At 55.9% G+C, this 216,490-nt stretch carries 153 protein-coding genes, 2 tRNA genes, 9 pseudogenes and 1 other annotated feature (1 of these 165 only partly in view); of the genes and pseudogenes, 126 read left to right on the top strand and 38 right to left on the bottom strand.

The genetic code is table 11. The features are described 5' to 3' along the window. The first annotated feature begins 606 nt into the window (after positions 1–606). Genes DQG13_RS05970 through DQG13_RS05960 form a run of 3 tightly spaced genes read left to right on the top strand, consistent with a single transcriptional unit; the run spans position 607 to position 3,669 of the window. On the top strand, positions 607–2,070 hold the full coding sequence (locus tag DQG13_RS05970) for a sensor histidine kinase (protein ID WP_113018816.1): 1,464 nt from the start codon (positions 607–609) through the stop codon (positions 2,068–2,070). Next, entirely contained in the window at positions 2,045–3,133 is a 1,089-nt protein-coding gene (locus DQG13_RS05965; RefSeq protein WP_181592602.1) for a response regulator, read from the top strand. The genes DQG13_RS05970 and DQG13_RS05965 overlap by 26 nt, the downstream gene beginning before the upstream one ends. Before the next feature lie 8 nt (positions 3,134–3,141). Next, positions 3,142–3,669, top strand: a complete 528-nt coding sequence (locus DQG13_RS05960; protein WP_258525475.1) for a helix-turn-helix domain-containing protein — start codon at positions 3,142–3,144, stop codon at positions 3,667–3,669. Positions 3,670–3,703: 34 nt separating this feature from the next. Here the strand turns inward: DQG13_RS05960 and DQG13_RS05955 are convergent, their stop codons facing one another. The 3 genes from DQG13_RS05955 to DQG13_RS05945 are packed head-to-tail and all read right to left on the bottom strand — an operon-like array spanning position 3,704 to position 6,657. Beyond that, positions 3,704–4,768: a Gfo/Idh/MocA family protein gene (locus DQG13_RS05955; protein ID WP_181592601.1), complete on the bottom strand. Its 1,065-nt coding sequence runs from the start codon at positions 4,766–4,768 to the stop codon at positions 3,704–3,706. A 13-nt stretch (positions 4,769–4,781) separates the two neighbouring features. Further along, positions 4,782–5,795, bottom strand: a complete 1,014-nt coding sequence (locus DQG13_RS05950; protein ID WP_113018812.1) for a Gfo/Idh/MocA family protein — start codon at positions 5,793–5,795, stop codon at positions 4,782–4,784. A 22-nt stretch (positions 5,796–5,817) separates the two neighbouring features. Continuing rightward, positions 5,818–6,657 carry a sugar phosphate isomerase/epimerase family protein gene (locus DQG13_RS05945; protein ID WP_113018811.1) on the bottom strand — a complete coding sequence of 280 codons (840 nt, stop codon included), beginning with the start codon at positions 6,655–6,657 and terminating at the stop codon, positions 5,818–5,820. A 159-nt stretch (positions 6,658–6,816) separates the two neighbouring features. Between DQG13_RS05945 and DQG13_RS05940 the strand changes: the two genes are divergently transcribed. Beyond that, on the top strand, positions 6,817–7,719 hold the full coding sequence (locus tag DQG13_RS05940) for an AraC family transcriptional regulator (RefSeq protein WP_258525474.1): 903 nt from the start codon (positions 6,817–6,819) through the stop codon (positions 7,717–7,719). Between the two features lie 105 nt (positions 7,720–7,824). Here the strand turns inward: DQG13_RS05940 and DQG13_RS05935 are convergent, their stop codons facing one another. After that, complete coding sequence (locus tag DQG13_RS05935) at positions 7,825–8,805, bottom strand: LacI family DNA-binding transcriptional regulator (protein WP_113018809.1); 981 nt, start codon at positions 8,803–8,805, stop codon at positions 7,825–7,827. A 334-nt stretch (positions 8,806–9,139) separates the two neighbouring features. Here DQG13_RS05935 and DQG13_RS05930 point away from each other — a divergent pair, with 334 nt between their 5' ends. The 23 genes and pseudogenes from DQG13_RS05930 to ileS all read left to right on the top strand — a co-directional run bounded on the left by DQG13_RS05930 (position 9,140) and on the right by ileS (position 34,244). After that, positions 9,140–10,477 (top strand): ABC transporter substrate-binding protein, encoded by a 1,338-nt coding sequence (locus DQG13_RS05930; RefSeq protein ID WP_113018808.1) that lies wholly within the window; start codon positions 9,140–9,142, stop codon positions 10,475–10,477. 81 nt (positions 10,478–10,558) lie between these two features. Continuing rightward, on the top strand, positions 10,559–11,443 hold the full coding sequence (locus DQG13_RS05925) for a carbohydrate ABC transporter permease (RefSeq protein WP_113018807.1): 885 nt from the start codon (positions 10,559–10,561) through the stop codon (positions 11,441–11,443). Continuing rightward, positions 11,443–12,279 (top strand): carbohydrate ABC transporter permease, encoded by an 837-nt coding sequence (locus DQG13_RS05920; protein ID WP_113018806.1) that lies wholly within the window; start codon positions 11,443–11,445, stop codon positions 12,277–12,279. The genes DQG13_RS05925 and DQG13_RS05920 overlap by 1 nt, the downstream gene beginning before the upstream one ends. Before the next feature lie 35 nt (positions 12,280–12,314). Next, a pseudogene (locus DQG13_RS05915) lies at positions 12,315–13,578 on the top strand (alpha-amylase family glycosyl hydrolase). 18 nt (positions 13,579–13,596) lie between these two features. Further along, positions 13,597–14,568: a carbohydrate kinase family protein gene (locus DQG13_RS05910; protein ID WP_113018805.1), complete on the top strand. Its 972-nt coding sequence runs from the start codon at positions 13,597–13,599 to the stop codon at positions 14,566–14,568. A 1-nt stretch (position 14,569) separates the two neighbouring features. Then, on the top strand, positions 14,570–16,039 hold the full coding sequence (gtfA, locus tag DQG13_RS05905; protein WP_113018804.1) for a sucrose phosphorylase: 1,470 nt from the start codon (positions 14,570–14,572) through the stop codon (positions 16,037–16,039). A 72-nt stretch (positions 16,040–16,111) separates the two neighbouring features. Then, complete coding sequence (gene sigG / locus DQG13_RS05900; RefSeq protein WP_113018803.1) at positions 16,112–16,894, top strand: RNA polymerase sporulation sigma factor SigG; 783 nt, start codon at positions 16,112–16,114, stop codon at positions 16,892–16,894. A 290-nt stretch (positions 16,895–17,184) separates the two neighbouring features. Further along, the gene (locus DQG13_RS05895; protein WP_113018802.1) at positions 17,185–18,072 is read left to right on the top strand and encodes a carbohydrate ABC transporter permease; all 888 of its coding nucleotides are present in this window, start codon (positions 17,185–17,187) and stop codon (positions 18,070–18,072) included. A 14-nt stretch (positions 18,073–18,086) separates the two neighbouring features. Further along, positions 18,087–18,950 (top strand): carbohydrate ABC transporter permease, encoded by an 864-nt coding sequence (locus tag DQG13_RS05890; protein ID WP_113018801.1) that lies wholly within the window; start codon positions 18,087–18,089, stop codon positions 18,948–18,950. Between the two features lie 79 nt (positions 18,951–19,029). Then, positions 19,030–20,424, top strand: coding sequence for an ABC transporter substrate-binding protein (locus DQG13_RS05885; RefSeq protein WP_113018800.1), 1,395 nt, complete (start codon positions 19,030–19,032; stop codon positions 20,422–20,424). A gap of 81 nt (positions 20,425–20,505) precedes the next feature. Further along, positions 20,506–22,266: a sensor histidine kinase gene (locus tag DQG13_RS05880; protein WP_113018799.1), complete on the top strand. Its 1,761-nt coding sequence runs from the start codon at positions 20,506–20,508 to the stop codon at positions 22,264–22,266. Next, a pseudogene (locus DQG13_RS31820) lies at positions 22,263–23,132 on the top strand (response regulator); the annotation flags it as partial. The gene DQG13_RS05880 and the pseudogene DQG13_RS31820, both read left to right, overlap by 4 nt. 557 nt (positions 23,133–23,689) lie before the next feature. Then, positions 23,690–23,794 (top strand): annotated as a pseudogene (locus DQG13_RS31815) (hypothetical protein); the annotation flags it as partial. Further along, entirely contained in the window at positions 23,777–23,878 is a 102-nt protein-coding gene (locus DQG13_RS31810; protein ID WP_397333936.1) for an AraC family transcriptional regulator, read from the top strand. The pseudogene DQG13_RS31815 and the gene DQG13_RS31810, both read left to right, overlap by 18 nt. A 41-nt stretch (positions 23,879–23,919) precedes the next feature. Continuing rightward, a complete protein-coding gene (locus DQG13_RS05865; RefSeq protein WP_113018796.1) occupies positions 23,920–26,433 on the top strand; it encodes a hypothetical protein in 2,514 nt (837 codons plus the stop codon). Positions 26,434–26,644: 211 nt separating this feature from the next. Beyond that, positions 26,645–26,986: a YlmC/YmxH family sporulation protein gene (locus DQG13_RS05860; RefSeq protein WP_113018795.1), complete on the top strand. Its 342-nt coding sequence runs from the start codon at positions 26,645–26,647 to the stop codon at positions 26,984–26,986. Positions 26,987–27,394: 408 nt separating this feature from the next. Next, a complete protein-coding gene (gene pgeF, locus DQG13_RS05855) occupies positions 27,395–28,240 on the top strand; it encodes a peptidoglycan editing factor PgeF (protein WP_113018794.1) in 846 nt (281 codons plus the stop codon). 13 nt (positions 28,241–28,253) lie between these two features. Continuing rightward, positions 28,254–28,943 carry a YggS family pyridoxal phosphate-dependent enzyme gene (locus DQG13_RS05850; protein WP_113018793.1) on the top strand — a complete coding sequence of 230 codons (690 nt, stop codon included), beginning with the start codon at positions 28,254–28,256 and terminating at the stop codon, positions 28,941–28,943. A 77-nt stretch (positions 28,944–29,020) separates the two neighbouring features. Further along, positions 29,021–29,446 carry a cell division protein SepF gene (locus DQG13_RS05845; RefSeq protein ID WP_113018792.1) on the top strand — a complete coding sequence of 142 codons (426 nt, stop codon included), beginning with the start codon at positions 29,021–29,023 and terminating at the stop codon, positions 29,444–29,446. A gap of 26 nt (positions 29,447–29,472) precedes the next feature. After that, on the top strand, positions 29,473–29,751 hold the full coding sequence (locus DQG13_RS05840) for a YggT family protein (RefSeq protein WP_181592605.1): 279 nt from the start codon (positions 29,473–29,475) through the stop codon (positions 29,749–29,751). Positions 29,752–29,767: 16 nt separating this feature from the next. After that, complete coding sequence (locus DQG13_RS05835) at positions 29,768–30,544, top strand: YlmH family RNA-binding protein (protein ID WP_113018790.1); 777 nt, start codon at positions 29,768–29,770, stop codon at positions 30,542–30,544. A gap of 84 nt (positions 30,545–30,628) precedes the next feature. Then, positions 30,629–31,135 (top strand): DivIVA domain-containing protein, encoded by a 507-nt coding sequence (locus tag DQG13_RS05830; RefSeq protein WP_113018789.1) that lies wholly within the window; start codon positions 30,629–30,631, stop codon positions 31,133–31,135. 40 nt (positions 31,136–31,175) lie between these two features. Further along, positions 31,176–31,422: a binding site (T-box leader), on the top strand. Positions 31,423–31,475: 53 nt separating this feature from the next. Beyond that, a complete protein-coding gene (gene ileS / locus DQG13_RS05825; RefSeq protein WP_113018837.1) occupies positions 31,476–34,244 on the top strand; it encodes an isoleucine--tRNA ligase in 2,769 nt (922 codons plus the stop codon). A 177-nt stretch (positions 34,245–34,421) separates the two neighbouring features. Here the strand turns inward: ileS and DQG13_RS05820 are convergent, their stop codons facing one another. Beyond that, positions 34,422–35,153, bottom strand: coding sequence for a TraR/DksA C4-type zinc finger protein (locus DQG13_RS05820; RefSeq protein ID WP_113018788.1), 732 nt, complete (start codon positions 35,151–35,153; stop codon positions 34,422–34,424). Positions 35,154–35,300: 147 nt separating this feature from the next. Here DQG13_RS05820 and lspA point away from each other — a divergent pair, with 147 nt between their 5' ends. The 12 genes and pseudogenes from lspA to pyrE all read left to right on the top strand — a co-directional run bounded on the left by lspA (position 35,301) and on the right by pyrE (position 48,799). Further along, positions 35,301–35,816 carry a signal peptidase II gene (lspA, locus tag DQG13_RS05815; protein ID WP_113018787.1) on the top strand — a complete coding sequence of 172 codons (516 nt, stop codon included), beginning with the start codon at positions 35,301–35,303 and terminating at the stop codon, positions 35,814–35,816. A gap of 87 nt (positions 35,817–35,903) precedes the next feature. Beyond that, on the top strand, positions 35,904–36,872 hold the full coding sequence (locus tag DQG13_RS05810) for an RluA family pseudouridine synthase (RefSeq protein ID WP_113018836.1): 969 nt from the start codon (positions 35,904–35,906) through the stop codon (positions 36,870–36,872). Positions 36,873–36,991: 119 nt separating this feature from the next. Beyond that, on the top strand, positions 36,992–38,227 hold the full coding sequence (locus DQG13_RS05805; RefSeq protein WP_113018786.1) for an LL-diaminopimelate aminotransferase: 1,236 nt from the start codon (positions 36,992–36,994) through the stop codon (positions 38,225–38,227). A 485-nt stretch (positions 38,228–38,712) separates the two neighbouring features. Continuing rightward, entirely contained in the window at positions 38,713–39,018 is a 306-nt protein-coding gene (locus DQG13_RS31805; protein ID WP_397333940.1) for a transposase, read from the top strand. Then, positions 39,011–39,388, top strand: a pseudogene (locus tag DQG13_RS05795) (RNA-guided endonuclease TnpB family protein); the annotation flags it as partial. The gene DQG13_RS31805 and the pseudogene DQG13_RS05795, both read left to right, overlap by 8 nt. A 412-nt stretch (positions 39,389–39,800) precedes the next feature. After that, positions 39,801–40,346, top strand: coding sequence for a bifunctional pyr operon transcriptional regulator/uracil phosphoribosyltransferase PyrR (gene pyrR, locus DQG13_RS05790; RefSeq protein ID WP_113018785.1), 546 nt, complete (start codon positions 39,801–39,803; stop codon positions 40,344–40,346). Further along, entirely contained in the window at positions 40,343–41,245 is a 903-nt protein-coding gene (locus DQG13_RS05785; RefSeq protein WP_113018784.1) for an aspartate carbamoyltransferase catalytic subunit, read from the top strand. Before pyrR ends, DQG13_RS05785 begins: the two co-directional genes overlap by 4 nt. Before the next feature lie 177 nt (positions 41,246–41,422). Beyond that, complete coding sequence (locus tag DQG13_RS05780; RefSeq protein ID WP_113018783.1) at positions 41,423–42,736, top strand: dihydroorotase; 1,314 nt, start codon at positions 41,423–41,425, stop codon at positions 42,734–42,736. An 87-nt stretch (positions 42,737–42,823) separates the two neighbouring features. Beyond that, positions 42,824–44,008, top strand: a complete 1,185-nt coding sequence (gene carA / locus DQG13_RS05775) for a glutamine-hydrolyzing carbamoyl-phosphate synthase small subunit (RefSeq protein WP_113018782.1) — start codon at positions 42,824–42,826, stop codon at positions 44,006–44,008. After that, positions 43,995–47,213 (top strand): carbamoyl-phosphate synthase large subunit, encoded by a 3,219-nt coding sequence (gene carB / locus DQG13_RS05770; RefSeq protein ID WP_113018781.1) that lies wholly within the window; start codon positions 43,995–43,997, stop codon positions 47,211–47,213. Before carA ends, carB begins: the two co-directional genes overlap by 14 nt. A gap of 215 nt (positions 47,214–47,428) precedes the next feature. Then, complete coding sequence (gene pyrF, locus DQG13_RS05765) at positions 47,429–48,142, top strand: orotidine-5'-phosphate decarboxylase (protein WP_113018835.1); 714 nt, start codon at positions 47,429–47,431, stop codon at positions 48,140–48,142. A 3-nt stretch (positions 48,143–48,145) separates the two neighbouring features. Beyond that, entirely contained in the window at positions 48,146–48,799 is a 654-nt protein-coding gene (gene pyrE / locus DQG13_RS05760) for an orotate phosphoribosyltransferase (RefSeq protein ID WP_113018780.1), read from the top strand. A gap of 267 nt (positions 48,800–49,066) precedes the next feature. Here pyrE and DQG13_RS05755 read toward each other — a convergent pair whose 3' ends face one another. Further along, a complete protein-coding gene (locus tag DQG13_RS05755) occupies positions 49,067–50,623 on the bottom strand; it encodes an MGH1-like glycoside hydrolase domain-containing protein (RefSeq protein WP_181592600.1) in 1,557 nt (518 codons plus the stop codon). A gap of 285 nt (positions 50,624–50,908) precedes the next feature. Between DQG13_RS05755 and DQG13_RS05750 the strand changes: the two genes are divergently transcribed. The 12 genes from DQG13_RS05750 (at position 50,909) to DQG13_RS05700 (ending at position 62,916) form a co-directional block, all read left to right on the top strand. Beyond that, positions 50,909–51,838, top strand: a complete 930-nt coding sequence (locus tag DQG13_RS05750; protein ID WP_113018779.1) for an AraC family transcriptional regulator — start codon at positions 50,909–50,911, stop codon at positions 51,836–51,838. A 166-nt stretch (positions 51,839–52,004) separates the two neighbouring features. Continuing rightward, positions 52,005–52,862 carry a DegV family protein gene (locus tag DQG13_RS05745; protein WP_113018778.1) on the top strand — a complete coding sequence of 286 codons (858 nt, stop codon included), beginning with the start codon at positions 52,005–52,007 and terminating at the stop codon, positions 52,860–52,862. A gap of 182 nt (positions 52,863–53,044) precedes the next feature. Next, on the top strand, positions 53,045–53,965 hold the full coding sequence (locus DQG13_RS05740) for an ABC transporter ATP-binding protein (protein ID WP_397333934.1): 921 nt from the start codon (positions 53,045–53,047) through the stop codon (positions 53,963–53,965). After that, on the top strand, positions 53,928–55,031 hold the full coding sequence (locus DQG13_RS05735) for an efflux RND transporter periplasmic adaptor subunit (RefSeq protein ID WP_113018777.1): 1,104 nt from the start codon (positions 53,928–53,930) through the stop codon (positions 55,029–55,031). The genes DQG13_RS05740 and DQG13_RS05735 overlap by 38 nt, the downstream gene beginning before the upstream one ends. Positions 55,032–55,034: 3 nt before the next feature. Further along, a complete protein-coding gene (locus DQG13_RS05730) occupies positions 55,035–58,019 on the top strand; it encodes an ABC transporter permease (RefSeq protein ID WP_113018833.1) in 2,985 nt (994 codons plus the stop codon). Between the two features lie 3 nt (positions 58,020–58,022). Then, positions 58,023–58,895, top strand: a complete 873-nt coding sequence (locus tag DQG13_RS05725; protein WP_113018776.1) for an ABC transporter ATP-binding protein — start codon at positions 58,023–58,025, stop codon at positions 58,893–58,895. A gap of 179 nt (positions 58,896–59,074) precedes the next feature. Next, the gene (locus DQG13_RS05720; protein WP_181592599.1) at positions 59,075–60,592 is read left to right on the top strand and encodes an ABC transporter substrate-binding protein; all 1,518 of its coding nucleotides are present in this window, start codon (positions 59,075–59,077) and stop codon (positions 60,590–60,592) included. Between the two features lie 152 nt (positions 60,593–60,744). Next, positions 60,745–61,416, top strand: a complete 672-nt coding sequence (locus DQG13_RS05715) for a tetratricopeptide repeat protein (protein WP_113018774.1) — start codon at positions 60,745–60,747, stop codon at positions 61,414–61,416. 82 nt (positions 61,417–61,498) lie between these two features. Further along, positions 61,499–62,053, top strand: a complete 555-nt coding sequence (locus DQG13_RS05710; protein ID WP_397333933.1) for a phosphatidylglycerophosphatase A family protein — start codon at positions 61,499–61,501, stop codon at positions 62,051–62,053. Between the two features lie 395 nt (positions 62,054–62,448). Beyond that, complete coding sequence (locus DQG13_RS30670) at positions 62,449–62,619, top strand: hypothetical protein (RefSeq protein WP_181592598.1); 171 nt, start codon at positions 62,449–62,451, stop codon at positions 62,617–62,619. 132 nt (positions 62,620–62,751) lie between these two features. Further along, positions 62,752–62,825: transfer RNA gene (locus tag DQG13_RS05705), tRNA-Met, on the top strand. Between the two features lie 17 nt (positions 62,826–62,842). After that, positions 62,843–62,916 (top strand) — tRNA-Ile (locus tag DQG13_RS05700). A gap of 145 nt (positions 62,917–63,061) precedes the next feature. Here the strand turns inward: DQG13_RS05700 and DQG13_RS05695 are convergent. Continuing rightward, positions 63,062–64,021 (bottom strand): 1,4-dihydroxy-2-naphthoate polyprenyltransferase, encoded by a 960-nt coding sequence (locus DQG13_RS05695; protein ID WP_113018772.1) that lies wholly within the window; start codon positions 64,019–64,021, stop codon positions 63,062–63,064. 451 nt (positions 64,022–64,472) lie between these two features. Between DQG13_RS05695 and DQG13_RS05690 the strand changes: the two genes are divergently transcribed. The 4 genes from DQG13_RS05690 (at position 64,473) to DQG13_RS05675 (ending at position 68,907) form a co-directional block, all read left to right on the top strand. Beyond that, complete coding sequence (locus DQG13_RS05690; protein WP_113018771.1) at positions 64,473–65,357, top strand: FMN-binding protein; 885 nt, start codon at positions 64,473–64,475, stop codon at positions 65,355–65,357. Positions 65,358–65,444: 87 nt separating this feature from the next. Then, positions 65,445–67,328 (top strand): FAD-dependent oxidoreductase, encoded by a 1,884-nt coding sequence (locus tag DQG13_RS05685; protein ID WP_113018770.1) that lies wholly within the window; start codon positions 65,445–65,447, stop codon positions 67,326–67,328. Positions 67,329–67,442: 114 nt separating this feature from the next. Beyond that, the gene (locus DQG13_RS05680; protein ID WP_113018769.1) at positions 67,443–67,910 is read left to right on the top strand and encodes a hypothetical protein; all 468 of its coding nucleotides are present in this window, start codon (positions 67,443–67,445) and stop codon (positions 67,908–67,910) included. After that, positions 67,900–68,907 (top strand): polyprenyl synthetase family protein, encoded by a 1,008-nt coding sequence (locus DQG13_RS05675; RefSeq protein ID WP_113018768.1) that lies wholly within the window; start codon positions 67,900–67,902, stop codon positions 68,905–68,907. The genes DQG13_RS05680 and DQG13_RS05675 overlap by 11 nt, the downstream gene beginning before the upstream one ends. Positions 68,908–69,034: 127 nt before the next feature. Here the strand turns inward: DQG13_RS05675 and DQG13_RS05670 are convergent, their stop codons facing one another. Genes DQG13_RS05670 through DQG13_RS05650 form a run of 5 tightly spaced genes read right to left on the bottom strand, consistent with a single transcriptional unit; the run spans position 69,035 to position 72,492 of the window. Beyond that, positions 69,035–69,826, bottom strand: coding sequence for an energy-coupling factor transporter transmembrane component T family protein (locus DQG13_RS05670; protein WP_113018767.1), 792 nt, complete (start codon positions 69,824–69,826; stop codon positions 69,035–69,037). Between the two features lie 36 nt (positions 69,827–69,862). Further along, positions 69,863–70,729 carry an ATP-binding cassette domain-containing protein gene (locus tag DQG13_RS05665; RefSeq protein ID WP_113018766.1) on the bottom strand — a complete coding sequence of 289 codons (867 nt, stop codon included), beginning with the start codon at positions 70,727–70,729 and terminating at the stop codon, positions 69,863–69,865. Then, positions 70,705–71,559, bottom strand: coding sequence for an ATP-binding cassette domain-containing protein (locus tag DQG13_RS05660; protein ID WP_113018765.1), 855 nt, complete (start codon positions 71,557–71,559; stop codon positions 70,705–70,707). The genes DQG13_RS05665 and DQG13_RS05660 overlap by 25 nt, the downstream gene beginning before the upstream one ends. After that, positions 71,556–72,110, bottom strand: a complete 555-nt coding sequence (locus DQG13_RS05655) for a Gx transporter family protein (RefSeq protein ID WP_113018764.1) — start codon at positions 72,108–72,110, stop codon at positions 71,556–71,558. The genes DQG13_RS05660 and DQG13_RS05655 overlap by 4 nt, the downstream gene beginning before the upstream one ends. Further along, complete coding sequence (locus tag DQG13_RS05650; protein WP_113018832.1) at positions 72,094–72,492, bottom strand: NusG domain II-containing protein; 399 nt, start codon at positions 72,490–72,492, stop codon at positions 72,094–72,096. The genes DQG13_RS05655 and DQG13_RS05650 overlap by 17 nt, the downstream gene beginning before the upstream one ends. A 201-nt stretch (positions 72,493–72,693) precedes the next feature. Here DQG13_RS05650 and DQG13_RS05645 point away from each other — a divergent pair, with 201 nt between their 5' ends. Next, a complete protein-coding gene (locus DQG13_RS05645) occupies positions 72,694–73,767 on the top strand; it encodes an FAD:protein FMN transferase (RefSeq protein WP_113018763.1) in 1,074 nt (357 codons plus the stop codon). 850 nt (positions 73,768–74,617) lie between these two features. Here DQG13_RS05645 and DQG13_RS05640 read toward each other — a convergent pair. Beyond that, positions 74,618–75,673, bottom strand: coding sequence for an HD-GYP domain-containing protein (locus tag DQG13_RS05640; RefSeq protein WP_181592597.1), 1,056 nt, complete (start codon positions 75,671–75,673; stop codon positions 74,618–74,620). Between the two features lie 368 nt (positions 75,674–76,041). Next, positions 76,042–77,613, bottom strand: a complete 1,572-nt coding sequence (locus DQG13_RS05635) for a ClC family H(+)/Cl(-) exchange transporter (RefSeq protein ID WP_113018761.1) — start codon at positions 77,611–77,613, stop codon at positions 76,042–76,044. A gap of 251 nt (positions 77,614–77,864) precedes the next feature. On the opposite strand from DQG13_RS05635, the gene DQG13_RS05630 reads away from it, so the two are divergent. From DQG13_RS05630 to DQG13_RS05610, 4 genes are all read left to right on the top strand, one after another. Then, entirely contained in the window at positions 77,865–79,607 is a 1,743-nt protein-coding gene (locus tag DQG13_RS05630) for a methyl-accepting chemotaxis protein (protein ID WP_181592596.1), read from the top strand. A 467-nt stretch (positions 79,608–80,074) separates the two neighbouring features. Continuing rightward, on the top strand, positions 80,075–81,343 hold the full coding sequence (locus DQG13_RS05620; RefSeq protein WP_113018758.1) for a DNA polymerase IV: 1,269 nt from the start codon (positions 80,075–80,077) through the stop codon (positions 81,341–81,343). 35 nt (positions 81,344–81,378) lie between these two features. Then, positions 81,379–81,804 (top strand): YhjD family protein, encoded by a 426-nt coding sequence (locus DQG13_RS05615; RefSeq protein WP_258525473.1) that lies wholly within the window; start codon positions 81,379–81,381, stop codon positions 81,802–81,804. A 131-nt stretch (positions 81,805–81,935) separates the two neighbouring features. Continuing rightward, entirely contained in the window at positions 81,936–84,029 is a 2,094-nt protein-coding gene (locus DQG13_RS05610) for a beta-galactosidase (protein ID WP_113018756.1), read from the top strand. Positions 84,030–84,169: 140 nt separating this feature from the next. On the opposite strand, the gene DQG13_RS05605 is transcribed toward DQG13_RS05610, so the two are convergent. The 4 genes from DQG13_RS05605 to DQG13_RS05590 all read right to left on the bottom strand — a co-directional run bounded on the left by DQG13_RS05605 (position 84,170) and on the right by DQG13_RS05590 (position 90,114). Beyond that, positions 84,170–85,651: an ABC transporter substrate-binding protein gene (locus tag DQG13_RS05605; protein ID WP_113018755.1), complete on the bottom strand. Its 1,482-nt coding sequence runs from the start codon at positions 85,649–85,651 to the stop codon at positions 84,170–84,172. A 38-nt stretch (positions 85,652–85,689) separates the two neighbouring features. After that, entirely contained in the window at positions 85,690–86,595 is a 906-nt protein-coding gene (locus tag DQG13_RS05600; RefSeq protein ID WP_309472220.1) for a carbohydrate ABC transporter permease, read from the bottom strand. 22 nt (positions 86,596–86,617) lie between these two features. Then, entirely contained in the window at positions 86,618–87,586 is a 969-nt protein-coding gene (locus DQG13_RS05595) for an ABC transporter permease (RefSeq protein WP_113018753.1), read from the bottom strand. 191 nt (positions 87,587–87,777) lie between these two features. After that, positions 87,778–90,114, bottom strand: coding sequence for a helix-turn-helix domain-containing protein (locus DQG13_RS05590; protein WP_181592595.1), 2,337 nt, complete (start codon positions 90,112–90,114; stop codon positions 87,778–87,780). A gap of 280 nt (positions 90,115–90,394) precedes the next feature. Between DQG13_RS05590 and DQG13_RS30665 the strand changes: the two are divergent. The 24 genes and pseudogenes from DQG13_RS30665 to DQG13_RS05475 form a co-directional block, all read left to right on the top strand. Further along, positions 90,395–92,770: pseudogene (locus DQG13_RS30665) on the top strand (right-handed parallel beta-helix repeat-containing protein); the annotation flags it as partial. A gap of 69 nt (positions 92,771–92,839) precedes the next feature. After that, a pseudogene (locus DQG13_RS32015) lies at positions 92,840–93,121 on the top strand (fibronectin type III domain-containing protein); the annotation flags it as partial. After that, the gene (locus DQG13_RS32010; RefSeq protein WP_258525481.1) at positions 93,098–93,628 is read left to right on the top strand and encodes a PA14 domain-containing protein; all 531 of its coding nucleotides are present in this window, start codon (positions 93,098–93,100) and stop codon (positions 93,626–93,628) included. The pseudogene DQG13_RS32015 and the gene DQG13_RS32010, both read left to right, overlap by 24 nt. Then, positions 93,625–95,829: pseudogene (locus tag DQG13_RS05570) on the top strand (glycosyl hydrolase family 28-related protein); the annotation flags it as partial. The gene DQG13_RS32010 and the pseudogene DQG13_RS05570, both read left to right, overlap by 4 nt. Further along, positions 95,806–96,879: pseudogene (locus tag DQG13_RS32005) on the top strand (NPCBM/NEW2 domain-containing protein); the annotation flags it as partial. The pseudogenes DQG13_RS05570 and DQG13_RS32005, both read left to right, overlap by 24 nt. Further along, positions 96,865–97,371: a PA14 domain-containing protein gene (locus DQG13_RS31795; RefSeq protein ID WP_397333939.1), complete on the top strand. Its 507-nt coding sequence runs from the start codon at positions 96,865–96,867 to the stop codon at positions 97,369–97,371. The pseudogene DQG13_RS32005 and the gene DQG13_RS31795, both read left to right, overlap by 15 nt. Before the next feature lie 198 nt (positions 97,372–97,569). Further along, on the top strand, positions 97,570–99,339 hold the full coding sequence (locus tag DQG13_RS05565) for a glycoside hydrolase family 2 protein (RefSeq protein ID WP_113018831.1): 1,770 nt from the start codon (positions 97,570–97,572) through the stop codon (positions 99,337–99,339). A 38-nt stretch (positions 99,340–99,377) separates the two neighbouring features. Then, positions 99,378–100,118: a sugar phosphate isomerase/epimerase family protein gene (locus DQG13_RS05560; protein ID WP_113018750.1), complete on the top strand. Its 741-nt coding sequence runs from the start codon at positions 99,378–99,380 to the stop codon at positions 100,116–100,118. A gap of 121 nt (positions 100,119–100,239) precedes the next feature. After that, complete coding sequence (locus tag DQG13_RS05555) at positions 100,240–101,274, top strand: Gfo/Idh/MocA family protein (RefSeq protein ID WP_113018749.1); 1,035 nt, start codon at positions 100,240–100,242, stop codon at positions 101,272–101,274. Positions 101,275–101,600: 326 nt separating this feature from the next. After that, the gene (locus DQG13_RS05545; RefSeq protein ID WP_397333932.1) at positions 101,601–102,554 is read left to right on the top strand and encodes an ABC transporter permease; all 954 of its coding nucleotides are present in this window, start codon (positions 101,601–101,603) and stop codon (positions 102,552–102,554) included. Positions 102,555–102,564: 10 nt separating this feature from the next. Continuing rightward, positions 102,565–103,434 (top strand): carbohydrate ABC transporter permease, encoded by an 870-nt coding sequence (locus DQG13_RS05540; protein WP_113018746.1) that lies wholly within the window; start codon positions 102,565–102,567, stop codon positions 103,432–103,434. A 113-nt stretch (positions 103,435–103,547) separates the two neighbouring features. Next, positions 103,548–105,155 carry an extracellular solute-binding protein gene (locus DQG13_RS05535; protein WP_113018745.1) on the top strand — a complete coding sequence of 536 codons (1,608 nt, stop codon included), beginning with the start codon at positions 103,548–103,550 and terminating at the stop codon, positions 105,153–105,155. A gap of 106 nt (positions 105,156–105,261) precedes the next feature. Next, entirely contained in the window at positions 105,262–107,031 is a 1,770-nt protein-coding gene (locus tag DQG13_RS05530) for a cache domain-containing sensor histidine kinase (RefSeq protein WP_113018744.1), read from the top strand. Then, positions 107,003–108,616, top strand: coding sequence for a response regulator transcription factor (locus DQG13_RS05525; protein ID WP_113018743.1), 1,614 nt, complete (start codon positions 107,003–107,005; stop codon positions 108,614–108,616). Before DQG13_RS05530 ends, DQG13_RS05525 begins: the two co-directional genes overlap by 29 nt. 97 nt (positions 108,617–108,713) lie before the next feature. Further along, positions 108,714–110,939: an FAD-dependent oxidoreductase gene (locus tag DQG13_RS05520; protein ID WP_113018742.1), complete on the top strand. Its 2,226-nt coding sequence runs from the start codon at positions 108,714–108,716 to the stop codon at positions 110,937–110,939. Beyond that, the gene (locus DQG13_RS05515; protein WP_113018741.1) at positions 110,936–112,186 is read left to right on the top strand and encodes a glycosyl hydrolase family 28 protein; all 1,251 of its coding nucleotides are present in this window, start codon (positions 110,936–110,938) and stop codon (positions 112,184–112,186) included. The genes DQG13_RS05520 and DQG13_RS05515 overlap by 4 nt, the downstream gene beginning before the upstream one ends. Positions 112,187–112,757: 571 nt before the next feature. Continuing rightward, complete coding sequence (locus DQG13_RS05510) at positions 112,758–113,999, top strand: SGNH/GDSL hydrolase family protein (protein ID WP_113018740.1); 1,242 nt, start codon at positions 112,758–112,760, stop codon at positions 113,997–113,999. Positions 114,000–114,151: 152 nt separating this feature from the next. Beyond that, complete coding sequence (locus tag DQG13_RS05505; protein WP_146767104.1) at positions 114,152–119,152, top strand: golvesin C-terminal-like domain-containing protein; 5,001 nt, start codon at positions 114,152–114,154, stop codon at positions 119,150–119,152. Positions 119,153–119,759: 607 nt separating this feature from the next. Next, a complete protein-coding gene (locus tag DQG13_RS05500) occupies positions 119,760–120,323 on the top strand; it encodes a TetR family transcriptional regulator (protein WP_113018738.1) in 564 nt (187 codons plus the stop codon). 106 nt (positions 120,324–120,429) lie between these two features. Then, on the top strand, positions 120,430–120,879 hold the full coding sequence (locus tag DQG13_RS05495; RefSeq protein ID WP_220094328.1) for an alpha/beta fold hydrolase: 450 nt from the start codon (positions 120,430–120,432) through the stop codon (positions 120,877–120,879). A 17-nt stretch (positions 120,880–120,896) separates the two neighbouring features. After that, positions 120,897–121,370 (top strand): hypothetical protein, encoded by a 474-nt coding sequence (locus DQG13_RS05490; protein ID WP_113018737.1) that lies wholly within the window; start codon positions 120,897–120,899, stop codon positions 121,368–121,370. Between the two features lie 207 nt (positions 121,371–121,577). Continuing rightward, on the top strand, positions 121,578–124,688 hold the full coding sequence (locus DQG13_RS05485; RefSeq protein WP_113018736.1) for an efflux RND transporter permease subunit: 3,111 nt from the start codon (positions 121,578–121,580) through the stop codon (positions 124,686–124,688). 15 nt (positions 124,689–124,703) lie between these two features. Continuing rightward, the gene (locus DQG13_RS05480; protein WP_113018735.1) at positions 124,704–125,954 is read left to right on the top strand and encodes an efflux RND transporter periplasmic adaptor subunit; all 1,251 of its coding nucleotides are present in this window, start codon (positions 124,704–124,706) and stop codon (positions 125,952–125,954) included. 24 nt (positions 125,955–125,978) lie between these two features. Next, on the top strand, positions 125,979–127,700 hold the full coding sequence (locus tag DQG13_RS05475; RefSeq protein ID WP_113018734.1) for a hypothetical protein: 1,722 nt from the start codon (positions 125,979–125,981) through the stop codon (positions 127,698–127,700). 67 nt (positions 127,701–127,767) lie between these two features. On the opposite strand, the gene DQG13_RS05470 is transcribed toward DQG13_RS05475, so the two are convergent. Together DQG13_RS05470 and DQG13_RS05460 are read right to left on the bottom strand one after the other, a co-directional pair. Beyond that, on the bottom strand, positions 127,768–128,652 hold the full coding sequence (locus DQG13_RS05470) for a VOC family protein (RefSeq protein WP_113018733.1): 885 nt from the start codon (positions 128,650–128,652) through the stop codon (positions 127,768–127,770). A gap of 218 nt (positions 128,653–128,870) precedes the next feature. After that, positions 128,871–129,668, bottom strand: a complete 798-nt coding sequence (locus DQG13_RS05460) for a helix-turn-helix domain-containing protein (protein ID WP_113018731.1) — start codon at positions 129,666–129,668, stop codon at positions 128,871–128,873. Positions 129,669–129,807: 139 nt separating this feature from the next. On the opposite strand from DQG13_RS05460, the gene DQG13_RS05455 reads away from it, so the two are divergent. Continuing rightward, positions 129,808–130,572, top strand: coding sequence for a sugar phosphate isomerase/epimerase family protein (locus DQG13_RS05455; RefSeq protein WP_258525472.1), 765 nt, complete (start codon positions 129,808–129,810; stop codon positions 130,570–130,572). Between the two features lie 36 nt (positions 130,573–130,608). Further along, positions 130,609–131,676, top strand: coding sequence for a Gfo/Idh/MocA family protein (locus DQG13_RS05450; protein WP_113018729.1), 1,068 nt, complete (start codon positions 130,609–130,611; stop codon positions 131,674–131,676). A gap of 87 nt (positions 131,677–131,763) precedes the next feature. On the opposite strand, the gene DQG13_RS05445 is transcribed toward DQG13_RS05450, so the two are convergent. Beyond that, entirely contained in the window at positions 131,764–133,587 is a 1,824-nt protein-coding gene (locus DQG13_RS05445; protein ID WP_113018728.1) for an FAD-dependent oxidoreductase, read from the bottom strand. Positions 133,588–133,721: 134 nt separating this feature from the next. Here DQG13_RS05445 and DQG13_RS05440 point away from each other — a divergent pair, with 134 nt between their 5' ends. The 4 genes from DQG13_RS05440 (at position 133,722) to DQG13_RS05425 (ending at position 139,242) form a co-directional block, all read left to right on the top strand. Then, positions 133,722–134,531: a helix-turn-helix domain-containing protein gene (locus DQG13_RS05440; protein ID WP_113018727.1), complete on the top strand. Its 810-nt coding sequence runs from the start codon at positions 133,722–133,724 to the stop codon at positions 134,529–134,531. 108 nt (positions 134,532–134,639) lie between these two features. Then, positions 134,640–136,301 carry an ABC transporter transmembrane domain-containing protein gene (locus tag DQG13_RS05435; RefSeq protein WP_113018726.1) on the top strand — a complete coding sequence of 554 codons (1,662 nt, stop codon included), beginning with the start codon at positions 134,640–134,642 and terminating at the stop codon, positions 136,299–136,301. After that, the gene (locus DQG13_RS05430; RefSeq protein ID WP_113018725.1) at positions 136,291–137,946 is read left to right on the top strand and encodes an ABC transporter ATP-binding protein; all 1,656 of its coding nucleotides are present in this window, start codon (positions 136,291–136,293) and stop codon (positions 137,944–137,946) included. The genes DQG13_RS05435 and DQG13_RS05430 overlap by 11 nt, the downstream gene beginning before the upstream one ends. Positions 137,947–137,985: 39 nt before the next feature. Next, the gene (locus tag DQG13_RS05425; protein ID WP_181592593.1) at positions 137,986–139,242 is read left to right on the top strand and encodes a radical SAM protein; all 1,257 of its coding nucleotides are present in this window, start codon (positions 137,986–137,988) and stop codon (positions 139,240–139,242) included. 85 nt (positions 139,243–139,327) lie between these two features. Here the strand turns inward: DQG13_RS05425 and DQG13_RS05420 are convergent, their stop codons facing one another. The 3 genes from DQG13_RS05420 to DQG13_RS05410 all read right to left on the bottom strand — a co-directional run bounded on the left by DQG13_RS05420 (position 139,328) and on the right by DQG13_RS05410 (position 142,807). Next, a complete protein-coding gene (locus tag DQG13_RS05420) occupies positions 139,328–140,104 on the bottom strand; it encodes a CPBP family intramembrane glutamic endopeptidase (protein ID WP_181592592.1) in 777 nt (258 codons plus the stop codon). Then, entirely contained in the window at positions 140,097–140,672 is a 576-nt protein-coding gene (locus DQG13_RS05415) for a PadR family transcriptional regulator (protein ID WP_113018830.1), read from the bottom strand. Before DQG13_RS05415 ends, DQG13_RS05420 begins: the two co-directional genes overlap by 8 nt. Positions 140,673–140,839: 167 nt before the next feature. Beyond that, a complete protein-coding gene (locus DQG13_RS05410; protein WP_181592591.1) occupies positions 140,840–142,807 on the bottom strand; it encodes an LTA synthase family protein in 1,968 nt (655 codons plus the stop codon). 191 nt (positions 142,808–142,998) lie between these two features. Here DQG13_RS05410 and DQG13_RS05405 point away from each other — a divergent pair, with 191 nt between their 5' ends. From DQG13_RS05405 to DQG13_RS05390, 4 genes and pseudogenes are all read left to right on the top strand, one after another. Further along, positions 142,999–143,310, top strand: a complete 312-nt coding sequence (locus DQG13_RS05405; RefSeq protein ID WP_113018721.1) for a Dabb family protein — start codon at positions 142,999–143,001, stop codon at positions 143,308–143,310. Positions 143,311–143,615: 305 nt separating this feature from the next. Then, a pseudogene (gene rpoD, locus DQG13_RS05400) lies at positions 143,616–144,611 on the top strand (RNA polymerase sigma factor RpoD); the annotation flags it as partial. A gap of 151 nt (positions 144,612–144,762) precedes the next feature. Next, the gene (gene cls / locus DQG13_RS05395) at positions 144,763–146,202 is read left to right on the top strand and encodes a cardiolipin synthase (protein ID WP_181592604.1); all 1,440 of its coding nucleotides are present in this window, start codon (positions 144,763–144,765) and stop codon (positions 146,200–146,202) included. A 192-nt stretch (positions 146,203–146,394) separates the two neighbouring features. Next, positions 146,395–147,642, top strand: a complete 1,248-nt coding sequence (locus tag DQG13_RS05390; protein WP_113018720.1) for an S-layer homology domain-containing protein — start codon at positions 146,395–146,397, stop codon at positions 147,640–147,642. A gap of 146 nt (positions 147,643–147,788) precedes the next feature. On the opposite strand, the gene DQG13_RS05385 is transcribed toward DQG13_RS05390, so the two are convergent. Then, positions 147,789–148,001 carry a hypothetical protein gene (locus DQG13_RS05385; protein ID WP_113018719.1) on the bottom strand — a complete coding sequence of 71 codons (213 nt, stop codon included), beginning with the start codon at positions 147,999–148,001 and terminating at the stop codon, positions 147,789–147,791. A 139-nt stretch (positions 148,002–148,140) separates the two neighbouring features. Here DQG13_RS05385 and DQG13_RS05380 point away from each other — a divergent pair, with 139 nt between their 5' ends. The 4 genes from DQG13_RS05380 to DQG13_RS05365 all read left to right on the top strand — a co-directional run bounded on the left by DQG13_RS05380 (position 148,141) and on the right by DQG13_RS05365 (position 155,725). Continuing rightward, positions 148,141–149,733: an acetate--CoA ligase gene (locus DQG13_RS05380; RefSeq protein ID WP_113018718.1), complete on the top strand. Its 1,593-nt coding sequence runs from the start codon at positions 148,141–148,143 to the stop codon at positions 149,731–149,733. 445 nt (positions 149,734–150,178) lie between these two features. After that, complete coding sequence (locus tag DQG13_RS05375) at positions 150,179–151,456, top strand: LacI family DNA-binding transcriptional regulator (protein WP_181592590.1); 1,278 nt, start codon at positions 150,179–150,181, stop codon at positions 151,454–151,456. A gap of 433 nt (positions 151,457–151,889) precedes the next feature. Then, positions 151,890–154,688, top strand: a complete 2,799-nt coding sequence (locus DQG13_RS05370; protein ID WP_113018716.1) for an alpha-mannosidase — start codon at positions 151,890–151,892, stop codon at positions 154,686–154,688. A 2-nt stretch (positions 154,689–154,690) separates the two neighbouring features. Further along, positions 154,691–155,725, top strand: coding sequence for an HAD family hydrolase (locus tag DQG13_RS05365; RefSeq protein WP_113018715.1), 1,035 nt, complete (start codon positions 154,691–154,693; stop codon positions 155,723–155,725). 47 nt (positions 155,726–155,772) lie between these two features. Here DQG13_RS05365 and DQG13_RS05360 read toward each other — a convergent pair whose 3' ends face one another. Then, complete coding sequence (locus DQG13_RS05360) at positions 155,773–156,729, bottom strand: glycoside hydrolase family 43 protein (protein ID WP_113018714.1); 957 nt, start codon at positions 156,727–156,729, stop codon at positions 155,773–155,775. 184 nt (positions 156,730–156,913) lie between these two features. Between DQG13_RS05360 and DQG13_RS05355 the strand changes: the two genes are divergently transcribed. The 7 genes from DQG13_RS05355 to DQG13_RS05325 all read left to right on the top strand — a co-directional run bounded on the left by DQG13_RS05355 (position 156,914) and on the right by DQG13_RS05325 (position 170,708). After that, on the top strand, positions 156,914–157,027 hold the full coding sequence (locus DQG13_RS05355; RefSeq protein WP_113018713.1) for a sporulation protein YjcZ: 114 nt from the start codon (positions 156,914–156,916) through the stop codon (positions 157,025–157,027). Positions 157,028–157,644: 617 nt separating this feature from the next. Beyond that, entirely contained in the window at positions 157,645–159,966 is a 2,322-nt protein-coding gene (locus tag DQG13_RS05350) for a helix-turn-helix domain-containing protein (RefSeq protein WP_113018712.1), read from the top strand. Between the two features lie 491 nt (positions 159,967–160,457). Further along, positions 160,458–161,360, top strand: a complete 903-nt coding sequence (locus DQG13_RS05345) for an ABC transporter permease (RefSeq protein ID WP_113018828.1) — start codon at positions 160,458–160,460, stop codon at positions 161,358–161,360. 3 nt (positions 161,361–161,363) lie between these two features. Further along, the gene (locus DQG13_RS05340; RefSeq protein ID WP_113018711.1) at positions 161,364–162,260 is read left to right on the top strand and encodes a carbohydrate ABC transporter permease; all 897 of its coding nucleotides are present in this window, start codon (positions 161,364–161,366) and stop codon (positions 162,258–162,260) included. A 68-nt stretch (positions 162,261–162,328) separates the two neighbouring features. After that, positions 162,329–163,924, top strand: a complete 1,596-nt coding sequence (locus DQG13_RS05335) for an extracellular solute-binding protein (RefSeq protein ID WP_397333930.1) — start codon at positions 162,329–162,331, stop codon at positions 163,922–163,924. Between the two features lie 107 nt (positions 163,925–164,031). Beyond that, positions 164,032–169,449 (top strand): S-layer homology domain-containing protein, encoded by a 5,418-nt coding sequence (locus DQG13_RS05330; RefSeq protein WP_181592589.1) that lies wholly within the window; start codon positions 164,032–164,034, stop codon positions 169,447–169,449. A gap of 326 nt (positions 169,450–169,775) precedes the next feature. Then, positions 169,776–170,708 (top strand): manganese-dependent inorganic pyrophosphatase, encoded by a 933-nt coding sequence (locus tag DQG13_RS05325; RefSeq protein WP_113018708.1) that lies wholly within the window; start codon positions 169,776–169,778, stop codon positions 170,706–170,708. A 186-nt stretch (positions 170,709–170,894) separates the two neighbouring features. Here DQG13_RS05325 and DQG13_RS05320 read toward each other — a convergent pair whose 3' ends face one another. After that, complete coding sequence (locus DQG13_RS05320; RefSeq protein ID WP_113018707.1) at positions 170,895–171,965, bottom strand: hypothetical protein; 1,071 nt, start codon at positions 171,963–171,965, stop codon at positions 170,895–170,897. Positions 171,966–172,218: 253 nt separating this feature from the next. Further along, complete coding sequence (locus DQG13_RS05315; RefSeq protein ID WP_181592588.1) at positions 172,219–173,367, bottom strand: GntR family transcriptional regulator; 1,149 nt, start codon at positions 173,365–173,367, stop codon at positions 172,219–172,221. A gap of 194 nt (positions 173,368–173,561) precedes the next feature. Here DQG13_RS05315 and DQG13_RS05310 point away from each other — a divergent pair, with 194 nt between their 5' ends. From DQG13_RS05310 to DQG13_RS05295, 4 genes are all read left to right on the top strand, one after another. After that, complete coding sequence (locus DQG13_RS05310) at positions 173,562–176,738, top strand: alpha-mannosidase (RefSeq protein WP_113018827.1); 3,177 nt, start codon at positions 173,562–173,564, stop codon at positions 176,736–176,738. A 177-nt stretch (positions 176,739–176,915) separates the two neighbouring features. After that, a complete protein-coding gene (locus tag DQG13_RS05305; protein ID WP_113018705.1) occupies positions 176,916–177,599 on the top strand; it encodes a MarR family transcriptional regulator in 684 nt (227 codons plus the stop codon). Positions 177,600–177,647: 48 nt separating this feature from the next. Continuing rightward, positions 177,648–179,072: an MFS transporter gene (locus tag DQG13_RS05300; protein ID WP_113018704.1), complete on the top strand. Its 1,425-nt coding sequence runs from the start codon at positions 177,648–177,650 to the stop codon at positions 179,070–179,072. A 114-nt stretch (positions 179,073–179,186) separates the two neighbouring features. After that, complete coding sequence (locus DQG13_RS05295; protein ID WP_113018826.1) at positions 179,187–179,486, top strand: DUF6509 family protein; 300 nt, start codon at positions 179,187–179,189, stop codon at positions 179,484–179,486. 107 nt (positions 179,487–179,593) lie between these two features. Here DQG13_RS05295 and DQG13_RS05290 read toward each other — a convergent pair whose 3' ends face one another. Then, a complete protein-coding gene (locus tag DQG13_RS05290) occupies positions 179,594–180,643 on the bottom strand; it encodes a glycoside hydrolase family 88/105 protein (RefSeq protein ID WP_113018703.1) in 1,050 nt (349 codons plus the stop codon). A gap of 120 nt (positions 180,644–180,763) precedes the next feature. Between DQG13_RS05290 and DQG13_RS05285 the strand changes: the two genes are divergently transcribed. Genes DQG13_RS05285 through DQG13_RS05270 form a run of 4 tightly spaced genes read left to right on the top strand, consistent with a single transcriptional unit; the run spans position 180,764 to position 185,879 of the window. Continuing rightward, positions 180,764–181,681: an AraC family transcriptional regulator gene (locus DQG13_RS05285; RefSeq protein ID WP_113018702.1), complete on the top strand. Its 918-nt coding sequence runs from the start codon at positions 180,764–180,766 to the stop codon at positions 181,679–181,681. A gap of 50 nt (positions 181,682–181,731) precedes the next feature. After that, on the top strand, positions 181,732–182,208 hold the full coding sequence (gene infC / locus DQG13_RS05280; RefSeq protein WP_113018701.1) for a translation initiation factor IF-3: 477 nt from the start codon (positions 181,732–181,734) through the stop codon (positions 182,206–182,208). 43 nt (positions 182,209–182,251) lie between these two features. Further along, positions 182,252–184,006, top strand: a complete 1,755-nt coding sequence (locus tag DQG13_RS05275) for an ABC transporter ATP-binding protein (RefSeq protein ID WP_113018700.1) — start codon at positions 182,252–182,254, stop codon at positions 184,004–184,006. Further along, a complete protein-coding gene (locus tag DQG13_RS05270; protein WP_113018699.1) occupies positions 183,990–185,879 on the top strand; it encodes an ABC transporter ATP-binding protein in 1,890 nt (629 codons plus the stop codon). Before DQG13_RS05275 ends, DQG13_RS05270 begins: the two co-directional genes overlap by 17 nt. 112 nt (positions 185,880–185,991) lie before the next feature. On the opposite strand, the gene DQG13_RS05265 is transcribed toward DQG13_RS05270, so the two are convergent. The 3 genes from DQG13_RS05265 to DQG13_RS05250 form a co-directional block, all read right to left on the bottom strand. Beyond that, positions 185,992–186,558, bottom strand: coding sequence for a flavin reductase family protein (locus DQG13_RS05265; RefSeq protein WP_113018698.1), 567 nt, complete (start codon positions 186,556–186,558; stop codon positions 185,992–185,994). Beyond that, positions 186,551–187,000: a MarR family transcriptional regulator gene (locus DQG13_RS05260; protein ID WP_113018697.1), complete on the bottom strand. Its 450-nt coding sequence runs from the start codon at positions 186,998–187,000 to the stop codon at positions 186,551–186,553. The genes DQG13_RS05265 and DQG13_RS05260 overlap by 8 nt, the downstream gene beginning before the upstream one ends. A gap of 662 nt (positions 187,001–187,662) precedes the next feature. Next, the gene (locus DQG13_RS05250; RefSeq protein WP_113018695.1) at positions 187,663–190,059 is read right to left on the bottom strand and encodes an ABC transporter ATP-binding protein/permease; all 2,397 of its coding nucleotides are present in this window, start codon (positions 190,057–190,059) and stop codon (positions 187,663–187,665) included. 199 nt (positions 190,060–190,258) lie between these two features. Here DQG13_RS05250 and DQG13_RS05245 point away from each other — a divergent pair, with 199 nt between their 5' ends. Both DQG13_RS05245 and DQG13_RS05240 read left to right on the top strand, forming a co-directional pair. After that, the gene (locus tag DQG13_RS05245; RefSeq protein WP_113018694.1) at positions 190,259–190,936 is read left to right on the top strand and encodes a response regulator transcription factor; all 678 of its coding nucleotides are present in this window, start codon (positions 190,259–190,261) and stop codon (positions 190,934–190,936) included. Beyond that, complete coding sequence (locus DQG13_RS05240) at positions 190,929–191,978, top strand: sensor histidine kinase (protein WP_258525470.1); 1,050 nt, start codon at positions 190,929–190,931, stop codon at positions 191,976–191,978. Before DQG13_RS05245 ends, DQG13_RS05240 begins: the two co-directional genes overlap by 8 nt. Positions 191,979–192,076: 98 nt before the next feature. On the opposite strand, the gene DQG13_RS05235 is transcribed toward DQG13_RS05240, so the two are convergent. Beyond that, positions 192,077–193,045: a Gfo/Idh/MocA family protein gene (locus tag DQG13_RS05235; RefSeq protein ID WP_113018693.1), complete on the bottom strand. Its 969-nt coding sequence runs from the start codon at positions 193,043–193,045 to the stop codon at positions 192,077–192,079. Positions 193,046–193,241: 196 nt separating this feature from the next. On the opposite strand from DQG13_RS05235, the gene DQG13_RS05230 reads away from it, so the two are divergent. Next, positions 193,242–194,198 (top strand): alpha-E domain-containing protein, encoded by a 957-nt coding sequence (locus tag DQG13_RS05230; RefSeq protein WP_113018692.1) that lies wholly within the window; start codon positions 193,242–193,244, stop codon positions 194,196–194,198. Positions 194,199–194,346: 148 nt separating this feature from the next. Here the strand turns inward: DQG13_RS05230 and DQG13_RS05225 are convergent, their stop codons facing one another. Continuing rightward, positions 194,347–194,688 carry a hypothetical protein gene (locus tag DQG13_RS05225; RefSeq protein WP_258525469.1) on the bottom strand — a complete coding sequence of 114 codons (342 nt, stop codon included), beginning with the start codon at positions 194,686–194,688 and terminating at the stop codon, positions 194,347–194,349. Between the two features lie 110 nt (positions 194,689–194,798). Next, positions 194,799–195,719 (bottom strand): helix-turn-helix transcriptional regulator, encoded by a 921-nt coding sequence (locus DQG13_RS05220; protein WP_113018690.1) that lies wholly within the window; start codon positions 195,717–195,719, stop codon positions 194,799–194,801. A 284-nt stretch (positions 195,720–196,003) separates the two neighbouring features. Here DQG13_RS05220 and rhaA point away from each other — a divergent pair, with 284 nt between their 5' ends. After that, positions 196,004–197,242, top strand: coding sequence for an L-rhamnose isomerase (rhaA, locus tag DQG13_RS05215; RefSeq protein WP_113018689.1), 1,239 nt, complete (start codon positions 196,004–196,006; stop codon positions 197,240–197,242). A gap of 244 nt (positions 197,243–197,486) precedes the next feature. On the opposite strand, the gene DQG13_RS05210 is transcribed toward rhaA, so the two are convergent. Continuing rightward, the gene (locus tag DQG13_RS05210; protein ID WP_113018688.1) at positions 197,487–197,942 is read right to left on the bottom strand and encodes a hypothetical protein; all 456 of its coding nucleotides are present in this window, start codon (positions 197,940–197,942) and stop codon (positions 197,487–197,489) included. Positions 197,943–198,258: 316 nt separating this feature from the next. Here DQG13_RS05210 and DQG13_RS05205 point away from each other — a divergent pair, with 316 nt between their 5' ends. The 9 genes from DQG13_RS05205 to DQG13_RS05165 all read left to right on the top strand — a co-directional run bounded on the left by DQG13_RS05205 (position 198,259) and on the right by DQG13_RS05165 (position 215,109). Next, positions 198,259–199,380 (top strand): SurA N-terminal domain-containing protein, encoded by a 1,122-nt coding sequence (locus DQG13_RS05205; RefSeq protein ID WP_113018687.1) that lies wholly within the window; start codon positions 198,259–198,261, stop codon positions 199,378–199,380. 87 nt (positions 199,381–199,467) lie between these two features. Then, the gene (locus tag DQG13_RS05200) at positions 199,468–203,826 is read left to right on the top strand and encodes a discoidin domain-containing protein (RefSeq protein WP_113018686.1); all 4,359 of its coding nucleotides are present in this window, start codon (positions 199,468–199,470) and stop codon (positions 203,824–203,826) included. Between the two features lie 19 nt (positions 203,827–203,845). After that, positions 203,846–204,871: an S-layer homology domain-containing protein gene (locus DQG13_RS05195; RefSeq protein WP_181592587.1), complete on the top strand. Its 1,026-nt coding sequence runs from the start codon at positions 203,846–203,848 to the stop codon at positions 204,869–204,871. A 172-nt stretch (positions 204,872–205,043) separates the two neighbouring features. Continuing rightward, entirely contained in the window at positions 205,044–205,997 is a 954-nt protein-coding gene (locus DQG13_RS05190; protein WP_113018824.1) for an ABC transporter permease, read from the top strand. 12 nt (positions 205,998–206,009) lie between these two features. After that, on the top strand, positions 206,010–206,885 hold the full coding sequence (locus tag DQG13_RS05185) for a carbohydrate ABC transporter permease (protein WP_113018684.1): 876 nt from the start codon (positions 206,010–206,012) through the stop codon (positions 206,883–206,885). A 215-nt stretch (positions 206,886–207,100) separates the two neighbouring features. Continuing rightward, positions 207,101–208,651 carry an extracellular solute-binding protein gene (locus DQG13_RS05180; protein ID WP_113018683.1) on the top strand — a complete coding sequence of 517 codons (1,551 nt, stop codon included), beginning with the start codon at positions 207,101–207,103 and terminating at the stop codon, positions 208,649–208,651. A gap of 151 nt (positions 208,652–208,802) precedes the next feature. Beyond that, a complete protein-coding gene (locus DQG13_RS05175) occupies positions 208,803–210,644 on the top strand; it encodes a sensor histidine kinase (protein WP_113018682.1) in 1,842 nt (613 codons plus the stop codon). Further along, entirely contained in the window at positions 210,641–212,257 is a 1,617-nt protein-coding gene (locus DQG13_RS05170; protein ID WP_181592586.1) for a response regulator, read from the top strand. Before DQG13_RS05175 ends, DQG13_RS05170 begins: the two co-directional genes overlap by 4 nt. A gap of 62 nt (positions 212,258–212,319) precedes the next feature. Beyond that, positions 212,320–215,109 (top strand): glycoside hydrolase family 3 protein, encoded by a 2,790-nt coding sequence (locus DQG13_RS05165; RefSeq protein ID WP_113018680.1) that lies wholly within the window; start codon positions 212,320–212,322, stop codon positions 215,107–215,109. 288 nt (positions 215,110–215,397) lie between these two features. Here the strand turns inward: DQG13_RS05165 and DQG13_RS05160 are convergent, their stop codons facing one another. Both DQG13_RS05160 and DQG13_RS05155 read right to left on the bottom strand, forming a co-directional pair. Beyond that, the gene (locus DQG13_RS05160) at positions 215,398–216,267 is read right to left on the bottom strand and encodes a DUF421 domain-containing protein (protein ID WP_113018679.1); all 870 of its coding nucleotides are present in this window, start codon (positions 216,265–216,267) and stop codon (positions 215,398–215,400) included. A gap of 194 nt (positions 216,268–216,461) precedes the next feature. Further along, on the bottom strand, positions 216,462–216,490 hold the 3' portion of the coding sequence (locus DQG13_RS05155; protein ID WP_397333938.1) for an iron-containing alcohol dehydrogenase. 1,129 nt of this gene lie beyond the right edge of the window; the window shows 29 of its 1,158 coding nt (coding positions 1,130–1,158); its start codon lies off the right edge, out of view; the stop codon is at positions 216,462–216,464.

Below are 216,490 nucleotides of genomic sequence, written 5' to 3'. Positions count from 1 at the left end.
GCGTGCTAGTACCGTGCCCTTATAGGGCTGATGGAAGCCACCGGCTAAGCCGGTGGTTATGACTTGTATAGCGTACCCCGAGGCACGCATCTTCTAGCCGGTGAAAGTCCGGTCGCGGGAGGGGCCAAGCCCCCGCGTAGCTAGGATGCCTGCGTACGGCGAAATCGGTGCGTAGAAGCGCATCGACGAAAGTACCGGTCAGAGACCGGGCGAGCGACATGCCAGGCCGTAACATAAAGTGAATCCTGCCGCGTCGTCAAAAAGGCCTCGCAAGAGGGACATGGGGAAGCCGAGTCGCGTGTACATCGACGAAGGCCAAGGAAGCTGCTGGGAACTTGGAGCGGCAGCGAAGAATCCTCCGGCGTAGAGGGATCGGCATGGCAGGAAAGAGGATGCAGTGAACGGGGGAGACCCTCCCCTGCACGGGATATATATTTTTTTTTTACCAGGCCCGTAACGAGGCACTCTATAAGCCTGAAAGGTGAAGTGAGCCGCCAGCAGGAAGGGAGTCCGAGGGGTTCATACTAACGAAGAACGCAGGACAACACAACCTGCGGGAGGGAAGGAACCCTGCTTTGTTCATGTTTTGCAAGGAGGTACGAGTCAGTGAATGCCAAAAGGCTAACGACACCAACGGAAAACGTTCAAAAACTCCAAGTGAAACTAGGTCATGCGGCCAAGGAAAGCAAGAAGCGCAGGTTTCACGCCCTGTACGACAAGGTATACCGGATGGATATCTTGTGGGAAGCATGGAGAAAAGTACGTGCCAATAAGGGAGCGGCAGGTGTAGACGGAGAAACGCTCGCAGATATCGAAAAACAAGGCGAGCATCTTTTCCTGCACGAATGCCAGCGACTGTTAAAAGAAGGCAAGTATCAACCTCAGCCGGTGCGGCGGCAGTACATCCCGAAGAAGGATGGCAAGCTGCGGCCGCTCGGCATTCCCCATGAATATTTCCAGCATATTTTCTCCAAAGGAGCGGCCGGACGGTTTGTGTTATATTCCCCGGAAGGACAAGTGATTTACGAGTATGCCCCAAAAGGCGTTTCCCTGGAGAGCCAGCGTACCCGGGAGGTGCAAAATGTCATTTCCAGCGCCGGCTGGAAGCTTATTTATACCTTTTCGACCAAGGAGATGACCGCTGAAATATCAGGCGTGTTCAGCTTTTACACCTTTTTATTGTCCGTGTTCATCTTATCCTTTTTGGTGATGTCCGTCTTCATTGCCCGAACCTTGCACATGCCCTTGAACAAGCTCCGCAAGACAGCGGAGCAATTCGGAAGCGGCAACAGGGAGATCCGCTTTCCGGTGAAAGGCCAGGATGAGGTTGCAGTTCTGGGCAGAGCCTTTAACCGGATGCTGGGCCGGATCGATGTGCTGATTGCGGAGGTGAAGCAGGAGCAGAAGCAGAAAAGAATCATTGAGCTTGACGCGTTGTTTTCGCAAATCCGGCCGCATTTCCTTCTCAATACCCTCAATTCCATTAAATGCAATCAGGCTGCGGAAGGCCAAACCGTCAAAAGCCGGCAAATCGACGCACTTATGAGCATGCTGAGGGCCTGCATGAGAGTCAATGAGAGATGGTCTCTGAAGCAGGAATGCAAGTTGCTGGAGGATTACGTGGAAATCATGAAGATGCGCAATGATATTTCCTTGGAGCTGCATATTTGTCTGGACGAGCAGGCGGAGAAGCTTGAGGTGCCTCGCCTGTTGCTTCAGCCGCTGGTGGAGAACGCCATTGTTCACGGATTCTCCGAGCCTTCGGACGCCGCCTCTGTCTGGGTAATCGCCGCGCAGGACAGCGGGAGATGCCGCATTGAGATAAAGGACAATGGGGCAGGCATGAGCGATGAGAGCCGGCTGGAGCTGCGGCGCCAGCTGCTGGAATTCAGAGCTCTGCCCAACGCGGCCAGTCAGCGGATTGGCTTGCTGAATGTTTACAACAGACTAAGGCTGACCTATGGAAGCGGAGTGGATATGGATGTCTGCTCCAATGAATACAACGGCGTTTCGATTGTTCTTGAGATGGAAAGGGGCGCAGACCATGATGAGGGCCATGCTGGTGGATGATGATGTTCCGATGATCAAATATCTGCGCACGCTGATTCCTTGGGAGCAATATGGCGTGAAGATTGTGGCTTCCGCACAGTCCGGCGTTAAGGCGCTGCAGTTGTTTCGGGAAACCCGGCCGCAGCTTGTCATTACGGACATCGGCATGCCGAAAATGGACGGGATTGAGCTGGCCAATCATCTTAGAAGCATAGACGGCGACGTGCGGATCATTTTTCTGACCTGCCATGAGGATTTCCATTATGCGCGGAAAGCGGTCCAATTAAACGCGGACGATTATCTGATTAAGGACGAGCTGACTGCGGAGGCACTGGCGCGCAGTGAGGAGAAAGCAGTAAAGACGGCGGGACAGGTCCAAAAAGGCAGCGATCAGACAAACTACCGGGAGGAGATTGACCGAAACCGCGATTTGCTGAAGCGTTCCTTTTGGAAGCAGATTGTTTCCGGAGATTGCTCCCAGGTGGCGCTGGGTTTGGGCCAAAGGCTTGGAAGCGATTGGAGTCTGCCCTACTTTATGCTGGGGATGCTGCACCTGGATTACGCCTCCTTCATCAGGCGCTATGGCTGCAAGGATCAACCCTTGATCCAGTATGCCTTGTATAATATTGCCAAAGAACAGGCCAGCCTTCATCAGGACCTGACCGTGTTTGCCGAGGATGGGCCGAATCTGTATTTTGTCATGAACTATCAACGGAATCTGGCCTTTAACCCGCATGAGGCTTTCCGCCAGTTCGCAACCGATATGCGGGTCAAGGCGCTGGAATATTTGTCGGTGGAAACCTGCTTTGTTAGCGGCTCCGGATTCTGGGGCATTGACCGGATAGCCAAGGAGCTGGGGGAACTGAAGCAGTTCAACATGAGCCTCTTTTATGAGGAAGCCGTGTGCTGCTCCATGTCCTATATAGAGCCTCCGGTCTTTTATATCGCCCAGGATTCCAAGGATATGCGGTATAAGGAGGCGCTCCTCCAGGCTTGCCGAGAGAAGAGCGAGGAGGGCTTGTCCCGGATTATAGAGGAGATGGGGCGCGGGGTGGCTGCTGACCGCTCGTTCCGGCAAGCGTAATTGCGGCGTTGTCCAAATTAATGCGGCTGGTCGAATATGAGTGGGGATATGACAAGGAGCAAACGGTGTTTTATGCGGGGCTTGAAGGCTCGGTCAGACTGGGGGAGGTGCTGGAAAGCATCCGCGTGCGGGTCCATTCCATGATGCTTGCCGATTCGGCCGGCGGGGTATTGGCTGGAGACAGACAAAAAATCCATCACATCGATCGGTACATCATGGAGCATCTGTCGGAGAATATATCGATGGTTTCCATTGCCCAGCATCTGTATTTGAATCCCAGCTATTTCTCCAGGCACTTCAAAAAGATGACAGGCATCAATTTTACGGATTATGTGCATCAATTCAAAATGAAAATAGCCATTGAAATGCTGAGGGACAAAAGCATAACTGTGGAAATGTTAGCAGCGAAGCTGGGATATTCAGACCGCACCTATTTCTCCAAGGTCTTCAAAAAATACAATGGAGTCAGTCCCATGGATTATAAAACAAGCCAAGGAAAGCAACATGCGCGGCTCTGCTTCAGCCGCGCATGTTGAATATTCACTCTTTTTCCTTTCGCCGCACAGGCGCCTAGGAAATGCAGTGAGGGAGAGGGATGTCTTGACCGCAGCGTGCATCCGGGTTCGTCAACACACGCTTCTCCCGGATTGCCTGGTCGGCCATCAAGGCCATGTGCATGGCGGAGCAGACATCCTCCAGGGAGGGAACCGGCTCCGCCTTCCCATCCATCACCCGCACAAAATGGCTGATTTGGGAAAGGGTCGATTTTCCCTCGTAAGGGATATTCGTCTCCGTCATTTCGCCGGAGGCGAAATCATAAAAGCGGATGGCGTTTCCCAGGGATTGCTGGGATAAGGGACGGAAGCACTGGTAAATGATTTCGATTCTGCCCTTGGGCCCGGTAAACTCCTTCCGGAAATCGGTCTTAAGGGTCTGTCCCCAGCCGGCTTCAAAATATCCTGCGGAGCCGTCGGCCATGGCAACGGCGGCCAGCCCGTAATTGTACGTGTGGGCGGGAACATCCCCATCCAGCCGCTGGCCGATTCCGCTGACGCTCTCCAGCTCCGATCCGGTGGCCCAGCGCATCAGGTCGAAGTAATGAACGCCGCAATCCACTATGGGAGAGGCGTCCTGAAGCAAAGCCAGGTGCCCTGCCCAGTGCTGGGATTGCTTCACCTGCGACATGCGCATAACCAGAGGGAAACCGATTTTTCCGCTATGAATCATCTGCATGGCTTGCCGATAGGTTTCATTGTGCCGGAGGATATGGCCGACCATCACCTTGGCCTTGGCCCGCCGGCAAAGGCGGAAGAAGGCCTGTGTGTCCGCAGGATTGGCCGCCACCGGCTTTTCGCACAGCACATGCTTGCCATGGGCCAGGTATTCCTTCGTGATCTCCAGATGGGTAGAAGGATAGGTGGCAATGACAACGGCATCCACATCCCTGTCGCCGGCAAAAACGCGGTAATCGGTATGCCAGCGCGGGATTCCAAATTGCCGGGCGGTTTCCCGGGCTACAGCGGCGTTGGCATCCACCACAGCCGTCACCTGCGTCCTTTCATGCCGGGAAAGAGCCTCCAGATGGGCTTTGCCCATATATCCGCAGCCAATTACGGCCACACCGTAGGTTTTCATGGTCATCCTTCCTTTATTCCAGTCTTACCCAAGCTCCCTCTTGAACAGCGGATGCGTGCTCGGCTTCAATAACGGCCAACGACTGCAAGGTGCTTTCCGGCCGGCAGGCCTCGATGGGTTTGTTCGCGGCGACCGCATCAAGGAAATGGCGGATTTCCCGGTAGTACCCGTCATCCTGGGCCAGCTCCGCTGTAAAGCCCGGTCGGTCATGGGGGTAGACGGTAACGGATTGGCCATTGAAGACCAGGCATCCTCTCTCGAAGTTTACCCGGTATCCCATATAGAAGCCGAAGTCGCCTCCCAGGGTCCAATCGGCCTGGGCATTGATGACCTTGCCGTCCGGATAGGCATAATGGGTGGATACGATGTCGAAGCCGGTGCCTTCCATGGTATTTTTGCCCAGTGTGGATACCTTGGCAGGGGGGCCGAACAGGTACTGGATCATATCCGCGTCATGAATGTGCATGTCCAGGAGACAGCCGCCGCTCAGCTCCTCCTTCAGAAACCAGGGCTGGGGCAGGCCCGAGCCTCTGTAAAAATAGCCCTCTGCCGCTTTTCCGAAGGTCTCCTGCTCCACACAGTTCTTCAGGTATTCGTATGCAGGCCAGAAGCGGAGGCAATGGCCGATCATGAGCCGCTTGCCGCTGGACTGGGCTGTGGCCGCCATCCGCTTGGCATCCGCATGGGTGCGGGCCATGGGCTTTTCACACAGGACATGATAGCCCCTCTCCAGCATGGCGCAGGCCATATCCGCATGAAGATAGGTGGGAACGGCCAGATCGATGATATCCAGCTGCTCCTTCTCCACCATCTTCTCAATATGGTCATAAAGGGGATAGGAGGAGATATCGTACACCTCCCGGCTGGTGCTCATATTGCCCCCGGCCTTTCCCTCCTTCAATTCCTCAATCCGCAGATCGCATATGGCCGCAAGCTTGACGGGATAACCCTCTTCCATCAACCGCGTGTAATTGTCAAAGTGCATTCTTCCCATAAAACCGAAACCAACCAGACCAACCCTCAGCATGATGATATTCCTCCCGGGATTATTATTGCGCCAATATGGCGTTCATGGATGACAAGGTATTATAGATGATTTGCTCCGGATGGTGGGTGTAGGCCGGAATCATCTCGGCGGTGACATAGCCGTCGTAGCCCGTTTTCCGCAGGGCGGCCATAACGGCCGGATAATCCGTGTCCCCCGCCAGCAAATCGACAAAGCCATGCAGGCCTCCGGCCTGGCGGCGGTAATCCTTCAGATGCACCCGCTTGATCCGGTGGTCCAGAATTCTCACCCACTGCTCCGGATAACCCGCATGCACCACATTGCCGATATCCAGATAAGCGCCTACGAAGGGCGAGCCTACAGCATCCAGGAAGCTGCGCAGCTCCAGCGGGGACAGCAGGAATTTGTTCCATACATTCTCGATGCCGATGGAGACGCCGGCGGCCCGGGCGTCCTGGGCCAGGGAGGAAATGGCCCCCAATGCCCGCTCATAGGCCCGCTCATAGTCCACAACGGGATGCCCGGGGATAAAGTCCACCCCGACTGCGCCGGGAATGACCAGAATGGTATCCGTGCCCAAAGCGGCGGCCAGCTCCAACTGCTTGCGGCAAACATCCATGGCTTTGCTCCGTTCGTCGGCGGAATCGCTGGTCATGGAGTAGCTCCAGTAAAGCCCGGTGGCCAGTCCGGCAATCTCAAGCCCGGTGTCAAGCACCTGCTCCCGCACCTTCCGCGCTTCCTTTGCCGAGGTGGACAAGCCCAGATCGCCTGCTTCATTCAGCGACAGTTCAATGCCGTCAAACCCGGCGTCCTTGGCGATGGCCAGGCAATCCTGCAAGGGAGAACCTTCCGGGAACGACCAGATATTGATGCCCTTTTTCATCACGCCACATCCTTTTGTGTATTTTTCCGGGATAATTAAAATGTTGAAATTCATGCGTATTATGCTTATATTATAAGAAAAAAGCAGGGTCATTTCTTTAGCGGATGATGATAAAAGTTAGATTATTCCTGCAAAATGCTGAGGAGGGAGGCGGCTGTTTTGGAGGAGGAGCTGCGGCCCGCTTTGCGGGAATCCGCCTTCCGGGAATGGTCCCCGGGCATTCATTATGCCAAGCATCAGGAGCTGCGGCCCTGCAGCTTCCCGGTGCGCAGGCTGTATGACTTTGAGCTGCTCTACGTGGGCAACGGGGAGATGGAGACGGATATGAGCGGTGCAGTGCACCGAATCACAGCGGGGCAGCTGATTGTGCTGCCGTCGGGGGTTTTCCATCAGAACCGGATTGTCGCCGGAGAGCCGGCCAGGCTGATGGGCATCCATTTTGATTTTTTCGATGAATTGCGGATTTTGCAGGAGGAAGATATGGTCGTGGATGAGGAGAGGGGGGCGCAGCCCGGCAAATTCGCCGCGGAGGCCGTGGCCGAAGGCTGCATGCCGCTGTCCCGGGAGCCTGTGCATACTCCATCCTCCGATTGCGTGCAATGGATGGAGCAGCTGGTGCAGGAGTTCACCATGCGTTCGCCGGGGTATGAGCTGGTGTGCAAGGGGCTGATGATGAATATTCTGGCCTCGCTGGTCCGCGCCCGGCTTGCCGGGCAGAGGGCGGAGGCAACGGTTCACGGGGAGCGGATTCGGAGCATCATGGGGGAGATCGAGCTTCATCCTGCGGGGCATTGGAGCAATACGGCCATCGCGGCGAAGCTGAACGTCCATGAAGACCATATGTCCAAGCTGTTCCGGCAAGTGACCGGCATGCCGCCGGGAGAGTATGTGCGGACCGTCCGGCTGCGGGAAGCGAGGCGGCTTCTGGGGGAGACGGACTGGTCCGTGGAGCAGGTCGGAGAAGCGGTGGGTTATCCGGATTTGCATTATTTCAGCAGAATTTTTTCCGCCCATGAGGGGATATCCCCCCGCGCCTTCCGCAAGCTGGCGCGAATGCTCTAGCCTCCACGGGCAAAGGCACCGCCCCCAAAATGTAAAGAAGACCGCCCTGCGCCAGGCCAAGAAGGCTGGCTGCAGGGCGGTCTTTATGTATTGGGACCAGCGCCTTTAGCCGGTGGATTCCCTCTCAATCAGCTCAACGGGGAACAAGTTGTCCCGCTGAATGCTCTCCCCGGCCATCAGCCGGCGGATCAAATCAACGGCCAGATTGCCCATTTCCTCAATGGGCTGGCGGATTGTGCTCAAGGAGGGGGAGAACCAGGAGGCCATCAGGATATCGTCATAACCCACGACCTTAAGCCGGTCGGGAACGGATAATCCTAAGGATTGGGCGATTTTGACCACGAAGGAGGCGATTATATCGCTGGTGGCGAACACCCCGTCAATATCGGGATGCTCCCGGAACAGGGCGCGAATCCGTTTTTCATACTGCGGATAATCGAATACATTGATGTCCAGCTCCGCCATCACATGTTCGGCAGAATGCTGCTTCACCGTATCAAGAAAACCGTCTGTCCGCCGGTTGGACAGCATGTTCAGGGCCAGATTGCCGCAGATATGGGCGATCTTCCTGCAGCCTTTATCCAGCAGCAGCTGGGCCGCCGTCTGTCCGCCTGCATAGTTATCGGAGGCAATATAGGGTACATCCCCCCCGATCTTGCGGTCGAAGGTGACCAAGGGATGGTTCAGGTTCAGATATTCGTCAACCTCAAGGGTGTGGCTGCCCATAATGATGCCGTCCACCCGGTTTTTCCTCATCATTCCGATATATTCCTTCTCCTTGGCAGGGTCCATTAAGGAGTTGCACAAGAGCAGCTTCATGCCGTTTTCATAAGCGCAGGCTTCAATGGAAGCCGCCATCTGGCCGAAGAACGGGTTGGAAACCGTCGGAATGATCAGCCCGATCAGGTTGGATTGCTTTTTCAGCAAGGAGCGGGCAATCTCGTTGGGCTGGTAATGCAGCTCATCCATGGCGGCGAACACTTTGCGGCGGGTTTCCTCACTGAGATAACCCCGGTTGTTGATCACCCGGGAGACCGTTGTGACGGACACTCCCGCCCGTAAGGCAACGTCATGTATTGTGGGCATTCGCTTGCTTCCCTTCTTTCCCTCTTGAATGAACACAGGGCCAATACTCTTTTATACCAAAAATCACAGGGGATGTCTACGTGGAAAGCCGGACAAAACCAATCCCCCAAAAGTGACGAGATGCCTCGAAGCCAATTCCGGGTACTTTCGGGGGAGCCCCCGAATGAAAATGCGTTAGTCATGTATTTTCGTAAAAAATTTAAGGCGTGAGTGCAAAAAAAACGTATGTCAAACCTTTGACATACTGCATTTCCCTGTGTACAATGAAGATGTGTTAAAGGTTTGACATACAGATGGACTTTTGCAGCAAATAATCATTTTGGAGGGGTTCAATTTGAAGAAAACAGCGGTTTTTGTTTTGTCTGCAGCACTTGTTGTAACTGTCGCCGGATGCGGTTCGTCCAACGGAAAAGACAACGCTTCCAGTCCTTCAGCTTCCCAAGGAGCAAGCTCTTCCGCTGCTTCCCAAGCTGCCGCCAAAGACGAAAAAGTCACCATCATCATCACAAACGGCAAGGGTGAAATCGCTTCCCAATGGGAGCAGGCCGCCAAGGATTTTACCGCCGCCAACCCCAACATCACCGTAGAAGCTTATTCCGGGGCTGTCGGAGATACCCTGGGCGTGCTTGACAAGCTGACCGCCTCCGGCAAAAAGGTCACCATCGCCATGCTGGAGCCCTCTGCCGTCAACTACAAATACAAGGATTGGGGCATTGACCTGTCCAAGGAAAAGTGGAATGAAGAAACCAAGGACAGCATCAAAAACGCGGCCGGCCAAGTGATAGGCTTCCCCTTCGCCATTGAGGGTTTTGGTCTTGTGTACAACAAGAAGGTAGTCGAAAAAGCGGTAGGCGGCACCTTTGACCCGTTCTCCATCAATACCCGCGACAAGCTGAAGGAGCTGCTGGACAAAATCAAGGCATCCGGCGTCAGCACCCCGGTGGCTTACCAGACGGAAGGATGGTCCGTGAGCAATCATTACAGCACCCAGTTCCTGAACCAAGCGGCAGACCCCAATGAAATTGTCAACCAACTGAAGGAAGGCAAATTTGATCTGACCGGCAATGCTGTCTGGAACGGCTATTACGATACCCTGGAGCTGCTTGTGTCCAAGGATTATAACAAATATGCCAAACGCCCCCTGGATAAGGTGTATGACGATGCCCACCTGTCCGTAGGCAAAGGCGAAGCGGCTATGCTGTTTAACGGCAACTGGGCTTTTGACTCCTTGAAAGCGGTAGCAGGCGATTCCTTCGGCTTCATTCCGGTGCCGGTAGACAACAATGCAAGCAACCCGCTGAATAACAAGATTGTAGCCGGACCGACCCAAATTCTGGCCATCAACAAGGAAGCCACACCGGCCCAACAGGAAGCCGCCAAGAAGTTTTTGAACTGGCTTGTGTATGAAAAAGCCGGCCAAGATTTCCTGGTCAACAAATCCCAAATCATCTCCGCCTTCAAGAACAACTCGAACCGTGTGAACAACCCGCTTGGGGTGGCCATCGCCGATGCCATTGCCGCCGGTAAAACCATGCCGTTCACCACCAATTACGTGGTAGCCGATGATTGGTTCAAGATTATCGGGCCTGATGTGCAAAAGCTTCTGGTGAAGGAAGAAACCCGGGCCGATTTGGCCAAAGCCATCAAAACCTACTACGCCAATAAAAAATAAGCTGCAGCCGCGGCGGACCGACGGGCGGAGCCATCCTCCGCCCGTTCGGCCTATCTTCTTCTAAGGAAGTGACAATCCAATATGATACGAGAGAAAAGTGCGGTTAAACGCCTTGGCAACCAGCTGTTTTTTACCGGGCCTACCATAGCGGGTTTTGCTCTGGCTCTGTTGATCCCTTTTGTCTACGGGTTTTATTTAACCCTGATGAATATGACCTCTCCCGTCAGCCCGCTGGAATTCGCCGGACTGGACAATTACGCGGCCGCGTTCCGCGACACCAAGTTTTGGTCCTCCATGTGGCTGACCATCAAGTACGTTGCAGCCACCATCGTTTTTGTGAATCTGATCGGCTTTGCCTTGGCCTATTTGGTCACATCTGGGGTTAAAGGGCAGAACTTTTTCCGGACCGCCATCTTTACGCCCAATCTCATCGGCGGCCTGGTGCTGGGCTACATCTGGAAGTTCATCTTCATCCAGTCTCTGCCGAATATCGGGCAGAAGCTGAATATCGAGATGCTGGCCTTGGGCTGGCTGGGCGACAAGGCGATGGCGTTTTGGGCGTTGGTGGTGGTGACCATCTGGCAAAACGCCGGTTATATGATGATTATCTTCATCGCCGGTCTGATCAATGTGCCGAAGGACGTACTGGAGGCCGCCACCATCGACGGGGCCAATACCTGGCAGCGTCTGACCAGGATGATCCTGCCGCTGATGGTTCCCTCCTTTGTGGTGACCATTTTCCTCACTCTGAAGGGTGCGTTTATGGTGTATGACCTGAACTTCTCCCTGACGGAAGGCGGCCCCTTCAACAGCACCATGATGGTATCCATGCATGTGGTGCAGAAGGCGTTTATGGAGACCAATTACGGGGTGGGCCAAGCGGAAGCCATTCTGCTGTTCGCCGTTGTGACCGTCGTAACAGGCTTGCAGGTTTATTTCAGCAAGAAGAAGGAGGTTGAAGCATAATGGCTATCCGCAAACTGACAACCTCTTTGGTCACATATCTCTTTTTGGGCATCGCGCTGATCGCCTTTACCTTTCCTTTTTTTCTGGTTATCGTGAACTCCTTCAAGAGCAACGGCGAAATTCTGGAAAGTCCCTTTTCCCTGCCCACAAGCATCAAGTTCGGGCATTTCTCCGAGGTGATCGAGAAGATGAACTTCTGGGTTTCCTTCAAAAACACCTTCCTCATTACAGGCGTAAGCGTGGTTCTGATTCTGGTCAGCTCCGCCATGGCGGCCTATTATATTGTTCGGCATGCCTCCCGCTTCAACAAAACGCTGTTCGCCATGCTGGTGGCGTCCATGATCATTCCATTCCAATCCATCATGATCCCGTTGATGTACATTTACGGCGCCAAGCTGAAGTGGATTGAAGCAGCCCCTACAACCCTGCTGATTGCGTTGTATATCGGATTCGGCAGCGCCTTGTCCGTTTTTATTTATCACGGTTTTATCAAATCCATTCCCCTTGAGCTGGAGGAAGCCTCCCTCATCGATGGCTGCACCCGGAGACAAACCTTCTTCCGGATTGTCCTGCCGATCCTGGCGCCTACATCCATGACCATCGCCATTCTGAACGTGCTGTGGATCTGGAACGACTATCTGCTTCCGTCTCTGATTCTGAGCCAACCCGATGATTTCACCATGCCGGTGAAAATGAAGGTATTCAACGGCACCTATATGAACAACTGGGAGCTGCTTATTCCCTCTATCCTGCTGACGATTCTGCCGATTTTGGCCGCCTATATTTTCGGTCAGCGGTACATCATCAAGGGAGTTATGCAAGGCGCGGTCAAATAATAGAGCAGAAAAAACAACAGTGGAGGTTGCCTGCTTTGAACAAAACCTGGTGGAAAGAGGCAGTGGCGTACCAAATCTATCCAAGAAGCTTTTTGGATTCCAACGGGGACGGCATCGGAGATTTGCAGGGAGTTTTAGCCCGGCTGGATTATCTGAAGGAATTGGGCATTGATGTCATCTGGATCTGCCCCATGTACAAATCGCCCAACGACGACAACGGCTACGATATTTCCGACTATCACGATATTATGGATGAATTCGGCACCATGGCGGACTTTGACGAGCTGCTTCGGCAGGTCCACCGGCGGGGCATGAAGCTGATCCTTGATTTGGTCATCAACCATACCTCGGATGAGCATCCCTGGTTTATGGAATCCCGGTTGTCTGCAAATAATCCGAAACGGGAATATTATATCTGGAGCGACGGCAAAAACGGCGCGGAGCCCAACAACTGGGAAAGCATCTTCAGCGGCTCAGCCTGGGAATATGACGAAGCCTCGAAGCAATATTACATGCACATTTTCTCGCGGAAGCAGCCCGACCTGAACTGGGAAAATCCCACGGTGCGGCGGGAGCTGTACAGCATGATCAATTGGTGGCTGGACAAAGGCATCGACGGCTTCCGGGTTGACGCCATCAGCCACATCAAGAAGGTGGCCGGGTTTCCCGATTTGCCCAATCCCCGCGGGCTTCCTTATGTCTCTTATTTACCAGGGGCAGGAAATCGGCATGACCAATGTGCGCTTCCCGGGAATTGAAGACTATAACGACGTATCGGCCAAAAACATGTACGCTCTTGAGCTTGCCAAGGGAAAGCCCCATGAAGCGATTATGGAGCCGATCTGGCAAAACGGACGGGATAATTCCCGGACTCCCATGCAGTGGGATGACAGTCCCCAGGCCGGATTTACGAAGGGCGCACCCTGGCTGAAGGTGAATCCCAACTACGGGCGGATCAATGTCAAGGCGCAGGCGGGAGACCCTAATTCGGTTTTCAGCTATTACCAAAGTCTGATCCGGCTGAGGAAAGCACATCCGGTTGCCGTATACGGAAGGTATGATCTGATTCTTCCGCGGCACAAGCAAATCTACGCATACACCCGAACCCTTGCCCAAGAAACACTTCTGGTTATTGTGAATATGTTCCCGGAAGAGGCGATGCTCAGGCTTCCTCCGGGACTTGAAATAAAACAAGCCCGGCTGCTGCTGTCCAATTATGAGGAGCATGGCCTGAAGCGGCTCCGGCGGATTCTGCTGCGTCCCCACGAAGCAAGAGTGTACCTATTACATGCGGAATGACCCGGGAGGCCCGTCACAATGAAACTGGATGAATGTATTGTTTTTCCTGACCGAACCAACGATATTCTAACCGTAGGCGAACTTCTGATTGATATGATCTCCGATGAGTATGATCCGGGCGGCTTGGGGAATCAGGGCTACCATTCCTACTTTGGAGGCTCTCCCTCCAATATCGCCATGAATGTCAAAAAGCTGGGCATCCGTCCTTTTGTCTCCTCCGCAGTGGGCCGCGACCGGCTGGGAGATTTCCTCATCGCCCAATTGGAGCGGGCCGGCATCGACACCCGCTGCATCCAGCAGGTGGATTATGCCACCAGCATGGTGGTGGTCAACAAAAGCGCCGCCACCCCCGTTCCGATTTTTTACCGGGAAGCGGATTACCACCTGGAGTATACAGGGGCGCTGGAAAAAATCCTGTCCGAATCCAAGATTGTCCACTTTTCCTGCTGGCCTGTCTCGCGTATGCCGGCCCGCCGCACCATCCTGCAGGTGATCAAAAAAGCCAGGGAGCTGGGCGTTCTGGTGTGCTTCGATCCCAATTATCATCCGATGATCTGGGAGAAGGGCGAGGACGGGCTGGCTGTGCTTAAGCCCATCATCGGCCTGGCCGATATCGTCAAACCGTCGGAGGACGATGCCGAGCGGCTGTTCGGGCCGGACAGTCCCGAGAACCAGATCGCCAAGTTTCTGGCTCTTGGAGCCAAACTGGTGATCCTGACTCTGGGCAAGGACGGGGCGCTGATTGCCAACAGCAGCGGGATGCTGCGGATGCCGACCTTGGCCACGGAGGTGGTGGATACAACCGGGGCCGGAGACGCGTTCTGGTCAGGCTTTTATGCGGCGGTGGTAAAAGGGCTCCCCATCCGGCAGGCCCTGTCCGCCGGATTTGCGGTGAGCGCCTACAAGCTGAAATATACCGGTGCGGTTGTGGAGCTTCCTCCGCTGGAGGAGCTCCAAGCCATGTACGGATTAAAGGAGGCTAACGCTTAGTATGGGACTCAAAAATCAAGTTCAACTGATTACCTATCCCGATTCCTTGGGAGGCAGCCTGCAATCCCTGCGGCAGGTGCTGGAAACCCATTTTGCCGATATATTTAAAGGCGGAGTTCATATTCTTCCTCCGTTCCCTTCGTCAGGAGACAGGGGGTTCGCGCCTCTAACCTATCTGGAAATCGAACCAAGCTTTGGAGCCTGGGAGGATATCCGGGCTATCGGGGAACGCTTCGACGTGCTGGTGGACCTGATGGTCAACCATATCTCCAGACAGTCGGAATACTTCCAGGATTTCCTGCGGCAGGGGCGCAAATCCAAATACGCGGAGCTGTTTATTACCCTAGATAAGCTCTGGCCCGACGGCAAGCCTGTGCAGGCCGATATCGGCAAGATGTTTCTGCGCCGTCCGCTGCCTTACTCCACCTTCACCATTCAAGAGACGGGCGAGGAGGAGCGGGTATGGACCACCTTCGGCAAAACGGACCCGTCCGAGCAAATTGACCTTGATGTGCATTCCGAAGCGGTGAAGGCGCTGCTTGCGGAGTTTTTTTACAATTTCAAGAAAAACAATGTGAGGATTGTCCGGCTGGATGCGGTGGGGTATGTCATCAAGAAGCTGGGCACCAGCTGCTTCTTCGTGGAGCCGGATATTTATCAATTCCTGGATTGGATTAAGGAGCTGGCCCAGTCCCTGGATATTGAGCTGCTTCCGGAGGTTCATTCCCACTACAGCATCCAGTACAAGCTGGCGGACCATGGTTTGTGGATTTATGACTTTATCCTTCCGTACCGGATTCTGGACACGCTGCTGAACAAGTCTTCAGCGGACCTGCTTGCCTATTTGCGGAACCGGCCGGCCAAGCAGTTCACCATGCTGGACTGTCATGACGGCATTCCGGTGAAGCCGGACCTGGACGGTCTGATCGATACCAAGGAAGCCCGCCGGGTGGTGGACACCTGTCTGGAGCGCGGCGCCAATCTGAGTCTGATTTTGTCCGAGGGGCATAAAGGGGAGGACGGCTTCGATGTCCACCAGATCCGCTGCTCCTATTATTCCGTGCTGAACAGCGAGGACGATGCCTATTTGGCAGCCCGGGCTATCCAATTCTTCGCGCCGGGCATCCCGCAGGTTTATTATGTGGGGCTCCTTGCCGGGGAAAATGATGAGGAAGGCGTGAAGCGGACGGGAGAAGGCCGGGAGATCAACCGCCATAACTTCAGCATGGAGGAAATCGGCCAGTCCTTGGAGAAGCCGGTTGTGCGGCGGCTCCTGCAGCTGATCCGCTTCCGCAACGAGTATGCAGCCTTCGACGGCGAGTTCCGCGTGCTTGACTCCGCTGAGGATGAAATCCGGCTTCAATGGCGCAAGGAACAGCAGGTCTGCACCTTGTTCATCGATTTGAAAACCAATAAGACGGTGATTGACTATATCGACGAGGCGGGCAAGGAAGCCCGTTATATGGTGTAAGTCTCCATACGCATAAAAAACCCATCCCAGGAGATAATGAACAGTAATGTTTCTCCTTGGGAGGTAATCACGATGACCCGAAATAAAGTCGAGATATGCGGCGTTGATACATCCAAGCTGCCCGTCCTTACCAACGCGGAAATGCGGGAATTATTCGTCGAGCTGCAGGAGAAAAACAACCGCTTGGCCAGAGAAAAGCTGGTCAACGGCAACCTCAGGCTGGTCCTGTCCGTGATTCAGCGCTTCAACAACAGGGGAGAGTTTGTGGATGACCTGTTCCAGGTAGGCTGCATCGGTCTGATGAAGGCCATCGATAATTTTGACCTGAGCCAAAACGTTAAATTTTCCACCTATGCCGTGCCCATGATCATCGGTGAAATCCGCCGGTATCTCCGGGACAACAATCCCATTCGCGTTTCCCGGTCCCTGCGGGATATTGCCTATAAGGCGCTGCAGGTGCGCGACAGCCTGACCAACCAGAATTCCCGGGAGCCGACGATTTACGAAATATCCGAGGCGCTGAATGTTCCCAAAGAGGATGTGGTGTTTGCACTGGATGCGATTCAGGACCCGGTATCCCTGTTTGAGCCCATCTACCATGACGGCGGCGACCCCATCTATGTGATGGATCAGATCAGCGACGACAAGAACAAGGACATTTCCTGGATCGAAGGCATTGCGCTCCGTGAAGGAATGCGCAAGCTGAACGACCGGGAAAAAATGATCCTGTCCATGCGTTTCTTTGAAGGAAAAACACAGATGGAGGTTGCGGATGAGATCGGCATCTCACAGGCTCAGGTCTCGCGGCTGGAAAAATCGGCCATCTCGCAGATGCAAAAACATGTGAAATCATAAACTCCTAAGGGCTTTTCGGAAGAAAAGCCAGCATCGAAAGCATCCGCTAAGGGCTTTTCGTGAGAAAAGCCCACATCGTAAGCATAAGCTAAGGGCTTTTCGGAAGAAAAGCCAGCATCGAAAGCATCCGCTATAAAGGAGCCCGGCGCAAGCCGGGTTTTTGTTGTCCGCCGTTATTGGAAGAATAGTTGGATTGTCGTATGCGCAACAGTTGCTTTGCCCTTCCTGCCTGCGCCGCATCTTGCTTTATACTCAAGGTACGACGAACGGAAGGAAGGAGACAGGGCCCCATGAAAACAAGGCTTCAGCTTTTTAACTCGTACGTGTTTATTTTTCCCAGTCTGTTTCTGACTCTTGTGCTGGGCATCTATCCGATTGCCTGGGCGCTGCGGTATATGTTTTTTGATTACCAGGGCTACGGCGTTCCCAAGTATATCGGGCTGGACAATTTCGCCCGGCTCTTCCGGGACCAGGAATACTGGCATGCGGTGTACAACACCTTCATCTATGCCGGGGGCAAAATCATCGTCACCCTGCCCATTTCCCTGATCCTGGCGGTGATCCTGAACCGGGGGCTTAAGGGCAGGAGCTTTCTGCGGGCGGTCTACTTTATGCCCACGATTATCAGCTCCTCGGTCATGGCCATTGTATTCTTCTCCCTCTTCAATTCCTTCAACGGGATGCTGAACCAGCTTCTTGTCAGGTTCGGGCTGTCCCCGCTGGATTGGCTGGGCCCCAAATATGCCATGCTGACGGTGATCATTACCGCCGTATGGGGCGCCATCGGCAACTATATGCTATTGTTTATCGCCGGGCTGCAGGGAATACCGGAGGATATTTATGAAAGCGCCTCCCTGGACGGAGCCAACGCGGTGCAGAAGTTCTGGTACATCACCATTCCCATGCTGGGCCGCGTGCTGCAAATGATTATTATGCTGGCCATTATCACGGCGCTGAAGGGTTATGAAAGCATCATGGTTATGACCGAGGGCGGCCCCTTCGGCAAAACAGAGGTGATGTACCTGTACGTGTACAAGCTGTTTTTCCCCGTATCCACCACCTCCACCACGGTGCAGCAGCTGGGATACGGAAGCGCTGTGGGCTTCGTCACCGCCATTATTGTAGGCATCATCACCGGCCTGTACTTCTATATGTCCAACAGGCTGAGCCAGGAATAGGAGGACGATGCGTTATGTCAACAAAAGAACGCCGGCAGGGCTTAAGGATCGGCGCCCGCGGCGGCAAAAGCATCATGTGGGTGTTTCTTGTGATCATCGCCCTGTTTACCCTGCTGCCGGTAGCCATGGCCATTCTCGGCTCCTTCAAGACCAACGCGGAATTGACCTCGGGAGCCACCTTCTTCCCTTCCAGCTGGCAATTCTCCAACTATGCCACCGCCTGGAAGCAGGCCAATTTCGGCCGGTTCATGTGGAACAGCTTCTATGTCAGCATCGCCGTCACCGTGGGCACTCTGCTGGTTACGGCAATGGCTGCCTACGCGGTGGACCGCAACCGCTTCCCCGGCAAGCAAATCTATGTCACGCTTCAGGCCAGCACCATGTTCATCTCCATCGGCGCCGTTGTGCTGCGGCCGCAGTTTGACCTGATGGTGGCCATTGGCCTGAACAAATCCCTATGGGGCGTCATTCTGATTCTCATCAGCGCCCACGCCTCTATCTTCTTTATGCTCATCGGCTTCTTCCGGGCCATTCCCAGGGATCTGGATGAGGCGGCTTATATCGACGGCTGCAACTTCTATTCGGTTTTTTTCCGGATTGTGCTGCCGCTCCTGCGCCCGGCGCTGGCGGTAACGGCGCTGTTCACCTTCCGGGGCGCCTGGAACGAATATATTCTGCCCCTGGTCTTCACCATGACCAACCCCAAGCTTCAGACGCTGACTGTCGGCCTGGCCAATCTGCGCTACGGCATCGGCGCCGCGGCGGAGAACCAGCTGATGATGGCAGGCGCGTGCATTGCCTTTTTGCCCGTCCTGATTGTCTATCTTTTCGCCAGCAAATCCTTTATGCAAGTGACGGCCGGAGCCGTCAAGGGCTGACCGGAGCCACCAGGAAGCAAGCCTTGCGGCTCGCCGAATGTTATTCATATAATAATTTCATACTAGGAGGGTTACAGACATGAAAATGAAAGTTGCAGGCACTTTGCTGAGCTTGTCTCTGGCCGCATCCCTTGCGGCTTGCGGGGGCGGAGGCTCTGACGGCTCCCAGGCCCAGAACAGCCCGTCCGCTTCTGCCGCAGGCGGGGAGAAAACCAAAATCACCTACTGGACCATCGACCGCCATGACGCCGACTACATCAAGCAAGTGATCGAGACCTTCAACAAGAATAACCCGGATATTGAAGTGGAAATGACGGTGATGGCGGACAACTTTACCCAGTCCGTGGATATTGCCTTCGCCAGCAACCAGGCCCCCGATGTGTTCCGCACCACCGATTTTGTCAGCTTTGTCAAAAAAGGCTATCTGATGCCCCTGGATGAACTGATGAGCAGCCAGATGAAGGACCGTTTCAGCAAGCTGATGGTGGCGGAAGCCAATACCTTCGACGGCAAGACCTATTCCCTGCCCAGCACCGGACAGCTGTGGAGGCTGATCTACAATAAGGATCTGTTCGCCAAAGCGGGGCTGACCGAACCGCCCAAAACCATCGCCGAGATGGTGGATTACGCCAAGAAAATTACCGAAGCCAACAAGGACATCGGGGCCTACGGCTTCGCCGGGAACTTCAAAAGCGCATCCTCCGCCTTCACCCGGATTGCCAATCCCATTATGTCGCTCTCCGGAACCTCCACCATCGACGGCTATAACTATAAAACAGGCGAATATGATTTCAGCGTATACAAGCCGCTCCTGGAGGGGCTGCGCCAGATGAAGGTGGACGGCAGCCTGCTGCCCGGCGTGGAATCCCTGGATATTGACCCCTTGCGGGCGCAGTTTGCCGCAGGCAAGATCGGCATGTACTTCAACCACTCCGGCGAACCCGGCGTGTACCAGAGCCAGTTCCCCACCAAGATCAACTGGGACTCCGCGCTGCCTCCCACTATTGACGGCAGCCGTACCGGAACCGTGTCCGTACTGGCCGGCAATTACATCGGCATGAACAAGAATACCAAGCACAAGGAAGCGGCCTGGAAGTTCATGGAATACCTGTACAGCCAGGAGGTGCAGAAGGATTACCACGAGAAGGGCTACGGCATCTCCATTGTGCCCGATGTGAACAGCGCCGCCGCTGAGCCGTCCATTCCCGGCATTGCAGGCTTCCTGCCCACCAAATATGACGCTTTGTATTCCCCCACCCCGGTATCGGCGACGGAAGCCAAGGTGGAGGGTGTGAAAACAGGCAACGCCGTCATTAAGTATATCCTGGAGGGCGGCGACGCCACCGCTATTCTGCAGGATTTGACCACCCGCTACAATGCCGGCCTGAAAAAAGCCAAGGAAGCGGGCGACACCAAAGCCGCCGCCAATCCCGGCTTTGATTCCGCCGCCCTTCAGGGCAGCATGGCCAAGTAACAAATGACCCGGCAATAGACGCGTTGGCCTTCCCCGGCGCGTCTGTTCCCATTCCCGGCCTGCGGAAAGGAGGCTCCCGCCATGAAAAAATGGTATTACCGGCTGAGCCTGCGCCGCAGGCTGCTGCTGTCGTTTCTGCTGCTTGCCGTTTCCGCCAGCGCCCTGACGGGGCTGGTTTCCTACTGGATTGCCTACCGCTCCACGGAGCAGGAGGCTGCCGTTTCCGCCCAAAACACCTTGAATAAGTCGGCCCAGCTGTTGAATGAGCGGCTAAAAAACGCCATTGTCGCCACCTCCTCCATGATGCTCAGCGATCCGTTCAAAACCACCATGAACGACATATACGCCGCTTCGCCCGGCTCCTATTACCAGCGGCTGACGGAGCTGCAAATTCCTCTGGCCCAGATGAAGCTCACCGATATGTCCGTGGCTTCGGTGCTGATTTCCACTCCCATCGGCGAGCTGTTCGCCACCAGCGACCTGCGCACCCCCAGCGTCCGTTTGGAAAATACCCTGTTCGGGTCAAGAATTCCCGACATGAATCAGGTGATGTGGGTGGAAAGCCACACCGACCCTCTGTTTATGGATCGGAGGCAGGTCATAACGCTGGTCATGAAGCCGATCACAGATGTAAGCGTCAGCGGGGTGTATGTGCTGGTCAACATGAAGGAGGAGGTGCTCCGCTCTTTGGTGACGGACGGTTTGCCCGGGGGAGCGAGGGGCTATTATCTGGTGTCCCGGACCACCGGCCTGCCGGTTATGAGGCTGGGCGAAGCGGGGGGACTGCCCGATAACCCGCAGCTCCTGCAAAGCCTCCGGGAGAATGAACGCGGCTTTCTGAAGCTGGAGGCGGACGGCAAAACCAACCTGGCCAATTACGCCAGGCTTGATCTGGCGGCGGACTGGGTGATGGTCAGCATCCAGGATCAGCAATTGCTGCTCAAGAACGTAAACAAAATCAAAACCACCTCGCTTTTGATTATGGGCGTCTGCACCCTGGCGGCTCTGCTGGCCGCCAACGGCATGTCGGGATTTCTCCTGAAGCCGCTGCACAGGCTGCAAGGCATGATGCGCCAGGTGGAGAACAACCGTCTGAATGTCCGGTTCGCCAGCAAGTTCGATGATGAAGTGACCCAGGTGGGGCATAAATTCAACCGGATGCTGGAGCAGCTGGAAACCCTGATCGATGAGGTGAAGCTGGCGGAGGGGGAAAAGCGGCGGATGGAGATCAAGGCGCTCCAGGCCCAGATCGATCCCCATTTTCTTTACAACACACTGAACGCCATGATCTGGAAATCCGTTTCCTCCCGGAACCAGGAGGTGACGGAAATGATCAATTCCCTCTCCCTCCTGTTCAAGCTGGGGCTAAACGGAGGCAGCGAGCTCACCACGCTGGAGAAGGAGCTGGAGCATGTCCGCCATTATTTGAACTTGCAGCAGCAATGCTACAGGGGATTGTTCCGCTACGAAATTGCGGTGGAGGACGAATCGCTTCTGGAGCTTCAGGTGGCGAAGATTATTCTCCAGCCTTTGGCGGAGAATGCTATCCTCCACGGCTTCCGGGAGCTGGAGGGCCAGGGCTTCATCCGGATTTCCGCCAGGCGCTCCGGCCGCTTTCTTCTGCTGGAGCTGGAGGACAACGGGGCGGGCCTGGATGTCAGGGCGGTAACGGCGGGAATGCTCCAGAAGGAGCCTGCCCAAAAAAGCTACGCTCTGAAAAATGTATACGGACGGCTCAAGCTGCTCCACGGAGAACAGGCGGATTTGGCCTTCTCAAGCGATCCGTTCCAGTCCACCAAGGCCGTGATTACGATTCCCATTGAAGGCGAGGCGTCGGCATGACAGAGGAAATCAGACTGTGCATTATCGATGACATTCCCGATGTGGTGGAGGGCATTTCCCTGGGCATCCCCTGGGCCGAACACGGCATAACGGTTGCAGGGACGGCCGGCAACGGGTTGGCCGGGCGCGAGCTGATTCTCCGGACCAAGCCCCATATTGTGCTGACGGATATCCGCATGCCGCGGCTGGACGGACTGGCCATGATGAAGGAGCTGGAGCCGGAATGCCCGGGGATGAAAATTATTTTTATCAGCGGCTATACGGATTTTGAGTATGCGCAGCAGGCGGTTAGGCTGGGCGCCTTTGATTATGTGATCAAGCCCTTTCATCCGGGGCAGATTGTGGATATTGTCCTGAAGGCCAAGGCGGCTATCGAGGAGGAGACCCGGCAGCAGAAGCAGTACCGGGACATGGAGCGGAAGCTGCGGGAAAGTATGCCTTATCTGCGCCAGGAGTATTTCCAACTGCTGCTGCAGTATCCCGCTCCGGCGGAGCAGGCCGCCAAACGGTGGGACTTCCTCAGCATTGATCTGGAGCGGCAGGGCTTTACCGTGATGCTTGCGGAAATCGACGGCTTTGCCGAGCGGACCCTGTCCGCGCCCGTCCAGGAGGTGGAGCTGATCCGCTTCACCCTGCACAATATTTTGGAGGAGACCATCCGCAGCGTTACCAGGGGCTTTATTTTCCGGGACCACACCAACCGTTTTGTCGCCGTCTTCAACCCGGCCGCCGCTTGCACGGCCGAAGCGCTGGCGGAGCTGTGCCGGGAGAATATCGCCCAATACTCCAAATTTACCGTGTCGCTGGGAATCGGGGAGGCGGTGGAGCAGATTCATGATATTTTCTACTCCTACAGCCAGGCCAGAACGGCTCTCTCCTATAACTTCTACGCCGGGGGCAACAGTGTGTTCAGCTACCGGAATGTGCAGCCCATGGATGATGCCGCGCCCCAGTATTCCGCGGAAAAGGAGAAGGAGCTGTTCTACCTGCTGCGCTCCGGGAACCTGTCCAAGGCGGAGGAGCAACTGGAGGAGCTGTTTGCCGCCGATGTGAACGGGGTGACGCCGACGCCGGAGATGATGAAGGGCCGCTATTACGAGCTGGCCTTTCTGATCAACCGCGTGTTTGCCGAGAAGCTGTCTCCCGAGGAGATGAAGCCCCTGGAGAAGCAGGCCCACCGCCTGAAGGATGCCCCCTTCCAATCTCTCCGGGAGCTGCGGGAAGCCCTGAAGGAGCTGTGTCGGACGGGATGCCGTCTGCTGGAGCAAAAGCATACGGATGCCGCCAATCATCTGGTGGAGCAGGTAATCGTTTATATTCGCAGCCATCTCGACGAAAACAAGACGGTGAATGATTATGCCCGGCTGGTGTATCTCAGCGGCAGCTACTTTGCCAATTTGTTCAAGAAAGTCACGGGAACCCCGGTGGGCCAGTTTGTCACGGCGGAGCGGATGGAGCGGGCCAAGGACATGCTGGCGGAGGCGGGGCGGTGCAGGATATTGCCCTTGCTTTGGGGTATGAGGGGCGGCAATATTTCAGCGAGCTGTTCAAAAAGCACACGGGCCTAACCCCGTCGGAGTTCAAGCAGGCCTGTGCGGACAAGGAAAAGTAACGCTTGAAGCGCAAAGAGACAGAAGAGAGGCGGAGGAGAGCATGGCAGCCATAAAGCATGAAGACATGTCCTGTGCGGCCGGCCGGTTTATTCCCTATTATCTGATATCGGGTCCCGTATTGACAGAATGGCAAGAAGGGCCCCCGGACAAAAACCAGCTCCGCTACGAAAAGCGCCTCCGCTCCATTGTTGCCCGGCGCGGCGGCCGACCGGCCCCTTCGGGCAGCATTCGTTTGGGCGGAGTGAGCGAGCTGGGGACGCCGTGGGAGCTGTGCCGGACGGCGGGAGGCTTTATCAGCTTCCCGCTGTTTTCCCCGACGCCCCACAGAGTGGAGCTGCTGGCCTCGGCCGTCTTGGAGGCGGGGACGGAGCTGGCGGTGCCGGCGGTCCTCTGGACCTATGCCGCCGTGGAGGTCTGGCTGAACGGCAGGCTGGCGGCGGCTGTGGATGAGCCGGTCTACAAGCCCATCCGCAGGCTGGAGCTGCGCCTTGAGCTTAAGCCGGGAGAAAATCTGCTGATCCTGCGGATGCAGAATCTGGCTATCCGGGATACGAGGAACATCATGGGCGTGGAGCTTCAGGGGGAGATGGGCCAAGTCCGCTTCCGGCTGCCCGATGGGGAGCGGGCCCGGCCGATGCTGGAGCTGGACCGGTGGCTGTGGGGTCTGGGGCTGGAGCAGGGAAGGCTGCTGCTTCCCCCGGAGCCTCCCTGCGCCGTATGGCTGGCCTATGAAGAGGATTCGGTTATGGAGGAAGCGGAGGATATCACCGGGGCGGAAGCGGTGGAGCTGCGCTCCGACCGGGCGATGGCCGTGATTTACGGGGAGACGGAGGGGGGCAGACGGTCCAGGAGGATTGAACTGCTGCACAACAAGCGGCCTGCCGGAGTGGAGCCGCCGGGAGGCTGTGGCGGGGCACAGACAAGGCAGAGCGGCGGGGAGGCGCAGAGGGGGCAGAACGGCGGGTCGCAGACGGGGTGGAGCGGCAGGGAAGGGCATATCCGGCGCATGTTCCGGGAGCTGGCCGCCATCGGGGCGGAGGGGGAATACCGGCCGCTGCGGTTCGGCTTGTTCTATGCTTTGGCCCGGCGGATCATGGGGCTTCCCGGCCTTTGCGACATGGAGCATCTCCGGGCGGCTCTTGGCCGGATTGAACGGCGGGAGGACTGCTCGGATTTTTTCCTGGCCGGGCTGCTGCGGATGCTGGAGTTTTCCCTTCTCCCCGAAGAATTGCAGCCGGAAGCGGAGCGGGTGATTCTCGCCTACCGCTACTGGATGACGGAGGATGGCGCGGACGGCATGTGCTTCTGGAGCGAGAACCATGCCCTGATGTTTTATGTCTGCGCGTATATGGCGGGCAAGCGGTTTCCGGACAGGCTTTTCCTCCGGTCGGGCCGGACCGGTGCGGAGGTCAGCGCGGTGGCTCTGGACCGGGTGCGGCAATGGCTGGACGATGTGGAGGAGTACGGGTTTGAGGAATTTTTAAGCGGCGACTATATGTGTGTGACCTTCGGCGCTTTGCTGAATGCGGCGGATTTTATGGAAGCGCCGGAGGCCGGGCGGGCTTCCGGATTGCTTGACCGGATGCTTCGGCAGATTGCCCTCCATACCTTCCGGGGTACCATGGTTGCTCCGCAGGGGCGGGTATACCGTTCGGTCATTCTGCCCTTTACCCAGGCGGTGCAGTCCCTGGTCCATCTGGCTAATCCGCAGACGCCGTACGGGAACAGCGAGTGGATGGCATTCCTGATGAACAGCCGCTACCGCCCAGCCGGAGAGCTGGCCCCTCTGATGGCCCGGGATGCGGATCTGGAATACCAGGCCGGGAATGCCTGGGTGAAGCTGCTGAAAAAGAAGGATTATGCCCTGACCTCCGTCCAGTCCCCGCGGATGGACCCAACGCCGCGCTTTTGGGAAAATGTGTTGCTGGAGCCGGGAGCGGACATGGAATCCAACGCCTATGTGAAATCGCTGAATGAAAGCTTCCATGGGACTACCCGCTTCGAGCCGGGGGTCTATGGATACCAGCAGCATATGTGGTCGGCGGCCCTGGACGCGGAAACGCTGGTGTTTGCCAATCATCCCGGCGAGGCGGCGGATGACGGCGGCATGCGGCCCGGCTATTGGTACGGCAACGGGATTATGCCCGCTGTCCGGCAGGAGGGCAGCCTGCTCGGGGCGATCTATGTGATCGGCGAGCGCCATCCCATCGGGTTTACCCATCTGTACTTCCCGCAGGAGAAGCTGGAGCGGACGGAGAAGCAGGACGGCTGGCTGTTTGGGCAAAAGGGCGGGGGCTACGTGGGGGTCTGGTGCAGCGCTCCGCTGGTTGCCCATCACGACTTGCTTATGAACTGCGAGCAGCGGGCGGCTTCCCGGCGCTCGGCCTATCTGTGCCAATGCGGCTCGGAGGAGGAGTACGGCAGTCTGGAGGTTTTTATGGCCTATTGCCGCAGCCTGTCGCCCCGGTTTGATGAAGCGGAGCTGCGCCTGACCGCAGGCGGCGGCTTCCGGCTTCAATATGAAGCCTGTGAGAACAGGACGCAATATATATAACGGATATGTAACAGGCATTCTCCGGCCTTGCGGCCGGAGGATGCTTTTTTGCTGAAGGGTTGCGCTCCGCGGCGTTATGGGCGGGTATGCAAAGAAAGTTATCCGGTTACCGGACATTTTGCCCAGACGGCTCATATAATGGGTAATAGCCTGCCCCTCGCGGCCTTGTGCGAATCCAACCTTGAAAAGGATCAGTGGTGGTGATATGGCCATGAAGATTTCCGATTTTCAGTCCAAGGATGTCATTAATATTGTGGATGGGAAAAAGCTGGGCACGGTGAATGATCTGGAGCTGGATCTGCGGCAGGGGCGCATTGAGTCCATTGTTGTGCCGGCTTCAGGCAAGCTGTTTGGTTTTTGGGGAGGCGGCGCGGAGGTGGTCATCCCCTGGCGGAACATCGTCAAGATCGGCATGGATGTGATTCTGGTGAAGCTGGACGATACCCGGCTTTACCGGGACGAGGACGACCGTGACAGAGACAGGGACAGAGACAGAGACAGGGAACGGGAAAGAGACCGGGACTACGGGCGGTCTAACCACAGGGACAGGTAGGCGTCCGGCATATGCTGCCGCCTGTCCTGCGGCTTGTTTGTGCAGGGGTGCCGGGTATGAAATTTCGCATATAATTTCATGAAATCGGGCCTGGAGGCAACTCGTGTATGAAAATTCATATACAATCACAGCAAAAGGGGCGCCAGGGGTAATTTATAGATGATTTTTCATATATAAACACTCAAATTGGGGCATCAGTGGTCATTTATATATGAAAAATCAAGTTCATCAACTTGGATCGGGTTGGATCGCAGGCCCCTCCCTGGACGGTACCTGCTGGAATTCACGGGGGAAAATCCGGGTGAGAGCCCAAGCGGTGATGATAGGGCCCGAATGCTTCAAGCAACCCCGTTCGTGGTATAATGAGGAAGCTTTATTTTGGCAGCGAGCATGCTTTCAGGAGGAATTATGGAACCTTTCATTCAACATATTGCAGAAAATGGCGTGGAGCTGTACCGGATCGATAACTGGCTGAACCGGTTCCCCGGCGTCTCGGCCGGATTTACGGGAAGAAACGGCGGCGTCGGCCGCGCTCCTTATGCCACACTCAATCTGGGCCTGCACGTGGGCGATGAACCGGCTGCGGTGGTGGACAACCGAAGGCTGCTGGCGGGGGCACTGGGAACGCCCCTTGAGGCGTGGACCTACGGTGAGCAGGTCCATGGCGCCCGTGTGCAGCTGGTGGAGCCTGCCCACAGGGGGCGGGGGACTCTCGCCCAGGCCGATGCATTCCCGGAGGCGGACGCTTTTATTACCGCGGGCCGGGGAATTATGATGGCCGCCCTGTTCGCCGATTGCGTGCCTCTGTATTTCATTGATCCCGTCCATGAGGCAATCGGACTGGCCCATGCCGGGTGGAAAGGGACGGTACAGCAGATCGCCCGCCGGACGGCAGAAGCCATGGGGCAAGCCTTCGGCACCCGCCCCGCCGCTCTTCACGCTGCCATCGGACCCTCCATCGGAGCCTGCTGCTATGAAGTGGATGACCGCGTGATCGGCAGCGTAACCGCCCAAACCGGGCTCCAGGGAGAGCCCTTTTTTCGTCCGAACCCGGCCAATGCGGGGAAATTCATGCTGAACTTGCAAGAAATAAACCGGAAAATTATGATAGAAGCAGGAATTTTGCCGCAACATATCGAAATGACTAAGTTGTGCACCAGTTGTGCCGGTTCCCGGTTTTTCTCCCACCGGAAGGAAAACGGGCGGACGGGGCGGATGGCTGCATGGATCGGTTTTGTTGCACAGAGTGGCTGAAGGAGACATTGGAATGGATATGGAAGGCAGATTGGCTGCCATACGCAGCCGGATAGATGCGGCATGCCGCCGTTCCGGCAGGCAGCCGGAAGAGGTCACCATCATTGCCGTAACCAAGTACACCTCCCTGGAGGTGGCGGAGGCGGTGCTGGCTGCGGGGCTTACGGACATTGGCGAGAACCGCTGGCAGGACGTAAAGCCCAAATGGGAGGCGATTGGGGAGCGGGCGGTTTGGCATTTTATCGGCAGCCTGCAAACTAATAAGGTTAAGGATGTCATCGGCAAGTTTCCTTATATCCATTCCTTGGACAGGCTGTCGCTGGCGGAGGAGCTGAACCGGAAGGCCGAAGCCCTTGGGCTCGCGCCGGTTAACTGCTTCATCCAACTGAATGTTTCCGGCGAGGAGAGCAAACATGGCCTGGCCCCGGAAGGTTTGGAGGAGTTTGCCCGACAGCTGGCGGAATTGCCATACATACGCATCGTGGGCCTCATGACCATGGCGCCGCTGGAGGGGGGCGCTGACAGCGCCAGACCGGTATTCCGCAGGCTCCGGGAGCTGCGCGATCAACTGAATGAAAAACAGATTTTACCATATGCAATCAATGAGCTTTCCATGGGAATGTCTGGAGATTTTGAAGTCGCGGTTGAAGAAGGGGCTACTTATATCCGTTTGGGAACGGTTCTGGTTGGCGACCGCAGCTAATTGAAGGCCGCCGCGCCCGGGCTCCCGGAAATCCGTCAGGATTTGTTATTATCCACGTCATAAGGAGGAATGCTAAAATGGGCGTTATGAACCGCATTATGAACTTTATCGGCCTGCAGGAGGAAGAGGAGATCATTGAGCGGGAGCAGGTGGCGGAGCATCATGAGGAGCCTGAAACCAATCCGTTCGAGGCCCGTAGAAATAAGGGCAATGTGGTGAGCATTCATTCCCAGAAGAATATGAGAATGATTATGAGCGAGCCGCGCAATTACGAGGATACCCAGGATATTGCCGATCATCTGCGCTCCCGCCGCTCTGTGGTGGTGAATCTTCACAAGGCCCGGCAGGATCAGGCGATCCGGATAGTGGACTTCCTCAGCGGAACCGTTTATGCTTTGAATGGGACGATTACCAAGGTCGGACCGAATATTTTTCTGTGTACGCCGGATAATGTGGATATTCTCGGAGTGATTTCCGATTCGGCGGAGGCGGACAACCTGTAATTTTATACTAGCAGACCGGGGTGAAGATGTTGATTGACAATGCTATTGATTCCCTCAAGACGATTTATTACTTCATGATTATTGCGTACGTCTTCATGTCCTGGCTACCCAATGTCCGCGAAAGCTTCGTGGGCGAATGGCTGGGCAAGCTGGTGGAGCCTTACCTGAAACCCTTCCGCAAGATTATCCCGCCCATTGGCGGCATGCTGGATATTTCGCCCATCGTGGCGCTGATTGCGCTGGAATTTGTAGCGGAGGGCATTAAAGCCGTTCTCGGACTGATTCTGAGCCCTTTTGGCCTGTAGGCTGGGGGGCTTTCTTATGGAGCGGGAATGGTACGGGCATTTTCACGAGGACGAGAAGGGATTTGTGGACAAGGCCTGGGACTGGGTCCAACGGGCCGAGAACCACACGGTCAAACGGACGGATTTCCTTGATCCGCGGCAGTGCTTCATTGTCGAATCCTTGGCCAACAGGGCGGATGTGAATCTGCATCTGGACGGCGGTTACGCTGGAGCGGAGCGCAGACGGGCGGTCATTGCCCCTTCCTACCGGGACCCGGCAGAGGAGGAGATGGGCATTGCAGTGCTGGAAATCACCTCTCCGGATAGCCGGTTTGCCGAGCTGGAGCACGGCGATTTTATGGGCTCCATTCTGGGGCTGGGCGTCAAGCGGGACAAGGTGGGGGACATCCATGTACTGGGGGATGCCTGCCATATTCTTGTGGCCCGGGAGATTGCCGATTATTTCAGCATGAATCTGTTCCAGGTGCACCGGTTAGGGGTGAGCACGTCTATTCTGCCTGTCTCCGATCTGCGGACAGCGGAAACCAAGCTGGAGGAAATGTCCTTGTCTGTGGCTTCCCTGCGTCTTGACGGGATTGCCGGGGATGTGTGGCATCTGTCCAGAGCCAAGGTGCTCATTCCCATCAAAGCCGGCCGCTGCCGCCTCAATTGGAAAGTGGAGGAGGACCCCAGCGCCCAATTGAAGGACGGCGATGTGGTTTCCCTGCAGGGATTTGGCCGCTTTAAGGTGCTGGAGATAGAGGGCATAACCAAAAAAGGCCGGGTCCGCGTAAAAATCGGCAGGTATATCTAAGATTTGCGCTCCTGTCCGGCAGGAATTCCCGCAAGGGTGTCGAATAGGTTGGAAATATCGGCTATTTTCGTTGGAGGTGCAAGGATGGCATTAACACCGCTGGATATACATAACAAGGAGTTCCGTCATGCGTTTCGCGGTTATGACGAGGATGAGGTAAACGAGTTCCTGGACCAGGTCATCAAGGATTATGAGGCTTTAATCCGCGAGAATAAAGATCTGGAAAGCCAGATTCAAACCCTTCAGGACCGTCTCAACCATTTCACCAATATTGAAGAGACGTTGAGCAAAACCATCATCGTGGCCCAGGAAGCGGCCGATGAGGTGAAGGGCAATGCCAAGAAGGAAGCCCAGCTCATTATCCGCGAGTCGGAGAAGAATGCGGACCGGATTATCAATGAAGCCCTGGTCAAGTCGGGCAAGATTGCCCTGGAGATCGAAGAGCTGAAGAAGCAGGCTTCCATCTACCGGACCCGGTTCCGGACGCTGCTGGAAGCGCAGCTGGAGCTTCTCAAGGCGGACAGCTGGGATACGCTGGAGGGACGGGGCAGCGAGGAGCGGGAGCGGCGGTCCATTGACTCCGTAATTTGAAGAGGGTATACTGAGGTAACTTGATCGATTTTAGAATATGTTGATTGCGATGACTGGAACAAGTACGCGTTTAAGCTCCGTTACGCAGCGACCCGGGAGTTGGTGGAAGCCCGGGAACCGGACAGCGCCGAATATCCTCCAGGAGTATGCTCTGGAACGCCCCGTCAGGGCCAGTATAGAGCATCGGGTGATTCCGTTAACAATCCTACGAGTGAAGCCGTTTCTCGAAGTGGAGAAGACGGTTTTATGAGGGTGGTACCGCGGGAATAAGACCTCTCGTCCCTTTTGTTATGGGGATGGAAGGTCTTTATTTTGTTTATTAAAGGAGAGTCAGTTTATGATGGACCAACCGAAAACAGATTACGGCAAAACATTGAATCTGCCGGAAACCAGCTTCCCCATGCGGGGCAATCTGCCCCAGGCGGAGCCGAAGATACAGGCCTGGTGGGATGAAATCGGCATCTATGAAAAGGTGCAGAAGAAGAATGCGGGGCGCCCCAAGTTTATTCTGCACGACGGCCCTCCTTACGCCAACGGCGATATCCACATCGGCCACGCCCTGAACAAAACCCTGAAGGATTTTGTGGTGCGCTACAAATCCATGAGCGGCTTTGATGCGCCATATGTGCCGGGCTGGGATACCCACGGTCTGCCCATTGAACAGGCCATTACCAACAGCGGCAAGGTGGACCGCAAGAAAATGGGCATCTCCGAATTCCGCGAATTCTGCAAGGAATACGCCCTGGAATGGGTGGAGCGCCAAAAGAAGCAATTCCAGCGTCTGGCGGTGCGCGGCGATTGGGAGCATCCGTATCTGACCCTGCAGCCGGAATATGAAGCGGCGCAAATCCGCCTGTTCGGCCAAATGGTCAAAAAAGGCTATATTTACAAGGGGCTGAAGCCTGTTTATTGGTCCCCCTCCTCCGAAAGCGCATTGGCCGAGGCGGAAATTGAATACAAGGAGAAAACCTCCCCGTCCATCTATGTGGCCTTCCAGGTGAAGGATGGCAAGGGCAAGCTTCCGGAAACCGCCTCCTTGATTATTTGGACCACTACTCCCTGGACCTTGCCGGCCAACCTGGGCATCTCCCTGCATCCTGAATACGAGTATGCGCTGGTGAATGCCGCGGGCAAGCAATATGTGCTGGCCAAGGGGCTCCTGGAAGCGGCGGCCAAGGAAATCGGCTGGGTGGATTACGCTGTAGAAGCGACTTTTACCGGAACCGAGCTGGAGCATGTGGTCTGCCGCCATCCCTTCTACGACCGGGACTCCCTGGTGATCCTGGGCGAGCATGTTACGCTGGAAGCGGGCACCGGCTGCGTCCATACGGCTCCCGGCCACGGCGAGGACGACTTTGCGGTGGGACAGCGCTACAATCTGGGCGTGCTTTCGCCGGTGGACGATCAAGGCAAGTTCACCTCCGAAGCGCCGGGCTTTGAGGGCATCTATTATGAAAAAGCCAACGGCATGATTCTGGAGATGCTGACGGAATCCGGCCATCTGCTGAAGCAGAGCTCCATTGTCCACCAGTATCCCCATGACTGGCGCACCAAGAAGCCGGTGATGTACCGGGCTACCGAACAATGGTTTGCTTCCATCGACGGCTTCCGGGACGACATGCTGCGAGAGATCAAAAATGTGGAATGGACCCCTGCCTGGGGCGAGGTCCGCCTGCACAATATGATTGCCGACCGGGGCGACTGGTGCATTTCCCGGCAGCGTGTCTGGGGGGTGCCGATTCCCATCTTCTACTGCAAAGCCTGCGGACATTCCCATGTGGACGAAGCAACGATTGAGCATGTAGCCGGTATTTTTGCCAAGGAAGGCTCCAACGCCTGGTTTATCCGCGACGAGGCGGAGCTTCTGCCTGCCGGCTCCGTATGTCCCAAGTGCGGCCATGACCGGTTTCGCAAGGAAAAGGATATTATGGACGTCTGGTTCGATTCCGGCTCCTCCCATGCAGGGGTGCTGGGGCAGCGCGAAGCGCTCCAATTCCCGGCGGACCTGTATCTGGAAGGCTCCGACCAATACCGCGGCTGGTTCAACTCCTCGTTGATTACCAGTACGGCCGTAAACGGCTGCGCGCCTTACAAGGGCGTATTGAGCCACGGCTTTACCCTGGACGGGGAAGGCCGCAAAATGTCCAAGTCCCTGGGCAACACGGTGGACCCGCTGAAGGTTTGCGACAAGCTGGGAGCCGATATTCTCCGCCTGTGGGTGGCGTCTGCGGACTACCAGTCCGACCAGCGGCTGTCCGACAATATTCTGACCCAAACCGCCGAGGTATACCGGAAAATCCGCAATACCCTGCGGTTCCTGCACGGCAACCTGACCGGCTTCAACCCCGCCGCGGACCGGGTGGCGGTGAAGGACATGAACAGCCTGGACCGCTACGCCATGATCCGGCTGAACAAGCTGATTGCCAAGGTGACTGAGGCTTACAACCACTACGAGTTCCAGCAGGTTTATCAGGCGGTGCATCATTTCTGCGCCGTGGAAATGAGCGCCTTCTACCTGGATATTGTGAAGGACCGGCTCTATGCCAGCAAGCCGGATGCCCCGGCCCGCAAGGCGGCGCAAACGGTGCTGTACGATGCGCTGTGCGCCATTACGAAGCTGGTGGCTCCCATTCTGCCCCACACTGCCGACGAAATCTGGCGGCTCATCCCCGGCGTGACGGAGGAATCCGTCCAGCTGGCCGAAATGCCGGCAGCGGACGCAGCTGTAGCGGATGCTGAACTGGAGCAGCGTTGGGGAGCCTTCATCGATATCCGCGATGAGGTGAACAAGGCTCTGGAGGAAGCCCGCAACAAGAAGCTGATCGGGAACTCCTTGGGCGCGAAGCTGGATTTGTATCCGGAGCGGGAAACGGAAGCGCTGCTGGAGCAATTTGCCGATCTGGACCAGCTCTTTATTGTTTCCGCCGTTGTGCTTCATAAAGCCGATGAGGCTTATCCGCAGGAAGCGGCAGCCTTTAAGGGGCTTCATGTGCTGGTGAGCCAGGCCGAAGGGGAAAAATGCGAGCGCTGCTGGATTGTTACCCCTGAAGTGGGCACGGTGGAGAAGCATTCCACCCTGTGTGAACGCTGTGCAGAGGTGATCGGCTAAGGGGAAGGGCGAACAACAAAACGCCAAAACGCCCTTAAGACGCCCTGGGAAGGGCGCCTTAAGGGTTGCGGCGGAGGAAACGGGCTGGCGCGGAAATGGCCAAGGGAACGGGTCGGGGATGGGGATCGACCTAAGATCGGCAGACAGGATAAGGCAGATGCCCGGTGGAAGCACCGGTCAAAGCTCATCCTGCGCTGCGGTATCCTCCTCCAGAAGCCCTTCGCCCTCTCCGTTATCCATATACTCCCGGTATTGCTTGTTGCGCACAACCGTCACATGCCGGCCGTAAATATCGGTGGCCAGGAAGCTTTCGATAGGCTCCACATAGCCCACCTGCTCATCGGCTTCAATTTCCATCTCCTCATAGCTCTCTACCTGAGGGCTCTCGGCCATGGCCGGGGTGTTGGAGGTGCCCCAGGATTCAACGATCTGCCAGGCATCCTCCCCGTCAAATTCGGTTTCATCGGCACGCTCGTCAAGACTGGTCCGGCCAAAAGGAGGCTGCAGAAATTCTTCCTCTATCGGGCGGTTGAAGTGAGGTTTGGGCGGGGTGTGGTCCACAGTGAACTCCGCCGTGGGCATAGCTGCCAGCCGCTCGAAGGGAATGGGCTCGCCGCTGGCCTTGCAAATGCCGTAAATCCCGGCATCCATATCGGCCAGAGCACGTTCCACATCTGCCAGATGATGCTGCGTCTGTTCCGCCAGGGCCAAGTCCTTGCCCCGTTCAAAAACCTCGCTTCCCAGGTCCGCCGGGTGATTGTCGTATGCGGAAAGCTCGCCGACCCCCTCGCGGAGGGAATCGCGAAGGCCGAACTGGTCGCTCTCCCGAAGCTGGTTCGTAAGCTCCTGCTTGTCGCGGAGGAGCTGGCGGCGCAGGGTATCCAATTGTGTGGCGCTGAGATGGTTCAAAGGAAGGGCTCCTTTCTGGACATGTCTTACCGGTAGTTTGTGTAGCAAGAAGGCTTTTCTCGCAAGGAAAAGTTTAGGGTAGCGAACATGCAGGTTGTGTGCATGGATGACAGGGATGAACGGAAGTTATTAAGGGAGGGTTTTTCCTTGCTGTATTTTATCCTTGCCTTTGTGGTGCTGGTTTTGGACCAGGCCAGCAAATGGATCATCGTCAATAAGATGGATCTGTATGAAACAAGATCGGTGATCGGCGAGTTTTTTTCGATTACCTCCCACCGGAACACTGGCGCGGCCTTCAGCATTCTGGAAGGACAGCGCTGGTTTTTCGTGTCCATTACAGTAATCATTCTCACCGGTTTGATCTGGTATCTGCTCCGGACCATCCGCGCGGGCAAAAAACTTCTGCCCACCGCCCTTGGGTTTCTGCTTGGCGGGGCTGCAGGCAACTTTATCGACCGGGCTTTGTTCGGGGAAGTGGTGGACTTCCTGCAATTCCGCTTCCAGTTCGAGTGGTTCGGCAAACATGTGGATTACACCTTCGCTATTTTTAATCTGGCGGATTCCGCCATTGTGCTGGGTGTGGGATTGATTTTTTTGGATACACTGATCGAATGGCGCAAGGAAAAGCGGGCAACACGGCAAAACGGGGAACAAGCTTCCTGAGGGCTTTGCCGCAAGGCAACGCCGGCATCGTAAGCATTAGTTGAGGAGGATGGCCGCTTGGAAGAAGAGTTCAACGGAGGAGAAGGGCTGGACAGCCCTTTTCCGGAAGAGGCAGAGGAGCTGGACGAGCTTCAGGAGGAATCCGGAGAGCTGGCGTTGACGGTGGAGTCTGAATTCGCCGGCCAGCGTATCGATAAATATGTGAATGAATCCATGGACACGGTAGTGTCCCGGACGCAAATCCAGAACTGGATCAAGGACGGCCATGTGCTGGTCAACGGCTTTGCGGTGAAGTCCAATTACAAGGTTGCGGAGGGCAACATCATTGCGGTAACGGTCCCCAAGCTGGAGGAGACGGAAATTGCCCCCGAGCCGATGGGCCTGGACATTGTGTATGAGGACAGCCATGTCATCGTGGTCAATAAACCCCGGGGGCTGGTGGTTCATCCCGCGGCAGGCCATTATACCGGCACCCTGGTGAACGGTCTGCTTCATCACTGCAAGGATCTGTCCGGGATCAACGGGAAGCTGCGCCCCGGCATTGTCCACCGCATTGACAAGGATACCTCGGGGCTGATTATGGCCGCCAAGAACGACCAGGCCCACCAGTCCCTGGCCCAACAGCTGAAGGATCATACGGTTACCCGCAAATATATCGCAGTGGTTCACGGTGTGGTCCCGCATGACATGGGCACAGTAGATGCCCCTATCGGACGGGATTCCTATGACCGGAAGCTGTTTACCGTTACCGAAAAAAACAGCCGCCATGCCGTCACCCATTTTACGGTAACTGAACGGTTGAAGGAGTTTTCGGTGCTGGAATTGAAGCTGGAAACCGGCAGGACCCACCAAATCCGGGTTCATATGAAATATATCGGCTATCCCCTGGTAGGCGATCCGTTCTACGGCAAAAGCCGGGACAAGGAGATGAAGGGCCAGGCCCTGCACGCGGCTGTGCTGGGTTTTGTCCATCCGGTGAGCGGCGAGTATCTGGAATTTTCCGCCCCGCTGCCGGAGGATATGCGCCAATTGCTGGAGCGTCTGCGGATGAGTTAGGGCTCCCCGGAGAAAAGTGCAAAGGAAACAACTCTCGATCCATGGATTTTGCCTCATTTTTTCGGTAGCTTAAAGGAAGCAGAGCAAGCACAAGAGAACCAGGAGGAATCAAGCTATCCATGGCCAAGATTAATCAGAATTATAAACAATTGCAAGGCAGCTACCTGTTTGCGGAGGTTGCCCGCCGCCGGGTGAAGTTTATCGGCGAAAATCCCAATGCCGAGGTCATCAGCTTAGGTATAGGCGACGTAACCCGTCCGCTGCCGGAGGCCATCATCTCCGGGCTTCACGCTGCTGTCAACGAGATGGCGGAGGCCTCCAGCTTCCGCGGCTACGGCCCGGAGCAGGGCTACGATTTCCTGCTTAACGCCATTATCGAAAATGACTACCAAGCCAGAGGCATCGACATCAAGGCCAACGAAGTATTTGTCAGCGACGGCTCCAAATGCGATGTGGGCAATATCCAGGAGATTTTCAGCCTGGACAGTGTAGTGGCCGTAACTGACCCGGTTTATCCCGTATACGTGGATACCAATGTAATGGCGGGGCGCAGCGGCGAATACGTCAAGGATCTGAACCGCTATTCCAACATCGTCTATCTGCCCTGCCATGCAGGCAACCATTTTATTCCCGCTCTGCCGGATAAAAAAGTGGACCTGATCTACCTGTGTTATCCCAACAACCCCACAGGCATGACTCTTTCCAAGGAAGAGCTGAAGAAGTGGGTGGACTTCGCCCGCGCCAACAAGTGCGTGATCCTGTACGATTCCGCCTATGAGGCGTACATCCAGGAGAAGGATGTGCCGCGGAGCATCTACGAAATCGAAGGCGCCAAGGAAGTGGCCATCGAGTTCCGCAGCTTCTCCAAAACCGCCGGCTTTACCGGCGTCCGCTGCGCCTACACCGTTGTGCCCAAGGAGCTCTTGGCCTATGACGAGGACAACAACCCGGTAGTGGTCAACGAGCTGTGGAACCGCCGCCAGACCACCAAGTTCAACGGCTGCTCCTACATTACCCAAAAGGGCGCAGCTGCCGTCTATTCTCCGGAGGGCAAGGCGCAAATCGCCAAGCTGGTGGAATATTACATGACCAACGCCAAGATTATCCGCGAGGGCATCGCCGCTCTGGGCATCGAGGTTTTCGGCGGCGTCAACGCCCCGTACATCTGGCTGAAGACTCCGGAGGGCATGGGCTCCTGGGAATTCTTCGACAAGCTTTTGACCCAGGCCCATATTGTGGGCACGCCGGGCGTGGGCTTCGGCCAAAGCGGCGAGGGCTACTTCCGCCTGACCGCCTTCGGCAGCCGCGAAAATACCGAAAAGGCTGTGGAACGTTTCCAGAACCTGCGCTTCTAAAGGCCTGCCATTCCTCTATACGAGACAAGCTCTCCTTTTTGCAGGAGGGCTTGTTTTTTCTTTTTTAGGGCTTCCGCGGGGCGGGGGTATGGGGGCATCCCAGTTGAGTTGTAACGGAACGGAACTCAGCGACCCTTACAGGCCAAAATCGGGGGTTTTTGCTTTTTAACGGAACTGAGAGACCGCTATTGGGGGAGAGGCGGCCTTTTTGACCCTACTGCCCCCGATTTGAGCTAATAAGGTCGTTTGAGTTCCTTTAGCAGCTTGGCCCGGGCATTTTCTACAGCATAAGGGCTTCTCAGTTCCGCAAATAGTTGAATCAGTTTCGCAAATAGTTGGGTAGGTTGGAAAGGAGGAGGTATGCATCTGGAAATTTTTACTTTAATCATTTGCTGCCAAGCCGCCGGAGAGAAGAGTGGGCGGAGGGGGTGGAGGCTTCCCTCTTGAAGCTGTCTGTGCGGGAGAAGCGGCGGAGCGGAGCTTGTATGCGCTTTGCCAACAGACCCAGCCGGATATCCCCGGCTTTACCGGAAACCCTCCCATTTACGAATGGTGGCGCAAATGGACTCTGGAGGCGGAGGGCGCTGGCACGGGCAAACCGGCGGATGGCCCGTCGCACTCCAGGTGGGGCGAACCATAAGAAGGCCAAACGACAAGTGGCGCGAATCCATGAACACATCGCGAATACTCGACATGACTTTCTCCACAAGCTGACGACGAAGCTGATTCGTGAAAACCAAACGATCAGCATCGAACATCTGGGCGTGGTGAACATGCNCGCGAATCCATGAACACATCGCGAATACTCGACATGACTTTCTCCACAAGCTGACGACGAAGCTGATTCGTGAAAACCAAACGATCAGCATCGAACATCTGGGCGTGGTGAACATGCTCCGGAATCCGAAGCTGTCGAAATCCATCGCGGATGCATCATGGGGCGAATTTGTCCGTCAGCTCACGTACAAGGCTTCCTGGTACGGCCGAACGCTTCGGGTGGCGGACCGGTTTGAACCGACCAGTCACCACTGTCATGTATGTGGCACGGTCCATCCTGAGGTGAAGAATCTATCGATCCGGGAATGGACATGTTCGACCTGTGGAACCGCTCATGATCGAGATGAGAACGCGGCCCATAATATCAAGTGCGCCGCCATCTAGCAGCGCCCTACCTTGAACTGCGGGAACCGCAGGGATCGCTTGCTAAAAAAGAGGAGAGTCCTCCTCTGTTCGCAAGAATCCCCCACTTCAAGTGCAGCTAAGTGGGGGAGAGTTCAATGGATGGAAAAGCATCTTCGCCCTTGACTTCTTTTGTCGAACATGGGATAATTCTTTTAACCAAATAGCACCTTTAACGGACAGTCCCGTGAGACTGGCAAGGTGAACGATTTCGAGGATGGAGCGCTGCTCCGTCTGTCAAGTTGTGTGCGCGAAGGATGGTTGTATCCGGTTATGGATTCACCTGTCTTTTTCTGCGGGCATATAGACGGAATCTGACCTGATCAACTCACCCCTGCCGTTAGCGGCAGGGGTTTTCTTGTGCCCCAATGATAAACACTAGGAGGAGATCATGATGCTCATGCAAGAGGAGCATGTGCTGCTGGATGAGACGGCGATCAGACGGGCGCTGACCCGGATTGCCCATGAAATTCTGGAGCGCAACCGGGGAGTGGACAACAGCATGCTCATCGGCATCCGTACAAGAGGGATTTATATGGCCAGGCGGATTGCGGAGCGCATCCAGGAAATCGAGGGTGTCCCCATCGGCGTGGGAGAGGTGGACGCCAGCTCCTACCGGGACGATATACGCCGCGGCGTGGCTCCGCCGAGAATGCAAGCGGACAATCTGTCCATAGAGGGCAAAAAGCTGATTTTGTGCGACGATGTGCTGTATACGGGGCGGACGGTCCGCGCGGCCATGGATGCCCTGATGGACTGCGGGCGTCCGGAAATGATCCAGCTGGCTGTGCTGGTGGACCGGGGACACCGGGAGCTGCCCATCCGTCCGGATTATGTAGGCAAGAATGTACCCACCTCCAGGCTGGAATCGGTGGAAGTGCAATTGGCGGAGATCGACGGCAAAGATCAGGTCATCATTCAAAGGAGGCAGCAATCATGATTCAATTGGCGACGGAGAAGCACTTGTTGGGCTTGAAGGGGGTTCCCGCCTCGGAGATCAACGCCATTCTGACCCGGGCCGTATTCTGGGAGCAGTACCCGGCCAAGGCCACATCCATCCTGCAGGGAAAATTTGTGGCTAACATGTTCTTCGAAAACAGCACCAGAACCCGCTTCTCTTTTGAAATGGCCCAAAAGCGGCTGGGCGCCCAGGTATTGAACTTCGCCGCGGCGGTCTCCAGCGTGCAAAAGGGAGAGTCCATCTACGATACGGTGCGGACTCTGGAAACCATGGGCATCGACGCGGGGGTCATCCGGATGAAGCCGGAGGGAGTGCTGCAGGCGCTGGCGGAGAAGGTGAAGATTCCCCTGATTAATGCCGGCGACGGCAACAACGAGCATCCCACCCAGGCGCTCCTGGATTTCTATACAATGAAGAAGCAGTTCGGCGACTTGAAGGGGCTGACGGTATCGATTATCGGCGATGTGAAGCATAGCCGGGTAGCCCGCTCCAACCTCTGGGGTTTGCAGGAGCTGGGGGCCCGTGTCAAGTTCTGCGCGCCGCCCAATATGCAGGCTCCGGAGCTGGCGGAATTTGCCCCGTATGTGAGCATGGATGAGGCTCTCCTTTCGGATGTGGTGATGATGCTGCGGGTGCAACTGGAGCGCCACGAGGACGGCTTGTTCAACTCGGCGGCGGAATACCGGGAGCAATACGGGCTTACGGTGGAGCGGGCGGAACGGCTGCAGCCCCATTCCATCATTATGCACCCTGCGCCGGTGAACCGGAATGTGGAGATTGACGATGAGCTGGTGGAATGCGAGCAGTCGCGGATTTTTCCCCAGATGGCCAACGGCGTGCCGATCCGCATGGCGGTCATTGAGCGGGCGCTGTCGTAAGGGCTTTAACAATAAAAAAGAGAAGTCTTGTATATCTCCTGCATAAATTGTATAATCTTTGCGATTGGCGTTATTTTTATACGATATATTGTATATTCATACAAGCGATGAGCTTGGGCGGCTGAAGGGACGAAAGCGGCGGCAACAGGAAGCGGAAAAAACAGTGAGGAGGCCAACATGGGAACCTGGATCATAAACGGCAAGGTCTGCACCGGAGGCAATGAGCTGGCGGAGAAGCGGATATATATCGAGCAGGGGGTCATCGCCCGGGTGGAGGATGCGGCAGCCGGGGTGTGGAGCGGACCGGGAGCGGGCGACGAGGTTATCGACGCCGGCGGCAGACTGGTGGCGCCGGGCTTCATCGACATGCACACCCATTTGCGCGAGCCCGGCTTTGAGCATAAGGAAACCATTGCCACGGGAACCCGTTCGGCAGCCAGAGGCGGCTTTACCACCATTGCCTGCATGCCCAACACCCGGCCGGTGACAGACAATCCGGAGACCATCAAGCTGATTCTGGAAAAAGCCCGGACAGAAGGCAACGGCGTGCGGGTGCTGCCCTACGGCACCATATCGAAGCAGGAGCTGGGCCGGGAGCTGACGGATTTTGCCGCGCTGAAGGAAGCGGGAGCGGTAGCCTTCTCCGATGACGGCGTAGGGGTCCAAAACTCCAAGATGATGAAGGACGCCATGCGCCTGGCCCAAAGCCTGGGCATGACCGTGGTGGCCCACTGCGAGGACGATTCCCTTCTGGAGGGGGCGGCGGTGACCGAGGGAGCTTTTGCCGCCAAACACGGTCTGAAGGGCATCCCCAACGAATCGGAAGCCATCCATGTGGGACGGGACATTCTGCTGGCGGAAGCCACCGGCGTCCACTACCATGTCTGCCACGTCAGCACGGAGCAGTCCGTGCGGCTGATCCGCCAGGCCAAGGCCGTAGGCATCAACGTAACCGCAGAGGTTTGCCCCCATCACCTGGTGCTCTCCGATGAGGATATTCCCGGCTTGGATGCCGACTGGAAAATGAACCCGCCACTGCGGACGCCCCGGGATGTGGAAGCGGTCCTGGCCGGACTGGAGGACGGGACGCTGGACATTATCGTCACTGACCATGCCCCCCACAGCCCCGAGGAGAAAGCCAAGGGATTGGAGAAGGCCCCCTTCGGAATTGTGGGCTTCGAGACTGCCTTCCCGCTCTTGTATACCAAGTTTGTGCAGACGGGACGCTGGACCCTGGAGTTCCTGCTGGAGCGGATGACGAGGAAGCCTGCGGAGGTGTTTGGGCTGGAGCAGGGCAGGCTTGAGGCAGGGGCCGCCGCCGATCTGGTGCTGGTGGACCTGGACCGGAGTGCCGCGGTAGACCCGGACGAGTTCCTGTCCAAAAGCCGGAACACGCCGTTCACCGGCTGGAAGCTGGCCGGCTGGCCGGTGCTGACCATGGTGGCCGGACAGACGGTCTGGCAGGATGAGCAGGCTGCGGCCCGCCGCTAGGGGCCTGTCCGACGAAGGGCGGCCAGATGGCAGACGCATACATGAATAAACAATGCTCCACATTTTGCGATATAAGGAGAGATCACCATGCAGGTTCAGGCGAGACTGCTTTTGGAAGACGGCACGCTGTTTACGGGCAAAGCCTTCGGCGCAACCGGGGAATCCACCGGCGAGGTCGTGTTTAATACAGGGATCACAGGCTATCAGGAGGTGCTGTCCGATCCGTCCTACTGCGGCCAGATCGTGACCATGACCTACCCTCTGATCGGCAACTACGGCATTATCCGCGACGACTTCGAGTCCATGCGCCCTTTTATCCACGGCTTTGTGGTGCGCCATCATGAGGAAACCCCCAGCAACTGGCGGGCCCAGTTCACCCTGGACACTCTCTTGAAGGATTACGGCATTACCGGCATCAGCGGCATCGACACCCGGATGCTCACCCGCATCCTGCGCCATCACGGCACCATGAAGGGACTCCTGACCACCTCCAACGCATCGCTGGAAGAACTGAAGGAACGCCTGGGCGTGGCCCAGCTTCTCCGCGACCAGGTAGACCGGGTTTCCACCAAAAGCGTCTTCGGCTGCCCCGGCACCAAGGAGCGCATCGTGGTAGTGGACTACGGCTCCAAAAGCGGGATTATCCGCGAGCTGACCAAACGCGGCGCCGATGTGGTTGTGGTGCCCCATACCACCACAGCCGAGCAGATCCGCAAGCTCTGCGCCGACGGCGTGCTGCTCTCCAACGGTCCCGGGGACCCCAAGGATGTGCCCCATGCGGCCCAAACCATCGCGTCTCTGCTGGGCGAGCTGCCCATCTTCGGCATCTGCCTGGGGCACCAGCTGCTGGCGCTGGCCTCCGGCGCGGACACGGAGAAGCTCAAGTTCGGCCACCGCGGCGGCAACCATCCGGTGAAGGAGCTGGCCAGCGGCCGCTGCTACATCACCTCCCAGAACCACGGCTACACGGTGAAGGAGGAGTCGGTGGAGGGAACGGGCCTTGTAATTACCCATATCAATAACAATGATAAAACCATCGAGGGCCTGCGCCACACCCAATATCCGGCATTCTCCGTCCAGTACCACCCGGAAGCGGCTCCCGGCCCCTTCGATTCCAGCTACCTGTTCGATGAATTCCTGGAGATGATCCGCGATTTCAAGGCAGCCAAGCCCTACGTGCCGCAGCAGGCGGCCATGGTGGCGGCATCGGCGCTGAAACAGAAGGAAGAAGCCTCTGAAGTGAAAGGAGATCTCCAGTATGCCCAAAAATAATTCCCTCAAAAAGATTCTCGTCATCGGCTCCGGCCCCATCGTCATCGGCCAGGCGGCGGAGTTCGACTATGCCGGCACCCAAGCCTGCCAGGCCCTCAAGGAGGAGGGGCTGGAGGTGGTGCTGATCAACAGCAACCCGGCCACCATCATGACCGATACCAACATGGCGGACAAGGTTTACATCGAGCCGATTACGCTGGACTTCGTCACCAATATCATCCGCACGGAGAAGCCGGACGGCCTTCTGCCTACCCTGGGCGGCCAAACCGGCCTGAACATGGCGGTAGCCCTGGCCAAGGCCGGAGTGCTGGAGCGGGAGAACGTGAAGCTCCTGGGCACCCAGCTCTCCGCCATCGAGAAGGCCGAGGACCGGGACCTGTTCCGCGACCTGATGCGGGAGCTGGAGCAGCCGGTGCCGGACTCCGCCATTGTTACGACGGTGGAAGAGGCAGTTGCTTTTGCCAATGAAATCGGCTATCCCATTATTATCCGCCCCGCTTATACCCTGGGCGGCACAGGCGGCGGCATCTGCACCAACGAGGAAGAGCTGATCGAGATTGTCAGCTCCGGCATCCGCTACAGCCCCATCGGCCAATGTCTGGTGGAGAAGAGCATCGCCGGCATGAAGGAAGTCGAGTATGAGGTCATGCGGGACGCCAACGACAACTGCATCGTGGTCTGCAACATGGAAAACTTCGACCCGGTAGGCGTACATACCGGCGACAGCATCGTGGTGGCTCCCAGCCAAACCCTGTCCGACCGCGAGTACCAAATGCTCCGAACCGCGTCGCTGCGGATTATCCGCGCGCTGAATATCGAAGGCGGCTGCAACGTCCAGTTTGCCCTGGACCCCCACAGCTTCCAATATTATGTCATCGAAGTAAACCCCCGGGTCAGCCGCTCCTCCGCCCTGGCCTCCAAGGCAACCGGCTATCCCATCGCCAAAATGGCGGCGAAGATTGCCGTTGGCTACACCCTGGATGAAATCATCAATCCGGTTACCGGCCAAACCTATGCCTGCTTCGAGCCGACCCTGGACTATATCGTCAGCAAAATTCCGCGCTGGCCCTTCGACAAGTTCATCTCCGCCAACCGCAAGCTGGGCACCCAGATGAAGGCTACCGGCGAGGTAATGGCCATTGGCCGGACCTTCGAAGAATCCATACACAAGGCCATCCGCTCCCTGGAAATCGGCGTCCACCGCCTCTTCCTGAAGGGAACGGACGCCCTGGAGACAGAGGCGCTGGAAACCAGACTGAAGCGCCCCGACGACGAGCGCATGTTCCTGATCGCCGAGGCTTACCGCAGAGGTTATACACTGGAGCAGATTCAGGAGCTGACCAAAATCGACTGGTGGTTCCTCTCCAAGCTGCAAGGAATGATCCGCTTTGAAGCGGAAATCGCCCAGCCTGAGCTGACCCGCGAGCTGCTCTGGGAAACCAAACGCATGGGCTTCACCGACCGCGCCATCGCCGAGATCAGGGCACAGGCAGGCTGCCAATCCTACGTGAAGGAAGCGGATGTGCGGGCGCTGCGCCTTGAGCTGGGGCTGAAGCCTGTCTACAAGATGGTGGACACCTGCGCCGCCGAGTTCGAGGCCACCACGCCGTACTACTACTCCACCTACGAGATAGAGGATGAGGTAACCGAAACCGCCAAGGAGAAGGTAGTGGTGCTGGGCTCCGGACCCATCCGGATCGGTCAGGGCATCGAATTTGACTACTCCACCGTTCACGCCGTCTGGGCTATCCAGGAGGCCGGTTATGAAGCGGTGATTATCAATAACAACCCGGAGACGGTATCTACGGACTTCAATACCTCGGACCGGCTGTACTTTGAACCGCTGTTCTTCGAGGATGTCATGAACGTTATCGAACGGGAAAAGCCCATCGGCGTTATCGTCCAATTCGGCGGCCAAACCGCCATCAACCTGGCAGGTCCCTTGACCAAGGCCGGCGTCCGCATTCTCGGCTCCGATCTGGACAGCATCGACACCGCCGAGGACCGGAAGCGGTTTGAGGCGCTGATGAACAGCCTGAACATCGCCCAGCCTCCGGGCGGCACCGTAACCTCCGTGGACCAGGCGGTGGGCACGGCAGCCCGCTTCGGCTATCCGGTGCTGGTGCGCCCCTCCTACGTGCTGGGCGGCCGGGCCATGGAGATCGTCTACTCCGACAATGAGCTTCTGAACTACATGGAGCGCGCCGTGAAAATCAACCCGGAGCATCCGGTATTGATCGACCGCTACATGCTGGGCAAGGAAGTGGAGGTGGATGCCATCTGCGACGGCGAAACCGTGCTGATTCCCGGCATCATGGAGCATGTGGAGCGGGCCGGGGTCCACTCCGGCGACTCCATCGCCGTTTATCCGCCGCAATCCCTGTCCGATGAGATCAAGCAGCAGATTGTGGACATTACCATCCGCATTGCCAAGGGCCTGAACGTGGTGGGCCTGGTGAACATCCAGTTCGTCATCTACAAGGGCGGCGTGTATGTCATCGAAGTGAATCCGCGCTCCTCCCGGACAGTGCCCTTCTTAAGCAAGGTGACCAAAATCCCCATGGCCAACGTGGCCACCCGGGTGATTATGGGCCAAACCCTGAAGGAATTGGGCTATACCGAAGGCCTGTGGCCGGAGGACGAATATGTGTCCGTCAAGGTGCCGGTGTTCTCCTTCGCCAAGCTGCGCCGGGTGGACACCACCCTCGGCCCGGAAATGAAATCCACCGGCGAGGTCATGGGCCGGGATATTACCTTCGCCAAGGCGCTGTACAAGGGCCTGGTAGGCTCCGGTATGAAGATTCCGCCTACAGGCTCCATGATTGTGACTGTGGCTGACAACGACAAGAAGGAAGCCATCGAGATTGTGAAGGGCTTCTACGCCATGGGCTACGACATTGTGGCCACCGGCGGCACGGCTCTGGCCTTCGAGGAGGCGGGCATCAAGGTGAAGCGGGTCAACAAACTCTCCGAGGGATCGCCCAATATTCTCGATCTGATCCGCAACGGCCAGGCCCACTTTGTAGTGAACACCCTGACCAAGGGCAAAACCCCCGAGCGGGACGGCTTCCGCATCCGCCGGGAGGCGGTGGAGAACGGCGTGGTTTGTATGACCTCGCTGGATACGGTGCGGGCGCTCCTGCATACGCTGGAGGCCATCAACTTCTCCTCCCGCCCCATGCCGGCCAACGTCGTAACGCTGTAAACACGAGCTGACATAAGAAGCCCTGCCCGCATGTCCCGGGTGCGTCCTCCGCCATTGGCGCGGGCGCCCCTCAAGGATTGGCGCGCCGGGCTCCTGTCTTGAAAGAAGGGCGTTCCCCCTGAAGGGGGCCGCCCGATTCCATACCAAGGAGGTTTGAACACGTGGCGGAACTTCAACAACCGGCTGCTGCCCTAAAGGGAAAAACAGCGGCGGAGATGGCCGAACGGATCATCATTCCCCTGGACTATCCGTCTGCCGAAGCGGCGGCCGGACTTCTGGAGCAACTCCGGGGTATTCCCTGCTATATGAAGGTGGGCATGCAGCTGTTTTATGCCGCGGGCCCCGGCTTTGTGCGGAGCCTGAAGGAGCAGGGCTACAAGGTTTTTGTGGATTTGAAAATGCACGACATCCCCAACACTGTGGCAGGCGGCGCGGAAAGCATCACCCGGCTGGGCGCGGATATGTTCAATGTTCACGCGGCAGGGGGCAAGGCCATGATGGAGGCGGCCCGGGAAGGAATGGAACGGGCCATCGGTCAAAGCGCCGGGGCCTTAGCCCGTCCGCTCTTGATCGCAGTGACCCAACTGACCAGCACCAGCCAGGCGGTGATGAACGGGGAGATCGGCATTCCCGGGACGGTGGAGGAGGCGGTGCTGCGGTATGCGTCCCTGACCCGGAGCGCCGGACTGGACGGCGTGGTGGCCTCCCCCTTGGAGGTGGCGGCCATCAAGTCGGCGATTGGGTCTGAATTTGTTACTGTGACTCCCGGCGTCCGTCCGGCAGGGGCCGACAAGGGCGACCAGTCCCGGGTGATGACGCCGCGGGAGGCCTTTCTGCAGGGCACCGATTACATTGTCATCGGCCGCCCCATTACCGCTGCCGCCAATCCGCGGCAGGCGCTGGAAACTATTTTGAAGGAGCTGAGCTAAGGCATGTCTACCACTGGAAATCTGGACGTATTAGCAGGACAAATCGCCAAGGAGCTGCTGGCCATCAAGGCGGTGGCCCTGCAGCCGGACCAGCCGTTTACCTGGACCTCCGGCATTATTTCGCCCATCTATTGCGACAACCGGCTGACCATGTCCTACCCGGCTATCCGCAGCCTGATTGCGGACGGTTTTGTACAGCTGATCCGCCAATATTACCCGGACGCGGAAATAATCGCGGGCACCGCCACAGCGGGCATTCCCCATGCCGCCTGGGTGGCCGAACGGATGAATCTGCCCATGATCTACATCCGGGACAAGGCCAAGGGCCACGGCAAGAAGAACCAAATCGAAGGAAGGCTTCCCGAAGGCGCCAAAACGGTGGTCATCGAGGATTTGATCTCCACCGGCGGAAGCTCCCTGAAGGCTGCGCTGGCAGTGAATGAGGCAGGCGGCAACGCCCTGGGTGTGGCAGCCATCTTCTCCTACCAGCTGGCTCAGGCGGAGGCCACCTTCGGCGAGGCGGACATGCCTTTGCACACGCTGTCCAACTATACGGCGCTGATCGAGGAGGCTGTGCGGCAGGGCACCGTCCGGGAATCGGATGTGGAGCTGCTCCAATCCTGGCGGAAGGACCCCCAGGCGTTCGGCAAGAAGTAAAGCGTTTGACGCGACCTTTGCGGAGGCCGTTGGGCAGTAGAGATAAACCTGGAGCGGCGCGCAAAGAATCTATCTCACGCTATTTCGCGAAAACGGGCATGATAAAAAATCTAACGAATCCATATCGCGTTATTCGCCGGTTTGAACGCATTTCGGCGCACATTCGGACCAGTAGCGATCCTACGATTCGTTAGATTTCAAACATGCTCACCTATAGGCAAATAGTGATGCATAGATTCGTTAGCGTTTCTCCCATTTTCGGACAGCCTAAAATTTCCGCTTTGCCGCGTTCAATGGAATTTCTAAAGGAGGACCGCCTAATTCGCCCAATCCACATTCGATGCCATCCACAAAAACGTGCAAACCCGGTCCTTTCCCATACTGCGACCCGTCTCGGTCATAAAACACCGTTACAGTATGCCCGCGGTAATCCAGCTTGTCTAAGCAAAAGTAATCCCAAGAATTAACCGGCACCAACGGCCGGACTTCAAGCACCCCGTCCTCGCGGGGCCGAATGCCGACAAGACCGGATATGACCAGATCGTTGAATGTTGAATGATTGTAATCCTTGCCGCGTTCCCTTCCTCCTTTATTTTCCCGCCATCCCCAAGACTCGAGAATGCGTCGAGACAACCATTCGCCCGTAAAAGGATCAAGGTTCTCATCCAGCCAACAGACGCGGGAACCGTCTTCGCATAGACGGTAATGCGACGCCGCATATGTCCGCAGCAATTGCAAATAATCTTCTTGGTTGATATATGTTTGGCAGTAGTCGTTCAGCAGATTCGCCATAGCCGTCAGCGTCTGCGATGTGGCAAAGGGCCAGGAAGGACCGTTCCACAGACACTCGTGCGCATGTTCAAACATGAACCTGGGATGCCGTCTCTCTGCAGTGGTCGGACCATACGGCGCACTGAAGCCCTCCGTATCCAGCAGTTGTTTCCAAGCGGCTTCGTACCCTTGATCAGGCAGATGAAAATACCATGGAATATACCCGATTTGTTCACGCACATTTGTGCTTCTATCCATTTTTTCAAAATCCCACACAGCTGCATCGGACTTCGGAGCTGCAAGGGGAATGACCTTGAAGAATTCATCATGGGGGTCCCACAGCTTGGTCTGAATAAGCTCCTTTAGCCTTCTTGCATGGCCTTCAAACTCCTCTCTTACTTCCTGCTTGCCGGCAAGCCCGGCAATTTTCGAGATGGCAGCAGCGTCCGCATACAGATAGGAATTCAATGTTGGGCGCAGACCCGAACCGCTGATAGAGAGCTCCATCGCATCCCGATCATCATGCGACCAGAATAGACCGCTGCCATTCAAATGTGAGGTGATCCATGCCCGGTAGTGAGCGATGAAATCCGGAAGCAGTTCAATGGCGAATGCGAAATCGCCGCTTACTTTCACATAGTTCCACACGGCATCCACGATCCAGGAGCTATAGGAACGGATGCTTCCGCCCCCACGAAACCAGAACAAAATATAATCCTTTAAGAAGTCAGCGCTGTTCTTCAGCCAACGTCCTTCATTCAAATGATGTCCGACGGCGCAATTGATGGAATTATGCTTGCCCGCCCATGGTACAGTTGGGTGAAACTCCGTGACAATATAGCCGTCCGCCGTTTTTTTCAGATGCTTCCGGTATACCCACCAGCGGAAATAATACGTTTCTTCAATCGTCTTGTCCGGGCACTCAAACAGCGGCATATTGGAAGATAGCCAGTCCCAAGCGGAGGAGTTGTCAATCGCCTGGATAACCGTTTCTTCATCGTTTGCATTGAAATGATCAATATAGGCTTTAAACGCTTCTGTTTGCAGGATCATACATGTGTCCCTCCAATTTTACGGTGTATCGAACCCAAGATTTTCTCCTTCATGGTAGCCAGCGGTCTTATACTGCTCCCATTCGTCCCTCTCCAGTATTTTATTCTTGCCTTTAAATTATAGAGATTTCGGTTTTCTTGTGAATCAATAGAATAAGCGATTATTTAAAAAATATTAGCAATTTGGATTTAAATATATTAGCTTTTGAAAAAAGAAAATATGTTGAAATGGTCTTTATCTGTTGATATTCTGATAATAGAATATTAGCAGAAGGGAACTTCATTTATGGAATATATTCTGATAGAATCACCGCCGTATCCATTTTTCGTATACGCGGGTGATGCTTTATTTCGTCCGGGCGATTTCCATCGCCAACGGTCTGCAATGGGATATTTTGATATTCTGTTTGTGGAAAGTGGCTGTCTATATATGGAGGAAAACGGAAATAAGTACGAAGTCAGGGAAAATGATGTGCTGGTACTGCATCCCCAACATACCCATCGCTCTTATAAGGCGTGCGAGGAAGAAACTTATTTCCATTGGTTGCATTTTTTGACCACAGAACATTTTTGGATGGCTAATTCTTTTCCAAAAGAGTGGGTTTCCTCACGAAGCCATAAAAAACAAAAGATACAGGTGGAGTTGCTGATCATACCAATTTACCAAACGCTGAATAAGGAAGCAGCGCTGCATATTTTTAATTCACTTAAAAATCTTGAATCGTTAGCCATCAACCGTTATTTTCAAAGCTCCATGGTTAGCAAGACGGGAACGGCTATTAGCAGCAAGCTGCGTCAACAGGAATTGTTTTTAAATATGCTTTCCAATCTGACCCTTAACGATCATAACTCTACCGGCAACCGAATCGCGCATATGGTCATGCAGTTTATCCAAGCAAATTATTCCAAAAATATAACATTAAAAGAAATGGCTGAAGTAGCCAATTGCCATCCAACCCACGTTATACGCAGCTTCAGCAAGGAGTACCGCGTCACTCCTGGAAAAGCATTAATGAATATCCGATTGGAGCGGGCCAAATATTTGCTTGCCAATACAGATGATCCTTGCGAGAAAATCGCTGAGCAGACCGGATTTTCTGCGGCATCCTATTTCAGTAAGGTTTTTAAGGAGAACATCCAAATGTCACCGCACAACTACCGGAAAGAAACTATCAAACGGGCATCTTCGCCCGGAAATTACGATTATGACCATTAAAGAAATCAGGGGGAAGCGGCTTGGTATATGCCTGCTGCCGCCTCCGCCAGTTCCCCCGCGCAGCCCGTTCCACTTCCTATCTTTTCAAGCCCCCGTTGCGCCGCTATAATAGAAAGGGTGGTAGAAGCAGATCCCTCGCGGATCTGGAGAAGGGAAGGAATAATTCATGCCATCCATCCAAATTGTTGCGGACAGCACCTGTGATTTAACGCCAGAAATGATCCGTGACCATAACATCCGGATTATACCGCTCCATGTTGTGTTCGGAGACCGTACATACCGTGACGGTGTGGATATGACCACCGCCGAATTGTATGAGAAAGTGGAGAGGGAAGGGGGCCTCCCCAAAACAGCCGCGCCCTCGCCTGCTGATTTTGTCCAATCCTTCGAGACCATTGTCCGTGAGGATAAACGCATTGTATACATAAGTATCTCTTCCGAGCTGTCGTCCACGTACCAGAATGCGGTGATTGCCAGCCGGGAATTTCCCGAGGGCACCATCGAGGTGGTGGACTCCCGCAATTTGTCCACAGCCATCGGCGTGACGGTGATGAAGGCAGTGGACTACGTTAAGGCCGGATGGGACGACCTGTCGGAGCTGGCCGCCCGGCTGCGGGAGGATACGGCGCTGGTGGAGGCGGAGTTTGTCATCGACACCTTGGATTATCTGCACAAGGGCGGACGCTGCAGCGGCACCCAGCTGGTTATCGGCAGTCTTTTGCGGATTCATCCCGTCATCAAGGTGGTGAACGGCTCCATGATTGTGGCGGAGAAGCTGCGCGGGAAGATGGACAAGGTGGCGCAAAGCCTGCTGGAGCGGGCGCTGTCCCAACGGGAGACCATCGACACCAAACGGATATTCGTTACCCATTCCCTGGCTGCGGAAAATGCGGCTTGGATCAAGGGAGAGCTGGAGAAGCAGTTTCCCCAAAGCGAGGTTATTGTCACCAATGCCGGCTGCGTCATTTCCAGCCATTGCGGTCCAGGCACCGTAGGCATTCTGTTCGCCAAGAAGCATGTCTGACGCCTGAATATGCAGCTTCGTACTGCCCGCACTTCCTTCCGGGAAGCCGCGGGTTTTTGTGTATATACAAATATTTTTCGAAAACCTGTAACCTTGTTCCAGTTTTGTGCGTCTCATTAAGTGTGGATCATTGCCTGTCCGGTAATGAGTCCGGGAATTTTACTTATAGGGAGAGTATAAGGATGGGGTGGTTGGCGAACCGAAAGCAAGCAAGAACCGGTCTGATCGACAAGCCGGAAAGGGAGATTATGACAGAGCCGGATAAGCAAACCGAAGCCGGCGAAAGCAATGCCGCGGAAGAAAAGCGGATGAAAGACGGCAAGCTGAAAGGGATGGCGAGGAAGCTGCGTCCCGGCAAAGGCAAGCCCAAGTCGGAGGGGGAGCCTGCGCCGCCTGCGGCGGCCTATGTGCCGGAGCCGCGGGAGGTTGTCGACCCGCTCCTGGTGATTTCGGGAGTGGTGCGCAGCTTCGACGTGGGGGGAAGCAAGCTGCAGGTGCTTAAAGGGATCGATATGACCCTCAGGGCCAATAGCCTGGTTATGCTGCGGGGCAGATCCGGCTCCGGCAAAACCACCCTGCTGAATCTGATGGGCGGGCTGGATCAGCCGGACGAAGGGGAAATCCTGTTTCAGGGCAGGCCCTTTCATACCCTGAGCGATGAGGACCGCACCGAATCCAGGCGCAAGGAAATGGGCTTCATTTTCCAATCCTACGCGCTGCTTCCCCTCCTGTCGGCATACGAAAATGTGGAATTGTCACTGCGTATGGCAGGCGTGCCCCGAAGCGGCTGGAAAACCCGCGTGGAGCATTGTCTGGAGCTGGTGGGTTTGGCCAAGCGTATGCATCACCGCCCTTTCGAGCTGTCGGGGGGCGAGCAGCAGCGGGTGGCCATTGCCAAGTCCATTGCCCACCGCCCTGTGCTGCTTTTGGCGGATGAACCCACCGCGGAGCTGGATTCCCAGATGGGCGCCCAGATTATGGCGGTATTCCGGGAAATTATCCGGCAGGAGCAAGTTACCATCTGCATGACGACTCACGATCCAACAATAATGGAGGTTGCGGACCATGTTTACCAAATGGTTGACGGACGGATTCAGGGCTAGCGTCCGCAAATCGGCGCTTGTTGCGGCTGCTGCTTTGCTGGCAGTAACCGCGTTGTCGGGCTGTGCCCTGCTGCCCAGCGAGGAGGCGGAGGAGGTGCTGCCTACCATCAATCCGCCCAAGCTGTCCAAAAAACCGGAATATACTGTAAAAACCGAGACCCTGACCACCAAGGTAAGAGGCTCCGGCAAACTGATGTCCTCCCGGGAGGAGGATGTGTATTTTTCGGATGACGGCAAGCGCATCAAGGAAATTTACGTCAAAACCGGCGATGAGGTAGAGGCCGGCCAGCTGATTGCGGAGCTGGATGTGGCCACTCTGGAGAGCGATCTGCGGCAGAAGAAGCTGCAAACCCGCAGCGAGGAGCTGAAGATGATTCAGCTGCTGCGGGACTCGGGCACCAAAACCGCCGAGGAGCTGGAGCAGGCGAAGATTGAATTTGAGCTGAAGCGCAATGAGCTGGTCACCCTGGAGGAATCCATCGCCAGAGCGAAGATCACCGCGCCCATCTCCGGCCAGGTGGTGGCCGTGTACAGCAACAAGGGAGACAACAGCAAGGCCTATGAGGCCATCGCTACCATTGCCGATCTGTCCCAGCTTACGGTTGTGGCGTCCATTTCCCAGGAGGACCTGAAGAAGGTTGCCGTGGGCATGGAGGTGACGGCGGATATCAACACCGTCGGCCAGCATAAGGGCAAGGTCAAGCAGCTGCCCAATCCCAATAGCACCCAGAATCAGAACAACAACGGTTATTATGGCGGATATTACAACGGCCAGACGCCGCAAAAGGAAACCATCGACCAGTATCTGGTGGTGGAGCTGGACCAAATGCCGGAGCAGGTGTCCCGGGGAACCCAGCTCAGCGTGGAAATCGTCGTCCAGAAGAAGGAAAATGCAGTGACCATTCCGCCCTCCGCGCTGCGGACCATTACCGGGCGCAACTATGTCCAGGTGGTGGATGCATCGGGAGCCAAGCGGGAGGTTGACGTGGAGCTGGGCCTGCAGACCTCTACCAGTGTGGAGATTCTGAAGGGGCTTGAGCCCGGGCAGAAAGTTGTAGGTCGATAAATGATGGCCATGCTGCATTTTATTATGCGGAAAATGTGGAATACCCGGTGGCTTACCGTCAGTGCCCTGGTGGGGCTGATTGTGGCGGTGGCTTTTGTCACCAGCATTCCCATGTATTCCGACGGGGCATTGAAGCGCGTAATCGCCAAGTCCCTGCAGGAGAAAAGCGGCGGTCTGCCCCCCGGCTCCCTGGTGCTGCGCTATCAGGCGGCGGGCCAGGACAGGGCGGACTATGCGGATGTGGAAGAGCTTGACCGATACATAAGAGAGGATGTGGCTGAGGATATTGCGCTGCCCCATGAGGTGTATGCCAGCGTAATGTCCATCAAGAGCGCCCAGGTGACCCCGGTGGACCCGGCCAAAACCGATCCGGGCAAACGCAGGCAAATGACGGTGGGCACCATGTCCGATCTGGACGCCCGCTCGGAGCTGAGCTTCGGGCAAAAGCCCAAGGACTCCATCCAGAACGGCATGATTGAGGCGCTGGTGCTGGAGGAGGCCATGTTCCGCAACGATCTTCACGTGGGGGACGAATTTACGTATCCCATCTCCGGAGGGTTGGGCATTGCGCCGCTGAAGGTGCGGATTACGGGGGCCTTCAAGCCCTTGGATGAAGCGGACCCCTACTGGTTCCAGGGCTTCGAGGGGATGCTCAATACCCTGGTCGTTCCGGAGACGCTCTTTCGGGGCGAGCTCCTGCAGAAGATGAAAATCCCGCTTCACCAGGCCAACTGGTTCTATGCCTTCGATATGACCCAGATCAGCACCTCCCAGATTGCTCCGCTGGAGAAGAAGCTGGCCCGTCTGGACGTAACCCTGTACCAGAAGCTGAAGGACACCAAGGTGGATGTCACCTTCACGGATATGCTTCAGGATTTCCGCCGGGACAGCATCCAGCTGCAGGTGCTCCTGTTTACGCTGGCGGCGCCTATGCTGGGGATGGTGATGTATTACATCGTCATGAACTCCCGGCAGTCCTTGGAGCGGCAGCGCAGCGACATTGCGGTGATCCGCTCCAGAGGGGGCAGCACGAAGCAAATCTTTATGCTTTATCTGCTGGAAAGCCTGATGCTGGGGCTGGCCGCCCTGATTGCCGGACCGCTTCTGGGCTGGTTTATGGCCAAGAGCATCGGCTCCTCCAACGGGTTTCTGACCTTCGTCAACCGGGAGAATATTCCGGTGGGCTTTCACGGCACCACCATGATGTACGGCCTGGCGGCTGTGCTTCTGGCCATGGGCGCTACCCTGATCCCCGCTATCCAGTATGCCCGCTCCTCCATTGTGGGGCTGAAGCAGCAGCTGGCCCGGGCGGACGGCAGGCCCGTCTGGCAAAAGTGGTTTTTGGATGTGGTCCTGCTGGGCCTGTCCGGCTACGGCTGGTATCTGTTCCGGGAGCATAAGCTTCTGTCGCAGCAGACGGGTCTGGGGTCCGATCAGCTCCAGGTGCATCCGCTTCTGTTTTTCGTGCCTGCGCTGACCATCTTTGCCCTGGGACTTCTGTTTTTGCGGCTGTTCCCGTTGATCCTGAAGGCCGTCAACGGGATTGGCAAACGGTTTTTCCCCGTATCCATCTATCTGACACTGGCCCAGCTGTCCCGCTCGGCCAGAGCTTATTACCCGCTAATGCTGCTGCTTACGCTGACGCTGGGCTTGGGGGTATACAACTCCTCCGCCGCCCGCACCATCGACCTCAATTCCACGGAGCGGACCATGTACCAGTACGGTACGGATGTGATTATCAGCACCGCGTGGGAATCGGTATCCGATGATCTGCCCGTCTATAATCCGGGGCAGAATTCCGGCCAGCAGGGCGGCGGCTCCGGCACGGGAGGCGGCGGTTCCCAAGGCGGCTCCCAAGGCGGCTCCCAAGGCGGGTCAGGAGGCAGCGGCGGCGGGCAAGGAACCGGCGGCGGTTCCGGCTCGGGCGGAGGCGCCGGGGGCAATCCGGGAGGCAATCCCGGCAGCGGCGGATCGGAGCTTCCGACGAATATCCGGTATGTGGAGCCGCCTTATGAGGTGTTCAAGGAGCTGCCGGGAGTGGAGCATACCGCCCGTGTTTTGCAGACCCGGGCCAATCTCAGCGCCTCGGGCAAGTCCCTGGGAGTGGTGAACCTGAATGCCATCGACAATGTAGATTTCGCCGGTGTGGCGTGGATGCGGCGGGACCTGTTCCCTGCCCATCCTTACGCCTACCTGAATCTTCTTGGCAGCTACGAGCAAGCGGCCATCATTCCGGATAAATTCGCCGAGAAGAATCAGTTGAAGCCCGGAGACCTGATGAGCCTGTCCGTCAACCAGAAAAGCATGGAGCTGGTGGTGGTGGGCGTACTGCCCTATTGGCCCAGCCAGTATCCGGACGACCGGCCTTTTGTGATTACCAATCTGGATTACATCTATGACCAGGGGGATACCATCCCCTATGATGTATGGATCAAGATGGAGGAAGGGGCCAAAACAGCGCCGCTTATCGAAAAGCTTCAGGAAGCCAAAATCGATGTTACCGCCATCAAGGATGTGCGCAGCGAGCTGGTCCGGGAGAGCAAACAGCCCACCAGAGGCGGTGTGTTCGGGATTCTCAGCCTGGGCTTCCTGGTCTCCGTGCTGGTGTCGCTGATCGGCTATCTGCTGTATTGGTTCTTCAACCTCTCCAGCCGGGTGGTGCAGTTCGGCGTGCTGCGGGCCATGGGCCTCAAAAAACGACAGCTGACCGGCATGCTGCTGCTGGAGCAGCTGTTTACGGCGGGATTGTCCATCGTTCTGGGCATCGGCATCGGCAAGCTGGCCAGCACCCTGTACCTGCCGTTTCTGCAAACGGCGGAGGATGTGAAGAAGCAGGTGCCTCCCTTCCGGGTGGTATTCGAGGGACGGGACACTCTGCAGCTTTATGTGGTGACTCTGGTGATGATGGGGACCGGCGCTGTGCTGCTTCTGTTCCATATCCGCAGACTGCGGGTTCATCAAGCGGTGAAGCTGGGAGAGGAGCGCTAACCGATGATTCAATGCGAGGGTTTGGTCAAAATTTACAAAACTGTGGATCTGGAGGTTGTGGCGCTCCAGGGCCTGAATATTCATGTAGAGCCTGGCGAGCTGATGGCCATTATCGGCAACAGCGGCAGCGGCAAGTCGACGCTGCTTAATATTCTGGGCGGCCTGGACCGCCCCTCCGCAGGCCAGGTGCGGGTTGGGGAATGGAATCTGCTGAAGATCACCGACGAGGAGCTGGTGGAATACAAGCGCCGCACCGTCGGCTTCATCTGGCAGAACAACGGGCGCAACCTGCTGCCTTATCTGTCCGCCCTGGAAAATGTGGAAATGCCCATGATGCTGGGCGGCAAGGTGGACCGGGCGTATGCCAAGCAGCTGCTGGAGGCCGTAGGCCTGGGAGCCAGGATGCACAACAAGCTGCATCAGCTCTCCGGCGGCGAGCAGCAGCGGGTGGCCATCGCCATCTCGCTGTGCAACCGCCCCAAGCTTCTTCTGGCGGATGAGCCCACCGGCTCCGTAGACACGGAAACCTCGGACATGATTATGTCCATCTTCCGGAGACTGAACCGGGATACCGGGGTCACCATTGTCATTGTTACCCACGACATGTCCCTGGCCAGCTCCGTGGACCGGGTGGTGGCCATCCGGGACGGCATGACCAGCACGGAGTTTGTGAAGCGCAATCCGGGACTGGACCTCTCCGTCTCCGGCTTCAAGGGCTCCATCCGGGATGAGCATGAGGAATATGTGGTGCTGGACCGGGCGGGACGGCTGCAGGTGCCCAAGACATATCTGGAGCAGCTGGGCATCGCCGGAAAGGCCTCCATGGAATTCGACGGCGAGAAGATCGTGATCAAGGCCCCGCGAAAGCTGGGATAGAAACTTTGTCCCCCAAAAGTGAAGAGAGGCTCTGAAGCGGATTCCGAATACTTTTGGGGGAGCCCCCGAGAAGAATCCCGCAAAAGTGAAGAGCAGCTTTGAAGCGGATTCCGAATACTTTTGGCCGTATGAAGAATTCCGCAAAAGATAGAAACTGGAAAAGGAAGGGAGAACAAACAATGAAGAAGTCTTGGATTGCCGCGGCGCTTTCGCTGACTATGGTCATGCCCGCGCTGGCGGCCTGCACCAAAGGGGATGCCGAGGACAAAAACACGGAGCGGGTGCTGCGGATTGCCGCCACTACCGACAACGGAGAGGAAGGAGAATATTTCCGCCAGCAATTTACGGAGATTTTCGAGTATGCCCATCCCAATATCAAGCTGGAGTTTGTGGAGGTGGTGGACAGCAGCGCCATGCGTTACGGCGGTTATATCACTCCCGAGCAGCAGAAGGAGCAGCAACCCAATCCGGTGGTGAAGCTTAAGGAGGTGATGCAGGCCGACAACCCTCCCGATATTGTTATGTTCAATTTGAATGAAATGCAGGACCTGCTGACCGACAATCTGCTGCAGCCTCTCGACCCGCTGATCACCAAGGACAAGTTCGACACGGCGGATATCGCCCCCATCGTGCTGGACGGACTGAAGAGCGTCAGCCCCGACGGCAAGCTTTATGCTCTTTCGCCCACGTTCTCCTCGGCGGCTTTGGTGTACAATAAAAAGATTTTCGATGAAGCGGGCGCTCCTTACCCCGAGGACAACATGACCTGGGATCAGGTGTTTGATCTGGCCCGCCGTGTGACCAATAAGGATTCCGCCAAGCGCGTTTACGGCTTCAGCTTCAATTCCCAGGGCTATATGGACTATATGAATATGATGACCATCTATGCTTCCCCGATGGGGCTTTCCATCTTCGACAAGGAAGTGGAGAAGCTGACGGTGGATTCGGACAACTGGGAAAAGGTATGGAACACCTTGATCCAGCTGGAGAAGGATAAGGTTATCCCCAGCCAGAATGATTATCAGGATGAGGTTTTCATGCGGTCCAAACAGTCCAGCGCGGAAAATCCGTTTGGCTATGACGACTTCCTGTCCAACCGTCTGGCCATGTCCGTCATGAACTATTATGATCTGTCGCGGATTGACAACGCCAATAAGAATGCGGCCAAGTACAACAACTTTACGCCGATTGAATACAATGCCGTTACCCTTCCCAGCCATCCGGAGCATCCCGGCGTGGTGGGCAGCGTCAGCCTGAACGGAATTATGGGCATCAACGCCAAGGCCGGCAATCCGCAGGATGCCTGGAGCTTCCTGAAGTTCATCAACGGCGAGGATTATGCCCGGGCCAAGGCCAAGAACAACTACCAGCTCCTGTCCCGCAAATCCTACATCAAGAGCAGGGAAGGCTCCGACCTGAACATAAATGCGTTTATCAATGTGAAGCCGGCTTTGGAAACCATGAATGACATGTATAGCCTGTACCGGAAATATCCCAATATCTATGCCGTATACAGTGTAGCCCAAATGGAGTACAACAACGCCCTGCAAGGGAACAAATCCATTCGGGATGCGCTGAAATCCTGGCAGACCCGCGGGGATTCCATGCTGCAGCAGATGCGGGATAATCCCAACGGTCCTCTGGATATGGGAGACGGCAGCACTATGGGAGGCAGTGCCGTGATGCGCGCTTATTAAGGCGGGCAGCGCGTTCTAATGAAGAAGGCGGATCGGCGGAGGCCGGTTCGCCTTTCTTTTCCGCCGCGGCTTCGCTTATAATGGATAGGGACAGCGGGACGGCCCGCAGCGCAAGTACATAGCCGTTGGATAAAAAGGAGCTGGAGTTATCGATGGAACGGGTAGCGGATCAGACGGTTCAGGAATTATTAAGCACCATTCTCCCCTGGTTTGACCGGGAGAATGCCTTTATATGCGATAGCGCGCGAACGGATTTGGGGGCGCGGCTGGCGGTGGCGTCGGCGCTTTTGGAGTCGGGCAAAGCCCAGGAGGGGGCGCTGCTGCTGCAGAGCATTGCTACGGCTCTGCCCACCGGGGACAGCGAGCAGGACGCCGCCCGCATCCGGGCCCGTATGGAGATGGCGTATCTGCTGATGGATGAGATGAAGTATGACGAGGCGGAGAATCTGCTCTGGGAGGCCCGCAAGGAATATGCCCAGGTGCCGGAGCTGGAGTTCCTGCGGGAGGAGATTTCCCAACTGATCGCCCAATGCCGGTTTGGCCAGGGCTTTATTCTGGAGGCGGTGGAGCGGGCGGAAGAGATTGTGCACAAGCTGAACAGCCTTCACGCGGACAATGCCCGTCTGGCCAAGGCGTACCAGTATCTGGCCTGGTTTCTCCTGCATAAGACGGATGTGCCCCAGGCGCTTGTCCATATGAAGAAGGCCATGGAGCTGGCCCCGGGATTGGACCGGGAGCTGGTGGATGCGGGTTTTGCGGCCGAGAAGAACAATGATTACGAGAAGGCGCTGGAATCCTATTTTGACGCCATCCAATACGAATAATGCTCCTGCAATAACTTTGCTTCATCCCAGGACACTTCTGCGTCTCTCCCCTCATAAGATAGATGTGAAAGGGGAGATGGGTGTGGAGGGAAGAGTTCACAGCAGGACAGTCAAAGAGGCGGCCGTACGGCTTCTGGCGGAACGCGGCGTCACACTGGAGCAAATCGCGGAGATTGTATTTGAGCTGCAAGCCCCATATCATCCCCATCTCAGCCAGGAGGCCTGCCTGGACAGCGTCAAGCGGGTACTGGAAAAACGGGAGCTGCTTCATGCCATATTGGTAGGTGTGGAGCTTGATAAGCTGGCCGAAAAGAAAGCCCTGTCCGAACCTCTGCAGTCGATTCTGGAGAAGGACGAGGGTTTGTTCGGCTGCGACGAGACGCTTGCTCTCGGAGCCGTATTCGCTTATGGCAGCATTGCCGTCACTACCTTCGGATTTTTGGACAAGTGCAAAAGCGGCATTATCAAGCAGCTGGATTCCAAAACCGGCGGCCAGGTGCATACCTTCCTGGATGATCTGGTGGCCAGCATCGCCTCCTCGGCAGCCAGCCGTCTGGCCCATCGCTTACGGGACATGGAGGAAGCGGGCGCAGGCGATTTGCTTTCCGTACCGGAAGAGCATGAGGATGCCCCGTAATCTATGCCGGTGGGGCCGCCGGCCCAATAACCCTTCGCACAGGCAGCGGAGGGTTATTTTGTAAGTTTGGCACGTACATTAGGGGGCTTAGCCTTCTGTTGCGGAACTCAGCGGCTCTTATTGAGGAAAAAGTGGGCATTGGGATTTTTTGCGGAACTGAGAGGCCCTTACGTAGCCCTTGCGGTAAAATGGGGGCGGAATAAGGCTGCGGGCGGGGTATAAGAGCTTTTCAGTTCCGTTAGGACGCCAATTACCCTCAAAATCCGCTTTTAAGAGTTTCTCAGTTCCGTTTAAAAGAAATAGGCTGGGGAGGGGGAGAAGACTAAAGGGATGGTTTTCCCTGCGGATTGGATATGCTAAGAATACCGACAAGGGAGGACAGGGGGCGAAAGGTGATGAATTGGGTGTATTGGGCCAAGTTGTACGAAAGCAAGTTTCAGGCCGGCTGCCTGGCCAAACGAATGGAGGAGGACTGGTGGATTTACGGGTATGAGTGCCCGCAGTCCGTCGAAATTTACCGCTCCACCAAAGGCCGGTTCGGCGTCCGGTACCGCCTGATGGAGTAGCCGGCAGCATCCAGACCCGCGGCGGACGCGGGATATTTTTTTGCAAGAAAAGCCTTGACTGGACAACTGCCATTCTGGTATATTTACATTTGTCGCCATAAGCGGCAACGTATACGCAATTTTCTTTTACGACGCGGGGTGGAGCAGTCCGGTAGCTCGTCGGGCTCATAACCCGAAGGCCGCAGGTTCAAATCCTGCCCCCGCAATATTATTTTTTTTGTTCGGGCCCTTAGCTCAGTTGGTTAGAGCGGTCGGCTCATAACCGATTGGTCGCAGGTTCGAGTCCTGCAGGGCCCATTAATGAGACAACCCCTTGCGCTGCAAGGGTTTTTTTGTTGTACACAAAAACCCCCAGTTCGACTGGGGGTTCCCAAAGGCTTATTTTTCAAGCAAATTTTGCAAGGAGGGTTGGGCCCCCGAGGTTGTATCTTTCCAGGCTTCGCTAACCCTGGATAAGAATCGCCAGCACCAGCACCACGAGGCGCGCGGCGGACAGGATGAGGAAGGTTTTGACCGAGAGGCTGAAGGTGACGGCCTTGAGCTGCTGGCGGTCGAAGGCCCGCAGGTTGCGGTTCAGCGGCACCAGGGTGGCGGCGATGATGAGCAGCAAATAAAGCGGGACGCCGAGGAGGGCCAAGGCGATCACATCCACGTAGGATACATAGTAAAGGGCCCGGAACAGGAGCAAGGAGTTGCGCTTGCCAATGTACTGCGGCAGGGTATAACGGCGGTTCTCCAAATCATCATCCATGTCGCAGATGTTGTTGGCCAGCATGATGTTGGCGATGCCGGCGACCATGGGAGCGGACACGAAGCAGACGGCGATGATTTCCACGAGGTTGAGCCGCAGGCTGACGATCCCATCCCACAGGGCGGAGAGGTCAAGGGCGGCCAATTGCCCGGAATCGGTCTGGATGAAGACGGTGATGAACAGCAATAGGAAGCCCATGAACCCGCCTGAGAACAATTCGCCCAGCGGCATCCGCGAGATCGGCACAGGTCCGAAGGAGTACAGAATGCCGACGAGAAAGGAAATGCCCCCCAGCAGCAGCACCAGGATATCGCTGTTCAGCACAAGAACGATCCCGGCGGCCGCGGCGACCAGCAGCAACGCGGCGATGGCGGCAATGACGGAGCGTTCGCTCAATTGATAACGGACGACGGCGTTGTGGCTCTCGTAACCGTAGCCGCTGGTTTTGACGGCTTTTTTGTAGTCCATGTAATTATTGATGGCCGTCGTGGCCATGTCGAAGGCCAGCAGCGAAAGCAGCATGAGCGCGAAGGGCAACGGATGAAATTCCCGGAAGTGGTAATACGCGTAGAGGGTTCCGAAAGCGAAGGGGATGACGCTGGCTACTTTTGTCTGGATCTCCACCAGCTTGAGAAAGCTTTTAACATTCATGAGTGCACCTGCCTGAGAAAAAGGGTCGGAAGACCGCGCTGCAGCCTCTGTAGGCGATCATACCGGTTTTTCAGAAATTTGTCCAATAATGGTGAAAATGATTTTCAGAAATTTGTCCAATAAAGATGAAAATGATTCTTGTTTTCATCATGAATTCTGTCATAATGGGTAGAGGTGTTTTTGTTGACGTCCTCCGTAGAACAGCTGGATGTATTTTTTTTCGGATGAACAAATTCATAACCGGCGTTTTGGGGTAATATAGGGGGGAGGAACGGAGACACGGCAGGAAAGGGTTTTCATGGATGGAGATAGTGGATTCGTCAAAAAACTGTCGAATAGAAATCAATTGTAGTGAAAAAAATCACTATGTTTTTGCGCCAAAAGTTGTTATAATCAAACCTGCGTGTGAAATGAATCACAAACACGAACCAAAAGGGGAGGAACTTACGTAATGAAAAAAACAGCAGCAATTATATTGTCTCTTTCGCTTACCGCAGCTTTGGCAGCGGGCTGCGGCGGCAGCAAATCCGGCGAATCTTCCAGCCCTTCGGCTTCTCCGGCGTCTTCGGCCCCGGCGGCTTCCGCAGGCCAATATGCAGACGGCGTTTATTACGCTCAAGCCGACGAATTCGATGCCAGCTCCGGCTGGAAGGAAGCTGTTGGCCTGAAGGTGGAAGGCGGCAAGATCGTTTCCGTTAACTGGACCGGCCTTAACAAGGACGGCGGCATTGACAAGAAGCAATATTCCCTTGACGGCCGCTACGGCATGAAAGCCAAAGGAAAGGCTTCCGCAGAATGGCATGAACAAGCTGCAAAAGCCGAGAAATTCCTGATTGAGAAGCAAGATCCGGCTGCCATCAAGTATAACGCTGAAGGTAAAACCGACGCCATCTCCGGCGTATCCGTGCATGTGAACGGCCTGGCCACCCTGGCTGATAAAGCTCTGAAAGCCGGTCCTGTGAAAGCGGGCACCTACAAAGACGGCACCTACAAGGCCGAAGGCGAGTTTGATGCAAGCAGCGGTTGGAAAGACATCGTAACGGTCACGGTGCTGGACGGCAAGATCTTCGCCGTCGAATGGAACGGCGTACACAAGGACGGCGGCACCGACAAGAAGACCCGTTCGCGGAGCGGCCAATACGGCATGAAAGCCGGCGGCGCATCCTCCGAATGGCACGAACAGGCCTACAAAGCCGAACAGTACCTGCTTGAGAAGCAGGCTCCGGATGCAATTAAGGTTGCCAGCGATGGCAAGACCGACGCCATCTCCGGTGTATCCATCCACGTGAACGGGTTCACTGATCTTGCCAAGAAGGCCCTCAATCAAGCCAAATAATGCATAACGGTTAAGCGATAAACCCGCGGTTCCTACAAAGCCGCGGGTTCACATCATCCAGTTGAATTTATCGTGAGGTGTAACGTAATGAAACAGATCGTTGTTTTGGGCGGCGGTTACGGCGGCGTCCTGACGGCCAAGAAACTCGGCAAGCTGCTGAAGAAGCAAGATGTACGCATTACCCTCATCGACAGAAACCCGTACCACACTCTTCTCACAGAACTTCATGAAGTCGCCGCCGGACGTACGGATGAGGACGCCATCAAGATCGACCTGAAGAAGGTTTTTGCAGGTTTCAAAAATGTCGATGTGGTTCAGGACGAAATTTCCAATATTGATCTTGATTCCCGCAAGCTGCGCGGCGAAGCCAAAGCTTACGCTTATGATTATCTGGTGATCGGTACGGGCAGCAAACCCACCTATTTCGGTACACCCGGGGCGCAGGAGCATGCGTTCCCGCTTTGGTCCTTTGAGGATGCCGTCAGCCTCAAGGAGCAGATTCTCCACATGTTCCGCGAGGCGGTAAAAGAACGCAATGCAGCGAAGCGCAAGGCCATGCTGACCTTTGTGGTCGTCGGCGCCGGCTTCACCGGTGTGGAAATGATCGGCGAGCTGGCCGAATATGTCCAGGATCTCTGCCGTGAGCATCATATCGAGCGCTCTGAGGTTACTCTCCACGTGGTCGATATGGCCAATAAAATTTTGCCAATTCTCCCGGATTCCCTGATCAAGAAAGCGGAAAAGCATCTGGGCAAGCTGGGCGTAAATATTATTACCGGATCGAAGATAACCGGTGTATCCGAGAATGGCGTGCAGCTCGGCAACCGGGAGATCGCTTCAAAGACCGTCATCTGGACCGCCGGTGTCGAGGGCTCGGATCTGGTGGCCGGACTCGATGTTGAGCAGAAGGGCAACAAGCGCGTCCTGATCAACGACAAGCTGCAGGTTCCGGACCATCCGGAAGTGTATGTGGTTGGCGACAATATGTTTTACATCCCGGAAGGCGCCAGCGCTCCCGTGCCGCAGATGGTCGAGAACGCCGAGAACGCTGCACCGATAATCGCCTACAACATTGCCACGGAATTCCGCGGCAAGGAGAAAAAATCCTACAAGCCGGTATTCCACGGCGTGATGGTCAGCATCGGCAGCCGCTACGGCGTCGCCAATGTCGGTCTGCCCAACCTGATGTTTAAGCTGAGCGGGTTCTTTGCGATGCTGTCCAAGCATGCCATCAACATGCTGTACCTGTCGCAGGTGCTCGGCTTCAACAAGGTGTATACGTATCTTCTGCATGAAATCTTCCATGTCAAACACCGCCGCAGCTTCGTGGGCGGCCATTTCTCCAAACGCTCGCCGAACTTCTGGCTGGTGCCGCTGCGAATTTTCACCGGTTGCATGTGGTTTAATGAAGGATGGGAAAAGCTGCAAAAGATCATCGACGATCCGAACAAGATCTTCCTGATCCCTGCAGCAACCGTCGCCAAGGATGGAACGGCCGGCGCTTCTCTCGCCGATGCCACTGCCGCCGGCGCGGCGCAAGTCGGCGCAGATGCGGTGGCAGCCGCTTCCCAGGCAACGGCGGAAGCCTTGTCCGCACTGCCGGTATGGGGCTGGGTTCACAAGATTGTCGATTGGTCCATGCACCTGTTCTTTTACACCGGAGACGGCGGCTTTACCTTCCTCGCCAAGTGGTTCCAGCTTGGTATGGTCGGCGCCGAGCTGATCTGCGGCGCTCTGTTGATTCTTGGTCTGTTCACGGCCCCGGCCGCCATCGTTACCTTTATGATGGGCGCCATGATCTGGGTTTCGGGCATGGCTCCGCCGGAAATGCTCTGGTACATGGCCGCTGCGATCGCTCTGATCGGAGGATCGGGCAGCACCTTCGGACTCGATTATTACGTCTATCCGTGGCTGAAGCGGGTGGCGCGGCGTATTCCGATCATCAAGCGGTATTACTTATACGCAGATTAATCATTACTCAACTACAGGCATGTCCCAGGAGAGAGTCCCCTGCTGCCCTATCGGCTTGCGGCACGGGACTCTCTCTTCCCGCATTTTAGCGGCCTGCACAAAGGAATGGGTATTATGGACATAAAACTGATTCAGGACACTCTGGGCCGGGTAGAGAGGCTGATTGACCCGGGCACCAATATCCGCCTCGCGGCGGATGGGCAGCGGCTGGCCAGGCTGGCCGCTATGGTCAGCGAAGCTCCGCTGCCGCGCAAACGAAAGATCACGATTCTGGGCGGTTATCTGCTCCTCGATCTGGGCCTTACCTTCCATAAGGAGCTGGATCGCGAGACGGGCGAGGAGCGGACAAGGAGCCTGCTTGGCGGCGACTATCTCTTCGGAGCTTACCTCCGCTGGCTTGTCCAGAACGCAGAGCATGAGCTGCTGGCGTTTCTGGTGCCGATTCATAAGAAGATTCAGATCGGACTCGCGGCCGGCGAGCCGCTGGAGCTGGCCTTTGACGAGCTTTTTGCCGGCTTTAGCGAATATCTGCTCCGCTGCCAAAAGGAAACGACCCAACAAGGAGGCCGCAATGAAGCTTGACCAAGCCCTTCTTCTCGATCTTGCGACATTCAACCGGCAGCTCATCGGCATCGCCGAATCCGACCCGGATGTGAAGGATCATCCCTGGATCAGCCACAGCGTGACGCGGTTCGTCGAGGCCGGAGGCAAACGTCTGCGGCCGATGATGGTTCTCGTCGGCAGCCGGTTTGGACCCGATCCCGATCCGGTGCATGTGCAGAAAGCCGCCCTTCTCCTGGAATATCTGCACATGGCTTCCTTGATTCATGATGATATTATCGACAACTCCGATCTCCGCCGCGGCGCTCCTACGCTGCAGCGGACCGTCGGAGTGCCTCAGGCCACCCATGTGGCCAACTATATGATGGCCCGAGCTGTGGAATGGGCACTGGCCGGGGAGGACCCCGCCGCAGCAGAGGCCGAAGAGCCCAAGCCTGAGGACAAGCCCCGGTTGTCCGAGGTCGCTTCGCTTCTGATGCAGCTCTGCATGGGAGAGTACCAGCAGCTCAGCAGCCGCTTCCAGTATGACCTGCCGCTGTCCGCATATCTGGAGAAATCCCGCAACAAAACGGCGGTGCTGATGGCCAACTGCTTCCGCATCGGAGCGGAGCTGAGCCGGGCGGACAAGTCTGTCTGCCGGAAGCTGTATGCCTTCGGCGAGGCATTGGGTATGGCATTCCAGATCAAGGACGACATTCTTGATTACACCCAGTCAGCAGCCGAGATCGGCAAGCCGGTGGGCTCCGATCTGAAGAGCGGCAACGTCACGCTGCCGGTGCTATTCGCGCTGGAGAACGGCAGCCCCGAGCTGCGCGCGGCAATCCGCTCCCTCGGTCCGGATTCGCCCGAGGCGGAGTTTGACCGCGTAGCGCAGGCCATCGCCGCCAGCGGCGCTGTCGAGCGTTCGCTGGCCTTAAGCGGCGAGTACGCGAAGAAGGCCGGGCGAATCATCGCCCGGCTGCGCCCCCATCCGGCTTGCGCCGATCTGGAGATTATGCTGAAGTATTTTACGGAATAGTCACCAGGGAACCGGCCATACATGTGAGCGGGTACGGGTACTGCGGAAGCTTTAAGGTCTTTCGTCTCCGGAGCGAATAGCCTGGGGAGACGGAAGGCTTTTTTATTTTCCCCAGAGAAGCCGGGCTTCAGATCAAGACGGTGGCCAGCACCATAAGCGAGGTGGCTGCGAGAAACAGGGTATCGCGCCAGCTCCAGCGCAGCACATGGAAGCGGGAACGCGGATGGTGCAGGCGGTAGCCCCGCGCCTCCATCGAGTCCACCAGCTCCGCCGCCCGGCGGATCGCTCCTACGGTGACCGGGACGAGCAGCGAAATGAGCAGCCTCGCCTTCTGCAGCAGGTTCTGGTCGGCAAGATCCATGCCGCGCGAGGCCTGGGCCCGGAGAATCTTCTGCGCTTCTTCGAAGACGGTGGGAATGAAGCGCAGCGCGGTGGTCAGCATCAGCGTCACCTTCCGCGGCGAGATGCGAAACAGGGCAAGGGGCTTCATCAGGCTCTCCAGCGCCTGCGTCAGCAGAAGCGGCGGCGTGGTTAACGTCAGCACCGCCGTGTAGGCGACGAATAGCACCATCCGGGCGACGGACATGAACCCTTTTTGCAATCCGCCGGAATAGAACTTGACCGGTCCGAGGCTTACGGACCAGGAGCCGCTGGTGTCAAACAGGACATGGAAGATGAAGATGAAGATCATGAGAAACAGTAGCGGGCGCAGGGAGCGGAGGTAGGTGCGGAAGGGAATACGCGTCGCCGCCATGACCGCCGCCGAGAAGGCGGCGAGCAGAACCAGCTCGGCGGCGGAGCGGACGAGGAAGACGGCTGCCATATACAGCAGCATGGCCAGTGTTTTGGCCCGGGGGTCGAGACGGTGGACCCACGAGTCGGTCTCGATGTACTTGCCCATGATCATGCGGTTGGCCATGCGGGAACTCCTTTCGGACATCGGGACGGCAGCGGATCAGCGTGAAGCGTGTTCCCCCAGAGTCTGGGCAATAAAGTGCGCTAACCGTTCGGTGGTATAGGGGCCTGCGGGAAAAGGAACGCCGAAGCGCTGCGAGAAATCGCGCAGGAAACGGACCGCCGGGGGGGTGACAATGCCCGCCTGCTCCATCAGGGCGGCGTTCGCCAGCAGCTCGCCCGGCGAGCCGTGGAACAGCGTCTTGCCGGCGGCAAGCAGCACGTAGTCCTCGGCATAGGGCAACACTTCCTCCAACCGGTGGGTGACGAGGATGACGGTTTTGCCCCGGCTGCGGCACAGCTCGGCGAGCAGGCCCAGCAGCTCCTCACGGCTTGCCTGATCGAGGGTTGCCGCCGGCTCGTCCAGCACCAGCACCTCCGGATCGGCGGCAAGCACGGTGGCGATGGCCACTTTGCGCATCTGGCCGCCGCTCAGGTGAAAGGGGCTCTTCGCCAGCAGCTCCTCGCCCAGGCCAAGGGCGGCCGCAGCCTGCCGCGCGGCGCTGCGGGCGGTTTGCACATCCGCGCCGAAATTGAGCGGGCCGTACATCAGGTCCTGCTCCACCGTCTCGGCGAAGAGCTGCTGCTCGGGGAATTGGAAGACCAATCCAACCCGGCGCCGCAGCTCCTTCAGGCCTTTGCCGGACATTTCCGGCTGCAGGATGTAATCGAGCAGGTATAGCCGGCCGGCGTCGGGCAGCAGGATGCCGTTGAAATGCTGCAGCAGGGTGGACTTGCCGGACCCCGAAGCGCCCAGCACGGCGATGAACCGCCCCTCGGCAAGCGTCAGCTCGAGAGCGTCCAGCCCCGTCTGCCGCGCGCCGGCGCTGCGGTAGGTATAGGTTACTTGTTCGAATCGCAATGCCACTTGGTCAGCGCCTCCATCAGTTCGCTTTCGCCGGCCTGCCGCGGAACGGCAATGCCCAGCCGGTCCAGCTCGGCCGCCAGCTCCATGGCAAAGGAAGGCCGCAGCCGCAGCCGGGTGAGCAAGGCGGTGTCGCGCAGCAGCTCGCCGGGCGCGCCGTCCGCTGCCAGCTGTCCGTCTGCCAGGGCAAGCATGCGGTCGGTAGCGAGGATTTCATCGTTGTCGTGGGTGACCGAGATCAGGGTGTAGCGGCCGGTGGTGCGCATCTGCCGGATGACGGCAAGAATCTCGCCCTTGGCCTGCTCGTCCAGCATGGAGGTCGCTTCGTCCAGCACAAGAATTTTCGGCTCCAGCGCCAGCACGGCGGCCAGGGCGACCCGCTGCTTCTGTCCGCCCGACAGCTCTGCGGGATGCCGGTTCAGAAAGGCCTCGATGCCAAGCATCGCCGCGTACCGCTCCAGCCGCGCGGCCATCTCTGCCCGGTCCAGGCAGCGGTTCTCCAGCCCAAAGACGATATCGTCGGCCACATTCAGACCGACAAACTGATTGTCCGGATTGGCGAACACCATGCCGATCCGTTCGCGGATATCTCCCAGCGTGCGGGCGGTCAGCTCGATGCCGTCGATGACGATCCGGCCGCTGCTCGCCGGGAGCAGGCCGTTCAGCCGCTTGACCAAGCTGGATTTGCCGGAGCCATTGGCGCCCACCAGGCTGATCCACTCGCCGGACCGGACGGTGAAGGAGAGGTCGCGGAGAAAGTCGGGACCGCCCGGCTCATGGGCGCAACAGACCCGCTCCAGCTCGATGATCGGCGGGTTCGGGTTCACGTTCATCGCGCGCCTCCCGCCCGCTGCTGCAGCAGTCCGAGGTTATCCAGCGAGCCGATGAGATAGGTGGCGGCCACGCCGATGAAGAAGCCGGTGACCACGCCGGAAACGAGCAGCAGCGGCAGGTAATAGAAAATCGAGGTCGTCCCGAGCACAAGCGCCGCCGCTCCCAGCTGGCCGAGGTTATGGGCGATGCCGCCCATGATGCTGATTGCGGCCAGGCTGAAGAAGTCCTTCCGCACCCGCAGCAGGACGAACATAATCAGGAAGCTCGCCAACGACCCGAAGAGGCTGAACAGGAACGTTGAGAATGTGCCCAGAATGAACGAGGTCAGCAGTGTCTTCAGGACGATCAGGGCCAGCGCATCCTGCCCTTTGAAGTAATACAGACAGGTGAGCACCATGATGTTGCCGAGCCCCAGCTTGGCCCCCGGAACAGCGATGGCAAAGGGGATAAACGACTCGACAATGCCGAGCACGACGGAGACGGCAGCCAGGATGGCGACCATCGCCGCCGTCTTCAGCTCCTCGCGGTCACGCTCAGGATGCAACGCCATCAAGGCCTCCTCCTCCGCCCGTGCCGCTCACCACTTCCACCATCAGCCGGTTCGGCAGGCAGACGATGGTTTGACCGATGGAGGTAATGGCGCCGAAGGTCAGGCATAACCGGTCCGGGCAATCCGCTTTGATCATCTGAATGCCGCCGTCATGCAGCTTAAGCAGGTTGTAGCCATATTTGGTGCGGATCTCCAGCTCCTGCTCCGCCGCACTGAGCGCCACGGTTTTGTAGAGCTTGCCGTCGACGGTGATTCTGGCGAACAGCTCCTGGCCCTCCGGGGATTTCCCTTTTAGCAGGATCGGGAAGACAATGAAGAACGATGCGATCAGCAGGAGGGAGGCAAGCAGGATAAGATCGGCTTTTTTGAACAATTTGAGCATGAGATTCAACTCCAAAAAGGGCGCGTCGCCGCTCCCGGACTTGCAAAGCATGGGACGGGACCCGCCTATAAAAAATGTCACACCAGGGATTTGACCATTTGCTTTCATTCTACCATAATGAATAGGAAAAAAGAAATGCTCCCGCAGGGTGTGTGCCAGCTCATACACGCCCTGGGAGCACATATGTGCAGGAGGCCCGATATGACAACCAAAAAGCGCGGCAAATGGCCCGTGCTCTTGATCCTGATCCTCAGTCTGGCAGTTGGCGGCTGCGGCAAGCAGGCTTCCCAGGCGAGCAAGGGCGGGGCGGAGACGACGTTGCCGGTGAGTGAGACGTATTACATCTTTGGCACCGTTGTGACGGTCAAGGTCTACGACGCCAAGGTGACGAAAGAGAATTTTGCCAAAATCGGCGACATTTTGAACAATGTCGACCGTTGGCTTAACCGCGAGAACGCGGACAGCGACATCGCCAAGGTGAACCGGATGGCCGGCAAGGAAGCGGTGGCGGTTTCGCCGGAAACCTTCGCGGCAGTCAAGTTTGCGCTGGAGGACTCGCAGAAGTCAAACGGCGTTTTTGATCTGACGGTTGGGCCGCTGGTCGACCTTTGGGGAATCGGCAAGGAAGGTGCGCACAAGCCCACGGATGCGGCGATTGCCCAGGCCAAGGCGCTGGTCGGGTACCAGGATGTCGTTCTCGATGAGGCGAAGCATACGATCATGCTGAAAAGGCCGGGCATGTCGCTGGATATCGGAGGCACCGGCAAGGGCTACGCCGCCGACCTGATCGCCGATTATCTGGTTACGCAAGGCTTCGGCAGCAATATCATCGACATGGGCGGCAACCTGCTCACCGTTGGCCTGAAGCCGGACGGCAGCGAATGGAACATCGGCATTCAGAATCCGGACAAGTCCCGCGGCAATACCATCGGTACGGTTAAGGTGGGGCCGCTGGCAGTGGTTGCTTCCGGGATTTACGAACGCTTCTTCATCGAGAATGGCGTGCGCTACCACCATATCATGGACACTTCGACCGGCGCGCCGGTGCAAAATGAGCTGGCCAGTGTGACCATCCTCTCCGATGGGGCAATGGCCGGGGAAGGCCTGGACAATCTCGTCTTCGCGTATGGGCTGGAGAAGGGGCTGGAGTACGTGGATGCCCGTGACCATGTGGAGGCAATCTTCATCACCAAGGACCATAAGGTTTATGTCAGCAAAGGGTTGAAGGGCAGGCTGGAGCTGCTGGATGCCGATTTCACCCTGGCGGGCGAGTAACCCCCGGCGCCTTAGAATCAACAAGGCGGCTCCCGTTCCGTCAGGAACCGGGAGCCGCCTTTTGCTCTTGTGCCGGATGTGATGTGGACCGGATGAAGCCCCGAGGGCTGATTCAGCCTTATCGCTTGCCGCTGTAGAACCGCTTATTCGGCGAGGAAAAGGGGAGGGCGTGTACGTACCTGTCTCCGTGCCCTTTTGTGCTGTTCCATCAATTGGGAGACAAGTATTCCGGTTACTACAGGCATGGCTCCCATATACCCCTGCAGATTCAGCCGATCAGGTCTGCTGTTTGGAATTGGATGGACCGGCTACCGTTTTTTTGGGGGGGATCGCTGTTCGTTCCATGAAGGATGCTGCGCCGATTACGAAAAGCTTCGTCAAGCATATGGAGCAATGGGTGGGCAGAAGCGAGGGAACTGAGGCAGGCCCCTATCAGACCGCCGGAGAACCCCGCTATTTGAGGGCAGACTGTCCGAAAAAGGGAGAAATGCTAACGAATCTATATATCGCTATTTGACTATAGGTGAGCCTGTTTGAAATCTAACGAATCGTAGTATCGTTATTTGGCCGAGTTTGCGCCGAAATCCGTTCAAACCGGCGAATAACGCGATATAGATTCGTTAGATTTTTTATCGTGCCCGTTTTTGCGAAATAGCGTGAGACAGATTCGTTAGCCAGACGGTATTCCATCAAGAGCACCAAGGGGCTAAAGGGGGTCATTGAGAAAAAAACGTTTAGTGACGGGTATGTGTGTAAACAGAAATAAAACATGATTCAAAGCAAAAAAGCCCCTTCTGCATACATGCGGTTGGGGCTTTTGGCTGGGCAGCAAGGAGGGGCAATAGCCTCCTCACCCCACGACTTCCTGAATCTTCACGTCCTGCGCCTTGCTCAGGTCCATAAACTCGCTATTCTCCAGCACGATCAGCGGTTGGGTGGGATAGTTGACGTTGGTCAGCAGGATTTTTCCCCGGCGGCCGTCGGAGAGAATCACGTCGCAGCCGTTTTGCCGGGACAGGATCAAGTCCAGGAAGGTAAAGCCGATAACCGAGTCCAGCCGGTTTTCAATAATCTGCTGGTGGATTTCATTGACGGCGTCAAAAAAGGTGAACGCCGGCCGGTGGGGGCGGTCTGAGGTCAAGGCCATGTAAACATCGGCCAAGGCCACAATTTTGCTTAACCGGTCGATCTGATCCCCCTTCAGGGCGTTGGGATAGCCGCTGCCGTTTTCCCGTTCATGATGCTGCAGGGCAACAGAGGCGATCCGCGGGTCCACGCCGGATTTGGTTAACAGCTCGTATCCCAGCACGGTGTGCTGCTTCATAATGGCGTAGTCATGGGTATCGAATCTCGCGGGTTTGTTAATCAGTGAGGAGGGCAGCTGGACGGAGCCGATATCGTACAGGATGGCGGCGGTGGACAAAAGGGCCAGCTCTTTCTCTTCCATTTGCAGCCGTTTGCCCAGAGCCGTTGCCATGACAGCCACGCCCAGGATTTGCTTGTACCGGTAATCTCCCTGGTTCTTCAGCTCGAAGAACACTTGAAATACATTGTAGCGCAGGGCGGTTTCGCGGATGTAGGGCAATACCTTCTCCTCCACCTCTTCAAGAGGAACAACGCTGTTTTGATGAACGAAGAAGTCGATGTGGTTCAGATGCTCTCCCGCCAGCCTTGCTTTTTCCCGGGAGTCGGCCTCTTTTTCGCCGCGGCCGCCTTCCTGCCCTGCCCGGCGCAATTCCACTTTTACTGCCTCCACATCTGCGGCCTTAACCTTGAAGTTGGCAAGCTTCTCAATATGGCTTGGCCGAAGGATGGTTCCTTCGCCGATAAGCAGGGTCCCTTTGGCATCGTAAATATTGGCTGTCAGTTGTTTCCCGATCAACTCTTCGTACTCTTTGGCCGGCATTTCGCATACCTCCCGAGGTTCTATGTATTTAGGCTTATAAATCCGGGATTCGGATGTGTGCTGCAGCATAAAAGCATGAAAAATTTTCGGTATAACGGACAGCTTTCATTAGATGAAAATGAAAAATGAATCGGGAGTAGCATAAGCTTCCATCCGCAGAAGGGACTTTCCGTGAGGATAGCACTAGATGCCAGTGCCGGCTGGGTATTTCTCCCTTGGGGAAAAAGCCCCTGCCAGCCAAGCGGCCGCTGCCGGACCGATGAGGAAAGAGGCCGTTGGAGATTGTCCAACGGCCTGCTGCCACCCCTTTGTTATGCCGGTGTTGTTTCCGCCTCCTCAGCCAGTACGGTTCTGTTTCTTCCATTGGTTCAGCTAAATTTGCTGGCAGCCTGGCCCGCCAGAGTGGACTCTACCTGGCTTGCCGTATCCTCATCGGCCAGCACCACCAGGGAATCCCCCGAGGCTATACGGGTGGAGCCCGTGGGGATCACTTCGCTGCTCCCCTTCTGGATGCCCACCACCAGACAGCGGTCCGGCCAGCGGATATCCCGGATGCGCTTGCGGTCCATAGGCGAGCCGGGATGGACGGCAATCTCCAGCAGTACCTTATGCTTCTCCTCCGCTGTGTAGCCGGGAACGCCTTTGTTGGAAAGATACCGATGCAGGAGCAGCTCATAAACGGGTTTGGAGCCCAGGGCGTCCGCTGTCACGTAAGCGGCCAGGCAAACCAGTCCCATGGATAACAGATTGGAAAATGAACCGGTCATTTCCGTCAGCAGAATAATACCGGTCATGGGGGCCTTCACAACTGCGGCAAAAAAACCGGCCATGGCCAGGATAATGAAATTGGCGGCATAGAAGGACTCCGCTCCCGTCGCCATTCCCCATGCCTTGGAGTACACAAGGCCAATCAGCGCCCCCAAAGCCAGCATGGGCAGGAATATTCCGCCAGGCGCCGAGGAGCCGTAGCTGATCATGGTAAACAAGTATTTTGCAGCCAGGATCACCGCCAGGATCAACAGCGGCCGGTTGTCCGTAAGCAGACTGTTGACCAGATGGTTTCCGCCTCCCAGCACCTGGGGCAGCACAAGACCCAGGCAGCCTGCAACCAGAAAGGGGAGGATCATGCGAAGCTCCAAGGGAAGCTTCAGGCGTTTGTAAACATCCTGGGCTTTGCACAGGCTGACATTAAACAGCAGTCCGGCAAAGCCGAGGATAATCCCCAACACGATCAGATGTCCGTATTCGGCCAGAGGAATAGCCGATATTCCGCGAAATTCAAAAATGGGCTGCAAGCCGAAAAATTCCTTGGAGACCATATCCGCAACAATGGATGAGGCCAGAGCGGTAATCATAATGACGGGAGAGAAGCTGTTGTGCAGCTCCTCCAGGGCGAAAACGGCGCCGGCAATGGGGGCGTTGAAGGCGGCAGCCAAACCGGCGCTGGCGCCGCAGGTTATCAGGAAATGCTCGGTTACTTTGGGCTTGTGCAGAAGCTTGCTGAACCCCATGCCGATGGCCGAGCCAATCTGGATGGAGGGCCCCTCCCTGCCCAGGGAGAGTCCCGCGCCGATGCTTAGAGCCCCTCCGGCAAACTTGGCCAGCACCGTTTTCCACCAGTTCATGGCCAGCTTGCGCTGGAGAATCCCTTTGACCTGGGGAATGCCGCTGCCCGATACAATGGGGTTCCGCCCGACAATCCGTCCCGTCAGCCAGCCGCACAATGCCAGAACCACGAACCAAAGGGGGATATACCAGGGCCTCTCCCTTAAATAGCCGTAGACCTGCAGGGAGAATTCCAGAGACAATTCAATCACGTAGCGGTAAAGCACAACAACAATGCCAGCCGCCAGGCCGACGCCGAGACCAAGAGCGATTAAGCGAAATTTCGTCCCGTGCCAGAAGTGCAGGATGCCCCGCGCACTGTTTTCTTCATTCATGGCGAACGCTCCTTATCCGGTATGATATAAACAAAACGTTAATCAGTATACCATACATTGATGCCGCATGAGGCTAATCCGGGTAAAGTTCGCGGTGTTGTCAAGATTGGGGATGGCGGGGTGGGGATGGCCGGGATTTTGCCGGCCAGAGGCAAGCTGCAGAGCAGCCATTGCAGATGTCCCCTAATAAACGGGAATCATTCTTCCGATATAAGTCAGGCACCGTATCTGTATGTGGAGGCCTGATGACCATGACAAAATTGCTTTCCATCCGCGTTCGACTGATCCTGCTTCTTTTGATTCCCTCTCTTTTGTACGCAGCCACAAGCTTTTACTTGCTCGGCGAGAATCAAAAGGACACGGACAGCCTGACTACCTCACTTTATGATGTAACCAATAAAAGCACTTCACTGGTGCTGAATGCCGACCGTGATATGTATCAGGCCCTGACTGCTTATCAGCTGCTGGCGTCCGGAGCCTTGACCGCTGACGAGCGGACCAGGGAGCTGGCGGTCCTCCAGGAGAACATTGAACAGACCAATAACCGGATCAGGCAGGCAGCCGAAATTATGGGCAGCCATAATCTGCTGGCGGAGAGCCACAGCGGCACTCGGCAGTCTGTGGAACAAAATCTCGCCGGTTTTCATACCCGGTTTGACCAATGGGCGGCAATGGTTGGCGGTGCGGTCCAATCCGCCCGGCTCCAGAGCGACGCCGCCAATGACGCCAAGCAGTTGGCGGCCTTCGAGGAAGGCCGGGAGCGGCTGAATGAAATCGGCGAAATTCTCGACGAGTATGCCCGCACCGGCATGGAAACCATCCGCGGGCAGAATGAAGCGGCCGCCCGCACAGTTTATATCTGCGTGGGGATTGCCGTAGTGGTTCTGCTGGGGGCAGGTCTGGGCGTCATCCGGCATATTATGACCACCATCCGCAGAATTGCCGCCATTACCCGGAATGTGGCGGCAGGGGATCTCCGCCATGAGCCGAAAACCCGGTACGCCCGCGATGAATTGGGGCAGATCACCCAATCGGTGGATGCCATGGTGGCTAAAATGAAGGAGCTGATCGGGGTAATCGCCGCCAACACCCAGTTTGTGCAGGATGCTTCCAGCGAATTGTCCGGCTCCTCCAAGGAATCCGCCGCGGCCGCGGAGCATGTTGCCGCCAGCATCCAGGAAATGACCGAGGATGTGGAGACGCAAGCCAGAGGCAGTGTGGAGACGGGCAAAGTGGTGGAGGAAATGTCCGTGGGGATTCAGCGGGTGGCCGGAAACGCCAGTGTTATAGCCGAGCAGTCCTCTCTGACCTCGCACCATGCCCAGAACGGCAACCGGCTGCTGGAACAGCTTCAGCAGCAGATATCCAATATTCTGCAGGCGGTGAACCAGCTGTCGGACAGTGTGCTGGCCCTGTCGCGGAAGTCGGACCAAATCGGAGAAATTGCCGACAGCATCACCACCTTCGCCAACCAGACAAACCTGCTGTCCCTGAACGCTTCCATCGAGGCCGCCCGGGCCGGCGAGCACGGAAGAGGCTTCAGCGTGGTGGCCAACGAAATCCGCAAGCTGGCCAGCCAATCCATCGAATCCGCCGACGGCATTAACGGGCTGATTCAGGAAACCCGTCAGGAGATCGGCCGGGTCTCCGGCGCCATGGATACTACGAAGGAGGAAGCGGGAGCAGGCTCCCGGATGATGCAGGAGGTCAGCGCCAGCTTCCAGACCATTCTCCAGTCGGTCCAGGAGATGGTGGCCCAAATCCACGCAACCTCCGCCATTGCCCAGGAAATGTCGGCCAGCTCGGAGGAAATTTCCGCTACCATGGAAACCTCTGTTGCCGGTTCCGGGCATATCCTGACGAAGTCTCAAGGGATAGCCGCCGCCACAGAGGAGCAGCTGGCCATGATGGAAAACATCTCCGCCGCCTCCGAGGAATTGATGGCCGTTGTCAAGATCCTGAACGATTCTGTCGCCTATTTCAAAATCGCCTAGTCCAACGAGGCTGTCCGAAAAGTCAAATGGGAGAAACGCTAACGAATCCAGGTATCGCTATTTGACTATAGGTGAGCCTGTTTGAAATCTAACGAATCGTAGTATTGCTATTTGTCCGAATTTGCGCCGAAATGCGTTCAAACCGGCGAATAACGCGATATAGATTCGTTAGATTTTTTTTCATGCCCGTTTTTGCGAAATAGCGTGAGACAGATTCGTTAGCCAGATTCTGCTTGCCCTCAGACGTATGCTTCCGAAGCGGGTTTTCTTGCAGAAACCCTTTTACCACCTCCCGCTCTTTTCTGCCCAATATGGATTCACCTTGGCGTACTTTTCGGACAGCCCCTTTTATTCTTGGGTGTATTTTCCTCTTGCATACGAATATGCGTTCGTGTATATAATAAGAACATATATTCTCTATCCGAAGCAGAAGCTGCATTGCGGAAATTGGGGAGGCGAACATCATTATGCAACAAGCAGCCGGAGACCGCACTATATTCCTCATTGACGCCCAATCCTTCTATGCCAGCGTAGAAAAGGCCGGAAGGCCCGAGCTGGCTAACCGCCCTGTAGCCATTGGCGATCCCGAGCGCCCGTCAGGGATTATTCTGGCCGCATGCCACATCGCCAAAAAGCAGGGTGTGACCACGGCGGAACGGATTAACCATGCCCGGAGCAAATGCCCCGAGCTGGTGGTGATCCGTCCCCGGATGCAACGGTACATCCAGGCTTCCCTGCTGCTCACCGGTATCTTCGAATGCTACACGGACCAGGTGGAGCCGTATTCCATCGACGAGCAGTTTTTGGACGTAACGGGGTCTTTGGCTCTATTTGGCTCCGTCGAGTCCTTGGCCCGGGAGATCCAGACCCGCATCCTGCTGTCCACAGGCGTGTGGTGCCGGGTGGGAATCGGCCCGACGAAGATTTTGGCCAAGATGGCCACGGACAACTTCGCCAAACGCAACCGGTCAGGGCTGTTCCGGCTGGACGCCGCCAACCTGGAGGAGGCCCTTTGGCCTCTGCCGGTCCAGCACATGTTTATGACCGCCTCCCGGATGACTCGGCATTTTATGCGGATGGGCCTCCCTTTGATCGGGGATATCGCCCGTTTGGAGCTGGCGGATTTCAAGCGCCGGCTGCGGAGCGAAATGGGCAAACAAAGCGATATCCAGGCGGAGTATTACTGGCAGACGGCCAGGGGCATCGATCCGAGCCCTGTGGTGGCCAGCATCCGCAAGCCGTTGAAGGCCATCAGCCACGGCAAGGCGCTGCGGGCCAGCCTCTACAGGAACAGGGAGAATATCGAGGTGGTGCTTCTGGAGCTGGCTGTGGAGGTCTGCCGCAGGGCCCGGCGGTGTGGACAGATGGGGCGGGTCATCGTGGTAGGCGCGGTGGAGACGGACGGGGAGCGGGATGGCGGATTTCACCGGCAGATGACGCTGCCACAGCCCACCTCGCTGACCCACGAAACGGCGGCGGCGGTTCTGGCGCTGTTCCGGCGGCATTGGGGCGGTCTGCCGGTGACAAGGCTCATGGTGATGCTCACGGACCTGTCGCCGGATGATACGGATCAATTGACGCTGTTCGCCGACCGCGCCCGCCTGTACCGGCTGGAGCAGACGCTGGACTCCATCAAGGACCAATACGGCAGCGCCGCCATTGTGCGCGCCTCCTCCTTTTTGGACAGCGGAGTAGCCCGGGAGCGGGCGCAGCAGATCGGGGGCCATTACCGATGAGCCGGCTGGACGGAAATGAAAGGTGGAATTCGAAGATGCTGTTGACCGAGCATCAGGAGCAGTATGACCGGCACCATGAGCCGGCGGGGAACCGGCCTACCGCCGAGGAGTTTACCCTTGTGCGGGATTCGGTGGTGCTTAAGAACATGCAGATTATGGTGGAGCGCAGCCTGGAGGAAATCGGCCTGTCCTCCCATCTGTTCAAGAAGCTGTATACCGCTGTCACCCAACAGGTGCTGAACCGGATCAGCCGGGAGCTGTATGCCCTGCAGCGGGAGATGAAAAAGCGGAATCTGAAGATGACAACCGACGAGCAGGCGGATAACGTGCTGTATTACCGCTTCATCTGCAGAGGCTACGAGGACCGCTTCGGGATCATGCGGGAGGCTCTGCGGGCGGAGATCAGCGTCCGGTTGGGCGCCATGGTCACCGAGCTGCTGTCGGAGCTCAAACAGAAGTAGCCCTCCGGACAGTTATTCTCCAAATTCATAGCCGTCCATTAACGGATCGCACCAATCGACAGTAGTTCTTCCGCTGCCGCTCCCCTTAAACTGGAGGTGTCAACATGCAACCTGAAGGGAGATAAGGGAGGATGGACGAAAAGCAAGATTTGGCCCGCTTTAAACCGGCGGGCCTTCTGCACGGCGCGGACTACAGCCCGGAGCAGTGGCTGGACGAACCGGACGTGCTGAAGGAGGATGTCCGGCTCATGCAGCAGGCGTCCTGCAATGTGATGGCCGTGGGCATCTTCGCCTGGTCGGCGCTGGAGCGGGAGGAGGGGGTCTTCACCTTCGGCTGGCTTGATGAGACCTTGGACCGGCTGGCGGCGGGCGGCCTGAGGGTTTGGCTGGCTACGCCCAGCGGGGCCCGGCCTCCGTGGCTTGCGGCCCAATACCCTGAAGTGATGAGGGTGGGCCCGGACCGGGTGCGCCGGCTCTTCGGCATCCGCCACAACCATTGCTGCACCTCACCGGTATACCGGCAAAAGGTGGCGGAAATCAACGGGCGGCTGGCGGAGCGGTATGCCCGGCATCCGGCGGTGCTGGGCTGGCATGTGTCCAACGAATACGGCGGGGAATGCCATTGCGATCTGTGCCAGGACGCGTTCCGCCATTGGCTGCAGGCCCGCTACGGCTCCCTGGATGCCCTCAACAAAGCCTGGTGGACCGCCTTCTGGTCCCGCACCTACACGGACTGGCGGCAGATCGAATCCCTGGCTCCCCACGGCGAGCACATCCTCCACGGAATGAACCTGGACTGGCGGCGGTTTGTGACCGACAGCACCGTGGACTTCTGCCTGCACGAAATCGCGCCGCTGCGCCAAGCCAATCCGGAGCTGCCTGTCACCACCAACATGATGGGGCTGTATGACGGCCTGGATTACCGACGGTTTGCGCCGCATTTGGACGTTCTATCCTGGGATTCCTACCCCGCCTGGCATGAAAAAACGGATGACAGCGAAGCGGCGCTGGCCGTTTCCTTCCAGCATGACCTGTTCCGCTCCATGAAGGGCAGGCCTTTTGTGCTGATGGAAAGCACCCCCAGCACCACCAACTGGCAGCCCGCCAGCAAGCTCAAGCGGCCAGGTATGCACCGCTTGTCCTCCCTCCAGGCGGTGGCCCACGGCGCCGACGCGGTGCAGTATTTTCAGTGGCGCAAAAGCCGGGGCGCCAGCGAGAAATTCCACGGCGCTGTTGTGGACCACGCCGGCCGGGATGACACCCGGGTGTTCCGCGAGGTGGCGGAGCTGGGCTCTGCTCTGAAGCGGCTGACGGCGGTGGCGGGGGCCGGGACAAAGGCGGAGGCCGCCATCCTGTTCGATTGGGACAACAAGTGGGCGGTGGAGAACGCCCAGGGTCCCCGCAACGGCGGCTTGCACTACGAGGAGACGCTGTATGCCCACTACCGTCCGTTCTGGCAGCATGGTGTGGCAGTGGATGTGGCGGGAGCCGACGCCGATTTCTCGGCTTACCGGCTGATTGTGGCGCCTATGCTCTACCTGTGCCGGGAGGAGACGGCGGCGAAGCTGGAGCGCTTCGTTGAGACTGGCGGCGTGCTGGTGGTCACCTATTGGTCGGGCATTGTCGATGCTTCCGATCTTTGTTACACGGGAGGCTTTCCCGGCCCTCTGCGGAAGCTCCTTGGCGTATGGGCGGAGGAGATCGACGGGTTGCAGGACGGGGAAGCCAACACGGTTTCGCTGCTGGACGGCAACGGTCTGGGGCTCTCCGGCGAATACGCCTGCTCCGAGCTGTGCGAGCGGATTCACCCGGAAGGGGCGGAGACGCTGGCCGTCTATAAAGAGGATTTCTATGCGGGTATGCCGGTGCTGACGGTGAACCGGCGGGGACAAGGCAGCGCATATTATCTGGCCGCCCGTATGGAGGAGGCCTTTCACGAGGCATTTTATGCCGCGCTGATGAATACTGCCGGACTGCGCCGCGCCATCGGCAACCGCCTGCCCGACGGCGTTACCGCCCAGGTACGCGCCAACGGGGCGGAGGAATACGTCTTCCTGCTGAACTTCAACAAGGAAAAGCGCCGCGTGACCCTGGCGGGTCCTGCCTGCCGCGACGTGGAGACGGGACTAGAAGTGGAAGCGGGATTGTTCTGGCTGGACGGCTATGAGGCCCGGGTGCTCAGCCGGCCCCGCCGGTTAACGGGGAGCATGCCGGATATGCCATAATGACAGATCACCGTCAAAACATGTTTCCTGCAAAAACAACCCCCAGCCTTGTTTCCAAGGTTGGGGGTTTGCTGCAACTGCCAAAGGCAGCATCGATTCGTCAGCGCTTCGCGGAGGGGACCGCCAGGCAGCGGAGCCGATTACTTCAAGTTCTGCGTCTTCAGCCAGGCATCCAACTGCTTTTGCTGCTCGGCAATGAATTTGTCGATGCCGGCATTTTTCTGGGCTTCGATATATTTGGGCAAATATACGTTGGGATCGACGGAGCCGGATTGCAGCGCCTTGGCAAATTCCTGGGTTACCGCGGTGAGATTGGCCATCTCGGTTTTGACCGGCTCGTTATTGAATTTATAGCCGAACACCGGCGGGCGTTTGGCCGACATGTTAAGCTCCTGTGTTTTGGTCCAGGTGTCAGGAGCCTGGCCCTCCTTCAGGAAGCTGATCAGCGAATTGCCCATCACCCAGGCTTCCGCACTGTAGCCGCTTTTCTCGATTTTCTTGATCGTATTCTTGCTTACCACTTGGTAGTGCTTTCCTTCAATTCCATAGGACAGCAGGTTCATCAGGTCCGGCTCGGTATTGATCAGCTCCAGCAATTGAAGCGCTTTCTCGGGATGCTTCGATTTGCGGTTGATTGCCGTCATGGTGTCCAATACACCGGTAAATTCCGGCTCGGAAATACGGACATAAACCACTTCGTTGTTCCCGAATTTGGCGAATTCCTCCACCTCTCCGCCGGGCTTCATCACCGTATCCCAGCCTACGGCCACCTTTCCTGTTTTACGCAAATCCGGCAATGTGGTCAATGTGGCATCATCGGTATAAATATAGCCCTTCTCATACCAGCGGCGCTGGCGTTCAATGAACGACTTGTATTCCGGCGTTTCCACCGTATTGACAATCTTGTAATTGGGATCATTGACGCGGAAGCCCTCCCTGGCAAAGCCCCAAAGCTTGCCGTAGTCGAACATGTTGGTGGAGCCGGCAATGGGGATAATCCCCGGTTCGTTGTCCTTGATGACTTGGAGCACCGGCTCAATATCGTCCTGGGTTTTGATTTTGGAGACATCGATGTTGTATTTGTCAATGAACCGCTTCTGGATGATAAAGCCCTCCGCTTTGGCGGCAACCTGGTAGTTGGGAACCGCCCACACCTTGCCTGCGATCATGGTATCCGTCCAGGCAAGCTCGGGCATGGCCGCTTTAAGCTTGGGGGTTTTCTCCAAGAGCGCATCCAGATCAAGATAAGCCCCCTTCAGCACGCGGTTGGTATAATCGCCCCCGCCCCATCTTGCCGTCCACGCCAGGTCGAAATTTTCACCGGCAGCCAGCATAGTGTTCATTTTCTGTCCATATGCCGACTCAATTATAGGCATCAGTTTGACAGTGGCGTTGATTTTTGGCTGGATATACGCATTGACGGCATTTTGTACCGCCGGAAGATCGGTAGGCATCTCATAAACGATATAGTACCAGGTAAGCTCTACCGGTTTTTCTTCCGCTTGGGAAGACGAGGCGGGGGAGGGACTATTGCCGCCTTCCCGGGTACAAGCGCTTGCAGTCAGCATCACGGCCAGACAGAGCATAATGGTGCGGATCATAGAAAAACTCCATTTTTTCATCTAATGACCTCCCTTAAGGAATCAGTGCTTTATACAGGTCAGCCCTTTAAGGAACCGACGGTTAAGCCTTGTACGAAATACCGCTGGAACATGGGGAAAATAAACATCATCGGTCCCACCGCCAGAATAGCCATGGCCATACGGGCGGACAAAGTGGGGAAGTTGCTTGTATCCACATCAACGAAACGGACAAAGTCGCTGTTGGAGGTTAAGTAGTTAATATTCTCCATCATGCGTACAAGCAGAAGCTGGATGGGGACAAGCTTTTCATTATTGATGTAGAGAAGCGCCGGAAACCAGGAATTCCAATAACCGAAGGAAATGAACAGCCCAAGCGTAGCCAGAGCCGGTGTGGAAAGCGGCAGGATGATCGTAAAGAATATCCGCAGCTCTCTGGCCCCGTCCACCTTGGCCGACTCGATGATTTCCGGAGGAAGCTTGACCAGGAAGCCGCGCATAATGAGAATATTGAAGGGACTGACGAGAGTGGGGACAATCAGCACCCAGATGGTGTCGCTGAGATGCAGATATTGTGTAATCAAGATATAGGAAGGCACCAAACCGCCATTGAACAGCATGGTAAAAAAGATAAAGAAGGTGGCATATGGGCCATAAGCAAAATTCCGGCGGGATATGACGTATCCCAGCATGGCTGTAATCAAGAGAGCCAGGATGGTGCCGCAAACGGTAACAAAGGCCGTAACCCCGTAGGCCCGCAGCAAAACCAGCGGAGACTGGAAAATATAGCTGTAGGCCTTGGTTGTAAACACCTTGGGAATAAAGCTGTACCCAAACTCTGTAATGGCGGTTTCTTCCGTGAAGGAAACGGCAATAACAAGCAGAAGCGGTGCAATCATGCAGACGGCAAGCATGATGAACAACGCGTGAATAAAGAATTCTACCGGCTTGAAGGATTTCTTTTGATGACCGGCGGATGCGTTCACAGGTATCCTCCTTTCTGGAAATCTACCAAAGCGAGTTTTCATCATTGATTTTTCGGACGACGGAGTTGGCTGCCACTACCAGCACCAACCCTACAAAGGATTGGAACAGTCCAACTGCGGAGGACATGCCGATATCGCCCAGATCAATTAACGCCCGGTAGACATACGTATCGATGATGTCGGTGGTGGGGAAGGTAAGCCCCGAATTTTGCGGGATGAAATAATGAAGCCCGAAATCGCCGCGGAAGATATTGCCCACTGACAAAATAATCAGCACCGCGATTAAGGAGGAAATCATCGGAATCGTGATGCGCGTCGCCATTTGCCACCTGCTGGCTCCGTCCATCCGGGCGGCCTCATAATATTCCTGATTAATTCCAACAATTCCGGCGAAATACACCAGTGTGGAAAAGCCGATATTTTTCCATAGCTGCACCACATTCAGAATATACGGCCACACCTTGGCTTCCAGGTACCACTTATGCTGGGCAATTCCGAAAACATCCAGGGCGCGGTTTAAAAATCCCAGCTGGTGGTCCAAAAAGGCATAAGTCAAATAGCTGACGACGACCCAGGACAGAAAGTAAGGGATGAAGAGCGGAGTCTGGTAAACCTTCAGCCATTTCTTTCCGATCTCATTGAGCAGAATGGCCAGCGCCAGCGCAGAGAAGGTTGTCAGGATCAAATAGCCGGATTCGTACAGCAGAGTATTTCTTGTAATCCGCCAGGCATGGTTGGATACAAAGAAAAACTCGAAGTTTTTGAAGCCGACCCATTCGCTTCCCCAAATCCCCAGATCGTACCGGAAATCCTTAAAGGCAATAACAACTCCGAACATGGGCAGATATGCGAAGATAAAAAGCAGCAGCCCACCCGGCAGAAACAAGAACAGCAGCTCGCCGTTTTGCTTGATCCGGGTCCAATGGGACTTCTTCTTGACCAGAGGCTTTTTGTTGATCAGGGATTTCTTCTTGACTATCAATTCGGGCATGATAAAATGATCACCTCCTGTCCTTTGCATGTTCCGCATTACACTCCGATCATGTCACAGGGCCGCCGCCGGGCGCTACTGTGATTACCGCCAATCGGTCATAATGCGACTATGTAATTTGCGACTCGCTGCACTTCAGAAAAAATCGCTATGGTCTCTCCTTCCCGGGGAGGATCAAAGCGATGGTTCATTCATTTCATATTGTTTTTGAGGCGGTATTCCTTGGGGGTTACGCCGAATTTTTTCTTGAAGAGCTTGAAGAAGGTGCTTTCATTGGAATAGCCTACAAGCTCCATAATCTCCTTGATGCTGTAGCTCTTCGTTTCCAGATAATGAAGGGCGCTGTTCAGTCTTACTTCATTAATATATTCGCCCACGGACATCATCTCGCTTTGCCTGAACATGCGGCCGATGTAGGCCGGGGTCATTCTGAGCATGGAGGCGACGCTTTGCAGGCTGTAGCCCATGTCGGTGTAGTTCAGCTCGATGGCTTCCTTGATGGCATCAATGAGAACGTCGTTTTTGTCCTGCTCCGAATGCTTCAGCTGATCATGAATGTCCCGGCAGGTCTGAAGCAGCAGCTCCAGAATGTCGGCCATGGTTTCCTGCTCCAGGACGCGCTGGCTTAAGGTGCTCAAGTCCATCCGGAGAGTCGTCACACGATTTTTGTTCAGCTCGCGCACGGTGGTTTTGATGATATCCACCACATGCAGCAGCCCGTGCACAATATGGTCGTAATGGTAGGCGGATATATAATGCAGCAATTGTCCAACGGCGCTTTCCATAAGGGCGGGATCATTGGTTTTGATGCCCTCCGCCAGCTTTTTGTCAAGCTCTGCCGGACCGATATACTCCAATTGCTCCATGTTGGAGGCCACCAGCTCGGGGGTTATCAAGGCTTTTCTGCCAAACAGCAGCTTGTAGGTGGAGACCTGCAATGCTCTGCTGTAGGATAAGGCAATATTTTCGTATCCCTCGAAGGTCCCGCTAATGGCAATGGATAAGCTTAGCTTGTAGTACCGCCAGACAATTTCCTGGATGGTTTCCATTAGCTTAGACAGTTCTGCGCCTTGGGCATTCTCTGCAGAAATACCGCTGACCAGCAGAACCAGATGATCGTTGCGGGTGTCAACCGTCTCGCATTGGAAGGAATGGGCAGTTATCGTTTCCTCGGCAATATTGGAAATGGCAAAGCTGTACATGGCTTTTTCCCGCGGAGAGGTATTTTCGGCAAATTTGCGGTAATCATCGATCTTGACCACAGCGACAAGAAAGCCTCCCTGAAGATCCAGGCGCAGCCCGTTTTGCCGGATGCACTCCATCCATTCATCGGCGGAAAGCAAGGAGCTGTCCAGCAGCAGTCTTCTCATATGATAGTTTTTGGTTATTCCTCGCTGTCTGTTCTGCTCATATAAGGCATCGCCCAGCTTTTTTGCCATGGAGCTGTATACGTTGCTCACGTAGGCGAGCTCATCCTGTTCCGGCTGTGCCAATGAATCATCCTGCTCCGAATGGCTGCGGATTTGCTTCAGCATGGTATCTACCGGCCTGTAGAGCTTGTGGGAAATGAAAATGGATGCGGCAATGGACAGGGCAAAGAAGCACAGAATGACCAGAACGGAGGTCACTCTCATCTCATAGATGCCGCCCAGTACGGCATTGTAGGGCTGGATGCTCACCACTTTCCAATGGTTGATGCCCATATTCAAAAAACTGATCACATATTTTTTCCCATCAATCTGACGGGAGAAAAAGCTGAAGCTTTCCTGCCCGCTGTCGTTTTTATCCGCAATGGATTGGCGCAGCAGATTCAATTCCGGGATGTTTTCCTGGTTCCCCGAAATAATAATCTGACCGGCTTCATCGATAATGAACACGCTGGATTGCTGGGGAGCGGCGAAGTCGTTGACAATTTTCAGATTGTCGAAGATCCACTGCGGCTTAATATTCAAGACAAGAACGCTTTCATTTTCATTGTCATCATAATAAGACTCGTACATGATATAGGAAAAAAAATCAACGCTATGCGCCCCGCCGCTAAAATTCATCGGAATCAGCTCCATGCGCGGCTGCTTCTCCTTGGATTTCAAAAGATGGACCAGCTGGTCCAGGGGCGGATTGCTTCCGGAGCTGTAAGAAAGCTGCCCTGCCGTATAGGCCTTGCCGTTGTGGCCGTTATAAATCAGAATGGAATGCAGAAAGGATGAAGAGATATAGCTTTTTTGCAGCCGTTGGGTGGAGCGGATGACATCCATATCGCCCGGGTTGAGCATCAGCGGAGCGATTTCCATATCCGAATAAAGGGTCACCGCCAAATTGTTGATGATCTCATTCATGTAGGACAGGTTGCGGTTGATTTGGTTCATTACCTTGCGGTTGGCCTCTTCCTGCATGTGCAGCACCCGGGTTTCCGAGCTGTAGTGAAGCACGGTGGATGAGAAAAGCAGGATTATGACGATGATGCATGAGATGGACAGCAGAATGCGCAGCAAATATTTTTTGGATTTGTAGTTTTCGAGTACCTTCACATCCATCCCTCCCCCACCTTAAAGAATGCCATAGAATCGGATGCTGCTCTACTGTTTTTTTTGCGGAAAGCTTTGATTTGCGAACGGAAGCCCGCCGGAATGCAGCAATTGATAAAACAGACAGCGGCTAACACAGTATTTTACATAAAATGCAGTCTTGTCCTCACGCCGCTTCTGTTACGATGTAAAGGGACAGAGCCGGACGGGCTGTCGGGAAGGAGGAGGCGCGTTCTGCGCGGATTGACGAAAAGCCGCAATTTTAATCAAGGGAGATGAAGCAATGATGGGAAAGGGCAACAAAAGAAGGCCGGGCTTATCTGGGATCCTGCTGTTTATGATGCTGTTCTTAACCGTGTTTCCCGCATCTGGAGTATTTGCCGCTACCTTGGATGTAACCGCTTACGGGGCGAATGGAGGTGATGCCAATGACGATGCGGCAGCCATTAACAGCGCTATCAATGCCGCGGCTTCGGGGGATACCGTGCATGTGCCCGCAGGCACCTATTATGTTTCCGGCTCCATTATCCTCAAGTCGGGAGTCAAGCTGGAAGGGCAAGGCCGGGATGTCACGGTCATCAAGTTCAATGGGACCTCGGATGCACCCATTATCAATCTCACCGGCAAAAGCGATGTTGAGATTACCGGGCTTACCCTGGACGGGAACGGCAGCCCCCATGTAACCAGAGGCATTGTGGGCGAGCCTGCCCCCGGCGCCAGCATCCACCATAACCGGATTCGGGGATTGGCCCAGACAACCGGTTTTGGCCCCTTCGGGATTCTGTTCTCCGGCTCGGACGATGTGGAAATCACCGACAACGACTTTCAGGATATCGGTGTGAACTCGGTATGGGGCGGGGCCATCCGGGTGGGCTGGGGTTCGGATCATCCGCAGATTCTGCGCAATACCATTGCCAATACCGGCCGCGGCGGCATTTTCCTGAACGATGGCCTGACCGGGGCGGTGATCCGGGAAAATATGATTACCGGCTCCGGCAAGCACAGCCACGGGCTGTCCATTGAACTTCATACCGGGGTGAACGAATCGGTCGTTGAGGACAATATGGTGGATCATTGGATCAGTGTAGTCATCTCGGACTACAACGCCATCCGCCGCAATACGGTGCGGGCCACGGACGGCACCTACAAGTCGTACGGGCTGGAAATTTCCTCAGGCAATTCCGTGGTGACGGACAACTGGGTGGACGGCGGCCAGCACCTGGGGATTTCCTCCTCGCCCGCCCGGGATTATACCTTCTATGGCTACAACCGGATCGAGAACATGATTCAGTGGGGAATGCAGTTCCAGGGAGTCAGCTCCTCTGTGCTGAACAATCATCAATATTTCTACAGGAATCAATTCCTGAATACGGATAAGGACAACATCCTGGCCGTTTACGGCGATTATGCCGGATACGGGGTCAGACTGCATGGCTATTCCACCAATATCACCTTCGACAGCAACGTAATCAGCGGCAACGAACGGTACGGCATCAATATTACGGACACCCTTCCCGGTATAGACAAAATTAGCTTCATTAATAATACGATTACCAATAACGGTCTGGAGACCATCGATTATTATCCGCCAAGCGCCGGGCATTTGGAATGGAGCGGCAATACGGTTTCCGGCAACGGTACGGACATCCAGCTCACCTCCCGCGGCTTTGGCAACCAGAAGCCCGCCGCAAGCTTTACGGGGCCCTCCTCCCTCCAGCTGGGGCAAACGGCCTCCTTCACCAACACCTCCACCGATGCCGACGGCACGCTCTCCCATTACCTGTGGGATTTCGGCGAGGGCATCCCTGTTACGGAAGTGAACTCCACCCACATGTATCAAAAGCCCGGAACCTACCGGGTTACGCTGATGGCCACGGATAATGAGGGAAGATCAAGCATTACAGAGCAGCTGGTCTATGTATATGAAGGAGCTCCGGATACGGAAGCGCCGTCGGCTCCCACCGGACTGGCCTCTCCCTGGAAGACGGATACCGCTGTTGGGCTGGTTTGGAATCCGTCAACGGATAATTTCGCTGTGGCGGGATATGACGTTTATGCCAACGGCAATCTCATCGGCTTCACCGGCGCAGCCGTCACCTCCTATACGGCGGCAGGTCTGCTGCCGGAGACCGCTTACAGCTTCACGGTGAAGGCAAGGGATGCGGCCCAGAATGTTTCCGCCGCCAGCAATACACTCACCGTTACAACCAACGAGCCTCCGGGAGGCGGCACAGGGAGCATCATCCGCGAATATTGGAGCAATGTTCCCGGCACCGTCATGTCCTCCATACCGGTCCAGACTGCGCCAACCGGCACCCAGATTCTGACCAGCCTGGAGGGACCCTCCAACTGGGGGGACAACTACGGGGCGCGGATTCGCGGGTATATTACCCCGGATATCACCGGGGCCTATACCTTCCGCATCGCCAGCGACGACAAAAGCGAGCTGTGGCTCAGCAGCAGCGATAATCCCGCGGGCAAGGCGCTGATCGCCAGTGTGGGCGACTGGACCAATCCCCGGGAATGGAACAAGTACCCTTCGCAGCAGTCCTCCCCGGTTACCTTGACGGGCGGCCAAGCCTATTATGTGGAGGTGCTGCACAAGGAAGGGCACAGCGGGGACCATGTTGCCGTGGGCTGGACGGGACCGGGCATCGAGTCCATTGCCGTTGTCTCAGGGGGCTATCTGACCCCGTATGACGGCGGGAGCGGCAATCCCGATCCAGGGGACACCCAGCCGCCTACAGCGCCGGGGAATTTGACCTCGCCGTCGAAGACCAGCAGCAGCGTCAGCCTGAGCTGGACGGCCTCCACGGACAATGTGGGAGTAACGGGCTATAACGTCTACCAGGGCGGAGTGCTGGCAGGAAGTACGGCAGGCACCACCTATACGGTAACAGGGTTAACCGCCAGTACGGCCTACAGCTTTACGGTGAAGGCCAAGGATGCGGCCAACAATGAATCGGCGGCCAGCAATACGCTGAATGTGACCACGGATGCCGATGGCGGCGTTGGCGGAGGCACGGGCAGTATCGTGCGGGAATATTGGACGGGAGTGGGAGGCGAAACCATCGCGGACATTCCTCTGGGCACACCGCCTACCGGAACCTCCATTCTTACCAGCCTGGAGGGGCCGTCCAACTTCGCCAACAGCTACGCCACCCGCATCCGGGGGTATATTACGCCCACAGTGACGGGGGATTACACCTTCTATATTGCCAGCGACAACGCCGGGGAGCTGTGGCTCAGCACAGACAGCAATCCGGAGAATAAATCGCGGATCGCGTATGTCTCCACCTGGTCGGGCTACCGGGAATGGACAGGGAATGCCACGCAGAAGTCGGCGGTCATCCATCTGACGGCGGGGCAGGCCTATTACGTGGAGGTGCTGCACAAGGAAAAGTCGGGCAGCGACCATTTGTCCGTGGGCTGGACGGGACCGGGCATTTCTGCGGTTACGGTGATTGACGGCAGCTATTTATCTATCTATCCAATTGAAGGAGTTGGAAATGAATGAGGAATGTGATCAGGAAGATTTGCTCATTGCCCATGCTGCTTGCCCTGGTGCTGGCGCTTCCGGTGCTTCCGGCGGCTGCAGTCCAGGCGGCCGCCACTCATGATGTCACCCTGTACGGCGCCAACGGCAGCGATTCGGCGGATGACCGGGCGTCCATTCAAAGCGCCATCAATGCCGCTTCTGCAGGCGATACGGTTTATTTCCCCGCAGGCACCTATTATATTTCCAATAAGCTGATGGGCAAGTCGGGGGTCAGGCTTCAGGGCGAGGCCCGGAATACCACCATCATCAAAGCGGCGACCGGAGGCGGATCGCAATTCGCCGGGGTGAAGGTGGAGGCCACCATGCTGAATCTGAACAACATCAGCAACATGGCCATTACCGAGCTGACCTTTGACGCCAACAGCAATAACGCTGTCACCTCCGCCATTTGGGGGGAACCGGGCATCGGGCACAAAATCAGCCGCATCCGGGTGAGGGATATTACCCAGTCCACGGGCTTCGGCCCCTTCGGCGTGTTCTTCTCCGGCACGCCGGATGTGGACATTATCGACAGCGAGTTCACCAACATCGGCACCCAATCCATGTGGGGAGGGGCCATCCGTGTAGGCTGGGGCTCCCACAATGCGAAAATTTTAAACAATACGATCCATAATATGGGCCGCGGCGGCATCTTCGTCAACGACGGCTCCACCGGGGCTGTGATTAAACACAACGTCATTTCCGGCTCGTCCGATTTTATAACGGGCTATGGCTTCGGCATCGAGGTTCACACGGATTGCAACTATGCCATTATCGAGGACAATGTGATGGATCATTGGCTGAGCGTCGTCCGCTCCCAGTACACCTCCATCCGCCGCAACTACGTGGGCACCAGCAACGGCACCTACAAATCCTATGGCCTGGAGGTGTCGGCGGCCCCGACCATTGTAACGGATAATGTGGTGGATGGCGGCCAGCATAACGGCATTTCCATGTCGCCGGGCAACGGGCACCATATTTTTGCCTACAATACCATCCAGAATATGATTCAATGGGGCATGCAGCTCCACGGGGATGGCACTCCAGCGCCCAACCAGTACCTGTACTTCTACAAGAATGTGTGGAAGAACACGGACAAGGACAACCCCACCGCTGTTTATCCCGGCACGGCGGGCAACGCCATCCGGATCAACGGCAAAACCACGGACACCACCTTTGACAGCAATCAGATCATCAACAATGACCGCTTGGGGATTCAGATTACCGGGGCGGCGGGAGTGGACCGCTTGAGCTTCGTGAACAACACCATTACCGGCAACGGCAGCTTGTCCGTGGACCCCTATCCGGCTGCCGCCCAGGATCTGGAATGGAGCGGGAACACAGTCAGTGGCAATGGCTCCAATGTGCAGCTGACCTCCCGGGGCTTCAGCAATGCCAAGCCCACCGCCAGCTTTATTGCCAGCAGGCAGATTGTGCCCCTGGGGCAGGCGGTCACCTTCACCAATACCTCCACCGACCCGGACGGCTCCATTGCGCATACCCTGTGGGATTTCGGAGAGGGAGTACCCAACACCTCGGCCAGTCCCACCTACACCTATGAGAATCCCGGCACATACAAGGTCAAGCTGCTGGTAACCGACAATGGCGGCAGAATGCATCTGGCGGAGCAAACCATCGTGGTGGATGCCGGTCCTCCGGATACACAGGCTCCCACGGCTCCCACGGGCCTGGCCTTGCTGGCAAAAACGGACACCACTGTGCGGATGTCCTGGAATCCCTCCACCGATAATGTGGGCGTGGCGGGATACAACATTTACAAAAACGGGGTGCTGGACGGCGCCGTCAGCGGAGCCGGAGCTGTGGAATATCTGGCGGTAGGGCTTGCTCCCAATACTGCCTACAGCTTCACCGTCAAGGCGAAGGACGGAACAGGCAATCTGTCGGCTGCAAGCAATACGCTGAATGTCACCACCAACGCGCCGGATACGGAGCCTCCGACTGCACCGGCCAATCTGGCGCTGTCCTATAAGACGGACACGACGGCCAAATTGACCTGGGGGGCTTCCACGGATAACGTTGGGGTAACGGGTTATGATGTGTTCCGGAACGGGGCATTGGCAGGCTCCACCTTGGGCGTCGGGGCTACGGAATTTCTGGCAACCGGCCTGACGGTGGGGAGCACCTACAGCTTTACGGTGAAAGCCAAGGATGTAAAAAATAATTTGTCCGCAGCGAGCAATGCGTTAAGCGTCACCACCTATGCCCTCCAGGAGATCACCTATGCCAGCGATTTGGCCTGGGTGTCCGCCACTGCCGGCTTTGGCGCGGTGCGCCAGGACAAAAGCTCCAGCGGCAATCCCATCCGGCTGGACGGAGTAACCTACAGCAAGGGGATCGGCACCCATGCCAACTCGGACATTGTGTATCAGCTGAACGGCAATTACGCCAGGTTCGTCTCCGATGTGGGAGTGGACGACAATGTGACCCATGCCAATGCCTCCATCGTTTTCCAGGTATGGGCCGACGGCACGCTCCTTTTTGACAGCGGGGTGATGAATGCTTTATCAGCCACTCAGACGGTGGATGTTCCCGTTACCGGCGTCAATCAATTGAAGCTGACGGTTACCGACAGCGGCAACGGCAACAGCTACGACCACGCGGATTGGGCGGGAGCCAGATTCACCCCGTCGGGCAGCGGCAATCCGAATCCGGGAGACACCCAGCCGCCCACGGCGCCGGGGAATCTGACCTCGCCGTCGAAGACCAGTGTGAGCGTCAGCCTGAGCTGGACGGCATCTACGGACAATGTGGGGGTCACGGGCTACAACGTCTATAAGGGCGGCGTGCTGGCAGGAAGCACGGTTGGCACAACCTATACGGTAACGGGGTTAACCGCCAGTACCGCCTACAGCTTTACGGTAAAGGCCAAGGATGCGGCCAACAATGAATCGGCCGCCAGCAATACGCTGAATGTGACCACGGATGCTCCTCCGGCGGACACCCAGCCGCCTACGGCGCCGGGGAATTTGACTTCGCCGTCGAAGACCGGCAGCAGCGTCAGCCTGAGCTGGACGGCCTCCACGGACAATGTGGGAGTAACGGGCTATAACGTCTACCAGGGCGGAGTGCTGGCAGGAAGTACGGCAGCTACCACCTACACAGTAACGGGGTTAACCGCCAGTACGGGCTACAGCTTCACGGTAAAGGCCAAGGATGCGGCTAACAATGAATCGGCGGCTAGCAATACGCTGAATGTGACCACGGATGCTGATGGGGGCGTTGGCGGCGGCACGGGCAGTATAGTGCGGGAATACTGGACGGGAGTGGGCGGCGAGACCATCGCCGACATTCCTCTGGGCACACCGCCCACCGGAACCTCCATTCTCACCAGCCTGGAGGGACCCTCCAACTTTGCCAACAGCTACGCCACCCGCATCCGGGGGTATATTACGCCCACGGTGACAGGGGATTACACCTTCTATATTGCCAGCGACAACGCCGGGGAGCTGTGGCTCAGCACAGACAGCAATCCGGAGAATAAATCGCGGATCGCGTATGTCTCCACCTGGTCGGGCTACCGGGAATGGACAGGGAATGCCACGCAGAAGTCGGCGGTCATCCATCTGACGGCGGGGCAGGCCTATTACGTGGAGGTGCTGCACAAGGAGAAATCGGGCAGCGACCACCTGTCGGTAGGCTGGACCGGACCGGGGATTTCCGCGGTGACGGTGATTGACGGCAGCTATTTATCTCCCTATTAATCCTCCCGGAGGGCTTGCCTGCGGCCGTTTGACGGCTGCGGTGCAGGCCCTTTTTCGGACTGCGGGGGAAATATGCAGCTTTTCGTGAAAAATACAGTGGCAAATGCATTCATGTGCGGAACCTGCAGTATGCACCGCAGGCTGCCCGTGGCATGCTTAACCCGGGAGCGGCTGAAGGAGTCCAAAGGAAAGGGGCGGATGAGCCTGCCACAGTGGAGAGCGGATTATCCCCGTCCGCAATTTGTGCGGAGCGGTTGGCTGAACTTAAACGGAACATGGGAATTTGAATTTGACGATGAGGACGCGGGGGAACGGGAGGGGTGGTATCTTGCGCCGAAGGGGCTGTCCCGAAGCATTCAGGTGCCCTTCTGCTTCCAGAGTCCGCTAAGCGGCATCGGTACCAATGAGTTCCATGATATTGTCTGGTACCGCAGGCGTGTGGAGCTGCCGCCCGAATTTGCCGGCAAGCGGGCGCTGCTGCATTTCGGGGCGGTGGATTATTCCGCCAAGGTATGGGTGAACGGGCAGCTTGCGGCGGTTCATGAGGGCGGGCACACGCCTTTTTGGGCGGATGTGACCGGGCTTCTGAGAGCCGGCGGCCTCCCCAATGACATTGTGGTGCGGGCCCGGGATTACAGCCGGGATGTCCGGCTGCCGAGGGGCAAGCAGTATTGGCTGGAGCAGCCGGCCTCCGTGTTCTATTCCCGCACCACCGGCATCTGGCAAACGGTCTGGATGGAGCCGGTGGCAGAAACACGGATCGATCACGTCAGATTCACGCCAGATATTGACGCCAATGAAATCCGCATTCAAACTGCGGTGTCTGGCCATGAGGCGGTACAGGGGCGGCTCAAGCTGAAGCTGTCGGTCAGCCTGGAGGGCTGTCCCGTGGCAGAGGATACCCTGGAAATCCGGGAGGCCGTCACGGCCAGGCGGATTTGGCTTACCGACTATAACGATATGGGAAAAGGGAGATGGTGGACGCCGGAAAATCCGGTCCTGTACGATATAGAGCTGACCTTGTGGGCGGATGATATGCTATTGGACCGGGTGTATAGCTATTTTGGCATGCGGAAAATTTCGGTGGAGGACGGCAGGGTCTGTCTCAACAACCGCCCCTATTATATGAAGCTGGTGTTGGACCAGGGCTATTATCCCGACGGCATTCTGACGCCTCCAGACGGCGAGGCCGTCCGCCGGGATGCGGAGTTGGCCAAGGCCATGGGCTTTAACGGCGTGCGCAAGCACCAGAAGATCGAGGACCCCCGGTATGCCTACTGGTGTGACCGGACCGGCCTTCTTCTTTGGGGGGAGATGCCCAATGCCTATGCCTATTCGGAGGACTATGTCCACCGCATGACAAGGGAATGGCAGGAGGTTCTGGAGCGGGACTACAACCATCCCTGCATCGCGGTGTGGGTGCCGCTGAACGAAAGCTGGGGCGTGCCCGGCATTGCAGTGGATCAGGCCCAGCAGCACCATGCCCTGGCCATGTACCATTTGACCAAGTGTCTGGATCCCATCCGGCTGGTGGTCTCCAATGACGGATGGGAGCATGTGAAGTCGGATATTTGCACCATCCATGATTATGCTTCAAACGGGGAGACGCTGGGGACCCGGTACGGCAGCTTGGCTTGCGTGAAAGCAAGACCCTGCAACCGGCCGGTTTATGCGCCGGGCTATTCCTACAACGGCGAGCCGATTCTGGTATCGGAGTTCGGCGGCATCCGCTACAGCCCCGACGCCGCCGGAGGCTGGGGCTATTCGGAAGCGGACAGTGAGGAGCAGTTTCTGCGGCGCTATATGGAGCTGACCCATTCCCTGCTGCAAGCGCCCGCGCTGCAAGGCTATTGCTATACGCAGCTGACGGATGTGCAGCAGGAGAAGAACGGGCTGTTGACGGAGGACCGCCGGCCCAAGGCGCCGCTGGAGTCCATCCGGAAAATTAATCAGGGACTGACGCCGTAAGAGCGGCCGTCCCATGGGCAGAGGAAGGGGAGATTACCGTGAAAATCGGCATTGCGGATTACGGGATGAATGTTTGGGACGGGGGCGCCTGCTTTGATCTGGAGGAGCGCCTGCGGCAATTGAAGGCCATCGGCTATGAGGGCATCGAACGGCTGACGGCGTTCAGCGGGGAGCAGGCGCTGCAATCGGCGGCGCTGATGAGAAGGCTGGGGATGGGCTTTGGCACGGTGAGGGGCCCCAGCCCGGAGCTGTCCATCCAATGGACGGCCGCCCTTGGCAAGGATTATGTCTGGACCCATGTGGACGGCCGGGATTTCACCGCATTCTGCCGGCAGGTGCGCATCCAGTCCGCCGCCTGCCGCCGGTGGGGCCTGCATGTGGCGCTTCATAATCATATGGGCACTCCTGTGGAAACCCAGGAGCAGCTGGAGGAATTTCTGCGGGAATGCCCGGACAGCAGGCTGGTGCTGGATACCGCCCATCTGGCGGCCATGGGCGGCGACGCGGTGGAGATTGCCGGTAAATATGCAGACCGGCTGGCCGTGCTTCACCTGAAGGATTGGCTGGAGACGAATCCCGAATCCCCCGATTGGACCAAACGCGGGCGGTTCTGCGGCCTAAACCGCGGCAATATCGGCTTGGACAATGGCGCCGTTCTGAAGGAGGCGGCCAAACGCAGCTTTGACGGATGGGTGTTTGTGGAGCATGATACCCATTTGCAGGAGCCTCTTACGGATCTGGAATGGAGCCGGCAGGTTGTGCGGGAGGCCGGGTATTAGGGAGGCCAGGAGGCGGAAGGTATTGGTTTGCGAGGACGGATGGGAGCAAGATTAAGCGGCGGAGCTTATTGATCGGCGAGGGCGGATCGGAGCAAAGCCAAATGGAACGGGGGATAAAACGATGACGGAGCCAATCAGAATCGGCCTGGCCGGAGCGGGCCGGGCCGGATGGGGTATGCACTGCAAGGAGCTGGAGGGCAAGGAGCGGCTGTTCCGCATTGTGGCCGCCTGCGATCTGATTGCATCGCGGCGGAAGGCCATGGCGGAGCGTTATGGCTGCAAAACCTATGAGCGCCTGGAGGATCTTATGGCCGACCCGGATGTAGAGCTGGTGGATGTGGCCACCCGGTCCTCCGACCACTGTGTCCATGGGCTGCTGGCGCTGGCCGGGGGCAAGCATGTTTTTATGGAAAAGCCGCTGGCCTGCACGTATGAGGAGGCGCTCCGGCTGCTGGAGGCGGAGCGGCAGAGCCGGGGCAGGCTGTTCGTGCGCCACAACCGCCGGTTTGATCCCGACTTTCTCCATGTCCGGGAGGTGATGGAAAGCGGCATTCTGGGGGAGATTTACGCTGTCCGGCTGTGCCGCCACGGCTACCAGCGCCGGGATGACTGGCAGACCATCCTGGCATACGGAGGCGGCCAGCTGCTGAACTGGGGGCCGCATATTATCGACCACGGCCTGAGACTTTTGGAGAGTCCGGTGGCTGAGCTGTGGAGCGACCTGAAGCGGGTGGCCGCCGTTGGCGATGCGGAGGACCATGTGAAAATCATCATGAAGGGGGAGAACAACCGGCTGGTGGATCTGGAGATCAGCGGCGGAGTGGCGGAGCCGTCGCCGCAATATGCGGTATACGGCGCAAGGGGCACGCTGACCGTAACGGACGGCCAAATGTCCCTGCGGTATCTGGACCCTGCTGTACCGCTTGCGGAGAAGCGGGCGGACCCGGGCACACCGGGGGAAACCTTCGGCAGCGCGGAGAGCCTGAGCTGGCTGACGGAGACGATGCCTGTGGCTCCGGCCCGGGAGATGAACATATGGGAGGAGCTGTACCGCTCCATCCGGTTGGGGGAAACCTTTCCCATCGCCCTGGAGGAGGCGCTTGAGGTGATGCGGATCATTTCGGAGGCGAAAAAGGCGTCGGTTTTCACCGGGTGAAGGGGAGCAGCAGCATAAGCTTAATCACGGAAACGGCAGAAATGCCGTTTTTTTGTGTTTGGCCGCCGCATCGGGACACGAAAGCCCCGTGTTTTGCCTCAGGGTCCGGGATAGTCCCCTCCTCCCCACGCCTGCTGCTAAAGATCGTATAAGAATATCGCAAGATCAAAGAAAAACCGCCCCCTGTCCCCATGCTAAGCTATAGAAAACAAACCCCCAAAAGTGAAGAGACGCTTCGAAGCAAATTCCGGGTACTTTTGGGGGAGCCCCCGAATGAAAATGCGGCAGTCGTGCATTTTCGCAAAAAATAACAGACAGGTGATGAGATGCAGATGAAAACGGCGGCAAGCACGCTAACAGGAGGTCTGACGGGCAGCCTCAAATCCAGGTTCAAAACCATACGCAGATACAAAACCATGTATCTTTTGCTGTTTCCGGCATTGATCTATTTTACCGTATTCAAGTACATTCCCATGGCCGGGATTATCATTGCCTTCAAAAATTACAACATGGTGCTGGGGTTATGGGACAGTCCCTGGGTAGGGCTGGACAACTTCAGGGATTTCATCAACGGAGTGTACTTTTGGGATATTATGGGCAACACCATTATTATCTCCCTCTATAAGCTGCTTCTGGGCTTTTCCGCGCCGATTATCCTGGCCCTGCTGTTGAACGAGGTGTCGGTCCAGTGGTTTAAGCGGATTGTGCAAACCATTACCTATCTGCCCCACTTCCTGTCCTGGGTTATTGTATACGGGCTGATGGTGGCCCTGCTGGCTCCGGGGGACGGACTGGTGAACATGCTGCTGAAGGAAAACGGCTTTGCGCCCATCTCCTTTTTGACCGAGCCTGCATGGGGAAGACCGATGATTATTCTGTCCGAAATCTGGAAGGACATTGGCTGGGGAGCCATTCTCTACCTGGCTGCGCTGGCGGGCATCGATCCCAGTCTGTATGAGGCGGCCCGTATGGATGGAGCGTCCAAGTGGAGGCAGCTGTGGCATGTGACTCTTCCCGGCATCCGCAGCGTGGTGATTCTGATGCTGATTCTGAAGCTGAGCCATATTCTCGACGCCGGATTTGACCAGATCTTCATGTTCGCCAATACCTTCAACCAGGAGAAAATCGATATTATTGATACCTGGGTGTACCGCGAGGGGTTGGAGCGGCTGCGGGTAGGGCTGGCGACGGCGGTAGGATTATTCAAGGCCCTGATCGGATTTGTGTTGGTCCTGGTTTCCAATAAAATGGCCAAAAAATTCGACGGGCAAATATGGTGAGGTGATAGGGATGGTCAATCTGACGTTTGGCGAAAAAACCGGGAAAGTTGTGGTTTATTTCATACTGGTTGTGTTATCCGTGCTGTGCCTGTTTCCGTTTCTGTACGTGGTGGCGGTATCCCTGACCCCCGAATCGGAGGTGCTGCGCAAGGGAGTTGTGATTATTCCCGAAACCGTTACATGGGCCGGCTACAGGGAGGTATTTTTCTCCCAAGGCATCGGCCAGGCTTACAAGGTTACACTGTTCCGGACGCTTGTGGGCACGGCGCTTAACATGCTGTTTACCGTCATTGCCGCCTACCCGCTGTCCAAGAAATATTTGCCCGGACGCGGCCCCTTCCTGATGTTTATTGTGTTTACCATGATGTTCAGCGGCGGTCTGATTCCATCGTATCTGCTGATCCGCTCCCTGCATCTTCTGGATACCCCCTGGGTGCTGGTGGTGCCCCATCTGATCAGCGCCTTCAATCTGGTGATTATCAAAGGATTTTTCGAGCAGCTGCCCGGTGAAATTGAGGAATCGGCCCGGGTGGACGGAGCCAGCGAAATGCAGTCTCTGTGGAAAATCATTCTGCCTCTGTCCATGCCCGTAATGGCTACGGTGTCCCTGTTTTATGCCGTGGGCCATTGGAACAGCTACTTCGATGCCATTGTGTATATCAACAAAACAAGCTTGATGCCCTTGCAGGTGGTCCTGCGCAACATTCTGCTCAATGTCCAATCACAAAGCGCCGATGTAGGCGCAGGCACAGAGCATGTCAGCACCATCGCGCTGCAAATGGCGGCCGTGGTGGTAACGACGGTGCCGATCCTCGTAGTATACCCGTTTTTGCAAAAGCACTTTACCAAGGGTGTGCTGCTGGGCTCCATCAAGGGTTAGGCAAGAACAACGAAGGTTATACCATCGGGGTGATTTCCGCCCCTTAGCGGGCAAGGGTGCAAGCCCTTCCACGCTCCGATGTGGTAATATAAACAAATAAAGGAGAGGTCAACATGCAAAAAAGAAAGATTTTGTTCCCCATGCTGGCGGCAACAGTCGGTTTGGGAGCGGTCCTGGCGGGCTGCGGAGGCAAGGACAAGGAGGATGCAGGCGCTAAGACCCCCGCTGCGTCATCCGGAGCAAGTGCAAGCCCGGCGGCCAATCCATTTGCCACCAAGCTGAAAATCACCATGTTCAACCAAGGAACCTTCAATGCGGCGGCCCCGATTCCGCCCAAGGAGGAGGATGTTCAGCGCCAAATGATGGAGAAGGCAGTGAACATTGACCTTAACATGATCATCCCGCAGGCAGGTCAGGCCACCACCAAGCTGAACACCCTCATTGCCGGGGGCGATACGCCGGATATGATTTTCCTGAAAAACCGGACAGATTTGGCCCAATATTATGATCAGGGGATTCTGGCGGATTTGACTCCGTATCTGGACCAATTCCCGAACTTGAAGAAGCGCTTTACCGCCGAATCCTGGGACGCCATGAAATATAAAGGCAAAACTCTGGCCGTGCCGGGCTACGACAATGTAAACGGCATGATCAACAGCATCTACATCCGCAACGACTGGCTGAAAAAGCTGAATCTGAAGGTGCCCACCACCCCCGACGAGCTGTTCGAGGTGATGAAGGCCTTTACGGAAAAAGATCCGGACGGCAACGGCAAGCAGGATACCTACGGCTTCATTGCGGGCATGAATAAAGAAGGGGTGCTGAATACCTACGGCTTCGACACCCTGATGTGGATGTTCGGGGTTAACCCGCCGGGAGCCATTGACGTTAAGGACAATCAGCCTGTCTACCTGTTCCTCGACTCCAGAATGAAGGAAGCGCTGGCTTACATCAACAAGATGATGGAGGCCAAGGTGGTGGACCCGGACTGGGTAACCATGAATACCTCGGATCTTTTGGACCAAAAGCTGTACAAGGGCAAAGTGGGAGTTATGGTCAGAGATGCCCGCCGGATGGAGCCGGACGCCCAGCAGAAGATGCAGGAGGTTGGCGGGGAAGTGCCGGAATGGATCATTGTTCCGCCGATGAAGGGTCCGCGCGGCGATCAGATTCTCGAGCGGAAAACCTACCAAAGCAACTCCTGGGCCATCTCCGCAAAGGCGGACAAGGAGAAGATTATCCGCATCCTGTCCCTGCTGGATTACATGTTTACGGATGAGGAAGCGTATCCCTACTTTGCCTACGGCCTCAAGGGGATTCAGTGGGACATGGTGGACGGAAAGCCGAAGAACAAAACTCCGGATCTGACCAAGGAGCAAAAAGACAAGTACGCCTGGTCCGACCATTACAAATTCCCGCGGCGGGGCGACGATGTGGAATACTTCAGCTTCAAGAGCCCGAAGACCATTGAGGCTTTCCAGAACAACCAGAAGTATGTGGCGCCGACCCTGCCGGGTGCCGGCCTGACCGCTGACCCGAATGACACCAAATCCGCGGAGCGGGTCCGGTACATCAACGAAATGCTGGTGAAATTCATGAGCGGCAAGGAGCCCCTGACCAATTGGGACGCTTTTATCCAGACGCTGGAGAGCAAATTTGATCTGCAGAAATACAAGGACAGTGTAACCGCGCAGCTGAAGGAGCTTGGCTACATCAAGTAAATAGGAAAGAGAGGGGCATCATACTGTCCCTCTTTTTCTGCCTTTGTGCTAATCTGGTGTAGAAATGATGGAGACCGACTCGGACAAAAAAAGGGGAGAACAAGCATTGCGGAGAAGACTCAGCCTGCCCCTGAAGCTGTTTTTCTTTTGCTTCGCCTTTGTGCTAAGCTGCGTGATCCTGATCAGCCAGCTTTCCTACCAGTACATTCAGAAGGAAACCCGAAGCAACGACAATTATTACATCAAGCAGATTCTGGATAAGGTGGACCAGTACCTGACGGTGAATTTCTCCTCTTTCCAGACCATTCTGTTTTCCCTGGAAACCTCCGTTCAAGCCAATTTGGAGAACCCGGAGGTGATCCGCAATCAGGTCCGGCAGCTCTATGAGATGAACAGCAACTATGTCAGCAATATTTATCTGATCAAAAGCGATTTATCCATTATTGGCGGGAGTACGCCTACCCGCATCTTCGACGAGGCCTTGCCTGACCGCAAGCCTCTGTTTGACGCGGCCAACCGCAACAAACGGTCCACGTTTGTAAGCGAGCCGTACCAGTCCGTCTATTCCGGCTGGACCGTGACCATGGTCCGGTATCTGAACGGCGCTCCCGTTCCGCTGGCAGTGGCGGTGGATCTGGATTTAAACGCCATTGAGGCCACCCTGTTCAAAATCCATAAAGAAGAACAACTGAATCTGGCCCTGGTGAGCGCATCGGGCAACATCATTGCCGGATTTTCCGATAATAAGGGTCCCCAGGAGGTGCAGGAGCATACCTTTGCCGTGGGGGACAAGTCCGGGCTGGAGATCATCGATACCGGCGGGACCAGCATGCAAATCCGCACCCGCGAGGGCAAGCCGGTGTCCATTTTGAAGCAGCCTACAGAAAAATTCAACTGGCACATCATCTCCATCAATGATGAATCCCGTCTGAAGGCGGCGCTCTCCCGGCTGCAGAAGTACAACGCGGCCATTCTCCTGTCCGGCCTCCTGCTCAGCCTGTCCATTGCTTATTTTATCGCCAAGTATATCCGCAATCCGCTGCAGGAGCTGAAGAAGAAGATGCGTCGGGTGGAAAAGGGCGATCTGGAGGCGGGGCCGCCCACCGTCCGGGATGATGAATTTGGCGATTTGGCCAGAGCCTTCGACCGGATGGTCAACCAGATTGCTGATTTGCTGGAGCGCTCCGAAGCGCATAACGCCATGCGGCGCAAGCTGGAGATTCAGGTGCTGCAGGCCCAGATCAACCCGCATTTTCTGTACAATACGCTGGGCTCCATCAGCAATGTGACCCGGCTTGGCCAGCTGGACAAGGTGGATGTGGTGATTGACGCGCTGATCTCCCTGCTGGAGTACGGCATCTCCGACGCCTCGGAGGAGGTGGCCCTCCGCTACGAGCTGCAGAACGTGGCCGATTATGTGGCCATCCAGAATATCCGGTACAACCGGAACTTCCAGCTGGTAGAGGAAATCGAGGAAGGGCTTCTGGACTTTCCCGTATTTCGGATGCTCTTGCAGCCCATGGTGGAAAACAGCATTTTCCACGGCTACAGCGGCGGGCAAATCGAAGGCCCCATCGAAATCCGGGCTTACCGGGAGGAGGGCTTTACCGTCATTGAGGTAGCCGACCGGGGCCAGGGCATCCCGGAGGACAGGCTTGGCCAGCTGCTCAAGCCCGCAGCCAGGGAGACGGAGGCCGGACGGAAGCGGATCGGCATGAACAATATTCATGAGCGGATCAGACTGCATTGCGGCGAGCCCTACGGCCTGGAGATCAGAAGCCAACCCGGGCAGGGAACCTGCGTCCGCGCGCGGTTTCCCGCACAATTGACAAAGGAGCTGCAAGAGGATGAGAACCTACACCTGTCTCATTGTTGATGACGAGGATTTGATCGTCCAGCGACTGGAGCTGTTTTTTCGGGAGCTGGCCCAGCGGGACCCGCGGTTTATCCTTGCCGGCAAAGCCTACAGCGGAGCCAGGGGAATGGAGGAGGCGCTGCGGCTTAAGCCGGATATTATCCTGTCGGATATCGTGATGCCCGACATGGACGGGATCACCATGATCGAGGAGCTGAAGCCCAAGCTGACCGGCACCCAATATATTCTCCTGACCGCCCATTCCTCCTTTGAATATGCCCAGCGGGCTATCCGCTCCAATATTCTGGAATATATCGTCAAGGTTCCCCTGCGGGAAAAGGATCTGGAGCGGGCCTTGGGCAAGGCTGCCGCCACAGTGCAGGAAATCAAGAAGAAGGAGGATGAGCTGCTGTCGTTAAGCGCCACCGTCCAGGAGAACAAATACCGGGTGCGCAAGCAGTTTGTCAACGAGCTGATCCGCGGGGAAATTCCCTCCCGCCGGGCTTCGGATTCCGGCAGCGGGATGCAGTTTTATTTTTTGGAGTCCAGCTATTGCTGCTTTATTGTGGAGATGAACCATTACGAAAGCTTCCGCAGCGAGTATTCCGCCGCGGATCAGAGCATTTTGAAATATGCCGCCGTCAATGTCATTGAAGAGACCCTGGCCGAATTCGGCGCCGGAACCGCCTCCGAGCTGTACGATAACCGGTATATCGGCATGCTGGCCTGGGACAAAACCCACAGCGGGCTGGATGTGGAGTTTACCTGCCAGGCTCTGGGACGGCGGATCGTGAAGCATATGCAGCAGTTTTTGAACCAGGAGGTTTCCGTGGGTTTTGGCGGTTTGCACAAGGGATGGGAAGCGGTCAAAAAAAGCTACTCGGAGGCGGCGGACATCTGCGGGGATTTTTATTACCGGGAGCCAAAGGCGGTGATTACCCCGGCCCACCGCATCCGGCACAGCAGCGCCCGCAAGGAGGAGTTTCAGGGGAAGCTGGCGGAATTTCTCTCCTGGATGTACAGGGAGGCGGAGCGCGGGGAGCTGGAGGAGCGGCTGGCGGGGCTGGAGACGGCGGGGCTGGAATGGCGCATCCATCAATCGGTTATGGCGCCTATGCTGCGGGATTTTTACCGGGATCTTGCCGCCAAGCTGAAGGCCTGGGGCGTTACCGAGCCGGCGGGGGAGGATTTTCCCGGGCCGTTCATGACCTTCCGGGAGCAGCTCCGGTTTATCGGCGGGTTTATCTACGAGCATCTGCAGACGGGCCATGCGGCCCAACGGACGGAGATTACCCGGGCCAAACGCTATATCGAGCAGAATCTGCGGCAGCGCCTGACCCTTCAGGCCATTGCCGATCATGTAAATTTGGCTCCCACCTATTTCAGCAGCATGTTCAAAAGGGCGGTAAAGGAGGGAGTGGTGGACTATATCAACCGGCGCAAAATCGAGCTGTCCCTGGAGCTGCTGCAATCCCGGGACTACTCCATTCTGGAGCTTTGCGAGGCGGTGGGCGTGGTCAATGAAGGCTACTTCTGCAAGCTGTTCAAGCAGTACACCGGCATGACGCCCAAGCAGTACCGCAAAAAGATCCATGGTTTGAAATAGGAAGCAAAATTCTATGAGTTTTTCGAAAAATCCTGTAAACAATTCTTCTGCAAAAGGCTTACCATGAGGTCAGACTGCTCATGGAGGTTGAAGGCGAATGGAGATTATCAAGTCGGATATTACGGTGATCGGCGGCGGAATTGCCGGTATCTGCGCCGCCGTTGCCGCGGCGCGGAACGGAATGCGGGTAGCGCTCATCAATGACCGTTCCGTGCTGGGCGGCAATGCCAGCAGCGAAATCAGGGTGCATATCAACGGCTCGGCCTATCTGGGCAACAGCCCCTCCTATTATGCCCGCGAAGGGGGCCTGGTGGAGGAGCTGAAGCTGCGGATATTCCATTATAATCCGCTGTACAACCGGAAGCTGATGACCCCGCTTTCGGATGCGGCCTTGCTGGATATGGTGGAGAGGGAGCCCAATATTGCCCTTTTTCTCAATACTACCGTATACGAAACCGGAATGGACGAGGGCCGGATCGGCTGGGTGGAGGGGCTGCAGCTGGCCTCCGAGCGGAGATTCCGCTTCGAAAGCGCTTATTTCATCGACTGCTCGGGGGACGCCGTGGTGGGATACCAGGCGGGAGCCGATTTCCGCTGGGGACGGGAGGCCCGGAGCGAGTTTGGGGAAAGCCTGGCCCCGGAGACGGCGGACCGCTATACTATGGGAGATACCATTTTGTTCCAGACACGGGATATGGGCTTTAAGGTTCCCTTCAAGCGTCCGGAGTTTGCCTATGATATTACAAAGCTGAGCTTCTTCGAGAGCATCCGCAAGGGGCTGAACCACCGGAAAATCCCCCGCAAGGCCAATGGTCTTCAGGGCTTATGGTGGCTGGAGTACGGCGGGCATCTGGATGTTATCAAGGACAATGAGGACATTGCCCTGGAGCTGCGGAAGCTGGTGTTCGGCATTTGGGACTATATCAAAAACAGCGGCGAATTCGATGATGTGGATAATGTGATTCTGGATTATGTATCGCCTCTGCCGGGGAAGCGGGAGTCCAGGCGGCTGGTGGGGGACTATATGCTGACACAGAACGATCTGGCGGAAAAGACGCCCTTCGAGGATGCTGTGGCGGTGGGCGGCTGGGCCATGGATCTCCATGCCGCCAAGGGAATTTACGACGAGGGGCCTGCCACGGCATGGAACTTTGTGCCGGGGATGTACAATATCCCCTTCCGCAGCCTGTACTCCTGCAATGTCCCCAATCTGCTGATGGCGGGCCGCAACATCAGCGCCACCCATGTGGCCTTCGGGTCCACCCGGGTGATGGCCACCTGCGGCTGCATGGGGCAGGCGGTGGGCACGGCCGCCGCATTATGCGTCAAAACCGGCGCGGACCCGTCGGCGCTGGCTGCCTGGCATATGGCCGAGCTTCAGCAGATTCTGCTCCGGGACGGCCAGACCATTGTTGGGCTGCGGGAGGAGATGGACCCTTATTTTGCCCGGGGGCTAACTGTTCAGGCTTCGTCGCAGCGGGAATTCAGCAATCCTGACGCCTCTCGGGCCTTCTCTCTGGAGCAGGGGCTGTGTCTGGTGCTGCCTGTTTGCACAGAGCGGCTGGAGAGGGTGGACATTCAAGTAAGAAACAGCTCCGACCGGGCGCAAACTCTGGGCATCACGGTGTTCGGCGGCAACCGGAAGGAGAATTATATCCCGGAAACGGAACTGAAGCGCACCGCTATGGAGATTGGGCCAGGTTATGACGGCTGGATTACGCTGGAAATAGGCTGCGGCCGACCTGCCGACGACAAGCTGTATCTGGCGCTGGAAGGGATGGAGGCTCTTGCGGTGTATGCCAATGAAGAACGGGTCACCGGCGCTGCCAGCTTCCACTACCGCCCGCAGGAGCCGGGGAGGCTGAAGCGGTGGGAGCATTGCATCGCCTTCCGGAATGTGGTTCCCGCGCAAAATATGTACGCTCCCGGGAATGCGGTCAACGGCTATTCGCGGCCCCACGGGCTGCCGCATGTGTGGGCATCCGGGCGCGCGGAGGGACAAGAGTGGCTGGAGCTTGTCTTTGATGGGCCGAAGGATGTGGAGGAGCTTCAGCTGGTATTCAATCCCCGGCTGGATCTGGAGCATTTCGACGATCCCATTGAAACGCTGGTGAAGGATTATGATGTGACCCTGACTTTGGCGGACGGCAGCTGTCAGACCGTTGCGGTGCGGGACAATTTCCTTGCGCTGAACAGCCATCGGCTTGATGCCTGCGGGGTGGTGCGCATCCGGCTGGATTTCCGCGCCACCTATGGCTCGCCGTTTTATGAGGTATTTGCCGTTAAGCTGTACGCTCCCGGTGCAGGGGAGGTGCGGTCATGAGCGGCGGCTTTCAGGTGACGGTGAACGGGGCGGAGGAGCGGGTGTATACGACGGAGCTGGGGCAATTTTGCCAGTATGAAGGGGCGTATCCCGCTCAGGTCTGCATCCGGTGTTCTGATCCCGTTGAGACGGTGGATGTCCGTCCCAAGAGCAGGGGGATTACGGCTGAATGGGATGAGGAGGAGGGGCGGATCACCTTTACCCTGGCCGCTCCCATGAAGCTCAGCATTGAGGTAAACGGGGATTTGGCGCTGCCGCTGTTTTTGTTTGCGGATGGGCCGGAGCTGGATAGGCCGGATCTCTGCGACCCCAAGGTGAAGGCTTACCGGGCCGGACAGGAATATGAGGCGGGCGTCATTGAGCTATCCGACGGGGAGATGCTTTACATTGAGCGGGGAGCGGTGGTTCACGGGTGTGTCATCGCCCAGGATGCCGCAGATGTATCCATCCGGGGCCGGGGGGTGCTGGATGCCAGCCGGCATCAGAACGCCACCCAGTTTCTGGGCTGCCGGGGAGTGGAGATTTCGGGCATTACCATTGTCAAAGGCGGGATTGAGTGGGTAAACCGGATTTTTTGCTGCACCGACGTCCGTATTTCCAATTATAAGGGGATTTCCTGGGGACGGTATTCCGACGGTCTTGATCTTCTGGGCTGCAAGCATGTGCAGGTGGAGGATGTATTCATCCGCAGCGAGGACGACAGCATCTGCATCAAGTCGGACAAGTTCGGGTTCCAGGGGGATGTGGAGGATATCCGCATTGAAAATAGCGTCATCTGGAACGGGCTGGGCGGCAACGGGGTGGAGATCGGCTATGAGACGGATGCCCGGTACATCCGGGATGTCTGCTTCCGCAATATCGATATTATCCGCACGGATAAGCCCAAGGAAAGCTGGTGGAGGAGGGCAGCCCTCAGCATTCACCATGCCGGGAGCAGCGCCGTCTCCGCCATCCGGTTCGAGGATATCCGGATTGAAGCGGCCATGGAGAGCCTGATTTATTTCGAGCTGGTGACGGCCACTCCGGAATGGGGCAGCGGCGGCGGCACTTTGACGGATATTTATTTGCAGGATATTCAGCTGAACGGCGGTCCTGCCGCCCCTTCCATTATCCGGGGGCTGCCAGGCAATGACCTGACGGGGATCGTCTTCGAGGGGCTGCTGTACCACGGCAGGCGGATCGGGAGCGAAGCGGAAGCGCTGGCGGCAGGATTTGATATCAGCCATGCGGAAGTGATATGGAAGTAGTGGGCGTGGCGCTGGGGGGGCCAGATAGCGGAAGGGGACTTTCCGCTATCTCCTGCAGAAGCCGGCAAATCAGGCAATAACGGAAGGGAATTTTCCGCTATTGCCTCCTTTTGCCGCCTATAGCCCCAGCTTGCGGGACAATAGCGGAAAAAGGGCTTCCGCTATCTGCACCAGAGCGGCTGCGCAGCTCAAATAGCGGAAAAGAGGCTTCCGTTATCGGTTCTTCCCAACGGCTGAGCGGCCACATTAGCGGAAACTTGTTTCCGCTATACGCTGTTTACCCGCTCCCATTGGCGAATAGCGGAAGCCTATTTCCGTTAAAAGGGGGGCATCCCCCGGAATGTGGGCTGGAGCAAGCAATAGCGGAAAACTCCTTCCGCTATCGCCCCCATTTTGTAAGCCAGGCAGCAAATAGCGGAAGATTGCTTCCGTTATTCGCTGCCTCCGCTTTGGCACCAATCCGATCTGCGGCATGGACTTATGCTTTTTAGGGTAGCGGCGCGGACTGTTTTACAGGATAATAGCATTGAAAGCGGCCGAAGCAGGCTGCAGGAAAGGAGTCGATTGCGGCATGGAGGAGTTGTTTACACGCAACGGGCTGCCGAATATATTCGGCAGGCTGGCGAAGGGCGGGGATGTGACGGTGGCTTATCTGGGGGGCAGTATTACCCGGGCGGAAGGCTACCGGGTTATGACCGCCCAGTGGCTGGAGGAGCAGTATCCCGCCGCCCGTATCCGGGCGATAAATGCAGGAGTCTCCGGCACAGGCTCGGATTTGGGCTGCGCCCGGCTGGAGATGCAGGTGCTGCAGCACAAGCCCGATTTGGTGACGGTGGAGTTTGTGGTCAATGACGGCGGAGACCCGGAGTCCAAGGCCCGCGTCGAGGGCATTGTCCGGCAAATCCGCAAGGCCAGCCCGCAGACGGATATTCTGTTCCTTTATACGCTGGCGGAGCGGGATGTAGCGGAGTTTCAGGCGGGCCGGTACCAGAAGGGGGCCAGCCTCCAGGAGGAGGTGGCGGACTATTACGGCATTCCGTCCATCCATCTGGGAGTGGAGGTGAGCCGCCGGGCAGGGGAGGGTTCGCTGATTTTCACAGCCCCCCAAGGGGCGGAGGCCAAGGCAGGAGCCATCGTCTTCACCCATGATTCCATCCATCCCACCGTACCGGACGGTCACCGGATTTATGCGGATACCATCATCCGGCATCTGGAGACCCTCCGCAGCACTCAATCCGAGCCCTCCCGCAGCTTGAGCAGGAACGGCGCTCCAGTGGAGCACTCGCTTCCGGAGGAGCCGCTTGTGCCGGGAAATCCGTGGGAGTATGCGGCCATGGCCCCGCCTGCGGAGCTGGCCCGGTTTGATGACCGCTGGCGCTTCGAGACCCCGGCGGATTTTGCCCTGGCCCGGGAGTATGACTGGCTGTTTCCCGGCTTATGGCGGGCGGAGGAGAGCGGCGCTGCCTTTACGGTGGAGTTCACCGGCACCCGGCTGGGCCTGTTTGACATCGGCGGCCCCGATTCCGGCAGGCTGAAGGTAACCGTGGACGGCGGGGAGCCGTTCATCATCGAACGGTTTACCCGGTACAACGATCATAACCGGAATGAATATGTGTTTTTGCCGGAGCTGCCCAACGGCAGGCACAGCGTCCGCTTCGAGATCGACGCCGGGAAGACGGATAAAGCCCAGGTGTTCCAGGCTGCTGGAAACACAGCGGGGTTGGAGCATATGCGGGCTTTTCCCGAAGAATATGCCCGCTCGGTGATTCAACTGGGGATGCTGCTCACCGTTTGCCCTCCTTTGGCGGAGTAAAAGGGAGAGGGGGAGCTGCCTCAATTATCCCATTTTCGCAAGATGCTGTAAGGAAATCATAAAATCGCAGAAATTAAGCGCTTTCATATACGGTATCATCGTAATCGGTGTCGGCAGCGGCACCGATCCTTTATTTTGAATGGAGGTATGGGATGATGTGGAAAAAGCTGCTTGTGGTTGGCCTTGTGTTGACTCTGGCGATGCCCTTCGGAACTGCGATGAAGCCGGAGGCGGCATTGGCGGAGGAAGCGGCGCCTTACAAAACCATCATTGTGGATGACGGAAGATTGACCATTGACGGGGCAGTCACCCTTGATCCGGACAATGCCGTTACCGGCTTCACGGCGGACGGCAACTGGAGAACCACAACCAACGTGAAGGGGGACGGCAATTCCGGCACCAGGTGGACGGATGCGGCCAACAGCTCCATCACCTGGAATCCGGGCCTGAAGGCAGGCAGGGCGAAAATCTCCCTGTATAAGGTGGATTGGGCGGATAAAGCGGACAGCAATGTAAAAATCGAAATTGTCCACAATGGCGTGACAGAGGTGCAAGTTGTGGACCTGCGGCCGTCCAGCGGGGGGACAGGCTGGATTGAGCTGGGCGAGTTCGATTTCAGCGGAACGGAGGCCGAATATGTCCGGCTGACCCGGGTCCAGCCTACTACCGGCACAATTTTGACCCGGGCGGATGCGGTGAAATTCGAGGGTTATATTGAACGGCACGCCACACCCTACAAGACCATTATTATGGATGACGGCGACGACGGCTATTCGGCTTCCAGCGGCTGGCGGGTCAGCACCGGGGTGAAGGGCTACAACAATTCCAGCACCCGGTATACGGATACCATCGGCGACGCCATTACCTGGAATCCCCGCCTGGAGGCCGGGACCGTGCGGATTTCCCTCAACAAGCTGGATTGGGCGGATAAAGCCGACAGCAATGTGAAAATCGAGATCGTCCATAACGGTGTGACGGAGGTGCAGTTTCTGGATCTGCGCCCATCGGCGGGAGGGACAGGCTGGGTGGATTTGGGCCAGTACGATTTCAGCGGCACCGGAACGGAGTTTGTCCGGCTGACCCGGGTTCAGCCCACCACCGGCAACATTCTGACCCGGGTTGACGCGCTGAAATTCGAGGGCTACATCAAGCAGAAGGCGCCGCCCCTGCCGCCGCTGCGCAGCCGGGATTTGCCGAATCTGGCCTACACGGAAAAAGGCAGCATCGAAAACGCCGGCTACAAAGCCACCTTCTACGAAGCGGCCTGGGACGGCGGCTCCGCCATTGTGCGGGATTTGGCCTATAAGGATGCGGCTGCCGGGGCATGGGTGCCGGTGAATACTGTGGAAGAACGGCTGGAGGAGCAGTGGGTGCTGCTGGAAGGGGAGGCGGGTCAGCGCTCCAACTATTACGAGACGATGAACAAAAGCTGGATCACCTTTGACGGCGTTCAGTTTCCCGACAGCCAAACGGCAGTTTTGACTGATTCGGCCCATGCCGCCGACTACGATTTCCAGATCACATGGTCCTTGGCCGGGGACAGGCCGGAGCTGACCTACCATTTTACCCCGCGCCGCAGCGGCAACTATGTCATCGGCCTCCAGGCGTTTACGTCGGAGGAGCGGACAGCGGTGAAGGAAGTGCTGAGCGGCTTTAAGTCCCATGCCAAGATGATTGGAACAGTGGAATCCACCGGCCTGTGGGAATTAACGGCGCCCATGAGCCTGGTGGAGAAGAACGGCAGCGCAGGCGAAGCCCTTACGTACGGGATATTCGTACCGTCCCAGGAGCTGCCTCTGGAATTTGAGGCTCACGGCGGGGCAGGCAACCAGCGGCTGGGGATGAGCCTGGTGAACAACGAGGGAGGCGTCCAGCCCATTCTGTATGCGCCCCAGTTAGGCGCCCATTCGCAGATGGCGGCGGAGAGCACCTACACGTTCAGCCTGGGATTGTTTGCGGAGAAGGCCGGCTTATATGACTCTTACGAAACCATCCTGCGCAGCGAATACAACTATACTGCATATCGGGAAAATGTCAGCGGCCAATCCTTGACCGACGCCATGTTCAATATGATCGATCTGCTGAAGGTGGAGCCGGAGGGGGATGATTCCGCCGAGTACGTGCCCTCCCCCAGCGGCTGGTGGAGCCGGGCCAAGGGTTTCATCGATATTGAGAATGAGGATGCAGTCCGCACCTCCTCCAACGGTGTGCTGATGAGCGCCTACTACCTGACCGGAGATGACGCCCTTTACGACAGCCGGGCGCTGCCCTCCGTGGAATACGGCGTATCCCGGAACGGAGTGGGCTGGTCGCCGACGAAAAAACCGGTATACAGCGTCCCCTCCTTTTGGAAAATGGCCTCTCTGCCCTTCGATTTCTCCACGGTTGCGGCCTTGTCCGGACTGATGAAGGATTCGCCGGGGATTGAGAAGCTGGCCCAGGAGGAATACCGCTTCCGGAACCCGGATCAAAGCGACCGGGGGCCGGTGATTCAGCCGCTGATGATGTACCGCATGACCGGGGACGCCTCCTATCTGCAGCAGGCCAAAACGGCTGCGGACGCCTACATCACCCAGCATATTGACACGCCTGCATCGGTGGACATTTCCAAAAATGAGTTTATCTATAATTACGGCAAGCTGTGGATGGAAATTCTGGAGCTGTACGAGGAAACCGGGGAGAGCCGCTACCTGGATGCCGCCTATAAGGAGGCCAAGCGGTATGCCACCATGTTCGTGGCCCGTCCCGTTCCGGAGGGGGCCTTCACCATTCCCCAACCGGCGGAGCCGTACCGGGAATCCTTTCACTGGCCGGTGGAGAGCAAATACGACTATCCGCGGGATGATTTTCCCGAATATGAAACCGGCGGCATAACAACGGACAGCTGGCTGGTTTCCCCCAACGGGCTTACCTTTGAGGCGGCAAACACCTCCCTTTATTACCGGATGAACGCCCAGGAGGCGCCGTTTATGCTGCGGCTGGCGCAATACACCGGGGACGAGCTGCTTAAGGACATTGCCCATAATGCGGTGATCGGCCGGTATGCCAGCTATCCCGGCTACTATTATAAAGGCTTTTCCGTAAGCCAGCTTGATCCGCAGTTTCCCATTCTCGGCCCCAGCGAGCCCACTTCCGTTTACTACCACCATATTCCGGGGCAGCTTGGCCAAACCATGGACTATCTGGTCAGCGAGCAGTCTCTCCGGTCCAACGGAAGCATCGCCTTTCCCTCTGTATTTGAAACCGATTTTCTTTGGTTCAAATACCATTTGTACGGACACAAGCCGGGCAGCTTCTACGGCAATTCCAATGTGTGGCTGTGGATGCCCAAAGGGATTATAGACACCGGCAACCCGCAGCTGAACTGGATTACGGCGGAGAGCGGAGACCAATTCTATATCGGGCTGACCAATGCCTCCGCCGGGGAACAGACGGCTTCCGTAACGTTGAATCCGCAGCTGATCGGCTTTGATCCGGCTCTGGAATATCCGGTGACCCTGATCCGGGACAACGGCGCGCCCGAAACGGCTGTGATGCGCAATGGCATCATTCATGTCACCGTTTCCGGCCAAGGCATTACGGCGGTGATCGTAGGGGGCCTGCAAATTGCGGTGCCGCTCCACCAAACGGACGCCGCCGCCGCTAACGGGACGGGGGCAGACGATGCCACCTATTTCTTCGATACCCACAGCCCCATTGACGCCGTTAAGGGGATGCTCATTGTCAAACCCGACCAAACCTCCTACAACGCCTATATTCAGGCCAAAACGGAACAGGTCTCCACGCTTCATTATTCTTTGGACGGGGGGCAGACGTATACGGCGGTGCCGGATTTGATCTACCCCATGGAATGGTCCGTACGGGTAAACGACTTGTCCACGGCCTTCACCTATTATGTGGAGTCGGGCGGCCAGCAGACCAGAGCCCGGACTCTGTATTTGCCGGACCATGTAGAGACCGTCCCGGTGCAGCCGGATTGGCAGCCGGGGGCTTCCATTGTTGTGGACAATACGGAGGCGGAGACGGAAGGGGTCTGGATTCGGGATACTTCAGGCAACGGCTACTATTATGACGGCTATGTGTATGCCAAGTCTGCAGCAAGCACGCCTTCCAGTGTTATCCGCTGGCGGCCGGAGCTGCCGGAGAGCGTGACCTACAATGTCTACGTCCGGCTCCCCCAGATGACGGTTGCCACTGAAAACTGGTCCACCAATGCAAGCTTTACGGTTCATTATGATGGAGGGGCCGAGACGATTGCGGTGGATCAAAAGGCCTCCGCAGGCGATTGGGCATACCTGGGAAGCTTTCCTTTTGCGGCGGGAACAGGCGGTTATGTGGAGCTGACCAACCGGGCCAACAATTCCCGGGTGGTTGCGGATGCGGTGATGTGGGTGAGCGGGGCCCATCAGCCCCAATGGCACTCGGCCGCCATTGGCGCCGACAAGGATGTGCTGGAAATGACCCGGAGCGTGCAGCTTTCCGTCACCGGTTTGCTGGATAACGGACTCCCCGGGGATTTGAGCCAGGCGCAGATCAGCTATTACGTGAACCGCACCGATCTGGCGTCGGTGGATGCTAACGGGCGGTTGACCCTGTGGCAGTTGGACGGAACCGCAAACCATATTGAGGTATGGGCAGTTGTCGCCGTGGACGGCATTACCCTGGAAACGCCGCGTTTGTCTATCCCGATTAAGGATTTGACTGTCATCGTGGACAGCGCCAATACGGAGGGGCTGTATACGGCGGAGGGCTCCTGGAACCAAAGCAATCTCTCCGGCTACAAAGCAGGAGTGAAATCCCGCTACACCATGACTCAGGGCTCGGCTTCCCGGTGGAAAGCCCAAATGCCGGAGGGGAATTACACCGTATCCCTCTACAACATTGTCCATACCTCCGGCCGGGACCCCAACATTCAAGTGGAAGTGAAGCATAAGACGGGCACGGAGGTGCTTTCCATCAGCCAATCCACCGGCTCGTCGGGCTGGTTGAATCTGGGCACCTACGACTTCGCCGGAGACGGCAGCGAATATGTCCGCCTGATCCGGGTGACCCCCACCACCCTGGAGGAGCAAACTCCGGCGGCGGAGATGATCTACACAAGAGCCGACGCAGTTAGGTTTGAGCGGCATTCGTATCAGAGCATGCAAGAATAGATAACAGGATTGCCCGCCACGGGGCCTTGTCGGCTCCGGCCATATCCTGCCAAGTCCCAGGGGATAGCCGCCGCCACAGAGGAGCGGGACCCGTCGGGATCGGAACACACCCAAATCAGAACGCGCATTGGAGCTTGGCTCTCCGGTGCGCGTTTTTCTCATAATTAATTCCCGGGAAGGGGAGTTCTTCCGCAGTGATGCCTGCGAGGAGCAGTTGGGGACAGGCGGGCAGCCTGCCGTTGCGGAACTGTGCGACTCTTGCGGGGGCGAAAACGAAAGTGTGGATGGAATAACGGAACTAGGAAACCGTTACAGTCCTGATTCGGCGAAAATAGGGCGAAAATCCGGCTGCGGAGAGAAGGGGGAGCGCAGGCCATTTTCCGGTGCGGGGACAGGGCGGGTGCCGATCCGGTCAGCACACGGTGGCCCACCACAGCCTAAAAGAACCTGGCGGTGATCTTCCGCCAGGTTCTTCCCATCCGCGGCACTTCTTTGGCAGCTTGCAATCGTTTATTCACAGCTGCATTGACACCGTAACTCTTCTGTGCTACGTTACACTTGTATTAAACGCGTTTAATACAAGTGTAACGTGAGGGAAGTGGCATAAATGCACAATAGTGCTGTCAAAGACCAATTAATACAAGCGACAGTGAACCTTTTGACAAAAAGTAAAAATCCGAAAACAATAACCGCTCGGCAAATCGCTCATGAAGCCAACGCAAATGCAGCAATGATCAATTATTATTTTGGTTCAAAAGATACGTTATTAAGCACAGCCGTCAATAAGCTAATCGCTGACAGAGCCGTTGCATTGCAAGAAATCAGGGAGAGCAGCATACCCGCCAGACAAAAATTGAAGGAGTTTCTGGTTACTCTGTCTGACATTACGATTGATTATGCCGAACTGACCAGACCTACTATACCGTATTTATTGCTGGAGGGCGAAATTGAAGTACCCTACCATATTCTCCCGATGGTTAAGGAATGCTGCGGAGACAGAAGGTCTGAGACGGAATGCAGAATCATTGCCTATCAGCTAATTTCTTTTTCACAATTGGTATTTTATCGTTCCAGCGATTTTTCCAAATTCACAGGTATCAATATTGAAGATAAAGGACAAAGAGACAAATTGCTTCAAACCACTTTAGATATTCTTATGGGAAGAGAGTGAGTGAGAATGCCGGCGATAAAAGTATACAGAGGCATTGCAAAGTTGAGCAGCGTGGATTTGTTCTTTATGGACAGCCAAAAAGGGGATCTAGTCATTATTTGTCTTCATGGCAGATGCGGAAGAGCAGAAACATGGTATGACTTTATACAGCAATACGGGAACCGATATCGGTCCGGAAAAGCCGTCGCCAATAAACGAATCCTTGAAAAACAGCCCGACGAGAGATTGGCCGCTGCCGTTTCTCTCCAGAATGGAAGCAGCAGAATTTATTCAAAAAATATCCTGCTCCGATTTGGAATATCAGTATTTTATGGGCAGTTATGTGAGCTGGCATCAGCTTTTGCCTCAAATAAAGTGTCCCGTTTTGCTCATCCGTTCAAAAAGCCATGAGGCTGTTCCGGATAGCGAATACGCAAAGATGCAGGCGCTTATAACCGATTGCGTCGCATATGAAATGACACATTGGGATCATAACGTTCATTTGGCCGATAAGGAACAATTTTTTAGCTGTATGGATCAATTTTTAAGCTATGTAATGAAGGATTTAGTGGAGTAATAAAAGGGGTGGACAATATGGAAAATAAGACCAAGTTCAATAATATCAGCAAAACCGGATTCTGGGCGCCATTGTTTTCCGTTCTTTTTTATCTGGCATTTGATATTGCCGCAATTCTGAATATGTCGGGAATACTGGCATCGCAATTCTGGATATCGATCTTGTATTACACCCCTTCCATATTTCTGGCTCTATCCTTTGTGGTGATGATGGTAAGCATCCATCATTATGCTCCTCCAGACTCAAAAATATATAGCCATATCGGCGTAACCCTTGCATCTATTTATGCGACCATCAACTGCTTTATTTATATTATTCAGGTTTTGATCATCGCCCCCACCATTGTCGGCGTTCTGATTTGGCCGCCGCTCTTTTATATTAGCGCCTCCGTGGGAATTATATATCCTTTGGCCGCCGTATTGATTGCCGTATTGTTCCGCAGAAATAGCGCACGCCTCTACTCCTTCTGCCCTCCCGACCACCCGACCTAGCTCCCCCCTCCTCCCGAAGGAGGACCGCCATGACCGTTCTTATGACCCCAGTCATCTGATTTCATGACAGATTTCACGTGCTTCCAAATCCTTCAGCGTCTATAATTAATTCATTCCTGTGCCTTCATGGGATGCAGGAGTCAGAGAAAAGCAACAGGGGTAGGCAGCGGCCATGTGGTCCGCTATTTTATCGGAGGAGCTGTGAGGATGAATAAGTTAACCAATTTTTCCATGAAGAACATCACGGCTGTTATCATTATTGTTCTTCTCCTCTTCGGCGGGGGCGCTTATTCCGCAACCACGCTGAAGGTGGAAAGCATGCCGGATATCTCGTTTCCGGTAGTGCTCATCAACACCATGTACATAGCTCCGCCAAAGGATGTGCTGGACGGGGTGACGGAACCGCTGGAGAAGGCGGTAGCCAGTATGGAGGGGCTGAAGAATATAAGCTCCACCTCCAGCGACAACTTCTCGCAGATCGTTCTGGAGCTGGAGCAGTCGGTGAATATCGACGAGGCCAAGCGGGATGTGGAAGGCCTGATTTCCAACGTCAAGCTGCCCACCGGTTCGGAGAAGCCCCAGGTCACCACCTTCGGCTTCGCCTCGGAGCCGGTCTATTACCTCTCGCTCTATGCCCAGAATGGCATGAGCCAGCAGGAGCTCGACAAGCTCTACAAGGATGTGATCGAACCGGGCTTTAAGGGAATGGACGGCATTGACCACATCGACTCCATCGGCAACCAGGAATCGGTGCTGACCATGAAGCTGAACGGCAATGCCATCAATAACTATGGCCTGACCCCCTCCCAGGTGTCTCAAAGCATCCAGGCGGCTCTTATGACAAGTCCGGCCGGGACGGTGGACTTCAACGGCAACGAGCAGATGGTTCGGGTCAAAAGCGATCTGAACACCATCTACGGGCTGGAAAATATGAAGATTCCCACGGCCACCGGCTCCACCGTGCTGCTGAAGGATGTGGCCAAGGTGGAGGCCATTACTGAATCTACCTTCTATTCCCGCTTGAACGCCCAGCCTGCTATTGGCGTCCGCCTGTACAAGACGAAGAATGCCAATGCGGTACAGTTCGGCGGTGAGGCCGACAAGCTGATGGAGAAGTGGAAGCAGGAATACCCCAACATCAAATTCCAGCCGATCTATAACAGCGCCACCGAGATTCAGAATTCCATCAACGGCATGCTGAAGGAAGGCATTATGGGCGCGCTTTTGGCCTCCATCATGATTCTCTTATTCTTGCGGAACCTGCGGATGACCTTGATCGTATTGGTATCCATCCCCTTATCCATACTGATTACCCTCATGGTCATGGCCCCATTGGGCATATCCCTCAATATTATGACCTTGGGCGGAATGGCCATTGCCATCGGGCGGGTAGTGGACGACAGTATTGTGGTCATTGAGAATATTTTCAGCCAGCTGCAAAAAGCCCAGGAACGCCATGAATCGGTGATCAAAATGGCCACGGCCCAGGTGGCTTCGGCCATTACCTCGTCCACCATCACCACCGTAGGCGTATTTGCGCCTATCGCCTTCGTCAGCGGGGTCATGGGGGAAATTTTCCGGCCCTTTGCCATTACCTTGAGTGTGGCTCTGCTTTCTTCTCTGGTGGTAGCCTTAACCGTTATCCCCATGCTGGCAAAGCTGCTGGTGCTGAAGAGCGGGTCCATCAAAACTCATGCGGAGGCCCCGGTAGGGAAAATCGCCACCACCTACAAAAAAGCGCTGACCTGGTCCTTGAAGCACCGTATGCTTACCGTGGGCATGTCCATATTGCTTTTGATCGTGTCGGTTATGGGGACTCTGCCGTTCCTGGCCCAAACCTTCATGCCGGAGAGCGATTCGGATAAAATGATGCAGTTCTCCATCAAGATGCCCCGGGAAACCACCATCGAGACCATGAATGAAAAGGTCAAGGAAATTGAGACGGCCATGCTGGATTCCAAGGATGCCGCAGGCCAGCCCACCTTTGAATATGTGGAGTCCTCCATCGGCTACAACTACAGCAGTGACCGGATTCCCTACCGCAGCTCCTTCTTCGCCGTGGCTTCTGCCGCATCGGACACCAAGGCTGTGGTCCAAGACTTCAAGAAGCGGATTGGCGACATGCTCCCCGCCGGCTCCGAGGCCGAGGGCGCCGTGATCAGTATGGGCGGCACCGGCGGCGGTACGGATTTCAGCTACATGCTGAAGGGCGATGATATCCTGTATCTCCAGGAGGCCGCCAAGCTGGTTAAGGAGCAGATGAAGACCTTCCCCGAGTTGACGGATATCAAGGACAGCTTAAGCGAGTCCAAAATGGAAGTGGAAATCGCCGTTGACCAGAACAAAGCAAGATTGTACGGGCTTTCTTCCGCTCAAATCGTGCAAGGCGTACATACATGGCTCGCAGAGGAAAAAATCGGCGATTTGAAATTCGACAACACCACCTTTGAAACCAAGGTTATGCTTGATCCCAGCTTCAAAAACTCCGTGGATAAAATCGGCCGTTTCACCATCGCTGCGCCCACCGGCGCCAAGGTGGCCCTGAACGAAGTGGCCAAGGTGACCCAGATCGAAGCTCCGGCGGCCATCAACCGCGACCAGCAGGTGCAATTCGTTCAGGTAACGGCCAAGATCAACTCCGCCGACAAAGGCGGCATCAGCGCCAAGGTGACCCAGGAGCTCTCCAAGCTGGAGCTGCCCGGCGGTGTCCGGACGGAAGTCAAGGGCGTCACCGATGATATGACGGAAAGCTTCCAGCAATTGCTGGTTGCCATGCTGGCATCCGTATTTATCGTATACCTGATTATGGTTCTGGCCTTCGGCAACGGCAGCGCGCCCTTCGCCATTCTGTTTTCCCTGCCGCTGGCGGCCATTGGTGGACTGGTAGCTCTATTGATTACCAATGAATCTATCAATATCACCTCTCTCATCGGCTTCCTGATGCTCATCGGCGTCGTGGTCACCAATGCCATCGTGCTGGTGGACCGGGTGCAGCAGCTCCGCGAGGAAGGGCACAGCGTAAGAGAGGCATTGATCGAAGCGGGCATGACCCGTCTGCGTCCCATTATTATGACGGCCGGGGCCACCATTATTGCTCTGATGCCTCTGGCGCTGGGCTTTTCCAAGGGCGCTGTCATCTCCAAGGGACTGGCGGTTGTGGTAATCGGCGGTCTGGCCACCTCCACTCTGCTCACCCTTGTTGTTGTGCCGGTGGTCTATGACCTGATTGAAGGCTTCAAGCGCCGTGTGGGCCGGCTGTTCCATAGAAAGAAGCCAACCGGTCTGGATGCCCCGAATGCCACTTCCGCAACCCACTGAAAAGGAGAATAAACCATGAATCGGATAAAAACCAATAAATTGAAGGCCGGCTATCCTGTTGCTGGAGCTATGGTGCTTGCCGCGGCGCTTTTGGCGGGATGCTCGGCGGAATCGCCGCAGCAGCCTGCGGCAGCCGTAGAATCCCAGGTGAAAAGCGTAAAGGTGTCCCCTGTGGAGAAGAAATCCATCGGCGAGCCGCTGGAGCAGGTGGCGGATATTTCCGCCTCCGTCCAGATGAATATTGTGACCAAGGTGAACGGGGATGTGCTTGAAATCCTGAAGAAGCGCGGAGACCGGGTGGAAAAGGGGGATATCCTGTTCCGGATCGATCCTACCGACCTGGAAATCCAGAAGGAAAAGGCGCAGCTCTCCATTGCCGGCACCCAGGAGCAGATGACCAAGGCCCGCCGGGATCTGGAGGACGGCAAGCAGGAGCTGAAGGACGGCATCACCAAGCTGGAGTCTGCCTTGAAGGATGCGGAGAAGGGCTACAACAAGCTGCGCAATGATTACGATATGGGGCTTGTGACCAAAATCCAGCTGGAGCAGACAGAAACCCAACTGAACGGCCTTAAGCTGGATTTGGAGGGGATGCACCGCAAGCTGCAAAGCCTGGAGAGCACCAACTCCCTTTCCCAATTGGAATATGGCCTGAAAACGGCGGATGTCTCCTTGCGGGAGCTGGACCGGGGCTTAAGCAATACAGAAGTAAAAGCCACTGTGGGCGGCGTGTTGACGGATCTTCCCGTAGAAGTGGGAATGACCGTGAGCCCGGGCATTCCGGCAGCCACTGTGCAGCAGCTGGACCCGGTGAAGATCAAGGCGGAGCTGACAGAAGAAGCGGCGGCGCTGGTGCGGGGCAAGCAGGAGCTAAGCTTCTATGTCCCCGGCTCCGTGGATAAGACTAAGGCCACCGTCAGCTATTTGGCCGATGTGATCGGCGCCCAGACCAAATCCTACTCCCTGGAGCTGACTGTGCCCAACCCGGATTTCAAGCTGAAGCCCGGCAGCAAGGCGCAAATTCTGTTGACCGAGGAGCAGGATCAGATTGTGGTGACTGTGCCGACACTGAGCGTGGTCCGCGAGGGCGGAGATACCTATGTGTTTGTGGTGAACGGCAATGCTGCAGAAAAGCGGAAGGTGCAGCTGGGACGGCTGCATGAAACCTACCAGGAGGTGCTCTCCGGCATCAAGGAGGGTGAACAGCTGGTCATCTCCGGACAGAACCAGCTGAAGGACAAGGAACCTGTACAGATCGTCAAATAAAGAACATAACAGGAGGAGAGCAACTTGAAGAATAAATGGAAGTTATCGCTGGCATCTGTAGCCCTATCCGTCTCGCTCTTGGGTCCGGGACTGGCCGTGTATGCGGCAGACGGCGCGCTTCCCGTGCTGGCCGCTGCCGCCGGCCCGTCCGTCAAGCTGAATGATGTTTTGGATGCGGAGCTGAAGAGCGTATTGAACCAAAAGACAGAAAACGGCACCCGCCTGGGTGTGGTGGTCCGGCTGAAGAACACCGGCTCCGCCTTAACCCGTGTGCCGGATTATGAGGTAAGGGTGGAAACCGCCGACGGCATTCAGTACACCCTGAAGCCAAGCGCCGCCAACGCCCGGTCCCTTCAGGCTAAGTCCAGCACGGAGCTGAGCTATTTGGCGGATATTGACCGGATGGATGACGTCACCGTTACCCAAGTGAATTGGACAGATGTGGACTATTATGTTTATCCCAAAACAGAAACCGTTGTAGCCTCCATCCCTGTTCAGGCGGAGGTATGGCAAGGGGAGAACAGCGTTATCGCCAAGCCGGAAGCGCTGAAAAAATGGTCGGACTCCTTCCGGATTCCCGGTCTCACCTCTCCCATCCAATACACCCCTGTATCCATCAGCAAGGAATCCGCCGCCGCGGGCACCGTGTATGTGGTTCAGCTCCTGGCCTACAATCCGTCGGAGCGGCGGGAGGCCGTTCCGGCCTTCAGTCTTGACGGCAAGGCGGACAGCAAGGTCTTTGCAGGCTCCCGGGTAGAGCAAGGGGCGCTGGCGCTGGAGCCGGGCGCGGAAAAATATATTCATTATGCAATCCCCGTAGATCAGGACACGGTGCTGCAAAGCCTGAACCTGCTTACATCGGAAACCTTCGCCGAGGCGGGAGCCGCCGGTGTCAGCTTAACCAGCTATGCCGTAGGCAGACTCCACATTCTGCTTCCCGGTGAAGGGGAGAGAACCAAGGCTACTATCTATGCCCTTGGCACTCCTGTTGTTTTTGACGGCAAAAGCCAGCTGGTAAATCCGGAAATGAAGGTATCCGTAGAGGAATTCTACATGCACGCCAATAAGGAGGAGGGCAACAAGGGGGTAACGGCTACCTTCAAGCTGACCAATACCTCCAAAAAGCCCCTGGCGGTTCCCGCCTTTGCCGCTGATCTGGTCACCAAGGAGGGCTACGAATATGCCGGCAGCCGTCAGGCCATTCAGACCGCCATGGTTCTTCCCGGCTCTTCTGTCACCGTGCGTTATGCCTTCACCGTTCCCGCTTCGGAAAAGGGCGAGGACCTGATCCTGAAGGTGCAGGACGCGGTATCTGCCGCTCCTTACAAAACCACGATTGCTGCATTGTCCACGGGGCTGCTTAAAACAGAGAACAACCGGTGGAACCTGTATCCGTACGATGTGAAGGTGAGTAGCTGGATTCTCCAATGGAATTATGGGGTAGCCACCAATTACAATTATGTATATAGGCTAAAACTGGATTTGTCCATTGAACGGGACCAAGCCGTCCAGGTGGATAACGCCTTCTCCCGCATTATGGTGGAATTGTACGATTCATATGACCGGCTTGTTGGCACCGGAGGCGCCAATATTTATGGACAGGAGCGTCTTGTGAATGGGGACAATATTATCTCCATTCAAGGAGCCTCCAATATGCTGGACGTGAAACATAAAATTTACATTTATGAGGTGTTTAACACACCTAGCGGCGAAGCAAAACGGCTGTTGGCGCAATATAATGAATAGTCCTTGTTAGTAGGTTAAACATAAAACTCCCGCCCCCTTCCTTATGGAAGTGAGACGGGAGTTTTTTTCATTCCCCCAACCACGCCGTTTCCAGCGCCCCCAGGTCGAATTTCTTCATGCCCAGGAAGGCGGCTGTGATCCGTTTGACCTGCTCCGGCGAGCCTTCCGCCATCATTCGGTCCAGCTGCTCCGGCACGATCTGCCAGGAAACGCCGTATTGGTCCTTCAGCCAGCCGCATTGCTCCGCTTCCGGCACTGCCGACAGCTTATCCCAATAATAATCGATTTCCGCCTGATCCTTGCACTGGACCATAAAGGAGAGGGCTTCATTAAAACCGAAATCCGCCTCATAGCCGTTGTCCATGGCGGTGAAGCTTTGTCCGCAGAGAGTGAAGGAGGCGAAGTTGATTTTGGCCTGCTCCACGTCAGCCTCGCCTTCTCCATACCGGCTGATGAAGCCGACGGTCGAATCCGGGAAAACCTCCGCATAGAAGCGGACGGCATCCTCGGCTTGCCCGCAGACGGCTCCGGAAAACAGCAGATTGGGGGTGATGGTCTGCTGGAGCGGCTCCCCGTCAACCAGCATGGGCTGCCAGCTCAGACCGTATCGGTCCTGAACCCAGCCATATCGACGGCTGAAGGGATATTCCCCCAGGGGCATAAGAACATGGCCCCCTTCCGCCAGCACCTTCCACAGGGCATCCACCTCCTCCTCGGCGGTACAGACCACCATCAAGGAAATGGAGGGATTCAGGCTGAAATAAGGCCCTGCGCTGATAGCATGAAAGGGCTGACCGGCCAATTCAAAGCCGATGGATTCCGCATCACCGGACGGGGTATCCGCAAGGGCGGTGTCCGACGTAATGCCCGACCGGGGAAATAATCCGGTGTACAACCGGGCAGCCTCCTTGGCCTGGGTGTCAAACCAGAGATGGGGGATAATTTTGCTCATACAAAGCCTCCCAACAGATCATTTATGGCTGTTCAAAGCCCCGCGGCGGCCGGTCCGGATTATTTCCGAGGCCGGGCAGAGGGCGATCAGCTTGTGGTCGTTTTTCTTGGGGCACTCTTCGGCTGCAGTATCATCCTGCCTCCAATCCGTTTTTTTCATGCGTTGGCGGCGTTTACAAGCGGCGAGTTCTATTACCCCGATTCGGCGAATTTGAAACATTACTGGGTTTGCCGGTTCTGCTGCCTGTATTCGCTTGGAGAAACTCCGTAGCGCTTGCGGAACATCCGGCTGAAGTGGGTGTAGCTGGTAAAGCCGCAGGAGAAGGCTGCCTCCTCCAGAGTGACCGTGTCGTAGAGAATATGCTCCCGGGCATTGTTCAGCCGCATCAGGATGGCGTAATCCATTACGGAGCAGCCGTAGGCCTCCTTAAACAGCTCCGACGCCCGGGAGATGCCCAGACCGCCGTAGGACGCGATTTGCTTGAGGGTGAGCGGCTGGCAGGAATGGGCTTCCATATAGCTTTTCATCCGGGCCGCCGCCCGGGAAACCGGATGGGGAGGCGATTGCGGGGAGAGGCTGCGGCGGATGGAGAGCAGCAGGAGCCGGGCCAGATAATCCTGCATTTCCGTGTCCTGGTCCGGCAGCCGGCGGCGCTCATAGACCAGATTCTTGAAGAGATTCAGGAAAGGCTCATCCAGGCCAAGATGGAGCTTGCGCCGGAAATCCCCCTCCAGCCAGTCGAGTGGTTTTTCTATGGTGCAGGACAGGTAATAATCTGCGCAGCGGACAGATTTTTGCCCGTCCGGTTGCCCGGTCTCCAGAACGTAGTTGTCTCCGGGGGCGGCTATCATCAGATCGCCGGGAACGTATTCCTGCTCGATTCCGTTCAGATGAATGCGGCTTGTCCCCTCCGCCTGAAAGCGGAGCAGGTAATAGGGGAGCAGGCGCCGGGAGGAATACGTTTTGGTGTGAATGGAATATCCGCAGCTCATAACGGTGCATGCAGGCATAGGCATGGCTGTAGCGGCTCCTCTTCAAAATAAATAATCGGAAGATAAGGCAACTGGGCGGAAGATCGTTTCTGTTCAGCTTGCCCGGGTGATGACTATAATGATAATGGAAAATGCAAAGGCTTGCAAATGAGCAGGAGGTTGGATGATGAAAAGCAAAACAGCGGTGCAATTATATACACTTAGAGAGGAATGCCAGGCGGATTTTCCTTACGTGCTGAAGGAATTGAAACGGATGGGCTGGAGTGGCGTGCAATTTGCCGGATATCACGGCATGGAACCGCAGGAGCTTGCAGCTCTTCTGAAGGAGCTGGGACTTGGAACGGCGGGGTTGCATGTGGGGTATAAACGGTTCGTGGAGGAGCTGGACGAGCTGATCCGGGAGGCGCGGATTCTGGGCACGAAGGATCTGGTATGCCCATCAACTCCGGCAGATTTGCGTACTCCGGAAGGGTATGTGGAGGTGCGCGGCGTTTTGAATGAAGCGGCTGTCCGGCTGAAGGAAGAGGGCTTGCGCTTAAGCTACCATAACCATGCCTTCGAGTTCGAGACCATGGTGGAGGGGCGGACAGCGCTGGAATATCTGTTGGAGCCGTCTCCCGGCAATCCGGTGCTGGCGGAGCTGGATGTGTATTGGGTGAAGAAGGGCGGTTATGATCCTTTAACCTACATAGCCCCCTATAAGCAGCGTATGCCCATCATCCACCTGAAGGATATGAGCCGGGATGAGGAGCAAACCTTCGCCGAAATCGGGGAAGGGTCCATCGATTTTAAACCGATTCTGGAGTGGGGCGAGGCCAACGGGGTGGAATGGTATGTGGTGGAGCAGGACCGGTGCAGACGCTCTCCCATGGATTGTGTGGAAACAAGCTGGGTCAATCTTTCCCGGTTGATCAAGGAATTTCATTAAATACGGCGCAGATCGCAATGAGGAGGATGAATGATTATGGGTAAAAAGCTGAAGGTGGGAATTGTAGGTACAGGCAATATCTTTGTGTCGGCGCATTTGGAGCCGTTGCTCCAGCATGCGGAGCTGGAAGTGGTGGCGCTGTGCGACATCAAGCGGGAGAAGGCGGAGCGGATTGCCGAAGAACGCCACATTCCCTTTGTGTACAGCGACTACCGGCAGATGCTGGCGGAGCAGGAGCTGGATATCGTTGATATTTGCACTCCCAATCTGCTTCACTCGGAAGTGGCGGTGGCTGCATTGCAGGCAGGCGCTCATGTGTTTTGCGAGAAGCCGGATGCGGTAAGCCCGGAGGAGGCCCAGAGGATGGCCGATGCCGCCGTAGAGGCGGGCAAGCTTCTGATGGTGATGCGCAACAACCGTTTTTCGCTCCAGGCCCAGTATTTGAAGCGGTATATCGAAGAGGGACACGCCGGTGAAATCTATACCGGACGCTGCGGTTGGCTGCGGCGCAGGGGAATTCCCGGCAAGGGCGGCTGGTTTACCACCAAGGAGCAATCCGGCGGCGGGCCGCTGATCGATCTGGGGGTCCATTTTATCGACTTGGCCATCTGGCTGATGGGCAATCCACGGCCGGTTGCGGTAAGCGGAGCCGTGTATACGAAATTTGCCAACAACGAGCTGTCCGACTCCATTCACAGCAACTTCGGCGAAAAGCAGGAAAACGGCATCTTCGATGTGGAGGATCTGGCCACCGGCTTCATCCGCTTCGACAACGGGGCGACGCTGCAAATTGAATTTAGCTGGGCCTCCAATGTGGGCGAGGAAATGAATTTTGTGGAGCTGCGCGGCACCAAGGCCGGAGCCAGCATCAAAAAAGGCGAGCTGGCCGTATTTACCGAAACTGCCGGGCAGCTGACCGACCTGGTGCCTGTCTTTAAGGGCAAGCAGACTCTGGGCAACCATGGCAAACATCTGTATCATTTCGTCGATTGTGTCCAGGGACGGGCAACGCCCATCAACACTCCGGCGCAAGGGGTGGATATGATCAAGATTCTGTCCGCCATCTATGAATCTGCCGCCGCCGGCAAGGAAATCAGGCTGTAGGCCGCCGCTTGCTGCATGAGAAAAGCGCTGTTTGCCCTTTATCGGGAGACAGCGCTTTTTCACGTCGCCGGTGTTGGGCAGCGGCTTTTATCTGCAGCGAATTTGCATCAGACGAGCATGGTTCAATCCGTTTGTTTCCAGAATTTCCAATTTCAATTTGCGGACATTGTCTATCTGGGGGCAAACTGTAAACTGCCGCAGATAATTATCGGTTACTGCAGCGATTTCGGTCCATTCACCTTCTGAACCGCAGGCCATTAGCTTGAAGGCCTTCACCGTTTCCGGCTGAGGTCCCCATACGATTCTCCGCTTCACGCGCTCCTCGTGGGTCAGGGTCAAATTCCGATGCAGGCCCGTATCGAAAACCAAAGTCACTTCGTTGATCCGGACAGGGGTATCCCAGGTCAATTCCAAATACGGAGAAGGATCATCAGGAGCCGACATCCACCGGTGCAGCCCAGGTTCGGTCAAATCCGGGCGGACTCCGCCTTTTCCATGTACGGCTCGGGTATATGGATCAATTGCATGCACAGCCAGTCCGCAGGTTTGCTCGGAAGAGGCGGCAACATGGGCGGCAGCGGCCAGATTGGGGTCCTCCAGCAGCCTGCCGGGCAGATAAGCTCCTTGACGAAGCAACTGCTGCTGTACTTTTTCGATCAGAGCCTGATCCTGCCAGGCCTTATCCATCGGCGCATGATGCGAAACGGCAAGGGCGGCGAAGGTTCCTAACCCTTCTCCCATTACTGCGCAAGTGGCCATGATCCGTGTACTGGAAAAAGCAATATGAGTTGCGGAAATATTGCGACCGGCAAACATGAGATTGTCAATGTTGGCGCTGACCAATGAGCGGAGCGGAATCCCGTACATATAAGGGGTAAAGGGCTGATGGCAGGGCTCGGCTTCCCTGGCGTCAATACCTTGGGGAGGATGGGTATCCATCGGCCAACCTCCATAAGCGATAACATCGTGAAAATCCACAGCGGTCTCGATGTCTTGCTGAGTCAGCACATGCTTTCCTATAAATCTTCGAGATTCCCGTTTTCCCGGCAAAAAACCGAACCAATCCAATGCCCAATTCTCCGATTCCGGGTGGTGGCCGCTATTTTTGATGTGATCCCATACTCCCATCATAATTGCCAGCAATTCATCACGAATGATTTCATTATCTCGAATCGTATCCAATACTCCTCCGAACTCGACCCACCAATACCCGTATTCCCAGGATTGGTGATTGCGGAATTTTAAATCCTCCTCAGAAAATTTTCTGGACCATGATGGAGGAGTAAATTTCATGGGCTTTTCAAATTTTTTTGCGGTGAATAAAAGAGAGGAGCCGAGGCTGTAAGGGTCTCTGTCAGAAAGCGCGGCTTCCTCCTCAAATTCAGATGCCGCTTCTCTGCCGACGTTAAATAGCGCACCGGCCTCGAATCCCAGCCTGCCGTCGCCTGTACAGTCCGCAAAAATAGAAGCAAAAATCTCGAAATGCTCTTCTGTGCTTTCCCGGCTTGCATAGGCGGAAACGATCCGGTTTCCGTTCATCTGAGCTCCTGTGACCGTTGTATTCAGCATCAAGGTAAGATTGGGTTCATTCCGGCATTTCTCATAAAGAATTAAATCCAGCATACTAGCGCTATTCTGGGGATTGCGAACAGCTGTTTCAAGCAGAATTTCCTCCAGAATTCCGGTTTCTCTTGACTCTGTTTCCAACTCTTTACCGCGCGAGGCTGCACCCAGAATGTGCATTCTCACTTCTGAGGAAGCATTTCCCCCCAATACAGGCCGATCTTGCAGCAGTATGACCGAAATACCATTTCGGGCTGCAGCAATGGCCGCTGCCACTCCAGCTACGCCACCTCCGGCAACCAGAAGATCGGTATTTACTTTCTTTCTTGATATCTTTACCTTTTCCATGAAGTTATCCCCTTTTCAGTAAGATTCATACGGTCTATAATTCATTTTACATACTGCTGGAGCCTTTTTACATGCCTTCATTTAAACAAAACATATCTGTTGTTTCAAAAATTTGATTACGGAGGAATGCGCAGATGCCAGAGAGCATTAAGAATGGAAGCGTGCAAATTGAACTTTATCATTACTGGTACAAAAAGGAAAAGTTTATGCTCTATGAAGATGCCTATAGCAATTGGACTCTATTCGCGCCGGAGGAGGGTTCCTTCTACTTCGAGATTGGAGACGGAAAGGGGATCGCCACTTTCGGCGATCTGGTAATTTGTCCTCCCAATGTTCCCTTCAAACGTGTGGTGGTATCGCCTCTTTCCTTTTATTTGGTAAACTTCCATTGGGGCGATGCTGTTTTGGAACAGTCCGATACTCCCATTAGCGGCGGCCGATTGACAATGGAGCAAACAGAACGGCTGGCATCCAATTACTGTCTATTGAAAAATGTGAATTGCTGCCGACCCTCCTTCCGTGAACAAGTGAAGCTTCATTGTCTCGAGGATATCTGTCTGCATGCTTTTATGCTGCATGAACTGAATAAGAACCCGGTCCGGCGAGCCAATCATGAAGCATCTGACCCGTTAATGGCCGAGGCGGCCATGTATCTGCGCAATCAGGCGGCCGATTCAGTAAACTTCAAGGATTTGGCAACCAGCCTTGGCATTAGCCCAGTTCAGCTGACCAGAAAATTCACGGCTGCTTATGGTCAAACTCCCCGTGATTACCTGACCCGAATTCGTGTGGAAAAGGCCAAAAAGCTGCTGTTGGAAACCAGGCTTACTATTGATCAAATAGCCGAATGCTGCGGCTATCCCACCGGATTTTACCTGCACCGTGTTTTCCTGAAATACGTCCAAATGTCGCCTTCTCATTTCCGTAAGAAATATTTGGTATAAAAGAATTGAAATGGAGGATATAGCGGGTGAAATGAGGTGTATTCCCAAAAAGAGGAATCCCTTCTAAAATGAATGTAAATCATTCATCTTGAGTACGGGGAGTAGATTATGAGTCGACCATACGCGGCGACAGTAAGACAAATTTATCAGCAGGTTGGTTCCCAATATAATAAATACCTGGTTATTGTTCTGTTCAGCAGCTTGCTGATTATTTGCTCCACCAGCCTGGTTCCTTTATATTTGGCCAGAAGCTTCAGCTCTCTGATGAAAGGCGAGCAATGGTCGCATTCTATTTTGCTATTGTCGGTTTGCTACGTTGCAAGAGCATTCTTCAAGCTGATTCGCAACCACTTTGCTGCTGTACTCGGAAATAGTGTGGTTATGGAGATCAGAAGCACCGCGATGCGCAATATTCTCCGCCGTCCCGCCAGGCCCGTTGCATCCAATCACTGCTATACCCATTTGACATACGATATCCAGGCTTTATCCGAAATCATCTCGTGGCGCTCGTTTACGTTTCTTGAGGAAATGCTAATTCTGCTGTTGTCCTTTATTCAGATGCTTCGTATCAGTTGGTTAGTTGCCATCGCCTCTCTTCCCTGTATGTTCGTGTTGATGCGGATTACAGCCCGATATGGAAAAAACGCCGAGCATGCCGTTGTTATGATTCGTGACAGTGTTGCAGAGATGTCTTCATTTGTTTATGAAATCATAACCGGTCAAAAGATATTTCGGGTTCTTAATCAACAGCAGCTGGCAAATGTAAAATTTGACAAGGCGAATAGCAACCACTACCAAGCCAATCTGCTCTTAAATCGGATAAACAAGGAATACTCGCCCCTTTTGGAAACTGTGGGTTATTTAAGCCTGCTCCTGGCCTTGTTTGTCAGCAGCCTGCTTATTGTCCAGGGAAAACTGGATGTTGGGGCTATTGTGGCCTTTAACAATTACATGTGGTTGTTATTTGCTGCAGTCGGAAACTTGTGCTCGCTTGCCCTGTTCTATATCAATTCCAAGGAAAGCATGAAAAGAATCTCCCAGTATCTGGATGAATCCGGCCAGACAAAGACCATCTCTCATTCAAGTATTCCTATTGCGAATAGACTGGAGCTGGAGCGGGTAAGCCTGGTTATAAACGATAAAGCGCTGCTGCATAATATCAATATTTCCTTTTTCAAAGGAGAAGTAGCGGTGATAACCGGGGAAATAGGCTCCGGCAAAACCTCATTAATGAACCTGATTGCAGGACTTGCCATTCCGAATGAAGGGGCAATAAAAGCCGACGGTACTATGCTTAATCAGCAGGACGGCTATCGTCTTCGTATTGGGTATGCCATGCAGGTCCCATTGTTTTTTAATGGAACGATAAAGGATAATATTCTTCTGGGAAGAGACGGCATCAGTCAGTCCCGATATGAAGAGATCACAGAGGCTTGCAGGCTGACAGAGCTATTTAACCGGTTGGAATTAAGGGACCAAGCGATTATTAATAAAGAAGCCAACCTGCTGTCGGGCGGGGAAAAGCAACGAGTCTCCATCGCCAGGGCTTTAATCGGAAGTCCCGATCTGCTGTTAATTGATGATGCAATAACGGCAATCGATTCTTATAACCAGGAGATCATCCTGGATGAGCTTTTTGCCCGCAGAAACAGCATGATCCTGATTCTTGTGAGCAATCAGCCTCATATTATAGCGCGATGTCATACTGTCTGGAGCCTCAAAAACGGATCACTTCATCTGCAAAAAGGAGGTTTTGGACTTGCGCCATGACCGCCCGCTTCATGAAATGTACACTGTCTTTATCAAGCCTTATCGTGGGGTTATGCTTCAGTGCATGCTGCTGACCTTGGGCAAAACAGTCATTGCCGTTTTTATCCCATACTGCTTTAAGGTGATATTGGACCAATTTATACCGGCTGAAGACTTTGCTTCCATATACAAGTGGGGGGGAATTGCAGCGCTGTCCATAGCGGTGAGCTTCATAATGGATAGAGGCCGGATAAAGTTATCCGGCAGCTTCTCGAATTTGATTAACGCCACTGTCAGAAAGAGCATTGTGGAGCGGCTGCAGCAACTGCGATACCGGTACTTCCAGAAAAAATCATATGGACAAATCAATACCAATGTCCTTCAAGATGTTGATTCATTTGGAAATGCCGTTTTTGGAAGAATGTTTAACTCCATTAGTCATTGCTTGTATTTTGGTCTGACATTTATTCTGCTGTTGAAGGCGAATTTGATTTTGTCCGTTACCGTGTATCTTTTTATTGGCTTCATGGTATGGATTATCAGTCGCTTGAAGCATAGGATGTCTTTTTATTCCCAAGAGTTTGCCGCTGCCCGAAGTGATCTGCACGTGTTTCTTTCTGACTTTTCAAACAATTTGCAGATGATTCGTTCGTATGCAGTTGAAGAACAAATGATGGGAAGATTTAAGGAGAAGAATAGGACCTTTGTGCGGAAGTGGCTTGCGATCAATATTTTTGGGCCAGCCATTCAGTCATCCATTGAGCTGGCAACCCTGACTACATATTTATTGGCCTTCCTGATTGGCTCCAGAGCAATTCAGAACGGAACTCTGACGGCAGGCGGTCTGCTGTTGTACCTGAGCTATTTGCCGCAGATATGGAGCCGCTTTGGCAACCTGACGGATTTGTATTATGGCCTTCTGGACGCCCGGGTGTATGCGAACAGAATCATGGAGACGCTCAGCCTGGAGGTCGAAGATGAGCAGCATCATTCCTCGAATCTCCCGCCTGATTTCTCTGTACAGGCTGGAATTGAGTTCAGACAAGTCAGCTTCCGCTATCCGGGCCAAACCGATCTTATATACAATAAGCTGTCCTTTGCGTTCCACAATCCGGGATTGTATGCGGTGGTTGGACAATCAGGCGCCGGGAAATCTACCTTGTTTGAATTGCTGCTGGGATTTTACCAGCCGGATGAAGGAGAAATCCGAATTGGCGGCCATTCTGTTCAGGAATATCCGCTTGAGATGATAAGGCAACAAATCGGTATCGTTCATCAGGATATCTTTTTAATGGCAGGAACAGTTATGGAAAATATAGCATTTGGCGATAGCAGTATGACGAGAAGCAAAGTGGAACAAATATCCGAGTTTTTTGGATTTCATGACCATCTGAGCAAATTGGAAGGGGGATATGATGCTCAGGTAGGCATTGGAGGAGAGTTATTGTCGGCGGGACAGCAAAGGATAATCAGCATTCTACGGATCATCTGCCGCAATCCGCATGTAATACTGTTTGATGAAGTGACATCCAACATTGACAGCTATACGGAACAACTGCTTCACGGGATGCTAAGAAAGCTGGCATCAGACAAGATATGCATCATGATTACCCATAAGCATACCGATGTGGAAATCGCGGACCGGATTCTTCAAGTGGGGGATTGAAGGATGAAAGGACTATCGCAGATACGAGGAGGATATTCTATGAAAATGCAAATTATTGACACCAGCTGTTATCGCAGAAGACTGGAATTGGAGCAAGTTCGCAACTATTTTGAGGGCAACGGTTATGATTTAGTACAAGAGGATTTCGAGGTTGATCCCAGCGCAGATGTAATCTTTCTCTCAACTTGCGGATTTACGCAAGCGGCAGAGGATTTCGGATTGCGAACTCTTGAAAGAATTGAGCAAAACAGAAGGCGGGATTGTACGCTTATTGTTGGAGGATGTCTGCCCAAAATCAATCCCGATTCCTTGGCTTCTTACTCTACAGTAGATCCGCGGAACTATAATAGGCTGGATCACTTTTTTCAGATGGATATTCCATTTCAGGAGTTTCCGCGTCCGAACACATTACGGGACTGGAAGCTTCATGCCGCATACCGGGAGCATGGATTAATGAAAACGGACGAAAGCCAGCTGGATGAAGTGGCTTTGGCTACAAAAAAAGACAACATACGCGCTGTAGTTGGAATCAATAAAGAAATAAATAAGAACTTAACGGATAAAACAGCGGGTTTCCGTGTTCAATGTGTGGAAGGCTGCGCTTGCCATTGTACATACTGTGCGATCAAGCTGGCCATCGGCAAGTCCACCAGCAGGCCCGTCAAAGAAATTATGGAGGAGATACGGGGCGGAATTGATGAGGGGTATAAAAGAATATATCTTGAAGGCGATTCCCTTGGCGGTTATGGATTGGATATAGGAAGCAATTTAGGGGTACTGCTCGATGAAGTGATTGTTGCGGTGGCAAATACGGATGTAGAAGTGAATATAACGGATATTTCCCCTATGTTCTTAAAATACTGTGTTAATCAGGTTATTACCTTGGGACAAATGAATAAGCTATTTAACTTTTATATACCGATTCAGTCAGGCAGCCAGCGAATACTCAATCGCATGAGACGCGGATATGATATCGAAGCAACAAAAAAATTGATTCAACAGATCAAAAATAACTGCAGCATCCGGATTGGCACATCAATCATCATCGGTTTTCCCGGAGAAACAATGGATGACTTGAAGCTTACCATAGACATGTGTAAGGAACTGGGTTTTAACTATGTATTTACTCATAGCTTTTCGGCAAGATCGGGAACAGAAGCCTTCCACATGCCTGATCAACTGTCAGGAGAGGAGATTCTGCGCAGATCCCGCTTGTTTAAGGATGCACTGCGGGATTGTACAGAGTTTATTACCATTGCTGAAGATACGAAAGGAAACCGAACTTGCCAAGGTTAATTTTAAATATGCAATAAAAAGCAATCCAGATTTAAGAAAAGCGCTGCTTTCCCTTTATCGGGAGACAGCGCTTTTTGTCCGCGTTCTATGCGGCCGTGATAGTAGAGATGATTTCCTTGCGGGGCTGCAGCAGCAGCCAAATGCAGGAGAACAGCAGGATGGCCACCACCAGGCTGTCAAACAGCACCGAAGCCTCGTCCTGTACCAGGAATTGCGTGAAATTATGGAGGAAATGAAAGGCCATTAGCGGCATAAGGGTTTTGTGGCGGATATACAAAAGCGCCAGGGAAAGCCCCACCAAAAAGGCATAAGCCACTTGCAGCAGGGTGGCGGCCAGGTTTTGTCCGCCCATCAGATTCAATAAATGGGTAAGCGAGAAAAGCAGACTGGAGGTAAGAACGGCAGCGCAAATTCCTTTTTGCAGCATAATATTGAGGATCAGTCCGCGGTAAACGGTCTCCTCCACAAAGGCAACCAGCAGTGCCAGGCCCAACAGTCCGGTCCATTGCAGGGCCGTTACCTCCCGGAAGCCGTTAACCAGTCCGTTGACCACAACCAGAAGGATATCCGCTGCCAGCGGCAGATAGAAGAGCAGCTCCCGCCGGGGGATGGAGCCGAAGCCGCGGAAGCCGTAGCGGGTGTACCGCCTGCCGGCACAGAGATACACGAGGAGCAGGATGGCCAGCGGGACAAAAGCATAAGGAACCGGCGACTGGTCTGTTTTGCCGGTGATGGTGAGGTATGCTCCGGCGGCAAACAGCGCCAAAAACAGCGTCACTTCAATAAGCACCACTGCCAGCACCGGGCGCCTTCCGGTAAAGCCGGCCATTCCGTGTTTGTTTGCAGGTTGTTCTTTACTCATCCTTGTTCTCCTCCGCAGCCGGACCTTGGCCCGCATGATGATGTTTCCCTGTTTCCTTGCTCCGCAAATCCCCCAGCCATCTCTCTGCCATCTCCAGATAGCGGAAGCCGTAGGTCAGGACGGAAAGCCGGAAGCGGTAATTCTCCGGGTTCTCCAGCTCCTCCGTCTCCTTGTCCACGATCTGTTTCACTGCGGCAAGCCGTCCCAGCTCCTCCCGCAGTACGGCATGAAAACCCGCCAGCCGCTCCCCGCGCAAGGGCTCCGCCAGGTAATCATAGAAAAAAAACTTCAGCAGATGCTCGTTGCGGCTGCGGGTAAGGGGCTCGCCCAGCCATTCCAGGAACCGCTCCCGGCCCGAAGGCTCCAGGGCGTAAAGCTTCTTGTTCTTGGAACCATCGGATTCCAGCAGGGAAATGGCCCCTTGCTCCGCCAGACGCTTCAGAGCCGGATAAAGGCTGCCGTAGCTGGCGCTGTAGAAAAAACCGACGGATTGCTCAATGATGCTCTTCAGGCCGTAGCCGGTCTGCGGGCCTTCCATTAATATTCCGAGGATCACATTATCTATCATTGTTTTGCTCCTTGGTATCAAGTCGATATATCGAGTTGATACTATTATTGCCCCGGGGGAATGATTTGTCAATCAGGAATTTTACTGGTTTGGCCTTCAAAAAAGAAAAAGCCGCATCCCGCAAGGGGAGCAGCTGATAGTGAATAGGTATAATGGGCATGATGGCGTTATTCTTCTTCTTTCACCGCGGCAAGGGTATTGTAGTTGGCCATGGGTTCCTTGGTCAGGAAGGTTGCCTCCACATAACGGGAGAGATGCCGGTCGCCGAACAGGAGGTCGTACTGCAGCAGCTGGTATTGCTCCACCAGTTCCTCCGAACCTGCGGGAACCGTGTGGGAGAGCGTTCCCGACGGATCAACCGTCAGGTTGCGGATCAGGCCGGGAACAGAGCGGTACAGCTTGGAGCCCAGGGCGAATTGTCCCTCCGGCTCCATTCCCAGCGAGTCAAGCACGTACGCGCCCATAAAAGAGGAGCTGATGGTATTTACCTTATGCTCGTCCGCCGCGGCAAAATTGGACCAGGCAACAAAGGGAATGCTGCGCAGACTTTTGTATTCCTCCAGACTCCAGTCTGCAGGTTTGCCGGATTGGACAAAACCAGCCTGGCGGTACAGGTCATACTCCAATCCCAAGGTGGGCAGGTGATCGCCGTAGAACACAATATAAGTCGGCTCGTCGGACTGGGCAAAATGATCCACCAGCTGTTTTAACGCTTGGTCGGCATAATGGGCGCCTTGGGCGTAGGTTTCCAGCATATCCCGGGCATCCTCGGTCAAATCGCCCTCTACCTTAAAGGTGTTGCCTGACGGGTAACGATTTTTATCCGTATAAGGGGCATGATTCTGCATGGTCACCGCATAAATAAATACCGGGTCCTCGCTGCGGTTGATCTCATGGATGATGCTGTCGGCAATTTCGCTGTCCGAAATATAAAGACCGTTGTATTCGGGATTGACGAAGCCGTCCTTGCTTTTAAAGCCTTCAAAGCCAAGCTGGCGGTATACGCCCTCCCGGTTCCAGAACCACCCGTCATAGGTGTGGATACCCAAGCTGCGGTAGCCTTTGCTTTCGAAATAACTGGCCAGGCTGGGAACACTGTCGTTGATGTATTGCAGATAAGGCACGGAACCGGCAGGCAAGAAGGACATGGAGAAGCCGGTAAGCACCTCAAACTCCACGTTGCTGGTGCCCCCTCCAAATTGCGGGGACAGCATGGTGCCGGAGGGATAGCTCTGCTGCAGCTGATGCAGCGTCGGCACCGGGTCGGCGCTGAAGGATACATTGGACAGCACGGTAGGGTCCCAGAAGGCTTCGCTCATGATAAACACCACGTTGGGGCGTTTCCGCGGAGCAACGGTTTCCTCCTCCGCATCGCCCGTCTGGCCGAAGGCGGGGATTGCCTCTCCAGGCGCGCCTGCCGTCAAATCCTTGGCCAGCGCCTCCATTTTGTCCGCGCTGTAATCCTCCGGCTCGGGAACCTGCGCATTTTGCACATTCAGGGTAAACGCCAGCAGCAAGCCGTTGCTGTCATAATTGGCCTGTTGGCTCCAGATGGTCTCGTCCACCCCGGCCTTGGCCACCCGTTCCTTCGCCCAGGAAACCTGAAGACCGAAGGAAAGCAGTACGGCCAGAGAAACGGCGCCGAGTATCCCGCGGCTGATCCACGAGATCACCAGCCGGCTCTTAAGCTTGCGGTGGAGATAAATGAGGCTTCCCAAAGCGGCAAGAATAACCGCCAGCTTCAGCAAATCCTGAGCCCCGGTGAAGAGAGGGCCCACATCCATTCCTTCTTTGTTCAGGATAATATCCCAAGGGAAGAAGGGTTCGCCCACCAGCATGCTTTTGTAATAATTAATGAAGGCCATAACCGACAGCAGAATTGCCGCCACGCCGATGGCTAAAAAGATCGATCCAATCAGGCTGTAAAAGAAGATCAGGGCGCTTCCGCCAATCACGGCGTTCAAGGCGTAAATCGAGGTGTTCCTGCTGATCCAGTCCAGAGTTTCTGCCAGAGACCCTCTGCTGATCCACTCGACTCCGATGCTGAGAAGACAAGAAGAGAGCAGGAGGGCGGTTCCGATGAACAAGGATTTTGCCAGACGATTCCCCGGGTGAGGTAAGGTTTGGCGGTTCATAAATGGGATCGCTCCTTCCCCGTACATAAGGTTATTACCCCATGGTAACAATGGCATTTGAAAAAATCATGAAGCAAAAGTAAAGAAAATCTTAAGTTTTTATGAAGACAGACCGCGTGTAGGCGTTACTCCAGGTGGAAAATGGGTTAATAAATGGTATTGGGTTATTTCATTATAAGGAGGAATCCAAGATGGATCAGAAGGCGATTCGGCATGTGGTGCAGTTCCGGTTGAAGCATGCTCCCGATTCCGCTGCGGCCAAGGCGTTTCTGGAGGAGGGAAGACGGGCGCTGTCATCCATTCCGGTGGTCAAATTTTTTGAGGTTCTGCGGCAGGTCAGCGGCAAGAACAGCTTTGATTTCGCCTTCTCCATGGAATTTCTGCAGCAGGAGGATTATGAGGCGTATGACCGCCATCCGGTCCATGTCCGGTTTGTGGAGGAACATTGGAAGAAGGAAGTGGAGGCCTTTCTTGAAACCGACCTGCAAATTTGGAAAGGGTAAAAGCGCAACTCTTTTGTCCAAGCATGCGTCTAATGGGATAACCTCCCTATACAAAGAAAAACCTGAGGAGTGTCCTCAGGTTTTTTGGCCGGGGTTGAAAAAGATTGTGGGCTATGTTACAATTATATTCTCATTAATCAGTAGTTTGCATATCATTATTATGATAGCACTTATCCAAATGAATGTCAAGAAACGTTCTTGTGTCATTTTCAAAAGCCGCATCATGGGATGTTGCAGCAAGGGGTCGTAAATAGAACGGGAAAGCCCACATTCCCACATGGAGGAAGTGCATGCCAATGGTGAACCAAACGGATACAGGCCAGGACTATATAGATAAAAGAGGCCTGATGGAGCTGGATTTATCAAGTCAAAAACGGGATCTGTCCGCTCTGGAGCAGCTTGAGCCGGCCAAGCATGAACTGGAGGAAGAAGAGAATATCCCTCTTGACGAGGAACTGCTGCTGCCCGCCGATGTGAAGATTGATGATCCGGTGCGGCTTTATTTGAAGGAAATCGGCCGTGTGCCGCTTTTGAAAACCCAGCAGGAAATTGAGCTGGCCAAACGGATTGAGCAAGGGGACGAGGAAGCAAAGAAGCAGTTGGCTGAAGCCAATCTGCGTCTTGTGGTCAGCATCGCCCGCCGTTATATCGGCCGCGGCATGCTGTTCCTGGATTTGATCCAGGAAGGAAATCTGGGACTGATTAAGGCTGTGGATAAATTCGACCATTCCATGGGCTTCAAATTCAGCACTTATGCCACATGGTGGATCAGGCAAGCCATTACCCGGGCAATAGCCGACCAGGCCCGCACCATCCGCATACCTGTGCATATGGTGGAGACGCTGAACAAGTTTGTCCGTGTGTCCCGCCAGCTGCTGCAGGATTTGGGCAGGGAGCCGACGGAAGAGGAAATCGCCAAGGAAATGGGCGTCACCGTGGAGAAAATCCAGGAGATCAAAAAAATCGGCCAGGACCCGGTATCGCTGGATACCCCCATCGGCGAGGAAAACGACTCCCTCCTGGGAGATTTTATAGAAGACAAGGATGCATTGGCTCCGGCGGATTCGGCCGCCTTCAAGCTGTTGAAGGAGCAGCTGGAGGATGTGCTGGATACGCTGACGGAGCGGGAGGAGAATGTGCTCCGGCTGCGCTTCGGTCTGGATGACGGAAGAACCCGGACCCTGGAGGAAGTGGGCCAGGTATTCGGCGTCACCAGGGAGCGGATCAGGCAGATCGAGGCCAAGGCCCTCCGGAAGCTCCGCCACCCCAGCCGCAGCAAACGCCTGAAGGATTTTTTATAATACGTTTCATGAAGCCGCGGGCAGCACGCCTGCGGTTTTTTGCGTTTGTCCCGGGGATACTTGTGCGGAGCCGGTAACCGGATATAATAAATACATCAGGATTGCATCAAGCAGCAGGGACGGTGGATGCGTGCAAGCGTTGGCGGCGAATATATTGGAGCATTTATACGGCTTTATCACGATTCTTAATGTGCTTCTTGCCATAACCGTTATTTTTTTGGAGCGGCGCAATGTGGGGGTAACCTGGGCCTGGCTGATGATTTTGTTGTTTTTGCCAGTGGTGGGATTTGTGCTGTATATGCTGTTCGGGCAAAACCTAAGCAGGCGGAAGCTGTACAAGCTGGGCGCCCGGGAACAGATGGTGATCCGTACTGTCGTCAATTCCCAGTTGGAGGACCTGAAGGACAAAACCATTCTGTTTCCCGATCCCGCTTCGGAAGAGTACCGGGACATGATTATTCTCAACCTGCAGGCCGGCAAGGCGCTGTATACCCAGGAAAACCAGGTGGAAATTTTCACGAACGGGATGGACAAGTTTGAGGCGCTGTTCCAGGATATCAAGAATGCGAGGAAGCATATCCATCTTATCTATTATATTGTACAAATGGACGGCACGGGCAAAAGGCTGGTGGAGGCTCTGGCGGAGAAGGCCAGGGAAGGGGTGGAGGTCCGGTTTCTGTACGACGATATCGGCTCCTCCCATATGACCGCGGACTTCTTCAAGCCCCTCCGGGTGGCGGGGGGACAGGCAGTGGCGTTCTTTCCGTCCCGGTTCCCTTTTTTGAACATCCGGGTAAACTACCGCAACCACCGGAAGCTGGCGATTATCGACGGTACGGTGGGGTACATAGGAGGTTATAATGTCGGGGATGAATATCTGGGGCTGGACCCCAGATTCGGTCTTTGGCGGGATACCCATTTGAAAATCAGGGGCAGTGCGGTGCTGATGATGAACTCCCAGTTTATGCTGGACTGGAATCTTTCCTCCGCCAATAAGGTAGTGCCCGACACCCGTTATCTGCCTGCGGCTCTGCCGGACAGCCAGGTGGGCATTCAAATTGTCTCCTCCGGGCCCAACGATTCCATGGAGCATATCCGCAATGCGTACATCAAGATGATCAACAAGGCCAAAACCAGCATTTGGATTCAGACGCCCTATTTGATCCCGGATGAAAGTCTGCTCAACGCCCTGCAGCTGGCGGCTTTGTCCGGCGTGGATGTGCGGATCATGATCCCCCGGACTCCGGATCACCGGATGGTCTATTGGGCCACCTATTCATATCTAGGCAACCTGCTGCCTTATGGGGTGCGGTGCTTCCTGTACGGCAAAGGCTTCCTCCATGCCAAAACCATTACTGTGGACAGCGAGGTTTCCTCCGTCGGCACGGCCAATTTCGACATCCGCAGCTTCAAGCTGAATTTCGAGGTCAACGCTTTTATTTATGATACGGAGGTGGGCCGACGGCTGAACGGCATCTTTATGGAGGATTTGCAGGAATGCATCGAGCTGACCAGGGAGATGTACGACAAACGCCCGATCCACCACAAAATGAGAGAGTCCTTTGTCCGGCTGATGTCGCCGATATTGTAGAGGCCCAAGAAATCTCCTTCAATTCTGGTTCGCCAAATTCGCGAAGCATTCGCAATAGGACCCGAGTCACGTTCCGCACGTTTGGTGCGCCCCGCGATATAGTCGGCGAGTCCGTAGGATTCCTTCCGCCGATTCCTTATACTAATGAGGGTCGGTCTTTCCGACAATTTTTGAAGGAGCGGGGATGAATTCTTGAAACGTTGGCAAAAAACAGGACTTGCAGGAATGACACTATGCGTATGGCTGATGGGCGCAGTACCGGCAACGGGATTGGCTGCTGGCCAGGAGGCCGTTTATGCGGATATGGCGGAGCATTGGGCCAAGGACAGCGTGACCCGAATGAGCAGTCTGGGGATATTGGACGGTTTCCCTGACGGCACCTTCCGGCCGGAGGAGGCTGTGACCGCGGATCAATTCGTCAAGATGCTGCTGCTCTCTTATTCGGAGTTGTATCCCAACGGGGAACGGGGCTGGAAAACCAGCTTTTTCGGGTCTTTGTCCGAAGCCAACAAAAACGTGCTGCAGCGGGATCACCGGGACTTCAATTTTAAGCCTGATGTCTCCGGCTATTGGGCCAAGCCCTATGTGGATCTGGCGGAGGATCTGAATATCCTGGCCAAGAACCAGTTTGCGGACTACAAGGTGAAGCTCAGGCGCGAGGATGTTGCGGAGATTGTCTACTATACGCTGAAGGAAACGGAGTTCCTGGAGGACAGCGCGTACAGCATGGGATTGGCGTCCCAATACGGGGACTACCTGAGTCTTTCCTCCCGGGCTCAGCGTTTTGTGGCCGAGGTGACGGCCAAGGGAATTATGGAGGGGTATCCCAACGGGTACTTCGGGGCGGGGCTGCCGGTGACCCGGGCGGAGGCGCTGCGGATTCTGGAGCGGCTGACGGATAAAACCGGCCGGGTCAATGCTTCCTCCGGTGCAGAGGGCTCGTATGTCAAAATGGTGCCTACGGCGGACGGCAGCTACAAGAAGCTGATTTTTTCCAGCGAGAAAATGATGGGCGCTTACGACGTCATGCTGGAGGCAGCCGCATTGCGGGGAACCAATTATGATATGCAGGGAACGGTCCTGCGCCTGTTCAAGGATGCCGCGGCCAAAAGCAAGGGGACCGGCGGAGCGGCAGGCAGCGGCGAAGCATGGGATGAAGCTTCCCTGTGGCTGGAGCCGGGCTACCGGATTTACGGGGTCACCATCCGCCTCCAGGACGGCATGCTGGCCCGGAACGAGGAGGCCATCGGCAAGTTCGCCGCATACATATTCGGCCATCATACGGATACCTTCCTGATTCTGTTCAATCAGGTGTACAGCCAGTTGGCGGACGGACAGACCGTGGAAAACCGCACGGTATCCGTCGGCGGCTACAGTGTGGAGATTGCCATACAGGATGGCGGCAAAACAGCAGTTTTCTCCATTTTGGAAAAGCAATGAGATAAACGCCTCTCCCGCAGTTTGAGGACTGTGGGGAGGCGTTTATTTTAGGTAAATGCTGTGTACGGCGCATGTTCACTCGGGGGCTCCCCCAAAAGTACCCGGATTTCGCTTCAGAGCTTCTCGTCACTTTTTGGGGGGGCGCATCAGCGGACGGCTTCGAAGAATTCGCATTGCCTCCGCTCATGGTAGGCGATCTGGCTGACTCCGGATTGTACGACCACCAGACTATCGTCGAAGCGGATAATGACTCCTCCCGAGTCCACAATATGGTCATCCTTAAATACCTTGACGGGATATTCCCGGTCCAATGCTTCCTGAAAGTCCCGGTCTGTGAGCAATTTACGGTTTTTCGGCATGGCACATCTCCTTTTATGGGCATTATAGCACAGGTTGCCGGGGGGAGATGGACATAAAATTGTCTTTTTTATTAGTACTAGGTACTAGGATTTAATCTTATAATGTGGATATAGAGTGTTACACCATGAGCAAGAGGAGATGGAGTTCGTGATTTTGGAAAATTGGATTGCCCCTGAATATTATAACGTTACCTCGGAAATGGAGCGGCATGATCCCGGCAAAATGGCTCTGACCTGGCTGGATGAAACCGGAGCCTGCGAGACCTTGACATATGGGGAGCTGCGCGCCCGGGCGAACCGGTTGGCCGGGGGGCTCCGCGGACTTGGCCTGGAGAAGGGGGACCGGGTTCTGGTGATGGTGCCCCGGAGAATAGTTTCTTATGTGATTTATTTGGCTTGTCTGAAGCTGGGGCTGGTGATTATCCCCACCTCCGAAATGCTCCGCGCCAAGGATCTCAGCTACCGGCTGCGGCATTCGGAGGCAAGAGGGGTCATCGTCTGGCCGGAGCAGGCCGCCGAGATGGAGAAGGGCATCAGGGAAGCGGAAATGCCTGCCGGAACGGTGCGGATATCCGCAGGGGAGGAAATTCCCGGCTGGATGGCTTTGGCGGATGTGATGAGGGATCAGCCTGAGGTGATGGAGGCGGCGGCCACCCGGCGGGAGGACATGGCGATCCTCACCTATACCTCCGGCACCACCGGCAGCCCCAAGGGGGTAGTCCATACCCACGGCTGGGGTTATGCCCACCTGCGGATTACCGCTTCCTCCTGGCTGGACATCCAGCCGGAGGATACGGTATGGGCTACGGCCGCTCCCGGCTGGCAAAAATGGATCTGGAGCCCGTTTTTGTCGGTGCTGGGCATGGGGGCCACCGGTTTTGTTTATAACGGCAGATTCAATGCCGAGCGTTATCTGGAGCTGCTGCAGCGCTACCGCATCCGCGCGTTATGCTGCACCCCGACGGAGTACCGGCTGATGGCCAAAACCGACGGATTGGAGCGTTATGACCTGTCCGCCTTAAGAAGCGCCGTTTCTGCCGGGGAGCCGTTGAACCGGGAGGTGGTGGATGTGTTCCGCCGTTATTTCGGCATTACCATCCGCGACGGCTACGGCCAAACGGAAAGCACGCTGCTGATCGGGACTCTGAAGGATACACCCATGAAGATCGGCTCGATGGGACTGGCTACGGCGGAAGGTATGGTGGAGGTAATCGATGAGGCGGGCAACCCGCTTCCGGCAGGCGAGACCGGGGACATCGGCGTCCATCGGAACATGCCGGCCCTGTTCGATTCGTATTACCGGGACCCGGAGCGGAAGCCGGGATGTATGCGCGGGGATTATTTTGTCACCGGGGACAGGGCCAGACGGGATGAGGAGGGTTACTTCTGGTTTGAGGGCCGGGGCGACGACATTATTATCAGCTCGGGTTATACCATCGGCCCCTTCGAGGTGGAGGATGCGCTGATGAAGCATCCCGCCGTGAAGGAATGCGCCGTGGTGGCCAGTCCCGACGAAATCCGGGGCCATGTGGTGAAGGCGTTTATTGTGCTGAAGGGCGGCTTCGCGGGCACGGAGGAAATGGCCGCGGAGCTTCAGAGGCATGTGAAGTCCTTGACCGCCCCTTACAAATATCCGCGGCGGGTGGAGTTTATTGACGAGCTGCCCAAAACCATCTCCGGCAAGGTGCGCCGGGTGGAGCTGCGGGAGCTGGAAACGGCGCTGCGCGGATAGCCGCTCATTTCCGGTGGAGGAGGAAGAGCGGTGGAGGGCCGTCTATCCTGCAAAAGTGCAGTTATTTAGGACCGCATCCTTCTTTTTTTGCTCCAATAATGCAAAAGTGCAGTTAAGTTTGGGTGAAACCCGTCCAACAGGGGGAATCGGCAAGAAATAGATGCACTTTTTGCATTATGCCCTCCCGTTTAAGCCGCTGTCTCATAAAATAAATGCACTATTGCATTATGGATAGCGATTTGCTTCTTTCCCTCCCAAAAGTATGGACTGCCGGCGGGGCCATCCACCATTTTCATCTCCGGCGATGGGGGCGGAAGACCATGGGGATTCCAATGCGATTACCCTGGCATAAGAGCATAAATAAAAGCGCGCAAGGGGATTAAAAATCCTCTTGTTGCTTTTTATAACACGAGTTATAATGTTGGTGAAAGGAGTGTGCCGAGCTTTGCGCAAACGGGTAACGGCAAGCGATGTGGCCAGGCGGGCCGGGGTTTCCCGCAGTTTGGTATCGGCTTTCCTCAACAGCACGCCGGGGATCACGGTAAGCGCGGAGAACCGGGCGGCCATTACCAGCGCCATCCGGGAGCTGGGGTATACGGTGAATGTGCAGGCCCAGAGCATCAAGACGGGCAGAAGCAATTGCATCGCGGTGTACGGGGATGTGTACAATGCTTTGTTCCTGCAGCTGGTGGAGGGGGTGCAACGGGCCAGCGGTCCGGCGGGTTACCATGTGCTTTTGTATGGGCAGGGCCGCAATATGGAGGGGCGCGAGGGCCTTACCGCTTTGTACCGGCAGGGCCGGATTGACGGCGTCATTACCCTGGACTTTCCGGAGCCGCTGAATCCGTCCTGGGAAGAGGCGGTGCGGGAATGGGGAATCCCCTATGTGACGGTGGAGGGCATTCCTGCATCCCCGGAGATTCTGTCGGTGGAAACGGATTATGCCGCCAGCATCCGCCAGGCTCTGGAGTTTATGGAGGCGGAGGGTTGGGCGTCTCCCGTGTACCTCAATGTGCTGCCAAGCGACAGGCCGCAGACAAGAGGGGACAGGCAGCGGCTGGAGGCATACGAGAGCTGGATGCGGGAAAAGGGCAGACAGCCCCGGGTATATCCGGTGCCGGATGAGCCCTGGAGCCGACGGCGCGGCTGGTGGCGGGAGTGGCTGGCGGCGCAGAAGCTGCCCCTTGGCGTGTTGTCCAACTGGTCAAGAGGTGCGCTGCATGTGTACCGGGCCGCCCATGAGCAAGGGCTGCAGATTGGCCGCCAGCTGTTCGTTATGTCCGCGGACGATACGGAGCGGGTAAGCCGCCACATGATCCCCGCGGTGCCGTGTATAGAGATTCCCTATGGGGAGATGGGGGAGGCGGCGTTTGCGCTTTTGCATCAGGCGATGGCGGGCCGGGGCGGAACGGCTGGAGTGGCGAGTGCAGGCGACGGAGCTAATGTGGCTGCAGTAGCGAGTGTAGGCGACGGAGCTAATGTAGCTGGAGCAGCGGGCGCGGGCAATGGAGCTAGTGTGGCTGGAGCAACGGGTGCGAGCGACGGAGCTGATGCCACTGGAGCAGCGGGTGCGAGCGAAGGAGCCAGTGCAGCTGGTGTAGACGGTGTGCGCTGTGCAGCCAATGGAGTCCATGTGGAGCGTGCAGCCAATGCTGCGCCCAAGAATGCCGCTGCGGAAATCCGCCGGGTGGTGGAAGCGAGACTGTTTACGGGAAAAGAATGATCGTCTTCCGGCGCATGAGGTTTTGAAGCGGCGATAACGGAAACATGTTTCCGCTAAGTCTGCCGTGCCCTGCTTGGAGGGAGGGATAGCGGAAGCGGATTTCCGTTATCTCCTGCCTGGGAAGGGGATACCTTGGCCAAATCCGGGCAATAGCGGCAATTACCTTCCGTTATCAGAGGAGAGCGATGGCCTTTGGTTGAATTAGCGGAAATGCCTTTCCGCTATCCCGCCCGCAACAGCCTGCTCCCGCATCCCCAAGCCGCAGCTTCATCCATCCTCTCAAAAACCCTCTCCTCTCCCGCGGCGGAACAACACCGTAAAAGCGGGAAGCAAGCCGGGGAAATGGGGGCGTGCGGGAGAAAAATTTTTTTGTACATTTATAACACGAGTCATAAAACGCTTACACTATTATTTTGCAAAGGAGCATGATGATATGAAGCCGGATTCTTCCCATATCAAGCAAATTAAAGTTGTTTCCAATACCCACTGGGACCGGGAGTTCCGCCGTTCCTTCGAGCGGACCCGCCGGAATTTGCTGACGATGATGGATGTGACGCTGGATATTCTGGAGCAGGACCCGGAGTTTGCCTCCTTCACCATGGACGGCCACTCCATTATGCTGGACGACTACGTAGAGATGCGCCCCGAGAAGCGGGAGCTGGTGGAAAAGCTGATCCGTCAGGGGCGGCTGATCGTGGGGCCGTATTATACCTTGGCGGAGGAGTTCAGCGTTGCCCAGGAGGCGCTGGTGCGCAATCTGATGTTCGGGCGGCGGACGGTGGAGAGCTATGGCGGCCAAACGGGAACGGTGGCATACACCCCCTCCTCCTGGGGCCAGACGGGTCAGCTGCCGCAGATTCTCCGGGATTTTGGCCTGGACAAAATGATGTTCTACCGGGGCATTTCCCATCATGAAGCGGATGCGGAGTGGATCTGGAGCGCTCCCGACGGCAGCAAGGTGCTGGCCAGCCGTTTTGCCCTGTATGCCCGCTACAACTGGTACTATCAGGTGCACCGTGCCGTAACCCGGGGAACCGTCTTCGATAAAACCTACCATTGGGGCGAATACGATGAGGTGCCCTTCCGGCTGTCCGACGGCCTGTCCGGAGAGGATCAGTCTTATGGGCTGCTGGCCCCGGCGCTGCACTATGACAAAAGCCGCCTGAAGCAGGCGATTCTGGATATGGTGGAGCGGGAAGGACGCCATTTTACCACAGAAGTATTCCTGGCCATGAACGGGCATGACATCTCGGTGGCTTATCCGCTGGAATCCCAGGTGATCCGGGACGCCAAGGAGCTGCTGGGGGACCGGTATGCCATCGAGCACACGGACCTGGAGAAGTTCTGGGAGGAAGCGCAAAAGCATCTCCAGCTAGACCAGTTGCCTGTGCTTACCGGAGAACGGCGCTCCTATCTGAAGGAGGGGATGTGGACCTTCCTGTTCCCGGGCACCATCAGCGCCAGAACCTATCTGAAGCAGCAGGATTTCCACGCCACCAAGGAATTGGTTGCTTACGCGGAGCCGCTGGCGGCTTTGTCCGCTGTTTTGGGAGGAGAGTATCCCGTCCGTTATCTGGAGCGGGGCTGGCGGTACCTGCTGTCCAACCACACCCATGACGCCAACGGCGGCTGCGCCCCTGACGCGGTTTGTCTGGATATCGAATACCGCTACCGCAAGGCGGCGGACATCGGCGGAATCGTCTCCGAGGATGCCATGGGCTATATCGCCCGCAACCTGTCGCCGGAGCATCTGGGAACGGAGGCTACCCAACTGGTGGTCTACAACCCGCTGCCTGTGGAGCGTACAGTGGTCACCACGGTGGATCTGGAGCTTCCCCGGGGCGAAGGAGCCAAGTCCTACAGCCTTACCCATGAGCAGGACCCGTCGGTGCAGCGGCAGGCGGTTGCTTTTGAAAAATCCAGCGTGTTCGTGGACAGCATCTGGGAGGTGCCGACGATTCTCGACTCCCACCGGGTGAGGATGCATGTGGAGCTGTCCAAGCTTCCCGGCCTGGGCTACCGGGCATACCGGCTGCAGCCGCAGGCGCAGGAGCTGCGGAACATCCGCACGCTGGTCACCGGACCGGACACCATGGAGAACCAACTGCTGAAGGTGAAGGTCAATGCCAACGGCACCCTGGATGTCGTCAACAAGTTGACGGGAAAAGCCTACAACAACCTGGGTTATCTGACGGATCAGGGGGAATGCGGCAACGCATGGAAGCATGTGGCTCCGCGGTTTGACCGGAAGTACAACAGCCTGGGTGTAACGGCGCAGGTGGCGGTGACGGAGAGCGGCGAGCTGTCCAGCACCATCGAGGCGTCCTACAGCTTCCTTGTGCCCATCGACTATGCCGACGGCAATTCCCGCAACACGATTATGGCAGAGCTGCCGGTGAAGATCGCCTATACGTTGGAAAAGGGCGCCTCCGCTGTCAAAGTAAAGCTGACGGTGGACAACAAGGCCAAGGATCACTGGCTGCGGGTGAATTTCCCCACCGGTCTGGCCACGGACCTCTCCTGGGCGGACACCCACTTTGATGTGTTGTCCCGGCCCATCCCGATTCCGGATTCCACCGGCTGGGTAGAGCAGGCGGGAGGGACTCATCCGCTGCAAACCTTTGTAGAACTGACAGACGGCAAGGACGGTCTGGCGCTTTTGCCCAAGGGTATCTATGAATACGAGGCCTTTGAGGATGACAGCCGGACCTTGGCTCTGACCCTGATCCGGGCCTGCCGGATCAAGCTGGCGGTAAGCGAGGAGAAGCTGACGGAGCTGCCGGATCAGGGCATCCAATGCCCCGGTGAGCAAACCTTTGAATATGCGGTGCACATCCATGCGGGAGACTGGCGCGAGGCCGGACTGCTGAACGCGGCTGCCTGCTATGCGGCTCCGGTGCGGGTTGCAGTGTCGGGCAGAGGGCAAGGCAGCCTGCCTTCGGAGGCGGGGCTGTTTACCCTTACAGGCGGCACAGCCTTGCATGTATCCGCTGTGAAGCAGGCGGAGGACGGCAGCGGGCTCATTATCCGCTTGTTCAACCCGTCTGCTGATGCAGAGCAGGCAGCCTTCCGGTTTGGCGTGCCGGTGATGGAAGCCTTCCGCTGCAAGATGGATGAAAGCGTGACTGAGAAGCTGCCGCAGCCGGCTGACGGGTTTGCCTTTGAAGCGGCGGTGGAGCCGAAGAAGATTGCCACCTTTAGGGTTATTTTTGCAGGCGGAAGCGGGGAATAAGAATGGGGACCTTTGCAGAATATTCCGCGTCCTCCGGGGCGCTGCTTCCGGGCTTCGGATTGTCTCTTGGGGAGCTGCTGAAGGACGGTGACATGACGGAATGCGAAACCGGAGGGGAAGGTTTGTTCCGGGCAGGGGCGGACGGTGTGCTGCATGTTCTGACGCCCCGGGACCGGAAAGCGGATTTTATCGTGTACCGGGACAAAACGTTATGCTATGTAAAATCGGCCATGGGCCATCCGGCGATCTATCCTTTGCCGGAGGCGGATTTTCAGGGCCCGGCGGAAGCGGTGCTGATGGATCTGGACGGCACCAGTGTCCACAGCGAGGCGTTCTGGATCTGGATTATTGAGCGGAGCATGGGATTGTTAATGGAAAATTATTCCTTCAGGTTGGAGCCTGAGGATGAGCCTCATGTGTCGGGGCATTCCGTCTCGGAGCATCTTCAATATTGCATTGGCAAATATTGCCCGGAGCGGAGTGTGGAGGAGGCCAGGCGGCATTATTTTGCCGTGACCGAATACGAGATGAAGGAAATTCTGAGGGGCCGGGGAAAGGAGGGGGCGTTTACCCCCGCCCCGGGGCTGAAGGAGTTTCTGCTGGAGCTGAAAAGCCGTGGCATCCGCATCGGTCTGGTCACCTCGGGCCTGTATGAGAAGGCCTGGCCGGAGGTGTTGTCGGCTTTCCGGACCCTTAAGCTGGGGGACCCGTTGGAGCTGTACGATGCCGTTATCACCGCCGGGCAGGCCCTCCGCAAGGGCCAGGCGGGCACCCTGGGCGAGCTGGCCCCCAAGCCCCATCCCTGGCTGTATGCGGAAGCCGCCCGGGTGGGCCTGGGGCTAGGGCCGGAGAGCCGCCGCCGGATCATCGGCATCGAGGATTCTTCAGCCGGCGTGCTGTCCATCCGGCTGGCGGGTTACGCCGCCTTCGGCATCGGCGGCGGCAACATCGCGGCCAGCGGCGCGCAGCCGCTGGTGAAAAAGCAGTTCGGCAGCCTCACGGAGATGCTGCCGGCCATTCTCGGCGCGGGCGGCTAAGCCGCGCCGCAGCAAGCAAGCGGCGGAGGACTCCGCCGCTCCTTCCCTTACAGCCCGGGGCAGGGGCCGTCCTTCACCGGCTGTCCGAACGCCGGGAAGCCGTCCTTGTCCCAGCCAAAGGGCTGCAGCCGAGTATGGCGGTTGGGGTCGCGCAGCGGGTCCCCCTGAATCTCCCGGTAGCTGCGGGCATGGTACACCAGGATGTCCCGGCTGCCATCCTCGGACACGGTAAAGCTGTTATGGCCGGGGCCGTACTGGCCGTTCTCCTCACAGGTGGCGAAAACAGGCTCCGGGAGCTTGTGCCAGGAGGTGGCATCCATCAGATCGCTGTTTTCGTCCGCCCACAGCAGGCCCATGCAATAGCTGGCATCTGTAGCGCTGGCGGAATAGGCGACGAAAATCCGGCCATTGCGCTTCAGCACCGCGGGCCCTTCATTAACCTTGTATTTCACCTGCTCCCAGGGAAAGTCCGGCGCGGCAATCTCCACTTGGGGCGCAGCCAGCGTCCACGGATTGCTCATGGGGGCGATATACAGGTTGGAGTTGGTTTGGAACGCCGGGTTCTGCTGGGCCCAGACCAGGTAACGGACACCCTTATGCTCGAAGGTAGTGGCATCCAACGCGAAGGAATCCCAGGCTGTGACGATTTCGCCCTTTTCGGTCCAGGCGCCGGTTGTGGGATCGGCGGCTTCATTTTCCAGCACCCAGATGCGGATTCTCCAGATATCCTCCGCTCTGCCTGCCGCAAAATAGATGTACCACTTGCCGTCGATGCGGTGCAGCTCGGGAGCCCAGATGTGGCAGCTCATGGGGCCGCTCTCATGCTTCTGCCAGGCGAGAACAGGCTCGGCATCCGCCAGCCCCGCCAGAGTAGAGGCCTTGCGCAGCTCAATGCGGTCATATTCGGGAGCGGATGCGGTGTGGTAATAGGTGCCGTCCTCCGCCTTCAAAATCCAGGGGTCGGCCCGCTGCGCAATCAGCGGATTGGATACATTCATGGTCATGGGGGTTCCTCCTAAGGGCTTTGCCTTCACCTCTCGATTTTAATATCGGTACGTCCCATTTTTCAATCCTTTTTCCAATATAGTCAAGAGTCCATACCTCTTGCTCCGTTCCTACATAGGATGTGGAGACTTAACCGCAAGGCCTTCGGGTTAAGCGAACATCACAAAAGAGGGAGTGTTGAGCATGGGATATGCAGCAGGCGCAGGCGTAGGCTACGGCGGGGGATTCACTACCACTGGCGTGATTCTGGTATTGTTTATTCTCCTGGTCATCATAAGCAAGGCTTGGGTATATTAAGTCCCGGCAAAAAAAGCGCAGTTCCTTCGGGGGCTGCGCTTTTTTTGATGTTTAAAGCTTCCCGCTGAACACGGTCACTTATCCTCTGTTTTGTAGGCTGCGGGCTCTCTTCTGTTAAGGAAAGCGGATGGGGAGTTGGCCTCCCTGGACGGAACTCAGCGGCTCCTATGGGCATAAAATCGGCTGCCGCCTGTTTTAAAGGAACTAAAAGACCCTTACGGGGATGAAAAGGCGCTGAAAGGGGCTTTCCTTCCCATTCCTCCCTTAATAAGAGCGTCTCAGTTCCGCTAAATTACAAAAAGACCGATTTTGCTCCCATAAGAGTCAAAAAGTTCCGTTAGCGCGAGCGGGGATGGCGGAAGCTTGTTTATTTCAAGTATCCTGAGGCGGTGTCCTTTCTTGCGGCAGGTACCATTTTTTTACCGGCGCTGTTGTGCCGGACGGGGACCGGCTGGGGAAATCCGCGGAGAAACGGCCGATAGGCGCTACCGGCGGTCGATGGCCGGCTTCCGGGCTTATTGCAAAAGCGCAGCGGATGATTCACTATAGTGGTAGTGAAATCGCGCCCGGAGCGCAACCGCAAGAACTTCCGGAGCGTACAGCAGGGAGGAGCCGCCATGAAAACCAGCATCACGGGAAGAATTATGCTCATCTATGGGGGAGTATTGCTTGCGATCATCTCTCTGACCTTTCTGTTATCGTATGTCGGAACTGTCACCAGCCTCCGCAACCAACTGGTAGAAACCAACTTTGCGCTGCTGAAGCAAATTGACCAGAAGATGGAGCTGTCCTTCCAACAAATTGACAAGGATCTGCTGCAGCTGACCAACGAGCTGGAGTTCGTCTACTACATGAACAACATCTATGATAACGATGTCCAGAAATATACCAATTTTTATGGCCTGAATGAGAAGCTGGAGAAGTTCATGGCGCGCAACCCGCAGTTTTCCTCCATATATGTCTACTCCGATGTGAGCGGTTACATCCTGACCCAGAAAACCTTCATGAACAAGGATGTATCCGAGAACAAATGGCTGGGCGATTATCTGAACATGAAGGGCTACTCCCAGTGGTTGCCCACCCACCAGATATGGGACGGCGTCTCCTTCAGCGATGTAGTGACCCTGATCCGGGCCTATCCGGCCCTGAGCCGTCCCGGCTTACGGACAGGGCTGTTGGCGGTGAACATGAATGAAAGTATGCTGTACCGGATGATCGACGATATTTACGAAAAGGGCAACAAAGGGGAAACCTTCCTCATTAACGACGAGGGCCGGGTCATTACCCATAACGACAAGAGCCGGCTGCACAGCAATGTGAAGGAGATGCCGTTTATCAAAAAGGTGCTGAACGGCGGAGCCAGCGGCTCCTTCGACATCAGTCTGGACCGGCAAAAACAAACCGTATTCTATTCCACCACCTCCTCCACCGGCTGGAAAATTGTCAGCATTGTTCCCAAAAGCCAGGTATACCGCTCCATCGCTGTCATTCGGAACCTGCTTCTGGTTTTTACCGCCGTCATGTTCCTGATTGCCTTCGTTCTCCTCTTCTATGTCAGCCGCCGGACCTTCCGGCCTATGGATCGTGTGCTGGGCAAGTTCGCCCGCCAATATAAGCCTGCGCGGCGGAGTATGCCGGACAGGCCTGCGGAAAAAGGATTGTCCTATTTGGAGAACCTCTTTGATGAGATGTATGAGGACCGGGAGAGCCTGGCCCATCAGGTGCGGGAATCCAAGCCCATGCTGAAGTGGCGGATCGTGATGGATATGCTGACGGGACACCGGACGGACTATCCTTTGGTCAAGCACCAACTGGAATTTACCGGCACTCGGCTCTATCCGGAATGGTTTGTGGTGGCTTCCGCCGAAATTGGCAAGGAAGGCGGCATCGCGCTCAAGGATGAAGCTCTTTACACCTATGCCTTGTGCAATGTGGCGGAGGAGCTGATCAATATGGAGAATGCCGGAGCAGCCATCGATCTGGGCGGCGGCCGGGCAGTGATCCTGTTCAGCTTTGCGGAGGGGGATGAAGTCCAGAATCAGCTAAGGGCCGCCACCGTCCTGGAGCAGATTCTGGATATTATGCTGAAGCAATTTGGCCTGACCGTGGCGGCGGGAGTGGGACGATGCTGCCGGGAGATGACGCAGATTCCCGTTTCCTATGCGGATTCCCTTCAGGCGCTGCAATACAAGATGCTGACCGGTCCCCATTCCGTCATGTCCATCGATGATATCCAAACTTGGGAGAGCCAGGATTATTACGGGTTTGCCCAGCGCATCGACAGCATTCTGGAGGCGCTGAAGCAGGGGGATTCGCCAAAGCTGAAGCAATTGCTGGCGGAAGCCTTTCAGAATGCCGTGAAAATTGCTCTGTCCCCCGATCTGCTGCGGCAATTTTCCTTTGAGCTGGTCATGCGGGCCGTGCAGACCATGGAATCCGTGGGCATTGATACGGAGGAGCTGCGCACCGGAAACGGGAATCTCTATGAGCGCATTCAACAATGCGAAAACTACAGGCAGACTGAGCAGCTGGTGGGCGATTTCATCCTGAAGCTGTCCGCCGCTCTGGAGCACAGGCGCAGCCAACGGGGCAAAAATGACGTTATCAACGGCATTATCGCTTATATCCAGGAGCATTATCAGGACAGCGGGCTATCTCTTGACCGGTTGGCCGGGGAATTTGACCTGAATCCCACCTATATCAGCCGTCTGTTCAAGGAATACGCCGAGAGCAATTTCATCGACTATCTTATTGAAATCCGCATTCAGGCCGCAAAGGAGCTGCTGAAGAATAAGTCCATCAAGATCAGTGACATCTCCAATGAGGTAGGTTACAACAACAGCCGCAGCTTCATGCGCACCTTCAAGAAGTATACCGGTCTGACCCCCACCGAATACCGGGAGCAGGTCACAGACCAGGAGAAGGAAGGGGAGAACTGAGAGTCTCCCAGCCTCAGGCAGCATGTTGTGGCAGACATGGGACGTGTACTGGAAGCCTTAGCCGCTGAACCATCCATCCGGCTATCTTTCCAGGCGCGTCCTTTTGCGCTTCAAATGAGGTTTTGGACGCCCATTATAAGAGAGCACAACTTCGCGGCGGGGCTTTTTTGCTGTACACCATCGCCGTTTATTCCCTCCGGCAGCCGGTTTTGGCGCTGTGTTTGAAAAGAAAAGCCACCGACAGCAAGAAAATGCACCCGAATTGCGAAAAGAAATGTCACTCATGTAAAAACGCTTCTCTAGCCAGCCTGCGGGCGGAGCGGCTAGGATAAGGCTATCGGCGGCCCAGTCCACATGCAGCCACCTCAACAGCCAGTTTTTTCAGAAAGGATGAACCGTACATGAGTCAACGCCTGTCCATTCCCGCCGGAGAGACGCCTCCCGCAGCCGCCGGCGCAGGGACGCAGCTTCGCGCCGCAAAACCAAAAAGCATGGCCCGAAGGAGAATCGCCCAGAATAAATCCCTGTATCTGATGCTTCTTCCGGTAATAGCGTTCTATCTGCTGTTCAAGTATTCCCCGATGGTTGGCGAGATCATCGCCTTCAAAAATTACCGCTTTGCCGACGGCATATGGGGCAGCGACTGGGTGGGCCTGAAGCATTTCCGCCTGCTGTTCCAGAGTCCGGATTTTTGGCGGGTATTGCGCAATACCCTTTTGCTGAACGTATATAGCCTGTTCTTCGGCTTTCCGGTGCCGATTCTCCTGGCGCTCCTGCTGAATGAAATCCGGCTGGAGGGCTTCAAGCGCCTGGTCCAGAATCTGCTGTACATCCCTCATTTCATCTCTTGGGCCATTCTGGGAGGCATTCTGATCAGTATGCTGTCGCCCAGCACCGGCGTAGTCAATATGCTGCTGCATCATGTATTCGGCATAAAGCCGGTTTACTTTATGGCCAATTCCGGCTGGTGGCCGGTAGCTTATACTGCTTCCTCCATCTGGAGAGAGGCGGGCTGGGGCACCATCCTCTATCTGGCGGCCATGGCGGCCATCGATCCGCAGCTGTATGAAGCCGCCCGCATTGACGGGGCCAACAAGCTCCGCCAGGTCTGGCATATTACCTTGCCCGGCATTCGCAGCACCATTGCCATTCTGCTGATTCTGCGGATGGGCAGCATGATGGATGTGGGGCTGGAGCAGACCTTGGCTCTGCAGAATGATTCCGTGCTGGATGTAGCCGATGTGATCAGCACCTACGTATACCGGATCGGGCTCCAGCACATGAATTACAGCTACACCACCGCGCTGGGACTGTTCCAGTCGCTGATTAGCCTGGTGCTGGTGGTCAGCGTCAACAAGATCATCCGCCTGTTTGGCGAAAGGGGGCTTTGGTAGATCATGCGTCCTGTTAAAAACGGTGCAACTGCCGCTTCTGTTGTTGGCTCATGCCTGAACTACGTTTTCCTGGCCTGTCTGTCGCTATTGACGCTGTATCCCTTTTGGTATGAGATCGCCGCCTCCTTCAGCAGCAGCCGGGCCATCACGGCGGGAGAGGTGTTTCTGTGGCCGGTGGAATTTAATCTGGAGGGCTATCGGCGGCTGATTGAGGATGGGCAATTGATCCGGGCCATGGGCAATACAGTAGTGGTGACCCTGGTAGGAACCTGCCTGAACATGATCATGACCATTCTGGCGGCCTATCCCTTGTCGCGGAAGCGTCTTTACGGCCGGGGCCCGCTCACCATGTTTATCACCTTCACCATGATTTTCGTCTCCGGGCTTATTCCCAACTTTATTCTGATCAAATCCCTGGGACTGATGGACTCCTATTGGGCGCTGTGGCTGCCGGGATTGGTCAGCACCTACAACATGTTTGTGATGAAAAGCTTCATGGAGGGCCTGCCCGACGAAATCGAGGAATCGGCGTCCATCGATGGAGCCGGGAACTGGCGGATTCTGATCCAGATCATGCTGCCGCTGTGCAAACCGATCCTGGCGGCCCTGTCCCTGTTCTACGCAGTGGGCTGGTGGAACGGCTACTTCAACGTGATGCTTTATATCACCCGCTCCAGTCTGCAAACCATGATGCTGAAGCTGTACCAGATGATCCGCCAGGTGGACCAGAGTTTGCTGAACACCGGAGGAGGAACGGAAGGCGCCAATGCTGTGCTCCTGACTCCCGAAGGGATCAAAGCGGCCTCGGTGGTCATTGCCATTGCCCCGATTCTATGCGTGTATCCGTTTTTGCAGAAGCATTTTGTCAAGGGCGTCTTGATCGGCTCGGTCAAAGGTTGATATCCTGGGTGGGCATGCTCTCCCTTGATATAGAGGCACACCAATCATACGATAAGGGGATGAATCGATTGAAAAAAACAGCGAAAACAGCTGTATCCGCAATGGCAGTATGCCTGGGAATTTCTCTTCTGGCAGGCTGCGGCGGCAATTCGGAGGAGCAGGGCGTTTCGGCGGCTCCTTCGCCGGGCGGAGCCAGCGCGGCGCCGGCCAGCACAGGACCGAAGAAGGAGATCAGCGTTTCGATATTTGACCGCGGCGCAGTATCTGCGGAGGAAGGCAGCTATGAAAGCAACCGCTGGACCAAGTGGATAAACGAGAATGCGCCGGCTACAGTGAAGTGGGTTCCCGTTCCCCGCAACGAGGCCCAAACCAAGCTGAACACGCTGATTGCCTCCGGCAGCGCTCCCGACCTGATCTGGGAGTTCGACCGGAACTACATTGCCCAGTTGGCCAATCAGGGAGCCATCCAGCCCATCGACTCGTACATCGAAAAATACAGCACCTCCTACAAGAAGTATCTGCAGGAGCATCCGGAGCTGAAGCCGTACCTGACCTTTGATGGCAAAATGTATGCGGTCACCAGCGCCCGGGATGTAGGCTCCATTGCTAATCACGGCATGTGGATCAGGCAGGATTGGCTGGACAAGCTGGGGCTGAAGATGCCGACCACCCAGGAGGAGTTCCTGGAGGTGGCCAGGAAATTCAAGAGCGGCGATCCCGACGGCAACGGCAAGGCGGATACCGTTCCCATCGCCTTCCACGGAAATTCCATGTCGATCCTTCGGGCCGTATTCGGAACCCAGGAGAATCAGTGGTATGTGGAAAATGACAAGCTGCAATTCGGCAGAATCTCCGACCGCTACCGGGACTCCTTGGCTTTCCAGAAGCAGCTTTTTGATGAAGGGCTGATTGACAAGGAGTACATTACGGATAAAAGCTTCCAGCGCTCCCAGCAGTTTATTACCACCGGGCAAGCCGGCATCTATCTGGCTTCCTGGAACATCGAAAGTGCGTACCGGGATCTGAAGAAGAATGTGCCGGACGCCAAGCTGGTGCCCATGGAGCCGTTCTCCACCAAGTATGGCAAATACGGGCTGTATCAGGAAGCTCCGGCCAATATCCTCACGGCCTTTAATGCAAACATGAAGGAGAGCCAGATTGAAGCCGCCGTCAAGTTCCTGGACTGGATGCTGGATACAGGCTGGAAGCCTCTGCGCAATGGCGTGGAAAATGTGCATGTGAAGTATGTAAATGAGGTTCCCAAGGTCATCGATGCCGACAAGCTGAAAAAAGAAGTGAGTTATGCCAACGAATACGCTGTGGTCAGCCAGTATACGATCAAGCCGGAATTTTACCCGATTATGGCTGCCGATGACGCCCTGTCCCAGGAATATGCCAAGCTGAGGAGCCAATCCCTGGAAACTGCGCTGAAAAACAAGTTCCGCCGGGATATCGCTTACAGCCCCAGCATGACCGAATATACCCAACTGCTGGCTACCTTTGCGCCCATTGCCCAGCAGATTGAAGCCAAGATTATTACCGGCAGCACTACGCCGGATGGAGGAATGGAGGAGCTTCGCAAGGAATGGAAGCGCCTGGGCGGAGAAAATGTGGAGAAGATCGTCAATGAATGGTACCAGAAAAACAAGGATCAGTTGAAATAGCAGAAGGCGTAGGGAACCGGGATGACACATACAGTCTGTTCATTCCGGTTCTTCTGCTGAAATGTGTGTAAAACGCTTTCAAATTATCTGGAACGGAGTGAATGAAGATGCGCTTTGCCCGAACCTCGCTGGGCTCCTGCCTGCTGGCTTTGATTATGCTGTTTATGGCAGCCATGCCGGCTTTTGCCGCGCCGCTCAACCGCCTTACGACACCGCCGCCGGGAGCGCAGACCAATACCCCCGCGGAGAATATATTCAAAATTCCAGGGTATTCCAAGTCCTTTGCCCTGCTGGATACCCAAACGGTATCCGGCAGTGTCTACCATTTTGTCATTAGCGTGGATAGCTTCGGAACTAGGGCCTATGATCCCGACAAGACGATCCGGTTCAATCCGGAGGACCCTAACAATATTGCCTATTGGCTTAATCATGATCTCATCGACCCGGCCTCCTCAGCGCCTCAGAAGCTGGATCAGCGGCTGGTGGCCCATATTGATATGAATCATGTGTGGGCCACAGAGGCGGGAGTGAAAGCAAGCGATGCCCCCAGCGATTATACAACTGTCGTCGGAGTGGCGCTGATGTCGCAGACGGAATATGTCCAATACGCCCCGAAATTCGGCGTTCAGGACAGCATGGGCGCTTATCCGGAGGGCTGGTGGCTGCGCACCTCCCGGGGTCTGGGGGTTGCCGATCCGCTTATTATGCGGGTTGAGACCCATGCCGACCGTGTGGGAACTACCGCCAGCCTCACTTCCAACTATGATAAGCCCCAGGTGCGGCCTGTCTTTTATCTGCAGGACAGCTTCTTTCGCAGCGTCAAGCTGGATGTGGCCAACACCGGCGAACAGGTGAAAACATGGATTCGCGAGCACTATACGCAAGACGAGCTTAAAGGCGTCGGCTACACCGATGCGGAGTTGGGGCAGTTGGGATTTGCCGTGCCCGCGCTGGCGGAGGTGAAATTTACCGCCCAGTCCGTACATGAGCCGGGGAGCGTGTCCTATGCCGTATACCTGGCGAATAATACCTTCGAGCCCGCTGTCTTTACGGTGGAGCATCGCCTGTCCGGCGCTGCCGTAGATTCAGTCAGTGTGCAGTACACGGTTCCCGCCCGTACCTCCGTCACAGAGAATATTCCTCTCGGCACCATGAAAAACGGTCAAAGCTACCTTCATGTGGAGGTGAAGGAAGGGCAGCGGGAGCTGGCTGTGTTTGATTCCGGCGTGATCAATGTGATGCCTGTCTACCAGCAGCAATTCGGTGACCATTATTCCGCCTTCGGCATGGCCACCCATTACGGACTGTCAGGCAGAACAGATGCACGGGACACGGTGCTTCTTGACAAGCAGGGCATCCAATGGATTCGGGATGAGCTGAATTGGCACAAGATCGAAAAGGTCAAGGGGGTTATGGATTTTAGCGTTACTGATCCATGGGTCAACAATGTCATCGACAGCGGCATAAACATCATCGGTGTTCTGTGCTATGGCAATCCGCTGTACAGCGGCCAGTCGGACAATAAATACGCCCCCCGCACACCGGAGGAAGTGGATGCGTATGTCCGGTATGCCCGCGAGACGGCCAGACATTACAAAGGAAAAATCAATACCTTTGAAATCTGGAACGAACCGAATATCGGCATGTGGAAGCCGGATTCCAATGTAACGGATTATGCAAGGCTGGTCAAAGCGGCGGCCATGGCCATCCGTCAGGAGAATCCCGATGCTGTGATTTTGGCGGGAAGCGTGGCTACCCAGAATGCGGCGGCTTACCTCACCGGTATGTTTAACGAAGGAGTGTACAGCTATATAGACGGTGTTTCCTTCCATCCATATATTTATCCCACTGATCCGGATGTCCGGTATGAAAGCAATATGAAGGGATTTATGGACATTACGAAGCAGTTCGGCGGCTGGAAGGATCAGTATATTACTGAAATCGGCTGGCCCACCTCCACCGATGCCAGAGGGGTGGCAGAGGAGCTTCAGGCGCGGTATCTGGTGAAGCAGTATCTGATGGGGACCGCCGGAGGCGTGCTCCAAAGCTTTATTTATGATTTCCGCAATGACGGCACGGATAGAGCCTATACCGAGGATAACTTCGGCATTGTCTCCGAGCTGATGGTTCCCAAACCCGCCTACGCGGCTGTCGGACAGCTAAGCCGTACACTGGCGGCGGGGAATTATGTGGCGGAGGTGAACATGGGGCAGGGGGTCAGAGCCTTCCTGTGGAACACCGGCCAGGGATATGTTATGCCCGCATGGACCAGTGACGGAACCCGGAAGGAGCTTGGTTTTGGCGGCCAAACCGTTTCGGTGGCGGATATGATGGGCAATCCGGTGGAGCCTGCCGCCGGCTCCCAGGACAAGGCGGCGATCAGCCCGGACCCGGCATACATCAGCGGCTTCAGCGAGGAATGGGTGGCCGGCAAGCTCCATGAGGCGGTAGCGGCGGGTTATCAGAAATGGCTGACAGCCTGGAATAGCCAACTCCAGACGGACGGGCAGCAAGTGCTTGCCGGAGTCAACGCCATGCGGAATCAGGAGCTGGCTGCAGGAACGGCCAGACCGAGCTATGTCGAAGCGCTGACCCGGCTCCAGGATCACTACGCCTTAGGTGAGGGGATAATCGAACTGGCCAATAGCGGGAAGCTGGAGCAAACTCAGGCTATGGCTATGCTGTATGAATGGCATCAGGCGGGCAAAGCCCTGGAGAATTTTATTATGTCCGCTCCCGATCTGCCGACGACGTCGGTGGTTCTGTCCTCCACAGCAAAAATTCAGGAGGCGGTTTCCCTTATCGACGGCAAGCTGGCCGCCATCTCGGGCGGCACCATGCAGTTCTCGCAGGAAGTGCTTCGCCATGCCTCCCGCTGGAATGCCCGGGCTGGTGAATATCTGGCGGCAGGCAGAATCGGCTATGCCCGGAGCTGGGATGCGGCCTCTGCCGAGTTGGCCGGGTGGGCAAAGCTTCTGGCGTCCACGGAGCCGGCGGAGCCCGATAATCTGCTGCTGGCCTCCTACCCCACCGTCTTTTCGGTGTTTGAAGGAGGCACAAGCATTCTGACGGCTGTGGCCCGGAATGAAAGAAGCCAGGAGTTTACAGGAACCCTTCAGCTTCTGCATGGGGCTACAGTGATCGGAGAAGCGCCGGCGGTGATTGCTTCCGGCGGCAGGATGGAGGCCCAATTTGCGGTGGATGCCTCCAGGCCTGAGCTGCAGCCCATGGGAACGCTGGAGCTGGTGCTGCTGGATGAGATGGGGCAGGCGCTGACAAGGCAGCCGGTAGCGGTGCGTGTGGCCAGCAAGGTGGAAGTAAGCCTGCCGCCGGTTACGGATACGGCTGCTGATGTGAAAACAGTAAAGCTGACCCTCAAAAATCTGTTTGCCGCTCCTCTCAGCGGCACGGTGGAGCTTGTGCCGCCCCAAGGCTGGGACATGGAGCGGAGCCAGCCGTATTCCCTGGAAGTGGGGGAAAGCGGAGAGCTGATCTTTGCCGTAAATGCGGCCAAGGATATTCCTTTCCATGAGTATTCTGTCGGCTATCAGGTTAAGGACGATCAGGGGATGGTGTTGAAGGAGGGCAAGCTGCCCTTGCAGTTCCCGCTGATGGTTAAGGCCGATGCTCCTCTGGAACCGGTCAAGTTTGACGGCGGGCTGGAGTCATGGAAGAAGGCTTATCCGGTTTATCTGAATCCGCCTGCCGATCCCGCCTCCGAGGCGGCATGGAAGGCCAGCAATGCTGCCGCCAAGGTCTATACGCAATGGGACGAAGAGGCGCTGTACGTGCTTGCCCGGGTGTATGACGACTATCTGTTTAACAATAAATTGGGAGCGAATATCTGGGATGGCGACAACGTGCAGATCAGTGTGGATACGCTGAACGACAACGGGACCAAGTACAGCGGAGATGACTATGAGTATGGCTTTGCCTTGTCGGGAGACCGCCATCAGGTCTATTCCTGGCAGGCAGCCGTCGATTACGGCAAAACCTACGGCTCCAAGCAGGAGGAATGGGTCCGGATCATCCGCGATGAGGAGGCCAAGCTCAGCACCTACATGATTCGTATCCCCGCCGAAGAGCTGGTACCGCTGGTGCTGGAGGAAGGCAAAATATTCGGCTTTAATGTCGCCATTAATGACGCGGACATTCTAAACCGCGAACGCTTCTACGAGTTCACTCCCGGTACTGCGGGCGGCAAGAATCCCTCCGCCTATGCGGACTGGAGGCTGGCAGGCCAGCAGGAGCTGCCGGTAGAGCCGGAGAACCCGGATAATCCGGATAACCCAGGGAACCCGGATAACCCAGGGAACCCGGACAATCCGAGTAACCCGGTTGACATTCCCGGCGGGTCCAGCGCATCTGGAGGGTCCGGCGGCCCAACTGTCGGGAATGACACGGCGCTGGAGGTAAAATCCGCCGATCTGACCAAGGTGGATGCCAATACGGTGAGCTTGCATCCGGCTCCGGCAACCAAACGTCTGCTGTTGCGGAGCGAGGTGCTGGAAAGCCTTGCAGGCAAGGAGCTGCGGCTGGAGGTGGGCGGCGCGCTGCTTACGGTGCCCGGCGAGACGTGGAAGCAATTGATCCGCGAAGCCGGTGCTGGCGGCGCCGTGGAACTGGCTTTGTTGGCCGACGCCGGGGCGGCTGGGGACAGCTTGGAAGCGCCTGTTTTGGCTGGCGCTCCGGGAGGACAATTGAAGCTGGCAAACGTTCCTGTGAAGCTGGACATCCGCATTGCGGATGCTGCCAAGGCAGGAACCGGAAGTATGCCCGGCGAACTGGGAAAACCGTGGCAGATAGCTCTGAAGGCCGAAGGAGCGTCGGCCGATGCGGATACCTATGGGGTTTACCGGTTGAATGAAAGCTCCGGCCAATGGGAATATATCGGCGGAGCAGGGAGCCTGTCCGGCGGCCAAGTCACCGCTTCCGTGGAGAAGCCGGGAATCTATGCCGTTATGTCCTTCGTCAGGACGTACCGGGATGTGCCGCAGGATCATTGGGCTGCCGGGGCGATTCGGGCGCTGTCCGCCCGGCATATTGCAGAGGGAACGGACAGCGGGGCATTTTCCGCGGACCGTCCTGTGACCCGGGCCGACTTTGCCGTACTGCTTGCTCGCGGGTTGGAGCTGCCTTCCTCTCTGCAGCAGCCTTTTGCGGATGTGCCGCAGGGCGCTTATTATGCCGATGGTGTGGCAGCCGCTTTCCAGGCGGGTATTATCGAAGGCCGCGATGAGCAGACCTTTGCTCCTCTGGACCAGGTGACCCGCGAGGAGATGGCGGCCATGCTGATGCGGGCTATCAGCTATGCCGCAGCAGGGCAGGAAGCCGCCGAGGAGGACGTCCTCCGTCCGGCCGTCATCACCGACGCTGCGCTAATCTCCGACTGGGCGAAGCCATTGGTGGAGGCCGCTGTGCAGGCCGGATGGCTGGAGGGTTATGAGGACTCCAGCTTCCGCCCCGGCCAGCCTATGACCCGGGCCGAAGGAGCGATGCTGGTCTGGAGACTGCTCAACAGATAAAGCAAAGCGGCACGGAACGCGCTGAATGATCGGAAGCAGACATTGGTGGACCGTCCAAAGAGAGGCGGTCCTCTTTGTCTTTGGGTACAGCCGCCCGCCGCCAGATGTTTGACCCGGCCCTAAAGGATGCCGGCAGGCGCAGCAGGCATTTATTCCGGCAATGCCGCTTATTTTTTCGGACAAGCTCTGTAAAGGCATTGGAATAAGAAGAATTTGCCGTTATAATAAAGAAAGCTTCCGTACAGGAGCATCCCGGAGTGCTTAGATCCAAGTGCCGCAAACGGCTGCTCTCACGGGAAATTTTCGGATAAGAAGAGGTCATGCACATGGAGAAAACATTAATTTTCGGCCATAAGAACCCGGATACGGACACCATCTGCTCTGCGCTGGTATATGCCGATCTGAAGACGAAGCTGGGCCAAAATGTGGAAGCGGTACGTTTGGGCGAAGTCAGCGGCGAAACCCGCTATGCCCTGGACTATTTCAAGGTAGAAGCGCCGCGGCTGGTGGAATCCGTTGCCGCCGAGGCCAAAACCGTTATTCTGGTGGACCACAATGAGCGCCAGCAAAGCGCTCCTGACATCGATCAAGTCCGCGTGACGGAGGTTATCGACCATCACCGCATTTCCAATTTTGAAACCAGCGGCCCCCTGTATTACCGGGCGGAGCCGGTCGGCTGCACCTCCACCATCATCAACAAGCTGTATAAGGAAAACGGCGTGGCCGTATCCAAGGAAATGGCCGGCCTGATGCTGTCTGCCATCATTTCGGATTCTCTTCTTTTTAAATCCCCCACCTGCACCGAGCAGGATGTAGCCGCCGCCAAGGAATTGGCCGCCATTGCCGGAGTCAATGCCGACGAGTACGGTCTGGCTATGCTGAAGGCCGGAGCGGATCTTTCCGAGAAGACCATCGCCCAACTGATCTCCCTGGATGCCAAGGAGTTCTCCATGAACGGCCGCAAGGTGGAGATTGCCCAGGTCAATGCAGTGGACGTGAACGACGTGCTGTCCCGCCAAGCCGATCTGGAAGGCGCCCTGAATGCCATCATCGCCGAGAAGGGGCTTGACCTGTTCCTGTTCGTGGTAACGGACATTCTGAACAGCGATTCCGTAGGCGTTGCTTTGGGTAAGGAAGCCCAAGCGGTAGAACAAGCCTATAATGTGAAGCTGGACGGCAACAAGGCCCTGCTTAAAGGTGTGGTCTCCCGCAAATCCCAGATCGTGCCTGTGCTGACCGATCTGTTCAACAAGGCGTAAGAGGGGTTGCGGTAACGGAAGCCACATGCCGGTGCCGGAGCGCTCCCGTTCAAACTTCAGAATTCCATCACGTATATTGTTGAAAAGACAAAACCCGCCGAGGACTGCCGCCAAGCAGACCGCCGGCGGTTTTTTTGTCTGGGGAGAGCCGTGAAGGCAATGTGCCGGGCTGCTGGTGGAGGCTGCTTAAATTTCCATACACCCGATGCGAAGACAGTTGTTTTCGTCAGCGCAGGTGAAGGTTACTTTCCGGCTGTCCGGGCTGAAGGATGGATGAGGATGCCCCGGGTGGTTGGGCCAGCGCTTCACGGTGCACAGCACTTCGGCCTTGCCTGTTGCCACTTCCGTCAGCACGATATGGCTGCTGGTTCCTCCGTCCGCCTCCGTATCGGATACGGTCCATTTGCCATCCGGGCTGGAACAGACATGCCAATGGCGGTAATCCCCGTTCACATGAATAAACTCGGTTCCCTGCCGGGTGACATAGCAGATGCCGGCCGGAGCCAGAGGGCTGCTGCTGTACTTGACAAAATAGAGCCGCTCCCCATCCCACGACCAGGCCTCGTGGCCTATATATTCTCCCAATTGCCCATCGGGCATGGAGCGCTGCCGGTAAGGGTTGGCTGCGCCGGAGTTGGTTTCCCGGCCGTGCTGACGAATATCCCACAGCCAGATCCGGTCGGGAATAAACTGGGTCGTCCCCTCATGGGCAAAGAAGATCAGATTGTCCTCCACCGGGTTGATCATGGCGTGGTTGGCCATGCTGTAAGGCTTGGCGAAGCCGGGAGTCAGGGTTTCCAGCAACCGCCCTGTTGCCGCCTCCAGCCGTCCAATGCTCCAGTCCTCCCCTGATTTCCAGAAGACCCCCAGCATCCGGCCGTCATTGGTCACGGACAGGGGCCCGAAGAATTCCTTATCTGGCGATGCATATACCTGAAAGTCGTCAACCTTGGCCGGATCGTATCCCCGAATGCCGCCGTCCTTCAGGTAATACAGGATATTGCCAAATGAAACGGCGCCTCCACCCCACCGGACGTCTTCCGGCAACGGTTCGGTCCGGCCCGTCTGCAGGTCGTACAGGACATAGTCTCCGCGGGTTCCTTTGGGGTCCACATTGACAGTGGCCACCAGGCGTTGGCTGTCGTTGAGCCAGCTCATAGCTGTGAAATAATTGTGGGTGGTATTGCTTCCAGATCTGCCGATGGATAGATAGGCTCTTCCGGTTACTGCATCAGTAACGGAATATTGCTCAAGCATGGTGATTCGCTCCCTTTCTTTGGTTTCTCCTCCGAACTCCTTTATTATATCTGCGCCGCAGCCGCCGGCCTACAGTCCATTGCGGCATAAGGTTACTTCTTTTGAGGAGGAGGAGGTCTCCTTTTTTGTGGGAGGTTTCAATTTTTATTATCGGACGGTTGTCAGGCGCCGCAGCGGGAAAATAGGTGCCGGAGCCTGCCGGAAGATATTGGATTTCAGCTTTTGCGCAGCGCATACATGGAGCAATCCCCCATCAGCCTTCCGCCTTGGGCGGCGCCGTGGAATTGCGCTCCACCAGTGTGGTGGGCAGCATAATTTTCCGCCTTTCCGATTCGGGATTGCGGATCAACTCCAGCAGAAGCCGCGCCGCTTCCCGGCCCATCTGGCGGAAGGGCTGGACAATGACGGTGGGAGGGACGCGGAAAAGATCGGCGTTGAAATAATCATCGAAAATAACCAGGGACAGGTCCTCGGGAATGCGGATGCCCAACTGTTCCGCGGCGGCCATAATTCTGCTGCCGTGGGCGCTGTCGAATACGATTAAAGCGGTGATTCCGTTCCTGTTGAGCAAAAATGTGCGGATAGCCTCCGGCGACAGCTCGTGCAGGCGGGCGGAGTGGTCAACGGGAATATGGTGGTCCGCCAACGCTTGCTCATACCCGTAGAGCCGGTCCTCCAGGGAGGTTGTGCCCAATACGGGAGAAGTGACGCAGCCGATTCTCCGGTGGCCCTGACGGATTAGATGGACGGTCCCGGAGTAGGCGCCGTCCCGGTTGTCCGAGCAGACGCAGTTGGTTTCCACTCCCCGCAGATAACGGTCCAGCACCACAACAGGATAATGCCTCATGGCCAGACGAAGCACTTCTTCATTGTATGATTCGCCATGGGCCGGGAACAAAATAATTCCCTTGGCCCCGCTTTCCGAGGCGCTCCGCAGCATCTCCAGCTCCCGGTCGCCGGAGTCTCTGGCATTCATAAACAATAGGCGAAAGCCTGCCTCCCAGGCGGCTTCTTCTATGCCGTCCAGCAGCTCGACGATCATCGTATTGAGAGAATATTGAATGATAAGAGCGATAGTGGGCGGGGCAGAAGCCGGATACATCGCCGGAGCGGGAGAGAGGGCCGTATAAGCCGCAGGCGTCTCGCGGACAAAAGCGGCCGTTGCCCCGGCGGCTTCCTCCGCAACGAAGGTGCCCCGGCCCTGAATGCGGTAGACCAGTTCCTCCTTGACCAGTTCGGCCAATGCCTGCTTAACGGTAATTCTGCTTCCCCCAAACTGGGCGGACAGCTCATTCTCGGACGGCAGACGGTCTCCCGGCTTCCACCGGCCGGAGAGGATCTCCTTCCGCAGATAGTCTCTGATCTGTTGATAAATCGGCTTTCTTGCAGGGGGCAGGCTCATGGTCATCCTCGTTTCGTTTTCGTTTAAATATATATACAACTATACAAGTTGCTTGGACAAAAGTAAAGGGGAACTTTTTTCTTTACTAAAAGGGGGAATGCGTGTATATTGAAAATACAAGTTGAATATTTAATATACAACTATACAAGTTAGGCGGAGGCAATATGCCGGAAGCCGCGGGAGGAAGGGTATCCATGGCATTCGCTAAAAGAACGGAGCGTTTTCTGCGTTCATTGGATAGTCATAAATGGCTTGACCAGGTAGAGTTGGCAGAGTGGAGCTGCCGCCGGGCCATTTATCTGGAGGAGGGAAGCTATGAATATATGGAGGGAGTGGAAACCGTCTCTCCTGGCCAGCTTGTGAGCAAACCCGGGGAAACATTGTTTCTGGAGAAGACTGCCGCCGTTCCCGCCTCCTGGAGGGGAGGGAAGATCGGGCTGGTGTTCAAGGCCGGAGGGGAGGGTCTGCTTTCCCTGGGCGGTGTTCCGTATCATGGATTGGATGGAAACAGAAGCTTTATTCCGCTGCCGGCTGAGCTTGCGTCGGGAGAGGAGCTGTCCTTGCACATTGAGCTGTACAATGTGCCGCCCCATCCCGAGGACCCTCTGAACGGGCAGCTGGACAAGATAACGAGAGCGGTTGCTTTTCAGGAGGCCCGCTATGTTCTGGTAAATACTGAAGCGGAGCGTTTGGCCGGCACGGTAAAAGTCATATGGGAAGCGGCCAGGCGTTTGCCGGAGAAGGATCTGCGGCGCATTGAGCTGGAGCGCGCCCTGTCCGGGCTGATGATCCGGCTGGAGGGGGCTGGGCTGGAGACGGTGCTGCGGTCCGGCAGGACGGAATTGGCTGACGCCGAAGCCTGTCTCATGGAAGCGGTGTCCGCTTATGCCCCGGCAGCCCGAAGCGGAGTTATGCATATGGTGGGGCAATCCCATATCGACGTGGCCTGGCTCTGGCCATTGAAGGAGACAGTGCGCAAGACCAGCCGCACCTTCTCCACCGTCTGCGCCCTGATGGATGAGTATCCTGATTTTCAGTATTCCCAGAGCCAGCCGCTGTTGTATGCCTTCGTCAAGAAGCATTATCCGGAGCTGTACGCCAAAATAAAGGAAAGAATTGCCGAAGGCCGCTGGGAGCTGGTGGGCGGCATGTGGGTGGAGCCGGATCTGAACATGCCGTCGGGAGAGTCCCTGGTGCGGCAATTGCTTTACGGCAGAGCCTTCTACGAAGAGGAATTCGGCTTTGCCCCCAGGGTGGAATGGCTCCCCGATACCTTCGGTTACTGCGCTTCTTTGCCCCAATTGCTGAAGAAGGCCGGAGTCGACTATTTTATGACCTCCAAGATGAATTGGAATGATACCAATCCTTTTCCATACGATCTGTTCTATTGGAAAGGAATAGACGGCACGCCGGTGCTCTCCTTTTTAAATCATGGCCTGAATGAAAATACCCTGCCCCAGGATGTGGCCGAGCATTGGGACAGCTTCCGCCAGAAGAAATCCCATCCCGAGCAGATGTTGCTGTACGGCCACGGAGACGGGGGAGGAGGCGTGACCCGGGAGATGATTGAAACGGTAGCCCGCTCAAAGCGGCTTCCCGATCTGCCCTCAAGCCAATTCAGCACCGCTCTGGCATTTTTCCAGGGAGTGGAGGAGGCTTTCCCCGCATTGCCGCAATGGACGGGAGACATGTACCTGGAGCTGCATAGGGGAACCTATACCACCCATGCCCGGAACAAACGCTGGAACCGCAAGGCGGAGGTTCTGTACCGGGAGGCTGAAATCTGGAATGCCCTGTCCGCCTGGACAGGGGCGGCGCAGCTTCATGAAGCGTTCCAGGTCCAGAAAGAGCAGCTGGGAGACGGCTGGAAGCTGCTTTTGCTGAACCAATTCCACGATATTATTCCCGGCACCTCCATTCACGAGGTATATCCCAAGTCCGAGGAGCATTACGGGAAGGTTTTCAGCATCGGTGAAAAAGCCTTGCAGACTGGCCTTGAACGCTTGGTGGGACAGATTGCCACTGACGGCGGAGAAGGCCGCCCGGTTGTCTTCTTCAACAGCTTGCCCTGGGAACGGCGGGATTCCGCAGTGCTGAAGGGCGGACCGGAGTTGAAGGGAATAGCCGTATACGATGGAGAAGGAGGACGGCTGGAAGCCGATTGCGTTCCCGGAGAGGACGGGGGAGTTGAGCTGCATATTCACGGACTGGCTGTTCCCGGCCTGGGGTACAGGACAGTTTGGCTTCGTGAGCAAAGCGGAAGCGGTGAAGAATCCTGCTTGCCGGCCATAGAGCAAACCGGTCTTGCGGGAGGAAGCTGGGAAAACAGCCGCTATCGCATCGACTTCGATGCCGACGGATTCATCGCCGGATGGCTGGACAAGCGCAGCGGCAGAGAACTGCTTCATCCCGGAGAGAAGGCCAATCATCTGCAGCTTTTCCACGACCGTCCGACGGTATGGGATGCTTGGGATGTGGACCCCAACTTTGAGTCCCAGCCTGCGGAGGCTGCCGTGCTTCTTTCCTCGGAAGTGTACTTTAAGGGCAAAGGGCTGGATATTCTGCGGATGAAATGGCAGCTGAGCGATTCGCTGGTTATCCAGGATATGATGCTGTACGAAGCCAGCTCCCGGGTGGATTTTCGCACTACGGTGGAGTGGCGGGAGGCTCATAAGCTGCTGAAGGTGGCGTTTCCCGTGGATATTCTGTCCACCAAGGCTGCCTATGAGATTCCCTTCGGCAGCATCGAGCGGCCTACGCATACCAATACGAGCTGGGAGCAGGCGCAATTTGAGGTTTGCGGCCACCGCTGGGCGGATTTGTCCGAGGGCGGATACGGGATCAGCCTGCTGAATGACTGCAAGTACGGCTATGACATCAAAGGCCATGTTATGAGGCTTTCGCTGCTCCGTTCCCCCCGTTGGCCGGACCGTGAGGCGGATGTGGGCGTACATGCGTTTACGTATTCCTTCTATCCCCATGAAGGGGATTGGCGTACAGGGAATGTAGTTCGTGAGGGTTATCAGCTGAACCATCCTCACCAGGCTGTTTGGGGAACGGGAGGATCGGGAACGCTGCCCAGCCATGGCGGGTTCATCCAGGTGAACAGCCGGCACGCCGTTCTGGATACACTGAAAATAACAGAGGACGGCCAAGGGCTGCTGCTGCGTTTGTACGAGTCTTCCGGAGGCCGGGAAACGGTGGAGCTGTCCATGCAGCATGGCGGGGAGAATGGTTTTGGCCATGCTTTGGCAGAGGCGGATTTGAACGAAAAGACGGCGGGGAGAACCCTTCCCTTGACGGAGGGAAAAGCACGATTCCCCATCCGTCCTTATGAAGTGGCTACCTTCCGGCTAAATCAGGCGGAGTAGCCGCCAACAATCTAAATAGCCCCGGGTGGAGATCAGCAGCCGCTGCTTCAGGCCCGGGGTTATGTTTGTTTTCCGCAGCTTCAATATTTAATGAAAATCATGGATTGACAAAGAGGTGGGGTAAAAGTAAGCTAATAGTTAGGTATCGAACTAATCCTGGAGAAAGGAGGGCGACTCATGCAGCAGGCCGACCGCCTGTCAGAGCATTCCCGCCGCCAGCCGGAATCCGTATCGCAACACCAGCCGGAGTCCGTGCCGCAGCACCAGCCGGAATCCGTATCGCAGCACCAGCCGGAGTCCGCGCCGCAGTGCCAATCGGGCCCCGCATTGCCGGAGCCCCAGTCAGAGCCGGAGCAGATGTCGGACCTTCAGCGGGAGCAGTCTTCGGACCGTCCGCGGCCCAGGATATTTCCGTGGGATTCGGAGGAGCAGATCAGCTCGCTTCTGAAATTGACCTCCATGAGTATGCGCAAGCAGATTGAGAGAGCCCTGCGGCCGCTGGGCTTGACCCAGCAGCAAGGATTGACGCTGCGGATTCTTCTGCATCATCCGGGCTCTACCCATTCCGACCTTGAGCGGATTCTGCGGATTGAAAAACCCAGTGTGACCAATCTGATCAGCGTCATGGAAAGGCGGGGCTGGGTGGTCCGGAAGAAAGACGAGCAGGATGCGCGCTTCAAACAAATCCACCTCACCTCCGAGGGAGAAGAGCTGGCTGGACGTATCGACGCGACGGTGGAGCAAACCAAAAGCCGGATGATGAATGCCTTAAGCGACGAGGAAATTCTTCTGTTGAAAAGTCTTCTGAAGAAGCTCCGCAAGTCCTGGGAGGATGAGCCCAAGGAAGATTCAAGGCCGTAAAGCCGCACCCGCGTATGCCAATCAAACCAATAACAGCAGGAGGGCAACATGCAGCAACAATCAAACCATCCGGCAGCCTCATCCAACAGGGAAAAGCTGCTGAAGGTGCTGGCTTTTACGCTGGTTTTTTCGGTCATGAACGCATCCATCTTCAATGTGGTGCTGCCGGTCATCGGCAAGGAATTTAAACTGACCCCTTCCGATCTAAGCTGGGTATCCACCGGATACATGATTGTGTATGCCATCGGTTCCGTCACCTACGGGAAGCTTGCGGACCGCTACCGTCTGAAGGATCTTCTGTCCTTCGGCTTGGCGCTGTTTGCGCTGGGTTCGGTGGTGGGAGTAGCCGCCGTGGATTACTGGATGATCATCCTGGCCCGGGTGCTGCAGGCGGCAGGGGCTTCCGTTATTCCCGCCACGGGCATGATTATTCCCGTCCGGTATTTTCCGCCGGAGGAGAGAGGCCGGGCATTGGGCACCTCCGCCATCGGTTTGGCTCTGGGATCGGCAATGGGACCGATTGTGTCGGGCTTCGTTACCGGCTTTGCCAGCTGGCGGTTCTTATTTCTTTTGTCCGTGCTGCCGCTGACCACCTTGCCTTTTTACCGTAAATATCTGGATGACGAAAAAGGGGCTCCCCGTCCCATCGATTTTATCGGCGGGGCGTTGCTTGCCGGGACCGTATCGCTTCTCTTGTTGTCCATTACCCGCGGCAGTGTGATGTTCCTGGCCGCCGGACTTGTTCTGGGCGCGCTCCTGGCATGGCGTCTCTTCAGCACTCCGGAGCCGTTTGTGAATCCGGCCCTGTTCCGCAACCGCAGCTATACGGCGGGGATCATCGTCGCTTTTTTGGCCAACGGAATGAGCTTCGGCATGCCCTTTATTACCCCGCAGTTCCTGAACCGCCTGAACAGTCTGACTCCGCTGCAGATCGGTCTTGTGATGTTTCCGGCTGCCCTGGTCACCGCTTTTATGGGGCGCAAAGGAGGCAGGTTGGCCGACACACGGGGCAACCCGACGCTGGCGCTGACGGCATCGGTTCTTTTGCTCAGCTGCTTTTTGATGCTGTCCGTTTTTGTGGGCTCGGCGCCGTACTGGATCATGCTGGTGCTCATATTCGGCAATGTGGGACAGTCCTTTATGGGCATCGCCATGTCCAATACGGTATCGCGGACGCTGAAACGGGAGGAGACAGGCGTAGGGATGGGGCTTTTTTCCATGCTGAACTTTATCTCCGGCGCCGCCGCCACCGGTTTGATCGGCAAGCTGCTGGATTCCGGCTCGGCAAGCGTCCGGCTGAATCCGCTGCTTATCATGCGTGAAGGAGCCTTGTACAGCAATATTTTTCTTGCCCTGGGGGCAGGCACGGTGCTGGTGGCGCTTCTGTATCTGACCGGGTTCGGGAAAACCGGACATCCGGGGGCACAGGCCATCAACTCCCGGCCTGCAGTAAAGGAAGTGTCCCGCAGTTAAAGGAAAACTGGACGAAACTGCAATGGATCAACCTGAAAATTGACAGCAGGCGGGGATTCTTCCATACTGGGAGGAAAAATGCCGGCGGAGGCCGGTTTACGGAGGCGGACAGAATTGTTGGAAATTACAAGCTACACGGTGGAATGGATACGGGACCCCTTCGGAATTATTCAGGGCAAGCGGTATGAGTTTCTTCTGGATATCCAGGTGGAGGAGGACGACGAAATTTACTCCCCCCACGGACTTACGCTGCGTGTGATTTATTTGGCGGATGGCGAGGCGTCCAAGATCGTCAAATACGAGTTTTTGGAAAAAGGCACAGGCAAGTATCTGGACTTCGACATGGTAGACGAGGAATATGCCGAAGCTCTGGCCTTCTGCCAGGCTCATTATGCCGAAGCTGAGGAAGACTGAGCTGCTGCGGGCAGCAAAAAGGGGCGGCGGCAAGAATCAACTGCGTATTTGCAGTCCGTTTGCCGCAGCCCCGTTGTTATGGCTGTATTAAGCTCCTTTGCGCAGCTTTATTCGGCCAGCGCTTCAGACAGCAGGATCAGGGTCAGACCTTGGCCATACAGGCTGGGATAACAGGGGATTTCGTTGTAGGCCGCTACGCTGGGCATTACCGGTGTGCCGCCTGAAACGCCATGGACCGTGCCGTCCTCGCCGATGTTGGCAAGCACGCCCTGAAGCGCCCGGCGGGCAGGCTCCAGCACCTCGTCGCCCAGCAAGCCCATGCGTCTGGCCTTCAGCAAACCTGCGGCAATTCCGGCGCTGCCGGAGGTTTCCGGGTAGAAATCGGCCTGGTCCATCACTGTATTCCACAGGCCGTTGTCCTGCTGGTACGCCAACAGTCCTTGCATCATCGTCTTGTAACGGCGGATGATATCCGCATCGTCAGGCAGAATATCGCCTACTTCCTTCAGGATCATCGGCGTGCCTACAGCGATCCAGGCATTGGCCCGGGTCCAGCGGGCGGCGGACATGTGGTCTTGGGCGATACAGTTCCAGCCGTGGAACAAAACGCCGGTTTTTTCATCCTGCAAGAGGGACAGATGAAGCTCCAGCTGCCGCAGCGCTTCAGCGGTATAGGCGCTGTCTCCCGTCTGCCGGCCCAGTCTGGCCAGGAAGAGAACGGCCATAAAGATAGTGTCCGCCCATACCTGCTCGGGGAAGCTGGCGTTCTCCGTTACAGTGTGCTCGAAAGCGCCTTCACGGGTCCGCGGGGCTTCATGCAGCATCCACTGCCCGATCCGGACGGCGATATCCAGGAAAGCGGCGTCGCCGGTTTCCCGGTACAGTGCAGGAAAGATGGCGAAGGGCGCCATGGAATTGATCACCTTCATTTGCTCGGATTGATGCAGATTTTGCCTGGCCCATTTGACCAACTGCTCCATCAAGTCCTGATTGCCGCTTTGTTCATAATACTCCAATATGGAAATGACGCCTACCCCAGGCACCCAATCCCAGTGGTGGATGTCCATCCCCCAGTTTCCGGCATGGTCCTCCAGCATCTTGCCGCATACGCTCAGGGCCTTCTGCTGCAAGATTTCCGGGTTTGCAATAATTGTCATGACACATTCCTCCCGCAAGGTTTGATATACTCATACTATAGCGTGGACAACAAGGCGAGTCTTGGGCAATTCTCCCGGATTCATTGGACAATTGTGAACTTGCTGCAAGGGGGATAAAAAATGACGGCGGATGATCAAACAGTGGTGCAGGAAGTATTTTTCGTGGATGATGTGACCAACAGCGCGCTGTTGGCTTTTCCCGTAGGCTGCGTGTTCCGCACCCAGGATATCCAGCAGCCGTTTCTTCATGCGCATGACGGCTATGAGCTGTACCTGTGCCTGTCCGGCCGGGGCAAGATGCTGGCGGGAGGACGGGTCCACGAGGTGGCGCCGGGAAGTCTGGTGGCGATCCAGCCAGGTGCGCTGCATATGCCCCGTTCGGTTCCCGAGGAGCCGTTTCACCGCTACATTCTAAGTATTGACAAGGGTTATTTGGAAAAGCTGGCGGGGACGGAGGCGGCCCTTGGGGGCAATGCGGTGGCCCGCTGGCTGCCCAGAGAGGAGCCTTCCCTGTGCTGGCGGTTGAATGGCCGGCAGGTTCTGGCGCTGCAGGATATTTTGGGCCAACTGGAACGGGAGCTGGAGGAACGCAAGGAATGCTTTTCCCTGGCGGTGCACAGTCTGGTGCTTCAGCTGTTCGTGGCTTTGGGCCGGTACCGGGAGGAGCAGACTCCCGCCACAGCGGTCAGCGGGGAGCGCAAGCAGCTGGTGGAGGAAATTATGGGCTGGGTGGCGGAGGAGTACCGGGAGTCGCTGCGCATCGAGTCGCTGTGCCGGCGGTTCCACCTGTCCCGCTCGTATCTCCACCGTATTTTCAAGCAGGAAACAGGGCTTTCCATTACCGAATATTTGATCGCCTACCGGATCAACAAAGCCAAGGAATATCTGGAGAGCGGCTCCATGCCGCTGGCGGAGGTGGCGCTCTCTTCCGGCTTTCAGGATCTGTCCCATTTTTGCCGCATGTTCAAACGCCTGACCGGCGTTACCCCCGGACATTACCGCAAGAGCGGCGCTGATCTCAAGGGGTATCATGCCTGACGGGCCGGCTGCGGCTCTGGTAATTTCGATGCAGGAAGAGGGAATCTTTTGTGATCAAAAATGAAAAAATCAAAGCGGCGGAGGTTAAGCTCACCGGTCTTCAGGGAGAGGATCTGGGCATTGTACCCACAACCGAGGCGCTGGCCATGGCGCGGAAGCTGAAGGTGGATCTGGTATGCCTGTCCCTAATGGAAAGTCCGCCGTCCTGCAGGCTGGCAGGGGCGGGGGCGGTGCGCCAGGAGAAGGAGCAGGCCAAGAAGCAGGAGCGTCCCGCCAAGGTGAAGGAGCTCCGGCTGACTCCCCATATTGAGGAGCATGATCTGGAGGTGAAGAGGAGCCAGGCGGAGCGGCTTCTGCGCGGCGGCGATGCCGTGCTGCTGAAGGTGGTGCTTACGGGAAGCAAGGAAGCGGCTCAGGCCAAGACGCTTCTGGAGGAGCTGACGGCGGCGCTGGCGCCCTGCGGCAAGCGCAAAACCGGCATTCAGCTAAGCGGCAAGCAGGCGGCAGTGCAGTTGGACCCGCTGTAAGGGCGGAGTATTCCGGACTGCGCTTGAAAGGAGTCATAACAGCATGTCTTATCTGACCAAATATATTCGGAAATACGGCAGATGGTTTGCCATCGCTGTTTTTTTTCTGACGGTGGAGGCGCTATGCGACCTGCTCCTGCCGACGATTCTGTCCCGGGTCATCGACGAGGGCATTGCGTTGGAGCGGATGGAGACGGTTTGGCTGCTGGGCGGTCTGATGCTGGGCATTACGGCGGTTGGAGCCTTGGCGGCCTGTACCCGCAATGTGATGGCCAGCCGGGTTTCCCAGGCCTTCGGCACGGAGCTCCGCTCCGATTTGTTCCGCAAGATCCAGTCCCTGACCTTCGACAGCATGGACCGGTTTGACCGGGCGTCGCTGCTCACCAGACTGACCAATGATGTGACCCAGGTGCAGAATTTTACCAATGGCCTCATGCGTATTTTTGTCAAAGCGCCCCTGACCTGCATCGGCAGTCTGATCATGGCCATCCGGCTGAATCCGCGGCTGTCCGTCATTTTGTTGATCGTTGTGCCGCTGGTCGGCGTATTGATTATGATTAATATGCGCATTGGCCTGCCCCGCTACCTGAAGGTGCAAAAGGCCATGGACCGGATGAATCTGGTGCTGCGGGAATATCTGTCCGGGGTCCGCGTAGTGAAAGCCTTCAACCGCTTCAGCTATGAAACGGATAAAATGGAAACGGCCAATCTGGAGTACCAGACCCGCTCCATTAAAGTGATGCGGGCCATGGCCGCCTTTAACCCGGCGGTAACGCTGACGGTGAACGCAGGTATTCTCGCTGTGCTGTGGTACGGCGGCCTGCGGGTGGACAGCGGAGATATGCAGGTAGGGCATATTGTGGCTTTTGCAAACTACATGACGCAGATTTTGTTCTCATTGATGATGATCTCCATGGTGCTGATGATGTTTGTGCGGGCCCGGGCCTCCTCCCAGCGGATTAGCGAGGTGTTTGCCGATGACAGCGCCATGACCTGGAGCGAACCCGCTATTCGGCAGCCGGAAGTGAAGGGCCGCATTGAATTCCGCAATGTGACCTTTACCTATGGCTCCACCGGCCCCGTCAGGGGAAAACCGGTGCTGAACGGGATCAACCTGGTCTGCGAACCGGGGCAAACGGTGGGCATTATCGGCTCCACCGGCTCAGGCAAAAGCACGCTGGTGAACCTGATTCCCCGCTTCTATGACGTGGATTCCGGCATCGTGCTGGTGAACGGGCAGGATGTGCGCAGCATGGACCCGACCGCTCTGCGGGAGCGGATTGCGGTGGTTCCGCAGAAGTCGGTGCTCTTCTCCGGCTCCATCAGGGATAATATCCGCTGGGGCAAGGAGCAGGCGACGAAGGCGGAGGTGGAGGCTGCCGCAAGAATTGCCGGCGCCCATGATTTTGTGGCCGCCTTCCCGGAAGGGTACGATACCCTGATCGGGCAGAAGGGCGTTAATCTGTCCGGCGGCCAAAAGCAGCGGATTTCCATTGCCCGGGGATTGATCCGCAGGCCCGACATCCTGATTCTGGACGACAGCACCAGCGCCGTGGACGTGATTACCGAAGCCCGGATCAAGGAGGCCCTGCGCCGGGAGACCCGGGGGATGACCTGCCTCTTGATCGCCCAGCGGATTACCTCGGTGATGGATGCGGACCGGATTCTGGTGCTGGAGCACGGGGAGATTGCCGGGCTGGGCACTCATAGCGAGCTTCTGGCAGGCTGCCGGGTGTACCGGGAAATCTACGCATCGCAAACCGGAAAGGAGGCGATTCCCCATGTCCAAGGAGAATAACGGAGCGCCGGCCGGCGGCGACCGTCTGCGCTTTGACGCCACATCCGTTCCCGCTCCCGGCTCCAGACCGGGGGGAGCTTCCCGGATGCACGGGCCCAAGGTGAAGCCGAAGCAGTTCCGCGGAACCCTCCGCAGGCTGTGGAGCTTTCTAGGCCGGGAGCGGAAGCTCTTGCTCCTGATTCTTTGTTTTCTGCTGGCCAGCTCCTTGCTTGGTCTGGCAGGCCCTTATCTCTTGGGCGTAGCTGTCAATGCCATGGGCGGAGGCGCCGGGAATGTGGAATTCCGGGTGCTGGAGATGGCGCTGTTGGCCTTGGGGACGGCGTATCTGGCCGATGCGTGTCTGACACTGCTGCAAAGCTGGCTGATGGCCGGATTAGCCCAGCGGGTAACGGCCAGCCTGCGGCGAACCATGTTTGGCAAGCTGCAAAAGCTGCCGCTGGCTTTTTTTGATTCCCGGCCCCATGGGGAAGTGATGAGCCGCCTGTCCAATGACATCGACCAGGTGAGCCAGACTGTGTCCCAGACCACCACTCAGCTGATGGCGGGAGTGCTGACCATTGCCGGATCATTGTTCATGATGCTGTGGCTCAGTCCCTTGCTGACTCTGGCTACTCTCATTACTGTACCGTTGGTTTATTTCCTGGCCAAAAGCATTACCCGCCGCACCGGGCCGCTGTACAAGGCCCAGCAGGCGGAGCTGGGCAGGCTGAACGGTTTGATGGAGGAGACTATTTCGGGCCTTCAGGTGGTCAAGGCCTTTAACCGGGAGGAGCGGACCATCCAGGAGTTCGACGAAGTGAACGGCAGGCTCTACCGGGTGGGATTGAAGGCGCAAATTTCCACCGGTTTTCTAATGCCGCTGTTGAACGTCATCAACAACCTGGGGTTTGTCACCGTAGCGGTGGTGGGCGGGCTGCTGGCACTGCGGGGCAGTATCACGGTAGGCGTCATCGCCAGCTTCATCGGCTACTCCCGGCAATTCGTCCGGCCGCTGAACGAAATGGCCAACGTGTATAATATGCTGCAGTCCGGCATCGCCGGAGCGGAGCGGGCCTTCGAGGTGCTGGATGAGGGGGAGGAGCCGGATGACGCTCCGGGTGCGAAGGTTATGGATCTGACGTCGCGGGCGTCAAGCGGGCATGTGCTTTTCGAGAAGGTGAGCTTCGGCTACCGGCCGGATGCCCCCATTCTCAAGGAGGTCAGCTTTGAGGCGCCTGCCGGAAGCAGCGTCGCCCTGGTGGGGCCAACAGGTGCGGGCAAAACGACCATCGTCAACCTGCTGACCCGCTTTTATGACACTACCTCGGGAGTGATCCGGATTGACGGCCGGGATATCCGCACCTATACCCGGGACAGCCTGCGCTCCGGCTTCGGCATCGTGCTGCAGGATACGTACTTGTTCGCAGGCACCGTCCGCGAGAATATCAAGTACGGCCGTCCGGACGCTACGGACGAGGAGATGATGGAGGCGGCGCGGCTGGCCAATGCCGATGCCTTCATCCGCCTGATGCCGCTTGGCTACGAGAGCGAGCTGGCGGAAAACGGCAGCAACCTGAGCCAGGGCCAGCGGCAGCTGCTGGCGATTGCCCGGGTAATGCTGGCGAAGCCCTCCATCCTGATTCTGGATGAGGCCACCAGCAGCATCGATACCCGGACGGAGCTGCATATCCAGGATGCGCTGCTCAAGCTGATGAAGGGGCGCACCAGCTTCGTGATCGCCCACCGGCTGAACACGATCCGGGACGCGGATACCATCATGGTCATCGAAAATGGCGAAATTGTGGAGCGCGGCAGTCACGAGGAACTCCTGCGCGACCAAGGCCCGTACAGCCGGATGTACGCCAGCTCCTTCGGCCAGCTGGAGACGGGCTGAGGCTGTCTCCTCCTATACGCGGCACAAAAAAGAGCAGACGCCGATGTCTGCTCTTTTTGCGCTGATTTAGGAGGCTGCACCAGCCGCGGGCGAGAATCAGGCCCAGCCGATGTTACTTCAGCTTCTCCCACTGCCCCCAAACTCCCAGCGGATTGCCCGCGGAAAAATATGTCTGGTGGGTGGTCAGGGCGGGGGCGGCAAGGCGGAAGCGCTCCTCTACCGGCCGGTTTTTATCGGCCAACGCCTCATCCGCCATCACATTGCGGATTTTGCACAGGAAAACATCGCTGTCATCCAGCGGTATTGTCTGCTTCACCTCCAACTCGAAGCTCCAGGGGCTATCTGCCAGGAGCGGCACCTGCAGAACTTCGCCAGGGACCACCTCCAGACCAATGTCCATCTTGCCCGGGCTGTAGCCGCTGGTTACGCCCAGATAATCGGCCACCGGCAGCATGGCCTCCGTCACCAGGTTGGCGGAGAATACTCCGGTGGCGCGGATTCGGTCTTTGGTCAGCTTTTCTCCGCCAATACAAGCCATAACGCCTAACTCTCCATCCCAGCAGTAGCTGAACCAGCAGAAGAGGCCGAAGTTGGGGGTGCCGTCCTCCTTGTAGGTGCCGAATAAAAACAAGGTTTGCGGACAAAAATGATTGCTTAAAGGAACAGATACTTTAGCCATTTTCCAAATCGTCTCCTTCAGATTCCAGATTGCGGATAATTGCTTTCAGCCTAACCTCAAAGCGGGCGATTTCCTCATCGCTGAAGCCCTTATAAAACAGCCGGTTCATTTTTTGTGAAACCTGCTCATATTGGTCCCGGTAATCCTTCATCTTCGGCGTAATCGAGACGAGAATTTGCCTTCGGTTGCCCGGATTCGCCATCCGCCGGATCAGTCCGGCCTCCTCCATCCGGTCCAACATGCCGGTCAGAGTTGTCTTGGCCAGCGAAGTCAACTGTCCAATCCGGCCGATGGGCAGTTCTTCATGCTGCCATAGGACATACAAAATTCTCCCCTGTGCCCCGTTAAACGCATCAATGCCGCATTCCTTCAGCATCCGTTCAAACACCCGATCCGCCAAATGCTTGATGCGGGAGATCAGAAAGCCTCCTTGGGTTTCCATATTCAACCACCTCAATACTATAGAGTATAGTACTATAAGGTACAATAAGTCAATATCCTTTCCCTTCGCCAAGTCATAACCACGGCTTGACCGGTGGCTTCCATCAGCCCTATAAGGGCATGGCGCTAGCACGCGCCTAAGAAGGCGTGAACGTCTGCCAACCGCGGGACTTTCACGGGCTGGTCCTTCAAAGGGCTACGTTACCCGCCCTTTTCGGCCGACTCATGGCTCGCAAACATTGAGGCTATTCCCCCAGATTTGAGCCCAATGTACTCGGTTTTTCGCATACATTGAGGCTATTCCCCCAGATCTGAGCCCAATGTACTCGTTTTTTCGCATATATTGGGGCTGTTCTCCCAGATTTGAGCCCAATGTACTCGGTTTTTCGCATACATTGGGGCTGTTCCCTCAGATTTGAGCCCAATGTACTCGGTTTTTCGCATACATTGGGGCTGTTCCCCCAGATTTGAACCTAATGTACTCGGTTTTTCACATACATTGAGGCTGTTCCCCCAGATCTGAGCCTGATGTACTTGGTTTTTCGCATACATGTTGGCTGTGCCTTCATAGCTATAAGCTTTTGGGAACCCCCAGTCGAACTGGGGGGGCGTATACAAAAAACCGCCCGCTCCCCAAAGGGAACAGGCGGGAGGACCGCTGCCTTACTCGCTCCGCAGCGCCACAACCGGGTCCTTCTTCGCCGCGAACTTGGCGGGGATGAAGCCGCCCAGAATGGTCAGGCCTACGCTCAGGATAATCAGCAGCAGGGCGTGTGTGGGATTCAACTGGGCTACGTTGGACAGGTCGGTCATATTTTTGATGATAATATTGGTGGGAATGGTCAGCAGGTAGGCGATGCCGATGCCGAGCAATCCCGAAAGGGTGCCGATAATGGTGGTCTCCGCGTTGAACACCCGGGTAATATCCTTCTTCCGGGCTCCCAGAGCACGAAGGACGCCGATTTCCTTGGTCCGCTCCAGCACGGAAATATAGGTGATAATGCCGATCATAATCAGGGATACCACCAGGGAAATGGAGGCAAAGGCCACCAACACCAGGGTAATTCCGTTCATGATGCCGCTGGAGAGGCTGGTAACCATGGCGGCCAGGTCGGTATAGACAATCATGTCCTCCGCAGCCTTGCCGGTGTTCCATTGATCCAGATAATCCACAATGGCTTCTTTCGCGCCAAAATCCTTGGGATACAAGGAGATGGAGGCGGGGATAGCGACGGCTCCCAATGCAGCAAGGGCATCTTCCTTGCTTGTCGCGTCAAGAGGGTCGGTGAGTGTGCCTGCTCCCATTCCTGCCCCCGGTCCCATGGCCATGCCGCCGCCTGCACCGAAGTTGATCCCGGGAACCCCGGCGAAGACCTTGCCGGAATAAACATTGACCTTGTCATTGGCCTCCTGGGCCTTCACAATGGCCGAGGATTGGGCGTGGGTAATGAAGTCCTGGGCCAATACATCGGAATAGGCGATGCCCGCGGACATGGTGGACATGGGGGAATCCTGCTGCTTCCGGATGATGCCGGAGATGGTCAGCTCCACCGCGTTGCCGCTGTTGTACAGGTTGCTTAAATTGGAGGCGTCGCCGTTGATGCGGAACAACTCCCCCGATTTCACATAATAATCTTCATTGTAGATCAGCTTGAACTTTTTGCCGATAATCTGGTCAAAAGCAATATTCTCCGCCTTATAGTCCATGCCCAAGGCATCCAGCACCGTCACATTCATCCGGTTGTATTCATCCACCACCATCACCAGGTCTGTGGGCTTTGCCGGGAAGCTGCCTTCCAACAGGTCATAATATGACTCCAGATAGGCGCTGCTGAAGCTGGCCGTTTTGCTGGGGAAGGACATAAAGTTGGCTTTGGAGGTATTGACGGGGACAGCCGTTTGGCCGTCGCTTCTCAGAATGTTCATGTTAACCTTGCGGCTATAGGAGACTCCATCCAGCAGGGAAGGATCGATTTTGTCCAAATAGCTGAGATAATCCGCCGTGATGATGTTGGTGTGCAAAATGGTGTTTGCCGTGGGATCAAACGGATAAATCTCCGGGGCCTTGGTGAAGGCCGTCCGTTTGTCCCGGTCTGCCGTATGGGCTTCGGGCTGCATGGCCAGCTCCAGATTGGCCGCCATCTGGCTGATGGTGACGGGGAAATTGGACAGCGCCCCAGATTCATAGCTTTTGATCTGCTTGTCAAACCCGTTGGACAGGGATAAAATCAACGCAATTCCGATAATGCCGATGCTGGAGGCAAAAGCAGTCAGCCCGGTTCTCCACTTCTTCGTGGAGATATTCCGCCCGGACAGGTTGAGGGCCGTCCAGTAGCTCATGGCGGTTTTTTTGAGCTGGTAATGGCTCTCGGCTTGCAGCTCTGCCGCGGGATTGCTGTCGGAGATCACCTGGCCGTCCTTAAACTGGACGATCCGGTCGGCGTACGCTTCAGCCAGCTCCGGATTGTGAGTGACCATAATCACCAGCTTGTCCTTGGCGATTTCCTTGATCAGATCCATAATTTGTCCGCTGGTTGTGGTGTCGAGGGCGCCGGTAGGCTCGTCCGCAAGAATGATGTCCGGATCATTAGCCAAAGCCCGGGCAATGGCCACCCGCTGCATTTGGCCGCCTGACAGCTGGCCCGGCTTTTTGTGCATATGGTCCTTCAGGCCGACCTTTTCCAGCACCTCCACCGCTTTTTGGCGTTTGGCCTGGTTGCTGACACCGCTTAGGGTCATGCCCATTTCCACATTATCCGTGATGCTCAGATGGGAAATCAGGTTATAGCTTTGGAAGATAAAGCCCACGCTATTATTGCGGTAAGCGTCCCAATCGCTGTCCTTGAAGGACTTGGTGGAGGCGCCGTTGATAATCAGATCGCCGCTGTCATATTGATCCAGGCCGCCGATCAGGTTCAGACAGGTGGTTTTGCCGGAGCCGCTGGGGCCCAGAATGGCGACAAACTCATTTTTGCGGAAGCTTAAGCTGATATTGTTCAGGGCCGTTTGGGTAAAGGTTCCGGTGGTGTAGCTTTTGGAAATATTCTTTAGCTGCAGCATGGTCTCATCCTCTCTCGTGTCTCTAAGTAACGCTTATGCATGTTATGCTACCACGGCAAGATCAACTGAACATCAACTGCTTGAAGCAGGGGAAAACTCCCTCTTGGTTCATGTTGGGTTAACATTGATGCTGTATAATGAACAGGCGCCCCGTTCAAGCTGACGCGGCGGACGGATAACTGATAAAGCAGGTGAGAACATGATCCGTATTCTGGTTGTGGAAGATAACGAGAAGCTGCGCCAGCTGATGTGCACCGTTCTGGCCAAACACGGGTATGAGCCGGTGATGGCGGGGAACGGCCAGGAGGCATTGGATATGCTGGATCAGCAGCACATTGATTTGATCATATCGGATATTATGATGCCCAACTTGGACGGATTTGAACTGATCCGAAGGCTCCGGGAGGCGGGGTACAATATGCCGGTTCTGACCGTTACCGCCAAGGACAGCTTCAGGGATAAGCAGACAGGCTATCTGGCTGGCACCGACGATTATATGGTCAAGCCCATCGACATTAATGAAATGATTCTGCGTGTAGGCGCGCTGCTGCGCCGGGCGCAAATCGCCAGCGAACGGAAGCTTGCCGTAGGCGGCCTGGTGCTGGACTGCGATTCCCTGACTGTTACGGTCAACGGCCAAAGCGCCACGCTTCCCCAGAAGGAATTCCAGCTTTTGTACAAGCTGCTGGCGTATCCCAACAAGATTTTTACCCGGCATCAGTTAATGGATGAAATCTGGGGCATGGATTCGGAGACGGAGGCCCGTACAGTGGATGTGCATATCAACCGGCTCCGGGAGCGTTTCAAAAATACCCAGGAATTCGAAATTGTAACGGTACGGGGCTTAGGCTACAAAGCGGTGAAGAGCCATGATTGACCGCAGGCAATCCGGCAATTTATGGGGGATGCTGGTGTGGACGGTGTTCCTGATCATGCTGGCTTCCGCCATTCTGATGGCTTTTATGGCAGGGATCATCATCCAATTGGGTTGGGTTAACTTTACCCGGTTTCATGCCCTTTGGCCCATTATCTTCGCCATGGTATCCAGCATCCTGATCGGAACGGGAATAACCGCTATGGTAGGCCGCAAAATATTGGCCCCCATCACCGATTTAAGCGAAGCGGCCAAGGAGGTGGCCAAGGGCAATTTCAAGGTGAGGCTGAAAAAGGAAACCCATAGGGTGCGCGCCCTGGGGGAAATGGCGGCCAATTTCAACAAGATGGTGCATGAGCTGAACGGCATTGAAACGCTGCGCAATGATTTTATCGCCAATGTTTCCCACGAGTTCAAAACCCCCATTGCCGCTATTGAAGGGTATGCCGCGCTGATGCAGGATGAGGATCTGACGGCGGAGGAGAGGCGGGAATACAGCCGTCTGATCATCGAGAGCACCCGGCAGCTGTCCTCGCTGTCTGCCAATATGCTGAAGCTGTCCAAGCTGGAGAACCAGGAGTTTGTGCTGGAAAAGCATGAGTTTGATCTGGACGAGCAAATCCGCCACGCCCTTCTTCTGCTGGAGGTTCAATGGAGCGAGAAAATGCTGAATCTGGACATTGCTCTGGACAATGTGCGGTTTTACGGCAATGAGGATTTGCTGATGCAGGTTTGGCTGAACCTGCTGGGCAATGCCATCAAGTTTTCCGATGAGGGAGGCGAAATCGCCGTTTATTTGTCAGCCGGGCCTTCCTCGGTCCAAGTCCGGATAGCCGACACGGGAATCGGCATGAATGCCGTGGTGCTGGAGCATATCTTCGAGAAGTTCTATCAAGGGGACAAGTCCCGGGCGGGAGAAGGCAACGGCCTGGGACTGGCGCTGGTGAAGCGGATTGTGGATTTATGCGGCGGCGAAATTGGAGTGGAGAGTGAGCCGGGAGCGGGTTCTGTGTTTACGGTCACGCTGCCGGTTGACAAAGCTTGACGGAGCATGATGTAAAAAAAGCTGCCGGCGATCTCCTATGGCCCCAGGCGGGCCTTTTCAAGAGATTAACGGCAGCTTTTTGCGTTACAGCGGCAAGCCTACAATCTGACAGGCAGCCCGCTTTTGGCGGATTGGACGGCGGCGATGGCAGTCTGTTGGGATCTCCAGGCATCCTCATAGGAGGACAATATCCCGGAGGCATCTCCGGTGCGGAGGGCATGGATGAAGGCGGCGGTTTCCGCGTGGTAGGGATCGCCAAGGTTCTGGTATTCGGTGATTTGCCCTTTGCGGATTTCCCTCAAGCCCTTGCCGTTAAGCTCCAGCACCCCCTCATTGGTGTAAATATGCAGCCCTGTAGTATGGCTTACCGGCAGCAGGCAGGTGTTGGAGATATTGGCGACCGCGCCGCTGGCCAGCTTCAGAGTGACGGTGCCCACATCCGGCACGGTAACGCCCTCCTCCGTCAGATGTTTATGCCGCTGGGCAAACGAAGCGTACACCTCCGTCGCCTCGCCCAGGGTATACCGGAGCAAGTCCACAATATGGGTGGTCTGCTCCACAAATTGTCCCCCCGAGCCGCTTTCCATCCGCCACCAATATACGCCGGGCATGCCCCCCATCCAATAACCCAAGGCCATCCCGACGGTTTGCTCCTCGAGAAGCTGCCGCACCCGTGCAGCTCCTTCGGTATAGCGGAAGTGGTAGCCTACGGAGGTGAGAAGACCGTTGGCCTTTACGGCCTCCAGAATGTCCGTGGGCGTCTCCAGATTGGCGGCAAGGGGCTTCTCTACAAAAAAGGGAATCCCGCGCTCCGCCAAGGCCAGCTCAATCCTGCCGTGGGCGAAAGGGGGGACGCATATGTATGCGGCATCCAGCTTGACGGACTCCAGCATTTGCTCCGCCGCGGCGAAGGGAGCGGCATCCGGGAATTTGGCGGCAAAACGTTCCGCCTTCTCCAAAGACGAGCCGCATACGGCGCTGACAGTAACATCCTCCATGGCGTTAAGCAAGGCGGCATGCTTTTCGGCAAACCAGCCGGTTCCAAACAATCCGATTCGTAGAGTCATAATTTCCCTCCTGCAATCTATTCGTAAGCGCTTGCCTGTCCTTACTCTGATCATTATATCACAACCGTTCCGAGGCTGTTAGGGAGTCCTTGACTTGTTTTGTTGACTCATGTCACATAGATTGACATCAAAAAAACCGGGCGCTATGATGAGTATTGCAATCATTCCAAGCATTGGGAGTGGGAGGGGGAAGCTGATGCTCAACCGGAATGCGGAAGCGCTCTTCTGGATCGGACGCTATATGGAACGGGCGGAAAACCATGCCCGCATGATTGATGTTCACTACCATCTGCAGCACAGCCTTGATCTGAAGGACAAGGAGCATAAGTGGGCCCGAATTATCCGTTCCCTTGGGGCGGAGGACGAGTACAGCCGGCAGTTTGACCAATACAGCGAGTTGGATGTCCTCTCATTCGTCACACTGGACCGGGGATATGAAAACTCGCTGTTTTCTTGCATCAGCAAGGCCCGCGGCAATCTCAAGACCATGCGCGAGGCGCTGCCCAGCGAGCTGTGGGAGACGCTAAATGGCTTTTATCTGGCGCTCTCCGAGAAGAAACCCGGGGATTTGCAGATGGAGACTCCCAATCTGTTCTTCCGCTATATCCGGGAGAAGGTGGAAACCTTCCAGGGGATTGAGCATTCCGTTATGCTCCGGGAGGCGGAATGGCACTTCATCGAAAGCGGGCGCATGCTGGAACGGGCGGAGAATACCATCCGCATCCTGAGATCTGTGGTGACGGCCATTAACGAGGATCGGGCGCTGCCGTACACCTATTTGCTGGCTGCGCTGAAATCGGTGGGGGGCTACCAGGCCTTCCGCAAATTTTATGCCGACAGCATGGCCATTGAACCCATTCTGGAATTTCTCCTCACCCATACCACCTTTCCCCGGTCCTTCTATTATTCCTTTACCAAGCTGGAGGAGCATCTGCAGGGCATCCGGCAATCGGGGCAGCCTGTGTCGGCAGGACAGGAAAAGGCCATCCGTCAGGCGGGGAAGGTCAGGGCGGAGCTGGGCTGTATGACCCGGGAGGATTTTGCTTTGGAGCAGATTGAACTGCTGATCTATTTCCTCACCGATGCCTGCATGACCTTGGGCAAATTAATGGCGAACACCTTCTTCCGGATGGAGGAGGCTTCGGCATCTTAATCCGCAGATCACCGGCATGCGCACTGCTCCATATCCGTGCAAAAAAGCCCTCTTCCGTTCATGGCAGCCTTCGGCTTTCCGATGAAACGGAGCAGGGCTTTCTTTTGCAGGGTGGGGGGTCAGCGTATTCGGACCCGGTTATGCAGCCTTAGTGGACGACCGTTTGTTTGCGTTGGGATAGGCGCTCTTGAAGGGTTTGCTTTTTCCAGAGGGGCACACTGACGATCTTGGAGCCGGTGGTATGGTCCAGGAACCGGATATGATCCTTCTCAACGGAGGAAATCTTGTCGACATTGACATAGCAGTTGGAGGAAATACGCACAAACATGGAATCGCGGATCAGCAGCTTCAGCTGGTCCTCGGACAGAGACTTCTTGATGTTGTAATTCCTGCCGTGGAAGCTGATCATGCCGCCGTTGCCGACCTTGAAGAAGTAGGTGTCACGGTTGGGTTCAAAATCCTCATAAATATCTTTGAACGTTTGTTCCACGATCATCATCCCCCTCTTTAGAATCGGTAAATTTGTTAGCGCTTTCATTATAGCACAAACAAATTCCCCTGAAAACACTCTTTTTGTGAAAAAGTACAAATTTCTTTGGTTCAATTGCCAATTGGCCCGTTTTGCTTGCGGAAATCGCTGGGTGTGCAATGGGTAAAACGCTTAAATAGGCGGCTGAAATAATACGGATCGCTGAAGCCGACGGACTCGGCAATCCGGTTTACGGGCAGCTCGCTATTGACGAGCAGGTACTGGGCCCGCTGGATGCGGAGCTGGTGGATGTAGGTAAAGATGGACATGCCCGAATATTTCTTGAAAATATGGCAAAGGTATTCATATTTCCGGTTGAGCTGGCTTTCAATAAATGCCCGGTCCGGCTCGGTATTGTAGCTTTCATTCAGCAGATTGACCAGCTGCCGGTAGGCCAGGAAAGCGGCGGGAACGGCGGTCTGGAGATTCTCCTTGGAAAGCAGGTCTTCGGCAATCAGGTGGAAAATCTGGCCCAGCAAGAGGGAGGAACGGTAGCGGAAATACCCCTGGGGATGCTCCATCTCCCCGTGCAGCTTCTCAAACAGGTTCAACAGCTCATAACGGCGGACCGGCTGGAAGCGCCGCGGCAGCAGCAGATGCTCCGCCTCCTCGTCCTGGCCGGTACGGAGCTCCTGGCGGCTTTTGTCCAGCCAGCCTTCGGGCTCCGCCAAGGGCATCTCCGGTTTGCCGGGGGTAAGGCCGGGCGTGGCGAAGAACTGCACCCAGAAGAAGCCCGCATGCTCATGGGTCAGCCGCCAGGCGGTGTGGCGCTCCCAGGGAGTGAGGAGGTAGCATTCGCCGGAAACCAGCTCCAGGTTGGCATCCTCGGACTTCAGGTAGATGGGGCCTTCGGTCACCATCAGGATTTCGTAATAGGGGTTGGAATGCTCATAGCTGGCCAGCGGCGCATTGCCTTGATGGTAGCCTGTCCACTTCACATCCAGGCGGCACAGCCGGGACATCCGGAACCAGATGTCGGGAGGATTCTGCATGATTTTATCTCCTATCCCTGTATAGAATTAATCAAGAAGCTTAATATTGTCTATTCAAAATTACAGTCAGTGTGTGATTCCATTGTAACCGATGGTTTCCGAATGGACAATAATGCTTTCAAAGCTGGAGAATGTTAAGATTGCCGGGATTGATTCTCTAAACATCCGCCATTCATTCCGGTTGAGGGAGCTGATATAGTAGGAGAGTAGGAAGAAAGCGTTTTATCACGATGCATATTTTCTGGTGAAATACCAGTCTATTGTAAAATGGAGGAGTGGCGATTATGAATTTTGAAGAGGCCAAAAAGCTGTATGCCAAACATGGCATCAATGTGGATGAGGTGCTGGAGTCCCTGTCCAAGGTGAAAATCTCCCTGCACTGCTGGCAGGGCGACGATGTGCGCGGCTTCCTGAACCGCGACCAGGAGCTGACCGGCGGCATTTCCGTAACCGGCAACTATCCCGGCGCTGCCCGCACTGCCGAAGAGCTCCGTCAAGACCTGGACAAGGCGCTTTCCATGATCCCCGGCACCCACAAGGTGAACCTGCACGCCATCTATGCGGACACGGAAGAGAAGGTAACCTGGGACAAGCTGGAGCCCAAGCATTACACTCCCTGGGTGAAATGGGCCAAGGAAAAAGGTCTGGGCCTGGATTTCAACCCCACCTGCTTCTCCCATGATCTGTCCGCCGACGGCTTTACCCTGAGCCATGCCGATCCGGAAATCCGCAAGTTCTGGGTGGAACACTGCAAGGCTTCCCGCAAAATCGGCGCATACTTCGGCCAGGAGCTGGGCCAGCCCTGCGTGACCAACGTATGGATTCCCGACGGCTTCAAGGACATCCCGGTAGACCGTCTGGCTCCGCGGGTGCGTCTGAAGGAGTCTCTTGACGAGATTTTTGCCGAGGAGCTGAACCCGGCCCATAACCTGGACGCCGTGGAAAGCAAAGTATTCGGCCTGGGTTCCGAAGCTTATGTTGTCGGCTCCCATGAGTTCTACATGGGCTACGCCGTGCAAAAGGAAAAGCTGCTCTGTCTGGATGCCGGCCACTTCCATCCGACAGAAGTAATCTCCAACAAGCTGTCCTCCGTTTCCATGTTCACTCCCGGCATCCTGCTCCACGTGAGCCGTCCCATCCGTTGGGACAGCGACCACGTAGTCATCATGGACGACGAACTGATGGATATCGCCCGCGAACTGGAGCGCCACAACCTGTATAGCACCACCCACATCGGCCTGGACTTCTTCGATGCCAGCATCAACCGGATCGCCGCCTGGGTCATCGGCGCCCGCAACACCATCAAGGCCATCCTCCGCGCCAAGCTGGAGCCGGTGGAGCTTCTGAAGAAGGTGGAGTTGGAGAAGGATTACACCACCCGTCTTGCCCTGGTGGAGGAATTCAAGTCCTACCCCTTCGGCGCCATCTGGGATCACTACTGCGAGAAGATGGGCGTACCGGTCCGCGAGGAATGGCTGGAGCAAGTGAAGACCTACGAGAAAGACGTTTTGCTGAAGCGCTAAACGAAGCAATTGCTGGATTGACGGCTTCCCCGGTTTGGGGGGCCGTTTTTTGCTTTAGCCGGATTGGACAGAGGGGACGAGGATGGGGGGGAGGATGGGGAACAAAAGCTTCTGTTCACGTAAGGTGTAGATATTGAGTTCAGTTTCCGCCATGCAGGCGCACAAAAAAAGTTGGACGGAAAACATGACGTTTTTCCGCCCAACTTTTTATTTGGGGGCTTATTGGACAGCCCTTTAAATTCTATTAAAAAATTGTCGGGCTTAAGAAGTATAATGCATTGGGGTCGAATCCGGAATTAACTGATTTTAAAACACCAAAATTATATCTTGTATTAGCTTCAACAGTAAATGATACCCATTCGTTATTGTTACCAGGATTTAGGTCCGTCACACTAACAAATTCAGCATCATTCTTAGTTACAATAAATATGTAATGATAATTATTAGGATTTGTTAAGTGTAATGTCATTGTCCGACCGCCATCGTTTGGTCCGGTCTGAATATAATACCAGTCTTTATCAGATGCGCTATTTATCTTCCCCATTGCAATATCACCATATTGCATTTGTTGTGCGACATAATACTCATCATTATAACCTGTATCAACGATTGTTGCTGCGAAAGCTGCTTGTGAAGTAAAAACTAATGAACCAAAAATGATACCAGTAGCCACAATTTTTTTAGCAGTACTTTTAATCATTTCCATTCCTCCTAGATTTTATCTTATAACATCCTAAATTCTACTATTTTATCCTCCTGAATTCCAATTAAAATAATTTATTGGTACTCTGTAACATCTCAATTTTCTGCAGACCCCCATCACGGATAAGCAACTCCTCTCTATCGTCCTCTACAATCCTTCCTTCCCTTTGTATGATATGCACATTCGCTAGGAGTTCAACGAGAAGGTCATGAAACTACCGAATGAAGTCATCGCTGTCACTTAACGGAAGGATATAAAGCGGTTACAATTTGAGGCAGGCAAGACCTTTTGCAAATGAACGGGGGCGAAGCCAATGGGGCGACACGCGGGAAAAGCGGCAAAGGCAGGAAAGGCGGTGTTGGCGGCGGTTTTGGGCGCTGCTGTTCTGTTGACGGGAGCCTTGGTCTTCGCTGCAGGAAAAGAACAGCGACCCGGCAGCATTCAGGTAGCCCGGGTGAACGGAGACAGTGTCTCTGCGGCCGAACTGAAATATTTTGCCGGGCTGCGCAGAGCGTCTGTCATTGATGAATTCAGCAGAAAGTACGGCGTTGAATTCGGTGAAGGCTTTTGGATTCGGCAGGTTCAGGGTCAGACGCCGCTGGAGCTGCTTCGCAAGCAGGCGCTCACTGACGTGGTTCGCCTGAAGGTGGTGCTGCAGCTTGCCAGGCGAGAGGGTGTGATTCAGGACACCTCCTTTGCTGCAGTGGAAGAGGAGATGGGCAAGGAGAATGAACGGAGGAAGAAGGCGGTGGCCAACGGTGAGCCGATTTATGGCCCCGTCCGATTCGAAGCAAGCACCTTTGTTCCTTTTTATCAGAGCAAGCTGGCTGTTGTTCTTAAGGAAAAGCTGGCCGCTACAGTGCTTGCGGCAACCGAAGAGCAGCTTAAAGCCCATTATGAAGCCTACAAGAGGAATCTGTTTCCTGTGGAAGACCGTATCCGGTTCGAAAAGGCTGCCGTCAGCTACCGGCTGAACGGCAAGGATTCGGCAGAAACCAAGCAGGCTGCGCAAGCGGCGGCGGCGGAGCTCAGGCGGCGGCTTGCAGAGGGACAATCCGTTGCAGATGCGGCCGTCGGACTGTCTTCTGCTGTACGGGAAGAGGCAGTCGCCTACGTCAAGGAGCTGGTTCTGGACTCGGCAACCGCTTCGCGCATGTTTAAATCCGAGCCCCTTCTGTATGAGGCTCTCCGTTCGGCAGGCCCGGACCAATCGGTTCTGCCTGTGCAAGACGACCGGGCTGCGGGGTGCTATGTGGTGGCCAAGGTCAATGGGCGGGAGGCCGTCGATTACATAAGCTATGAAGAGAGCAGAGATTTGGTAAAGAAGCATTATCTCGATATTGCCTTCGAAGCTTACATCGATGAGCAAACCCGGATAGCGGCGGTGGATTTATTGGATGGATATGACAAGGTGTCCGTTATGGATGGCAAGTAGGTTGCAGCATTTGGTCTTGGAAGCGGTTCCTTAAGATTCGGCAGGAGCCGCCTTTTTAGATAATAGCAGTCAAAAGGAGGAAAATGAATGAAAGGGAAGGGTCTCAGGTTGTTAAGCCTGCTCCTGGCCGCAGTGCTGCTGGTTGCAGGTGTGTTTCCCGGATTGGCGCCGGAGAGGGCCAAGGCTGCGGGTACCGTCTATTATGTGGATTCCGCAAGCGGCAATGACGCCAATGCGGGCACCAGTGAGGGTTCGCCCTGGAAGACGCTGAACAAGATCAACGCAACCACATTTTTGCCCGGTGACACCATTCTGTTCAAAGCCGGCAGCGCTTGGACAGGCACGCTGAATCCCAAGGGTTCGGGTTCGGAAGGGAATCCCATCAGGATTGACAGGTACGGGGACGGTCCCAAACCGCTGATCGCAGGCAAGGGCGCAAGCGCCGCCGTCTATTTCTACAGCCAGGAGCAGTGGGAGGTCCGCAATCTGGAAATCACCAACTATGCCTCCGCACCAGGCCAACGCCGGGGAATCCATGTGGCCGGAAACAGCGGCGGCTGGAACAATCCCAAGGTGTATAAGCATTTTGTCTTTGAAAATCTGGAAATCCACAGCGTGACCGGCTCCCTTGCCAACGATTACGCCCACAATGGCGGGATCATCGTCTGGGATGAAACCTGGAATTATATCGTGACCGATGTAACGATCCGAAATAATAAAATCTACTCCATGGACAGCGTCGGCATCTATCTGAACGGCGGCAGCAAGCCTTTTTCCTTCAGCAACAAGGTACAGGACAACGTTATTTATGACATTGGGGGAGACGGGGCATATATCCTCAATACGAATAATGGGGTCATTGAGCGCAACGTTGTTTATGATACCCACAAACGCAGCACAAGCTATCATGTGCCCCTCTGGGTCTTCGAGTCCAAGGACTCGGTGATCCAATACAATGAAGTCTTCAATACGTATCCCGGCGGCGACGCCATGGCTTACGATTCGGATTACAAGAGCGAAGGCACCATCATCCAATACAACTACAGCCATGACAACGCCGGAGGCATGTCGCTGGCGGTCAACGACGGTACGCAGGCCGGAACCTATAACCGCAATACCGTCATCCGCTATAATATCAGCCAAAATGATCTGGGCGCCGTCTTCAATTACAGCGGCACTCCGGAGAACACTCATGTTTACAATAACACGGTATACATTCCGCCCGGCTCCACAACCAAGGTCGTTGATACCCTGAACTGGGGAGGCTGGGCCAAAAATACGACTTACACCAATAACATCATTGTCAACTTGGGTACGGGCGACTACAATTTTGGATCGAGCACCAATAATGTTTTTGACAACAACCTGTTCTATGGCAATCATCCGCAAAGCGTGCTGAATCTGGACGCCAATAAAATGGTGGCGGACCCCTTGCTGGCTGCTCCGGGAACGGGCCGAATCGGCCGGGATACGCTTGGCGGTTACCAATTGCTGTCGGGATCGCCGGCCATCGGCGCAGGCAAAATCATTGCCAATAACGGCGGAAAGGATTTCTTCGGCAATCCGGTTCCGGCGGACAGCAAGCCCAATATCGGCGCTTATGAGGGCGCGGGACTTCAGCCCGGAGAGCTGCCGCCGGGAGCGGAGGTTAGCAATCTTCTGGCAAACCCCGGCTTCGAAGAAGGAGATTTCACCGGCTGGGGCAATACTTACGGTGAGGCGACGGTAACCGATACCGGAGCCCGCACTGGCACACATGCAGCCACACTGGCAGCGGCTGTTTCGGGTATTGAGCAGACCGTGACGGTCAAGCCCAATACGATCTACAAGCTGTCGGGCTACGCCATCGCCACAGGCGGCGGCTCCGCCGTAATCGGCGTGAAAAATTACGGCGGTACGGCAAAGGATGTTTCCACCGGCTCTGCAGCATATACCGCCAAGGAAGTGACGTTTACCACCGGCAGCTCCAATACCACCGCCATCATCTATATGTACAAACAAGGCGCAGCGGGTACGGTAACCTTCGACGATCTGCTGCTTTATGAATTCGGCCAGGTACAGCCGCCTGCTGTGCCGCCTGCAACAACGGAACCCAGTCCGGGCAAGCAGAATCTGGCGCCGTTGGCAGCCTTGACGGCCAGCTCCAGCCATGCCTCCGGATTATATCCTCCCTCCAAGGCAGTGGACGGCGTCAAAAGTAATCCCGACAGCCGGTGGATCGCCCTGGGCGGTACGAATCCGCCCCATTGGCTGGAGATGGAATGGAGCCAAAGCTATGAGATCGACCGGGTCCGGGTTTGGAGCGGCGCCGGGACAGGTGCTAACGGATGGCAGCTTAGGGACTTCCAGGTTCAATATTGGGACGGAGCCGCTTGGCAAACAGCGGCACAGGTCACCGGCAACACCAAGGACGGTTTGCTGGGACAATTCAACGATTTGACATTCCCGAAGGTGACCGCCAGCAAGCTTCGGATTTATATCACCAAAGGCACCGACAATGGTACGACTACCGACAAGCTGGCCCGTGTATTCGAGATTGAGGTTTGGGAGCATGATCCCAATCCGGCAGTCATTGAGAAAGAGCCGGTTTATGTCTACGCCATTGATGTGCTTCCCAAGGACCGGATCACTGCCATTGATGCAGGCGGCACACTGCAGATGCTGGCTGCGGTCAAGCCCGACAATGCGGAACAGCGGGCTGTCGCCTGGAGTGTAACGGGGACCGACGGTCAGCCGACGGCATTGGCGGCCATTGATTCATCCGGTCTTTTGACAGCGTCCGGACCGGGAAAGATAAAAGTAACAGCGGCCGCTACGGACGGGTCCGGCGTCAAGGGGGATTTTACAATTACAGTTACCCCTCCGCTGCTTGAGACGAATATCGCCCCGCTGGCAGCGGCAACAGCCAGTTCCAGCCACGAAAGCGGCGAGTTCCCGCCTGAGCGGGCGATCAACGGGATCAAGCATGACGCCAAAGACCGTTGGGTCACCGGACCGGAAGGCCCCCACTGGCTCGAGCTGGATTGGACCGCTTCTTACCTGATCGATCACGTCCGGCTGTGGAGCGGCCAAATCGACGGCATGGGCATGCAAATCGCCGATTTCGAGCTTCAAGCTTGGAATGGCAGCAGTTGGGATACGGTGAAGACCGTAACCGGCAATACCAAGGACAATTATTGGGGCGAATACAGCGACTTGAGCTTCGCGCCTGTCCATACGGACCGGTTGCGTCTGTATATTACCAAAGGCAACCCGATCTACGACCAGCGGGCCCGATTATTTGAGATGGAGGTATACGGGCAGCCCTATTCGGAACCAAGTGAAGACCCGATTCCGCCTGAGGTCCGGTTAAGTGGAACGGGTGTGGCTTTTGTGGGAGAGCCCGTCACCACAGCGGTATCTGTTACAGCCAGCACCTACGAATATAATATTATTGATGCCATTATCCAATTTGATCCGGCTGTACTGGAGTATGCCGTTACCCCAAATGTATACGGGGAGCATGGGCTGGACAGCAGCGCTATTGTGCCCGTCCGTTCCGGCCTGCAAGTGCTGGGGACGGCAATCAAACAAACCGAAGGCCTGATCCGTGTCATCCTGTCCTCCACCAACGGATCTTTGTCGGCGGGAGGAGAGCTGTTTCAATTGATGGGGAGAGTCAAAGCGCAGGCTCCTGCCGGACCGGTCACGTTGGCTGTGACAGCCTTTACCGCAGCAGGGCCCGGGAACATTTCCTTTGCCGCCGATACCGCCGGTGTGGTTCAGACTGTAACCGTGGTTACAGCAGACCGGACTCAATTGGGCCAAACCATCGCTTCTGCCCGGAATCTGCATGATTCTGCCGTGGAGGGTACAGCTGCAGGACAATATCCATCGGGGGCAAAGGCAGCCTTGCTTGCTGCAATCGAGACCGCTTCCGCCGTATACCAGCAGCCGACAGCTACCCAGCAGCAGATCAATGATGCGCTGGCTGCACTGAATACTGCCGTAGCCGCCTTCTCCGCCTCGGTGAACGTTGATGCTCCTGCGAATAAGGAAGTGCTGCACAGCGCCGTAACCAAAGCGGAGGAGCTGTATAACAAGGCGGTGACAGGCACCAAGATTGGCCAATATCCGTCGGCGGCCAAAACAGCATTGCTCGATGCCATCAACTCCGCCAAGAATATTCTGAACAGCTCGGCCGGCCAATCCACCGTTGATGCCGCCGTGACTACCCTTAACGGCAAGGTTGAACAATTCAAGGGGCAGCGGATTAGCCTGATCCCCGGCGAGCCGGAAATTACGATTAAAACCTTGTCGTTGATGGCCCAATATTTCGGCGTTCAATCCACAGACAGCAGGTGGAGCGAAATTGAGGCTGCAGACATGCTGGATCAGCAGGAAATTACGATTCAATCGCTGGCGGCCGTTGCCCAATTGATTCTCTCCGAGTGGCTTAACGATTAACGGCAGAGGGATGAAGAATATGATTCAACTTAAGCGGCTGATGCTGGTTTGCGCAAGCTTCCTGTTATGTCTGGCTGTTTGGCCGGGGATATGGGTCTTTGCGGAGGAGGAAAAAGAGCCGTTCGTTCTGGCCGTATCCGGTGGAGAAGAGAACATTACGGTAACCGTTGCGGCGTCGAATGCGGCGGATTTGTATGCATACGATCTGGTTGTGGGTTACGATCCCTTACGGTTGAAATTCACAGGCGCCACCACCGCTTTGCCCGGTTTTACCGTGGAACCGATCCAAAGCCGGGGCAAGGTCCGCTATGCTTATACCCGCACCGGGTCAGTTCCGGGCCATAACGGGAGGCTTGAGCTGGCTTCATTCCAATTCCAGCGGATTCGGGGAGGAGAAGCCTCCGTCCAATTGCTCAATGCCAAGCTGGTGGATTCAACGCTGGTTATGACTGAGCATCAATTGAAGCTGGAGGCAGCCATTCGGATGGACCGGGATCTGAAGCCGCTTGCCGATTTGACCGGCCATTGGGCTCAAGATACGATCCTCGAGGCCGTTGAGCTTGGTTTTGTGTCCGGTTATCCGGACGGAACCTTCAGACCCGACGGGATGATTACCCGCGAGGAATTTACGGTTATGCTGGCGCAGGCGCTGCTGCTGTCCGACGACGGGGACCAGGCTGACGGCTTTGCCGATGAAGCGGATATCGGCAGCTGGGCTGCGCCCTCCGTGCAAAGGGCGGTCAACGCCGGACTTGTGTCCGGTTATGATGACCATACCTTCCGCCCCAATCTGCCTGTCAAGCGCCAGGAGCTTGCCGTGATGCTGGCCCGTGCTTTGGGCGCCGTGGCTGCCGGGAATCCGCAGGCTGTGTCGGCCTATGCCGACAGCGGTCATCTTGAGCCCTGGGCCGTAGCACCGATAGAAGCCGTTGTGGGCGCGGGCATTATGCAGGGGACGGACGGCAATCTTCTGGCGCCTCTGAATTCCGCTACACGCGCTGAGGCAGTTGCCATGGTTTTGCGGTTATTGGCGGCAAAACAATAGAATGGGCCGACGCTGCCGCCTCCGGAACAAAAGTCATTAGATTACGGTAAATGGTCATGTCTCTCTCTTAAACCGGTGGGCTCCTGCGGATACAATAAAGATACCGGATGCGTACGAATCCGTCATTTCCGAAAGAGAGCACACCGAGAGAGAGGAGAGAACATCCATGCTGATGGAGGAAGCGGCGCCCGCCAAAAAAGCGATAGCGCCCACGCGCAGAAAGTCCGGATGGGGCTTGTCCATCAGGAAGCATTGGGATCTATATTTGATTATGGTGCCGGGCATCCTGTACTTTATCATTTACAAATATTTGCCGATGGCCGGCATCGTTATTGCCTTCCAGGATTATGGAGTGTTCAGCGGAATCAGGGGAAGCGAGTGGGTGGGGTTGGCCCACTTCAAGGCCATGTTCACGGATTCCGAGTTTTATGAGATATTCAGGAATACGTTAGTCATCAGCCTCTACAAGCTTATCTGGGGGTTTCCGGGACCGATCATCCTGGCGATCATGCTGAATGAAATTAAGAATATGTTCTTCAAGCGATCTGTTCAGACCTTGATTTACCTGCCCCACTTCCTGTCCTGGGTCATCATCGGCGGCGTATTGGTCAATCTGCTGTCGCCGACTACCGGCATGGTCAATGAACTGCTTCAATGGCTGGGCTTCAAGCCAATTTTCTTTCTGGCCGATCCCAACTGGTTCAGAAGCATACTGGTGATCAGTGACCTGTGGAAGGAAGTCGGGTGGGGCGCAATCATCTATCTGGCTGCCATTGCGGGAATCGATCCCCAGCTTTATGAGGCGGCAATTATGGACGGAGCGGGCAAGTGGAAGCAAATCACCCATATCACCCTTCCATCTCTGTTAAGCACTATCGTGATCATGCTGCTGCTGCGGCTTGGCAGCATTCTGGATGTGGGCTTTGAGCAGATCTTCGTGCTTTACAGTCCGTTGGTGTACGATGTAGCGGACGTTATTCAGACTTATGTATACCGGATGGGCATTACCCAGGCCGAGTTCAGCTTTACAACGGCAGTAGGACTCTTCGAGTCCGTAATTGGCTTGATCCTGGTTGTTTCCGCCAATAAAGCCGTCAAGAAAATCGGACAAGAAGGAATCTGGTAAGGGGGAGTCGACATGAAATTAACCTTGGGAGAACGCATAGGCTCCTCCATCAATTCAATCTTTCTGGGGCTGTTTGCCATTGCGGCCATGCTGCCGTTCATCCACGTGGCGGCACAATCTCTGAGCAGTCACCATGCTATCGTGTCCGGCATGGTTACCCTGTGGCCGGTAGAGTTCTCGTTTGATGCTTATAGGGAAGTATTGAACGAAAATGCTTTTTGGAGAGCCTTCCAAATCAGCGTTCTGCGAACAGTGGCCGGTACGGGAGTAAGCATCCTGCTCATTTGTCTGTTAGCATACCCGTTATCCAGGTCTTATATCAAAGGACGGTCCGCCATCCTGTTTTTGATTGTTTTCACTATGTTGTTCCAGGGAGGAATGATTCCCAAGTATCTGGTGGTAAAGGCAACCGGGCTCCTGGATACCTTCTGGGCTTATATCATTCCCAATGCCATTGGCGCTTTCAGTGTGATTATCCTGAAGAACTTCTTCCAGAGTGTTCCCCAGGAGCTGGAGGAATCGGCCCGGATTGACGGGGCCAGCAATGTGGGAATTCTGTTCCGCATCATGATCCCCCTGTCCATGCCGGCTATCGCTACCCTCTGCCTGTGGTCCGCCGTAGGAAACTGGAACGCGTTCTTCGATGCCGTGCTGTATGTGACCAACCGTCATCTGCATCCGCTGCAGGTATACCTGCGGGAGCTGATTATGTTCAACCAATCCAACATGAATACCAACGGGCCCAGCAGCCTGGACAACTCCCTGCTGGCGCTGGAATCGCTGAAGGCGGCGGCGCTTATGGCCAGCACCATTCCGATTCTGATCCTGTATCCGTTCCTGCAGAAGCATTTTGTCAAAGGCATCATGATCGGCTCAGTCAAGGGGTAATTTCTTTTCTCATCCCCAGACGATATAATTGGCTAGGTGTGTCTGATAACTCCGAGGGGAGCAGATTTTGCAGAATTTTCGTTCCAGGCAAGGCACTTTCGTGAAGGCGTACCGGGGGTACGTCAAGCGGAAGTAACGAAGCATGGGGCGAAAAGGCGGTGAAAGCTGCCCTCAAGCGGGTTGTCAGACACGCCCTAAGAGAGGGGTACTCGCAAATGAATAACAAAGTAAAAGGATTTGTATCGGCCTCCCTGCTGCTGGCGCTTGCCACCAGCACAGCATGCTCTTCCGGTGGCGGCAGCTCAAACTCATCGGCTTCTCCTTCGCCGGGCGGCTCCGCGGCTCCCCAGACAAGCGCAGCGCCTGCGCTTGAGAAGAAATCCATTTCCATTGTCCTGAATAATGTGGGGCGGAAATTCCCAGATGGGCTGAATGAGAACAATAATCCGTATCTCGACTACATTCGCAAGGGCGCGAATCTGGATATCAAGGTAACCTATCCTCCGGCAGACGGTTATGTGGATGCCTTGAATGTCATTATGTCCTCCGGCAACCTGCCGGACATGATCTCCACCTGGAGCGCCGATTGGGTGGAAAACTACGTCCGCCAAAAAGCGCTTCAGCCCTTGGACGATGTATTGAAGAAGTATGGCCAGGACCTTCTGAAGAACATTCCGGAGGAGGCTTGGAAGTCTGTTACCTTTAACGGCAAAATCTATGCCATTCCCGGCATGAACTCGGTTTTCGGCGACGAGATTTTCTATATCCGCAAGGATTGGCTGGATAATTTGGGGCTGCAGCCTCCCCAGACCCTGGATGAATACAAAGCGGTTATGAAAGCCTTCGCCACCCAGGACCCGGACAAAAACGGCAAAAACGACACCTTTGGCTTCAGCATGCTGGAGAAGCTGGGCAGAACGGCGCCCATCTTCGGAGCATTCGGCGTCCAGAAGGGGATTTGGATGGAGCAGAACGGGAAGCTAGTCAGTACGGTCACCCTCCCGGAGACCAAGGCGGCGTTGGCTTTTATGGCCGATCTGCATAAGGAGGGCTTGATCGATCCCGAATGGCCGCTTAACAAGGCGGCGACCTTGAACGAGAAGATAGCCAGCGGCAAGGTAGGCTTTTTCGTAGGCCAATGGCACGAGACCAGAAGCTCCATTGCCAGCAGCAAGAAGAACGATCCCAAGGCAAACTGGATTGCGCTGGGCTTCCCGACCGGCAAGGACGGCAAGAAGGGAACGGTAGGCTACCAGCTCGTCAGCTCGTATAATGTGGTGCCGGTGACAAGCAAGAACCCGGACGCTGTAGTCCGCATGATTGATTATATCATGGGAGACGGATACAAGACGCTTCTGCTGGGCTTTGAGAATGAGGTGTGGAAGAACGAGAACGGCAAGATTGTGACCAATAATGAAGAGCACACCAAGCATATTTACCGCCAGACCTTGAGCGAATATTTCCGCCCGTATAAGAATACCGCTGACCGGGAGCGGCTGGACTCCCTTGGATTGGAGTATAATTTGAATGCGACTGTGGATATGATCAATGCCAACGCCATGCCGAGCAAATTCACGGGAACTCCCACTCCTTCCATGGGCAAGAACAACAGTGCGCTGGCCAAGCTGGAGGAAGAATATTTTGTCAAAATCGTGGTGGGTCAGCTGCCTATTGATGCTTACGATACCTATGTGAGCGAGTGGAAGAAAAAGGGCGGGGACGAGATCACCAAGGAAGTCAATGAGTGGTACGCCAACAATAAATAAATGGTTGTAGCCAGGAAATAAATGATTGTAGCCAGGTTGCCGGAATGGCGCTCTCACGAGCGCCATTTCGACGCATTTTTAGTCCCAATCGGAAAGCCCGCTTCCCGATTGGAGGAGAAGCCGTGCAATCAGCGAGATTGGGGGAAATGGCATGAGGTGGCTGACCGGGTTCAGGGAAAAGTACAAACGTTCGATTCAGGTAAGATTGATGTGTTATTTTATCCTGACCCTGATTCCCTTCATTGCATTTAGCTTATTCGCCAATTTCCGCTCGCGCCTTATTCTGGAGCAGGAGCTGGGGGAGCGGACCATGAGCGCCATGAGCTCGGCTTTGGAATATGTGGATCTGACTCTGGGCAGCTTCCGGGATTTATCCACCATGATCTCCACGGATGTCAATCTCACCTCCCGGCTGAACGAGACGGAGGACGTGCTTGCCCCCTCTGCGGTAATTGACTTCGCCCGGATTCTGGACCAACTGACCAATATTACCGCTGTCAACCAGTCCCTTACGGACACGATGATCTTTCACAGCAAATCCGGGCTGATGATTTCAGGCCGCAAGGGCGCGGTGCACCGGGATAATTTCCGGGAGGAGGCTTGGTTTCAGGAGGCGGTAAAAGCCAACGGTGGGATTGTCTTATATTTGCCCGACCGGGATTTGCAGGACCTAAGCGGCTCGCCTGATCCCATTTATGACCAAAGCCAGATTCTCCTGGTGCGGCTGATGGACCTGTACAACCGCAACCAGAGCCCGAGCCCGAATGTGCTGCTCATGTCTCTTCGCAAGGACAAGCTGCTGCTCTATCTGGACCATCTGATTCCGAGCCGCTCGTCGCGCATGTATCTATTGGACAATACAGGCCGGCTGGTAGCCTCCAACGCAGGCGCGGATCAGCCGGTGCCCCGGTGGGACGATCCGGACGAGAATCATGTGGTCCGGGAAGCGCCGGATTCCTCCGGCAAGATGCTGATGCTGCGGGTAGTGTCTCCCCGCTCCGGGTGGTCCCTCCTGATGATGCAGCCGGAGGAGGAGATTTATAAGAAATCGAAGCCGCTGCAAATCTTCACCTACTGCATCATTGCCATCAGCTTTCTGGTGGCGCTGTGGATTTCCTGGGTCATATACAGCGGGATTGCGGCGCCGGTTTCCGCTCTCGTTCACGGCATGAAGCAGCTGCGGATCGGCAAGCTGGATGTCCAACTGGAGAACAAGCGGGAGGATGAACTGGGCTATCTGACCCAGGCGTTCAACCAGACAGTGGAGCAGCAGCGGCATCTGATTAAGGATATCTACGAGCAGCAGCTGCGCTTGACGAAGACGGAGCTTAAATTTCTTCAGGCCCAGATCAATCCCCATTTTTTGTACAATACCTTGGACTCCATCTACTGGTCGGCCAAACAATACGATGCTGATGACATCGGGGAGATGGTGTTGAACCTGTCCCGGTTTTTCCGGCTCAGTCTCTCCAAAGGACAGGAGGCTTTCACCGTGGAGGAGACGGCCACCCATCTGCAGTACTATATCCGGGTGCAGCAGATCCGGTTCAACGGACAGTTTACGGTGGAATACAAGATTGCTGAGGAATGCCGGAACCTGTATGTGCTGAAGCTGATTCTGCAGCCTCTGGTGGAGAATGCCATCCTGCATGGGCTGGAGAAAAAAACAGCCCGCGGAGAACTGGTCATCAGCGCCGAAATGAGAGGGGACCGGTTGATCCTGCGGGTATCCGACAACGGCAAAGGCGTTGCCGCCCCGCGGCTGCTCCAGCTTAGGAATGCGTTGGACCGGGTCTCGGGGAATGATTCCTATTCATCGGCGGAACGGTCCGGGCAATTTTTCGGCTTGCTGAATGTGAAGGCCAGAATCAAAATTTATTATGGGGATTCCGCAGAGCTCTATTTTGACAGCAGGGAAGGCGAAGGCACCACGGTGTCCGTCGATTTGCCCGTACAGCGCTGCAGAAGTCAATGGGAGGGGGAGAATTCATGAATCTGATGATCGTGGAGGATGAGATTCGCATCCGCAACGGCCTGGCCAACGGCATTGCCTGGGAGAGCCATGGCATCGAAGTGGTGGGGCTTGCCGCTGACGGCAAGGAAGCTCTGGCCATGATGGAGCAGCGCAAGCCGGATATTCTGCTCCTGGACATTGAGATGCCGGAGATGAACGGGCTGGCTTTGGCCGAGACGGTGCTTCAGCAGGAGCCCCAGATGAAAATTGTGATTCTAAGCGGCCATAATGATTTCCACTATGCCCAACGGGCCATTGAGCTTGGCGTGATGAAATATTTGCTGAAGCCGGCGGGAGACCAGGAAATTATAGCTGCTGTGACGGAAGCCGCCCGGCAAATCCGCCAGTCGCTGATGGAAAAGCATAATGTGGAGGAGCTGAAACGGCTGTGGCAAAGCCGCCTTCCCCAGCTTCAGAACGATTTCCTCCGCAACTGGATTATGAACCGGTATGCGGAGTGGGAGTGGCGCAAGCAGGCGATGGAGCTGAATGTGGGCATAACCGGGTATACCCGGTTTCTGGTATGCGTATGCGAGATCGATCCGTTGGGCGAGGATGAAACCAGGTTCACGGCGGCGGATTCGTCCCTGCTGCAATTTTCCCTGGAATGCATCGCCAAGGAATTTGTGGACCCCACGGTCTGCCAGGCCTTCAATGATGCCAATGGATCGACGGTGCTGCTGTTTTTTGCCCAGGAGGGGGAGCCGGACAGCGAGTTGACCAAGCGGGCTAATACGGTGGTGTCCCGGCTGCTGCAGGTGGTGGAGGAATGCCTGAAGCTGACCGCATCCGCCGGTCTCGGTACGGTATTCGGTCCTTCCGAGGTGGTTCACTCCTACCGTCAAGCCCGCCGGGCCCTTCAGGAGCGGACGGTTTACGGCCATGCCATCGCCATCCCGTATCTGGAGGTCAAGAAGGAAGAGGGAACTCTTGAATTCAACCCAAACTTTGAGCGACAGCTGGAAATTGCCATCCAGACGGATGAGGTGGATCAGGCCAACGGACTGATCGAGGAGTATCTGCAGCATGCCTTCAGCCATGCCTCCGCCGAGCTGGTCCACGAATATGTATTGTATTTAAGTGGGGTTTTTACTAGGTTCATCCAATCAAGAGGGTTTTCGATGAAAAAAGTGCTGCAAGCAGACTACCCTATTTTTCGCTCGTTGGACAGCTTGACCACCAAGGACCAAATCATGGAGTGGGCCAAACGGGTTGTCGGCGAAGTGTGGTATTATATGGATAGCGAACGGCGTCAATGCAGCCACCAAATGGTCAAGAAGATTCTGGAATCGGTGGAAAAGCATCTGGCCGAGGATTTAAGTCTGCATTCTTTTTCGGAGCGGCTGTTTGTGAATCCGTCCTATCTGAGCCGGCTGTTCAAAAAAGAGACGGGAGAGTCCTTCTCCAACTATGTGCTGACCAGACGGATGGAGCTGGCCAAGGAATTGCTGACGGCGGGGGCCAAGGTTTATGACGCGGCCAATGCCGTAGGCTATCAGGACGTGAGCTATTTCGCCAAGGTATTCCGCAAATATTTCGGCGTGGCGCCAAGCGATTTGAGGCCGGTTCCGCAAAACAATTCGCAGAAATAATTGGGAGGCTTCACGGAGCGCGCCCATTATGAAAAACATAGTGAGACACAGGAGGGAACATGTTGAGCACATCACAGTTTGGCATCCCGTTGGTTGGGTTTGCCGAGTTCAGCAGGAAGGTTGCGGCGGAAGGAGCCGTACTGTTAAAGAATGAGGGACAAGTCCTGCCCTTGTTAAAAGGAGACCGGATTTCCGTTTTCGGGCGGATTCAGATCAATTATTACCGCAGCGGCACAGGCTCCGGCGGCAGCGTGAATGTGGCGTATACCACCAATCTGCTGGGCGGGCTGCGCGGGAAGAAGGACATTCTGCTGAATGAAGAATTGGCCGCTTTGTACGAAAAATGGGTGGAGCAAAACCCGTTTGACAACGGAGGGGGCGGCTGGGCGGCCGAACCGTGGCATCAGAAGGAAATGCCCTTGACCGGGGAATTGGTGGCGAAAGCCCGGCAGAAATCGGATAAAGCCATTGTGGTGATCGGGCGGACGGCAGGCGAAGACCAGGACAATGCGGATCAGCCGGGCAGCTATCAGCTGACGGCAGAAGAGAAGGACATGCTGCGGCTTGTAGCCTCCGAATTTGAACAGACCATTGTTGTGCTGAATGTGTCCAATATTATCGATATGAGCTGGATGGCTGATGAGGCTTATGTTCATCCGATTCCATGCGTCATCTATGCCTGGCAGGGCGGGATGGAAGGCGGCAACGCCATCGCCGATGTGCTGGTTGGGGATGCTGCACCCAGCGGCAAGCTGACGGACACGATTGCGCACTCTATTCACGATTATCCGTCCACCCGCAATCACGGCAATGAATGGAATAATATTTATCAGGAAGATGTGTATGTGGGCTACCGCTATTTTGAGACATTCTGCCCGGAAAAGGTGCTGTATGAGTTTGGCTGCGGCTTGTCCTATACCGAGTTTAGGCTGGAGCCAAGCGAAGCCGAGATTGTGGTCGGCGGCGGGGAAACCCTGCTCCAAGTAGATGTGACGGTAACGAATGCGGGAGCGGTTTATTCCGGCAAGGAAACGGTCCAGCTCTATTATGAAGCTCCCCAGGGCAAGCTGGGTCGTCCCGCCAAGGTATTGGCCGCTTTCAAGAAAACGGGCTTGCTTCAACCGGGAGAGTCGGAGCGGCTGACCATCAGCTTTTCCGTAAAAGATATGGCTGCTTATGACGATGGCGGTGTGACCGGTCATAAGTCCGCTTACGTGTTGGAAGAGGGCGTATACCGGCTGTACGCAGGCGTCAGCGTCAAGAAGCTGGTTCATGTAAGTGTGGAAGGTCAGGAAGGATACCGGGTGGAAACGCTGCAAGTGATCCGGCAGCTGGAGGAAGCGCTGGCGCCTGTGGAAGCGTTCACCCGGATGAAGCCGGGCCAACGGCGGCCGGATGGCAGCTATGAGCTGGTCTATGAACCGGCTCCGGTGCGTCAAATATCGCTGGAAGCCCGGATTGCCGGCAATCTGCCGGCCAGTCTGGAGCAGACGGGGGATCAGGGCTATAAATTGCGTGATGTGCATGAGGGGCGGGTCAGCCTGGAGGCGTTTATCGCCCAGCTGTCCGACTCCGATCTGGCGGCCCTGGTCCGCGGGGAAGGCATGTGCAGCCCGCTGGTTACGCCGGGAACCGCCTCCGCCTTCGGCGGTGTGACGGATGGTTTGCTCCATTACGGCATCCCGGTTGCCAGCACCTCCGACGGTCCTTCGGGCATTCGGATGGACAGCGGCCATAAGGCCACCCAGGTGCCAATCGGCACGCTGCTTGCCTCCACCTGGGACCCGGAGCTGGTGGAAGAGCTGTATGTGATGGAAGGACAGGAGCTGCGGAGCAATCAGATCGATACGCTGCTGGGTCCTGGACTTAACATCCGCCGCAATCCGCTGAACGGCCGGAACTTTGAATATTTCTCCGAGGACCCGCTGATTACGGGGCGGTTCGCGGTTGCTTGCGTCCGGGGCATCAAGCAGGGCGGTTCGGACGCCACGCTGAAGCACTTCGCCTGCAACAGCCAGGAGAAGTACCGGCAGACGGTAAATGCGGTTGTGTCGGAGCGGGCCCTGCGGGAGATTTATTTGAAGGGCTTCGAGATGGCGGTGAAGGATGCGGGGGCGTCATCCGTTATGACGGCCTATAACCCGGTCAATGGCTATTGGTCGGCCTCCAATTATGATCTGAATACTACAGTGCTGCGCGGGGAATGGGGATTTGAGGGCATCGTCATGACCGACTGGTGGGCCAGAATGAACGATCCGATTCACGCAGGCGCCGGCGGCAGGAGCAACACAGGCGCCATGGTCCGGGCCCAGAACGATCTGTATATGGTCGTCGACAATTACGGGGCGGCCATCAACTCCAGTGACGATAACACGCTGGAATCCCTGGAGAACGGGAAACTGACCCGCGGCGAGCTGCAGCGCAGTGCCATGAACATCTGCAGTTACCTGCTGAAGGCTCCTGTATTTGCCCGCGGGCAGCTTGTAATGGAGACGGAGATAACGGCTTTTGCGGCCGACGAGTCCCTTGACTCCCGGCAAGCGCAGGAGTTGGAGGAAGACGGGCAGGTCCGGCCGCTGGCGGATGGCTCCGTTTGCATCAAATCCAGCCGGGGCGGCGCTTTCTGGATCACCGTGCAGCTGATGTCGCCGGACAACAGCCTGGCCCAAAGCGCTTGCAACGTAACGCTGAACGGACAGCAGATGGCCACGGTCCAAACCAACGGAACGGACGGCAAATGGATCAGGCGGAGACTGGGCAAGATCGAGCTGGCCGCCGGGCTGTACCTATTGAAGCTGGAGTTTACCAAACCGGGCTTGGTCATCGACTGGATCGAGTTCTCCAGATCATAAGCTTGCCCTAAGCAAGCTGCAATCTCTCCCGGAAAAGGGCTGTCTTGAAAGCTTCAAAATGGGAGAAGCTCTAACGAATCTGTGCATCTCTATTTGACCATAGGTGAGCATGTTTGAAATCTAACGAATCGTAGGATCGCTATTTGTCCGAAATTTGCGCCGAAAGGCGTTCAAACCGGCAAATAACGCGCTATAGATTCGTTAGATTTTTTACCATGCCCGTTTTCGCGAAATAGCGTGAGGTAGATTCGTTAGCCAGATTTCTGCTTGTCCTCAGACGGCGATTCATTAAGAGTCTGTGTGAGCCAGCTTGCCCTGCAGCTCCCGGAACAGCTTGTCCAGCGCCGCGGAGGCGTCCTGCAGCGCCTGTTTGGCGGCAGGTTCTGTTTCCGTTACCCCGGCCAGGGCCAGCTTGGTTTCGCATTCCTTCAGGGCAGACAATAGGCCGGCGTTCTTCTGCTGCTTCGGTTGTTTGTGCCGGTCATCATAAAAGTCCGCATACAGCTCTCCGCTGCCGTCAATTTGGCCCAGAAAAACATCGGGAACTGCAGCTTTGACCTCAGCCAGCTTTTTGTCCAGCCAATGCTGGTCCCGGCCGGATTTCCGCAGCGCTTCCTCCATAATCTGACCGTCCATAATCACGGTTTGCGGCTCCTTCTCCGGCTGCACGGGAATGCCCAGATCCTTGGGCGTCAACGGCTGGTTTTCCCGCTTCAGGAGCACATTGATGTCCCCGCTGGGCTCCATGATGGCAAACTCCACATCTGCCAGACGGAAGGCGGATTTTTTGCGGAGCTGCTCCATCAGCTCGTCGGTGGTCAGCCGCTCCTTTTTCAGATTTTTCTCCAGCACCTTGCCGTGTTCAATCAGCACGGAGCCTTTGCTGTCGATAAAATCCCGCATCTTTTTGCTCTTGATCTGCACGAATTCAATGCCATACGAGCAAGCCACCCACACTGTCAGGGAGACCAGCCCCAACCCCCATTCCGTCTCCGCATCCAGAGAAACATAGGCGGCAATACTGCCGATGGTGATACCGGTGATATATTCAAACAAGGACAGCTGGGATACCTGCCGTTTGCCCAGCAGCTTGGTCATTAGAAACAAAATGATTACAGCCAGCACGGTTCTCCAGGCAATTTCAAACCATTGGGGCATGGAGGCCACTCTCCTTACTATAAGATCTTTCCCCAACTACCAGTATGCGGTCCATAACCGGGAAATATGCAGAGAGGCGCGCGGGGACTCCACGCACCAGCATAACGGAAACAAAAAATCCCTGCCGCGGGCTGCGTGAACAGCTGCGGCAGGGATTGTCACGCCGGGAGAAGCATCTCCCGGGATAAGAAGGCTTAACCGTTATACGCCTTCAGGTACAGGG

It is taken from the genome of Paenibacillus sp. YN15, assembly GCF_003285005.1.
Lineage (GTDB): Bacteria > Bacillota > Bacilli > Paenibacillales > NBRC-103111 > Paenibacillus_AR.
This window is presented reverse-complemented; position numbering and strand designations above follow the sequence as displayed.

Bases quoted from the DNA above. Each gene is read 5' to 3' on its own strand.
- DQG13_RS05965 (WP_181592602.1), top strand. From the start codon at position 2,045: ATGATGAGGGCCATGCTGGTGGATGATGATGTTCCGATGATCAAATAT.
- DQG13_RS05955 (WP_181592601.1), bottom strand. From the start codon at position 4,768: ATGAAAACCTACGGTGTGGCCGTAATTGGCTGCGGATATATGGGCAAA.
- DQG13_RS05950 (WP_113018812.1), bottom strand. From the start codon at position 5,795: ATGCTGAGGGTTGGTCTGGTTGGTTTCGGTTTTATGGGAAGAATGCAC.
- DQG13_RS05945 (WP_113018811.1), bottom strand. From the start codon at position 6,657: ATGAAAAAGGGCATCAATATCTGGTCGTTCCCGGAAGGTTCTCCCTTG.
- DQG13_RS05935 (WP_113018809.1), bottom strand. From the start codon at position 8,805: ATGCCCACAATACATGACGTTGCCTTACGGGCGGGAGTGTCCGTCACA.
- DQG13_RS05925 (WP_113018807.1), top strand. From the start codon at position 10,559: ATGATACGAGAGAAAAGTGCGGTTAAACGCCTTGGCAACCAGCTGTTT.
- DQG13_RS05920 (WP_113018806.1), top strand. From the start codon at position 11,443: ATGGCTATCCGCAAACTGACAACCTCTTTGGTCACATATCTCTTTTTG.
- DQG13_RS05910 (WP_113018805.1), top strand. From the start codon at position 13,597: ATGAAACTGGATGAATGTATTGTTTTTCCTGACCGAACCAACGATATT.
- gtfA (WP_113018804.1), top strand. From the start codon at position 14,570: ATGGGACTCAAAAATCAAGTTCAACTGATTACCTATCCCGATTCCTTG.
- sigG (WP_113018803.1), top strand. From the start codon at position 16,112: ATGACCCGAAATAAAGTCGAGATATGCGGCGTTGATACATCCAAGCTG.
- DQG13_RS05895 (WP_113018802.1), top strand. From the start codon at position 17,185: ATGAAAACAAGGCTTCAGCTTTTTAACTCGTACGTGTTTATTTTTCCC.
- DQG13_RS05890 (WP_113018801.1), top strand. From the start codon at position 18,087: ATGTCAACAAAAGAACGCCGGCAGGGCTTAAGGATCGGCGCCCGCGGC.
- DQG13_RS05885 (WP_113018800.1), top strand. From the start codon at position 19,030: ATGAAAATGAAAGTTGCAGGCACTTTGCTGAGCTTGTCTCTGGCCGCA.
- DQG13_RS05880 (WP_113018799.1), top strand. From the start codon at position 20,506: ATGAAAAAATGGTATTACCGGCTGAGCCTGCGCCGCAGGCTGCTGCTG.
- DQG13_RS05865 (WP_113018796.1), top strand. From the start codon at position 23,920: ATGGCAGCCATAAAGCATGAAGACATGTCCTGTGCGGCCGGCCGGTTT.
- DQG13_RS05860 (WP_113018795.1), top strand. From the start codon at position 26,645: ATGAAGATTTCCGATTTTCAGTCCAAGGATGTCATTAATATTGTGGAT.
- pgeF (WP_113018794.1), top strand. From the start codon at position 27,395: ATGGAACCTTTCATTCAACATATTGCAGAAAATGGCGTGGAGCTGTAC.
- DQG13_RS05850 (WP_113018793.1), top strand. From the start codon at position 28,254: ATGGATATGGAAGGCAGATTGGCTGCCATACGCAGCCGGATAGATGCG.
- DQG13_RS05845 (WP_113018792.1), top strand. From the start codon at position 29,021: ATGGGCGTTATGAACCGCATTATGAACTTTATCGGCCTGCAGGAGGAA.
- DQG13_RS05840 (WP_181592605.1), top strand. From the start codon at position 29,473: ATGTTGATTGACAATGCTATTGATTCCCTCAAGACGATTTATTACTTC.
- DQG13_RS05835 (WP_113018790.1), top strand. From the start codon at position 29,768: ATGGAGCGGGAATGGTACGGGCATTTTCACGAGGACGAGAAGGGATTT.
- DQG13_RS05830 (WP_113018789.1), top strand. From the start codon at position 30,629: ATGGCATTAACACCGCTGGATATACATAACAAGGAGTTCCGTCATGCG.
- ileS (WP_113018837.1), top strand. From the start codon at position 31,476: ATGGACCAACCGAAAACAGATTACGGCAAAACATTGAATCTGCCGGAA.
- DQG13_RS05805 (WP_113018786.1), top strand. From the start codon at position 36,992: ATGGCCAAGATTAATCAGAATTATAAACAATTGCAAGGCAGCTACCTG.
- pyrR (WP_113018785.1), top strand. From the start codon at position 39,801: ATGCTCATGCAAGAGGAGCATGTGCTGCTGGATGAGACGGCGATCAGA.
- DQG13_RS05785 (WP_113018784.1), top strand. From the start codon at position 40,343: ATGATTCAATTGGCGACGGAGAAGCACTTGTTGGGCTTGAAGGGGGTT.
- DQG13_RS05780 (WP_113018783.1), top strand. From the start codon at position 41,423: ATGGGAACCTGGATCATAAACGGCAAGGTCTGCACCGGAGGCAATGAG.
- carA (WP_113018782.1), top strand. From the start codon at position 42,824: ATGCAGGTTCAGGCGAGACTGCTTTTGGAAGACGGCACGCTGTTTACG.
- carB (WP_113018781.1), top strand. From the start codon at position 43,995: ATGCCCAAAAATAATTCCCTCAAAAAGATTCTCGTCATCGGCTCCGGC.
- pyrF (WP_113018835.1), top strand. From the start codon at position 47,429: ATGGCCGAACGGATCATCATTCCCCTGGACTATCCGTCTGCCGAAGCG.
- pyrE (WP_113018780.1), top strand. From the start codon at position 48,146: ATGTCTACCACTGGAAATCTGGACGTATTAGCAGGACAAATCGCCAAG.
- DQG13_RS05755 (WP_181592600.1), bottom strand. From the start codon at position 50,623: ATGATCCTGCAAACAGAAGCGTTTAAAGCCTATATTGATCATTTCAAT.
- DQG13_RS05750 (WP_113018779.1), top strand. From the start codon at position 50,909: ATGGAATATATTCTGATAGAATCACCGCCGTATCCATTTTTCGTATAC.
- DQG13_RS05745 (WP_113018778.1), top strand. From the start codon at position 52,005: ATGCCATCCATCCAAATTGTTGCGGACAGCACCTGTGATTTAACGCCA.
- DQG13_RS05740 (WP_397333934.1), top strand. From the start codon at position 53,045: ATGGGGTGGTTGGCGAACCGAAAGCAAGCAAGAACCGGTCTGATCGAC.
- DQG13_RS05735 (WP_113018777.1), top strand. From the start codon at position 53,928: ATGTTTACCAAATGGTTGACGGACGGATTCAGGGCTAGCGTCCGCAAA.
- DQG13_RS05730 (WP_113018833.1), top strand. From the start codon at position 55,035: ATGGCCATGCTGCATTTTATTATGCGGAAAATGTGGAATACCCGGTGG.
- DQG13_RS05725 (WP_113018776.1), top strand. From the start codon at position 58,023: ATGATTCAATGCGAGGGTTTGGTCAAAATTTACAAAACTGTGGATCTG.
- DQG13_RS05720 (WP_181592599.1), top strand. From the start codon at position 59,075: ATGAAGAAGTCTTGGATTGCCGCGGCGCTTTCGCTGACTATGGTCATG.
- DQG13_RS05715 (WP_113018774.1), top strand. From the start codon at position 60,745: ATGGAACGGGTAGCGGATCAGACGGTTCAGGAATTATTAAGCACCATT.
- DQG13_RS30670 (WP_181592598.1), top strand. From the start codon at position 62,449: ATGAATTGGGTGTATTGGGCCAAGTTGTACGAAAGCAAGTTTCAGGCC.
- DQG13_RS05695 (WP_113018772.1), bottom strand. From the start codon at position 64,021: ATGAATGTTAAAAGCTTTCTCAAGCTGGTGGAGATCCAGACAAAAGTA.
- DQG13_RS05690 (WP_113018771.1), top strand. From the start codon at position 64,473: ATGAAAAAAACAGCAGCAATTATATTGTCTCTTTCGCTTACCGCAGCT.
- DQG13_RS05685 (WP_113018770.1), top strand. From the start codon at position 65,445: ATGAAACAGATCGTTGTTTTGGGCGGCGGTTACGGCGGCGTCCTGACG.
- DQG13_RS05680 (WP_113018769.1), top strand. From the start codon at position 67,443: ATGGACATAAAACTGATTCAGGACACTCTGGGCCGGGTAGAGAGGCTG.
- DQG13_RS05675 (WP_113018768.1), top strand. From the start codon at position 67,900: ATGAAGCTTGACCAAGCCCTTCTTCTCGATCTTGCGACATTCAACCGG.
- DQG13_RS05670 (WP_113018767.1), bottom strand. From the start codon at position 69,826: ATGGCCAACCGCATGATCATGGGCAAGTACATCGAGACCGACTCGTGG.
- DQG13_RS05660 (WP_113018765.1), bottom strand. From the start codon at position 71,559: ATGAACGTGAACCCGAACCCGCCGATCATCGAGCTGGAGCGGGTCTGT.
- DQG13_RS05655 (WP_113018764.1), bottom strand. From the start codon at position 72,110: ATGGCGTTGCATCCTGAGCGTGACCGCGAGGAGCTGAAGACGGCGGCG.
- DQG13_RS05650 (WP_113018832.1), bottom strand. From the start codon at position 72,492: ATGCTCAAATTGTTCAAAAAAGCCGATCTTATCCTGCTTGCCTCCCTC.
- DQG13_RS05645 (WP_113018763.1), top strand. From the start codon at position 72,694: ATGACAACCAAAAAGCGCGGCAAATGGCCCGTGCTCTTGATCCTGATC.
- DQG13_RS05640 (WP_181592597.1), bottom strand. From the start codon at position 75,673: ATGCCGGCCAAAGAGTACGAAGAGTTGATCGGGAAACAACTGACAGCC.
- DQG13_RS05635 (WP_113018761.1), bottom strand. From the start codon at position 77,613: ATGAATGAAGAAAACAGTGCGCGGGGCATCCTGCACTTCTGGCACGGG.
- DQG13_RS05630 (WP_181592596.1), top strand. From the start codon at position 77,865: ATGACAAAATTGCTTTCCATCCGCGTTCGACTGATCCTGCTTCTTTTG.
- DQG13_RS05620 (WP_113018758.1), top strand. From the start codon at position 80,075: ATGCAACAAGCAGCCGGAGACCGCACTATATTCCTCATTGACGCCCAA.
- DQG13_RS05615 (WP_258525473.1), top strand. From the start codon at position 81,379: ATGCTGTTGACCGAGCATCAGGAGCAGTATGACCGGCACCATGAGCCG.
- DQG13_RS05610 (WP_113018756.1), top strand. From the start codon at position 81,936: ATGGACGAAAAGCAAGATTTGGCCCGCTTTAAACCGGCGGGCCTTCTG.
- DQG13_RS05605 (WP_113018755.1), bottom strand. From the start codon at position 85,651: ATGAAAAAATGGAGTTTTTCTATGATCCGCACCATTATGCTCTGTCTG.
- DQG13_RS05595 (WP_113018753.1), bottom strand. From the start codon at position 87,586: ATGCCCGAATTGATAGTCAAGAAGAAATCCCTGATCAACAAAAAGCCT.
- DQG13_RS05565 (WP_113018831.1), top strand. From the start codon at position 97,570: ATGAGCCTGCCACAGTGGAGAGCGGATTATCCCCGTCCGCAATTTGTG.
- DQG13_RS05555 (WP_113018749.1), top strand. From the start codon at position 100,240: ATGACGGAGCCAATCAGAATCGGCCTGGCCGGAGCGGGCCGGGCCGGA.
- DQG13_RS05545 (WP_397333932.1), top strand. From the start codon at position 101,601: ATGCAGATGAAAACGGCGGCAAGCACGCTAACAGGAGGTCTGACGGGC.
- DQG13_RS05540 (WP_113018746.1), top strand. From the start codon at position 102,565: ATGGTCAATCTGACGTTTGGCGAAAAAACCGGGAAAGTTGTGGTTTAT.
- DQG13_RS05535 (WP_113018745.1), top strand. From the start codon at position 103,548: ATGCAAAAAAGAAAGATTTTGTTCCCCATGCTGGCGGCAACAGTCGGT.
- DQG13_RS05525 (WP_113018743.1), top strand. From the start codon at position 107,003: ATGAGAACCTACACCTGTCTCATTGTTGATGACGAGGATTTGATCGTC.
- DQG13_RS05520 (WP_113018742.1), top strand. From the start codon at position 108,714: ATGGAGATTATCAAGTCGGATATTACGGTGATCGGCGGCGGAATTGCC.
- DQG13_RS05515 (WP_113018741.1), top strand. From the start codon at position 110,936: ATGAGCGGCGGCTTTCAGGTGACGGTGAACGGGGCGGAGGAGCGGGTG.
- DQG13_RS05510 (WP_113018740.1), top strand. From the start codon at position 112,758: ATGGAGGAGTTGTTTACACGCAACGGGCTGCCGAATATATTCGGCAGG.
- DQG13_RS05505 (WP_146767104.1), top strand. From the start codon at position 114,152: ATGATGTGGAAAAAGCTGCTTGTGGTTGGCCTTGTGTTGACTCTGGCG.
- DQG13_RS05500 (WP_113018738.1), top strand. From the start codon at position 119,760: ATGCACAATAGTGCTGTCAAAGACCAATTAATACAAGCGACAGTGAAC.
- DQG13_RS05495 (WP_220094328.1), top strand. From the start codon at position 120,430: ATGGCAGATGCGGAAGAGCAGAAACATGGTATGACTTTATACAGCAAT.
- DQG13_RS05490 (WP_113018737.1), top strand. From the start codon at position 120,897: ATGGAAAATAAGACCAAGTTCAATAATATCAGCAAAACCGGATTCTGG.
- DQG13_RS05485 (WP_113018736.1), top strand. From the start codon at position 121,578: ATGAATAAGTTAACCAATTTTTCCATGAAGAACATCACGGCTGTTATC.
- DQG13_RS05480 (WP_113018735.1), top strand. From the start codon at position 124,704: ATGAATCGGATAAAAACCAATAAATTGAAGGCCGGCTATCCTGTTGCT.
- DQG13_RS05470 (WP_113018733.1), bottom strand. From the start codon at position 128,652: ATGAGCAAAATTATCCCCCATCTCTGGTTTGACACCCAGGCCAAGGAG.
- DQG13_RS05460 (WP_113018731.1), bottom strand. From the start codon at position 129,668: ATGCCTATGCCTGCATGCACCGTTATGAGCTGCGGATATTCCATTCAC.
- DQG13_RS05455 (WP_258525472.1), top strand. From the start codon at position 129,808: ATGATGAAAAGCAAAACAGCGGTGCAATTATATACACTTAGAGAGGAA.
- DQG13_RS05450 (WP_113018729.1), top strand. From the start codon at position 130,609: ATGGGTAAAAAGCTGAAGGTGGGAATTGTAGGTACAGGCAATATCTTT.
- DQG13_RS05445 (WP_113018728.1), bottom strand. From the start codon at position 133,587: ATGGAAAAGGTAAAGATATCAAGAAAGAAAGTAAATACCGATCTTCTG.
- DQG13_RS05440 (WP_113018727.1), top strand. From the start codon at position 133,722: ATGCCAGAGAGCATTAAGAATGGAAGCGTGCAAATTGAACTTTATCAT.
- DQG13_RS05435 (WP_113018726.1), top strand. From the start codon at position 134,640: ATGAGTCGACCATACGCGGCGACAGTAAGACAAATTTATCAGCAGGTT.
- DQG13_RS05425 (WP_181592593.1), top strand. From the start codon at position 137,986: ATGAAAATGCAAATTATTGACACCAGCTGTTATCGCAGAAGACTGGAA.
- DQG13_RS05420 (WP_181592592.1), bottom strand. From the start codon at position 140,104: ATGAGTAAAGAACAACCTGCAAACAAACACGGAATGGCCGGCTTTACC.
- DQG13_RS05415 (WP_113018830.1), bottom strand. From the start codon at position 140,672: ATGATAGATAATGTGATCCTCGGAATATTAATGGAAGGCCCGCAGACC.
- DQG13_RS05410 (WP_181592591.1), bottom strand. From the start codon at position 142,807: ATGAACCGCCAAACCTTACCTCACCCGGGGAATCGTCTGGCAAAATCC.
- DQG13_RS05405 (WP_113018721.1), top strand. From the start codon at position 142,999: ATGGATCAGAAGGCGATTCGGCATGTGGTGCAGTTCCGGTTGAAGCAT.
- DQG13_RS05385 (WP_113018719.1), bottom strand. From the start codon at position 148,001: ATGCCGAAAAACCGTAAATTGCTCACAGACCGGGACTTTCAGGAAGCA.
- DQG13_RS05380 (WP_113018718.1), top strand. From the start codon at position 148,141: ATGGAGTTCGTGATTTTGGAAAATTGGATTGCCCCTGAATATTATAAC.
- DQG13_RS05370 (WP_113018716.1), top strand. From the start codon at position 151,890: ATGAAGCCGGATTCTTCCCATATCAAGCAAATTAAAGTTGTTTCCAAT.
- DQG13_RS05365 (WP_113018715.1), top strand. From the start codon at position 154,691: ATGGGGACCTTTGCAGAATATTCCGCGTCCTCCGGGGCGCTGCTTCCG.
- DQG13_RS05360 (WP_113018714.1), bottom strand. From the start codon at position 156,729: ATGACCATGAATGTATCCAATCCGCTGATTGCGCAGCGGGCCGACCCC.
- DQG13_RS05355 (WP_113018713.1), top strand. From the start codon at position 156,914: ATGGGATATGCAGCAGGCGCAGGCGTAGGCTACGGCGGGGGATTCACT.
- DQG13_RS05350 (WP_113018712.1), top strand. From the start codon at position 157,645: ATGAAAACCAGCATCACGGGAAGAATTATGCTCATCTATGGGGGAGTA.
- DQG13_RS05345 (WP_113018828.1), top strand. From the start codon at position 160,458: ATGGCCCGAAGGAGAATCGCCCAGAATAAATCCCTGTATCTGATGCTT.
- DQG13_RS05340 (WP_113018711.1), top strand. From the start codon at position 161,364: ATGCGTCCTGTTAAAAACGGTGCAACTGCCGCTTCTGTTGTTGGCTCA.
- DQG13_RS05330 (WP_181592589.1), top strand. From the start codon at position 164,032: ATGCGCTTTGCCCGAACCTCGCTGGGCTCCTGCCTGCTGGCTTTGATT.
- DQG13_RS05325 (WP_113018708.1), top strand. From the start codon at position 169,776: ATGGAGAAAACATTAATTTTCGGCCATAAGAACCCGGATACGGACACC.
- DQG13_RS05320 (WP_113018707.1), bottom strand. From the start codon at position 171,965: ATGCTTGAGCAATATTCCGTTACTGATGCAGTAACCGGAAGAGCCTAT.
- DQG13_RS05315 (WP_181592588.1), bottom strand. From the start codon at position 173,367: ATGAGCCTGCCCCCTGCAAGAAAGCCGATTTATCAACAGATCAGAGAC.
- DQG13_RS05310 (WP_113018827.1), top strand. From the start codon at position 173,562: ATGGCATTCGCTAAAAGAACGGAGCGTTTTCTGCGTTCATTGGATAGT.
- DQG13_RS05305 (WP_113018705.1), top strand. From the start codon at position 176,916: ATGCAGCAGGCCGACCGCCTGTCAGAGCATTCCCGCCGCCAGCCGGAA.
- DQG13_RS05300 (WP_113018704.1), top strand. From the start codon at position 177,648: ATGCAGCAACAATCAAACCATCCGGCAGCCTCATCCAACAGGGAAAAG.
- DQG13_RS05290 (WP_113018703.1), bottom strand. From the start codon at position 180,643: ATGACAATTATTGCAAACCCGGAAATCTTGCAGCAGAAGGCCCTGAGC.
- DQG13_RS05285 (WP_113018702.1), top strand. From the start codon at position 180,764: ATGACGGCGGATGATCAAACAGTGGTGCAGGAAGTATTTTTCGTGGAT.
- DQG13_RS05275 (WP_113018700.1), top strand. From the start codon at position 182,252: ATGTCTTATCTGACCAAATATATTCGGAAATACGGCAGATGGTTTGCC.
- DQG13_RS05270 (WP_113018699.1), top strand. From the start codon at position 183,990: ATGTCCAAGGAGAATAACGGAGCGCCGGCCGGCGGCGACCGTCTGCGC.
- DQG13_RS05265 (WP_113018698.1), bottom strand. From the start codon at position 186,558: ATGGCTAAAGTATCTGTTCCTTTAAGCAATCATTTTTGTCCGCAAACC.
- DQG13_RS05260 (WP_113018697.1), bottom strand. From the start codon at position 187,000: ATGGAAACCCAAGGAGGCTTTCTGATCTCCCGCATCAAGCATTTGGCG.
- DQG13_RS05250 (WP_113018695.1), bottom strand. From the start codon at position 190,059: ATGCTGCAGCTAAAGAATATTTCCAAAAGCTACACCACCGGAACCTTT.
- DQG13_RS05245 (WP_113018694.1), top strand. From the start codon at position 190,259: ATGATCCGTATTCTGGTTGTGGAAGATAACGAGAAGCTGCGCCAGCTG.
- DQG13_RS05240 (WP_258525470.1), top strand. From the start codon at position 190,929: ATGATTGACCGCAGGCAATCCGGCAATTTATGGGGGATGCTGGTGTGG.
- DQG13_RS05235 (WP_113018693.1), bottom strand. From the start codon at position 193,045: ATGACTCTACGAATCGGATTGTTTGGAACCGGCTGGTTTGCCGAAAAG.
- DQG13_RS05230 (WP_113018692.1), top strand. From the start codon at position 193,242: ATGCTCAACCGGAATGCGGAAGCGCTCTTCTGGATCGGACGCTATATG.
- DQG13_RS05220 (WP_113018690.1), bottom strand. From the start codon at position 195,719: ATGCAGAATCCTCCCGACATCTGGTTCCGGATGTCCCGGCTGTGCCGC.
- rhaA (WP_113018689.1), top strand. From the start codon at position 196,004: ATGAATTTTGAAGAGGCCAAAAAGCTGTATGCCAAACATGGCATCAAT.
- DQG13_RS05210 (WP_113018688.1), bottom strand. From the start codon at position 197,942: ATGATTAAAAGTACTGCTAAAAAAATTGTGGCTACTGGTATCATTTTT.
- DQG13_RS05205 (WP_113018687.1), top strand. From the start codon at position 198,259: ATGGGGCGACACGCGGGAAAAGCGGCAAAGGCAGGAAAGGCGGTGTTG.
- DQG13_RS05200 (WP_113018686.1), top strand. From the start codon at position 199,468: ATGAAAGGGAAGGGTCTCAGGTTGTTAAGCCTGCTCCTGGCCGCAGTG.
- DQG13_RS05195 (WP_181592587.1), top strand. From the start codon at position 203,846: ATGATTCAACTTAAGCGGCTGATGCTGGTTTGCGCAAGCTTCCTGTTA.
- DQG13_RS05190 (WP_113018824.1), top strand. From the start codon at position 205,044: ATGGAGGAAGCGGCGCCCGCCAAAAAAGCGATAGCGCCCACGCGCAGA.
- DQG13_RS05185 (WP_113018684.1), top strand. From the start codon at position 206,010: ATGAAATTAACCTTGGGAGAACGCATAGGCTCCTCCATCAATTCAATC.
- DQG13_RS05180 (WP_113018683.1), top strand. From the start codon at position 207,101: ATGAATAACAAAGTAAAAGGATTTGTATCGGCCTCCCTGCTGCTGGCG.
- DQG13_RS05175 (WP_113018682.1), top strand. From the start codon at position 208,803: ATGAGGTGGCTGACCGGGTTCAGGGAAAAGTACAAACGTTCGATTCAG.
- DQG13_RS05170 (WP_181592586.1), top strand. From the start codon at position 210,641: ATGAATCTGATGATCGTGGAGGATGAGATTCGCATCCGCAACGGCCTG.
- DQG13_RS05160 (WP_113018679.1), bottom strand. From the start codon at position 216,267: ATGCCCCAATGGTTTGAAATTGCCTGGAGAACCGTGCTGGCTGTAATC.